The sequence below is a fragment of the Bacillus sp. TH13 genome (assembly GCF_016651175.1).
Classification (GTDB): domain Bacteria; phylum Bacillota; class Bacilli; order Bacillales; family Bacillaceae_G; genus Bacillus_A; species Bacillus_A thuringiensis_S.
Genome location: NZ_JAEKEJ010000025.1, coordinates 2641757 through 2856756, shown reverse-complemented (window position 1 = coordinate 2856756; position 215000 = coordinate 2641757). Strand labels below are relative to the sequence as shown.

Genomic DNA, 215000 nt, shown 5'->3' with positions numbered 1-215000 from the left:
TATAAATAAAGCAATGGAGGAATTATTTTATGGACAGGTTAACAAAGTTTTCATTAAAAAACCGCTCCGCCATTATCATCATGGTTTTTCTCATTTCCATACTCGGTGTTTATTCCGGCTCTAAATTACCTATGGAATTTTTGCCAAGTATCGATAATCCAGCAATCACCGTCACAACCTTATCTCAGGGACTTGACGCCGAAACGATGACAAAGGACGTAACTGACCCTCTCGAAAAACAATTTCGTAATTTGGAACATATCGATACCATCACTTCTTCTACGCACGAAGGATTATCACGCATCGACATTGCGTATACGTCCAAAGCAAATATGAAAGATGCAGCACGCGAAGTCGAAAAAGCCATCAATGCAATTAAATTACCTAAAGATGTAACCAAGCCCGTAGTTAGTCAATTAAACACTTCTATGATTCCACTCGCCCAAATTACTATCCAGAAACAAAACGGTTTTTCAAAAGCCGATGAAAAACAAATCGAAAAAGAAATCGTACCACAACTTGAAAGTATTGATGGTGTTGCCAATGTTATGTTTTTCGGAAAATCAACCTCTGAATTATCTATCGTACTTGACCCGAATCTATTAAAAAACAAAAACGTAACATCACAGCAGGTACTCACTGTTTTACAAGGAAAAGAAACTTCTACTCCAGCTGGAGCAATTACTGTTAATCAGGAAGAATACAACCTTCGCGTCATTGGGGACATAAAAAATACAAATGACATTAAGAATATCACTGTAGCACCTCAAGTGAAATTACAAGACATTGCTCAAATTGAACTCAAACAACACTACGATACAATTTCACATATAAACGGAGAAGAAGGCACAGGATTAATCATCATGAAAGAACCAAGTAAAAATGCAGTTGCAATCGGAAAAGAGATTGATAACAAAGTTAAAGAGATAAATAAGCAATATAAAGATCAATTTTCTATTAAACTTTTAGCCTCAACCCATGAACAAGTTGAAAATGCTGTTACTAGCATGGGAAAAGAAGTAATACTTGGAGCAATCGCTGCAACTCTAATTATCTTAATCTTTTTACGTAACTTCCGAACAACACTCATCGCTGTTGTCAGTATTCCATTATCTATTTTCTTAACACTCTTTTTACTACATCAATCTAACATCACACTTAACATTTTAACCCTTGGTGGTTTAGCTGTTGCGGTTGGACGTCTCGTCGATGATAGTATCGTTGTCATCGAGAATATTTTCCGCCGTTTACAAAAAGATTCTTTCTCTAAAGATATTATTCTCGATGCAACGAAAGAAGTCGCCGTCGCAATTACTTCTTCTACTTTAACAACGGTCGCTGTTTTTTTACCTATCGGCCTCGTATCAGGAGCAATCGGAAAATTAATGTTACCTATGGTATTAGCAGTTGTATATTCTATTCTATCGTCCTTAATCGTTGCACTAACAGTTGTTCCACTTATGGCTTTTTTACTACTCAAAAAAACAAAGCATCGAAAACCAAGTTCTTCACCAAGATATGTCGCTACGTTAAAGTGGGCTCTTTCTCATAAATTCCTTATTCTACTTACTGCCTTTTTATTATTTGTAGGATCAATCGCAGCCTATATATTACTACCGAAAGCAAACATAAAATCGGAAGACGACACAATGTTATCTATTAACATGACATTTCCAGCCGATTATAATACTGAAGCTCAAAAACAAAAAGCATTTGATTTCGAAAAGAAACTACTTTCTAATTCAGATGTAACAGACGTTATTTTACGAATGGGATCTAGCGCAGAAGATGCACAATGGGGGCAAACAACTAAAAATAACCTTGCCAGTATATTTGTAGTCTTTAAAAAAGGTTCTGATATCGATCAATATATTAAAGAGTTAAAAAAAGAAAATAAAACTTTCGAGCCTGCTGAACTGGATTATATAAAAACAAGTTATTCAAGCTCTGGCGGCGAAAACAATTTGCAATTTAACATAACAGCTACTAACGAAGCGAATTTAAAAGAGACGGCTACTATCGTCGAAACAAAACTAAAAAGCATGGATAATCTTTCTAAAGTAAAAACGAATTTAGAAGACTCTAAGAAAGAATGGCAAATTCATATTGATCAAACAAAGGCTGAACAACTAGGCTTAACACCAGAAATAGCTGCGCAACAAGTAGCATTCCTTATGAAGAGATCGCCTATTGGCGAAATTACAATTAATAATGAAAAAACTACTATTATGATAGAACACAAAAAGGAAAACATGAATAAACAAGACGATATTTTAAACACAAACATACTATCACCTATTAATGGACCAATTCCTTTAAAAGACATCGCAACTATTTCAGAAAAACAAACACAAACAGAAATTTTCCATAAAGACGGAAAAGAAACAATTCAAATTACCGCCGAAGCTTCAAATGAAGATTTAAGTAAAGTAAACATAGAAGTAAATAAAGCGATAAATGACTTAGATTTACCTAGCGGTGCAAAAGTAAATATCGCAGGAGCTACTGAATCTATGCAAGAGAATTTTACAGATCTATTCAAAATTATGGGGATTGCAATCGGGATTGTATATTTAATTATGGTTATCACCTTCGGGCAAGCACGCGCTCCTTTTGCAATCTTATTCTCCCTGCCATTAGCTGCTGTCGGTGGTATTTTAGGATTAATCATTTCACGAACACCTGTTGATGTAAATTCCTTAATCGGTGCATTAATGTTAATCGGGATTGTCGTTACAAACGCTATTGTATTAATAGAAAGAGTTCAACAAAATCGGGAACACGGACTGGAAACGAGAGAAGCCTTACTTGAAGCAGGTTCTACTAGACTACGTCCAATTATTATGACGGCTATAACAACAATCGTCGCTATGCTACCACTCTTATTCGGTCAATCGCAAGCAGGAAGTATGGTATCAAAAAGTTTAGCCGTAGTTGTCATCGGTGGTTTAGCAGTCTCAACTGTTCTTACATTAGTAGTCGTTCCAGTTATGTATGAACTATTAGATAAAATCGGGAGAAAAAGGCGCTCCCGTAGAAAAATAAGCACTTCTACAGAAACACCCGATATTTAAAACCAAAAGGCGTTATCTTCACGAATGAAGATAACGCCTTTTCTCTATCTACTCATATAATCTATCATGTTTTCCGCATACCGCTCTAGAGGTTCACTAGAATCTACAATAAGATATTCACTATTTAAAGGTTTCTTACTACCATTTAACCACTTTTTAAAACCTACTTCCGATTCCACTTTTTCAATTTGACTGATCATACGCTTACGTGTTTGCAGTCTCACATTAATCTCTTCCATATCATTAAGATAACACTCAATATATTTATATTTCACACCATGTTTATTTGATAATTTAATCCCTTTTTCAACCATTCCCTCATATAAACATGGACTATCCAATATAACACTATGCCCTTGTTCTAAATAAGAATCAATCAATGCCCATTCGGCATCATATGCAAGTCCACCAACAATCGTTGATTCAATACCTTTCACTTCTAGTGATTTTAACAATGCTGATTTCAAAACGTCATGATCTACAATTATAGCACCTGTTAACTTCGCTATATACTTAGAAACTGTGGATTTTCCCGCCCCTGGAAAACCTGACATTTGCAGAAAAAACAAATTAAATCCACTCCCTCATTTTCACCTCTTTATCCATATAACGAATTACAAATTCAACAATCGCTACGCCTTTTCCTTCTATATTAAAACGCAAAAAGAACCCTCTACTTATAAATAGAGAGTTCTCCTTTGTAACTTATGCCGCTTTTATCTTCTTCGTCGTTTTACTTTTTCTTTTCGTTCCTGTAAAGCGCTTATGCAATACAGATGCTATCAAGCGTGAAATGACATTGAATAGTAATACCATAATAATTAATACAGCTGCAGATTTTGTCGCAATCAACTTCGCATCTGGAATAAACCCTTCAGAATTTAACTTCCAAATATGAACTGCTAACGTTTCAGCTGGTCTAAACGGATTTAAAGGATGCGCAGGACTCGAGAAGTCCGCTGCTGAATTTAAAATCGGGGATGTTAAACCCGCTGTGTAAATTAATGCTGCCGCTTCCCCAAATATACGCCCCGCCGCTAAAATAATCCCTGTAATAATTTGCGGTAATGACGATGGGATAATAATACGAACGATCGTTTGCCACTTTGTTGCACCTAATCCAAGACTTGCCTCTTTTATATTATGAGGCACTTCTGAAATAGCATTTTCACAAACACGTGTTAAACCTGGTAAGTTTAAAATAGTTAAAGCAAGAGCACCACCCATTACTGTGTATCCCCAGCCTGTCATTGTAACGAACACTAACAAACCAAATAAACCAACAACAATAGATGGTAAAGACGCCATTGTCTCAATGCATAAACGAACAAAATTTAAAAAGCGCCCTTGTTTTGCATACTCTGCTAAATATATTCCAGCACCTAGTCCAAGAGGAATAGATATAATAAGCGTTATAACAAGCATGTAGAAGGAATTGAATAACTGCGGACCAATCCCACCACCAGCTCTTGTATTACTTGGTTCTCCAAACAAGAAATTAGGATCCCAAAAACCCCATCCCTTTTGTAAAATTTCAAACACTAAGAACACTAGCATAGCTACGACCAAAGCAGCAACCGCATAAAAGATACCCGTCCAAACTTTATTTACCGTTCTTGCATTCATTATTATCGCTCACCTCTTTGCCCAATCGCTCGAATTACTAAAATAAACAGGAATGAAATAACAAGTAAAATCATCGCTAAAGTCCATAGCGCATTATTCCAAGCAGTTCCGTTCAATGTATTTGTCATGTCCATTGTCAAAATACCAGTTAACGTTGCTGTCGGACTATATATTCCTTCTGGTAATTTAATCGTATTCCCAATTACCATTTGAACGGCTAGCGCTTCACCAAAAGCTCGTGCTAAACCTAAAACAACACCTGTTAAAATTCCTTTTTTCGCAGCAGGAACAATCACTCGGCTAATTGCTTGCCATTTCGTTGATCCTAGGCCATAAGAAGCTTCTAAATAATCAAATGGAACAGAGCGTATTGCATCAGAAGCGATACTAGCAATAGTAGGTAAAATCATAATACTTAATACAACGATACCCGCAATTAAACTAAAGCCCACTCCCCCGAACGAATCACGTAATAGCGGAACTAAAATCGTAACCCCTAATAATCCGTATACTACTGACGGAATACCGACTAATAATTCTAAAACAGGCTTCAATACTTTATTTCCAAACTTCGGCGAAATTAAATTCATGAATATAGCCAGAGCTATAGCAATTGGCGCACTAATAATAACCGCACCTAACGAAACCACTGTTGAACCTACAATAAAAATTAAAGCCCCAAAAGATCCTTGATCAGCATTTGGATTCCATTTTGTCGATGTTAACATCTCAGTAAACGAGATGCCACTTTGTGTAAAAGATTGAATTCCTTTACCACAAATAAACGCAATAATAGCTAATGTAATTAAAACAATAAAAATACCACAAAACGTAACAAGTGATCTTCCTATATATTCACTTTTCACGTAATTAATTTGTTTTTTCCCCTTCATCACAGGACAGACCCCACTTCACAGATTGAAATGAACAGGACTGGCCTTGCAGCCAGCCCCATAAATTTGATTACTTATTTAATTTAGACATTGGAATGTAGCCCATATCTTCTACTTGCTTTTCAAAGTCTTTACCTTTTACATAATCGATGTAAGCTTTTGTTGCTTCTTTCGCTTCACCTTTTGTTACCATATACTCGTAAGACCAGAATGGATATTTACCAGACGCAATGTTTTCAACTTTTGGATCAGCACCATCAATTTTCACTGTTTGCAGTGCACCTTTTTTATCGCCCACCATGTAAGACATTGCTAAATAGCTTACTGAACCTGGAGTAGAATTGATAGCTTGCTCTACTGCACCGTTAGAATCTTGTGTTGTTCCAGTTCCATCATTGATTTTCGCGTCTTTCATAATTGTTTTTTCGAATGTAGCACGTGTACCAGATGAAGCTGGACGATTAATTACGTTGATTTTTTCATCTTTTCCGCCTACTTCTTTCCAGTTTGTTACTTTTCCAGTGAAGATATCTTGTACTTGTTGCACTGTTAAGTTATCAACTTTTACATCTTTATTTACAACAAGAGCGAATGCAATACCCGCTACCTTGTTATCTACTAATTCTTTCGCCTTTTCAGCATCTTTTATTTTATCTCCGGACGGAACATCTGAATTACCAATTTGTACTGCACCAGATGCTACTTGGTTAATCCCAGTTCCACTACCGCCACCTTGAACTTGAATAGAAACTTTTGAATTTTTCTCCATGAATTTCTTTCCAGCTTCCTCCGCAAGAGGTAGAAGAGCTGTAGAACCAGCTGCTGCAATCGTACCCGATAATTCTTGTTTTGTATTATCGCTTCCTTTAGCAGTTTCTTTACTAGTTGTATCTTCTGCTTTTCCACACCCAACTAATGCTCCTGCTACCACTAAAGCTGCTAAAGAGAATTTAATACCTTTTTTCATAACCATGTCTTGTACCCCCATTTGGATTATCACTTTTCGAATTCATTTTCTTTCGAACACAAATTCATTGTAGGACAACAATATTATGTGAGTGTTAAGCAATTTTTAATTTTAAGTAAATGACGATAATAACCCTTAAAATCTATGAATCCCAACATTTGCAGTTAAAGAATCCAACAAAAACCACACTAACTATGCTGCAATGTAAATTTATTCTTAACAATGTAAATTCAATGTAAATGTTTTTCTCTCTTTTTCCTTTTTAGTTAAAGTTATATTTACAATTCCGCTGTATTTTATAACTTTTACACGCCTAATTTATGCACATAAAAAAGAATTTCAGTAATATTTTTTAGTACAACTAAATAAATTGGAACAATTCTAAAATTAAATGAATATTTTTAAAGTACTAATTGACAGCATCATCCAATGTAGTCTACTATATTACTAACAAAAAGTTTACCTAAGGAAACTTTTTAAACTAAAACTAACAATATAGAGAAGAGGTAACTTTTATGGTATCGGCTAATACTAAACCCCTTTCCGATTTTAAAACAGGGGAATTTGTACAAATTGAGAAGATACAATTAGAAGGAACTATGAAACGACGTTTATTAGATTTAGGATTTATCCCTGGGGCAACGATTAAAGTATTGCAACGCAGTCCACTTGGAGATCCGGTCGCCTATCAAGTGAGCAACACAACTATTGCACTGCGAAAAGAAGAAAGTTCCCTTATTTTCGGGGTATTAATAGGAGATGATTTCAGATGAGCAAACATCGTATTGCTTTAGCTGGCAACCCGAATACCGGGAAAAGTACATTATTTAATACTTTGACAGGTTTAAAACAACATACTGGAAATTGGACGGGAAAAACTGTTTTAAAAGCTGAAGGAGAATATGAACATAACGGAAGTACTTATACATTAATAGATTTACCTGGAACTTACTCACTATACTCAAATTCTGCGGACGAAGAAGTGGCGAGGGATTATATTATATTTGAAAAACCAGAAGTAACTGTAGTTGTCATAGACGCAACTGCTATGGAAAGAAATTTAAATTTAGCACTCCAAGTGATGGAAATGACAAACAATGTAGTCATTTGCATTAACTTAATTGATGAAGCCGAGAAAAAAGGTATTGTTATTGATGAAAAAAAATTAGCAAAATCACTTGGTGTACCTGTAGTTAAAATTTCAGCACGTAACCGAGTAGGCATTGGTCATTTACTAAATGTTATTGCAAAAGTAGCAAATAAAAAACTAATTCCAACACCAATTAAAATTACTTACAGCGAAAAAATCGAAAATATGATTCAGGAATTAGAACCACAAATTTATAAAGTGTTCGGTGATACGTATCCAGCACGTTGGATTGCGTTACGTATATTGGATGGAGATAAAAATTTCTTAACTACACTTCAAAAACACCATAATGAACCACTTGTAAGGGAGGTCGTAATTAATGGAATCTCACTCAGCCAGTAAAGCTCTTCCATTAGACTATATTATTCAACATGCACAAACACTTTCAAAAGAAGATATACGAGATGATATAGTCGGAGATATTTATCGAACATCTGCAAGCATATGTAAAGAATCCGTTCAATATACAAATACTGATAAATTATATCGTTCCGAAAAACTAGATAAAATTTTCACATCTCCAATCTGGGGATTCCCAATTATGCTCGGTATTTTATCTATTATTTTTTATCTTACAATCGCAGGCGCTAACGTACCATCTGATATGATTGCCGAATTCTTCGGATGGGCCGAAGGATATTTAACATCTTGGTTCCAAGCAGTGCATGCACCTGAATGGTTACATGGCATTTTAATACTTGGTTTATTCCGTGGTATCGGTGCTGTTATTAGCGTTATGTTACCACCTATGGCAATCTTTTTCCCTATGTTCGCGCTATTAGAAAACTATGGATACTTACCACGTGTCGCGTTTAATATGGACCGCTTATTCAAACGATCCGGCGCACACGGGAAACAATCTTTAACAATGGCAATGGGATTTGGTTGTAATGCAGCAGCCATTATGTCAACACGTATCATTGAATCACCACGTGAACGCATGCTAGCAATTTTAACGAACAACTTCGTTCCTTGTAACGGTCGCTGGCCTATGTTAATTTTAATGGCTTCACTATTTATGGCTGCTGGTTATACAGGCAGTATGCAAACATTGGTTACTGCTGGCGTTGTAGTTGGAATGGTTGTAATTGGTGTTATTATGACATTAACTGTTTCTTGGGTACTATCAAAAACAGCTTTAAAAGGCGTCCCAACTCACTACACACTTGAGTTACCTCCGTACCGTAAGCCAAAGGTTTGGAATACAATTGTACGTGCAACACTCGATAAATCAGTTTATGTTTTAAAACGAGCTGTAGTTGTTGCTGCCCCTGCGGCTGCATTAACTTGGTTACTTGCTAACATTTTTATCGGTGACACAAGTCTACTTATGTATTTTGTAAACTTCCTAGATCCATTTGCTAAAATGTTAGGACTTGACGGCTTTATTCTAGCTGCGTTCATTCTTGGACTACCAGCGAATGAAATTGTTATCCCGATTTTATTAATGTCTTACTTATCAACCGGAGCTTTAACTGAAATAGATGATTTTAATCAAATTAAAAATCTATTCTTAGAAAATGGTTGGACTTGGTTAACGGCGTTAAACACAATGTTGTTCTCACTTCTTCATTTCCCATGCGGAACGACACTGGTTAACATATATAAAGAAACAAAAAGTGCAAAATGGACATTCTTATCGTTTGCAATCCCTACCGTTATCGCCATTGTTGTTACATTCCTCTCTACACAATTGGTACATTGGTTAGGGCTTGTATAAAACAAAGCATACATAGAAGGCATCCCCCTTCACATATGCTTTGCCCGAAAGAAACCTGAAAATCATTCAGGTTTCTTTTTTTGTACATCAGTATTCCACGGCTGCGCTCCATACGTTGTGAGTTTTTTATGAATGAAATATATAGCCCCCGGCAGCACCGCCATTAATATCGTGCAACTAATTCCTAATCCAGTAAACAACTTTCATCACCTTATTTCACTCTTTTCGGTAAAGCTGAACCTGAATGTTCAATTGTTGGATGAACGTGAACAGTAATTTCAGCATTACTAAAGTAATTTTCGCCTTGATCCCAATTCTTACTTATTTTTGTCCATTCTTTATAATTATGTCTCTTATACACTTCCCCTAACTCTAATACATCTACCTTATATTTTTTTTGAACAAGCTTAATCGACTTTTGAATACGCTCCTCCATTTCTTCCGATATATCCTTCTCTAAACGTTTTTCATTCAAAACCTTTTTATGATCACTAAAGTGCAACTCAGCTATTGTACCTTCCAGAAATAAATGAATATTAAATTTCGGTTTTGTAGCATTCGTTGTGGATACTTTAATTTTTCGACGTAACTTATGAATTTCATATGTAATAAGTTGATTCTTTTTACGGATGGTAAAAAAACCTCCAATTTTTTTACCTATTATATAATTCATTCCTAACGTTTGTTCTCCACTCAAACGCCCCACGCACTTATTATCTTTCCCGCGAAACAATGCTGCACCGTTCATTTGTACCCCTTGTTTTGTTAGTTCAAGAATAGGTAATACAAAACTTCGGTTAGAGATCATCTTTTCCTGTACCTCACCAATTCTTGCAGCCTCAATCATTTGGGCATTTTTCGGAGGGTGTTCAGCTAACATATCAATATACTGCGCCGGTAAATTTTCAGGCTTGGCACTTTGTTTTAAAATAGCTTCTGCATTTTTCTTAGAAACGAACAAACGGATATTTCTTCTCATCTCATGATCGCGAATATACACATCTAACGTATTTTGTAAAATGTATGGATGTGAAAGTAATTCTTCAGAGAAAATAATCACTTGTATATGAGGGAAAAATAATGTACGACTAATTTTTTTAGCGATTATTCTTATTTGTTCAAACACACTATCTGCTTTCGCACTAACATTAATATAATTTTCGCCATCTCCATCACCTTGTCCACCTTGCTGCGCTAACTTACTAGGAAGTACCATTTGATACGTCCCTTTCATAATTGGATTCGCTTTCTTCTCCTTCACGATATCATAAGCCGCTCCTACTACAAATCCTCTTTCTTCTATCTCTTCTAACTCAGAACACCCACTCATAAATCCAGTTAAAGTCATAACCATTATAATTTTAAGAAGGTGTTTCATTTCCACCATTCCTTCTTTTTATTTTATATACAATTAAAACGAGCAAAGGCGCTAACACAACAAACCCCATATCTATCCAAGCTAAATAAGTCCCATAACTCGATAAAGCATTCAAACTACTAGGTATCATATTCGCCATAAAAATAATAGGGGCACTTACGAAAATAAAAATATGTTTCTTCACTTTCGGAAACATAGCACAAAACAATAAAGATGCGACGTCATAATACATTGCTGTAGTGTTATAAATAGTAATAATCCAAGTCGTAAAAAAAATCGCATCAAACCTTTCTAAAAACCCTCCGCCAATTTCAATTTCTTTCCCTAATTCAATTGTTGGATATGTCAATCCACGTGTGGTCATATACGTAAAAACACTAATACAAGTTACATAAATTAAAATGTATGACAACACGTTTACCATCACCGCTTTCGCGACTGCCATTGGCGCTTTTTTCGCTGACTTATCATTCAGCAACACCGCATAAAATAAAGCTACTTCAAATCCAATAAACGTAAAAATAGAATTTTTAACTCCAACAGCATATTGACTTACTTTCGTTTGAAAAGCTGGTAGTAAATTATTTATTTCCATTAAATTTATATTCAATAAAGAAAGAAGTACTATCGCAATTAAAACAATAGGTAAGAATAAAACATTTAACCTTAATAAGGCTGCTCTTGATCCTGCTATTCCATAAATAACAACTAGTAAGAAGAAGAAAGACAGTAGTTGTATTGGTGTATCACTAAATAAATACGTTTGAGAAATAATTGAAATCATTCGCGATTCATATGCTGTCAAAGCAGCAAACGTTAATACTAAAATACTACTAATTGTGTATGCAACAGGCTTCGTCAAATGCGCACTCGTATATTGAACAAAATTTTGTTTCGGAAATAAGATTGCCACCCTCGTCACAAACCAACCTAAAACTGTACAGATCAATCCACCCAAAAGCAAAATAATCCAACCGTCCGAAAATAAAGTTTGGTTAGCAATATCTCTTGGCATAGACAATGCTCCTATACCAATAATGGTCGATGATACCGCAAACCCAATTTCCCGAGATCCAATCTCTTCATCGCCATACTCAAATGGTTTCAATTATTTTCGCTCCTTTGGACGTATTGTAGAATCTTTTGTTTGTAAGTACTCTGGTCTATCTTTCAACATCGATTTTGGCATGCGAATAAATTCTTCTTTCCAATCTTTATAAAATGCAGGAGCAATTGGAGTTGTATACGGTATACCAACGCTTGTTAAATTTGTAATATGAATAGCAAGTGCGATCAGAGCTAGAATAATCCCATACAAACCAAAAGCCGTTGCAGCTAATACAAAGACGAAAAGTAAAATTCGGAACGTAATTGTAATGCTATATACAGGAAGCGAAAACGTAGCAATCGCAGTAACTGCAATAATAATAACTAAAAATGGATTTACAATCCCTGCATTTACCGCAGCTTCTCCAATTACAAGACCTCCTACAATCCCTATCGTTTGTCCCATCGGTTTCGGCAATCGGATTCCAGCTTCTCGTATTAATTCCATAGTCAAGGCCATCATTAACGTTTCAATATACGCTGGAAACGGAACACCTTCCCTAGCACCTGCAATTGAATAAGCCAGTTTAGAAGGAATAAGCCCTTGATGGTAAGATACAAGTGCTACATACATAGCTGGTAACAAAACCGCAATTATACCTGAACCCATACGTAAAAATCGTAATAACGTTCCAATCACCCAGCGCTCGTAATGATCTTCTACAGATTGAAAAATATCAACAAATACGAGTGGCGCAATAAGAGCAAATGGGGATCCGTCTACCAAAATGGCTGCCTTTCCTTTCGCTAATGAGGCTATAATATTATCAGGCCTCTCTGTATTCAAAAACTGTGGAAATGGGGATAAATTATTATCCTGAATTAATTGTTCAATCGTACCTGTTTCCAAAACGACATCTGTCACTATTGATTGAAGACGGCGATCTAACTCTTTTACAATGTGAGGATTAATAATATCTTCTATATATACTAGGGTTACTTCTTTCTGCGATCGCTTCCCCATAATATAAGATTGGAACCTCAACTTTGGATCACGTAAACTACGTCGGATTAACATTTTATTCACATTAATATCTTCATTTAATCCAACTCTCGGTCCGCGTATTAAATCTTCTGTCACTGGTGGTTCTAAACTTCTCTTCTCCCAAGCCCTACTATTAATAACGATAGCAGTTTGAATATTATCAATTAATATAACTGTATCTCCCGCTAAAATCGCATTCATAATGTCTGGAAACTTCGTCTTTACACCCACTTCTGCGATAGAAATAAAGCGATCCAATAACGTTTGAACAACGGCTTCCTCACTTGGAATTTCTTCGTATTGCAGCGTACGAACGACATATTTATAAACATTATCCTTGTCTGTTAATCCACATAAAAACACAACCGCACAACGTGTAAACCTCCCAGCAAGAGCAACTTCTCTAATTGTTAAATCATTAGGTGAACCTAACTCATCCCTAATTTCTTTCATGACTTCAAATAAGTTACCTTCAAGCTCTAACAATTTCCCCACCTAACTTCCTTTTCAACAAGTTTTTAGTTAGATTCCGCTAATAGAAGAAAATATATACAAAAAAGAGCTATCTCTTTTCAAAGATAGCTCTAATAAACGAATTACTTTTCTACTATTATGCTGTTTTTCTTTATAGATACACTTTTTGTAAATCCACTAACTACAAACATCACAATCATATTAATTAACAATGCGACTATACCTACATTTAAATCTTTTATAGACTGCGGAAAACTCGGAAACATCGTAGCTATATTAGAGCCCGATAAAGTGATATATGCAACAACTAATAACCCCATTCCCATTCCTGCAATCGCTCCTTGCTTCGTAATAACCTGGCGTGGAAACAAACTACAAACAAGTGCAGGGAAAAGTTGTGTAACGATACTGTATCCCATTAACAGAAGGGCTCCTATTGTTTCTCCTCCTTTAAATGTAAATAAAACTGCTACGAGCGTTACTACAGGTACAAATAACTTTGCAGCTTTAGCAACTTGTCTATCTGAAGCAGATGGAACCATCGTTCGATAAATATTTTTCGCTAACAGTGTAGAAGCCGCCATAACAAGCATAGAGCCTGGAACTAACGCCGTTAATACTCCCGCACTACCAATAATTCCAATAAACCAAGGATCAAAAGTTTGTAAAGCAAGACGGAATAACGAAAGATCCACATCCGCTCCCTTTAACCCAGGAACTTGCAATATAGCAGCAAACCCTGCAAAAAATACGAAAAGTAACACTAAAGAATACAATGGCATAATTGCTGCATTTTTACGAAATACTTTTTCATTTTTTGCAGAAAAAGCAGAAGCAAATGTATGAGGCCACATATAAAAACCTAGGGCCGTTAATATAATAGTAGAAACAAACCAAGAAATACTCATTCCTTCTTCAGGTAAAGATAAAAATCCCGGCTTCGCTGCTTCTACAGCCTCAAACATCGGCTGAAATCCTCCATAATAATGATACGGTAAATATATACCTAAAAACATAACGATAAACAGTATCATAATATCCTTCAAAGCAGCCGTCCAAGCCGAACCGTGTATACCTGAAACCATTACATATATAGTTATAACAATAGCACCGATCCATACTGCAACAACAGGTGACACCCTTCCGTAAGAAGCTTCTGAAACGATAATTCCCAGTCCCTTTAACTGTAAAACAAGATATGGGATGATGGAAACAACACCAACAACTGAAACAATAAGTCCAAGCGCTTTACTTCTATATTTCTTCGCAAAAAAATCCGACTGCGAAACAAGGTTATGCTCTTTCGCATACTTCCAAATTGGTGGTAATAAAAAATACGATAAAAGATAAGCTAAAGCACCATATCCCAAAATATAAAAGGTAGGTGCTCCTTTACTATACGCCCAGCCGCTTCCCCCTAAAAATGTAAACGTCGTATAAATTTCACCTGCCATCAGGAGAAAAACAAAAATAGTGCCAAATCCTCTCCCCCCAACTGACCATTGCTCTAAATTCATATCTTTTCCATGTTGTGCCCGAATCCCTAAAAATAGTGCGAGAAACAAAAATAAAATAATGATAAGTAATGCAGTCATTTTACATCCTCCTTATTAGCAGGATCAAACGCGTACACGAGCCCCATACAAAGAGATGTAATAAACACTGATAATAATACCCAAAATAATAAAAATGGCATCCCTAATACGTAAGGAGTAACTGAATTCGCAAATATTGGCCCGACTACTAAACAAAGAACTGGAATTAGCGCTAGGATGTGTATTTTCTTCATCTCATTCTCCTTTACTTATAAAATTCATAATGGCTGATACAAAGACTTCCACTCCAATCGGTAATGCATCTTCATCAATTGTAAAACGAGGATGATGATGAGGATATATAATACCTTTCTCTTTATTTCCCGCTCCGATAAAAAAGAATGTCCCTGGTGCCTTTTGTAAAAACGCTGAAAAATCTTCTCCAGCCATCGTCGGCTGCAAACGAATAACTCTATCTCTTCCATAAAGTTGTAATGCCGTTTGTTCAATAAGCTCTGTAACTTCATAATTATTTACAACTGGTCGATATCCATATTCATAAGAAAACGTATATTTCGCTCCATAAGATTCCGTAATATGCTTCACAATCCGCTCAATTTTCTTCTCTGTTTCACCTCGTAACTCATGTCTTAAACTTCTCACTGTCCCTTCAATCTCCGCTTGCTCTGGTATTACATTATGAGTTGTCCCCGCATGAAATTGCGTAACGGATATTACGAGAGAATCTAATGGATTCGTGAGGCGAGATACAATTTGCTGAAGTTGCGAAACGACTTGTGTTCCGATTGCGATACTATCCACCGTTTCATGAGGGATTCCAGCATGTCCACCTTTTCCCTCTATCCTAATTTTAAAAACATCCGGCGCAGCCATTGCAGGACCATAAATAACGCCTATTTTTCCAACCTCTAACGACGCCCAAAGGTGAGCACCAATGATATAATCCACACCTTCCATTACACCTGCCGCAATCATCTCCTCTGCACCACCAGGAAAATTTTCTTCAGCATGTTGGAATAGAAAACGAATCTCCCCTTTAATCTTCTCTCTTGCTTCTACTAACTTATGTACAACCCCAAGTAATATCGCTATATGTCCATCATGACCACACGCATGCATCACACCTTTATATGTAGAAATAAAATCAAACTCATTTTCTTCATGAATAGGAAGAGCATCCATATCGGCTCGAACCGCAACTGTTTTGCCCGGCTGTTTACCTACTAACTTTGCCATCACACTATATTTAGTCGGCCGTGACACTTCTAAATATGGAAATTTCCGAAGTATATCGAACACAAACTGCGATGTTTTTTCTTCTTGAAAAGATAACTCTGGATACTTATGAAAATGCCTTCTCCACTCAACTAACTGATTTTTTGACAAAACAAGTTCCTTTGCAACATCCATAACCCTTCACTCCTTCTTCACCAAGTTAAATGTTATTATAACGTGAATTGTTAAAATTTAAAAGAATCTTCTGAATTTTCAATTACGATAAACCAAAAAGAAAAAGCCATCCACAAGATGACTTTTTCTTTATTATAAAATAGTAATCGCTTGTTTTCCCATTTGCTCCCAAGCTTTCTCAAATTCTGCTCGTGGAACAGCCAAACGTGGATTATTTTTCAGAGGATCATTTACATATACAAAGTTTTGATCATATCCAATTACTACTGCACTATGCTCATAATATGTAATTTTCACTTCGCCTGAACTCGTATTCCATGTTTCAAAACTACTTTCAGCTAGCGGCTTAAACGTCGTATTAATAATGACCCATACCGGAGAGCCAGAACTAATTACTTTATATATATCTTGCATGTCTCTACCTGTTAAATTAATTACTTTTTCAGGAACATATTTTTCTGCTAAATCAAAGATTGGTTTATTGTATACACCATATCCAGGCTCTGCCTTTGTATAAATATTTCCTACAAATCCCTCGTAAGGATTTCCACGCAAACCATTTTGTTCAAATGGAACACGATGAATTTCGCTAGCAAGTTGCATCTTATCTACTTGTACACCTTTATATTGCAGCAACATAGCTAAACTTGTCACTTCACATCCTCGAGGTAATTCTGGTAATTGCTTAATAAACGGAACATCTTCAATCATAGCTGCTTCTTTCATTTCAGATAGAAACTCTAAGCGTAGAACTTGCGCCTTTTGCATGATTTTATCTTTCCCTATAAAAAATGCAGCAGCAAGTATAATACCAAAAACAAAAAGATATTTTAACTTTTTCATTATAAACAAAACTCCATTAATTATTATTTTACAGACACAACTCTTATCATTGTACCCTTCTTCTTACTAGTTTGCTAGAAAGATCATGTGAATTATCGCTCATAGAATTAATTGTAAAAATTCTAATTATTTTTAATAAAAAGAAAAATAATTATACATTTCCAGAATATTTTGCTAAAATCAAAATTGTTAACATGGTGAAGATATCACCATGTTAACAAACATTCTTAGAGTATTTAGTCATAGTTCGTTTTTTACATGCTCCATTCATTTCATAGCAAATAAACCGAGTGTGTGTTGCATCCCCCACTAATGATTAAAAACTCAGAATAAAACGAAGTTCACACATTCAAGAAGATACGGGGTGAGGGGCATATGAATCAACAAATTGAACAAACAAATTTAAAACGAACAATGAAAAGTAGACACCTATTTATGATTGCACTCGGTGGTGTTATCGGAACCGGGCTATTTATGGGATCTGGTCAAATCGTCCATAATGCCGGACCTGGTGGCGCTATTCTTGCATTTTTAGTCGGTGGATTTGTTATGTATTTAACGATGTTATGTCTTGGTGAATTATCTGTTGCTATGCCAGAAGCAGGTTCATTCCAAAGCTATGCAAGCAAATTCATTTCACCTGGTTTTGGATTTGTTGTCGGTTGGATGTATTGGTTAAATTGGGCTGTTACAGTCGGTGTAGAGTTAACAACTGTAAGTATTTTAATGAAACGCTGGTTTCCAAACGTTTCTTCATGGATTTGGTGCGTTACATTTGCAGCAGCGCTCTTCCTCGTAAACGCTTTATCAGCAAAAGCATATGCAGAAGCAGAGTTTTGGTTCGCAAGTGTAAAAGTCGCAACAATCGTTATTTTCATCGTACTTGGTGGCGCTGTTATGTTCGGTCTACTAGACTTTAATGGAAAGCCAGCTCCGATGCTTCATAATTTCACTGAAAATGGCGGGCTATTTCCAAACGGTGCATTAGCTGTTCTCCTTACGATGATTACAGTAAATTACTCCTTCCAAGGAACAGAATTAATCGGAATCGCTTCAGGAGAAAGTGAAAATCCTGAAAAAACAATTCCAAAAGCGATCAAAAATACAATTTGGCGAACTCTCTTCTTCTTCGTCTTAGCGATATCAGTTGTTGTAGGTTTACTCCCATGGCAAGAGGCTAATCTAGTCGAAAGTCCCTTTGTACTTGTATTTGATGTAGCCGGTGTCCCATATGCAGCAGACATTATGAACTTTGTTATTATTACAGCTGTATTATCCGTTGCTAACTCTGGTCTATACGCAAATTCTCGTATGCTGTGGGCGATGGCAAAACAAGGAATGGCAAGTCCAGCATTTACGAAATTAACTAAAAAAGGTGTACCGCTAAATGCATTAATTTTCAGTCTAATTTTTGCTAGCCTTTCCTTATTAACAAGTGTATTTGCGGCAGATACTGTCTTTCTAGTTTTAACATCTATTGCAGCAATGGCTGCCGTTGTCGTTTGGATGTCAATCGCCGCTTCACAGTTTTTCTTTCGTAGAAATTTCGTGAAAAATGGCGGCGACATAAATGATTTAAAATATCGTACACCGCTCTATCCGCTAGTTCCAATCGTAGCGTTCTCACTCAATTTTATTACATTTGTTAGTTTGGCTTTCATTCCAGATCAAAGAATTGCTCTTTATTGTGGCATTCCATTTATGATTGTTTGTTACATCTTATACCAAGTTAAATATAAAAAAGTTGTCACACTTGAACAGCCACGAACTATCACACGAGAAATAAACTAAATATACAAAATATTCAGCTATCTTCCTTATAATAAGATAGCTTTTTTCTATTTCTTGGATATCCTGGTATAACTTTATTTATCTTAAAATTTTCACAATCACGTTTTTCTCTGGAAAATAGTTTACAATGTAATCAAGTTACAAATGATATTCACCTTAAAAAGTGTGCATTTGTGTCTATTTTTTAACAATATATCAAAAACTATTGCCTTCTATAAATTAATAGGTTTATATTGTTTTATTGGCATAGTTTCAATCCAAGGAGAAAGGAGATTTTCAATCGTGCAACTAAAGAAAGCGTTTTGGAAGTTGGCTTCGCTTCTTCCGTTATCATTACTTCTGTTCCTCGGTGGCTGTGATAAAAAACTCGCAGTATTAAATCCGCAAGGACCTGTTGCAAAAGCACAGTATGATTTAATTGTTTGGTCATTCTTGCTTATGTCATTAATTATCGCAATTGTATTCATTCTGTTTACAGTCATCTTGATTCGTTATCGTGAAAAACCAGAGAATATGGACTATGAGCCACCTGAACAACACGGTAACACATTACTAGAAATTATTTGGACGCTTGTTCCTGTTATTATCGTTATCGCATTATCGATTCCAACAGTAAAAGCAACTTATGCTTCGGAAGAGGTTCCGAAAGAGTCCAAACATATTAAACCAGTTGAAATTTATGTTACATCTGCAAACTGGAAATGGTTATTCAGTTACCCAGAGGAAAAAATTGAAACCGTTAACTATTTAAATATCCCAGCTGGTGTACCAATTCAATTCAAACTGACTTCTGTCGGCCCAATGAATGCTTTCTGGGTACCAGAACTTGGTGGTATGAAGTACACAATGGATGGCATGATTATGGATCTTTATTTACAAGCTGATAAGCCAGGTTCTTACCTAGGCCGTAGTGCGAACTTCTCTGGTGAAGGATTCACACACATGGAGTTCGAAGTTGAAGCAAAAACTAAAGAGAAATATGACAAGTGGGTTAAAGAAGTACAAGAAAAGGCTGATAAGTTAACCGAAGAGAAGTACAACGAAATTATTAAACCTGGTGTAGTTGGACGCATGACGTTCTCTAGTCACCACTTAAGTTATGTAGATCCAAAATCACTTGAATATTGTGATTACAACTACTACAAAAACAAAAAATAATAGCTATTATTCCAACAGATTGGAGTGAACACAGTGAAGCTTGATGAATTCTTTGTCACAGGTGACCCGATTATTTACGGTGCAGACGCTTCTATCGTTCTTGTGACATTAGCAATCATTTTCGTACTAACAAAGTATAAAAAATGGAAATGGCTTTGGGACGAATGGTTAACAACTGTTGACCATAAAAAAATCGGAGCCATGTATATTATTTCTGCGGTTATCATGTTATTCCGCGGTGGTATGGATGGTTTAATGATCCGTGCACAATTAACATTCCCAGAAACAACTTATTTAAACGCTGAACACTATAACGGGATCTTTACAACGCATGGTACAGTAATGATTCTTTTCATGGCAATGCCATTCGTTATGGGATTAATGAACCTTGTAGTACCATTACAAATTGGTGCTCGTGACGTTGCATATCCGTTCTTAAATGCTTTAAGTTTCTGGTTATTCTTTGTCGGAGCAATGTTATTCAACATCGCTTTCGTAATCGGTGGTTCTCCAGACGCTGGGTGGACTTCTTACTTCCCAATGGCAGGTACAGAGTTTACTTCGGGCGTAGGAAATAACTACTACGCAATTGCATTACAGATTTCAGGTCTCGGTACGCTAATGACCGGTATTAACTTCCTTGTTACTATCTTAAAAATGCGTACACCTGGTATGACTTTAATGAGAATGCCAATGTTTACTTGGTCAATCTTAATTACAACAATTATCATTATTTTCGCTTTCCCAGTATTAACAGTTGCTCTTGCATTAATGACATTTGACCGTCTATTCGATGCTCACTTCTTTACGATGGCGAGCGGCGGTATGCCGATGTTATGGGCTAACCTGTTCTGGGTATGGGGTCACCCTGAAGTATATATCGTTATTTTACCGGCATTCGGTATTTTCTCTGAAATCATTAGTACATTCTCACGTAAGCGTCTATTCGGTTACAGTGCGATGGTATACTCAATGGTTGCAATTTCTTTACTAAGTTTCGTCGTATGGCTTCACCACTTCTTCACGATGGGTGCAGGTCCAGCGGTTAACTCATTCTTCTCGATTTCGACAATGGCGATTTCGATTCCAACCGGGGTTAAGATCTTTAACTGGTTGTTTACACTGTATAAAGGACGTATTCGTTTTACAGTTCCAATGCTTTGGTCATTGGCATTTATTCCAAACTTCGTAGTCGGTGGGGTTACAGGGGTTATGCTTGGAATGGCAGCAGCTGATTATCAATACCATAACAGCTACTTCCTAATTGCTCACTTCCACTACGTATTAATCGCAGGTACAGTATTCGCTATGCTTGCTGGATTCACATTCTGGTATCCAAAAATGACTGGTCATATGTTAAATGAACGCCTAGGTAAATGGACATTCTGGATCTTTATGAGCGGATTTAACATCTGTTTCTTCCCAATGTACTTCTTAGGTTTAGACGGTATGACTCGTCGTATGTACACTTACTCTGAAAGTCTTGGATGGGGATGGCTAAACCAAATCGCATCTGTTGGTGCGGTAATGATGGGTATTGGCTTCCTACTTCTTTGCTACAACGTAATTTGGAGTGCACGTCATGGTGAACGTGACACAACTGGAGATCCATGGGATGGTCGTACACTTGAATGGGCAACTCAATCTCCTGTACAACATTACAACTTCGCGAAGCTTCCTGAAATTAAAGAAGCTGATGCTTTCTGGTACATGAAAAAACGCGGAGAAACAGTTACACCAGCAGCAGAAGATATCAAACCAATTCACATGCCAAGTAACTCTGGTGTGCCTATTATTGCGTCTTTATTCTTCGGTCTTGCAGGTTTCGCATTAGTATTTAGCTGGTTCTGGCTTGCAGCAATCGGTGGTATTGGTATTTTAGCTTGCTTAATCTATCGTTCATTCGATTATGACGATGGTTACTACGTAAGTGTTGATGAAATTAAAGAAACAGAACATATAGCATGAGAGGTGAAATGACATGGCGGCTTTAGATAAAAGCTTACCTTTGGAATATCAATCCGAACAAAGCAGATTGAATATCCTAGGATTCTGGATTTTTCTTGGGGCTGAAATTATGCTGTTCGCAACACTTTTCGCCTCTTATCTAGTCCTTGCTGGTCGTACGGCAGATGGCCCAACTCCAGCGCAACTGTTTGAACTTAAAACGCTTTTAATTCAAACATTACTACTTTTAACAAGTAGTTTCACATGTGGTATCGTAATTCACGAAATGCGTAAGCACAACCAAAAAGCAATGCTTGGATGGTTCATCCTTACATTACTTTTAGGTGCAGGTTTCCTATTCTTTGAAATCGAAGAGTTCATTATGTACATCGGTGAAGGCGCAACAATTCAAACAAGTGCTTTCCTATCTGCATTCTTCGTTCTTCTTGGAACCCACGGAGCCCACGTAACAGGCGGTATCATTTGGGCAACTTGTGTTATTATCCAAATTTTAAAACGAGGTTTAACACCAGTTACAGCTCGTAAAGTATTCATTATCAGCTTATACTGGCATTTCCTTGATCTAGTTTGGGTCTTTATTTACACACTAGTTTACTTGAACGGGATGGTGGCGTAAATGGCTCAAAACAACAATCAAGCAAACGGGCATGCGCATAGCGGATTCCCTTGGTCACACGTTTTCGGATTTATTTTATCGCTTGCATTAACGTTTCTAGCGTTATACGTGGCACTTTACACAACATTGCCACTTTCAACAGTCTTAACAACTATTATCATAATGGCTGTTGCGCAAGCATTATTACAATTAATTATGTTCATGCATTTAAAAGAAGGAGAAGGAAGAGTTCAAATTCTTACAATGATATACAGTTTCTTCGTTGCAACTGCAACAGTTGGTTTAACTGTATGGATCTTCTTCTCAATGTAATGTACATGAGAAAGACTGCTGAGATTCCTCAGCAGTCTTTTTTTATTCTCTCCCCTATTACATCCACATTACGGAATTAACAACAGAATCATGAAAAATATACTTATTATGACAAATGTTAAGAAAAGTCTTTCTTTATGAAATCGAATCCATATGCGTTGCTTTTCTACCTATTATATGGCTAAATAGGTACTATATTTATTTGAAGGGAGAGAACGCAATGGAACATCATACTTCTGTTCTATCACTTATGGTTGTCGTTGCAATCGCGTTTTTCGTTCCCCTTTTGTTACAACGCTTTAAATTAAAAGCACTTCCTGTTGTCGTTGCAGAAATTATTGCAGGAATCTTTGTAGGTAAAAGTGGGTTTAATATTATTGAGCCAGATATGTGGCTTCAAGTTTTATCAACATTAGGATTTATCTTCCTCATGTTCTTAAGCGGTTTAGAAATTGATTTTTCTATCTTTAAACAAAAAGGGAAAAAAAATACGACAAACGAACCAAATACATTTCAAGCAGCAAGCATTATCTTCCTATTTATTTTCATCTTATCTTATGCCCTATCATTACTATTCGTATGGCTAGGATTTGTAGATAATGCAATGTTCATGACTTTAATTATTTCAACTATTTCTTTAGGTGTTGTTGTACCAACATTAAAAGAGAACAACCTAGGAAAAACTGCAATCGGACAAATCATTTTATTAGTTGCTGTTATTGCAGACTTAGTTACAATGATTTTACTCGCTGTTTTCGTCGGATTAAATTCCGAAAGCGGCCAAAGTATGTGGCTCTTACTTCTTCTATTCGGTGCCGGTATTATCATTTACTTTATTGCAAAACGCTTTAAAAACATTCCATACTTAGATAGCCTAAAGGCTGGTAGTGTACAAATTGATACACGAGCTGTTTTTGCACTCATTTTAATATTAGTAGGGTTATCCGAATCTGTTGGAGCAGAAAATATTTTAGGTGCCTTCTTAGCAGGTGTACTTGTATCGTTATTATCACCAAATGAAGATATGGTTGAAAAACTTGATTCCATCGGCTATGGTTTCTTCATCCCTATTTTCTTCGTAATGGTTGGTGTAAATCTAGAGGTATGGTCTATTTTCAAAGAACCTTCTAGCATGCTAATGATCCCAATCTTAATTGTAGGACTCTTTATTTCAAAACTCTTACCATCACTCGTCTTAAGAAAATGGTATCCACATAATATCGTACTTGGAAGTGCAATTTTATTAACATCGACACTTTCTTTAGTTATTGCGGCTGCACAAATTGGTGAAAAACTGGGAATTATCAGTCCAAGTTTATCTGCCTCTCTTATTTTAAGCGCAGTTATTACTTGTATTTTTGCACCTATATTGTTTAAAAAAATGTTCCCAAAAGTAGAAACACCAAAACCAAAAGTAGCTATTATTGGCGCGAGCAGAATTACCCTTCCGTTATCACTAGATTTAAAACGAGAAGATTATGATGTAACACTTTATATGATGCGTCAAAATAAAATAAATGATGAGGAAGCGAAATCACATGACTTCCCTATCGTAAAATTAGATGACATCACAATTGCATCATTAACTGAACAAACAGCATTTAACGCAGACCGCGTTGTTGTTGCAACAAGCGATGATGAACAAAACTTATTATTGGCAGAACATGCAAAAGAGCTAGGTGTTGAACATGTTATTGCAAGTGTAGAAGATCCACTTCTACAAGAAAAAGCAACGCAAGAACATATCGCTGTATTCTCAACAATTAACTCTACACGTATTTTATTACGTGCACTTATTGATAAACCGAGTCTCGTTCGCTTAATTACAACAGCAAACGAAACAGTACGCGAAGTTGAACTGCGCAGCAATAAATATAACGGCATTGCACTTCGCCGCCTCCCGTTTTTAGGTGATGTACTTGTCATTCAAATCTACCGCGGTAATAAAGCATTAATACCACATGGTGATACAAGACTACAACACGGTGATACATTACTTGTAACAGGTTCGAAAGAACATATCGATACACTAAAAAACATATTAGAGTAAAAAAAATGCCCCCCACATAATTGAGGGGCATTTTTTAATTTTCATATGGTAAAATGTTACTATCACATATTATGAGGATGGATTACATTATGTCTATTGTAACTTTAGCTCTCTTATTATTAGCAGAAGTACTCGTCGCCATTATTCTCATCGGTGTTAGCATTGAAATTTGCAGCTATGGTTGGAAAAAATCAAATGGAGTTAAATACTCATGCCTTTTTCTTTCACTCCTTCTCGGAACCGCTAGTATACTCGGCCTTCTCGCTGCACCTGCATACTTCTTTATACAACTTATAGAAAAGGGTTTATAAGAAAGGATGATAATATGATTACTGTGCAGTATATTGATGCATCCGAGACACACTTATTACGCCAAGCGGTGTTGCGTCCCAATCAGTCCCTAGCAGACTGTAAATACTCTTCTGACTACGAAAAAGACACATTCCACTTAGGTGCCTTTATAAACGATGAGTTAATTAGCATCGCTTCCTTCTCAAAAGAAACATATCCTGATTTACAAAATGGTATCCATTATAGACTACGAGGAATGGCAACATTACCTAACTTTCGGAACAAAAGAGCTGGAAGCTCCTTAATTCAGAAGGCAGAACAAATTTTAAAAGAACGGAAAGCAAACATCCTATGGTGTAATGGCCGTATTACTGTAACTGACTATTACAAGCGATTAGACTTTCAGGAGCATGGTGAAATCTTTGAAATTGAACCGATTGGCCTTCATAAAGTTTTGTATAAAAAGATATAAGAAAAGCTTTCCTCAATACAGGAAAGCTTTTCTTATATTTCAATCTTCACTTTTTATCTTTTTCATATATATGTAGATAAATAAACTAGGAACTAAAAAACAAGCAACCATAATAAGTACTGTTATACTTATTTCTTTTATCGAGATATCTGGTGTTACAATGATACAAACAGCTAATATCCCAATAATAATACCTACTGGAATTAATAATAATTTCATGAAATAGCTACGTGATACTCCGCCTGTGTGCTCATACACTTCCACTGAATTTTTCAGATTTAAAAAGTTAATAATTATTATCCCGCCCATAAATACCATTAATAAATCTGAAACACTTTCATATCCTGCCCCTTGCAAGACATAGCGGTAAAAGACGATAGCTAGTATGACGATATTTTGTAAGATGAAAGCTAATCTAATATGTTTTAACCCTTCAATCATTAAACGTTCATCTTTCACGATTTTCATCCTATCACTCCTTTTCCTCCCAAAACAAATCATTCAACGTTTTATCTACTGCATAACAAATTTTCAAACATAAATCTAAAGATGGATTGTATTTCCCCTTCTCAATTAAACTAATCGTTTGTCGTGTAACGCCTACTTTTTCTGCTAATTGTTGCTGTGTTAAATCTAACTGAACACGCGCGACTTTTATTTTACTTACAGCCATTCATGTTCCTCCTCTACCTTTATTGTAACATATATATTCCATTAAGTAATTTATATTTTACAAAACCAATTAAATTTTCACCTTATTCCAATTGGTGCGGGCTAATACACAGTGGGGATCCCCCCTACTGCCTATAGTTTCACTTTATTATACACAAAAAGGGAGCCTCCCATAAGAAGGCCCTCTCATATATCTATATTATAAGAATAAATGACATCCAAATAAGAATGCAAATAAGTATAGTAATGGATGTACTTCCATCCCTTTACCCTTCACAATTTTCAAGACTGGATATACTAAAAATCCAATTGCGATTCCATTTGCAATACTAGATGTTAACGGAATACCTATAAAAATCAAAAATGCTGGTAACGCATCTTCAAATTCATTCCAATTAATATCTCGAATACTCTGTGCCATTAAACTACCTACTATAATTAATGAAGGAGCTGTAATAGCGGCTACACTTGATAAAGAAGCAATAACAGGACTGAAAAATGCCGTTATAATTGTTAGACCAACAACTACAATCCCTGTTAATCCAGTTTTACCACCTGCAGCAATACCTGCTGACGATTCAATCGTCGCTGCTGTTGGGCTTGTTCCAAAGATAGAACCAGTAGTCCCACCAATTGCATCTGCAATAAACGCTTTACCAAAACGCTTCTCTGTATTGTCTGTAATTAAACCTGCTTGTTTAATTAAACCAAGTAATGCACCTGTTGTATCAAATAACAGTACAAGTAAAAATGAAAATACAACACCATATAATCCATATTCAATGACATCTGAAAAGGCGTTGATTGGATTTGAAACGATAATCCCCTCTGGTAAATGAGGCATCGCCACAATTTTATCAGCAAACTTCAATTGCCCTGTAAAGAAGGCGATAATTCCTGTCACAATCATACTAATAAATAATGCACCACTCACACGTAATGCCATTAATACCGCCGCTAATATTAAACCAATTAAAGTTAAAATAACAGCTGGAGAATGAAAATCACCAATCGTAACTAAATTAGACGGATGATCCACGATAATTCCAGAAAGACGCAATCCAATAAAAGCAATAAATAGTCCAATTCCACCTGCAATTGCATGCTTTAAACTATCAGGAATTGCTAAAATTAACTTTTGCCTAAACGAAGTAAAAGATAATAAAAGAAAAATAATTCCCGTTACAAATACAGCTGAAAAGGCAACTACATATGTAATCCCTTCTGCCTTCTGTACAACAGAATAAGCAAAATATGCATTCATTCCCATAGCTGGAGCAATAACAATCGGGTAATTCGCAAAAATCGCCATACCTACTGTTCCAACAACGGTTGCAATAATTGTTGCTGTAAACGCTTGGTCAAATGGTACACCTGCATCAGATAATATCTTTGGATTGATGACAAGAATATACGCAAATGTAAAAAAAGTTGTGATGCCAGCTAAAAACTCTTGCTTCACAGAAGTGTTATATTTTTGTAATTGAAACATGCTTATGTACCCTTCCTACACCTGAATTATTATCACACATTCTTTTTCTTACTAGTATGTGAGAAAATATAATACTTAATCTTAACAATCAATAAAAAGAAGAGTCAATATATTCCCTAATAGTTCGAATTTTAAGTTTAAGTCTGACAAGTACAGATGTAGTACAGATGTAGTACAGTTCATTATGATTATTTTTGTAGCATAACAGATAGAAATGTTTTATAATTTGAAATAGTTAAATATTTAGTAAACGCATTCAAATATCGTTCACTCTACAAGGGGGAGTCTTCTTATGCAGCACACAAACAAATCTGGAACTTTAAATCGTGGTTTAAAAGAACGACATATTACTTTAATGTCACTGGGCTCAGCTATTGGCGTTGGGCTATTTTTAGGATCCGCTTCCGCCATTAAACTAGCAGGTCCTTCTATTTTACTAGGCTATATGATTGCCGGTCTCGTGATTTTTTTCATTATGCGAGCGCTTGGGGAAATGGCAATTGAACAACCTGTTGCTGGTTCTTTTAGTAAATATGCATATGATTATATTGGACCACTCGCTGGCTATATTACTGGTTGGAATTACTGGTTCTTATGGGTTGTTACTTGTATGGCTGAAATTACAGCAGCTGGTATTTACATGCAGTACTGGTTCCCAGATATCCCGCGCTGGACTTGGGCGTTACTTGCTCTATTGTTAATGAGCGCTTTTAATTTCTTATCGGTAAAAGTATTTGGAGAACTTGAGTTTTGGTTTGCTCTCATTAAAATTGTCACAATTATCTGTATGATAGTAGTCGGAGCTGGTATTATTTTATTCGGATTCGGAAACGGTGGTATCGCTACTGGTATTTCAAACCTTTGGTCACATGGTGGCTGGTTCCCAAATGGATTTTCTGGATTACTACTCTCCATGCAGATGGTACTATTCGCTTATTTAGGCGTTGAATTAATCGGTGTTACAGCTGGCGAGGCTCAAAATCCGAAGAAAACACTCGCAAAGGCAATTGATAACGTATTTTGGAGAATTCTACTCTTTTACGTTGGGGCATTATTCGTTATGATGGCAATTTATCCATGGAACGAACTTGGTGAGAAAGGCAGTCCATTCGTATTAACATTCCAGCAAATTGGTATCGCAAAAGCAGCAGGTATTATTAACTTTGTCGTATTAACAGCAGCTCTTTCTTCTTGTAACGGTGGTTTATTTAGTACAGGCCGTATGCTATATACATTAGCTCAGCAGAAAAAAGCTCCTGAAAGATTTGGTCGTTTAAATAAAAATGGCATTCCAAGCCAAGGAATTGTAGCAACTGCTATCGTTTTACTCATTGGTGTTATATTAAACTATCTCGTACCTGCAAAGGTATTTACATGGCTTACTAGCATTTCAACTTTCGGCGCCATTTGGACTTGGGGAATTATATTAGTCGCTCAAATTAAATTCCGTAAAAGCTTGCCTACTCAAAATAAACAAAAGTTATCGTATAAAATGCCTTTATACCCATTAAGCTCATATTTCTCACTCGTTTTCCTTGTATTAGTATTAGGTATAATGGCTTATTCAGAAGATACACGAATTGCATTGATTGTCGGCCCAATTTGGCTTATCGGCTTAGCAATCGTATATTACATGAAAGGGTTTCATAAGATTGATGAAACACCTAACTCAAAAATTAGTTAAGCAAAACATCCCTTCCCTATTACTTGGAAGGGATGTTTTTATATCTATATAAATATTTCTCAACATAATTCACGGTATTTTTACAATCTTTTAATATTTTTTATGTTTTCCGTCTTTATTTTTACAGAAAAATAAATTACATTATTAAAGCACATATATTTATTATTAGGGGGATTCTTCTATGAAGAATAAAAAATGGATTACATTTTCTTTAGCAACAGCAATTACACTAAGTATAGGGACCTTGTTCATACCGTCTACTTATGCCGAAAGCTCTGTAGACCCAGCTCCTGAAATTGCTGCAAAAGTTGTAAATCAAAACAATGGGAAGAAAGTATTATTTGATAATACACACGGTCAAACTGCTGGGACAGCTGACTGGGTTATTGACGGCGGCTTTTCTGACTTCGGAAACGGCATTGCAAAAAACGGATATCACGTAAAAGAACTTCGCAAATCAACACCTATTACGTACGAAGACTTAAATGGCTACAATGTATTTATCGTTCCAGAAGCTAATATTCCTTACAAAAAATCTGAGCAGGACGCTATGTTACAATATGTAAAAAATGGTGGTAGTATCTTCTTTATTGCTGATCATTACAATGCAGATCGTAATAAAAATCGCTGGGACTCTTCTGAAGTATTTAATGGATATAGACGCGGCGCTTGGGATAATCCAGCAAAAGGAATGTCTAATGAAGAAGCAAATTCACAAGCTATGCAAGGAGTAGAAAGCTCTGATTGGCTCTCTGACAACTTCGGTATTCGCTTCCGCTACAATGCACTTGGTGATGTTTCAGCGAAAACAATTGTATCGCCTGAACAATCTTTCGGAATTACAAAAGGTGTTTCGTCTGTAGCAATGCATGCTGGTTCTACTCTGGCAATTACAAATCCAAAACTAGCAAAAGGACTTGTTTACCTTCCAGAAAATCCATCAAAATGGAATAACGCTGTTGATAGTGGCGTTTATAATGGCGGTGGTATTGCAGAAGGCCCATATGCTGCAATTGCAAAAGTAGGACTTGGAAAAGCTGCCTTTATTGGTGACTCTTCTCCTGTTGAAGATGCTACGCCAAAGTACGTTCGTGAAGATTCTGGCCAAACAAAGAAAACTTACGATGGTTATAAAGAAGAAAACGATGCGATTTTATTAGAAAACATCGTAAATTGGTTATCAAATAAAGAGACATTTACAAGTTTAGATCAAGTAAATGGTTTACAACTTGATTCACCTACAGCTCTACAAACATTTGAAAAGCCAAGCTTATCAACAGAACCACAACCTGAACCTTGGAGTGCACCAAATGCAGGTTATCAATGGTTTAATACAAATACTTTTAAACCAGGTTCATACGGTTATAACGGTGCGGTAACAACAAGCGACTACGTCGTTACACACCCTAGCATTCTACCAAACAATGAAATTTTCCAAATGAAGATTCAAGTAAACAACTTACTACCTAATACAACATATAACAACTATTCTTTAGGTATCTTCACTACTGGAGGAACACAAGTGGCTAAAGTACAAAATGCAAACGGCACTTGGCCATCTGCTTTTGGATATAGTAGTGCATTCTCTTTCACAACAAACAGCTTAGGCTCTGCTGAGAAAGTTGTAAATGTACAGATTGATTCAAATACAACTGGACAAGCAACGCTTCGTCTACGCCAAAATACAACAACGAAATATAATGAAACTGTAACAATTAATAAGAAATAATAAAAAAGGCAATCCATACATGGATTGCCTTCTTCTCACTTCTCTTCCTTCGAGAAAAACATTCTTGAAATAACGATACCTATACTACCGACGATTAGGAATAACACTGCCCTAATCATCATCGATACCTCTGGTAAGTCAAGTAAGAATAACTTCCCTACAGTTACGACTAAAACGACTAAACCAGCATATAATATTTCATTCATATTTCTATTTCTTCCAAACCAAACCGCAAATAATGCATATACCATCCATAATAACGATACTGATACACTAATTACGCTTCCATCTGTAGATAAAACTTCACCGATTCTCGTAATTGTAATAAATACAATTATCATAAACCAATAGAGCACTATAGAATACATATATTTGCCGAAGCTCGCTAACACTTCTTTCGCGTGTCTCATGCAATAATAGAATGTTCCTATTAAAATAAGATGAGCAACAAAGCCTGCCGAAATAAATTGATCAAACGGGCTAAAAATAGTCTGTATCATTCCAATTGCGTAAACCGTCGCACTAACATACAATTTTATCTGTTGTTTTCCTTTAATAGAAGTAACCATACCGAGGAAACCTTGTAACAATAGTACGATCGCTGCATTCACTAAACTATACTCATATAAAATTGCTAAACTAAATGCTCCCATTGCAAAACCAAATAAGAGATTTGTAAATGTAGAATGTCTATTTTTCCTATATTCAAATACGAACATAGCGGCATGCACGAGTGCACTAATAATTAATCCCCATGTTGTAAAATCAGGTATTTTTGAAATAGCTAGTATAAAGAACACTGCATTCGCACTAAATATCGCCAAACGTGGTTCTAGTATAAAACTTCTCTCCGTAAACATATGCCAAAATAATAGTAAATGAATCAAACCATATACAATCGTTAACTGTATTTGCAAGTTCTCTACTAACATTGACATAACAGCAAAGAAAACGAAAAGGACAATGGCAGCAACAGCGTAAGAAATCATATATAAGTATTTATAACGATTTTTCAACGCATACCATAATAAACTAAGTGTTAATACTGTCTCATATCCAAAGAAAATATAAGGATTAGGAGTCGTACTATTTAACAAGAATGGTACGAAGAACGCTCCGACCGCTACGAAAATAGTGAGATATTCCGATTGATATCTTTTCGCTAAATAAATACCTAAAATAACCCATGCAATATTACAGAGAAACGCGACACTTGCCGGAATAAATCCATATAAATAATGTGCTGCAAACGTTGTTAGAACAATCCCGGTAATACTTCCTCCAGCTAATACTAATCCTAACGCTTGCCGCTCTCTTTTAATTTGAATATCTCCTATATAATACAACCCGATAGATAATGCGATACCAAACACAATTCGTATCGCTGGTGTTAATAAACCAGCATCTACCCCTGCTTTAAATAACCAGATCACTCCAAGCAACATAATACCGACAAATACACGTGGTAACCACGTTTGACAAAACTTAATAATATTAAATGGCTCTGATTTAAAAGCAGATATATCTACTTGTTTTACCTCACGTTCTTGCAAAGACTCTTTTATCTTAACTATTTCTTCTTTTGGCTTTTCCTCCATTACCGTTTCAATATATTCTTTCTTATCCTTACTAACATGTTGCTGAGCGTTTTCTACTTCTATTTCCCTTTGCTTCACCTTTAATTCAGCAAGTGCTTCTTGAATCGTTTCAATTGCCGTTTCGAGTGCTTCTATTTTCTTATCCAAATCCTTCTTCATATGCTACCCCCTCATTCGTAACTTTCATTAAACCTATATATTACCAATTATCTTTATCATACTCTTAGTCTATTCATTTTCAATAGTATTTTTCCAAAAAAAGAAAGGTGTCTTCCCAAAATAGGAAAACACCTTTTTACTCATTTATTCTTATTTAAAGCAATGCTAACGATGAAACCAAGACACATGCCTACAATAGCTGGAACAATCCATCCAACACCTTCTGTATAAAACGGAATGTATTTTAATACCGACGTCCACTGATTCATCATTACATTTTTATTGAAAATATCGATTGCACTAAATATTGCTACAATCCAAACAGTTACTGCATATACGTATGCATACTTCCCAATATAATTATGGAATAACCCTAGAATAATAAGCGTTAATGCAATTGGATAAATAAATCCAAGAGTTGGTACTGATACTTTTAAAATTTGCGTTAATCCTAAATTAGCTAAGATCATACTAACAACGCTTACTATAAATGCCCACACTTTATAAGATACTTTCGGAAATGCACTCGCAAAAAATTGACTACAAGACGTAACAAGTCCAATTGAAACACATAAACATGCGATAGTAAAAATAAGACCTAATAAAACGACTCCGCCCTGCCCAAATAATGTAGTCATAACTTGCGCTAACACGTTCGCCCCATTATCAAATGTACCTAACGAACCGCTAATTGAACCAACATATCCAAGGATGACATAAATAATAGATAATAATAGTCCTGCACCAATTCCAGCAATACTCATATATTTCGCTAAACCTTTATCATCTTCAACACCTTTTGCACGAAGAGCATTTGCAATAACAATCCCAAAAATTAAAGCGGCTAGCGCATCCATCGTTAAATATCCATCTAAAAAGCCTTGGAACATAGGAGCTTGTCCATAGTTTCCAGCAGCCTCTTTCACACTGCCAACTGATGTAAATATACTCTTTATAAAAATAAGGGCAATCATACCTAATAATAACGGTGTTAAAACTTTTCCGAACAACCCCATTAATTTAGACGGTGATAAACTTAACCAGTACACAATACTAAAGAAAATAACCGTGTAACATAATAAAACTACACTTCCCGACTCTGTGAAGAACTGACCTGGTCCCATTTCAAAAGCTAAACTTCCTGCACGTGGTATACCAAGACCTGGTCCAATAAATAAATACACGATACATAGGAAAATAATGGAAAATGAAGAATGAACCCTACCCGCTAACGTTTGAAAGCTTCCCGCTTTCGCAATAGCGATAACACCCAATATAGGAAGACCTGTTGCTGATATAATAAATCCTATTAATGAAATCCACACATGTTCTCCTGCTTCATACCCAAGGAAAGGTGGGAATATAAGATTCCCCGCTCCAAAGAACATCGAGAATAACATAAGGCTAATCAGTAAAATTTCTTTTTTCTGTAACAATTTCATTTGTTTCTCCTTCTTTAATTTCATCTTTTATGAAATCAATTTCACATATAAAAAAGTGCAATAATCCGCTTCCTAACAAAGAAAACATAGTCCATAGTCTAACATAAAAGAAACACCCATTCTATAGCTATCCCTCTTTTCCAATTTCTTCTGAAAAATCAACCTTTATTGACTTATAATAGTTAATAAGGTAAAATATTAAATGTACAAAATTATTAACTTTGTTTTTGTTTGTGTCAGGAGGAAAATAACATGGAATCAACGATACAACTAGAAAGAGAACAACAAAGAAAAAAGAAACATCCTCCAGGTTTATACTTACTCTTCTTTACAGAAATGTGGGAAAGATTTAGTTACTATGGATTACGAGGATTATTAACATTATATTTAACGACAGCTTTAGTAAGCGGTGGTCTTGGGTTTAGTCCCGCATGGGCACTCTCTATTTACGGATTTTATACTGGAGCCTGTTATTTCACACCAATGATTGGTGGATACTTAACAGACCGTTTTCTAGGTAGAAGAAAAGCGATCACAATTGGTGGTATAACAATGGCAATCGGTAACCTTACACTATTTGCCTTGCAAAACCAATTAGGCCTATACCTCGGATTAGCGCTTATTATTATCGGTAACGGATTCTTCAAACCGAACATCTCTACACTGGTTGGAGAATTATACGAAGAGAACGATCCAAAACGTGATAGTGCATTTACCATTTTCTATATGGGTATTAACGTCGGATCATTTTTAGCTCCACTCGTTTGCGGATTTTTATCAGAAAATTTATTCAAAACAACAGTTGATGGCGTTGTACATTACGGATTCCGTTACGGTTTCTTAGCCGCTTCAATCGGAATGATTATTGGACAAATTTTATTTACAACATTATCAAATCGCTTCCTTGGTGATATCGGTAAAAAACCAACTCGCGATTTACAAACAACAGATGGACAACCATCAGTAGGAGATACACCGTTAACAAAAAAAGAAAAACAGCGTACCGCAGTTATCGTCATTTTAACATGCTTCGTTGTCTTCTTCTGGGCTGGCTTTGAACAAGCTGGTAGCTCGTTAACATTATATACAAACAAATTTGTAGACCGCTCTGTGTTCGGATGGGAAGTTCCAACATCTTGGTTCCAATCGGTCAATCCATTATTTATTATTTTACTTGCTCCAGTCATTTCTGCATTATGGGCAAAACTTGCAACTCGCAAGCGCGGTGATTTAAAAATCCCAACTAAAATGGGACTTGGTATGATCTTGCTTGGTATCGGTTATATCATTCTCGTTATCGCTACATTAAAAACAGGTAGTGATGAACATAACATTACAGAAAAAGCAAACTTACTATTTATCGTCTTTACGTATCTTTTCCATACGTTAGGTGAGCTATTCTTATCACCTGTCGGACTATCGATGGTTAGTGCGCTTGCTCCGGTAAAATTAGCATCTTTACTAATGGGTGTATGGCTAGCAAGTTCAGGTATCGCCAACATTTTAGGCGGACAACTTGCAAGCTTCACAACCTCACTTGGATACGCTGAAGTATTCACTGTTATTGGCGCTGTGGCAATTGTATTAGGTTGTGTTTTATTATTAATTTCTAAGAAATTAGTGAAATGGATGGATTAAAAAAGATGAGGAATTTCTCCTCATCTTTTTTTATGCCGTTTTACCTTTTTCTATTGCTTGTTCGTACAGCTCTTTATGTTCTTTATATTCACTTGGTACGAAACTCTTATAGAAGAATGAGAACCAGCTGTCTCCCTTTTTATACCCTTCTTCTCGAATTTCCGCTGCTTTTTTATTCGATTTAAATCCTTCAGTAAACCATTTCTTTAACAATTCATTTCTTTCATACTTAGCAGGAACTTTTAAATCATAGTTTTCAAATGCATACTTATAGCCAGCCTTTTCTACTGCCTTTTTTGTAGACTTATAGCCTTTTTCATACGCTGTTTCATATGCCTTCACGTATACTTCTTTCTCTCTATTTCCAGGATTCTTTTCAGCTAGTTCTTTCCCTGTCTTTTCCCCTAACTCAGCTTGCTCTTTTTCAATTTTTTCTGTTCTTTCTTTATTCCCTACTTTGAATCCGTCTGCAAAGTTTACCTTAAACTCTGGAGCAACTTGACTATCGTCCATCGTCTCTTGTGCTAAACCTTGTTCTTTTCCTTTTTCAAAATGCGTTTTCTTCTGCTCTTCTAAAGACCATGCGGCTGCATAAGTCGCTTTAAACGCTTGTTTATATGCATCAGATTTTCCAGCTACGTGCACTTCTGCATCATTTTTTCCTGCTTTAAAATCAGTTTCTCCATTCTTTTGACCTTCAAGTTGACCTTTTTCCATATCAGCTTGGTGCTGCGCTTCCTCTTGCTTACGTGCCTCTTCAGCTTTTCTTTGTTCTTCGGCTACACGTTGTCTCTCTTCTTCAGCTTTACGCTGTGCTTCTGCATTACGTTGTTTTTCAGCCTCAGCGTTGCGCTGTGCTTCTGCAGCACGTTGTTTTTCAGCCTGAGTATTGCGCTGTGCTTCTCCTTGTCTCTCAGCTTCTACAGCACTATTATTATTCTGGCTAGGAGCTGGGCTCGTTGCACCACTACTAGAAGCTGGTTTATTGTGATAATGATATTCCCCGTACTGTAATCCCCATTTCTCACAATTTGTACGACACGTATGTCCGCCATTAGCATCTGTACGCCCTGGATGCGCATAAGCTGAAATTGGAGCTACCAATAACGCTATACTCGTTGTTAAAAGAAGCTTCTTCACCTGTTGTCTCACTCTTGTTCCTCCCAAAATATAGAATTCTAACTTTATTATACATAAATAGAAGAATATTTAAATACAAACCAAAATATTCTATTATTTCTCAACATTAGTAAAAAAGAAGGTGAACTCTTTAAAGAGTTCACCTTCTTTTTTACTTCTTCGCCTTCGTTCCTACTAAATCACCAGCAACAACATAACGCTTAGAATTATCCTTTACAGATACACATGTAATAAGCGTTATCTCATCTTTCCCATGATCCTCTACAACTTCCCACTTATCAGGAGTTACTTCAGATACACCAGTAACCGCATACTCATATTCATTTTCATTGTCATACAAATAAATTTTATCGCCTTTTTTCAAAGAAGCTATATCACTAAATAAAACACCTTTTTTAGACATATTATGTCCTGCTAATGCGTAATTTCCTTTTCCCATAACTTGATTTTCTTTTACTGTCGCTGCACCTGATAATAAGTTTTTTTCAGTAGAAGCTTTTAAAACAGGCAGTTCTACTGAAACACTTGGAATCGAAATACGACCAATTACTTGTTTCTTATCTAATGATGCATTCGCTACTTCCGCCAAGTCTGGTTGATTAATTTTGGAAGCATCTACAAATTCCGTCTCATGCTTTTCATAATCCATCTTTTGAACAGCCTGCACATTTTCAGTCTGTTTCTTTTCAGCCTGATATCCATCATAAAATGGCTTTCCAATTAATACGCCACCTACAACAAATAGCAGAATTGCTACTATACTATAAATTCTTTGCTTATTCATACACAGTTCCTTTCCCTTACAAAATCTTACTCTATATAAAATGATAAAATAATATCGCTATATGTACAAGTATTAGCTGAAAAGAAACCTTCTTGCCGGTGCAAGAAGGTTTCTTTTTAAGCTAATTTATTTCTGTATAGTGATACGTGAAAGATCGTCATCTGAATAAAGAAGATACTAAATGCAATATATATCGGATATGCAGGAACATATAGAATAACAATTGGAGAAAGAGTTAAAAAACCAACTGCACAAGGCAACACATACCATAATGACATAAATGTAGTACGACAAGCCTTTTCTGTAATTGCCTTTTCACGCTCATCTTCTTGAGGAAATAATAGTGGAAACATCCAATACGAGAGCTCTTTATATTTTTTCTTTTGAATTTTATAAATAACAGTCGATACAATACCAAATGTTAAAAGTAACCCGAACGGTATTAAACTTATTGAAACTTCGAATGGTACTCTCTTCGTTTGAATAAAATTAGCGACTTCAATAGTAAAATAATATAACTCAATAAAAGCCCAACCTGCTAATACCATTAAAAGTACATTTAGCATATAGGAAAATACGAGTCTATTCATCCTCTTCCCCCTCCTTATTTAAAACAAACACTTCTTCCATCTTTAACTGGAACACATCACAAATCGTAAGTGCTAATAACAATGAAGGAACGTAATCCCCTTTTTCAATTGCAGCAATTGTTTGTCTCGTTACTCCAACCTTTTCTGCTAATACACTTTGCGTAAAATTAAAACGAGCTCTTAATTCTTTTACTCTGTTTAAAATGGTCAAATTTACCACCTCTCACCATTATTGTATGCTACCCTTAACAAAATGTAAACTCAACTTAACATTAATATTATAAAAAAATCCAACTCTACGTATTGTAAAGTTGGATTACTTGTTAGTTTAAAATTGTAACTTTAACTGTTCTTCTGCCCCAGCTACTTGATGAACCTTTATCTGGCATTAAAACATCAATTCTATGCCCTTTAATAGCCCCACCAGTATCGGCTGCAATTGCTACTCCATAACCTTCAACATTTACAGTCTTACCTAATGGAATAACATTTGGATCTACAGCAATTAATTTCATTCCTGGGTTTGCAGTTAGATTATAACCTTTACCACCTGGTCCCCATGCAGAAAATACTTGTTGACCTGGCGCATAACCATTTTCCCCTGGATCAGCTGTATAAGCTGTAGCTTCTACATAAATTTCTTTCCCACCAGCAGTTGGCTTATAAGGTGGTTCAGGTTGTGCAGGTTCTACCTTCGAATTATTATTAACAACTGGTTCAGCTGGTTTACTAGCTTTTTCTTGCTTTTGCTTTTCAGCAATTTCCGCTTGTGCTTTCGCTAAAGCTTCTTGCTCAGCCTTTGCAGCCGCTTCTGCTTTTGCACGCTCTTCCGCTGCGATTCTTGCTGCTTCTTGCTCACGAGCAATCGTTTCTTGTACTGCCTTCATATTTGACTCAATTTTAGCTTTCTCTTCCGCAGCTAAATTAAGTTGACTTGCAACCTGATTATATTTAGCTTGAACTACTTGTAAGTTATCTTGACGTTTTTTCAAGTTATCTTGCAGTTCAGCTTGTGCTTTTGCTAATTTTTGTTTGTCTACTACTAAAGATGCTTCTTTTTCGTCAATTGTTTTCTTATCTTCTTCAATTTGACGAAGATCTTGTTCTTGTAGACGTAAAATTTCTTTATCAGCTTCTAGAATAGTAGAAACTGCATTCATACGTTGTAAGAAGTCTGCAAAGTTTTTTGACTCTACCACAACTTCTACTACTAAACTTGTATTTGAACTGTTTTGAACAGAAACCATACGTTTTCTCATAATATCTTTACGAGCAAGGACTTTATCCTCTAAAACGACAATTTCTTGCTTTTTTTGCTCAATCTGCTTATGTGTTTCATCGATTTTACGTTGAATAGCAGCTTGATCCTCTTTATTTTTTGCAATTGTATTATTTAAATTATGTAGTTCGTTTTCGATACCTTTAATTTCTTTACTAACAGCTTGCTTCTCTTGCTCTTTCTTTTGCATTTCTGCATCGTTTTGTTGCAATTGCTGTTGCATGTTGTTAAGTTTCTCGTCGTTTGACTCTGCTTTTACAGCGACTGTACTAGAAAGAACGATAATTCCTGCTAATACTAGACTACTGATTCGCTTAAAATAGTTCATAATCCGACTCCCTTCTTATACAGTTATACATGATTTATTTTACAGTTTGTTTACAAAACGATTAAATACAGTTTATTTTTCGTGACGAAAAAACGAGAATTATGAATAAAATGTAATAGATTCTTAAATATTTAAAAATTCCTATATTTAAAAAATACAAAAGATGCTAAAATCCAAATATAGAGAAAATATAACTTTTGAAGGCGGTTGAAATAAATATATGTTTACTCAAAAGAAATCACTCCAACATACAATTGCTCAATTAGAAGAGCGTATACAAGAATTAGAAGCAGAATTGAAACAAAAAGATATTGAAAAACAAGAGACTATTTCTACTATCCACGATCGTGTACAAAGCGTTGTACAAGAGCATCAACTTGTAAATAACCAACACAATACACTCCAAAATTTAGTTCAACAATTAAGTTCATGTTTCGAAAATGTTTCAACACGTACGACACATTCCAATGAGTTAAATAATGAAATGTTGCAAAAGGAACAAAGCTTAATTCAGTCTATTTCAGAAATTATTGACTGCTCTAATGAAGGAAAAGAATCCGTTCACCGCTTACTTATTGTAATTAATAAATTAGGTGAACAATCTCAACGCACGTCTAATAGTATGAATCATCTAAGCGAACGCTCAAAAGAAATCGAGCAAATTGTAGAAGTCATTCAAAACATTGCAGCACAAACAAATTTACTTGCTTTAAATGCGAGTATTGAAGCCGCACGTGCTGGAGAGCACGGTAAAGGATTCGCTGTCGTTGCCAATGAAGTAAGAAAACTAGCGGAAAGTACAGCAGAAAGCACAAAAAACATCGGCAACTTAACGAAAAAAATTCAAGAAGAAATTGAAAAAGCATACGATAATACAAAAGATAATTTACATTTAGTCGATGAAGGTGTAGAAATGAGCGCCGATACAAACGCTAGAATTGAAAATATTTTAGTTATGATTCAAACGTTACAAAATGGCGCTACAAATGTTATTAAGGCTATTGAAAACCAAAAGTCTTGTAATGATGACATATTACGAGAATTCGCTAACACACAACAAATGTTCCAAAAATTAAATACTACTATTATGAATCATATTCATGATGCTGAAAAAGTCGATGTTCAATTGTCTAAAAGTCTTCAAGAAACAGTAACTTCTTAATTAAAAATAAAAATCCCTTATACTGCTATAAGGGATTTTTATTTTATTTCGAATATTTATTTCTTTTCAATATTCATCCATATCTTTGTTATAATGGAAAAGTTGTTTCTTTCAACTAATAAACAAGGAGGTTATTATGGAACAATTTTACTACGTTTTAAAATATTTAATTCTCGGTCTGTTCCAAGGACTAACAGAACCAATTCCGATTTCTTCAAGTGGTCACCTCGTTTTAGCACAACATTTGCTAGGACTAAAAATAGAAGGATTTAGCTTCGAACTACTTGTTAATTCAGCTTCATTATTAGCTGTATTACTTATTTATAGAAATGATTTAATTCGTCTAACGAAGAATGGTCTCTCTTATATATTTACAAGAGCAGAAGACGCAAAATCAGATTTCTTCTTTATTATTTATCTTGTTATTGCAACCATTCCAGCAGGTGTTATTGGTGTTTTATTTAAAGATTACATCGATCAGTACTTAAAAGGTGTGAAGATGGTTGGGATTTCTCTTCTTATTACTGCTGTCGGCCTTTGGATTATTAGAAATTTACGCGGTCGTAAAAATGATGGCGACCTTTCTATGAAAGATGCAATCATCGTCGGATTAGCACAAGCTTGCGCACTGATTCCCGGAATAAGCCGATCTGGTGCCACAATCGTAGCAGCAATGTTACTTGGGATGAAGCAAGAAACAGCTCTTCGCTTCTCATTCTTACTATACATTCCTGTTAGCTTAGGTGGCTTATTGTTAAGCATTACAGACATTGCAAATGATCCAAATCTAGACACATTATTCGTACCATATGTCGTTGCATTCATCGCAACATTTATCATGACGTATATTTCACTAAAATGGTTTATGAACATTATGGCAAAAGGAAATTTAAAATATTTCTCTTTCTATTGTATTATCGTAGGTGTACTTACTCTTATTTTCTTATAAAATGAAACTTACAAATTGAAAGCGAGTCATTCTATTACACTAGATGACTCGCTTTTTTATACCTTTATTAAGTTAAAATCTATCATTTACTTTGAATTTTCTGAATAGTATGATATCATTTAAGTTCACTATTATAGTAATTCTATCTTTCCTACTATTATCGTAAAAGAGGTGTTTATATGTTTATAGTTACTAAACTCATTCACATGAAGTACGAATATAAAAATGAGCTACTTTATGGGCTTAAACAATATTATCCTTCCCCCGGAACGAACGGTTGTATTAACATAGAGTTTTCACCTGTTCATCATACAAATGATAAGGCAGAATATATGATTCGTATGTTATGGAAAACACAACAAGATTACCATACATGGCTTTCTCAAAGAGAAAACAATGAAACTTTGAAGCAAAAAATACAAGGCTATATCCTTTCTTCCAAATCAAATGCTACCTATGTGCATTAACCCTTCTTTTTTTATTCCTTACGAGGGGGAAAATGATAAAGTGAAACTTTAATCAGCCCTCGTCAATCGGGCTGTTCACAAATAACAAGATAAGGACCCTCTTACTTTTCATACTGTAAGAGGGCTTCTCTTATGCATACACTTTCTTTTCTTGACAATACAAACGAATAACATGTTTATTTTGTTGAAATACATCATGCGTCAGACGAATAATAATAAAGTTTCTTTTTGTTTGATCATCATGAACAAAAATCTGTTCTCCCTCCTGAAAACGCCATGCACTTTCAAAAGTCGTAATATGATCCCCACTTACAGAAAAAAGTTCATATCGCATCTCTTGTACCCTCTCTCAACTTACATAATCATAATATCCTTATATTAAATTTATTATAACTTAATTCCTATAAAATTAGTAATTATTTCTATTTCGAAAGATTTTAACTTTGTATTTAAATATTTTTAGCGCTATAATGATAAACGAATTTTTATTGAAAGGAGTTTCACTTTGACTGCATATTTATTTCCAGTAAAAACAGCATTTATTTTATTTCCCTTTTTAGCAATGTTTCTTTTAATCCCTTTTCTAATATTTAATTATCGAAAATACGGTTATTTAAATAAATGGCGCTCATTTATTTTATACTCATTATTACTTTACTTATTAAATGCCTATTTTCTTGTTATTTTGCCGTTGCCACAAACGTTTGATACTTGTAGCCTACAATCGGCTATTACACAACACATGCAACTCTCACCATTTTATTTCATACAAGAGATTAGTAGTCATACATCGGCAGTTTTAACGAAACCGGCTACTTATTTCTACTTATTAAAAGAGTCTGCTTTTTTACAAGTTGCATTTAATGTCCTATTAACTGTTCCATTCGGTATTTACTTACGTTATTATTTCCGACGTAGTTTCTTACAAACAATTTGCATTTCCTTTTTCTTTTCACTATTTTTCGAGCTAACACAAGTGACTGGATTATACGGTATATACAATTGTGCATACCGATTATTCGATATCGATGATTTGTTTTTAAATACATTAGGTGGCGTAATTGGTTTTATCATTGCACCAATATTTACGTACTTCCTTCCGAAGACAAACGAGTTAGATAGTCATATTGATTTAGAAACGAAACCAGTCGGATTTATTCGTCGCCTTATCGCGATGCAAATTGATTGGATCTTCTTATCTATCGTTGTACCTGTCGTTAAAAACAAAGGAAATTCTTTCTTCGTTTCTAATATGCAATCTTACACCAATATGTATGAACTCATTTTCATTACGTGTTCAATCCTTATTTATTTTATTGTTTTTCCATACTTTACGAATGGAAAAACAATTGGGAAAGCATTGCTTCGCATTCATTTGAAAGGAAAATCAGATCGTATTACATTAAAAGAACTATTTATTCGCTACGGTATATTTTATTTTGCGTTAGGCGGAATCAATTATATTCTTTCTAGTAGCTCTATGTTAAATCATACAGAACCTTTAGTATTACTCGTTACATTGTTATTCCTATTTATCATTAACGGCCTATTCATTATTCATGTTTTACTGCATGTATTTAGCCGTGATAAACTACTATTTTATGAACATATTAGTCATACAAGAAATGCAATTACACTAAAAAAAGCTGACAAATAATTATTTGTCAGCTTTTTCATATACATAATGTGAAACTTTAATCAGCCCTTCCCAAACGGGCGGTTATCTCCCAGCGAATTTTGAGACGTGAGTGTTACTGCCCGACAAATAGCGGGATAAAGTGAAACTTTAATCAGTGGGGGTTTTCTTCATCCCCCACTGATTATTAGTTGAACCAATCGGGCTTTTACGGGCAGCCCGACCCCCACCTAACTTCTTTGCTTCCACTGAATTTTGAGGTGGGGGTCTTACTGCCCGGCAAATAGCGGGATAAATAACTTTTCTGCATAAGGATTAAAAAACATTCCAAGTTCATCTAGAGACTTCCTCGCCTGTAAAAACGAATGAAACTCTGGATATATATCTTGTAATTGCTCATACGATAATGTATGCATTTTCCCCCAATGCGGACGCCCTTCATACTTCAGAAAAATTTTTTCCACTTCGCCAAAGTAAGCAGCATATTTCATACCTTTATACATATGAACAGCGATATACGCTGAATCTCTTCCATAGGCTGGACTAAGCCAGATATCATCACCTTTCACATAGCGGCATTCGATCGGGAAGTGCACCTTATACTTTTTCTTTTCAATAAGATTTGAGATTTCTTCTACAACCGTCCTCATATACTTTGAAGGAATGCTATACTCCATTTCATAAAATGGTACCGTACGTGATGTAGCAAATACTTCATAGCTCGGGCCAATTATTTTTGTGTTTGGTACAGCCTTAGCTGATAATCGGCTCACTCCTTTACTTATAGACGGAAACCATTTACACCCTTTAGATAGCAAAGAGAACATCCTATTTTCAAGTAACTCCACCTTTAGTTTATGCCATTTCAAATCACTGCCTTGATTCGTTGTTTCGTTCGTAAGTTTTACTTGTACTTCATCAGAATAAGGAAAAACGAAAAATTCAAAGTGACGATGCTTCTTATATTCTTCTAGTTTGTTCATTACAGTAGATAATGACTGTTTTTCACTTTCATAAACGAGTGAATACGCTGGAATAACCTTCAATTTTATCTTTACAATGATACCTAACATTCCAAGTGACAACTGAAACGCTCTCCAATATTCCACATTCACAGTTTCCGAACAAACTATACTCTCACCTGTAGATAAAACTGCGGTAATCTCTATAACTTGTGTTGATAAACTCCCAAAGGTAACACCCGTCCCATGAGTTCCCGTACTAATCGCTCCTGCAATAGATTGTGAATCAATATCCCCTAAATTTTCTTGCGCATAACCTTTTTCCTCAAGTAACTTTCCTAAATCATATAACTTTGTTCCTGCCCACACTTCAGCGACCATCTTCTCTTCATCAATATTCACAATGCCCTTCAATTCATCTAAAGAAACTAAAACTTCTTCGGTTTGCACAAGGGGTGTAAACGAGTGTCCTGAACCAACAACACGAATTTTCCGCCCCTTTTTTCGTGCAAGCCCCACTACTTCTACTACATCTTGTATACTTTCTGGATACATCGTATAATGCGGCGTTCCTTCTACATTCCCTGTCCAATTCCTCCACTTTTGCCCCTTTATAGAAAACATTGGCCATCCCCCCGATATGTTGAATACTCCCCAACAATCTCTCCTTTTTTAACACGATACAAAAAAGGAAAGCGCTCACATAATTCACCAGCCTTACTATGACGAAACAAAATGGACTCTCCTATATCCACTCGTTCCTCGCCGCTATAAAAAATTGGCGTTTGTACCTCGCCAGCACCTTCTAAAGCTAATAGTTTTGCACCCTTCGGTCTCCAAACTTCAGGCTCTTTATCTTTTCCAACTGCTCCTGAAGCAATATATCCACCACCTAGGCAAGTGTAAATAAACGGGACTGGTTTACGCACAACTGGTAAGGCAAATCCGACCGCTGGATGAAATTTCACCTCTTTATAATAATCAAACAGCTTCGGAGAATAAAAAGCAGAACCTATTGTAATCTCTGAAACTGAATTATCTTTCTCTGTTGTTTTTATGCTTCCTGTTCCCCCTCCATTTACAAACCTTAGCTCAATACCAAGGTTTTGTATTGCTTTTACAATATGTTCTCTTCTTTCTTTAACTTCTAACACTGATTTCTTCTTTAAATACGAAATCACTTTACTTTTCAGCCATTGATTCGGTATATGATCGCCCACCCCAGCAATTTGAGCTTCATAACCCATCACACCATCTAACATTAAATATGATGACCTTCTCACCTTTTCTACTACTTTCAACGCATCCTGCACATTTTTTACTGGGGATCTTTGTACACCAAAATGAAATTTTAAAAAACGACTACTCATATCAATATCCAAACAAACACGAAAACATCCTTTAGATTTCTCAGCAATTTTTTCTAAATACACAATATGCTCTTCACAATCCACCATACAAGTTATAATGAAACCTTTCTTTGTTAGCAAACTAATTTCATACAAAGCTCTTTCATCATAAGCAGGATATCCGAGCAATAAATCATTAAATCCTTGTTCTATTAAAAATAAAATCTCTCTAGGTGAAAAGCACATAATACCTTGAAATCGATCATTTGCAGCTAAAATCTTTTGCATAATCGGAACAGAACGTAACGATTTACTCGCTATACGAATCTTCTTATTTCCACTTAACTCTATAATCGATTGAATATTTCTATCTAAAGCCACTTCATCCAAAAATGCACACGGTAATGGAACTTCTTTAAAAATTCCTCGATCCACATTTTTCTCTCCTCTTCTCAATATGTCTTATACATATTGGAAAGAAAGTATGATTTTCCTGTTTGCAAATAAAAAAAGTTTCTTCTTTACGAAGAAACTTTTTGAAACTACTTCATAGAAATAGTCGCCTCTACTGGATAATGATCAGAGTAATCATTATACGTATATTTTTGGAACCACGATGTAACAGTCCATTGTGGAGATTTCGGCTGTAACACCTTATTCTCTATATACGATGGGTTCGCATGGTCTTTGCTTGCAATAATATAATCTAAATATTCGGCAGGACTATCAGGGAAATTATATTTTGCAATACTGTTTGTCGTTGCATCCCAAGTCGCTGTATGTCCAGTATAAGATGGTACAGAAGCGTTCAATGTTTTAAACATAGATGCATACTCTGAATCATTATTGTTCTCTGCATTTATCTTATTTACGTTCATATCACCACCAATTAACACATACTCATTATTTGGTATATTTTTATTTTTAATAAAATCTTGAATTTCTTTTAATTGGTCTGTACGTACAGATGCAGGTGAAGTTTTTCCGCACATACTATCTTCCGCTTGCAAATGCGTACCAATTACATGAACAAAGCGATCATTTTTCTTAATTTTCGTGTATACAAATCCTTTATTCGATAAATTATCTGGCCCGCATCCTTTTGCAAATACATATTGAATCTTTTCAGCGATTGGCCATTTGCTCACAATGGCAACGCCACCATCTTCAGGAGTTGAAGATGAATAGTTTCCTAACGTTTTATCCCATTCACTTCCACTACTACGACCTAATACTGCTGTTTGATTTGGATATTCTTTCTTTAAATTCCCTAATAAACGATCTGAAGCGCTATTATCAAACACTTCATTTAATATAACTACATCTTGATTCTTTATATAATCTGCCGCCCCGATTAAATCAGCACGCTCAGTTTGTCCCCAGTTCGGATATAAGTTTGTTGATAGCATATATACATTATGCGTCATCACTTTTAATGTATCATTTTGATTTGTAGATGCTTCTGCTTGAGCTGCCGTTCCGCTATATAAAGCTCCTAAACCAACACCTAAGCTAAGTACACCTTTTAGCAATTTACCTTTCACGTTTCATACCTCCATGTATTGTATAGTGATAAAAAGGCCAAATACTCTATTCTGAGATTTGACCTTTTTTAAATACTTAACGATTTCCGTACGTATCAAACCAAAGCTGAATATATCCAGCAGTAACACGTTGTGCATCCATTAAACGCTTACCTGTCATTGGTGTAACTTCAGCGCGCCATTTATCTGCATATTCTTGTGATACAGCAGCTCTCACGAACCAATCTTTCGTATTATCATTTACAATGCCAGCGTAATCTTGTTTCGCAACTACTGCCGCTCCATGAATCCAATCTTCTGGATTCGTACCTTTCCAGTTCCAATATCCATTTCCATCCGTTACTTTATAATTATCTTTTATCGTATCTACAAAGTTTTCATATTTAGAATGGAATCCCTGTGGATACGAAAGATTCGTAAAGTTTGCCGCATGCATTGGTTGGTTTACATCACCTAAATAATGAAGAGATAATCCTAAATAGAAGAATGCTTGTTTCATATCTTTATTTTTGTAAGACTCACCAGCTAATTTAAAATATTTAGCTCCAGTTTCCTTTGCCTGCTTTGCATACGGAATATAAGTTTTCCCATTGTCAGGGTCATAGAAATGTGAAGCAAATGTGCTATTATCATAATAAGGATTTTCATAGTCAGCAGCATAAATACCGTTCTCTAACTCAGTACGCCATTCATTTAATAGTGCAACTCGATCTTGTTTTACAAGTGTTGTATTACGAGACATAATATCAATTGCACGATTTACAATCCATAAATGAGAATTCACGCCTTCTTTATGTTTATCTTCAGCAGACCAGCGCGGAATAACTCCAAATCTCTGTCCCCCATCATTTTCATGAGCAAATGCAACACTTTGTAATGGAGCAACTAATGTAATAGCCGCTGCTAAAGCAAGTACTTTCTTTTTCATATAAAATCCTCCATTTTATAATTGAATTATTGTAAACATTTTGTTAGGATCCTATGATGTCGTCCGGTTAACCTATGACTAGAATATCCCACCTTTCACGAAATTTCTATCAATAAATTAAAATATGCAAATGTTCATATCATTATAACTTTATACACAGTGAATATAATGAATGAATACACTTTCATTTTAATAAACTATTATTAAGGCTTGTCTAAACTAATGTAAAAAAAGAGTAAAGCACCCACATGCTTTACTCTTTTTTTCTATTCGATAATATACTTGGCAATTGTACATTAACTGCTAACTTATGAATAAATCCAAACACTAATCCAATGCCAATAAAAATGTATAAGATTGTAAATATCTTTCCGAAATCAGTTTGCGGACTAAAATTCCCATCACCGACAGTCGTCAACGTGACCACACTAAAATATAAAGCGTCAATAGGACGTAATCCTTCAACTGTACTATAAAAAATCGTACCCGATATTAAAGTCAAAATTGTTAATATGAATAATACTTGAAATTCTTTATCTTTCCACGCTCGTAAACAAGCTCTTAACATTCGCTTTAAAGTTAACAAAAATGAAAGCATTAGATTCTCCCTTCCAAACAAAAATACATTTAGTCAAAGGAAAGTCTATCACCTTTCAGTATAGAAAAAAAGTAGCCCTCTTCTATTTCTAGAAAAGGGCTACTCTATTCGATTCTATCTTATTTAGGTGAAACAAGAATTTTCACTTGTGTTTTATCTTTTACAAGTGCTTCAAATCCTTCTTCAACAACTTGATCGACTGTAATTTTTTTCGTAATTAATTTCTCTGCTTGAATTTGACCAGAGCTAATTAATTTAATAACAGCTGGGAAGATGTGACGGTATCCTAAAATACCAATAACTTCTTTTTCTTTTAATACTAAGTTATTTGGAGTAATTGTTGCGTCTTTTTCCCATACACTAACAATTACAGTTTGTCCTTCGAAGCTTGTACTTTCAATCGCTTGGCGTAGTACAACTTCAACACCTGTTACTTCAAAGCTAACATTTACACCTAAACCATTTGTTAAGTTACGAATTTCAGCTAACACATCTTGAGTTGCTGGATTTAATACATAATCCGCACCTGCTAATTTCGCTAACTCTTGACGTTCTTTAGAAAGTTCAACTGCAATAACAGGAGTTGCTCCTGCTGCTTTAGCTGCTTGGATAACAAGAAGTCCAATTGGACCGCAACCAAATACCGCTACAGCTTCCCCTTCTTTTAATTTACTTTGACGTACTGCATGAACTGCTACTGCTGCTGGTTCTACAAGCGCACCTTGTTCATACGTCATTTCATCTGGAATGTGATGAACCATATCTTCTGGTACTACTGTATATTCAGAGAAACCACCGCCTTCTCCGCCAAGACCGTGGAAAACAAGTTGTTCACAAACATTGTAATGTCCATGTTTACAAGCTTCACATTTACCACAAGAATAAATTGGCTCTACAACAACGCGGTCTCCCACTTTATGAGATGTAACTCCTTCACCAATCTCTATTACCTCACCACTAAACTCATGACCTAAAATAACAGGTGCTTTCACATGTGTTAATGGATGTTCTTCTGTTGGAATAAAAATAGGCCCTGCTAAATATTCATGCAAGTCTGTCCCACAAATACCACACCATTTAACTTTGATTTTCACTGTTCCTGGTTTTACTGTTGGTTCTGGTACTTCTTCTACTCGTACATCACGTTGATTATGCCAAAGTAGTGCTTTCATTTTATACATCCCTCTCTATGTATATACTTAACCTGGTGAAGTTTACAATTCTATTATAATACTTCTATCCATATATTTCAAAAAAACAATCACATTCCCACTAATTTTTTACAAATAACGTTCAATATTTTGTCACTTTGTACTTTTTTCCACATCTGTTAATTCAATTTCATTGCAGGTGAAATTAGCATTGTGCCATAATAGCATAGGAGAGGTGAATATCGCTTGAAATATTTTATTTACTTTATCGTTATCGTGGCATTTTTAGATACATTTTCACAATTACCTATTATGAGTACTTTCGCTCAAAGCCTTGGAGGAACTCCTCTTATTATCGGGCTAGTTGTCGGTATGTACTCATTCGCTAATATGATTGGTAATATTATTGCTGGAGCCGCTGTCGATAAATTTGGTGCAAAAAAAATCCTTTATATAAGCATGGGAATTACGAGTTTCATAGTCTTGTTATACACCGTTGTTCAAAGTGGTGAACAACTATTAGTTGTGCGCTTTATGCATGGATTTAGTGATGGCTTTTTAATTCCTGCTGCCTTTACATTTTTATCAAAACAAACAAATGCAAAAAGACAAGGAAAAGCAATGGCTCTATCTGGTGCTGCTGTTGGAACAGCGGCAATCGTAGGACCTGCTTTCAGTGGTATTATGAAAGCAACAGCTGGCGTAGAATGGGTCTTCATTACTATTTCTATTTTAATGGCTCTTGGTACAATCGTATCTCTATTCTTCTTACCAAATAACGTATCAAGAAAAGATACATCAAGAACGCAAATGATGAACAAAGAAGATATGGTTGAACTGTTAAAATCAGAACCGTTATTACAAGCATATATTGGTGCTTTCACATTAATGTTTTCACAAGGAATTGTCACTTATATGTTACCAGTAAAAGTTGAGGCATTAGTGCTTAAAGCATCTACAACAGGCATGATGTTAAGTGTATTTGGTATTACTGCTATCCTCTTCTTCTTGCTTCCAACAAATCGTATTTACGATCGATTTAATCGTTCGAAACTAATGCTAATCGGAATTGCAGTTATGGCATTCGCACTATCTTTACTCGGATTATTTGCTACAAAAGGTATGCTCTTTATCGTAATGATGATTTATGGAATTGGATTCGCAATCCTCTTTCCGTCTATTAACGCTTTACTCGTTGAAAATACTACAGACGATAATCGCGGAAAGGCATTCGGATTATTTTATGCCTTCTTCTCATTAGGAGTTGTTGCTGGCTCCTTTACAGTCGGCGCAATCGGAGCATCACCTAGCATCAGCTTCATTATCGGGACAGCATTTTTATTAACATTTGCTGGGATGATTTATGTAAGAAGCAAAGTAAAAAAGACAATGATGGGATAATCCATCGTTGTCTTTTTTAAAATGCATATTGATATAATCCGTAATATAATGGAAGCGTTGGAATAATGCCAATTAATTTAAATATAAAAGGTAATGGCTCATCTCGCTCTTCATATAAACGAAAAACAAAAACTGCAGTTAAAGTCCAAATGACGCTAAACAAGAAGATACATTTCCAAACAATCGAGGTTAATATTTGTATATCAAATACAAAACCAAAGAGCCCTATCCACGTAATAATAGATACTACAAAGTCAAACTTTTGAATTGGTGTTTGAAACATACCCCTTACTAACGAAATAATAGCTAACATTGCTACAATAACTAAATATATTTTCCAAAGCATAATGATAATCTCCTATTCAATTCAACTTTTAACTTTCAGCAAACCATATTTAATAAACAATATAGCATTATATTTTTCATAGAAATAATACAATGGATAACAAAATAAAAAGAAAATAAGTACAGTTGGTACATTGTCTACAATAGAAAAATATTTTACTAGTAATTCCTTAATACTCTCTCCAATAATAATAAACAATGGAATTATACAAATCATCGCTAATATTAAACATGGCGTTACCCTTATTTCTTTCAACTTCACCTTACAATGTGGACACCTTAATGAAAAAGGATGCGGGAGATCAATAATATGCTGTACAGTAATATCCCCTTCACACTGTGGACATCCAATTACTTCTTTCATTTATCGCTTACTCCTTTCTATCTATAAAAAGAGCCCTATCGAATAGAACTCTTTTTGCCCAATATATTACTTTTGTGTATAACCAAATAACAATGTAAATAAATTGAGCCGTAAAGGCAATAATACATCTCTTCTTTTAAACAAAAAGTTTATAAATACTGACGATACTTCGACAATTTCCTCGGAAATATTTCCTTTCCTCACATAATTTGATACACTACACATGAATAAACACTTGTATTACATAAACTAAAATAATAACTTACTGTACAAATTAAAAAGCACACTCTTCATATGAAGAATGTGCTTTTATGTTATTAACGTTTAATCCAAACAGCGCCTGCCGATTTATCTTCTGCCTGTCCAACAACTTGGAATTTAAGTCCAAGGTTTGGAACTTTTCTTCCTGCATCTGCAATTTGCTTGTTACTATATACTTTTGAATCATCAAAAGTTGTAACACCTTGTAATCCAGAATAGTTAAACTGACCACGTGTTAATGAATTTACACTCCATGCTGGTGTTTTATCAAATGAAAATGCAGCATCTGCAATTTGCATGCCCGTATTACCGTATGCTGGTTTTCCGTTTAAATTACCAACTAGCGCTTCTGGATGAGAATCTACAACACCAAGGAATCCTTCACCTGGATGCACCCCAACCCAGTTATCTTTGAAACTATCATCTGCATACCAAACGACAAGACCTGTATTATACACTGGACCTTTTCCTGCTTTTAAACCATTATCTGATCCCGCATAGTTTCTCCACTCTAAGTAGTAATAATGAGCTTTCTTCTCTGTCCCATCAGAAACAACAAAACCATTTAAATTCATTTTAGACTGTCCTTCTGCATCATCAGAAAATACAACTTGTCCATCAACAGTTACATTTACATTGTCCATCGCAAAACCTTTATATGTTACAGCCGGATCTGTAATATAGTCTAATTGTAGTTTCACTTTTTTGCCTTTAAATTGACTTAAATCATATGATTTATCAATCCATTTCCCATCTGTTGTATCTTTATCTCCTTGGACTACTTTTTCTCCAAGTCTATCAATTAATGTTTTCGTTCCATCTTCTGTTACTGCATGTACTTCGACGAAATCGCACTCTGCTTCTAACTCATAATTTGCTTTATAATCGAATTTTGCATTTGTTCCTTTTGTTAAATCAAAGAATGGTGTCTCTAACGTTGTATGCATATCATCGCCTCTTGTACTATAATATGCATGCTTTCCAAACTCCGGTTTAATCGTTTCAACACTTTTACCTGGTAAGTTAACACGTACAACGCCTGGACGATTTGATTTCGTAACACTTTGATCAATATAGGTAGGAACTCCCACACCACTCTTAATTTTATCGTAATCTACTTCTAATATTTTTGCCCAGTTGCCACCCATATTCTTTTGTAAGAAGTCTTTATTTTGTGGTGAAAAACTAGTCGGTTCTGTTCCTGCGATTTTCCCTGTCCAACTACCTCCACTCATTAATGACCAAGCTTCGACTGGTGAACCATTTCCAGTATATTTCGTGTCATATTCATCTGGTAATCCAAGATCATGTCCAAATTCATGTGCAAACACACCTACAGCTCCATCTTCTGGTTCAATTGTGTAATCATGTGCTGCTACTTTACCACCAAAGTAATCTACCTTTGATTTTGTACCTTCAATCGCTACTGGATCTACTGCTAATTTTGAACGATGTGACCAGATCGCATCATCACCTAATTTACCACCACCTGCTTCTTGACCAACACCAGCATGGATTACCATTAAATGATCAATTACACCGTCAGGTTCGTTTTGATTCCCATCCCCGTTTGTATCATATCTATCAAACTGATCAAACTGAGATAAATCTAGTCCTTTCTCAGCAGCTGCATGCAAAGCTTCTTTCACTAAATCACGTGCACCTTTCGGACCTTTATTATCGTGACCACTGCTACCATCAGCTCCATAATCAGATGCTTTTCCTGGAACTGTTAGCCACTCCGTTACATATCCGTCTGTCGTATAACTACCACCAGACTGCTCTTCATAGTATTGTTTAAACGTTTTTACTTTTGAACCATCAAATAATGTATACGGCTCCTTACCGAACAACATCTTTTGATAATGTTCTCTACTAAAGTCTTTCGAATACATATAACCTGGTGTTTGATCAATATTATTATGTTTATAATCACTAAATTCAACGAGTAGCACTAATACTTTATCCGATCGAACAGCTCCTTTATATGGAGCTTGCTTTGCTTTTGAAGTTGGAACTTGCCCATTCAATTGCTTTTTATTTGGTTCTGGCTTTTGCTCAAGATTAATATTTTTTTCAGTCTTTTTTACATTTTCCTTTTCTTCCATCTTTTTCTCTTTTACTTTTTTTGTGAAATCAGACGTTTCTTGTGAGTGAACATCTGGAAGAATTTCTTTGTTCGCCTGATCTCCTTGTTTCTTTTCAATATATTGCTCGACAGCCTTTTTCGTCTCTTCTTTAGAAGATGCTGGATTAATTGTTCCTCTTTCTTTCAAAGCTTCCGCTAAACGATCTTCTTGAATTAAATTGTAATCAATTGGCGTTGTAGACACATTCTCTTTCTCTTTTGCTGGCGTTTCTGCATATGCTAACGGGGCACTCATTACAGATGTGCATCCGATAATTGCCGCAATTGCTAAAGATGATAACACTTTAAATGGCGCTTTTCTTCTCATTCTATTTCTCTCCTTTTATAAAACTTAAAATTCAGATAAATCAGTGTATTTAAATCGAAATCCCTACTTTCTGCCCTCCCTATATAAAAAGGCATAATTCTATAAACGTTAAGCTTTCTGTTATAGAATCATGCCCCTCCAGTTTTCTGGTCAGAACCTCTACCTTTTTATGTCGAAATATGAAAAATAAAAAGTGATTTGATATATATTAAATAGCTTATATAACAAATTTAAAAGACAATATGCAAAATTGCATGAAAATTCTTTTAAATAAAAAAGAATCCTAGTCAATTAAACTAGGATTCTTGATTTTCTATTATTTCTCTTGTGTTTTTTCCCAATCAGCTAAAAATTTCTCAATTCCTTGATCTGTTAATGGGTGCTTCACTAATGAAGCAATTACGTTTGCTGGGATTGTTGCAATATGTGCACCGTTTAACGCTGCGTCAGTTACGTGAACGCTGTGACGTACAGATGCTGCAATGATTTCTGTTTCGATGCCATGAATTGCAAAGATTTCTGCGATTTGACGAATTAAATCCATACCGTTATGACCGATATCATCTAAACGACCTAAGAATGGTGAAACATATGTTGCACCAGCGCGAGCTGCAAGTAATGCTTGAACTGCTGAGAATACTAATGTAACGTTTGTACGAATTCCTAAATCTGAGAATGCTTTTACTGCTTTTAAACCTTCTGTTGTCATTGGAACTTTTACAACAACGTTTGGAGCAATCTTCGCTAATTCTTTTCCTTCTTCAATCATTTTATCAGCTTCTAAGCTAATTACTTCTGCACTTACAGGTCCTTCTATAAAGCTGCAAATTTCACGAATACGCTCATGGAAATCTACGCCTTCTTTTGCTACAAGTGATGGGTTTGTCGTTACTCCAGCTACTACGCCTAATGCATTTGCCTCTTTAATTTCGTTAATGTTTGCTGTATCAATAAAAAATTTCATTTGTTATTCTTCCTTCCTAATTTTCATTTTATATTTATTTATTTTTCTTAATAAGCTCTAATTCAATCGGAATAGATTTGTCCACTTTTTTACCTTGTGTTATCTCTTTTGCTGTTTGCATCGCCTTCTCTCCGATTAATTCCGGTTTTTGAGCGACTGTTGCAGCCATACGCCCATCGTTAACCGCTTTCACAGCATCTTCTGTTGCATCAAATCCAACAACTACTACATCTGTTTTTCCAGCAGACTTCAATGCTTCAAGTGCACCTAATGCCATCTCGTCGTTATGCGCAAACACGGCTTTAATATCACCATTTGCTTGCAAAATGTTTTCCATAACAGATAATCCTTTCGCTCTATCAAAATCAGCCGCTTGTTTGGCAACTACTTTTAAAGACTTATCGGCTACGTTATGGAATCCTTTCCCACGTTCACGAGCAGCAGACGATCCAGGGATTCCTTCTAACTCAGCAACGTTTGCTCCTTCGCCGACTAATTCACGAATGTAATCACTAGCCATTTGACCACCTTCGATATTATTAGATGCAATGTGAGAAACAACCTTACCTGAATTCGCAACGCGGTCTACTGTAATAACAGGAACATTTGCTGCATTTGCCGCACTTACTGCTGAAGCAACAGCATCTGAATCGGTCGGATTAATAACAACTACATCGACACCCTTTTGAATTAAATCTTCAACATCGTTCGTTTGCTTTGCTGCATCATTTTGTGCATCAACAGCAATCAATTCGATGCCGCTATCTTTCGCTTTCTTTTCTGCACCCTTTTTCAAAGTTACAAAGAAGGGATTATTTAAAGTTGAAACAGAGAATCCAACTTTAATAGTTTTATTTCGACCTTTATCGCTAGAATCCTTTGCCCATTCTGGTGGTTCCATTGAACAACCGGCAGTAATGACCATAATACATGCAACGAGTATAAGTAACCATTTCTTCATGAACTGTCCCTCCATTACGCTTCTTTTCGGCGATCAATTAATACAGCTAGTAAGATTACAAGTCCTTTTACAACTTGTTGGAAGAAAGAAGATACACCTAATAAATTTAAACCGTTATTTAGTACACCGATAATAAGTACACCGATGAACGTACCAACAATCCATCCTCTTCCCCCAGAAAGACTTGTTCCACCTAATACAACTGCTGCAATTGCATCTAATTCGTAAGAAGTACCTGCAGTCGGCTGTGCAGAATCTAGTCGTGATGTTAAGACAATACCTGCAAGCGCTGCCAAAATTCCGGAAAGACCGTAAATCATTACTTTAATTCTTGTAACATTAATACCTGATAGTGCTGCTGCTTCTTCATTTCCACCAATTGCAAATGTACGGCGACCAAATGTCGTTTTCTTCAAAATGAAGTACAGTACTGCGAAAGCGATCATCATTGTAACAGCTGGTACCGGAATACCAAGAAAATAACCGCGGCCAAACATTTGGAACATTAAATGATCACCAAGGCCAGTGATCGGACGTCCGTCCATATAAACAAGCGTCAACCCACGAAAAATAGTCATTGTTGCTAAAGTTGCAATAAATGGAGCTACTTTTCCTTTCGCAATGATGATACCGTTTATAATTCCCATTACAAGACCTGCTAATAGTCCAACTGCCATTGCAAGGAACGGATCCATGCCACTTGCCATCATTCCAGCAACAAGTGCACTTGATAATGCTAAAATAGAACCTACCGATAAGTCAATACCCCCTGTTAAAATTACGAAGGTCATTCCGAATGCAATAAGCGCATTAATCGATACTTGACGCAGTATATTGAATAAATTTGGAATTTCAATGAACGCTGGATTTAAAACTGTAATTACGACGATAATTAATACTAAACCGATTAAAGAACCGAGTTGTTGTAATACATTCCCCTTCTTAGCCATCCTTACTCTCCCCCTGTAGCTAGTGCCATAATAGACTCTTGTGATGCCTCATCTTTCCCTAAAATGCCGCCGACTTTTCCTTCATGAATAACAAGAACTCGATCACTCATCCCTAAAATTTCTGGAAGCTCAGATGATACCATAATAACGGCATCGCCTTGCTCTGTAAGCTTATTCATTATAGAGTAAATTTCTTTTTTTGCTCCAACATCGACACCTCTTGTTGGCTCATCTAAAATGAGTAATTGCGGATGAATGCCTAGCCATTTTGCGATTACAATCTTTTGCTGATTTCCACCAGAAAGAGACTTCACTGCCTGCTCTCCGCTAGATGCTTTCACATTAAGAAGCTTCATCATATCTTCTGTAAACTGTTGTTCTAGCTCGTTGCTCAGAACACTTCCTTTTGAAAGACTTTCTAAATTCGGTAGCGATAAGTTTTCACGAATAGAGAAATCTAACACTAATCCCTCAGATTTTCTATCTTCTGTAATGAAAGCAATTCTCTGTCTAATTGCATCTATCGGACTATCAATCTTTACTTCTTGTCCATTTATAAAAATTTGTCCAGAATCTAAAGGTTCATAACCAAATATCGCTTTCATAATATCAGTGCGTCCAGCTCCCATCAAACCAGCAACACCAAGGATTTCACCTTTTCTTACTTGAAACGAAACATTTTCAAATTTCCCTTTCTTCGTTCCGTTACGCATTTCAAAAATGACATCACCAATTTGACTATTTCGCTCTGGGTAGCGTTCACCAATGCTGCGCCCCACCATCATACTCACTACTTCATCAAATGATGTTTCTGGAATTAATCTCTTTCCGACGTATTCTCCATCACGCAAAATCGTAATGGCATCACATATCGAGAAAATCTCTTCCATACGATGCGAAATGTACACGAATGAAACACCTTCTTTACGTAACTTATTGATTACTGTAAAGAGCGTTTCGATTTCACGATCCGTCAGTGCCGCCGTAGGTTCATCCATAATAATAACGCTCGCGTGTGTCATTAACGCTTTCGCAATTTCGATAATTTGCTGTTGTCCAACCGATAATTCCTCTGCTAACATAGCGCCTCTTACATGCAATCCTAGCTCTGCTAGTTGCTGCTGCGCAATCGCGTTCATTTGTCGAGTGCGTAAAATACCTGTTTTCCCATACATTAACTCTTTACCGAGAAACATATTTTCAGCTACTGTTAAATTCGGCAATATGTTTAGTTCTTGATGTATAAATGCGATGCCGTACTCTTCAGCTTCTTTCGCATTTTTAAAGGTGCGCTCTTGCCCATCAATCGTGATTGTCCCACCATCTTTTTTGTATACACCTGTTAAAATCTTCATGAGCGTTGATTTACCCGCTCCATTTTCCCCCATCAATGCGTGGACTTCCCCTGTTTCAATCATAAACTGTGCATTCTTTAAAACAGGATTGCCATTGAACGCCTTTGAAATGTTTTTCATTTCAATATGCATTCTCATCACTTCCCTTTATTAAAAAATCACGCCTGCATGTAAAATTATATTTGCATAAGGCGTAGCCTCGCCTGTACGAATAATTGCCTTCGCTTTCTTTGTATGCTCTTTAAATTGCTCATGAGATACATACTCAAATGCTGGCTCTATTAATTTCTGCTCGATCTCTTTATTTACTGCCGCATTATTTATAATGACTTCTTCTGCTAACGTCACTTTTTCGATTGCCATATCATCAGCTACAACTTGTAACACCTCTAAAAAACTCGGTTTTCCAATCTCAACAGCTAAATCAATTCGTTTTACTCCATCCGGAATCGGTAACCCGCAATCAGCAATTACAACCGTATCTGTATGCCCAAGTGAAGCAAGGACTGCCGCTATTTCACTGTTTAATACACCGTGCTTTTTCATCCAACAATCACCTGCACTTCACGTACTCGATCTCTCGTTGGCATACCGCCCTGTGCTCCAAGTTTCGTTACAGAAAGACCACCAGCAATATTCGCAAAACGAATTGCTTTTTGAAGTGTCTCTCCTTCAGAAAGTGCAACTGCTAACGCACCATTAAATGTATCACCAGCTCCAGTTGTATCCACTACATCAACAGCAATGCTAGGAACATGTACAATCTCCGTTCCATTATGGAAGCGGACACCGTTAGAACCTTCTGTCATCAATAATTTATTTGGATACTTCGCCAATAAATCTTCAATTGGTGATGTAAAATCATCTAATACGATGCGGCACTCATGTTCATTTGGCGTAATATAAGTTGCTTTTTCTAAAATTTCTTCTGATAAAACTTGTGCTGGCGCTGGATTCAACATAACAGGAATATTATGTTCCTCACAAATAGCCAATACATATTTTACTGTTTCAAGTGGAATTTCTAGTTGAAGAACAACCATATCCGCTTTTACAAGAAGGTCTTTGGAGCGATCTACAACTGATTTATTTACAAGAGCATTTGCCCCTTGTACGACAACAATACTGTTATCTTCTTCTGCTAAAACGATATGAGCAATTCCTGTCGTTCTATCTGTAACCGGTACCACATAATCGATAAAAATGCGTTCGTTCTCTAAATTTTTTCTAACTACTGTTCCATAATCATCATTTCCTACAGCTCCAACCATTGCTACATTTGCTCCTAACCTAGCTGCAGCAACTGCTTGGTTTGCCCCTTTCCCTCCTGGGATTGTATGAAACGCTTCACCAATTACTGTTTCTCCTGCTTTCGGCCGTTTTTTTGAAACAGCCACTAAGTCCATTGAAATGCTTCCTACTACTGCAATATTTGGCATCTGTTTCATCTCCTTACTTCGTTGTATTTCGTTCTATAATTTCAATCGGCAAACGATAGTGTTTCTCTTCTAATGTATTTCCTTCCATTTGCTCTAACAACAACTCTGTTGCAATTTTCCCCATTTCATATATCGGTTGTGCAACTGTTGTAATAGATGGATACATCATTTCTGTTAAAGAAATTCCATCAAATCCGATAATTTGTAAATCATCTGGAATGGCAATCCCCTTTTGAAGTGCAGCCTTTACAATACCAATGGCAATTAAATCATTCCCAGCAACAATACCATCAATATGCGGGTATCCTTCTAATAATTCCATCGCTACACGCTCACTATTTGCTGGATCAAACGTACTCTCCGCAATCATATACGAAAGATTATTTTGCGTAATAACGTCTACAAAACCTTCAAAACGTTCATTTGCAGTACTCACATCACGTGGACCGCGAATATGTGCAATATGTTTACATCCTTTATCTAGTAACAACTTTGTCGCAGCCTGACTTCCTGCATAGTTATCTGCATATACAGTAGGAATACGCTCATTAAACATACGGTCAATCGCAACAACCGGAACAGATAAATTCATGTAATTAACACTATTTTGTGGATTCGTTGCTACAATAAATCCATCTACATTATTTTGTCTAAGTACATCAATGTATTGTTTCTCTTTTTCTAAACTTTCATCAGAGTTACAAAGGACAACTGTGTAACCTTGTTTATGTGCTACATCTTCTACGGCACGTGCAACTTCTGGAAAGAACGGATTCACGATATTTGGAACAACTAAGCCAATTAAACGAGACTTTTTATTATACAGTGAACGCGCTACTGTACTAGGCTTATAATCTAACATCTCAATTGCACGCTCTACCTTTTTTAATGTATCTTCGTGAACATATCCATTTTTATTTAGAACTCTGGAAACGGTCGCAACAGATACTCCCGCTAATTTCGCAACGTCTTTAATCGTACTCATTCTCTTTTCTCCTCATTTCATGTAACCGTTTACAGAAAATAATATAACGTATTTCTAAAAATACGTCAATCATTTCTCACTAAAAAGCTTTTAAGGTTATACTCAAAAAAGCACCGCCATAAGGCGATGCTTCTTCATTACGAGTATGATACAGTTTTTTCTTTTTCTTCTACAGCAGGCTCTTCAGCATCTTTTTTACGATCTGATAGTTTAATTTTTTGTAAGAAAATCGTAAAGATGGCACCTACTACGATAAATACTAATCCTGTTAAGAATACAGTATGAAGCGAGTCTACTAAAGAGTTTTTCAAAATAGGTACAATGCTGTTAGCGAATGCTTCTGGCATTTGTTTTAATGCCTCTGGGCTAAATAGCATCGAATATAAACCTTGTGGATCTGTGTGAATCATATCTTTAAATTTCGTTACCATTTGTCCCGCTTCTTTCGGGAATGTATCTAATACAGGTACTAATTTATTTGTTAACGTTGTACCTGAAGTGTTATTCATAATTGATCCTAAAATTGTAATACCAAATGTTCCACCAATTTGACGGAAGAACTGACTTGATGACGTTACGACACCAAGGTCTTTTTTCGGGAAGCTTTCTTGTAACGCTAATGTTAATGTCGGCATTACAAGACCCATTCCTAAACCGATAACCATCATATAAGAAGTAGCTGTAAGCTTCGTTGTGTGCATATCCATCGTTGTTAATAACCAGAAACCACCGGCCATAATAAGCATACCTGCGATAATTTGTGGTTTTACACCAACTTTTAATACAAGTTGCCCACCGATAATACTCATTACAATCATTGTAATCATCATTGGAGTCATAATTGTTCCTGATTCAGCAGCACTTACTCCTACAATACCTTGCATGAAGAATGGTACGAACATAATCGCGCCGAACATTCCAATACTCATAAAGAATCCAATCGCATTCAGTATTGTAAATGTGCGATTTTTAAAGAAATGCATTGGTAAAATCGGCTCTTCAGCTTTCGTTTCAACAATAACAAAGCTAACGATACCAATTACAGCTAGTGCGAATAAACCGATAATTTGCCAAGAATCCCATGCATAATCTTTTCCGCCAAACGTTAGCGCAAGTAATAAACTTACAACACCTAGAATCATCGTAAAGATTCCAGCGATATCAATTTTAATTGGTCCTGTTTGTTTATGTGATTTTAATCCCATTGCAATAAAGATTGTTGCTAAAATACCAACCGGTAAGTTAATGTAGAATACCCATCTCCAGTTCACTGCATCTACAATCCAACCACCAACTTGCGGTCCAATTACAGAAGCAAGACCGTATAACGCACCAAAAATACCTTGCCATTTCGCACGTTCTTTTCCCGTGAACATATCTCCAATAATAATCATAGCCATTGGCATCATAATACCGCCACCAAGACCTTGAATACCACGGAAAATAATTAATTCCGTCATACCATTCGCCATACCACATAACGCCGAACCAATCATGAAAATAACTAGCCCTGTTATATATACGTTACGACGACCAAGTAAATCCGCTAATTTACCTGCAATTGGTACAACTGTCGTTGATGTTAACATATAAGCTGTCGTTAACCATGTCATTAAACTTAATCCGCCTAGGTCACCGACGATACGTGGCATTGCTGTACCAACAATTGTTCCATCTAATGCAGCAAATAGCATCGCGATTACTAAACCGATTAACAACAACTTTCTATTTTGATTTTCTTGTTGCTCCATGTAATCTCCTCAATTCCTCTTAGTTATTCTCTTTTTTCTCTTGTGTCCCGCAAATAATGGTTTCTAACTTCTCAAAGAGACGTAATAAATCTTCTCTTTCTTGCAACTCTAAATGTGAAAAGTATTTTGCAATATGCTCGTTGCGAGCTGTCATTGCCTCTTCTACTCTAGCTTTCCCCTTTTTCGTTAACTCGATGATGACAACACGACGGTCATCTTTGTCGTGATAGCGTTCTACAAGTTCTTGATCGATTAGACGATCAATCATCACTGTAATCGCGCTAGGCTTCACATACATCTTTTTTGCTAATGTTGTCGCTCTTGAAGCCCCATAATGATCTAAAATCTTTAAAATATAAAACTGCGGTGGTGTAAGTCCTGTTGCTTGCATTTGTTCTAATAACTCCGTCTGCATTTTCTTTCCAATCGAAAAGGCAAGAGCTTGAATTTTATCGATATGCGTCATATCATTTGGCATGTTATCCACCTCTTATTTAAACAATAAAATATTTAACGTATTTAAATATTAATCCCACGAACAAAATTCGTCAATACTTTTATTCATAAAAACGTTTACATTTTTGTCACAAAGTTGTATAATTTTCGACGAAGTTAATATTGACAGTCACGGAGAAACGGAGTACACGGCTATGAATCATAAAAAAGGAAACTTTTTTATATTTCATGGCCTTTTTGTATTCTCTGTCTTAAAACGCTTCGAATTAATTAGGGGAGGATTTTCATTTTATGTTTTTCACACAATTATTTAAACCTGCGCCCCACGCGGAACGCTTACCAGCTGATCGCGTTGATAGCGAATACCGTAAATTACGTTTACAAGTATTCTTAGGTATCTTCATCGGTTATGCAGGTTACTACTTTGTTCGAAAAAACTTTTCACTAGCAATGCCATACTTAATCGAACAAGGCTTTAGTAAAGGGGAACTTGGGGTTATCCTTTCGGCAGTATCTATCGCTTACGGATTAAGTAAATTCTTGATGGGTATCGTATCCGATCGTTGTAATCCTCGCTACTTTTTAGCAGCTGGGCTATTTTTATCAGGTATCATTAATATTATTTTCGGCTCATTTTCTTTCATTACAACGAGCATTATACTTATGTTTGTACTTCAGTTTTTAAATGGATGGGTACAAGGTATGGGCTGGCCTCCTTGTGGTCGTACGATGGTTCACTGGTTCTCTATTAGCGAACGTGGTACAAAAATGTCTATTTGGAACGTCGCTCATAATGTCGGCGGCGCGCTTATGCCTTCTCTTGTAACATTAGGCTTATACTTCTTTGCAAATGACTGGAAAAGTATTTTTTACTTCCCAGGTATTCTTTCAATTTTAGTTGGTATTTATGTATTAATTACGATGAAAGATACGCCTCAATCTTGTGGACTACCTTCTATTGAAGAGCATACTGGAGAATATCCACCAGATGAGAAAATAAAAGATCGCGAACGCGAACTTTCGGCAAAAGAAATTTTATTTAAATACGTACTAAACAATAAATTTTTATGGTACATCGCTATTGCGAACGTTTTCGTGTATTTCGTACGTTACGGCGTTGTAGACTGGGCCCCTACTTATTTAGTAGAAGAAAAAAGCTTTACTCATAGTAGCTCACGTACTGCTTACGCTCTATATGAATGGGCTGGTATTCCAGGTACACTTCTTTGCGGATGGATGAGTGATAAACTATTTAAAGGACGTCGTGCACCTGCTGGTATTTTATTTATGGTTGGTGTATTTATCGCAGTTCTTGTTTACTGGTTAAATCCTCCTGGTAATCCAATGGTTGATAGTATCGCACTTGTCGCAATTGGATTTTTAATTTACGGACCGGTTATGTTAATTGGTCTACACGCTCTAGATTTAGCACCAAAGAAAGCTGCTGGAACTGCAGCAGGCTTAACTGGATTCTTCGGTTACTTAGGCGGAGCTGCTTTCGCTAGTGCCGCTATGGGCTTTATCGTAGATGCATTCGGATGGGATGGCGGATTCATCTTATTACTTGCATCTTGCATACTTGCAATGTTCTTCCTTGCCCTTACTTTAAATACAGGGTCAACAAAACAAAAGCAAGCTTAGGTACAAATATTATACTTATCAAAAAAGAGAGGCCATTCTTTCCAGAATGTCTCTCTTTTTTCTACATATAATACTTTTTTCTTCCAAAAGATTCATTTCTCTCTTACATATGTGTTAGCGCTTCCAAAGCACTTCAACACCTAATAAAACTGCATTCTACTTTTATATAAAAAGATTTTTGAATATTTTCTCAACTCACACTTGTCAAACATTGTCATTTTATATTAAAATAACAACATACAAAATATTTAGTCTTTTCAGAAAAGATGGAGGGATAGCCATGAAGAATCCACTTCTTCGTATTGAAAACTTGCAAACTTCCTTTCGTATACAAGATCAGTATCATGCAGCAGTTGATAATGTATCCTTAACTGTTCATGAAAATGAAATTGTTGCTATCGTTGGTGAGTCAGGATGCGGAAAAAGTGCACTTGCCCTTTCTATTATGCGACTGCATAATGAGGCAAATACAAAATTACAAGGGCAGATTCACTATAGAGATAAGGACTTACTAAGCATGTCAACCGCCGAAATAAATAAAGTACGCGGTTCAAATATCGGTATGATTTTCCAAGAACCCCTTACAGCACTCGATCCTCTTATGACAGTTGGAAAACAAATCGAAGAAAACTTAGACTACCATACAAGTCTTTCAAAAGTAGAAAAAAAAGAACGCACCTTAGAACTACTCCATCAAGTTGGTATTCCAAAACCAGAACTTACATATAAACAATACCCACACGAATTATCTGGCGGAATGAGACAAAGAATTGTTATCGCAATTGCAATTGCTTGTAAGCCCGGACTCATTATTGCAGATGAGCCTACAACCGCTCTAGATGTAACAATTCAAGCGCAAATTTTAGATTTATTACGTTCCATTCAAGAACAAACGAAAATGGGCATCATCTTAATTACACACGATTTAAGCGTCGTTGCCGAAACCGCTGATCGTATTGTCGTTATGTATGCAGGACAAGTTGTAGAAACAGGAACAGTCGAAGAGATCTTTAATAACCCTCTTCATCCATATACTCGTTCCTTATTAAATTCAATCCCGTCTACATCTGCTGAAAAAGAAAAATTACATGTTATTCAAGGCGTTGTACCGACATTAGCTAAGTTACCTCGCACAGGTTGTCGATTCCAAGCACGGATTCCATGGATTAGACCTGATCAACATGAAGAAAATCCCGTTTTACATGAAGTAAATCCAGACCATTGGGTACGTTGCACTTGCTACAAACATTTCAACTTCCAACATAAGAAAGGAGATGACGTAACTCATGGCACTGCTTAAAGTAGAAGATTTAAAAGTACACTTTCCAATTAAAGGTGGTGTTTTCGGTCGTACATTAGATTACGTTCGCGCTGTTGATGGCGTAAGCTTCGAACTACAACCTGGCGAAACGTACGGAATCGTTGGGGAATCTGGGAGTGGCAAATCAACAACTGGAAAAGCAATTATGCACTTAACAAAAGCAACTGGCGGTAGCATTCATTTTAATAATAAAGATTTAACAAAATTAAGTCGCTCAGAACTAAGAGAACAAAGAAAAGATATTCAGATGATTTTTCAAGATCCTTATTCATCCTTAAACCCGAAGAAACGTGTTATGGATATTATCGCTGAACCACTTCGGAATTTTGAGAAACTCTCACCTGATGAAGAGCGTAGAGCTGTTCAAGATTACCTTGATAAAGTTGGCTTAAATCCGGAGTCTATTTATAAATATCCACATGAATTTTCCGGTGGACAAAGACAGCGGATTGGTATTGCACGCGCACTTACACTAAAACCGAAGCTTATTATCGCAGATGAACCTGTATCTGCACTTGACGTGTCGGTACAAGCTCAAGTTTTAAACTTCTTACAAGATTTACAATCTGAACTCGGACTAACATACTTATTTATTAGTCATGATTTAGGCGTAATTCGCCATATGTGTGACCGTATCGGTGTTATGTATCGCGGGCGCATTGTGGAAGAAGCAACTAGTGCTGAAATTTATAATAATCCACAGCACATCTATACGAAGCGTCTAATATCAGCTATTCCTGATATTCGTCCAGAAAACCGCGAGCAACAACGTAAATTGCGTCGTGAAGTAAGCGCTGAGTACGAAAAATCATATGAAAATTATTTCAATGAAAATGGACGTGCTTACGATTTAAAACCAATCTCGCCAACTCACCGGGTGGCATTACCATAAGGGAGTGATAAAACATGTGGAAATTTATATTACGCCGGATTTTAGTTATGATACCACAATTATTCATATTAAGCGTACTCGTCTTTACACTTGCTAAAGCAATGCCAGGTGATGCATTAAGTGGCGCTGAACTAGCAAACCCAAAAGCCGATCCAAAAGTAATTGAAGAACAACGTGAGAAACTTGGGTTAAATGATCCTATTCCCACACAATATGTAAGGTGGATTTCAAATGCCGTACAAGGAGATTTCGGTATTTCTTACGCACATAAAATACAAGTAACAGATATTATTGGGGAACGCCTTGGTAATACAGTGCTGTTAGCTCTTCTAATTCTTATTCTTACTTATTTAATCGCCATTCCACTTGGCGTTATAAGTGGACGTTGGAATGATACGTGGGCTGATCGACTCATTACACTCTATAACTTTTTAGGATTTGGTACACCCCTATTTATTTTTGGATTAGTAATGTTATTCTTATTCGGCTTTTTATACCCAATCTTCCCTACAAGTGGTAGCGTTGATCCACAAGTGGCGGCCGGATCATTTGATTATTATTTAAGTAAATTAAATCATATGATTTTACCAGCTTTATCTGGGGCATTAATTGGCACAGTAGGAACCGTACAATATTTACGAAGTGAAATTATCGATACGAAACATAAAGATTTTGTACGCACGGTAAAAGCAAAAGGTGTACCAGAATCTAAAGTATATTCCAGACATATTTTACGAAATTCATTTTTACCAATCGCAGCATTTTTAGGATATGAAATTACAGGTTTAGTCGGGGGCTCTATTATTCTAGAAAATATTTTCGGCTATCCAGGAATTGGACAACTCTTTTTCCAATCTATCACTCAACGTGATTTCAGTGTCGTAACTGCTCTTGTATTATTTACTGGATTCGCAACGCTACTCGGGACTCTTCTTTCCGATATTATTCTAAGCATCGTTGATCCACGTATTCGTATTGATTAATGGAGGTGAAGAAACGTTATGTTAGCAAATCCTGAAAAACAAACTGAAGTCATTCATTACGAAAAGAGCCCTTCTGGTTTCTCCATTATGTGGCGAGAATTTCGTAAAGATAAACTAGCAATGTTTTCTCTATTCTTTTTAGCTTTAATATTAATAGCCGTTTACACAACTTCATTTATTATGAAGCAAGAAGATATCGTCCGAGTCGATCTGTTCGCCATTTATGATCCTCCTACCGCTGAACATTGGTTAGGAACTGATTATGGAGGTCGCGATATTTTCGGACAACTAATTATTGGTACACGTAACTCCTTTACAGTTGGTTTAGCTATCACTCTTTTATCAACCCTTATCGGTCTTACGATGGGACTAATTGCTGGCTATTTTGGAGGAGTTGTCGATAACATCATCATGCGTTTTATCGACTTTATGATGATTTTACCATTCTTAATGATTGTTATCGTATTTATTTCACTTGTTCCAACTTTCAATATTACTACATTTATTCTCATAATGACGGCTTTCTTATGGGTCGGAAAAGCAAGGCTTATACGCTCTAAAGTATTAACTGAGAAAGAACTTGATTACGTATCTGCATCCAAAACGTTAGGAACACCAAATTGGAAGATTATCTTCCAGCAAATATTACCTAATTTAAGTTCTATTATTATCGTAAATATTACATTAAATCTTGCTGGTAACATCGGGATTGAATCTAGTTTGACTTACTTAGGATTTGGTCTACCAGAAAGTACACCGAGTCTTGGTACACTTGTAAGTTACGCAACAAACCCAGATGTATTGCAAGAAAAATGGTGGATTTGGTTACCCGCATCAATCATGATTTTAGTGTTGATGCTGTGTATAAATTTTATTGGTCAAGCGTTAAAGCGTGCGGCTGATGCGAGACAAAGAAAAGGATAAGGGGTGGAGAAGTTATGAACAAACCGAAACTGTACAAAGTATTAAGTACACTTGCTGCTTCAACATTATTACTATCTGCATGTGGTGGTGCTGATAGCGGTAGTAAAAAGGCAAACACAAAAAAAGTAGAAACAAATAAATTTAGTGCTGCTGTAAAAAATGACGGTAAAGAAATTAAAGACGGATCATTAACTTATGGACTCGTTTCAAATTCACCTTTCGCTGGTGTTTTAAGTAGAGTATTGTATGAAGTTGCTCCAGATTCAGAGATTATGGATTTCTTTGATGAACAATTATTAGCTACAGATAAAAACTGGGAAATTACAAATGACGGTGCTGCAACTTATACAATCTCTGAAGATAAAAAAACAATTACAATTAAGATTAAAGATAATGTAAAATGGCACGATGGTAACCCTGTAACAGCTGAGGATTTAGAATATTCTTACTTAATTATTGGTAATAGTAAATATACAGGTATCCGTTACGATACACAAATGCAAATGATTGAAGGTATGGAAGAATATCACACTGGAAAAGCTGACAAAATTTCTGGTATTAAAGTAGTCGATCCAAAAACAATTTCCATTACTTATAAAGAAGTAAACCCTTCACTAAAAACTGGTATTTGGACATATCCTACACCTAAAAAATATTTAGGGGATGTACCAATTGAAAAACTAGCTGAATCAGATAAAATCCGTCAAAATCCAATTGGATTCGGTCCATTTAAAGTGAAGAAAATCGTTCCTGGTGAATCAGTTGAGTATGAGCGTTTTGATGATTACTGGGGCGGCAAACCTAAGCTGAAAAATGTAACATTAAAAGTTGTAAATCCATCTATTGTTAGTGCATCTCTGAAAAAAGGTGATATTGATATTGCAGCAATTACTGCTGATCAATATCCGAACGTAAGTAAATTAAAAAACACACAACTAATTGGTAAAACTGACCTTGCTTACACTTATATCGGATTTAAGTTCGGACATATGGACAAAGCAAAGAATGAAGCTGTAATGGATAACGATAAGTTCAAAGACGTTCGTTTACGTCAAGCGATGGCACATGCAATTGATAGAGAAAAATTAGGAGAGAAAGTATATCACGGACTTCGCGTTCCAGCTAACTCTCCAATTCCACCATCTATGCCAAAGTACCATAATAATGATGTTGGTGCGTATAATTTCGATGTAAATAAAGCGAAAAAACTATTAGATGAAGCTGGGTATAAAGATAAAAATGGTGATGGATTCCGTGAAGATCCAAAAGGTAATGAATTGAAGATTAACTTCTTAACTAGTAGTGGTAGTGAAACAAGTGAACCGCTGGCTAAATTCTACATTCAATCTTGGAAAGATATCGGCTTAAAAGTAGAACTTGTTGATGGACGCTTACACGAATTTAATGCTATGCGTGACATGATTAAAAAAGATGATCCGAAGGTTGATATTTTTGCCGGTGCTTGGAACACTGGCTCTGACCCTGACCTTTCTGGCCTATGGGGAAAAAATGCCGGATTCAACTACCAGCGCTGGGTAAATGATGAAAATACGAAGTTATTAGACGCAGGATTATCAGAAAAAGCTACTGATGAAAAATATCGTAAAGAAGTATACGATAAATGGCAAAAATTAATTCATGACGAAGCACCGATGATTCCAATTCATTACACATTTGATTTAACAGGTGTTAATAAGCGCGTAAAAAATTATGATGTCAACACTGAAGTGAATCAAATAACTTCACATTGGAAAGACGTTACTGTAACAAGTGAGAAGCCAGAAGTAGAAAAATAATCATAAAAATAGCTCTTAGCATCTACATACATGCTAAGAGCTATTTTTTATTTTCATTGCTGTTCCTACTAATGATAACAACCAATTCCTTCCCTACTCTAATATTAAAAAATTTGATGAAACACCTTTATTAAAACAGCTAACGTAACAGATGCAGCAAATCCCCCTAGACAAATTAAGCTTACCCCTTGACTATATGACAAATTTTGAAATGATTTCATTGCTTCCATCCTCCCTATCTCCCCTGTGATACTTTTATTTTACCAATGGGAAAAATTTCATAACATCGATTTCTCTAACAACTAACTTACAAATTTGTAAGTTAACATCTTTTCAACTTATATATCTATTATTTCCACAAATAAGAGTCATTTATACATAAAAAAGACCTCAGTTATCCTAAGGTCTTCGTTACATTCTATTTCATTTTATAATCATCACCGGACATTTCACTCGTTTTGCTATTTTATGACTTACACTACCAAGCACCATCTCTTGCAATGTATTTAGCCCTCTGCTTCCAGCAATAACAAGATCTATATCTCCTGTATTTACATATTGAACAATTGTATCTCCAGGATCACCATGTAATATCGTAATTTTATAAGAAATGTTCTCTTTCTTTAATAAAACTTCAATCTCTTTTAATTTATCTTTTCGACTAGCCGATATTGTTTCTAAATCTGTTTGACCTTGTATAATATCTGATTTTGCCGTTCTATTATCTACTACGTACACAACTTCAACATTTGTTTCTTTGCTATATTTCGCAATATATGTTGCATGTTCCGCTGCTCGAAGTGCATGTTCAGAACCGTCACATGCTAATATAATTTGTTTGTACATATGCTGAATCCCCTTTTCGTTATCCTACTCGTATTATATAATAAAGCCCCCTAAAAAGGAGGCTTTTAACTAGCAATTCTTTTATTATAAGTAGCTAAATTTGCAACAAGTTTTGAGCTACGTTCATTTAATCCTGTTATACTTACTTTCACACCACTTTGTTCATACTTCATGATAACTTTATCAATTGATGCCACTGCTGAATCATCCCATACGTGCGCATGAGTAAAATTCATTTCAATTTCTTTTACATCTTCATTAAATGAAAAATTATTTATGAAATCGGCTGTAGATGCAAAGAAAAGTTGACCGTGAATTTCGTATATTTTCTTATTTTCAATATATAAATGTTTCACGTGAATCTTTGCCATATTGAATGCAAATAACACCGCACTAATTACTGTTCCGATAATTACACCTAATGCTAAATTATGTGTAATTAAGACAATCACAACTGTTACAATCATAACAAATGCGTTTCCTTTTGGTACTTTATGAATCGTTGTTACAGAGTTCCAATCAAACGTTCCGATTGAAACCATAATCATAACCGCAACTAAAGCTGCCATCGGAATATGAACGACATAATCTCCTAAAACGAATAGTAATACGATTAAAAATCCGCCCGCTACAAATGTTGATAGGCGACCTCGTCCACCTGATTTAATATTAATAACAGATTGACCGATCATTGCACATCCTGCCATTCCTCCGAAAAATCCAGCAACGATGTTTGCGATCCCTTGTCCGCGTGCCTCTTTATGCTTATTACTTTCTGTATGCGTCATATCATCTAAAACTGAAGCTGTTAATAAAGACTCTAGTAAACCAATGATTGCAAGCATAACTGCATAAGGTAAAATAATCCCTAATGTTTCTAATGTAAATGGCACATCAGGAATACTAAAGAACGGTAATTCTTTCGGTAGGCTTCCCATATCCCCTACTGTTTTCAACTGTAATCCGCTCATAAGTGCAATACTCGTCACAATAATAATTGAAATAAGCGTAGAAGGTACAGCCGTTGTAATACGTGGAAATAAATATATAATTGCAAGTCCTAATACAACGAGTGCATACATTTGCCAAGTTGCATTTTTAAAATGCGGTAATTGCGCTGTAAAAACTAAAATTCCAAGTGAATTTAAAAAACCACTCATAACAGATTTCGGAACAAACTTCATAAATGAGCTCAGTTTGAACACGCCAAAAATAATTTGGACGATACCTGTTAATATTGTTGTAGCAAATAAATATTGCAAACCATGATCTTTAACAAGCGTTACCATTAATAATGCCATTGCACCTGTTGCAGCTGAAATCATTCCAGTTCTTCCGCCAACAAATGAAATAGTAACCGCAATACAAAAGGCTGCGTATAGTCCAACTGTCGGATCCACGCCTGCAATAACAGAGAAGGCTATCGCTTCAGGGATTAATGCTAAAGCAACGACAATTCCTGATAACACGTCCCCTCTCACATTAGAAAACCAGTCATTTTTTATCGTTTGAAACAAAATACCACTCCTCTACTCCTTTATAATTTGATTTTCTCCATAAGAAAATCTAGCCGACTGCACGAAAGCTATTATATAACGAGTAGAAGATTTTTTGCTATGTAAAAGTTTCCTAAAAAAGATGTTACCTTCGTAGCTTCTTTTCCTAGAATATCAGGAAGACTTTAAATATACTATCACCTATTGTTGATTTAACGTACAACGATTTCGGATTCTACCGTATGTCAAATGAAGAGAACTTTGTTTGGATGGATGAAAAATGCACATGTAATTCAGCTCATTTAATTGAGTAGTCCAAGGATCAAGATATTAGCTACTCAAGGAATTCATTTACATTTCTATGGATATTTCCACTTCATATATGAGGTTTAGTTTGGAGGGTTTAGGATTAGAGGAGTTTATGCTAATTTAATGAAATTAGTAAAAGCACTCTTTCGAGTGCTCATTTTATGCAGATACAGTTGCTTTATCCTTACGGAATATGCCCATTAATCCACCGATTAATAATAATACGCCTGGTAATAAGTAAATTATAGAAATACAAATAAATCCACCGATAGCAGCCACAGTCATCATAATACCGCCAACCTTCGCTTTACTTCTTACCATAACAGATCCAACAATTCCTAAGATTGATAGAGCCACAGCCCCCCAACCTAAGCCAATAACAGTATTTGCTCCATCAGCTTCAAAAGCAGCTCCCATACCGCCGATTAATAAAGCAACAAATGCACAAATAATACCAAAAATACCTCCAATAAGACCTAATACAAATTCAGCTGTTCTTTTCATCTTAATCTCTCCTTATTTAGCAACTTCAAATTCAAATTTCACTGATTTCTCGTCAAATGTAAATGTAGGTTTAAATGTACCAACAAACTTATCGCCTTCTGGTACATCAAATAACATTTTGTTTGTAATTTGGTTACCTGGCGCAATATTTTCGTTTATAAACGTATTTTCCCCACCAAAGTACTCTTTGAATTGGTTGCCGTTAGTATCAGCAATTTTTAATTCAGAAGTTCCAAAATATATATCTTTTTTGCCATTATTTTTAGCATTAAAAGCGATTTCTAGTACTTTCCCTTTTTCAGCTTTTACGTATTCGTTAGGCTCAACGAATTTAGCTGAACTGAAAGTAAGTTGTAGGCCATTAACTTCTACCGTATCTCCAATTTTATAAATCTTGCTTTCAGCTTTTTCCTTTTTATCTTTCTTTTCAGCCTGTTTAGGAGCATCGTTTTTACTCACTTCTTTAACTTCAGTTTCACCACAAGCAGCTAAACTAAAAGCAAGTGCACCTGTTAAAGCAATAGTACCCAATTTTTTATACATTTCTTTTCCTCCGATTATGTAAAATGTAAGATTTCCGAAACTATCATAACAGAAACAGTTACAACTTTTTTGTCATATTTTGTCGAGGAAAATAAAAAAAGACGCTATCAGTAGCGTCTTTTCTCATTTCATTAATGTCCACCGTGTCCTTGACCACTTTCCTGAACAATTTCTAACCTCTCATCTAGTATTCCTTGTGTTTCAAATGAAATATCACTCGTACTTCCTAATAAGAAGCCATGATTATATGGTCCAAGTGTTGGATCATCTTTAAACTTCGGCTGAATAGTAGCAAGGAAGTCATACACTGGTTGTGAAGCTTTCCCTTCTTCTAACAAGACAACAGGTGCGTGTTTACCCATATGTGAAAAAGATGCCCCAGCAACTGCTAAATCTGGTGTTTTGCTTGAAACAAATGATAAACCGTGACCAGGTTTTGTGAATCCCCAGCCAAATTTTGTTTTTTCATCTTTAAACTTCGCAAATGCGATAGAATTTTCTGTTGGATTCTCACCGCAAATACGCGTTACTTTCCCGTATTTGCTTAACTCTTTTTCTACTTCTTTTGAAACAATTTTTTCTGGTCCTAGTAAATATATATTTGCTTTATCTTTTCTCATCTTTAATGCCTCTATTGTCGCTTCTGGCACTTTATTCTTTTCTGTATAGAGTAGTGGTTCCGGCATATGAGAAATCCAGTTTACAGCGGGGGTTGTATATAAACGTCCTTCTTCTTCAGACGAACCGATAATAACACTATTTGGGTAGCTTCCTGTTATATCGGCATACTCCTTATCAACATCTTTCGCAAATATAGCTGGGTTCGTTTCTTTTATTTGTTTTACTTTATAACCTTTTAATTGTTCAAGCGCGCTAGTACCTACATCCCCCATCACCATAATTTGTGTTCCATCTCTCGTTCCGATTGGATTTAATCGTTTTATTTCTTTTAACGTCATTTCTGGTATCTTTTCTTTTTCTATAAATAAAATCGGTCCGTTATTCGGATGATGAATAAGGTCTGCACTCGCAATACCTAATTGCCACTCGCTCACTGGTACTAAAATAACAGCACCTGGCTGGTTCTCTTTATGGGTTGCTGGCCATATCGTTTGCGAAGTTAACACTGCCATTTTTAGGGGGTCATTTGTATTTAACCTCGTTACATTTTTTAGACTTGTCGTTAATAAATCATTCGATGCCCCTTGGTTCATTTCTTTTGGCGCGGTTACTTCCTGATTCATTTTCATTTCCTTTTGCTCTGTTTTCTTCTCTTTTGTAGATTCATGATTTTTATGGTCTGTATTCGTTTGCCCACATGCAGCAAGACCAACTGCTGTAATTATTGTTATCCCAAAAATTCGGGTCATTTTTTTCACTATACCGCCTCCGTATTAATCATTTTTGAGCCAATATGATTACCCAAAATGTCATTTCAACTCCACAATAACAAGCAATTCTGAAGAAATTATGCAGACACATCATAATCTGCACCATTTCTTCATGATTTTGCATTACACTTTAAGTAACGATTATAAATATGGAGGGCTCTCTATGATTGATATACTGCTCGTAGACGATGAACCGAGAATGCTTGAATTATTAACGCTTTATCTTACTCCAATTGGATATAACTGCGTATGTGCGACTTCCGGAGAAGAAGCTATTTTACATATAGAAAATCGAAACTTTAAATTTGTTTTACTCGATATTATGATGCCAAAGATGGACGGATGGGAAACGTGCAAAAGAATCCGTTCATTTAGTAACGTTCCTATTATTATGGTTACCGCTCGTGATCAAACAGTAGATGTCATCCAAGGATTAAAACTCGGAGCGGATGATTACGTAACGAAACCTTTCCATGAAGAAGAACTTTTCGCAAGAATTGAAGCCGTTTTAAGACGTACAAATGAACATAAACAAATCCAATATCACGGTATTGTATGGGATGAAACAAAACACTTCGCTTCTGTACATAATGAAGAACTTCTTCTCACACCGATCGAATTCTCTTTACTCGGGTTATTTTTACGCCATGTGAATTATGTATTAAGCCGTGATCAGCTCATTGAACGAATTTGGGGATTAAACACAAATACAGAAGATCGCACAATCGATTCACATATTCGTAATTTGCGTGATAAATTGCGAAAAGCAAATTTCCCTATTGATCATCATTTAAAAACTGTGTATGGGGTAGGTTATAGGTGGGTTGATACCGAATATTTAGGAGCGAAACAATGAAGCGAATTTCTATTCAATTCGGATTTTATTTTTTAATTGTTACAATTTTAATTGAAAGTGTTCTCTTTATTTTGCTTTATTATAGCCTCGTAAACACTAGAGTAAATGAAGAAATGACGGCTTTATTGAAGCGAGGAAATAGTCACCGGGATGTACTTGAAAAATATTATGATGAACAAACCATCTCTCACGTAGCATTAATGGAATCTGAAGCTGAAACAACTGTCGCTATTACAAATACAAATAAAAAAATACTAGCTAAATCTAACGAAATAAACACGACTATAAACGATCATATTAGTAAAATGCAAACTCGAACAGACCATAATGGAGCGATTATAGAAAATCATTGGAAAACATCTAATTATATATGTACAGTTAGCCCCATTGTGGTAGATGGAAAACATAAAGGCTATGTGTACATGTTTCTTGGAACAGAATCAATTGAAAAGTTGGTTAATGGATTAACGAAACAATTCATTATTGCTGGTATCATCACGTTTCTACTCACAGTCATCACAATTTTCCTATTATCACGTTTATTAACAAAACCATTGTTACACATGAAACATGCCACTGAAAAAATGAGTAAAGGCGATTTGTCCGTTTCGTTAACGACTACTCGAAATGATGAAATTGGTGAACTAGCATCATCTATTCAAACGCTCGCAAATGATTTACATTATATGAAAACAGAGCGAAGTGAATTTCTAGCAAGTGTTGCTCACGAATTACGAACACCTTTAACATACGTACGAGGCTATGCTGACATTGCTTTAAAAGAAAGCACCTCTCCTGAGCAACGTTTGCGATATTTATCAATTATAAAAGATGAGTCTGATTACATTACAAACTTAGTTCAAGATTTATTTTCACTTGCACAAATGGAGCAACATAACTTTTCTATTCAAGTAAAGGAAGTGCATTTACACACCTTCCTTACTCGCATAGCTGAAAAAGTAAACGCCATGTATAAAGAAAGATACATTAAAGTTTCTTTCTCTTGTTCTCCTACACTGCTAGTAAACTTAGATGAACAGCGATTTGAACAAGTTATAGTAAACATTTTAAATAACGCTTATAGACATTCAAAAGAACATTCTCATATAAACATTTCTATTACAGAAGAACATAAACGTATCTCCATTACAATTGAAGATGAAGGCGAAGGCATTCCTCCTGAAGACCTCCCTCACATTTTCGACCGCTTTTATCGTGTTGATAAAGCTAGATCACGAGCTACAGGTGGAACTGGTTTAGGACTATCTATCGTGAAGGAAATTGTAGAGCTACACGGCGGGAATATTACAGTAACGAGTGAAGTCAATCACGGGTCTTGCTTTATAATTTCATTACCATCTATAAAGAAACACGACTATCATCAGTAGTCGTGTTTCTTTATCATTTTACTTTATAATATAAATTTACAAATTGCCCAAAACGTTTCGTATCCGTTAAAGTTAAATTAATTTCTGGATTCTTTTCTTTAAATAATGGGACACCTGAGCCTAATATATGCGGTGTAATCGTAACAATATATTCATCAATTAGATTATTTTTAAAGAATTCTCTCAGTAGCTCTCCTCCACCAACCATCCATATTTTAGATCCATCTTGTGCTTTTAACCTTTTTGTAAACTCCACTACATCTTCATTTACAAACTCTACATGTCCGTTCGTGCCTTTTTCTGAATTAGAAAACACATAACATTTTTTATCTAAATACGGGAATGTCTCTGTATGCTCTACTACATAATCATACGTTCTCTTTCCCATTATTATTGTATCAATTGTTTCATACATTTCTGTATAACCGTTATCTCCCTCTCCTTCGGTTTCCATTAACCACTGTAAATCATCATCTTCTTTCGCAATATATCCATCCAAGCTAGCGGCTATAAATAAAACTATTTCACGTGACATATTTTTTCCTCCTTACATCTCATCTTGATAACATTATGCTGTAAACAATATACTAACAATAAAACACGACAATTTATGTCATGTTTAAAAAGAAAAAAGGTGATACATTTGTCAAAAGCTAAACGCTTATTAGATATTCTTATATTTGCTTCTGCAAAAAAAGCATTTACAGCTCAAGAAATAGCCGATGAATTTAATATTTCCGTTCGTACTGTCCATAGATATATTTTAGATTTAAGTGATATGGGATTACCCATTTACGCTGAACAAGGTCGCAACGGAGGATATAAAGTATTAACGAATAGAGTAATTCCGCCTATTTTATTTACCGAAGAAGAAGCAGTCTCCATCTTTTTTGCCTTTCAATCTTTAAGCTACTACAGAGACTTACCTTTTAACACAGAAATAAATTCCGTTACACATAAACTATATAGCTCCCTACAACATGATGCGAAAGCGAAAGTTGATAAAATACGTTCTTATATCGCCTTTTGGAATCCGAAGAGAACAATTGATACACCACTTTTAAACGAAGTGTTAACAGCGGCGATTGAAAATAAAAATTTACACTTTCAATACGAATCTAAATCCGGGGTAAAAACAAAACATGTTCATCCTATCGGTGTATATGCTCATGACGGGCTATGGTACTTACCGTCCTATGACTATGATAGGAAAAAAGTATTACTGTATCGTATCGATCGTATTCTTTCTATATTATCAACGGAAGAAAATGAGGATACATTCATGAATTTAGAAGAGTGGTTTGCCTCTAACTCTAACGTAGTACACAGTCCTACTCAGTTACATGTTTTACTGACAACAGAAGGCGTACGCCAATGTAAAAGCGTTCCTTATCTTGAGGAATTCGTTATAGTAAACGAGGATGGGACAGGATATATAAATTCAACAATTGATAAAGGTGAGATTAACTTTATTACTCCTTTATTTTATAGACTTGGAAAAGATGCAAAAGTTTTAGAACCGAAAGAATTGATAGATGGTTTACGTATACGTGCGAAAGAAATTTTACATATGTATGAAGACGAAAAAAGCTGCTAAATATAAGCAGCTTTTTGTGTATTTGTTCCTATTGTTTTGACTGTTGACGAATATCAATCCACCAACGATATGACGCATTCATATTTTCAGTACTTCCATTCCCTCTGTAATGGAAAGCATCCAAAAAGATTGAATCTAGTTTATCTTCATCTACAAAGTAACCTAAGTTAACTTTTACCGTTTCTCCTGGTCGGATACTGCCAATATTGTAGAAGCTTTTCCCATCTCCGTGAGGCTCTAAATAATCAACTTCTCCCGTCATAATACGCGTTGCATCCATTCCCTCTTCTTTAGCGTATTTCCATGCATTCCCTTCAAATTTAAGCTGCTTTATGGATGGATGCATATAGATTTCTTCTGTCTCCTGTTTACCAATATTTCTCACTGTTGTTGTCAAGTAGACAAATTTAACATTAACTAATTGCGAATCTACTAATGTATCAATTGAATCTTTACCATTCCCTAATTTATATACATCCCGTCTGTACGATAGCAGTTTTCCCGTCTGATCTAAAGCCTTCTTCTTGCTTAATATCCCTAGGCCAAGTTCATTAAAGTTCTCTTTTTTAAAATCTTTAATCGAATCAAAAACTTCAACTTTTTCTATCACATATTCAATTTGGCTGTTATCCATAGATATCGTTACTGGAACCTTTTGCCCTATATGAAATAGTCGTTTGCTATCTTTTTTCAAAGGAATCACTTTAGATTTTTTAGGTTCATCCGCTTGGCTAAAATACTTTTTATCATAATTTGATATATGTGATGCCTTTTCTTTTGACGTGGGCTCAAGTGAAATATTCCCTAAGACATCTATCATTTGTTCTTCATTTATAACTGATCCAATAAAACTTTCTAACATAATCCCTTCTTTCTCAAAAAAGAGAAAGACCTTCCTATCAAACATTACATTGTTGTTTCCAGTTTCTTTATGAACAATTACTGCTTTCTTGCCACCTATCTCTTTTTCTTCGTAGCTTTTTGAATATAAAGTTTGAAAGTCCGCATTTTCCCCTACTCTCCAAAGACTAAATGAAAAGCCTCCATTTGCGTCGTTATCTTTAAATGAATATTTCATAGCAGAGTCATCAATTGCTTCCATATTTTCTGGTAATTTATCAATTTTCAGCTTATACCACTTATCAGCCTTTTTCGTGTCCTTATTTGTTACCGACACATTTACTTCATAATTTTGTTTTTGAACAATCATATTATAGACTTTTACTGCACCAAAAACGGTTGTCGGCATACCAATCAATAAGCAGGCAGCAGCGATTAACATACGATGTCTTTTACTCTTTTTCTGTGGTCGCTCGCCCTTCAGCTTCATTTCCTCCATAAACAGTTTCTTTTTGCGCGTATATGTATGTGAAAATTCATGTTGTTCTTCGGATTTATCAAAATCATCTAAAGCAATTTTTTCAGCAAGTTCATATATTTCTTTGGAGTTCTTTGAATTCGTCATGTTGTATACCTCCTATCATATTTTGGACTCGTTTTCGAGCGCGTTCAAACTGCTTGCGGACATTAGCCTCCGTAATCCCCATGACACTTGAAATTTCTTGATACGTTAAGTTATAGAAGACTTTGTACTTAAACACCTGTCTATTAGATTCGTTTAACTCTTTTAGCAATGCATCAATTTGAACCTCAGACATTTTACGTTTTTCCCACTCTTCAATATTTTCATCTACTGCTTCTACAGATTCTCTTTCATATTCTTCTAAAAATGTTTCATGTCGTTTGTTTTTCCGGTAACTATCAATCGCCTTGTTTTTCGCAACCCTCAAAATGTAGCATTTAAGCTCTTGCGTGTTCAAGATATGGAGCTTTTCCAAGTTCTTATAAAGAGTAATAAACGTCTCTTGAACTGCATCTTCTGCCTGCTGAATATTATTTAAAATAGAATAAGCTACATAATAAATTTTTTGTTCATACAACTCGTATAGCTCTTCCATCTTTTCGTAATCATTGTTTGTACCTTTCATATAATTCCTCCTCTCATTCTATATAACGAATGAGCAATATACTTTGTGACACTGAAAAATCTTTTTATAGATAAAATTTAATAATAGAATAAACAAAAGCTCAATTTCTCTATTTTAACTGAGAAATTGAGCTTTTGTTTATTAGAATTTTCCTGCCTATTCCATTAAGAACATCACACTTACACCTTTTCAGTAAGCAGTATTTGTTCTATCGCTTCTTTTAACAAATTCTTTGTCTCTTCAAAGTTATAACTCTTCTTTTCTCCCGGTTGTACCGTATAAAACTCAGCAAATGAGCGCTCTTTATATCTCGGGACAACATGCATATGATAGTGCGTGAGTTCGTTAAATATTCCACCATTCTGACAAATTGTAATTCCGTCCGGTTCATATACTGACTTAATCGCTTTTGTAATAATCTTAGAAGCATCCATAATTGATTTTGCTACAACATCATCTAATTCGTCTACTTCTAACACATGCTGCTTCGGCACAATTAAAGTATGCCCCGGATAGAAAGGTGCATGATCTAAAAAGCACGTTACATAGTCATCTTCATATACTTTATATATTTTTTCCTCTTCGTTTGCTAATTTACAACCCAAACAGTCCATTACACTTTCCCCTCTTTCTAAAACATAAAAACGTGAGAATACGGATCTCACGTTTTTATGTTTCACTTTATTAGTTCAATTGTTTCCGTAACTTTTATACTATCTTTTACCGATTGAACAATCGTACAATTTTTCACTGCAAGTTGCAGCGCCTTGTCCAACTGCTCTTCTGTAATGTTTTGTGCTTTAATTTTATAGTGCAAATGAACACTTTCAACTGGTTTTGATAAAGCTTCACTTCTACCAATTTCAGTTTCCATCGTAAACGTATCGTATGTAATACGTTTCTTTTCTAAAATTGTTCGAAAGACAATTGCACTACATCCTGCGATAGAAGAAATGAGTAATTGTAACGGTGAATATCCATTTTCTTTTCCAATCGCTAATTGACCATACGATAAATCTGCTTCTATATCATCGTGTTTGATTGTTAGTTTCATTTGTTTTGTCCATCTCCACTTTCATCGGTTTCTGCCGTTTCTTACTAATATAATAATAATATATATAGCAGAAAATGATAAATGGAATACCGCAGTATAATGCCATTCTTTGTTCAGGAATAAACGCTAAACTAATAACAACGATGCTATTTGTAATTAAAGCTAAAATTGGAACAATCGGGTATAGTGGTGTTCTATACTTTAAGTCCTCTAACTTTCCTCCGCCTTTTATATACTGACTTCTAAAGCGAAGTTGCGATAGAGCAATAATGATCCAACTTGAAACAGCCGATAAACCAGCTATCGATAATAAGTACATGTATACTGTATCTTCAGCAAGGAAACTTGTGAATAGGGATAATCCAGCTACCGCAATCGTTACAACTAACGCTGTAATTGGAATACCACGTTTATTTACTTTCTTGAAAGAAGTTGGTGCCATTCCTTCATTTGCAAGTGACCATAATATACGAGTTGCCGCATATAATCCTGAATTCGCTACAGATAGTAACGCTGTAATAATAACGAAGTTCATAATATCAGCTGCGTATGGAATACCGATTTTATCAAATACGACTACGAATGGACTTTCAATTACCCCTGCTTCTTTCCAAGAAATTAACCCTACTAAAATTGTCATTGTTAAAATGAAGAATAACATAATGCGCCATACTGTATTACGGATCGCACGTGGAATTGTTTTTTCTGGATTTTCACTTTCTCCCGCTGCAATTCCGATTAACTCTGTTCCTTGGAACGAGAAGTTAACTGTAATCATTGTAAGTAATACGGCAGCTAGTCCATTCGGGAAAAGTCCACCATCGCTTACAAAGTTAGAGAAAAGAGGTGCTGCTTCTTTTCCGTCATATGATATAAACCCTAATAATGCACCACCACCAAGAACAACAAACGCAAGAATTGTCACTACTTTAATACTAGAGAACCAAAATTCTAATTCAGCATAACTTTTCGCCGAAATTGCGTTTGAAGCATATAAAATAACGCCGAATACGAGACACCATACCCAAACATCAACATTTGGAAACCATCTTTTCATCATTAAACCGATTGACGTTAATTCTAGACCCACTGTTACTGCCCAGCCGAGCCAGTATAACCAGCCAATCATAAAGCCCGTTCCTGGTCCAATAAACTTCGTTGCATACTTTTGGAAAGATCCTGAAACCGGCATCGCTACCGTTAACTCTCCAAGACAAAGCATTGTTAAATACATAATAAATCCGCCTACTAAATATGAAAGGATGGCTCCCCCTGGTCCAGCCTGATTAATAGTGTAACCTGAACCTAAGAAAAAACCAGTTCCGATTACACCACCAAGTGCGATCATAAATAAATGTCTACTCTTCATCGTGCGATGTAATTTCTCATTCGTTGGTTGCTGCATCTAAATCCTCCCCCTACCATACCCCTATATCTTGTTAAAATTTTCTGATAATAAAAATATACACGAAAGCGATTACAATTTCTATATAAAATTAAAACTTTTCTGATAAAATAATGTAAAAAATCTAATTATCGCAAGATTTAGATTCTATTTAGAGGAAAATAAGGATAATCAAGGAAAAAACCCTCACATATATTGTAAGGGTTAACTGAGTTCTAATCTTCTGGATAAAATTGATAAACTATAATTTACGATAAAGTACATACAAGCTACTAATATAAATGTTGGAATCATGTAATTCACATTTTGCCCGCTAATAATTTGAGCATTATGCATAAGCTCAGGGAGTGATATAACAACCGCTAGCGACGTATCCTTCAGCAATGAAATAAATTGACTGACAAGCGGCGGAACCATTCTCCTTAATGCTTGTGGCAAAATAATATGCCAAAGCGCTTGAACATACGTTAATCCCGAAGATCTTGCGGCTTCAACCTGCCCTTTTTCAATAGACAATAGACCACTTCTAACAATTTCAGATATCATTGCTGCTTCAAATATTGTTAAAGCAACAATTGTTGCTGTTATAATTTCTAATTTCAAGCCTGCTTCTGGAAGTGCAAAATACGTGAAAAATATAATTAAAAGTAGTGGTAAATTTCGAATTACTTCAACGATAATTCCTAATACTTGTGAGACGACAGGTATTTTCATGTAGCGCAATATCCCTATTACACTACCAATAATAAAGCTAAGTACAATTGCTACAAGCGCTACCTCTAATGTTATAAGTAATCCTTTTAATAAAAATAGAATATGATCTCCTGTAATTGCTCCCTTGAAATCCATTTACACCGCCCCCTTTGCCAAGCGTTTTTCTAAATAACGCACTAGCATACTGAGCGGAATTGTTAATATTAAATAAAACATCCCGACAAATATATAAACATCAAACGTAACAAACGTCTTCGTTGAAATTAAATCGCCTTGATACATTAAATCAGCACCAGCAATAATTCCAAGTATTGAGGAGTTTTTAACTAAATTGAGAAATTGGTTTCCTAAAGGGGGAATTACAATTTTCACAGCTTGGGGTAAGACAACATAATACATCGCCTGCACATACGTTAGCCCTGAAGAGCGAGCTGCTTCCATTTGCCCTTTCGCAACTGATAAAATACCAGCACGAATTACTTCTGCAATAAAAGCTGCCGTATATACCGTAAGCGTAACTGTTCCTGCTACAAAACCATTTAAAGTAATTCCTATTACAGGTAAAGCAAAATAGAATATAAATGCAATTAATACGAGTGGAATATTTCTTACAAACTCCACAAAAGCAGATCCTATCCAATTTAAAATACGAATAGGTGCAATACGCATTACTGCCAAAATTACTCCTAAAATAAAACTGCCTATCAATGCAATTACACTAGACATAACTGTATATTTAAATCCTTCTAAATACATATCAATGTTATTCGTTAATATAGAAAAATCAGGCACATATTCTCCCCTCTTTCTTTACAAGAAGAGGATGAGTACTCTCATCCTCCCACTTTTACTATCTATTTTTCTGGTTTTTGTCCAATCCATTTCTCATATAATTTGTCATACTCCCCGCTTGCTTTCATGTCTTTAATTAAAGTATTAATCTCTTTCGTTAAATCATCTGCCCCTTTTTGCACTGCAATTCCGTACGGTTCATCTGTGAAAATTTTTCCTACTACTTCATAATTAGAATCTTGTTTTGCCATTCCGTAAAGGATCGCATTATCTGTCGTTAACACATCACCTTTACCTGCCTTTAACGCTGTAAATGCTTCACTATAATTTTCAAATTCTAATACAGTCGCTTCTGGTGACTTTTGACGAATGTTATTTGTAGATGTTGATCCTTTTACAGCTAATACTTTAACGCCTTGTTTTATATCATCGACACTCTTAATATTGCTTCCTTTTTTCACAAGTAACGATTGTCCTGCTTTAAAATATACATCTGAAAAATCCACTTCTTTTTTGCGTTCTTCCGTAATTGTCATTGTTGCAATAATTGCATCAATATCACCATTTTTCAGCATTGGAATACGTGTTTTAGACGTTACTTCTTTCAGCTCTAGCTTCTTTTCATCTCCAAGAATCTTTTTCGCAAGTGCCTTCGCGACATCAACATCGAATCCTTCTACCTGCCCTGTTGAAGGATTTTTTAATCCAAATAAATTCGTATCATTCTTCACCCCAACTACTAATTTCCCTCGTTTCTTAATTTGCTCAACAGCCCCGCCTTGCTTCGTATTTGTTTCCTTTGCCTCATCTTTCTTACTTCCGCATCCAGCAACAACAAGCACGAATAAACATGAAAATACGATTAAAGTAAATAATTTTTTCATTTTAAGCATGAAATTCCTCCTCTAATGATTTAGCACCCGACTTAAAAATAAACGAGCTCTTTCTTGTTCAGGATGTACAAAAAATTGCGCCGGTGTTGTATCTTCAATAATTTGACCATCATCCATAAATAAAATCCGATCTGCTACTTCTCGCGCAAATCCCATTTCATGAGTGACAACGACCATTGTCATCCCTTCTTTAGCCAGCGCTTTCATAACATCAAGTACCTCTCCAATCATCTCTGGATCAAGAGCAGACGTAGGCTCATCGAACAGCATAATTTCCGGCTGCATCGCAAGTCCTCTAGCAATTGCTACCCTTTGCTGTTGTCCTCCGGATAATTGATGCGGATATACATTAGCCTTCTCCGGGATTCCTACTTTCTCTAAATAAAACATTGCTGTTTTCTCTGCTTCTTCTTTGGAAACTTTATTTACTTTAATCGGTGCTAATGTAATATTTTGCAGAACTGTTTTATGTGGGTATAAATAAAAATGTTGAAAGACCATCCCAATATTTCGCCGCAATTCATTCATGTCCGTTTTTTTATTGTGTACCTCTGTATTTTGTACAATTAATTCTCCATCTGTAATTGCCTCTAATTGATTTATACATCGAAGCAATGTACTTTTTCCTGATCCTGAAGGCCCGACAACTACTACCACTTCTCCTTTTTTCACTTGCACATTAATATTTTTCAAAACTTGAAAGTTACCATAATATTTATTTACATTACGAAACTCTATCAACATACTCCCCCCTTCCACTAACAAAGCATGTACATTCTTTTTATATTCAAAAATAGGCAAAAAAATAACTTCCAGCTTCATTTTGTCCATAAAAAAAGCAAAGGGATCTTCCCTTTGCTCCTTCGTTCCTATTCTATTAAGATACTTCCTCTTTCTTATCTTTTCCGTATTCATGCTCCCAGAAATCAGCATTTTTAATACCTAATGGTCCTGGGTCAAATACTGGATCTTTTCCTTCTTTTTTCTGCTTTTCATAATCCTTTAATGCGACTAATGCAGGTTTTTGTAATAGTAAAATCGCAATGATATTTACCCATGCCATAATTCCTACACCGATATCACCTAAAGCCCACGCCGTTGCTGCTGTTTTAATACAGCCGTAGAATACAGCTCCTAAAAAAACAAATTTTAGTACCATAGACAACCAAGGACGGTCTTTATCTCGATTTAAGTACGCGATATTCGTTTCTGCAATGTAGTAATACGCCATAATTGTTGTAAACGCGAAGAATAATAACGAGATTGCAACGAAACCATTTCCAAATCCAGGGAAAACAGATTCTACCGCCGCCTGTGTATATCCTGGTCCTGGCTGAGCACCATTTAATTTATTAACAATAAAGTTTTTTCCGCTTGCATCAAATACGTTATACATGCCTGTAATAATCATCATAAATGCTGTTGCTGAACAAACAAATAATGTATCAATGTAAACGGAAAATGCTTGTACTAAACCTTGCTTAGCTGGATGTGATACTTCGGCTGCAACTGCTGCGTGTGGTCCAGTCCCTTGTCCTGCTTCATTGGAATAAATACCACGTTTTACTCCCCAAGAGATTGCTAAACCGATAATACCACCGAAAGCAGCTTCTAATGCAAATGCACTTCTTATAATTAACATAAATGCTTCTGGCAATTTTTCAATATTCATAGCAACAATGACGCAGGCTACTAAAATATAGCCTATTGCCATAAAGGGTACGACAACTTGCGCTACGTTAACAATTCGCTTTACTCCACCGAAAATGATAAGAGCTAATACGACAACTAATATAGCCCCTGATACGGTAGTATTAATACCAAAAGCAGTTTCTAAACTTACAGCAATACTATTTGCTTGCACACCTGGTAATAACAGCCCTGTTGCAAGAATTGTCGCTGCAACGAATACTAAAGCATACCATTTAACTCCTAGACCTTTTTCGATGTAATAAGCAGGACCACCTCGGAACTGCCCTTGATGTTTCGTCTTATATATTTGTGCTAATGTCGATTCTACATAAGCAGAACCTGCCCCTAAAAAGGCTACTGCCCACATCCAAAATACAGCTCCTGGTCCACCAAATGCAACCGCTGTTGCTACCCCAGCGATATTTCCTGTTCCAACGCGTCCTGATAATGAAAGTGCTAACGCCTGAAATGAAGAAACACCAGCCTCTGATTTTTCTCCTTGAAATGTCAGCTTCACCATTTCTCCTACGTGCCTTACTTGTAAAAACTTCGTTCGAATGGAAAAATATAAACCTACTCCTAAACATAAATAAACAAGTGCTGGACTCCAAACAATATTATTTAACCAATTTACGAAAGCTTCCAACATTCCCCCTCCTTCTTTATAAAGAATATTCAGAATATATATAAAATTTTAAGTGTATACCTAATCTAGGACAATATTATTTTAATAAAATAAACATATTTTTGTATAAAAAAACAAAGTATATATTTGTTTTATATACTTTGTTTTGAACTAAATGTATTATATATTCACAATTGCTTCTCTTTTAATAATTCTTTCGTATAGCTCTTCTGATAATTTCAAGAAGTTATCTGGCATATCTTTCCCCTTAAACTTCTTTTGAAGCGTTCCATATAAACCTATATCACGTAAACGTAAAAATAGTGGTAACGATTCATACCAACTATTCGCAAGCTTATGTTCATATTCGTATCCTTTTCTTAACACTTGTAGCTGTTTACGAGCAAAATCTGTCTTCTCTTCCACTGTCCACGGTGTAAATAGAACAGAGTAGTATAGAACCATCGCTAAATCATGTATAAAGTAATTATAAGCCGCATCATCAAAATCAAAGATTGTTAGCTCTTTACCATCATAATGAAAATTACCTTGATGGATATCACCGTGCATAAGACCAAACGTTTCTCTTTCAACTGGAAGGGCCTTAATTTCATCCATTAATACCGCTGCAATCTTTTTCACTTGATCATCTTCTAATTCATTAACAATTCCACTTTCGTCTTCTTCCCACGTATCACGGTAGTCTGTTTCAGGATAATCCATTGTAAGGCGATGTAGTTGTCCAATTGCTTTTCCCCACGCTTCAAAGTAAGCCTCTCCCCAATAAGGTGATTCCTCTCCTTTTACTTGCTCGCCTTTTGCATATGTAAATAAGGAAGCGAAAAAGAGCGTCCCATCCTCTGCTACGATTTCTTCTACGAGATTTTGAGACTTTGAATAAAGAGGTCCCGCTACCTTTGCTCCGTTCTCCGCAACATATCGTAAAAAGTCTAGTTCAGCCTCTACCTCTTGTTTAGAGCGATGAGAAGAATGTGTTAAACGTAATACGTAATCTTCATCATTATCACCCTTCGCCTTAAAAATATAATTCTCAAAATCTCCAAGTGGCTTTTCTTCTACTGTTACATGAAATTCTCTTGCCGCTCTTGCTAAAATTTCCTTTGTAAAAACACGTTCTACAGCTATTTCCATATGTATCCCTCCTATATATCTTCTTAATTCGACACAAATGTTAGAAGTACTGCTATGAAATTGAATAATGCACAAAAGACAATGTAACGTAACTTTCAATCCTCTTTTTTAAAAAAATAATTCAAGCATAAATTTCTCACAAAAGACAAAAATTAACAGAAACAATTGCACTTTAAAAGAGGTGGAAATTATGACCGAGAAAAAAGAACAACAAGAGAGTAAAAACCAAAAGCATATGTTTCCATCACTTCCGGAGAACATTAATTACATTGAAAATAAACTTTCCCATTCTGATGATATAAAAAAATTAGATCTCCCTTTTCAAAATGGAAAAGGAACAATCTTATATATCGAATCTTTAGCAGATCCAAATCTAATTCATCAATTTGCTCTTGAACCATTATTAACGCGTTCTGATTTGTCCTTAGATAAAGCCTTTTCCACATTAAATATGAAAAAAGAAACGAATTTAAATTATGGGGTACAGCTCTTATTACAAGGTAAATCATTATATTTTCATGAACATGTCGACAGTTTTTGCATTTTCGAAACAGCTTTATCTTTAAAGAGAGCTATAACAGAGCCTGATAATGAAGGGATTGTACGCGGACCACATACTGGTTTTGTAGAAGATTTAGCAACGAATTTAGCCTCTATTCGTAAACTCATTAAGAGTCCAAATGTAGTTGTTAAATATTTTACACTCGGTGAAGAAATGCACACGAAAGTAGCTATTGCTTATATGCAAAACATAGCTAATGACGATTTAGTTACAGAAGTAAAAAGAAGGTTAGAAACTATAAAAACCGATTCCCTTATGGCACCAGGTTATATACAAGAATTTATAGAAGATAATTCTTTCTCGCCATTTCCACAACAATTAAATACAGAGCGACCAGATAGAACTGTCGCTAATTTAATGGAAGGTCGAGTTGCTATATTATCTGATGGAGATCCAACAGCACTTATCGTTCCTGTTACGTTATTTGCTTTCTATCAATCACCAGACGACTATAATAACCGCTGGATTGTTGGTTCTTTCGTCCGAATGATTCGCCTAGTGAGCTTCTTGATTGCCTTTCTCTTACCAGCTATATATATCGCAACCGTCGCTTTTCATCCTGATGTGCTGCCACTTGAACTCGTTTATACAATTAAAGCTTCTTTAGAAAAAGTGCCGCTTCCTCCTATTTTTGAAGCTCTCTTAATGGAATTAATCTTTGAATTATTACGGGAAGCTGGTATTCGCTTGCCAAGCCGAGTTGGACAAACAATCGGTATTGTAGGCGGTTTAGTAATTGGTGATGCGATTGTAAAAGCCGGACTCGTTTCTTACACAATGATTATTGTTGTAGCTTTAACTGCAATTGCGTCTTTTCTCGTTCCATCCAACGACATGAGTTCAGCAGTTCGTATTCTTCGTTTTCCACTAATGATCCTTGCTGCTATATTCGGATATGTTGGAATTTCATTTGGCTTAATTATAATTTTCGTTCACTTATGTCAGCTTCATTCTTTTCATACACCATATCTTTCTCCTCTTGCACCAATGAATATAAAAGATATGAAAGATGCTTTTGTCAGACTTCCAATTTGGTCATTTGGGGAACGACCACATGATTCAAAGCCGAAAAAAATGCAAAGACAACTTGTAACGAGGGAGGATGAGAACAGTGACAAACACGCAAAGTAAAATTTCGCTAGTGCAATTTACCTTTTTCGTTATTCAATGTCAAATCGGAGTTGGTATACTTTCTTTACCAAACCGTCTTCACCCGATAGCGAAAGGTGGCGGATGGATTTCTGTTCTCATCGCTGGGCTCGCGATTCAACTTATCATTTTCCTTATGTGGTTCTTATTAAGAAGGTTTCCTAATACAAATATATATGAAATTGTTTGTATGATGTTTGGTAATAAACTTGGAAAACTATTAGGATTCTCTTATGTTTTTTATTTTACCCTTATAGGTATGACCGTTATGTTAAATGCTTGTAATGTCATTAAAGTATGGGTTTTGCAAGCAACTCCTTGGTACGCAATTCTCATATTATTTACAATAGCTTGTTGTTATGTAGCTTATAATACGTTTAAAGTCATTGTACGATTTTATGTTATGGCCTCTATTCTCATTTTACCAATGGCCCTTTTAATTGCCCTTGGGCTCACGCGAGCTGATTTTTCTTATATTTTCCCCATTACAGAGGCTGGATGGTTGAATATTATTCAAGCATCTAAGGAAACAATTACAGCCATGTATGGTTTTGAAATTATTCTTATTGCTTTTCCAAAAGTAAATGGGAATCCGATTGCACGGCTAAAGGCCATTTCTATCGCTAATGGATTTGTAACTCTTTTTTACACTTTTACCGTTTGGATTTGCTTTATCGTATTTAGCCCAAAGCAAATTGAGCTTATTCCAGATCCAGTCGCCTACTTATTGCGATCCTTACATATTGGGATTATAGACCGTACTGATTTAATATTCATACCAATTTGGATGATAACTGTCGTAGCTTCTATCGCTAGTTGTTACTACGTTGCTTCTATAGGCATTGGGCATATATTCAACCTTACTAATCATAAAAAATCTGTTCCAATTGTTGGACTTATCTCTTTTAGTATCGCCTTATTTATAGATACACCTGAAGAATTAAAGTCGATTGCAAATTTCACTGATAAATTCACTTATATTTTCATTGTCTTTCTTCCTTTTTTATTTCTTCTTTATTCCTTATTAAGAAATAAGAAAGGAGCTCCATATGCACAAAAAAACAGTTAAATTATGTAGTATCTTATGTGCTAGCTCACTTCTTTCTGGTTGCTGGGATCAAGAGCCTTTAAGGGAGGCTAGATTAGCTTATAGTATTGGATTTGATATTACAGAAGAAAATCAACTTCAGCAAACGGTTGAACTTGTAAGAAGTTCAGGAAGCGAACAATCTTCATTTGAAAATGAAATACATTCAGCAACTGGCCATAACATACGAGACACTAGCGATACTTTGAAAGAAAATGTGACTGGAAACATTCGATATTTCAAATACGGTTTGCAACTTTTGGGAACAAAAATTCAAAAAAAAGGAATATTTCCTTTTTTAGATATTAGTTTTCGAGACCCCACAAACCCTACTGCTCTGGTAAAACTTATTTCAGTAGATGGTGAAACAGCTGAAATACTAAAAAAAAAGAAAGTAGGAAATTTACTAATTGGAGATTTCCTAAAGAAAAAAGTGAAAAGTTTAGAAGATATGAGTGTGTTCCCAAAGGAAACTTTAGAAACAGCTGCTACAAAAATGTTAGATCCGGGTAAAGATTTCACCCTCCCTTCTATAAAAATAAAAGGAAAAGAAGTTATCACAAACGGGTTATCTTTATTTAATAAAGATAAATTAACTGGACATTTACCTTTGAAACAATCTGTTTTATTCGTGTTATTAACTGGAAAAATGGGAACAAGTGCCCGTATCACCCAAAAACTTACTAGCGATGAATCAGAGACGACATCTGATTATTTAACGATGGAAATTAGCAATCGGAAATTAAAACGAGACTTAAAAATAACAACAGATAAAAAAGGAAATGTTTATGCTCACATTAAGCTTCAACTAAAAGTTATAGCGCTTGAGGCTCCAAGAGATGATTTTTATAAAATGTGGGAACGAAAAAAACTAAATAAAGAATTATCAAAGCAACTTACGAAAGAAGCGAAACAAATAACAAAAAAGCTACAAAAAGCAAACTGTGATGCTTTCGGTATCGGCAGACACCTTATCGCTTATCACCCTGATTTATGGAAGAAAAAAAATTGGGATAAAGATTATGCAAAAGTAAAGTTTAAACCTGAAGTAGAAGTAAGCATTTTGTATAGTGGTGTCTTAAAATAAAAGGTTGTATGCCTCCTCGGCATACAACCTTTTATTTCGTATATCTATATACAATTGATTCATATGGCCTTAAGTTAAGATTATTAACATCCACACTTGAATCTTTATAATTTGATAATACTATCTCTTGTTCCATTCCATCCAATTGAATATTCACTGGTACGGAATATGTGATGTCTTCTCCATAAAAGTTATTTACAACAAGTAATACTTCATTCTCTACAGCACGTGTATATGCCCAAATCTTAGGATGATTTACATCTAAAATAGCATACTCTCCATCTGTAATAACATCATATGTTTTTCTTAGTTCAATTAGTTTTTTATAATGATAAAATACAGACTCATTATCTTCTAATGCCTTCTCTACGTTTATTTCTTTAAAGTTTTCAGCGACCGAAATCCAAGGTGTGCTTGTTGTAAACCCGCTATTTATTTCTTCATTCCACTGCATCGGAGTGCGAGAGTTGTCACGAGATTTCTGCTTTAAAATCCCTATAATCTCTTCTTTTGATAGCCCTTCTTTTAGCTTTATATCATATATATTTAACGATTCCACATCACGATATTGCTCGATGGACTCAAATTTAGGATTCGTCATACCGATTTCTTCCCCTTGATAAATATAAGGCGTTCCTTGCAGCATGTGCATGGCTGTCGCTAACATTTTTGCAGATTCGTTTCGGTACTTTCCATCATCACCAAAGCGTGACACGATGCGAGGCTGGTCATGGTTACACCAAAATAACGCATTCCATCCTCCGCCCTTTTGCATTTCAATTTGCCAGTTAGACATAATCTCTTTTAATTTAATAAAATCAAACTCTGCTTTCGTCCACTTATCACCATTCGGATAATCTACTTTTAAATGATGGAAACTAAACGTCATGCTTAATTCATTGCGCTCAGGGTTAGAATATTTAATACAATTATCAATTGTCGTAGATGACATTTCTCCAACTGTAATTACATCTGTTCCTGCAAAAACATTTCGGTTCATCTCTTGTAAATATTCATGAACACGCGGACCATCTGTATAATACTTGCGTCCATCACTTGTCGCAGTATTACCTTCATCGTTTAAGAAGTATTGGTCTTTTGAAATTAAGTTAATGACATCTAATCGGAATCCCGTTACCCCTTTATCCAGCCAAAAACGCATCATATCATATACTTCTTCACGAAGTTTTTCATTTTCCCAATTTAAATCAGCTTGTGTTTCATCAAATAAATGTAAATAATATTGCTCCGTCTTCTCATCATATTTCCAAGCAGATCCACCAAACTTAGACTGCCAATTATTTTTTTCATCACGCCAAATATAGTAATTACGATATGGACTATTTTTATCTTCCTTCGATTCTTTAAACCACTTATGTTCAGTCGAACTATGATTTACAACAATATCAAGCATAATCTCAATGTTACGTACTTTCGCTTCTGCTAAAAGTTCTTCAAACTCTTCCATCGTTCCGTAAGATGGATCAATGCTGTAGTAATCACTTACATCATATCCATTATCATTTTGTGGTGATTGGTATATCGGTGTTAACCATATATAATCCACTCCGAGTTCTTTTAAATAATCTAGTTTCTCTGTAACACCTTTTATATCCCCGGTTTCTCTATTGTAATAACTATTAAAGCTCTTCGGATAAATTTGATAGACTACACTTTTATGCCAATCCTTCATGTTTAACTTCCTCCTACTTCTGTTTTACTCGTTTTGCAAATAACCACGTTAACGTAAATGGAATTACAACTGCGATAATCATTCCGACAATAAACATTGGAATCGATTTCGGAATGATAGAAATAAATGCTGGTAATCCGCCAATTCCGATAGCAGGTGCTAATACACCATTTAACGTAATAAATATAGCTGCAATAGCCGAGCCAATAATCGCTGCATAGAACGGGAATTTATTTCGTAAGTTTACACCAAACATAGCTGGCTCTGTAATACCGAAATATGCCGAGATTGCTGATGTAGATGCCATACTTTTATCATTTTGATTTTTAGAAATCCAGAACATCGCAAGTGCCGCACTACCTTGCGCAATGTTAGAAAGAGCGATCATCGGCCAAATAAATGTGCCACCGTGCTGTGCAATCAATTGTAAATCAATTGCAATAAACATATGATGCATACCTGTAATTACAAGCGGTGCATATAATGCTCCAAACAATACTGCTCCAACTACTGGTACTGTTTCATATACACCTACTAATCCTACTGTTAATAAATCTCCAATATGACGTGTAACCGGACCGATAATTCCTAATGCTAACACACCTGTCACAACGATTGTTGTAATTGGTACAACTAATAATTGAATTGCATTTGGTACATGTTTCTTTAAGAAAACTTCTACTTTACTTAACACAAATGCAGCTACTAAAATAGGTAAAATTTGACCTTGATATCCTACCTTCTCAATTTGGAACAGTCCTAAAATATCGAAGTACTCAATCTTTTGTCCGTCTAAACCAGTCGCTGCTTTTCCATAGTCCCACGCGTTTAATAAGGCTGGATGCACAAGCATTAATCCCATAACAATCCCTAGTATCGGACTACCACCAAAACGCTTCGTTGCTGACCAACCGACAAGTGCTGGTAAGAATACGAATGCTGTATTCGCCATCATATTAATTAAATCCCAAAGCCCGCCTAAGTTCGGATAAACATCTAATAAATTTTTCCCATCAAAAAATAAGTCCTTTGCGCCTAATAGGTTGTTAATACCCATTAGCAAACCAGCTGTTACGATCGCTGGTAATATTGGCATAAATACATCCGAAAATATTTTTACAAACTTTTGAGCTGGATTTAACTTCTGATTCCCGGAATCTTTTACGTCAGCTACAGTCGATTCTTTCATACCTGCAAGCGTTATCAATTCCGCATAAACACGATCTACATCCCCTGGACCAATTACAATTTGAAATATCCCAGCGTTATGAAACGCCCCTTTCACTAATGAAACAGACTGTAATTTATCATTATCTATTTTACTTTCATCTTTTAAAGCGATACGGAGCCTCGTCACACAATGTGCAGCTTGTTCAATATTGTCTTTCCCTCCAATATACTGCAACACTTCCTCTGCTGTTTTACGATAGTCTTTCCCCATATTCCCGTCCCTCTTTTCTTTTTTTGATACCGTTTACAATTACATATTAACTCGTATATATAAGTTAGTCAACACTCGTATATACGAGTTTGTGTTTTTTTTATAAAAAAAAAGAGATGAAACAATATTTTGTTCCACCTCTTTACTTCCTGCGTGCCACATCCGAAAAGTGAAAAATATCTAAACGGTGGCGTGATTCTGTATATTCAAACTGACTTCCATCATACAAATGTGTAAAATTTTTCACAACGACAACATAGTCTGTTCCATTTAAATCTAAATACTTTCTGTCATCCTCTGTACATGACTGTACTTCGATTACCCTCTGTGAATAGCTAATATGTAGCCCTAATTCTTTCTCGATGTATTTATAAATTGACGCCGTTGCAATTTCTTTCGTTAACCCTGGAATAAACTCAGATACAAAATGATTTATATCTAAAATTACTTTTTCTCCATCAATATTTCGTACACGTTTAATATGGTCAATCTCTGTTTTTTCTTTTACATTTAATAATTTCGCAATTTCTTTTGTGGCTTTTTCTTTGTCCATTTCCACAACTTCCGTAATACAATGACGTCCTAAACGTTCATTTTCTTCTTGGAAACTTACAATACCGCCAAAATTAAATTCAATATTTTTTCGCTTTAAAACAAAAACACCTTTTCCATGAATTTTTTGCACATATCCACGCTCTTGCAGTAAATCTACAGCTTTTCTTACCGTCCCTCGGCTTGCCTCATACTGCTTCATTAATTCTGTTTCTGATGGGATTTTGCATCCCTCTTTTAATTGTTTATTATCAATAGATTTACTGATTTCTGTATAAATTTGTTCATACTTACTCATCATCTACAATAGCCCCTTGTCACCTTCTAATTCTATATGTATTATAACATGCTTCACTCTTCTGCCAATCTCTCACTTATTTTCCAGTACAAGAAAAATATAGGTAAATATTTAATCTTTAAAACGTATTTTTATAAAAATTTTTATATTTTTCTTTTCATTCAAAAAAACATGTAGTATACTAACTTCAAAATCAGAGGAGAAAGGGAGCAAAGAACTATGCTTACTTATACAACAAATGTAGTTACATTTGCACAAAAACATCATCATCATACGTAACCCTTGAAACCTAGCGGAAAAATTACGCGTAGGTACAAGGGTTATTCCCGTTGTACCTACGCTTTGGCGAAAGAGCCATGTAGGTATTTTTTTATCTACATGGCTCTTTTTTTATTGTCAAAAAGCTAGTAAAAAATGATGTTTAAGCAAAACTTACTACAAAGGAGTTAACAAAAATGGAAACGAAAAAATGGGGATTATGGGTTTTAACAGCATTTGTTATCGGGAATATGGTTGGCGGTGGCGTATTTATGCTTCCAGCAAATTTAGCACAAGTATCAGGTCCAATGGGTTCTACACTCGCATGGAGTATTACAGGCCTTGGCGTATTTATGATTGCACTTGTATTTGGAAATTTAGCGATTCGGAAACCAGAATTAAAAGCTGGACCACAAAGCTACGCTCAAGCGATGTTTCCTTCAAAAAAAGCTGGTAAAGTTGCAGGATATAGTATGGCATGGGGATATTGGGCTGCTAACTGGGCTGCAACAGCATCTGTTATTATTTCCTTTGCTGGATATTTATCAACATTCTTTCCAGTTTTACAAAGTAAGCAAATTCTTTTTTCAATAAACGGATTTTCACTAGAACTCGGAAAAGGATTAACTTTCCTCGTATGTAGCCTTATGCTGTGGGGAATTCAATATATTCTTTCTCAAAATATTGATCGAGCTGGAAATATGAATCTACTTGCTACCATTGCAAAAATTATCGGATTTACAATGTTTATTGTAATTACATTATTCATTTTCAATGCCTCTAATTTCGGAGACGGTCAAACCTTTATGAATGAAGCAGGACAATCCATCTCGTTAGGCGGACAAATCAATTCAGCTGCTATTGCAACACTCTGGGCATTTATCGGTATTGAATCAGCAGTTATGCTTTCTAATCGTGCAAAATCACAGCGCGATGTAAAAAAAGCTACGATTTTCGGATTAATTATCGCTCTTCTTATTTACATGTCAATTACTTTACTTACAATGGGAGCTCTTCCGCAAGATGCTTTAAAAGAGTCTCAAAAACCATTAGTAGACGCATTAAATTTAGCAATTGGAAATAAAGGCGCATATATAATGGCTTTACTCGCTCTTATATCTTTATTTGGATCTACAGTTGGCTGGATTGTTGTTAGTTCAGAAGTACCTTACCAGGCAGCAAAGAATGGACTTTTCCCTAAGTTTTTCGGGAAAACAAATAAAAAAGGTAGTCCTTCAAAATCATTATTGATTACAAATGTAATGACGCAAATTTTCTTATTTTCAACGATTTCTGGTACTGTTTCAGAAGCTTATAGTTTCGCTATTGTCGTAGCAACATTAGCCTATTTAATTCCATACCTAGTTTCTACTCTGTACCAATTCAAACTGGTTATTACAGGAGAAACGTATGATATAATGCCTGGTTCTCGAATAAAGGACGGGATCATCACTACATTAGCATTTGTATACTCAATTTGGGTTATCAAAACGGGAACTGCTGATTTAAAAACGTTCTTCTTAGGAATTGGATTGTTCGTATTAGGTCTTATTCTTTATCCAGTACTAATGAAAGACTCACAAAAAACGGATTAAATAAAGAGAAGCTGCTGGCTTCTCTTTTTTATTAAAAATCTGTAATTAACTTTTCTTTTAACTCTCCTACAGATAAAGGTTTCGCATAATAAAATCCCTGTACATAATCACAGCTCATTGATTGTAACAAACTCTCTTGCTCTACTGTTTCTACCCCTTCAGCAACTACTGCTAAATTTAAACTATGAGCAATTTCAATAACAGATTTTACAATTGTTCGTTCTGGTTGCGCGTGATCATAATGAAATTCACGAATAAAATTACGATCAATTTTTACAATATCCAGTGGTAGTTGTTTTAAATAATATAAGGAAGAATAGCCAGTTCCGAAATCATCCAAAGCAATTAAAACACCCATATTTCTTAATTCTTGTAATGTAGCAATAATATAATCAAAATGGCGGACTGCAATGCTTTCCGTTATTTCTAATATTAAACGGTTCGGAGGAAAACCAGTTCTCTTTAAAATGCTACGTACAGACAAAATAAAACGTTTCTGCATTAATTGTTGTATAGATAAATTCACAGATAACTTTAGCCCTTCTTGATAATTTGGCAATGTTTTAAACAATCGGCACGATTTTTCTAATACCCAGTCTCCTAGCTTTATAATAAGTCCAGACTCTTCAGCTACCGGGATAAATTCGCTTGGTGCAATGGGTCCGTCTTCTGTCATACAGCGTACTAAAGCTTCTATACCAGAATATCTCTTCGTTTTCAAATCAATAATAGGCTGCAATGCTACATCTAACTCTTCATCACGAATTGCCTTTTGCAAAGCAAACTCAACTTTCATTCTACGATTTATTTTCGCGCGTAGCTCATCTGTAAAGAAACATGCAGCGTTTCTACCTTGTTCTTTTGCACTATACATAGCTAAGTCAGAGTTTTTCAATAACGTTTCCACGTCTTGTCCGTCTTGTGGATAAGAACAAAGTCCTAGACTAGCTGAAATGTATACTTCATGGCCTTCCAATATAAATGGTGCCTGAAAACATGACAACACAGATGTCGCTAACTGACTCATATCATCTTGCCTATGATTTTTTGTTAACAGCACAAATTCGTCGCCACCTAGCCTAGCCAGAACATCTTTCTCTCCTAGTACATAATGCAACCGTGAAGCGACTTCGCTTAAAAGTAAGTCCCCTATCATATGACCTAACGTATCATTTACTAATTTAAAACGGTCCAAATCAAAGTAAATCATACCAAATTCTTTTTTATCTGCAATCAATTTATTAACGGTCGTTATTAATTGCAAACGGTTCGGCAAACTCGTTAAAGCATCATGATAGGCAAGTTCCCTATAACGACTTTCACTTAGCCGCAATCTATGTTCCGCTTCTTTTCTACTACTAATATCATTTCGAATTGCGATAAACTGGTATGGCTCTCCTTTTTCATTTAAAAATGGAACAATTGTTGTTTTGACCCAATAATATGTACCATCTTTTGCTCGATTCCGAATCTCACCTGTCCATACTTTCCCATTCAAAATACGTTTCCATAAGTTTTGAAAAAAGGTTTTCGGATGATGTCCTGAATTTAAAATACGGTGATCTTTTCCAATTAATTCTTCTCTTTTGTATTTAGAGATTTCACAAAATTTATCATTTACATATGTAATAAGACCTTTTCGATCTGTAATTGCAACAATTGAAGACTCATCTAATGCTAACTTTAAATCTCGCAATGAAGAGTCATATAATGCATGACCTCTCTGTTCTAGCATGCGCATCTCTCCTTGCTTCCTATCTGACTAAAACACAACCTGTTTCTCTTCATAGAAATAGAGATATTTCATTTTCTAATACTAGCCCATTACATAAATTATCTTTTTAAATAGACCGATTAAAATAACATAATATTATTTGTAATAAAAAGCAATATTATACCGTTTCAATTATAACTAGTAGCTTCTCATCTCCCTAATTATTTCGCACCTTATTATACTGCAATCCTTTTAAGTGGCTCTATCCAAGCCCTGTTTCTAACTAATACCATTCACATCAGATCTCTTTACTCTTTAATAACAAAATAGAAATTAGACCATACTACATAATTATTCACGAATAATAATATGAAAATCTACATTAATGTATATGTTTTTGAATTACAATAACAAAATATTAACATATTTTCACCTTAATTTTGGAAATATTTTATAAATAAATACCGTATTAAACTAAAAAAGAGGGTAGCCTCTTTTTTAGTTTAATACGAATATGGTATTTGCTGATAACCTGGGTATGGCATTGGATACGTTACAGGGTATGGTGATGGATAAGTTACTGGATATGGAGCTGGATAATACCCTCCACTTGCTGTACCCGTTAATGCGCCAGCTGTCAGTCCACCTAACACTCCTCCCGCAAAGCTTCCAGGGAAAAATCCGCCTCCCCATGAACTACCACCACCCCAGCCCCATCCGCCTCCGTGATGATGATGGTGATCATGGTAATTGTGTCCTCCATGGTGATGATGTCCGCCGTTATGATTGTGCCCACCATGATTGTGTCCTCCATGATGATGATTCCGATAGTACAATCCATTGTTTTCTATATAATGCATGTTTCTCCGCTCCTTTTCGATTTTTTCATTTTCATATGCGTTAAGAGTGAGATAAAAAATGGGATAGTACACTGTATGTAGGACAAATGCGGAAAGTATAGGTGATATGTCTATATTTTGTAAAAAAAGCAAAACACCTTATAATAAAGATGTCATATTACATCTTCTATTTAAGAAGTCTATATTGAAAAAAGATTAGGGGAATTATATAGAAATGAAGAAGCCTATCGTTCAATTACTATTAATATTTACAATTGTATCTATCGTTCTGTTCCTATTAAATACATCGTATATTTCGTTATATACATTTGTCGGTGCTCTATGGTCCATTACAATCGTAGGAATTTCATTCGTTATTTTTATAGAAAATAGATCTCCACAAAGTACATTAGCGTGGTTTTTAGTATTAGCACTTCTTCCTATTATAGGTGTGCTTTTATACGCTATTTTCGGGCGCAGCCGCTGGAGAAGAAAAAAACATCTCCATCGTTCAGAAGAACAAAGAAAATTATTCCGTGAAATATTAGAAGGAAGAAGACTAGAGTTATTACTCACAGTCCCACTAAATGAACGTTCCATGCATTTAACAGAAGTCATACAAAAATTTGGAGGCGGTCCTGCCGCAGATAGAACAACTACAAAACTTTTAACAAACGGAGATCAAACATTTTCAGAGATTTTGCAAGCTATAGAACAGGCAAAACATCATATACATATTCAATATTACATTTATAAATCTGATGAAATTGGTACAAAAGTTCGAGATGCTTTAATACAAAAAGCAAAAGATGGTGTTATTGTACGCTTCCTTTATGATGGCCTTGGAAGTAATACGTTAAGAAGAAGATTTTTGCAACCTATGAAAGAAGCTGGGATTGAAATTGTAGAATTTGACCCTATTTTTTCAGCTTGGTTACTTGAAACTGTCAATTATCGTAACCATCGAAAAATCGTTATTGTAGATGGAGAAATTGGTTTTACCGGAGGACTCAATGTCGGTGATGAATATCTTGGCCGTTCAAAGAAATTCCCCGTTTGGCGTGATAGTCATTTAAAAATAGAGGGAAAAGCATTATATAAATTACAAGCAATCTTTCTAGAAGACTGGCTCTATGCCTCTAGTGGTTTAAATACTTATTCCTGGGATCAATTCATGAATAGACAATACTTCCCAGGTAAAGAGATTTCAAATGCAGAAGGTGCTGTTCAAATCGTAGCAAGCGGACCAAGCTCCGATGATAAAAGTATTCGTAATACATTATTAGCTGTTATGGGCTCTGCAAAAAAATCTATTTGGATCGCTACACCTTACTTTATTCCAGATCAAGAAACTTTAACATTATTACGCTTAAGTGCAATTGCCGGAATAGATGTACGGATTTTATATCCAGGTAAAAGTGATAGCATCATTAGTGATCAAGCATCTCAATCCTATTTCACTCCGCTTTTAAAAGCTGGTGCTTCTATTTACAGTTATAAAGATGGTTTTATGCATGCAAAAATTGTACTCGTTGATGATACAATTGCAACTATCGGTACAGCGAACATGGATGTACGTAGCTTTGAATTGAATTACGAAATTATTAGCGTACTTTATGAATCAAAAACAGTTCAAGATATTAAACGTGATTTTGAAGAAGATTTTAAACATTCAACTGAAATTAAATGGAACTCTTTCCAAAAAAGAAGTATAAAAAAACGCATATTGGAGTCTTTCATGAGGCTCATTTCTCCTTTACTGTAAGCAATCAACTTCATCTTGATTGCTTTTTCTTTTCCCTTTATCCTCCTTCCTTTTCTTTGCATACCATATTAAAACAAGTTATCATAAGATGTATTACTTTATGAAAATAATGTTAGGTGGGAAATACATGTTAGAACAATTTCATATACATTCTGATTTAAAACAGCAGCTTTCTACGATTCATGAAAAGAATAAACAAGAAGCTGGTGAAAATGCTCATTTAATCGGTACTAAAATATATAAAGCATCTGATAACAGCATTATCGAAGATGCGATTACAGCACTTCTTCTTGGCAAGAACATTCTATTAAAAGGACCGACTGGTAGTGGTAAAACAGTACTCGCGGAAACTCTTTCTTCTTTATTTCAAAAACCAATGCATAGCATTAACTGCTCTGTCGACTTAGATGTAGAAGGTATTTTAGGATACAACACACTACAAACGAAAGATGGTGCATCTGAAGTTTCATTCGTGAACGGTCCTCTTATGAAAGCAATGGAGAACGGTCACTTCCTATATATTGACGAAATCAATATGGCAAAACCTGAAACTTTACCGCTACTTCACGGTGCATTAGATTACCGTAAAATGATCACAAACCCATTTACACAAGAGGTTGTATACGGTGATGACGAATACCGTGTAATTGCTGCGATTAACGAAGGTTACGTTGGAACAAGTGAACTAAATGAAGCATTAAAAAACCGTTTCGTTATTATTGAAGTTCCTTATATTCAAGGTGACACATTAAAAGAACTATTATTAGCAGAATCAAAATTAAATGATGTTGCAACAATTGAAAAGTTTGTTGCATTTGCAAGCGACCTTATGCCTTTAGCTCGCGATGGACGTGTAAGTGAAGAAGCAGCAAGTATTCGTGGTATTATCGACGCATGTGATTTAGGTGTATATATTCCTGTTATGCGAGCTATTGAACGAAGCATAATTGCAAAACTTAATGATGAAACAGAACAAATGACTGTCCGTGAATTAGCAGAAAGTTATTTCTTTGAGGGATAATTTATGAGACAAATTTTTAGTGACAAAAAAATTGATGCGTCGCTGTTTCTACAAATGGAAAACTTAATGTATGCCCTTCTAAAAGAAGACGATGCCTATCTTGAATATGGCTATAAAGCATACTACGACGAAATTGAAAAGAAAGTTGTCATTAGTCACTTTTGGGATGATCGAAAAGAAGAAGATACAGTAATCGGATTAAAAAGCGAAGTGTTCTTAAAAGCACTTGGTAATAAACATTACTCGGACATGACTTTAATTCGTTCTTATGCGATTGAATTGCAAGAATCGCCCCTAAAAAAGTTTTTAACACAATTATTTGTTCTATTAGAAGATTTACGCGTTGAGGAAATCGTAAAGAACTTACGTCCTGGCACGAAGCATATTTTTAAACGCCGAAAAGAAATGTACCGCAATTATTTCGGCTCTCAAAATGAAATAAACCGCGTTCGTAATTATCACGGTGATCGTCTATTTTGCCTATGCTATCTTTCATTAACGAGCGATAAATATGAAATGTTCAATAATGAATATTTCGAGAAAATTGAAGCAATTTTACATGAAACATTCCAAGCACGTAATACAGAAGATATTATGTATATCGTTGAGAAAATTCGCTATCGCTTAGAGGCGCTTCTTGAAAGTGATATGCTTAACAACTATTTCGGGCATGCTCCACTTTACTTATCTGTCCTTGCAGATGAAAAGAACTGTCGCGTCGAAGATTTAGCAAATGATGATACGCAGCTTATAGATGACGATGAAAATAAAAACAAAATGGATGAAAGTTTCTCCACATGGCATCGTGAAAATAAAAATAACGAAAACGAGAACTTTTTACGCTTTGAATTAGAAAGCGGAACAAAAACAAACATGATGGGCGATACTGCTCGTGAATCAGAAGATGGCGACCAAGCACTTGGTTCTGTACAAGGTACCTCTCAAAAAAGTACACAATCCAACTTTGATGGCGCTGATACAGAAGAAGCAAGGGCTTCACACGCTTCTAGCCAGCACGACGGTGCATACGGTAAGTATAATGTAGGTGCTTCTCATACATTTAAAGAAGCTCGCAAAGCAAATATCGATGAGAAAAAAGATTACCAAGCTATCAAATCAGTCGTCAATAAAGATGTAAAAGAATTAAAGAAAATTATCGAAAAAACGATTGAAAATAAAACGAATGCGAATAGTGATAAATATTATGGAAGACTTCGCAAAAAATTCCTTCGTATTTATACCGAAAAACAGCCGCGTATGTTTTATAAAAAAGGACAAGAGTCACAAGAACTCGATGTTGCATTCCAACTGTTAGTTGACTGTTCTGGTTCTATGTATAACAAAATGGAAGAAACGAAGAAGAGTGTTGTACTATTCCATGAAGCTTTAAAATCTTTAAAAATCCCGCACGCTATTAGCGGATTTTGGGAAGATGCCTCTAGCGCTAAACCTGAAGATAAGCCGAACGTTATCCATGAAGTTGTAAATTATAAAAACTCAACGTTACCAAACGTTGGTCCGGAAATTATGCAACTTCGTGAAGAAGAAGATAACCGCGACGGATATATTATTCGTATCGTTTCTGAAAAGCTTGCAAAAAGACCTGAGAAACATAAATTCTTACTAGTCTTCACAGATGGTGAGCCTTCTGCGCTAGATTATCAACAAGACGGTATTTTAGATACGCATGAAGCTGTCAAACTTGCTCGTAAAAGTGGTATGGAAGTAATCGGAATCTTCATCGAAGAAGGTGAAGCGAAAGAAGCAACTTATCAATTAATGAAGAACATTTATAACCATCACTTCTTAGTTGCAAATCATGCTGAAGATTTACGATTGAAGATTAAACCATTACTGAAAAAATTATTACTGAAGACGATTGAATAGAAAAGAGGAGCCTTGTGGCTCCTCTTTTTCCGTTCAATTACTTTGTTTCTGGTTGAAACTTGTATGGAATGCCTACTTCTAATAACGATTCAAATCCTTCGTCATAGTATGGGAAGCGCTCATTCGCAATTGTTCGATCTATCCACTCTATTGCAGAAATTTCACCTTCATCTTCCGCAATAAGTTCACCTTTTACTACATTCGCTCGGAATGTAAAAAATAGTGCATGATTCCCTGATTCTTCAAAGAATTTTTCATTGATCGCAACAAGCCCACCTAACGTAGCAATTAAACCTGTCTCTTCTTTCACTTCTCTTATTAGTGCTTCCTCTAATATTTCACCTTTTTCCACAGCCCCGCCTGGCAATGACCAAACGTTTTGTTCTACATTATGTACCATTAATATTTTATCTGTTTCTTCGTTATGTATTAGTGCGTATACGACGTCAACTCTTTGCATAAGACTTCTCTCCCTCAAAAATAAGGAAGAGCCAATTCCTAAGAATCAGCTCTTCCTATTAATTCATCACTAACTCAGCTGTGTGCTTTTTTTTTAACTTAGCCAACATGTCCGTTGTCATTTTGTCTAAATCGTATTCTGCTTTAAAGCCCCACTCTTTCATTGCTGCAGTTGCGTCAATAGAGTTTGGCCAGCTATCAGCGATTGTTTGACGAGCTGAATCTACTGCATAATCCATTGTAAACGTCGGAATGTGTTTACGAATTGATGCTGCAATTTGCTCTGGCTCGAAACTCATTGCCGTAATGTTAAATGCATTTCTATGCACTAGCTTACTTGGATCAGCTTCCATTAATGAAATGATCGCTTGTAAAGCATCAGGCATATACATCATGTCCATGTACGTTCCTTCAGCAATGTATGAGGTGTATACACCTTTTTTAATCGCCTCATAATAAATTTCAACTGCATAATCAGTCGTTCCGCCTCCTGGAGGAGCTACGTAAGAAATTAAACCTGGGAAACGGACACCGCGCGTATCTACGCCAAACTTTTGATGATAATAATCACATAGTAATTCTCCTGCTACTTTGTTTACCCCATACATCGTAGTAGGACGCTGAATTGTATCTTGCGGTGTATTATCTTTTGGCGTCGATGGACCGAATGCACCGATAGAACTTGGCGTGAAGAACTTACAGTTTAATTCACGAGCTGCTTCTAATGCATTTACAAGTCCGCCCATATTTAAGTTCCATGCGAATAACGGATTTTTTTCTGCTGTTGCTGAAAGTAAAGCTGCTAAATGAATAATTGTATCTACTTCATTACGCTTTGCGATATCATGTAGTTTTTGTCCATCTGTTACATCTAACGTTTCAAATGGACCAGACGTTACTACTTCACTATCTGTTTCACGAATATCTGTTGCAATAACATTTGATGCGCCGTATACATCACGAAGTTTCATTACTAGTTCAGAACCAATTTGCCCTAAAGAACCGGTTACTAGAATTTTTTTCATTTTCCCCACTCCTCATTTGCAAGCTATTCAAAAGATGTCGTTACTTAAATGATGCCCATTTCTTTTCCTACTTTTTCATACTTACGAATTGCTTCATCTAACATTTCTTTCGTATGAGCTGCTGTAGGCATATTACGAACGCGGCCTGTTCCTTTTGCTACAGTTGGGAACACGATAGATTTTGCGTATACACCTTCTTCATTTAGACGTTTACTAAATTCTTGTGTTAATACTTCGTCCCCAATAATACAAGGTGTAATTGGCGTTTCACTTTCCCCAATGTTAAAGCCAAGTTCTTTTAATCCTTGTTTTAAGTATCGGCCATTTTCCCATAAACGATCGTGTAACTCTGTACTTTCCATTAAGATTTCAATTGATCTCATGCAAGCTGCTGCATCAGCTGGTGTTAATGCTGTAGAGAATAAGAATGGACGTGAACGAACTTTTAACCAGTCAATTAAGTTTTGTTTCCCTGCTACATATCCACCAATTACCCCAATTGCTTTTGATAATGTACCAATTTGGAAATCAACTTTATTAGAAAGACCGAAGTGCTTTACAGTTCCTGCACCTTTTCCAAGTACACCTGAACCGTGTGCATCATCTACGTATGTCATTAAATCTAACTCTTCTGCAATCTCAACAATTTCTGGTAGTTTTGCAACATCTCCATCCATCGAAAAGACACCATCTGTAATTACCATTAATTTATTGTAAAGACCTGATTCTTTCGCCGCGATTGCTTTTTGGCGTAAATCTTCCATATCAGAATGTTTATAAACAATAATTTTTGCTTTTGATAGACGACTACCGTCAATAATAGATGCATGATTTAATTCGTCTGAAAGAATCGCATCATTTTTATCCATAACAGCTGAAATCGCTGCCATATTACAGTTAAATCCTGATTGATAAGCAATTGCTGCTTCTGTATGTTTAAACTTTGCAATTGTTTCTTCTAACTTAATATGCAAATCTAAAGTACCGTTAATTGTACGAACAGCTCCTGCTCCAACACCGTACTTATGAATAGCACCAATTGCTGCTTCTTGCAAACGGCTATCTGTTGCTAATCCAAGATAGTTGTTTGAAGATAAGTTAATATATTCTTTTCCGCCTATTGTAATGATCGGTCCATTTGAACTCTCAAGCGGATCAATTACGTTATAAAGCCCCTTTGATTTTAAATCCTCTAAATTTTCTTCTAAAAATTTCGCAAGTGTTTTACTAGACATCGTGAAGCCTCCCATCGTTCGTGTAAGCGGATTATTGTCTTAATAGTTCTAATAATCCCTCTACTAGCTTAACACGTTTTCAGAATTTATTATAGAAAAATAGTTTAAAGTAACCGCTTACAATTTTAGATTATATATGATTCATTACAATAAATCTATCATTTACTTTTCATATTTGATAGAATAAAAAAAATATTTGGGGAGGCTTCAAACATGGCATTTACAGAATCTGATGTATACAATAACACAGCATTTTTCGAACAATATATGAAACGAAGGTACCGAGAAAATAGCCCAAATGAATCCATTGAAAAACCAGTATTCTTTCAGCTCATTGGTCATGTGCAAGGAAAACAAATTCTCGATTTAGGCTGTGGTGACGCTAAGTTTGGTGCGGAATTATTAGAGAAGGGATGCTACTCTTACACCGGCATTGAAGGCTCCGAACTTATGTATGAAAAAGCTAAAAAACAACTAGAAAATAAAAATGGATCTGTTCATTTTTTAAACCTCAAAGATTATACCTACCCCTCTTCCACTTTTGATTTAGTAACATCTAGACTTGCCTTACATTATATTGAACATCTTGATACCATTTTTCAAAATGTGTTTCAAACTTTAAAAACAAATGGCACCTTTACCTTTAGCGTTCAACATCCCGTTATTACTTCTTCATTTGAAAGCTTACAAACAAGTGGTAAAAGAACGAGTTGGCTCGTCGATGATTACTTTAAACTAGGCAAACGGGTTGAACCATGGATTGACCAAGAAGTTATTAAATATCATCGTACAACGGAAGAGTATTTCACATTATTACAGCAAGCCGGATTTACCATTACATCATTAAAAGAAGCTACACCAAATCCAACCTATTTTCAAGAGGAAGAAGAGTATAAACGTCGCTTACGTATTCCTCTCTTCCTCTTATTTTCTTGTACCAAATAAAAAAAACGATGAATCACTCATCGTTTTTTTATCTCATTACCTGAGCAACTTCTTTAACTACACGTCTTCCTCTTCCGTGAGGTATACAAAGCGGTGTTCCAAACAACGGATCCGTACTAATTTGACACTCCATTCGGAATACATCACGTACTAGTTTCTCATCTACCACTTCTTCAGGTTTACCTTGTGCATATATTTGTTTATCTTGAATGGCTACAATGTTATCTGCATAGCGACATGCTAAATTTAAATCGTGTAATACCATGACAATTGTTCTTTGTTCTGTTTCATTTAATTCGAATAATAAATCTAGCACCTCAATTTGGTGAGTCATATCTAAATATGTAGTAGGCTCATCCAGTAAAATAATATCTGTATCTTGTGCAAGCGTCATTGCAATCCAAGCACGTTGTCGTTGTCCACCTGAAAGAGCATGCACATCACGCTCAGCAAATTCTGTCATACCTGTTGCTGCAAGTGCCTTCTGTACCATTTCCTCATCTTTTTCTGACCACTGTTTCAGCCATGTTTGATATGGATAGCGTCCTTGTTTTACAAGTTGCAATACTGTAAGTCCTTCTGGTGCTTGTGGTCCTTGCGGTAAAATCGCCATTTGACGAGCAATTTGCTTCGTTTGCATACTTTGAATAGCTTGATTATCTAACAAAATGTCACCAGTTGTTGGCTTTAATAATCTAGCTAGTGAACGTAATAAAGTTGATTTCCCGCAACCGTTGGAACCGATAAAGATTGTAATTTCACCTTTTGGAATTTCTAAATTCAACTCATCAATAATAATTGTTTCACCATAAGACAACGTCAAACGTTTCGTCTCCAATGCTTTTTGCATATTCATCTCCCTTTATGAATTCCGACTTTTATAAAGTAAATAAATAAAATAAGGTGCACCAATTGCTGATGTAAATACCCCTGCTGGAATTTCAAGTGGTGTGAAAACTGTACGCCCAATTAAATCTGCAGCAAGTACTAGAATTGCACCAACAATAGCTGCAACTGGGAGTAATGCACCGTATAAAGAACCAACTAGCCTTCGTGAAATATGAGGCGCCATTAAACCGACAAATCCAATTCCTCCGGCGAAGGCAACTGCTCCCCCAATTAAAGCCGTACTAAGTAATAACATGAATACGCGTGACTTCGTTAAAGGAACACCAAGTCCTACCGCAATATCATCCCCTAGCTCTTGTGCATTTAAATGCCTAGCTGCGATAAATGATATTACTGTTAAAATGAGAACCCAAGGCGCAAGTACCATAACGTTTTGCCAAGAAGAGCCGTAAACGGTACCCGTAATCCATACATTTGCTTGGCTCGCTTGATAAATTGGTGCTAGCAACATAAATAATGTTGTCGCAGCCTTCGTTAATGCCCAAAATCCAACACCAATTAAAACGAGACTAATTGGTGATAATCCATCATTTTGCCATGCAAATAAGTATACAAAAACCGCTACAATCGTTGCTCCTGCAAAAGCTGCGAGCGGCATATAATGAATACTTACCGTTAGTGCATTATTTTTATCACTAAATAGCGCTAAAAATAATACAACTGCGACACTTGCCCCGCCCGTAATCCCGATGATATCAGGAGAAGCAAGTGGATTTCGAACGAGCCCTTGTAAAATACAGCCCGCTACCGCAAGCGCAATTCCTACGAGGATAGCAATTAAAATACGTGGCATACGAAACTTATTTACAACCATATTTGACATTGCATCGCCATTTCCGGTAATTGCTTGCCATACGTCATAAGGAGCAATTTTCATGTCTCCCATACCTGCGCTCGCAAAGAATAATCCTATTAAAACAACTAGTAAACTTAACAAGACGAGACAAGCTCGTTTATACATTAAAAACGAGAGCTCGCCTTTTCCTATACGAAACGGAATATATTTCTTCATTTGCTAAGCCCTCTCTTACGTGCAATATAAATAAAGAACGGTGCTCCAATAAATGCTGTCATAACTCCTACTGGTACTTCTTGTGGCATAATGACATATCTTGCTGCTATATCAGCCAATATTAGTAGTATTGCCCCTAACAATCCGCTATAAGGTACTCTCCATCTGTGGTCAACTCCAACAAGAAATCTAGCAAAATGCGGAGTAATAATTCCAATAAATCCAATTGGACCAGCAACCGCAACTGAACCACCAGACAACAGTACAATAATAAGTAACACGAATGATTTCATTAAAATTGTTCGTTGTCCAAGTCCTTTCGCGACGTCTTCTCCCATCATCAATGTATTTACTTTCCCTGCCATCATAAGAGATGCAATCCATCCTATTAATAAATATGGGAATACAGATTGTAAAATTTCTAACTTTCTCCCTTGCACAGATCCAGCAAGCCAAAATAATACCTCTTCAAGTGCTTTTTCATTTAACACAAGTAATCCTTGTGTTAATGATGAAAATAACGCACTAATTGCGACCCCTGCTAACGTTAACTTAAGAGGAGTAGTCCCTTCTTTTCCTAAAGAACTAGAAGCAAATACAAGTACAGCTGCAACCGCCGCTCCTAAAAAGGCGATCCATGTGAAAGCTGATAATGATGTTACTGAAAAGATTACAATTGCTACAACTATGAAGAACGCAGCACCTGAATTTAATCCAATAAAATCTGGAGAAGCAAGTGGATTCTTAGTTAAAGTTTGCATAAGACAACCAGCAATGGCTAAACTAGCACCAACACTAGCTGCAATTAACGCCCTAGGCAGACGTACATTTTGAATAATAATATGTTCATTGGAACCGTTAAAATGGAAAAAAGCATCCAATGCTAGTTTCCAACTCGTATTTGTATATCCGAAAATAATACTTCCCCAAATACAAATAACGACTGCAATGATTCCAACAAATAATCCAATCCATTTTGCTCGATTTGTTTTTAATAACATGCAGCGTTTCCCCTTCAATGTATAATGATACGTTGTTAGTGTATTTCAACTTAATTCTTATTGTCAACGGAAATGAGAATTATTTTCATCCATATGTATTGACAATCAAAAGATAAAGGCTTAATATCATGCTTGCTATTGAAAAATATTCTCAACATGTAGGGGGTACATAATGAATTTCATGCGGAAGAAATCGTTTACAGTATTTGTATTTTTACTAGCATTTTCAATGCTTTTAAGCGCTTGTGGAAAATCAAGTAACAAAGAAGAATCTACAAAAGAAGATAATAAAAAAGAAGTGGTTACTGTAGAACATGCAATGGGTAAAACAGAGGTTCCTGCTAATCCAAAACGTGTAGTTATCTTGACAAATGAAGGAACTGAAGCTTTACTTGAATTAGGTGTAAAACCAGTTGGTGCTGTAAAGTCTTGGACTGGTGACCCATGGTATCCACATATTAAGGATAAAATGAAAGATGTAAAAGTTGTTGGTGATGAAGGACAAGTTAACGTTGAAACAATTGCTTCTTTAAAACCAGACTTAATTATCGGTAACAAAATGCGTCACGAAAAAGTGTACGAACAACTAAAAGCAATTGCACCTACTGTGTTCTCAGAAACATTACGTGGTGAATGGAAAGATAACTTCAAATTTTATGCAAAAGCATTAAATAAAGAAAAAGAAGGTCAAAAAGTTGTAGCTGATTACGAATCACGTATGAAAGATTTAAAAGGCAAACTTGGCGATAAAGTAAATCAAGAAATCTCTATGGTTCGTTTCATGCCTGGTGATGTTCGTATTTATCATGGTGATACATTCTCTGGTGTTATTTTAAAAGAACTTGGATTTAAACGTCCTGGAGATCAAAACAAAGATGATTTTGCAGAGCGTAACGTATCTAAAGAGCGTATTTCTGCAATGGATGGTGACGTATTATTCTACTTCACATTCGATAAAGGAAATGAGAAAAAAGGATCTGAATTAGAAAAAGAATATATTAATGATCCGCTATTTAAAAATTTAAATGCAGTAAAAAATGGTAAAGCATACAAAGTTGACGACGTTATTTGGAATACAGCTGGTGGCGTAATGGCCGCTAACCTACTATTAGATGACATCGAAAAACGCTTTGTTAAATAATATTTCCTTAACCAGCTCCCTTCTATGGAGCTGGTTATTTTTCAATTCACTTAAATGTCACATTATTTCGTTTTGTATTTTTATTCCCAACATGTTATATTGGGAAAGTAAATAGAATATATTTTCTTTATATAAGAATAAATATTTTAATCTAAATTTTCCGATTAATCACTATTTTATTTTCTTTTAGAATTCAATTATTACATTTGAAAACGCTTATCATCTCGTTTTCAGGGCAAAATACAGTAACGGTCGAAGAAAAATAGAACTTTTTTAGAAATTTTCTTTCTATTTCCATATAATTCTATTGACTTCTAAATATTTTGTAAATTAAAATGATTACATAAATATCCGTTATACAGGATTAGGGGGAAACAAAAATGGATGCAGCTTTAAAATTAGACAAAGCTGGAGAGCAACAATCACCAAAAAAACATCCACCAGGGTTGTACTTGTTGTTCTTAACAGAAATGTGGGAAAGATTTAGTTATTATGGAATGCGTGGCCTTTTAGTTCTTTATTTAACAACTGCTGCTGTTAGTGGCGGGTTAGGATTTGATAAGGCAGTCGCAGTGCAATTATATGGTACTTTTACAGCGGCAGTATATTTCATGCCAATTATAGGCGGATGGCTAACGGATCATTATATCACAAGACGTCATGCCATTACTCTCGGCGGAATCATCATGGCAATCGGCAACTTTGTACTATTCTCAATGAATACAAAAACAGGACTATTCCTTGGATTAATACTATTAGTTATTGGTAATGGATTCTTCAAACCAAATATTTCTACACTGTTAGGTGAATTGTATGGCGAAAATGATTCACGTCGTGACAGTGCATTTACTATCTTCTATATGGGTATTAACGTAGGTGCTTTCTTTGCTCCACTTATTTGTGGATTTTTAGCAGAAGATTTCTTTAAAACAAGCGCTAATGGCGTTATTGTAATGGGATATAAATACGGATTCTTAGCAGCTTGTATCGGTATGATTATTGGACAAATTGTTTTCAACTTATTAGCTCCTCGTTACCTTGGTAAAGCAGGAACAACAGTTGTCGGCAAAAAATCAAAAAATCAACCTGTAGTCGAAAAGAAACCTTTAACAAAACAAGAGAAAAATCGTACTTGGGCAATTGTAATTTTAACTTGTTTCGTAGTATTCTTCTGGGCAGGATTTGAACAAGCTGGTAGTTCTCTAACACTTTATACAAATAAATTTGTTGATCGTACAATTTTCGGTTGGGAAGTTCCAACATCTTGGTTCCAATCAGTTAACCCAGCATTCATCGTACTACTTGCACCATTTGTATCTATGCTATGGTTAAAACTTTCTAAAACAAAACGCGGTGATTTAAAAGTACCAACAAAAATGGCATTTGGTATGATTTTACTAGGTATAGGTTATCTTGTTTTAACATTAGCAGTTCTAAAAACTGGAAGTAGTGAAGCAGATATAACTGTCAAAGCGAATTTATTATTCATCGTTATCACTTATCTCTTCCATACAATTGGTGAGTTATTCTTATCACCAATCGGTCTATCAATGGTAAGTGCAATTGCTCCTGTAAAATTAGCATCATTACTAATGGGAGTATGGTTAGCTGGTACGGGTATGGCTAACTGGTTAGCTGGTAAACTTGCTTCCTTTACACAATCATTAGGATACCTTGAAGTATTTGCAAGTATCGGTATTATCGTTATCGTCTTAGGACTTGTACTCCTTCTCTTCTCTAAAAAAGTTGCGAGTATGATGGAATAACAAAAAGACGCTTCTAATTTTAGAAGCGTCTTTTCTATTACTTCTCCTCTAAAGCCGTCACGTTCACGTGAACGCTTTCTCCAGGATTAGATACATCATACACTTGAGCAACTCCACTCTGCTCGTCACAGCTCTCAATCCATACTGGTACGCCCTCATATGTAACGTCAATGCTACTTGAAGAAGATAAGATTTGTTTCACACGTTTTACATCCATACTACTATTCCTCCTTTTGCTTACTACACTCCTTTCTATTTTTTCTTTTCCTTTTAGAATATATTCCGTAAGGCAGCATGTTGATTGATAGTCATTTCTTCCTCACATGCTAATATTTACTCTCTCGCTACCTTTCTGACAAATAAAAAAAGACGTATATTCTACACGTCTTTTTCCATAATATTCAAATTTTAAGAAAATAATGTTTTTACTACCGCACTTACTTTATCATTATGGATTTGATAATACACTTCTAATCCTCGTCTTTCAAAGCGCACTACTTTATTTTGCTTTAACTTCGTTAAATGTTGTGAAACCGTTGATTGCGGAATTTCTAATACTTCCTGTAGTTGTGTTACATTACATGTTCCTCTTTGCATAAGTTCCATTACTAGACGTAGACGAAGTGGGTGAGCTAACGCTCTTAACATTTGTACATCTTCTTCTGAAATACGACATTCGAATTGATTTTGGTTCATAAAGTTCCCCTCATTTTCGTTTTTATTTGCGTTTTTATGTTCTTTTTATTTATTTATATATCTGTTCTTATATTTCCTGTTACGACATAACTTTATCAACCTATAAAGCCGAAAAATTTTTCCATCTTCATCAGCAAAAATTCAGGAAAAAATCCTTGCTGATTTTGAATATTATACTATATGATATAACGAAAAAGCAAAATAATGGCCTACGAATACTTTGCTTGCAAACGTTGTTTTATCAAGCTTTTTGTTATATTTTCACCTCATTGAAATGCACAGTAACGGTATTGTAAAATATCGTCTATAATTGATAACCTATCGTAATGTAGTTGAACTATACTTAACCTCTTTGTTACGCTAAAAGGAATTTTCAGTAAAAAGAGATGATATGGTATTAAAAATTCATTTCTTATTTTTTATTCGTATTGCAAGCGGTTGAATTGTTGTGAAAAACTTCCTATTAAATCCACTCATCGTTCCTCTCTCACTAAATCAAACAGGACAGATAAGTGCATATATCAAACTTTAATCAGTGGGGGTTTTGTTCATCCCCACTGATTATCAGCCCTCACCAACCAGGCGTTTACGGGCAGCCCGATCCCCACCTAACTTCTTTGCATCCGCTAAATTTTGAGGTGTGGGTCTTACTGCCCGTTAATGCGGGATAAGAGACGGCATCTAATATACACCTATAGGGAACATGCCATCTGAATAAGCAAAATAATATGCAAATAATTTATACAGCACACTTAAATTCATTTGAGTGTGTTTTTTGTCTACTTTATGAACAAAGCTTTTCTTTTAACACTATTATGGAATAATTATACTTTTTTACGTTGACAATAGTGTTGAAGGAGAATATACTAAGCATGTAAGTTGATTGTGAATAGTTTCACAAATAATGTGAATTTCTTCACATATAATAGATAGGAGTTGTCATTATTATGAGTACTTGGACACAAATTTATGATCCATTAAACAATATTTGGTTATCTGCACTAATCGCAGCACTTCCAATCTTTTGTTTCATCATTTGTTTAATGGGATTCAAAATGAAAAGTTACATGGCTGGTCTTTATAGTGTGATTGTCGCTATTATCCTTGCAATATTTGTTTATAAAATGCCAGCAACAGTAGCTGTAGCATCTGCTGGATTCGGTGTTTTATCTGGATTTTATCCAATTTGTACTATCGTTATCGCCGCAATTTTCCTTTACAAATTAACTGTTAAAACAGAGCAATTCAATATTATTCGCGATAGTATTTCAAGCATTACAAATGATCAACGTTTACAAGTATTATTAATTGCTTATTCTTTCGGTGCTTTCTTAGAAGGCGCAGCTGGTCTAGGGGTTCCAGTTGCTATTACAGCTGCACTACTCGTGGGTATGGGCTTTAATCCATTAAAAGCAGCAGGTATTTGTTTAGTAGCTAATATTGCTGGTGGTGCTATGGGTGCTATGGGTATTCCAGTTACAGTACCAGCACAATTAACTGAACTTGACGCATTAACTATTGGTCGTCAAACTGTTCTTATTTTACCTTTCATTAGTATCATCTTACCTTTCTTACTTGTTTCAATGGTCGATGGAATTAAAGGTATTAAAGAAACTTGGCAAGGTATTCTTGTAAGTGGTGTTTCTTTCGCAATTACTCAGTTCGCTGTAACTTACTTCTTAGGCGCAGAACTTACTAACATTTTCGCAGCCGTTGTAAGTATGATTGCTCTTGCATTATTCTTACGTGTTTGGCAACCAAAATCTTCTACTAAAAAAGAAAAACAAGAAACTAAAGTATCACATACATTCAATCAAATTTTATATGCTTGGTCTCCATTCGTATTCTTAACTGCATTTGTAACAATCTTTAACTTAAAACCGATTAAAGCTTTATTTGCTCCAGATGGTGCGTTAGCAAACTTAGTATTTAACATTCAGTTCCCTGGTCTTCATAATGCTGTTATGAAAACTACACCAATTACAAAAGCTGATACACCTTTCGCAGCTGTTTTCAAATTCGATGTATTCTCTTCTACAACTACTGCGATTGTACTAGCAATTATCGTTTCACTTATCGTTTACCGCGTAAAAGGTAAACTGGTTAAAGAATTAATGATTGAAACAATGAAAGAATTAAAAGCTCCAGTATATACAATTTGTAGCGTTATCGCTTTAGCTTACGTAGAGAACTACTCTGGTATGTCATCTACACTTGGACTTGCATTCTCTTCTACTGGTAATGCATTCCCAATTCTTTCTCCAATCTTAGGATGGATTGGCGTATTCATTACAGGTTCAGTAGTTTCAAGTGGTTCTTTATTCGCACCACTTCAAGCAGTAACAGCAGACCAATTAAACATCGTTCCTTCTACACTCGTTGCCCTAAACGTAGTAGGTGGTACAATGGCAAAAATGGTTTCACCACAATCTGTAGCAGTTGCTTGTGCAGCAGTTGGACTAGTTGGTAAAGAATCTGCTCTATTTAAAACAGCAATGAAATACAGTTTAATCTTCTTAGCTGTTATTAGCTTACTTCAATTAAACGCTGTGTTTAATATCTTTTAAAAATAAAACACCGATCCAAATGGATCGGTGTTTTTCACATTATATTTTTTTATTTTTTAATAAAGAAGCTCCAGCAATTTCAGGATGTGTCATTTCAAATGGATCTAAAATAATATCCAATTCTTCTTCTGTCAGTACACCATGTTCTAAACATAACTCTCTAACAGACTTTCCTGTTTCAATTGCTTCACGTGCAATACGCGATGCTGCTTCATAACCAATATGAGGATTAACTGCTGTAATAATTCCAACACTTTTCTCAACATATTGCTTCAGCAATTCTTCATTTGCTGTAATTCCTTCAATACAATATTCACGGAATACACGGAATCCGTTATTCATAATACTTATAGATTGAATTAAATTAAATACAAGCACAGGCTCCATTACGTTTAACTCTAATTGTCCTGCTTCTGATGCTAAGCAAATTGTATGATCGTTTCCGATGACTTGGAATGCGACTTGGTTAATTACTTCTGCCATAACTGGATTTACTTTTCCTGGCATAATCGATGAACCTGGCTGACGTGCTGGCAATTGAATTTCAGCTAACCCAACACGTGGACCAGACGCCATAATACGAAGATCGTTTGCAATTTTAGACATGTTCATCATACATACTTTAAGCGCTGCAGATACTTCTGTGTATGCATCTGTATTTTGCGTTGCATCAACTAAATGCTCTGCACCAACAAGTGGGAATCCACTAAACGTTCTTAAATGTTTTACCACTTGTTCAATATACGTAGGATTTGCATTTAATCCTGTACCAACAGCTGTCGCCCCCATATTCACTTCATATAAATGTTGACGAGACTGTTTAATTCTTTTTATATCACGCTCAAGCACTCGGCTATACGCTTCAAATTCTTGTCCAAGGCGAATTGGAACTGCATCTTGTAAATGTGTGCGTCCCATTTTAATAACGTGATCAAACTCTTTTGCTTTTTTACGAAAAGCAGAATGAAGTTCTTCCATTGTAATAAGAAGCTCTTCTAACATCATAAGAGTTGCAATATGAATCCCTGTTGGAAACGCATCGTTCGTTGATTGAGCCATGTTCACATGAGTGTTTGGGCTAATTTTCGCATATTCCCCTTTTTCATATCCCATACGCTCTAACGCTCTATTCGCAATTACTTCATTTGTATTCATATTAATAGAAGTTCCGGCTCCGCCTTGAATAGGATCCACGATAAATTGATCATGAAACTTTCCATCAACAATTTCTTGCGCTGCTTCTGCAATTTCATGTCCAATGTCTTTAGCTAAGTAACCAGTATCTATATTCGCAAGTGCCGCCGCTTTTTTCACAATTGCCATTGCTGTAATGAGTGATGGATGAATGCGGTATCCTGTAATTGGGAAGTTTTCTACGGCACGTAATGTTTGTACACCATAATAAGCTGCACTTGGTACTTCTTTTTCACCTAAAAAATCTTTTTCTATACGTATATCCTTCGTTGCTATCATTTTTATCACCTATACTTTTTCATTCTAAATCCTTATCCAAAAAATCCGCCCTCTAAAAACACGAGTATCATTCAGAAGAATTTTTCAGTATCCACCTTCACTATATAGCACCTTTTTTGAAAGCGCAAACATTTATTTTTCTGTATATCCTTTTTATTAAAGTTTATAGAAAATCATTCTTCTACTTTCCTTATTTCCACTCGTTTAATTTGATGCATATCCTTTTCAAGGACTTTAAAATAAAAACCGTGTTTCTCAATAATATCTCCTTCAGCAACGATTTGTTTTTGTACCATAATCCAGCCACCAATTGTATCTACATCATCAGCAATTAAACGTATGCCAAGCAAATCATTTACTTCACTAATAAGCACTTTTCCCTCTACGATTTTATATCCTTCACTTACATGCTCTATAGGTGGATTCTCATCTTCATCGTATTCATCTCGAATCTCTCCAACAATTTCTTCTAAAATATCTTCTAGTGTAACAATCCCTGCTGTACCACCATATTCATCATATAATACAGCTAATGGAATGTGTTTTCTTTGCATTTGTAACAGTAAATCATGAATTGGAATATTTTCTAGCACTTCAATAACTGGCCTTGTATATGGCATAATTGAGCACTCCTCGTCCCGATTACCATCCATATAACGAATAAATAAATCTTTTACATTTACCATCCCAATAATTTCATCTTTATCTTCACCAAATACAGGATATCTCGTGTACTTTTCTTGTGCGATGACTTTAATATGTGTTTCAAATGGTTCGTCCTCATATAAGCCTACAACTTCCGTACGAGGTACCATAATTTCTTTTGCTACTCTATTATCAAATTCAAAAATATTATTTACATATTTAAATTCCCTTTGGTTAATCTCTCCGCTCTCATAGCTCTCAGATAAGATTAACCTTAATTCTTCTTCTGAATGAGCTACTTCATGTTCAGAAGCTGGATGTAATCCGAATAAACCAGTTACAACTCTCGCTGAACCATTTAAAGCCCAAATAAACGGGTACATAACTCGGTAAAAATAAATAAGTGGTTTCGATAACAATAAGCTAACTTGTTCTGCTTTTTGTATAGCAAATGTCTTTGGAGCAAGTTCCCCAATGACAACATGTAAAAATGTAATTACTGCAAAGGCAATAATAAATGAAACTGTACTGGAAATTGCAGGTGAGAATTGTAATTTAAAAAACAACGGCTCGAGTAAATGTTTAATAGTTGGTTCCCCTAACCACCCGAGCCCTAAAGCAGTAATTGTAATACCTAGCTGACAGGCCGATAAATACTCGTCTAAATTTGAAGTTACCTTTTTAGCTGCCAGTGCACCTCGTCTTTTTTCACTAACGAGTTGATCAATACGACTGCTACGTACCTTAATAATTGCAAATTCAACAGCCACAAAAAATGCTGTTAACCCAATAAGAATGACTACCATCAATAATTTTAAAATATCCACATATGTCCTTTAGCTTTCTTAGCTAAAGTTACACCTCCTTTTAAAAAGAAGTTTCACTTTAGTTTCTTCAATTATTGGAAAGCAACTCTATATAAAATCCACCAATTTTCAAACCTCATACAATTCTAAAGGTAAACCATCAGGGTCTTGGAAAAAGACGAATTTCTTCCCCGTTATTTCATCAATACGGATTGGTTCTGTCTTAACACCACATTGGTTTAAATGCTTCACAGCTTCTTCTATATTTGTAACAGCAAATGCTAAATGTCTAAGACCGGTTGCTTCTGGAAAACTTTTGCGCTCAGGCGGATTTGGAAATGAAAATAATTCGATTTGATACTCTTCTCCTACACATAAATCTAATTTATAAGAATCTCGTTCCTTTCTATATACTTCATTAATCTCTTTAAACCCTAATATTATAGTATAAAAATTCTTTGACCTCTCATAATTCGAACAAATAATTGCAACGTGATGCACTCTACTTATATTCATACTCTCTCTATTCCTTTCTTTACCAAAGATGCATATTCTCCCTTGAAATGAAAAACATATATAGCAGAATATCTCTTTTAGGGGGCTTATCATGAAATTCATTACTTTTTTCGTCGGACTAATTGTTGTTTTCTTGCTGGCTTATATTGCTAGCAATAATAAGAAGCATATTAAATTTAAACCAATTTTTATCATGCTTATTATACAGTTAATTTTAACTTATTTACTATTAAATACAGAAATCGGCCTCATACTTATTAGAATCATTTCCAGTTTGTTTACCAAGCTACTCGAGTATGCTGCTGATGGAATAAATTTCGTATTTGGTGGTCTTGCAAATAAAGGTGAAATGCCATTTTTCCTTACTGTATTATTACCAATCGTCTTTATTTCTGTTTTAATTGGTATATTACAACATTTCAAAATACTACCATTTTTTATTCATTGGATCGGGTACTTTCTTAGTAAAATAAATGGTCTTGGGAAATTAGAATCTTACAATGCTATTGCGTCTGCCATTGTCGGCCAATCAGAAGTTTTTATTACAGTGAAAAAGCAATTAGCTCAAATTCCAAAACACCGTCTTTATACACTTTGTGCCTCTGCTATGTCAACCGTATCTATGTCTATCGTAGGTGCCTATATGACAATGATTGAACCTAAATATGTAGTAACTGCACTCGTTCTCAATTTATTTAGCGGTTTTATTATCGTACTCATCATTAACCCTTACGACGTTAAAGATGACGAAGATATTTTAGAAATCAAAGGTGAAAAACAAAGCTTTTTTGAAATGCTTGGAGAATACATTCTTGATGGTTTTCGTGTAGCCATTGTTGTCGGCGCTATGCTCATCGGATTCGTCGCATTAATTAGTTGTATTAATGACCTGTTCCTCATTATATTCGGTATTACGTTCCAACAATTAATCGGCTATGTATTTGCACCTATCGCATTCCTTATCGGTGTACCAAGTTCTGAAATTGTCGCAGCTGGCAGCATTATGGCAACGAAGCTTGTAACGAATGAATTTGTCGCAATGATGGACCTTAGTAAAATTTCTAATAGCCTTTCTCCCCGTACAGTTGGTATTATTTCTGTTTTCCTTGTGTCTTTTGCCAATTTTTCTTCCATTGGTATTATTTCAGGTGCGGTAAAAGGACTAAACGAAGAACAAGGAAACGTTGTTGCGAGGTTTGGCCTTAAATTACTATATGGAGCTACTCTCGTTAGTATTTTATCTGCAATTATCGTAAGCATTATGTTGTAATTAGGTAAAATTTTATCATTTTCTTATCCCTATCTTTTGTATACAATAACGAATAGATGTCTTATAAAGTGAAACTTTACTCAGAGGGGGCTATCCCCCTCTGAGTATTAGTTGAACCAATCGGGCTTTTACGGGCAGTTAACTCCCACCTAACTTCCTTGCATTCGCTGGACTTTGAGGTGGGAGTTTTACTGCCCGTTAATGCGGGATAAATAATCAAGACATCTATTTTTTATACATGTACAATCGCTTTTATTTAGCGTAAAATATTTTTTATGTGTTTGAATACACTTCTAAATGTATACACTTTGATAGTTTTAAAGGAGAAAAAATGATGAAATCCGACCCGAACAACAATACGCGAGCCAAAAAAGGACGCTCAAAGAAAAAACGCCTACTTTGGTTCCTTCTTATTCCATTACTAATTGTAGCACTTGGAGCAGGAGGCTACTCCTTCCATATATACAGTAAAGCAAAGTCCGTCTTAAATAATGCTTATGCTGAACTAGGTCGAGGAGATAAGTCCAGTAAACGCGAAAAAGCTGTTAAACCTATGACCGACAACATTTCTGTACTAATTATGGGTGTTGATGAAAGTGATATTAGGGAAAAAGGTTATGGAAAAGCAACTCGAACAGATGCATTATTACTTGCAACAATTAATAAAAACGATAAATCCGTTAAACTTGTAAGCATTCCACGTGACTCACGCGTCTACATTAAATCACGTGATAAATACGATAAAATCACACATGCGCACGTATTCGGTGGTGTAGACAGCACAATCGATACGGTAGAGAACTTTTTAGATGTTCCAGTTGACTACTATGTAAAATTCAACTTTAAATCATTTATTAAAATTGTTGATTCCCTTGGTGGTATTACTGTAGACGTTCCAGTTGAGTTCACAGAGCAAAATAGTAAAGATGAAGCAGATGCAATTCATCTAAAAAAAGGACGTCAACATTTAAATGGAGAAGAGGCACTGGCACTGGCTAGAACTCGTCATATCGATAGTGATTATATGCGTGGTCAACGACAACAGCTTGTATTAGAGGCCATTGCTGAAAAGGCACTATCTCTTAATTCCATTAATAAAATCGGAGGCCTACTAGACGCTGTCGATAAAGACTTAAAAACCAATTTAACTTTTGATGATATGATGACAATTACAAAAAATTCAATGGATTCAAATTTAAAGATGGAAAAAATGCAAGTAGAAGGTACAGATAAATATATAGGTGGTATTTATTATTACGTTCCAAATGAAAAAAGCGTCGATAATATTTCGACAAAACTACAAGAACATCTCGGTGTTACGAATAAAAATGAGCATAAAAAATTATAATAAAAAGGCTGCTAGATTTTTCTAGACAGCCTTTTTATTATAATTTTCAACATATTTTTCATACACATTGTGACAAGAAGTGACAATTATTACAGCGGTGTAACATTTTTTATGAAAACATTACACACACAGTGAAAATAATAGTATACTAGTACGTACATAATGTTATTTTCATCATTTTTATACAAAAAATGTAATACATATATTTATACATAAATTTCTGGGGGAAATAAATGAAGCTAAGTAAAATACTGATCGGTTCTGCAATTGCTGGGGGCATATTACTTTGTGTAGGCGGTGTTGGGGGATATCAATATGTCTCCAAATTAAATAATCAATTAGATACTACTGCATTACCAAATACTACATTTGAAGGTATTTCTCTCGATGGAAAAAATAAGAAAGATATTCAAGCAATTATTAATCAAAAGGTAACTGAATTAGATCAAAAATCCCTTACCTACATATTCCAAAACGATAAACAAACTTATACATGGAAAGATTTAGGGATAAATTATAAAGAGAAAGATATTATTGACAAAATCTTTAAAGAACAAGAAGGAAACGTAATGAATCGTTACAAAATGCGTAAGCAAGCTGAAAACGGTGAATTAAAACGTGACTATAAATTAACACCACAATTAAATGCAACAGCTTATGAAACCTTTATAAAAGATAAATATAATGAAACATTAAAAAATCCTGTTAATGCAGAATTCAGTATTGAAGGCTCAACAGTAAATGTTAGTCAAAGCCAAAACGGAGAAAAAATTGATAAAGGGAAACTAAACGGTTTAACAAACGAAGCTATTACTACCGGTAAATCAGATGTTACATTGCCAGTTACATTCATAAAACCAGAACGCTCTACAGAAGACATACAGAAAATGGGGATTAAAGAAGTCATTGCTGAATATTCTACGCCAATGGCTGGCCGTAACGGAAATCAATCATTTAACGTAAATAAGTCAGCCAATACTTTAAGTGGGGTTATTGTCGCACCTGATGAAACGTTTAGTTTTAATGGCCGCGTTGGCGTAACTGATGCTGCACACGGTTATAAATCTGCAGCAGTATATTCACAAGGTAAAGTAATACAAAGTGCAGGCGGAGGAGTTTGCCAAGTCAGTAGTACATTATACAGCGCAGCTTTAAGGGCAGATTTAGGAATTGTTTCTCGAAGCAATCATTCTATGCCGGTAAATTATTTACCACTTGGGCAAGATGCAGCAGTAGCAGATTATGGTCCAGATTTAAAATTTAAAAATAATACAGGCAATCATATTTATATTCAAGCATTTTCAAATGGAGGTAGTATTACTACACGCATTTTCGGTACAAATACTGGTAAAAATGTTGAAGTTTCTTCTCAAGTAATTAGTAGAACTAGTGATAAAATAACAGCGGTTACGTATAAAAAAGTAACACAAAACGGGGAAGTAATATCAAATGGACAAATTTCAAAAAGCGTATATAAAAGCGCTGCAAAAGAATAGATAATATCAACCGAATAGCATAAAGAAAAAGGCGTGATTAAATCACGCCTTTTTCTTTTGCAGTAATAGTAAAAAAGTTTCAAGATGGTCTTTCGTTTCTTCTAAAGACCACATACGATTCCCTTCCTTCGCAGCTAATACACACGCCTCTTCCCACACGTTCTTTTTCTTCATATTTATTAATTCATCACGTAATTTCAAAACAATTTCTTCGTCTTCTTGTTCAATAAACTCTTCCATCACGCTTACTATTTCATCCTCATGAATACTTAACGTACAGTACGATTTAAGAAAGTATTGTAATGTCGTATACATAATGTACTCCCCCTTCTTATTTATCAGATGGATAAGAAGTAATAATCTTAAACCCTAATTCCCCTGACTTATCTCTTGCTAAAACAGTAACAGTTTTTACTAACTTGTCTTTTACACTCATATTTTTCTTTATTACCGTTTTTCCAACAGGGAATGAATGAGTTGTATTTAATACGAGACGAGCCTCTTTAGAATTTTTTAACCAATCTTGAATTTCCTTGTCATGTTGCTTCAAGCTATCTTTTACAGCTTTCGTCGCTGTTTCTTTATCATAGTATGTACTTGCGGCTGACACTTTATCTGTCTTCAAGCGATTCTTCAAATCCTCTTCTGACTTGCCTACATGTCTTTCAATCGTATGACCATTTTTAGGTGGTCCTTCCATTTCATCTAAAATATTATCACTAATTTTTTCTACCGATGTAGCTTGATTCCCTGTCTGTTTCTCTGGTTTTTGTTCTTTTCCTGCACATCCACTTAAGATCAGCATTAATGCCAATAAACTACTGAAGAAAAGACTGCTTATTCGTTTCATCATATCACCTCTTCCATGATTATTATCGCAACTTCACTAAAAGTCAATTTCACAATAAAAAAATCTATCAGTTTTCATTTTTTTCATCTGTTTTTCCATATTTACCCGCGCAATTTCATCAACCCGCTATTTTCCGAGTTTTATAATATATACCCCCTATATTTTATAATTATTTCCCAGAAAAAATCACCAATAACATAACTATAAAACTCTTTTGTAAAAAGGTTTTTATAGCATTTTTCAAAACAATTTAAAATACCCCTGTTTTTATATACCCAATACCTATATAAGGTATAAAGACACCTTCTTATCAACGTTTTTCTACATTATGTAAATTTATCCTTGCCTATACAATCGAAATATGGTGTAATGCAAAAAAAGATAAAGGATTTTAAACCATGGCTGAAACGATTCAAAATTTCTTAACAGAATACTATTCAATCGCAATTCCACTTAGTATCTTAATTAACATCATCATTAGTCTTTTAGGTGTTATTCCTAGCATCTTTTTAACCGCCATTAATATACAGCTCTTCGGTGTAACAAATGGCACAATCATTTCGATCGCAGGTGAGGCCTTAGGGGCTATTATCTCGTTTTATATTTATCGCATGGGCCTTCAAAAGTTCACTCACGATAAAGTAAATAAGTATCCAAAGGTAGAGCGTCTTCTTTATGTAGAAGGTAGAGAGGCCTTCCTACTCGTTCTATCGTTTCGATTGATACCTTTCATCCCATCAAGTATCGTGACTTTATTTGCAGCTCTAGGGAAAATGTCATTACTCTCCTTCAGTATTGCCAGTACAATAGGTAAAATACCGGCCTTATTGATTGAAGTATATTCGGCATATCATGTTATGAACGGAACAAATGAAGCGAAGTGGATTGTAACAATCGCAGGCACTATTGGATTGTTTTATTTGTGGAAAAAATGGAGAAAAAAATAAAGAAGGAGCATCGGCTCCTTCTTTATTTTTGAGGTATTTTATTAATAGCTATCCCTTAAATCCTTAGTTAATACCAACAGCACTAAATGATTGCTTAACTGCTGCTACTTCCGCAGAAGTCGCACCATATAAATCAGCTGCAGCTTGTACTGCACCAGCACGAGCTTGGCTAAATGTAGTAGATTGCGTGAAATATTGTGTGTTTGCACGGTAATAAATTGCACCTAACTTATCTTTACCAATGCCCGTTACAGTTACACCCGAATGCGTACCGCCATTTGCTAATAAATAAGCTTGTTTGTTAATAATACCACTGTTTGTATGAACGCCACCGTTATCACTTGAACCTGTGTAACGCTTAGAATAGTGGTCTGGGTCACCATATTTCGCTGGATCACTCATAGAGCGAAGCGCGTCTCCTGCTTTACCAGGTGTGTAAATATCTTCACCAATCTCCCAATCCGGGTTACGGTTATCATAGAATTCTACTAAAGTACCAAAGATATCAGAAATCGCTTCATTTAAAGCCCCTGATTCATTTTGATAAATTAGATTTGAACTATTTTCCGTAACAGCATGCGTTAACTCGTGACCAATTACATCAATTCCACCAGATAATGAAGTAAACGTTACACCATCACCATCTCCGTATACCATCTGTGATCCGTTCCAGAATGCATTGTTATAATTACTTCCGTAATGAACTGTCGATTTTAACGGCGCTCCTGCATCATTAATAGAATTTCTATTAAACGTAGCTTTATAATAATCATATGTTTTACCTGCATAGTAATGAGCATCTACTGCTGCTGCATCATACGCTGCATTGAAAACATTATCTGCATCTGCCCATAATGTTCCTGGTAATGTTGAACGATTTTTCGCATCATATGTGAAAATCGTTGCCCCGCGTGTATTATCTTGTAAGTAGTAAGATGATCCAGATAACGTTGTATTAAGCGACTTCGTATCTCCTAATACACCTTTACCAGTTCCTACTTTATTCGTTCCTGTAACAGGCTTTACAACAGCTTTCGCATCCTGTTTAGGAGCCTCTTGCTTAACTGGTGACTTATCATCATTCGTTACATGATCAATTGTATTAAACTTATTTAATACTTTACCGCTGTCTGCCTCAATGAAATAGTAGTAGTTTCCTGGGCTTGGATCTAAGAAGTTTAGATTTACAACGTATGCATATGTTGTTTCCTCACCGTTTTGATATACATATAAGTCCGCTTTTGGTTCTACCTCATATTTCGGTGTTACCCCTAAATCTTGCTGCGCAATTTCAATTGCTTTTGCGCCTTCAATCTTATTTTTATTTTTCAACTTTTCCTTTTTGTCTAAATCAGGTGCAACTGTTCCAGACAATACTTTTAAAGAACCGTCTTTACTTACGTGAGCCACTTGCGTAGAACCCCATACAGGTACTCCTTCGTAAACTTGTTGCATACGTACTACTGTTGAATCAGTTACAGCATCTTTCTTCACTTGTTTCACTTTGAAAGAATCTTGCGCACTCTTTTCCCCTAGCTTGTAATCACCTTTTGCTGCGTTTAAGTAATCAAACACAACAGATTCTGCTTTCTTACCAGTCGCTCCAGTTAGATCACCAGAAATAAACTCAGGTGACTGTACTGTCTCATTGTACTTCTTCGTAGAGAGTACATTTTTAGAATCCGCAAATGCAGAGCCTGTCCCTCCAAACGTAGTAACTGCCATTCCTGTCGCTAACACTAACGCTAAACTTTTCTTTTTCATGAACCTTCCCCCTAATAAAAAATTTTTTGAAAAAGAGTAGTTTCATATTAGCATTATGTTTCCACTATTAATATACTAAAAATTCAAATAATTATTTTCTCAAGTTTTGTAGAATTTTGAGGAACAAATATTGAAAAACCCCTTTCCGGTTGGAAAGGGGGGATTATAAATTAACTTGTTCAACAGTTTTAGCTTGTTGACCAACAATATCAGGTTTACTGCTATATTGTTGTATTCCTCCAGCAACTGTAAGAGTCACTATAAATGCCAATACTCCAAATACCATCTTTTTCATTTTTATTCCTCCTTATTATCATTCATTAAATCAATAACTAACCTATAATATCGATTACTTTCTTCAAATCTCGATAAACTGGAAAAATGTTCTGCTAGTTCAACGTATACTTTCTTTAATTCTATTTTATTTCCTGCAGATTTATACAATGGGATAGCCTCATTTTCCAAAAATACTTTATAATCTTTTGCTTCTTCAAAATATTTATATCTAAGCATTAAAAGCAAATATAATTTTGCATTAAATCTCTCTTCCTGTTTTGCTGCATCAATTCCCTTATCAATTAATGTCCTTGCCTCTTCCAACTCTTCTAATTTAATGCATACTAATGCCATTTCGTATATTGTATCTAAATAGTTTAAATCTATTTGTTTTTGAAGTTGTAGACTATCTAAATAATATTTTTTCGCTTGCTGGTATTTGCCTTTTTTATAATAGATACTTCCCATATTACTTAAAGTAATAGCTAATAGTACATCCTTATCAGCAAAAGATGTGGCCTCTCTCAATATACTCTCATACATTTTTAAAGCTTCTTCATACTGACCTTTTTCTGTATAACTTACCGCAATAAGGATTTGGCAATTAATTATGTTTCTAAACTTATATTCACTACGAAATCCTTCTAATGCCATATTTACAAAATGAATTGCAAGATGATGAATATCTAAATGAGTATATGCAAGCGCTATATTATAATACAAGCCTGTTTCATAATACCCTTGTTCCTTGGCCATTACTTCTGTTTTTAATAAGTAATCTAACCCATCCTTCCATCTATACTGTAAACAGCACAATAACCCTCTACTATACATATATAATAACTTCTGAAATGGAGAATATTTTTTATATACCTTCTTCAACTTATCTAATTCTTCTTCGAGTGCAGAAATATCCCTTTTCATAATTAAATACCGCGTATACAGCAGTTTATAATAATTTATAATTTCAAAATCCAACACATGCTTCATTTCACCTTGCAACTCTTCATATATACGTTCTACTTGTTGCTTGTCCAAATGAACTAGTGCATTCAACCATTCATCCAGCTTCCCCTTCACATCTTCTTCTACATCTCTCAAATCCGTCACAGCAATTTCTAGTCTTGTGCAGAGCAATTGTAGAATTTCTTCTGATGCTTCGATCTTTCCATTTTCGATCTTACTTAAGTATGAGACAGAACAAATGCCCTGACATAATTCTTCTTGTGTCATTTTTTGCTGAAGCCGTTTGTAAAAGACTTGTTTGCCTATTTTTTCTAATGTTTGTTGCATTGTCCTCCTCCATTCTCATTACCCCATTACTCTAATAATACATAAAATTTGGAGAAATATAAATTGATAAATATAAATTTTCTAAAAAATATGCATAATTTCATTTTTTCTCTCTTGACTTCACATCAATATCTCTTCTTTGCTACGAATGGTGAAAAATTGGTATACTATAACCAAATTATGGAGGTGTTCTCGCGATGACTCATTATAAAGACGATAGTTATGCCTTACATACAGACCTATATCAAATCAACATGGCTTATACATATTGGAAAGATGGTATTCATAATCGCCGTTCTGTTTTTGATTTATATTTTCGAAAGCTTCCATTTGAGAACGGTTACGCTGTTTTTGCTGGCCTTGAGAAAATTGTAGAGTACATAGAAAATTTCAGTTTTACTGAAAGCGATATCGCTTATTTAGCAGAATTACAATTTGAAGAAGAATTCCTTCATTATTTACAAAATATGAAATTCACTGGGACGATTCGCAGTATGCAAGAAGGTGAAGTTGTATTTAATAACGAGCCTTTATTACGTGTTGATGCACCACTCGGTGAAGCACAAATTATTGAAACCGCCCTCTTAAATATTGTGAATTACCAAACATTAATTGCAACAAAAGCTGCTCGTATGAAACATGCTGCAAGTAATGATGAGCTTTTAGAGTTCGGCACAAGACGTGCCCATGAGTTTGATGCTGCCCTTTGGGGGACACGCGCTGCCTTTATTGGTGGTTTCTCCTCTACAAGCAACGTTCGTGCCGGAAAACGCTTCGGGATCCCTGTAGCTGGCACACATGCTCACTCTTTCGTTCAAGCATATCGCGATGAATACGTCGCATTTAAGAAATACGCTGAAACTCATAAAAAGTGCGTCTTTCTCGTTGATACATATGACACATTAAAATCTGGTGTTCCAAATGCGATTCGTGTCGCAAAAGAATTTGGAGATCGTATTGATTTCTATGGTATTCGTCTTGATAGTGGTGATATGGCTTATTTATCTAAAAAGGCAAGAAAACTACTAGATGAAGCAGGATTTACAAATACAAAAATTATCGCTTCTAGCGATTTAGATGAATACACAATTATGCACCTTAAATCTCAAGGAGCCAAAATTGATGTATGGGGCGTTGGGACAAAGTTAATTACGTCCTTTGAACAACCTGCATTAGGAGCTGTTTACAAACTAGTTGCGATTGAAGATACTGATGGAAAATTAAATGATACGATTAAAATTTCATCTAACCCTGAAAAAATCACCACTCCAGGACTGAAACGAATTTATCGTATTATCAACCGTGTTAACGATCATGCAGAGGGTGATTATATTGCGTTAGATTCTGAAGAACCCGGAAAAGAAGAGCGCTTAAAAATGTTCCATCCAGTTCACACATATATAAGTAAATTCGTAACAAACTTTGAAGCCCGTGAACTGCATAAAGACATTTTCGTTAACGGTGAAAGAACATATGAACTACCAAGTATATTAGATATTCAACAATATAATGAACAGAGTCTCGCTCTATTTTGGGAAGAATATATGCGCACTTTAAATCCCGAAGAGTATCCTGTCGATTTAAGCCAAGAGTGCTGGGATCATAAAATGAATTACATTCAAACTGTTCGAGAACAAGTTGAAAAAAACATACAAAAATAAACAGAGAAGTTTCCCCTTCTCTGTTTTTTCAATACTATATGGATATTTGTAAAAAATATATTAAAATAATAAGACGAATGTTTTTTATTTGTAAATTTTAATATTATACTATTTAAAAGTAAAATAATATTTGATATTATTTTATTGAATCAATTTCAACAAAATAACCAATAAAAAAGAGGACGCAGATTGCGTCCTCTTTTTTATAAATCTTTCACTCGTAATACACGCATTGCATTTAACACTGCAAGTAGTGTCACACCAACATCTGAGAAAACAGCTTCCCACATTGTTGCAATACCAAAGGCACCAAGTAATAAAACGATCCCTTTTACACCTAAAGCAAAGATGATATTTTGCCACACTATACTTCTTGTGCGTTTTGCAATTTTTACAGCGGTCGCAATTTTTGAAGGCTCATCAGTCATAATAACGATGTCTGCCGCTTCAATTGCTGCATCTGATCCTAAACCACCCATCGCAATACCAACGTCTGCACGGGCTAATACTGGTGTATCGTTAATACCGTCACCAACGAAGGCAATTTTTTCTTTTCCGTGCTTCACTGCATCAATTTTTTCAATCTCTTCTACTTTTTGTTGCGGTAGTAATTCCGCATGAACTTCATCTAATCCTAATTCTTTACCGACAGCTTCACCCACTGGTTTTGCATCACCAGTTAACATTACTGTCTTTTTAATACCTAGTTCTTTTAACTTTTGAATCGCTTGTTTCGAATCCTCTTTTACCTCATCAGAGATAACAATATAACCTGCATATTTTCCATCTACAGCAACGTGAACTAATGTACCTACTGTTTCTGGTTGTTTAAATTCAATATTTTCTTTTCTCATTAATTTTGCATTACCTGCAAAAATTTCTTTTCCTTGTACTTTTACGACTGTACCGTGACCAGAAATTTCGTTATAATCATCGATTATTTTTTCATCAATTGATTTTCCATATGCCTTTCGAATAGATTGGGCAATTGGATGATTAGAATACACTTCAGCAAATGCCGCATACTCTAATAACTCCTCACTTGTAGTACCTTCGCTCGGTTCCATTTTTGTAACTTTAAAAACACCTTTTGTTAATGTTCCTGTTTTGTCAAAAACAATATATTTCACATCATTTAAAGCTTCTAAATAGTTACTTCCTTTTACTAAAACCCCACTTTTAGATGCACCACCGATACCTCCAAAGAATCCAAGAGGAATGGATACAACTAGCGCACATGGACAAGAGATTACTAAGAACACTAAAGCTCTATAAATCCACTCAGAGAATGTAGCTCCTTCTAAAATAAGTGGTGGAATAAACGCCATGATCGCCGCTGTAATAACTACAACTGGAGTGTAGTAACGCGCAAATTTCGTAATGAAGTTTTCTGTTGGTGCTTTTTTACTGCTTGCATTTTGAACTAAATCTAAAATTTTCGATACAGTTGATTCACCGAATTCTTTTGTAACTTCAACTGTCAATACACCATTTTGGTTCACAAAGCCACTTAATACATCATTTCCAACTTCAACTTCACGCGGCACAGATTCACCAGTTAATGCTGAAGTATCTACCATTGATGTTCCTTCAATTACTTTTCCGTCTAATGGTACTTTCTCACCTGGCTTAACGATAATATAATCGCCAATTTGTACATCTTCTGGTGATACTTGTTTCGTTTCATTTCCAACCTTTATATTTGCATAATCAGGACGAATATCCATTAATGAAGTAATTGATTTTCGAGAGCGGTTTACCGCAATGCTTTGGAATAGTTCTCCTACTTGATAAAATAGCATTACTGCTACAGCTTCCGAATATTGCTGAATTGCAAAAGCTCCTACAGTTGCAATTGCCATTAAGAAGTTTTCATCAAATACTTGGCCACGAGTTATGTTTCTTACCGCTCTCCAAACGATATCTCCACCTATTAATAAATAAGCAAGGACGAATAACGGAATTGTTACCATTTGTGGTAAACCCGCTAATGCAGCAATTGCTGCCAAAATTCCGCCGACCACTAATCTCCCTACCATCTTTTTCACATTTGCTTCACCATGATCGTGACTATGTCCGTGGTCATGACCGTTCTTCTCTTCACGAACAACTTTCACATCTGGCTCTAATTTTTGAACGACATTTGTTATATTTGCTACAGTCGCTTCTAGTTCTCTTTTATTCGCAACTTCTACTCGTAGTTTCTTCGATACGAAATCAACAGTTGCTTCTGAGACAGCTGGCATTTCCTTAACTTTATTTTCAATTTTCATTGCACAGTTCGCGCAATCTAAACCTTCTAATATAAATACTTCTTTAGCAATTTTATTTTTTTGTTCTTCTTGCACTTTAATATGCGGTTCTAATTTTGTAACGAGTTGTTTTGCTTCCGTAACAACTTCGTTTTCTTTATTTTGTGCTGTTTCTAAGATCATTGTCTTTGTTGCGAAGTTTACAGAGCAAGAATTTACTCCTTCTATATTCCCAACACCTTTTTCAATTTTCATTGCACAGTTCGCACAATCTAAACCTTCTAACATCAATTTCTTTTTCACTAATGCTTCAGCCATCGTTCTCCCTCCTCGCGTTCTTTTTATTCTTCTTCGTTTACGTGTTCAAACGCTTGCTCGAAGATATGAATTACATGCTGATCAGCTAACGAATAATAAACAACCTTTCCTTCTTTACGATTCTTTACAAGTTTCGCTTGCTTTAACACACGAAGCTGATGCGAAATAGATGATTGTGTCATTCCTAATAAATAAGCTAAATCACAAACGCACATTTCAGCTTCAAATAGCGCATGTAATATTCTCGTACGTGTACGATCACCTAATACTTTAAATAGTTCTGCTACTTTACTTAAACTTTCATCAGTTGGAATTGTTTGTTTTACTTGCTCAACAACTTCTTCATGAATTATTGTTTGAGAACATGTCTCTTGTGGTGTTTCTACTTTATTTCCAGCCATTATAGCTCACCTCTTTAATTAAACATATGAACAATCATTCATATATCTTATACTTTTATTATATGAGTACCTGCTCATATGTGTCAATGAAATCTGAATTTTTTTTATGAACATTTTAATAAGGCATATACATATTTTCCGCATCCTCTATATTCTCATACAAAAAAGGATGTACAAGTCGCACACCCCTTTTTACTTACTTTTCATTTTTCACCGCATCCACAATTAAAGAAACAAATCCTAACTGATTATCCCGATTTCTATGGTCAAAACGTTTTGATCTATAAATAAATCCACCTTTCTCATTCCAATCATTATAGTGAAACTTACCCTTCTCATCACAGTATTCTAAGAGCCTCACTTGAAAACCTGCTGATTTAAACATGGACGTGATTGTTTTATAGTTATGAACAATTTTATGATTTGCTGCAGGATGATCTAATGGACCAGGTCCACCTATTTGTACCCCTTGCTGATATTCTTCATCTGGAAAAAATGCATCTGGTACTGCACAACGAATATATCCATTCTCCATTAAAAACTCATAACAAATTTTTGCAGCTTCAATTCCTTCTTCATATGATAAATGCTCCCATACATGTTCTGCCAAAATTATTGATAAAGAATTAGGTTGAAATTTATCCCGCATTAACGGGTAGTAAGACCCCCACCTCAAAACTCAGAGAGAGCAAAGAAGTTAGGTGGGGGATCAACTCCCCGTAAAAGCCCGATTGGTTCAACTAATAATCAGTGGGGGATGAAGAAACCCCCCACTGATTAAAGTTTCACTTTATCAAGCCAAGTTTCTCTTCGTACTAAATTTAATTCTTCTTCATTCGTATGTATCCAACCAGGGTTATTATTATAACCCTCTGCTCCAACAACAATTTTCGTTTCTTCCATTTTGCTCCCACCCCTTTTTTCATATTCCGACATAAAAATTCAACAAAGTAATATATGTTCCCTTCATTTCAACAAAAGAAAAAGCCTTGCGCGCTCCCTAGACGCACAAGGCTTACTGTGTTATATCCCTTTAATTAGCTTGATCTAAATTATCCTGCGAACTTCTATCGTCTTTTAAATGACTATGTTTTTTCGAATAAACAAAGTATACAACTACTCCAATTGCTAACCAAATACCAAAGTATATCCATGTTGTTAACGGTAAATTTACCATTAAGAATAGACAACATGCAATTGAAATAATCGGTAAGATCGGTACAAGTGGTACCATAAATCCACGTTGTAATTTCGGATGCGTTTTACGAAGAATGATAACAGTTACACCAACCATGGCGAATGTTAATAACGCTCCAATATTCGCTAAATTCGACAATTCTTTTAAATCGATAAATCCAGCAATTAAAGCACTACCAATTCCTGTTAACCAAACTGAAAATGTTGGCGCTTCAGTCTTCTTGTTAATTTTCGCAAAAGATTTTGGTAATAAACCGTCACGGCTCATTGCGAAGAATACACGTGTTGTCGCATAAATGTAAGCGAAAATTACAGCCATAATACCAATTACAGCTCCAATTGCAATTACACCAGCCACTTTATCTTGTCCTACAACTTCTAACACATATGCCATAGCTTCAGGTACATCTAATTCCTTATAAGAAACCATACCTGTCATAACGAGACAAACTACAACATAAATGATTGTACAAATAACTAACGAAGCAATAATACCAATTGGTAGATCACGTTGCGGATTTTTTACTTCTTCAGCAGAAGTTGCTAATGCATCAAATCCTAAGAAAGCAAAGAATACTGCTGCTCCCCCTGCGAACACTCCACTTAAACCGTAAGGTGCAAATGGTATCCAGTTTTCTGGTTTCACGTAGAATACACCAACTGCAATGAATAAAACAACAATACCAATTTTAATTAATACCATTATGTTATTCACACGCTTACTTTCTTTCGTACCTCGTGATAATAACCAAGTTATCACTAACGTAACGATAACTGCTGGTAAGTTTACCATACCACCTTGCGCTGGAATCGTTAGCAACGCTTTTGGAATTTCAAGTCCCAGTCCACTCACTAAATTATTGAAATAACCTGTCCATCCGCCAGCTACTGCGGCAGTCGTTACGACATATACGGATAACAATGTCCATCCCATTAAATGAGCAACAAACTCACCAATTGTTGCATATGAATATGTGTACACACTACCTGAAACAGGAAGTGTAGATGCAACTTCTGCATAACATAATGCTGCAAATCCACAAACAATTGCTGCAATCATAAATGAAAAAATAACTGCTGGACCAGCATCTCTTGCTGCTACTAATCCAGTTAATACTAGAACTCCTGTACCAATTATCGCACCAATCCCTAGCATTGTTAGGTCAAATGCCCCTAGCGTTTTCGTCAAAGTTTTACTTTTACTTTCCCCTAACAATTGCGTAACGGATTTCTTTTTAAATAGGTTGGCCACGATGTATGCCCCCTTTTACTAAGAAGAGCTAAGAGGTATTATCTCTTAGCTCTTATCATGTTGTATTATATATTGTTCGATTTTGTTTTGTATAATGCTTCTATTAGCAAGATACTGTTTCTGCTTCTAATAATTCTTTAGCACCTTTGTACTCTACACCGTGAGCTTCTGCAACTGCTTCAAATGTTACATAGCCATCTAATGTGTTAATACCTTTTAATAATGCAGAGTTTCCTAGGCAAGCTTCTTTGTAGCCTTTGTTAGCAATTTGTACTGCATATGGTACTGTTACGTTTGTTAATGCAAGAGTTGATGTACGTGGAACCGCACCTGGCATGTTTGCAACTGCATAATGAACAACGCCGTGTTTTTCGTAAGTTGGGTTATCATGAGTTGTAATACGGTCAGTTGTTTCGAAAATACCACCTTGGTCAATCGCGATATCTACAACAACAGAACCTGGTTCCATTGATTTAATCATTTCTTCTGTTACAAGTTTTGGCGCTTTTGCACCTGGGATTAATACTGCACCAATTACAAGATCAGACTCTTTAACAGCTTCTGCAATATTGTAAGGATTAGACATTAAAGTTTTTACTTGGTTTCCGAAAATGTCATCTAATTGACGAAGACGTTCTGCGCTTAAGTCGATGATTGTTACATCCGCACCTAGTCCAACTGCAATTTTAGCAGCATTTGTACCAGCTTGTCCACCACCGATGATTGTTACTTTACCACGTTTAACTCCTGGAACACCTGCAAGTAAGATACCTTTACCGCCTTTGTTTTTCTCAAGGAATTGCGCACCAATTTGTGCAGCCATACGACCAGCTACTTCACTCATAGGCGCAAGTAATGGTAATGAACGGTTTTCTAATTGTACTGTTTCATATGCGATAGAAACAACTTTTTTCTCGATTAAAGCTTTTGTTAATTCTGGCTCTGGAGCTAAGTGTAAGTATGTGAATAAGATTAAGCCTTCACTGAAGTGTTTGTATTCGCTTTCAATTGGTTCCTTAACTTTCATAACCATTTCCATGTTCCAAGCTTCTTCAGCTGTATCAACAATTTTTGCTCCCGCTTCAACATACTGAGCGTCTGTGAAACCAGATCCTAAACCTGCACCCTTTTGAATGAATACTTCGTGATTGTTACGAATTAAATGTACAACACCTGCTGGTGTCATTGCCACACGGTTTTCGTTGTTTTTAATTTCTGCTGGTACCCCAATACGCATAATGAAATGCCCCCTTATAATTAACAGAAAAAAGAGATTCTTTTTTCTTTTTGTAATAATTAATAACTTATGTCCTTATTCTAGCATAACTTAAAAGTTATGAAAACGCTAACATACCATTTTTATAAAGTTTATATATTTAGAATAGTGTAAATATATAAAACATTGATTCTATTAGGGGTTTCGTGACATCCCATTATCTTTCACTCAATTTTTATTATACTTCTTCAAAATAAACAGTAATCATTTATTATTTGACAATAATGTAACAATGTAAAAAACTAAGCGATAATGTATACATATACAGTTATTACTTTACTTAATACTTTAGAGATATATTCTTTTCACAAAAAAACAGCTGCTAGCATTTAGCTAGCAGCTGGATAACTTATAAATAATTTTGAAAACAAGTCATCTGTCGTTTCAGTAATTTTATCAAACAGACCACTTTCTTCCGCTTCTTGCTCTTTTAACATCTTAATTGTTTCACGTGCATCTTCAGGGTAATCGGTTATGATACCATCTACGTTTAACTTATAATATGCCTTTAAATTTTCCATATCATTTACTGTCCATACGTAAATTGGTTTGTTTAACTTCCTTGCTTCTTTTACTAATTTCTTATTTAACATATATTCTTCTGCTACGTAAAAGTCAGCCTTCACATTCTTTAAGTTAGCTCTACTTGCATACAATATATACCCTACTTTTATATCTGGATTTGCACGCTTAAACTCTTTAATAAGCGGATAGTGTAACGTTTGAATTACACATTGCTTCTCGAATTCATTATCTTTAATTGTTTTTAAGACTTTGTTTACAAAATCTTTTTCGCCCCCATGAAGCTTCACTTCTATATTAAGTTTGATTTTGCCATTTGCTAGTTTAATGATTTCATCAAGTGTACTTATTTGTCCTGAAAGTCCATCTTGACTAAGGGTAAGCTGGCTTAACTCAGCCATCGTTAAATCTGACACATGCACATTGGCATTTGCGAGACGTTTCAGCTTCAAATCATGTATAACCGCTAGTTCACCGTCTTTCGTTTGTAATACATCTATTTCAGCATAGTCTGCTTTTGCATCAATAGCACCTTGCACAGCTTCTTTCGTATTTTCTACGCCTTTTGATATATACCCGCGGTGCGCCATAATAATTGGTTCTTTATACGAATTTGAAATAAACGTTACAATGAAGGCAACAACCATTCCAGCAGTAATAATCCCCACAATATATACGCCAAGAAATTTCCAACGATGTTTTTGGAAGAAACATTTATCTGCTTTCGTTTTCGAATAATCTAACCCTTCTTCTAATAAAACATCTTCAACCGGTACCTTTTGTAAGTATAATCGCGTAATCGCCATAATATAAAATGGCGTCACGATAAAACTAAATAAATACAATGTACTCGTTAAAAATACAGAAATCGTTGATTCAGCTAATAATGCAAATGTTCCTTTCGGGTTTGTAAATTCATAAACACCCCATAGGCACAATAAATACATTCCCAAAAATACGACATATACAATTCCAATTGAAATAAAAAATCCTACTAAAAAAAATAGTACTTTAAAAAAGCTTTCCTTTACTAAAGTTGCACTTTTACGTGCTGCCACGCGAAATGGTTTTTGCTCTAAAACAACAATAGGTAGAACGAAAATCCATCGAAGATTCAAATACGCGACTACAGCAAAGAACGTGTAATAACCAACTTGCCCAATCGTTGTCTTAAACAGTTCTCCTGTAATAAAGTTAGGAATTTGAATTTGCGGGATTAATGCCGTTTCATATCCCATATTTAAAAGAGGCAACAATACGACAGCATATAAAATAAATCCTGGTAAGCAATATGTGAAAAGAGTAGGTAAATACGTTACCGTTTTATATAAAATCGGACGTAATTTCACCTTCTGTCTTTTATGAGCGAAATACGAAATAATAATAAGCACCGCAAATTCCGTAAAGATAAGAAACAGTGCTAGCAATGACAAAATCACGATTGCTAAGATGCCATAAGGCGTCTTTAAAAACGCTAATAATTCATCATTTGTCGCATTTGCATAACCACCAAAATACAATAACTTATTAAAAATGATTCCAAATAGTGGAACAAACACAATCGCTGCTAATAATTTATAAGCAAGTTGAAAAGTTAATACATTCCAAAAAGCAAATTTAACTGTTTGAAAGGAATGTCTCATTACTCCTGGTATAGATAGTTTTTTACGGTGTTGCATATATTCCTCCAAATTCTAAAACGGTATTTGAGATGGATTCCACATTTCCAGTTCTAATCCATCTTTTTAATAATAATATATTCCACTTAACATGAACACTCTTATACATATAATGAAAAAAGTGATGGCTACTTCCCATCACTTTTTCATTTATTCTATTTTTTCTCTAACCCTTGTCCAAATGCTTTCAAGAAGCTAAAACCGAATGTAATAGCTCTATTGATATCTGGATCTTTTAATACTTTAAAGAAATCCATCACTTTTGTTTTTTTACCACTATTTAATTCGTCTGTTGCAAATTGCAATCCTGTAACTAAACTTGACGTAATTTGCTTCGTTATTTCTGGGTCAACTGAAGATAACGCTTCTCCTGCCCCCATCATATTATTTAACGCATTTTTAACGGGTTCACGATTTAATTGCTCCACAGCGATTTTTGAAACATCTTCCTTCGCAACAAGTAAACTAATTGCCGCATCTAATATACCAGCCTTCTGCAACTGTGCTAAAAGCTGCATCGTTTCTTCTACTGCTTCACGATTATTAGATAGCTCATTTAGAAGTTCATCTGCTACTTGCTGTTTCTGTTCTTCCTCTGTTACAACTTTCTTTTTAATTATAGTAATTTCTTTCGCCACTATCTCTGCCCCCTAGTCCACAAGTGATACGTATTGTTTTCTTTGCCATTTTTGCTCGATTTCAACACCGTTTTGCGGATTACGCTTTTTATCTCTCGGGTTTGAAGATGGTAACGGACGATTCCCTTTTTCACGTAGTACACGCATCTTTACCATCGTTTGTTTGTACGCTGGTGTACACGTATAAAGATCTGTCGCCGTTCCAGTTAAAATATTGATTGCCTCTTCATTTACCGTTGCATGCATCGGTAAATATAGCTCTTTCCCCGTTACACGATCTGTAACAAGTGCCTGTACTTTAATTTTCCCAAATGGTGATGCTAATTCTACAAGACCACCATCTTTCACATTACGCTCTAGGGCAAGTTCCGGCGAGATTTCAACGAAAACTTCAGATACTTTAGATAAAATACCAGCCGATTTATTCGTCATATTCCCTTCATGGAAATGTTCTAACATACGACCATTATTTAAAAGTAAATCATACTCATCTGGTGCTACAACTGGTGGTACCCATTCATCTAATGATAGACGAGCTAGTTTATCCGGGAAGTTAAATCCGTCCACATATAATAGTGGTGTATCGCTACCATCATGGCTACCCCAACATAAACTATTCCATCCTTCTAAACGATCGTATGTTGCCTGAGAATATAAAGGTGCAAGCGATGCAATTTCATCCATGATTTCACTTGGATTTTCATAATTCCAGTCCCCGCCAAGTGCACGAGCTACTTTTTGTAAAATCCACCAGTCTGGCTTTGAATCACCAAGCGGCTTCAATACTTCATATAATCTTTGAATACGGCGCTCTGTATTCGTAAATGTTCCCTCTTTTTCTAAGCTTGGTGCTGCCGGTAAAATAACATCAGCAAAACGAGCTGTTTTCGATAAGAACATATCTTGAACAACAAGGAAATCTAAATTCGCTAAAATATGTTGTACATGGTTGGCATTCGAATCTACTAAAGCCATTTCTTCACCCATAACATACATACCACGCAGTTTTCCTTCATCTGCCGCAAGTAACATTGCAATATTATTTAAGCCTGGTGCTTTCGGAATTGTAGTACCGTATGCTTTTTCAAATTTCGCACGGAGCGCATCATCTGAAACTGCTTGGTAACCTGGAAGCCAGTTTGGTAATGTTGCCATATCACAAGCGCCTTGTACGTTATTATGTCCGCGTAATGGATATGCTCCTGCACCAGGACGACGATAGTTACCCGTAACAAGCAATAGATTTGAAATTGCTGCTGAAGTTGTACTTCCTCCAGTATTTTGAGTTACACCCATTCCCCAAAGTACACAAGTACCATCTGCTTCATATACCATACGAGCCATTTCTTTCAGGTTTTCTTTCGAAATACCCGTAATTTCTTCTGTATAATCCAGCGTATACTTTTCTACCATTTTGCTATATTCATCAAAATTCTTCACATTTTCAGCTATGAACTTTTTATCGTGCCAATCTTGATCAATAATATATTTCGTAATACCAGCGAGCCATACGTAATCAGTTCCTTGGCGCGGATGAATGAATAAATCTGCACGCTCTGCCATTTCATGTTTACGAAGGTCCGCCACAATTAATTTTTGGTCATGTAATTTATGAGCACGTTTTACACGCGTCGCAAGTACAGGATGTCCTTCTGTTGGATTTGCTCCAACGATAATGACAAGACCCGCTTCCGCAATATCTTTCACTGTTCCAGCGTCCCCGCCCATACCGACAGTTTTAAATAAACCGTCTGTTGCTGGAGATTGACAATAACGGGAACAGTTGTCTACATTATTCGTTCCATATATTTGACGGGCTAGTTTTTGCATAAGATAATTTTCTTCATTCGTTACTTTTGAAGAAGAAATAAATCCAAATGCATCACTGCCATATTCTGATTTAATATGCTGCATATTGGATGCAACAACTTCAAGAGCCTCTTCCCATGAAGCTTCAACAAACATATCTCCTTGGCGAATTAATGGCTTTGTAATACGATCTTCACTGTTTACAAAATCCCATCCAAACTTGCCTTTTACACATGTGGAAATACCGTTAACCGGCGCATCTGAAACAGGCTGTACTTTCAAAATGTGGCGGTCTTTCGTCCATACTTCAAATGAACAACCTACACCACAAAATGTACAAACTGTTTTTGTTTTATTCACTTTCGTCTTACGCATCGCAGCCTCTACTTCTGAAACAGCTAAAATACTACTATATCCAGGCTCTACATCCTTCACAAAATCAATCATCGGATCTAACACATCCGTTTTCAATCCAGTCATGAATCCAGCTTCACCCAGCATTGTTTTTTCCATTAACGCATTACATGGACATACTGTTACACACTGCCCACAACTTACACAAGATGAGTCATTTATACTTACACCATTGTCCCATATAACACGTGGACGGTCTAAGCTCCAATCAATTGATATAGTTTCATTCACTTGTAAGTTTTGACATACTTCTACACACTGCCCACAAGCAATACATTGATTTGGATCATATCGATAAAATGGATGTGACATATCCACTTCACACGCACTTACTTTCGGCTCATACGGATATTTCTGTTCCTCAATTCCCATCATATGTACTGTATTGTGGACTTTACAGTTACCATTATTGTTATCACAAACGGTACAATACAATAGATGATTCTCTAATATTCGATCCATTGCCTCAGTCTGTGCCTCTTTTGCACGCTGGGACTGTCTTTCGATATGCATACCGTTCTCTAATTTCGTTGAACAAGCACGCAATAACTTTCCATTTACTTCTACAATACACGTATCACAAGTTTGAATTGGATCTACTTCTGGTACATGACAAATTTGAGGATGTTCCAAATTACTCTCGTTAAATAATTGTAGTATCGTCTTTTCACCTGATGCAGAAAATTCTTTACCATCGACGGTTACACGGACTGTCTGTTCTGCCATAGTTTCCCCTCTCCTTACAACCAACTGTACAACACAATTATGAATCCGTTTTCAAAATCGCATTACTGTACATATTTTTGAAACGCTCTACCCAAATACTTTCTTATGAAGTCGATTCTAGATGTTATAAGGTATAACTACGAAAGCTTGAAAATATCACTATTCTACAGTTCTATTATATCGTACATATACAATAATAACCAAAATAATCTGTGATCTTCTTGCTAATAGGTGTTTTTATTTTTCCATTGTTTTATGATAAATGTGGGAGAGAAATACATATAAAAGGGGAATTAAATATGGGGCCTACACAAGAGACTTATACAATTGTACGCTATCAATCTGGTACATTTTCAAAACAACTTGATGAGATTGTTACAGAATCTCCTATTACTATTAAATTGAATGGTGAAGAATATGTAACAGTCGTATGCACACCAAATTATATTGAAGATATGGTAATTGGTTTTTTAATTTCTGAGGGGATTATTTCTTCCTATAAAGATGTTGAAGAAATATGGGTTCAAAAAGATAACGGAATTGTCCATGTAAAATCATCAAAAGTGAATCCGCTCTATCAAACTCTATATAATAAACGATACATCACTTCTTGCTGCGGAAAAGGTAGACAAGGGTTTATTTTCGTAAACGACGCAGCAAAAGCAAAAGACTTACATGATATACATGTAAAAATTACTCCTGAAGAATGCTTTCACTTAATGAATACCTTGCAACAATCTTCTACTACATTTCGCCAAACTGGCGGTGTTCACAATACCGCGCTATGTGATCGCAACAATATCCTCCTATCAAGAATGGATATTGGAAGACATAATGCATTAGATAAAATATATGGTCATTGTTTGCGTAACGATATATCCATTAAAGGAAAAATCATCGCATTTAGCGGACGTATTTCATCCGAAATTTTACTCAAAGTTTCAAAAATCGGCTGTGAAATTGTTCTATCTAAATCCGCTCCAACAAAACTGGCATTGCAACTTGCCCATGATTTAGGCATTACAGTCGTAGGGTTTATTAGAAATGAATCTTGTAATATTTACACACATCCAAAACGAATTGACGGCTATCAATCCAATGTTTAAAAAATAACTCCTCAATGAGGAGTTATTTTAGTTATAAAAATGTAACATATTAAACACTTGAATAGTTAATAAAGTTAATATATAATTTCATTACATAATTAAAACAAAACATTGTAGCATATATCTTTTCATTCTTTTACAAATTAAAAGAGAATACTAACAAAACATATACTCAATCTTATAAAAGTAATGGATTTATTTGAAATCCACCAGGGAGGTTACAACTATGGAAATTCGCTTATTAACAACAGAGGATGCAGAAATATATTTAAAAGTTTGTATGGAAGGTTTAACGAAGAATCCGGAAGCTTTTAGCTCTTCTTATGAAGATGTTCTTAAACATGAAGATCCTGTGGCTGCTATGGCTAAACGATTAAGCAATCCGGATAAGTATACTCTAGGTGTCTTCAAAGATAATGATTTAATTGGTATCGCTACTCTAGAAACAAAACCATTTATTAAACAAGAACATAAAGCAAAAATTGGCTCCGTTTTTGTTTCCCCAAAAGCACGTGGTCTCGGAGCAGGACGAGCTCTCATTAAAGCAATTATTGAAAATGCCGATAAATTACATGTAGAACAACTTATGCTCGATGTTGTAGTTGGTAACGTTGGTGCCAAAAAACTATATGAGTCATTAGGTTTCCAAACTTACGGCGTACAAGAACGTTCATTAAAACATAACGGTCAATATTGGGACGAGGAACATATGGTTCTGTTCTTAAATGATTAATACTTCAATATAAAGTGAAACTTTACTCAGTGGGAGATTTTTCCATCCCCCACTGAGTATTAGCTGAACCAATCGGGCTATTACGGGGTAGTTTTCCAAAAGCATCTTTCTTAATAAGAAAGATGTTTTTTTGCATTACAACAATGTAATCTTCATGTCACCTTTATCGATCGTGCCAATCCTTACCATTCATTATACTAAAAATATAAAGTGAAACTTTACTCAGTGGGGAACCACATCTCACACTGATCCAATGTACTTGATATGTAGAGGAGAATGTGACATGAAACAAAACAAACGAGCTATGCTTTTAATATTTACTACAGCGATTATAACTTCTGGATTAGCAATTTTACCTTGGTTTATCATATAGAAATACTCCCTAACAATGAAAAAAGCTGATTGCTTCTTAAGAAGCAATCAGCTTTTTTATTTTATAAAATCCCTAAAATTTTATTTACACAACTTATAATAATAACCATAGATACGGCAACACACATGACAACCGTATTACGATCTTGCTTTTCTTTTTTTGAAATTTCTTCTTTTGGATTCATGTGTATGATCTCCTTTAAAAAAAGTGTGAGATAGGAAATTTTTCTTATCCGATGCGAGGTGAATACGAAAACCCTCTCTATCTCACATACACAATAGAATGGAATTGTCATTTTATAAATAAAATGACATGACGTTATGTCGCAACATAGGGTATTTTGTGTCGCTACGTTTTTTATTATAAAAAATAGTTGTGCAAAACTAGTGCATTTTTTATGTCAATTACTCCGAGCGAAAAAATCATCCCTCCATTCAATCACATAAAAAGAGTTTTTTATTATTTTCATGTAAACTATACAAGTAGAATGAACAGTTTGGGGTGCACAAGATTATGGTAAAAATTTTATTAGTAGACGATGAAGAACGTATGTTACGATTATTAGATCTATTCTTAAGCCCTCGCGGCTATTTTTGTATGAAAGCTACCTCTGGCCTTGAAGCACTAAAATTAATCGAACAAAAAGAATTCGATATTATTTTATTAGATGTTATGATGCCGAATATGGATGGATGGGATACTTGCTATCAAATTCGTCAAATTTCTAACGTTCCTATCATTATGTTAACAGCTCGCAACCAAAACTACGATATGGTGAAAGGCCTCACGATGGGCGCAGATGATTATATTACAAAACCATTTGATGAGCATGTATTAGTCGCACGAATCGAGGCTATATTACGCCGTACAAAAAAAGATGGCTTTGTTAGTTTCAATGGTATTGAGTGGGATAAAACGAAACATACCGTCACAGTGTACGATGAAAAAATCTCGCTAACTCCTATCGAATTTTCGTTACTCGGACTATTTTTGCAAAATACAAACCGTGCTTATAGCCGAGATGATTTAATCGAAAAAATTTGGGGCTATGAAACAGATATCGAATATAGAACAATTGATTCACACATTCGTAATATCCGTGATAAACTACGCAAAAAAGGATTTCCGATTGAAGATTACCTAGAAACGGTCTATAAAGTCGGATATAAATGGAAAAGTGAATAATTACTTCGGTCAGTGGGAAATCGTATACCACTGACTCTTTATTATGAATAAGGTATGGTGAGAAAATGAGTAAACTTTCCCTTAAAATTGGGACATACTTTTTAATATTAGCTTTATGTATTGAAACAATTGCTTTCGTATCTTTTTATAAAAGCCTTTCAACAATGCGTGTGAAAGAAGAAACCGATGCTCTATTAGAGAAAGGTAATCGGTATCGTGATAAGATTGTAAACCGTGCAAGATGGAATGATCATTCTAAACAACAGCAATACACAGAACGTCCTAAACACCCTCGGTATCAGGATTTCACTATCGAGCATGCGGCTGAAGATTTAATCGGTTCCGAATTAATTGCTAATACTGATATCACAATCATTATAACTGACAATAACGGCAAAATTATTTCTAACTCAGAACCCATAACGAAAGAAATGCAAAAACAACTTATTTGTAAAACAAAATCTATTCCAAAAAGCGGGTTAATTGTAGAAAGAAACTGGAAAAAATCAAAATTCATCTCAACAGTAAGTCCACTTGAAATTCAAGGATTTCAAGGTAATTTACATATGTTATTAAAAACATCTTTCTTAGAAAAGATGTTACTTAAACTCCTGCATCAATTTCTTATCATTAGTATTTTGACGATTATTTTAACAACTATTTCTGTCTTTGTTTTTTCTAAATTTATTACAGATCCTCTTATAAAAATGAAGAGAGCGACAGAAAAAATGTCAAAATTAAACAAGCCAATTCAATTAGGTATTAAACGAAATGATGAACTCGGAAGTTTAGCAAAAACAATTGAAGATTTATCGAGTGAGCTTACGTATATGAAAAAAGAGCGCAATGAATTTCTCGCTAGTGTCGCTCATGAACTATTAACTCCATTGACCTATATGAAAGGTTATGCAAAGGTAGCAAAGAGAGACTCTTTAACAAAAGAGGAGCGAGAAGAATACTTACAAATCATTGAGGATGAAACGGATAGTGTAACCGATCTCGTCCAAGATTTATTTATGCTTGTACAATTAGAACAACACCAATTTGTTATAAAAAAACAAAAAGTGCTTCTTCAGCCATTTTTAGAACGAATGGTTGAAAAAACAAAAACAACATTAACGAATAAGCAAATGCAACTTCATGTATATTGCAAAGATGATTTAGAAGTTTGTATAGACGAAAGACGTATGGAACAAGTTATGTTAAATTTATTACACAACGCTTATCAACATTCGCCAGAAAACACATCCATTACGATACGTGTACTCATGGAAACATATTCTTTTACAATAAGTGTACAAGATGAAGGTGAAGGTATTCCTGAAGAAGATATCCCGCATATTTTTGACCGTTTTTATCGTGTTGATAAATCCAGAACACGAGCTACAGGCGGAAAAGGCATCGGGCTAGCTGTTGCAAAGGAAATTGTAGAATTGCATAACGGTTCTATTCTAGTAACAAGCCAATTAGGAGCGGGAACAAACTTTATAATCGAGCTACCTTTTGAATAATATGCGTGTGAAAACACCAGTAGTAGTAAACACTACTGGTGTTATTTTGTTCATAAAAACAGCTCATATAAGCTAAGCTTTTGAAATTATTCTTATTTCAATATAAAATAAAGTGAAACTTTAATCCATGGAAAGGTTCACTCCATGGATTATTAGTTGAACCAATCGGGCATTTACGGGCAGTTATCTCCCGCCTAAATTCCGCGCATTCGCCGAATTTTAAAGTTGGAGTCTTACTGCCCGTTAATGCGGGGTAAAGGTACATTTGCAAAGATTTGGAGGGTGATATAATTGGATATCCATGTATTAACAAAAGACGAAGCAGAAATTTACTTAGAACTTCGCGTAGAAGGATTAAAGCAAAACCCTGAAGCATTCAGCTCTTCTTATGAAGATATTATTAATAAAGAGTGTGCGATTGAATATAAAGCACAAAAATTAGCACAAGATGAAAACTATACGCTAGGTGCATTTAAAGATGGAAAATTAATCGGGGTTGCAACACTGGAAACGAAACCATATGTAAAACAAGAACATAAAGCTAAAATCGGTTCTGTATATGTATCTCCAAAAGCACGCGGACTTGGAGCAGGAAAAGCACTTATTAAAGAATGTCTTGAGCTTGCTAAATCTTTAGAAGTAGAACAAGTTATGCTTGATGTTGTTGTTGGCAACGATGGAGCGAAAAAACTTTATGAATCATTAGGTTTTAAAACATTCGGTGTACAAGAACGTTCATTAAAATATAACGGACAATATTGGGACGAAGAGCATATGGTCTTATTCTTAGATGAAAATAAATAATAAAAAACATCCTCATGTTTGGAGGATGTTTTTTACTTTCTTGTAAACCATGCCTTGTGTAATAATTGAATCGCTTTCGCAATCTCTTCCTCTGATAATATCGCAAACCCAAGTAAAACTACACTCTCAGGCGCCGTACCGTCTTTATAGTACGTAGACACAGGATATATTTTGATACTATATTTCGCAGCTTCTTGAATTAATTCTTCTTCCCGCATTCCATTATGCACTTTTAATAAAATGTGTAATCCCGAATCTTCTCCTATCACTTCAACACGATTAGAGAAATACTTCTCTATTTCAAAAACAAGTCGATCTCTCTTCTTTCGGTAGACGACACGCATTTTATGAATATGTTTTTCCCAATAGCCTTCATTTAAAAATCTTCTAATCACTTCTTGGTCCATTCTTGAAATACTTTGTGTATAAAATAAATATTGCTGTTGATATTTTTTAATTAATTTCTTCGGCAACACCATATAGCTCATCCGTAACGATGGTAATAATGCTTTAGATAACGTCCCCATATAAATAACTTTCCCCTCTGTATCTAACCCTTGCAGCGCCGGTATAGGCTTTCCAGAATAGCGAAATTCACTATCATAATCATCTTCAATAATATACCTGCCCTCTTCTTTCTTTGCCCATTGTAAAAGCTGCATTCTTCTCGTAATAGGCATAATCATTCCATATGGAAACTGATGGGAAGGTGTAACAAATACAACATTCGCATTGCTATTTTCTAAATCTGCAATACAAATTCCATCTCTATCTAAAGGTAACATTTGGACCCTTGTTTCTCCCTGTTCAAAAACGACCATTTTCCTATGATACCCTGGATTTTCAACTGCATAATTGCTTTCCTTTAACAATTGAAAAAGTAGTTTCACTAATATTTGTGTCCCCGCTCCTAATACAATTTGACTAGCTGAGCAACGCACTCCTCTAGATTCATACAAATAGCTCGCTATTTCCTCCCTTAAGCTCAATTCTCCTTGAGGGTGTCCAAGAAAAAGCAACTCATTATTATGTGGCTGCCATACATCATTTATAAGCTTGCGGTACGTAGTGAACGGAAAAGTATCCGTATCAACCCCTGTTTGGGTGAAATCAAATTTATAGTTCTCCTCCCGAAACGATACTTCTTCTACTTTCACTTCGCTTCCTTCTACATAAATCATTTGTTCAATTTTACATACAAAATAACCTTTTCTCGATGCCGATTCAATATAACCTTCTGCAAGTAATTGCTCGTAAGCTGCTTCTACTGTATTTTTACTCACTTGTAAATAGCTCGCCAGCTTTCTTTTAGCAGGTAATTTTGTAAAAGCCGGAATCGATCCATCTTTAATCTCTTTTTTTATATACTCATACAATTGCACATATATTGCCTTTTTACTATCCATATTTAAATTAGGCGTTAATTCTAACATAATATCTGACCCCTTAATAAAACTAAAATCTGATACTTTTTACAGTACCAGAAGTTATATATAATTCCTTTTATCATGTCACACATAAAAAATCAAATACTGGAGAGGAGAAACATGATAATGAACAATGGTAGACGTATCGGACTTATTATGATTATTACAGGGGCTACATTATGGGGATTATCTGGTCCAATGATTCAGTGGCTATTTCAGCATACTAATGTATCCTCAATTGATTTTTTAACAATTCGATTGTTGCTTGCAGGAATATTTATTTTGTCTTTCTTACTTATAAAGAAACAAAACATATTTCAAATTTGGAAACACCCTAGATATTCTATACAACTTATTATTTTCTCTATTCTCGGCATGCTTGGTGCGCAATACGCCTTTATCGAAACGGTTCATATTAGTAACGCGGTCACTGCAACGCTATTTCAATTTCTAGGTCCTGTTCTTATTACCGTGTACGTTGCATTTGAACAAAGAAAATTCCCTGCTTCCATGCAACTATTCGCAATTATAGCCGCGCTAATAGGAACATACTTTATTATTACAAATGGCTCAATTGAAAATATTGTTTTATCTAAAGAAGCTATTATTTTTGGACTATTAACAGCAATCGGATTTGCATTTTATACCCTTCATCCGGCTTCTCTCATTAAAGAATGCGGGACAACTGTAGTAATTGGTTGGGGGATGTTAATCGGAGGAATTGCACTACTTATTTATAATCGTTCATTCGGGTGGAATCAATTTTCACAAACCCTTACACTAAAAACTTTTTCTATGCTTATTCTTATCATTATTAGTGGTACCCTTTCTTTCCTTCTATATATCGGTAGTCTTAAATATTTAGCAGCAACAGAAACAAGCATTTTATCTAGCATTGAACCCCTTGTAGCTACCATCGTTTCAATTACTTGGCTAAATGAAGCTTTTGGAGTATACCAATTACTAGGCGGCGTATGTATCGTTCTGTCCGTTATTTTTTTGACGATGCCTCAAAAAGAAACCGAACCAACCTATACAACGGAACAAATATAAAATGAAACTTTAATTAGTGGGGCTATCTCCCACTGATGATTAACCTACACCAATCGGGCTTTTACGGGATAAAAAATGTCAAAAGAGGTCGTACAAAACTTACGACCTCTTTTTATACTTTAAAGGAATTGTCCCGCCTTCTAGCAAATACAATTACACTAACAATAAAAACTAGGAGTGTGGCACCATGAAAAAAATCGGAACTATGCTACTTCTCTCCTTCCTCATCACTGGATGCACACAAACGCAACCGGATTCAAAAGAACAAAAAAAAGACGTAATAGCAACGTCATCCACTCAAGTGAACGCACCTTCCTTCTTTCACCTTAGTGTTTTAAAAGATGTAAATTGGGAAGAAACACCTTCTTTCGTAGAAGGAAAAATGCCTTTAAAAGGCATCGAAGGTAAAATCGCAATGGCTGATAGTCCTATTATCGCAAATGAACAAAATGAAATAATGTGGCACTTTTTAGATCCTGAAAGGCCAACTGGAAAATTGTCTATTATTGCGCTAAAACAAGGATCTGTAACTCCAACACCAGTACTCTTTCAACAAGAAACTTCCAAACAAACTTGGACTACTTCAAATACAATCGATTCTACTACAAACGAACTCCCCCTCACTATGTCACTACCTTCATCTGGATTATGGTTATTAAATATATATATAAATGAAAAATATTATGATCAGTTTGTAATTACTGCTGAGTAAAGTGACAAAAATAAACCACTTTCTTACAAAAATGTAATTTCTACGTCATGTACTTCGATAGTTGAATTATCTCTCTTCTCTTATACTTAAAGTAAGAAATGAAACGAGGAGAGATGAGAGATGAAAAAAATGATAGAAGTGATCGTAGCAGTAACTGAGGTTTTAGTAAATGGTAAACAAGTTGCAATGGAATTAAATAAATAGTGAAGAAACATAAATAATTCTACACTTCTTCATTATTTTGATTTCTTATCTCAAAAAAGCAGTGCCTTTTTAGGCACTGCTTTTAGCTATTAATAATTTGGTATTTTCGTAATTTGCGCCACGCCTGAATCAATAGCTGCTTTCGCTACTGCTTCTGCAACACTTGGAACAACTCTTTTATCTAATGGATTCGGGATTACATAATTCGCATTACGTTCTTCGTCCGTAATGATGTTAGCGATCCCATATGCTGCCGCTAATTTCATCTCTTCTGTAATATCAGTCGCGCGCACATCTAACGCACCGCGGAATATTCCGGGAAACGCCAATACATTATTTACTTGATTCGCATAATCCGAGCGCCCAGTTCCTACTACAGCTGCCCCAGCCTCTAATGCATCCTCAGGGAAGATTTCTGGAATTGGATTCGCCATTGCAAACACAATTGCTTTCTCATTCATCGTCTGTACAAGTTCTTTCGTTAATACGTTAGGAGCAGATACGCCAATAAAAATATCAGCTTGGTGAATCGCTTCTTTTAACGTTCCACGCACATGTTCACGATTTGTCTTTTTTGAAACTTCAATTTGCGCTTCATTCATCCATGTTTCACCTTCACAAACAATACCTTCTAAGCTAACTAACGTAATGTGCTTTGCACCAGCCTTTAATAATAATTTTCCGATTGCAATTCCTGCCGAACCCGCACCGTTAATAACGATTTTCACATTATCCATTTGTTTGCTAACAACTTTTAATGCATTAATAACAGCTGCTAAAACGACAATAGCTGTTCCATGTTGATCATCATGGAATACAGGAATATTCGTTTCTTCTTTTAATCGTTTTTCAATTTCAAAACAACGTGGTGCTGCAATATCTTCTAAATTAATCCCTGCAAATGTAGGCTCTAAATTTTTTACAAGAGTAACGATTTCATCTACATCCGTTGTGCCTAAACATAATGGGAAAGCATCTACATTCGCAAATTTCTTAAATAAAATACTCTTCCCTTCCATAACAGGCATAGCTGCTTTCGGTCCAATATTCCCTAAACCAAGTACCGCTGTTCCATCTGAGACAACTGCCACCATATTACCGCGTGCCGTATAGTCATACACTGTTTCTTCATCCGCCGCAATTGCTTTGCAAGACTCCGCTACACCTGGTGTATATGTCAGGCTTAAATCATCCGCTGAATTTACTTCTACTTTACTTGTAATTTCAATTTTCCCTACTAATTCTTTATGCAGTAACAATGATCTTTCATTAATTTGATTATCTAACATACTTATAATCTCCCCTTAATTTGACAAGCTAGCTATATGAATATAGCTAGCTTGTTTGATCATGAAAACATTTTTAATAAAATTGTCGCTGTTACAACCATTGCTGCCCCGCCTAAACGAGTAGAAATTTGCGCGAACGGCATTAATTCCATACGATTTGAAGCCGATAAAATAGCGACATCTCCAGTTCCACCTAAACCGCTATGACATCCAGTTACAATCGCTGATTCAACTGGATACATTTTCATCACTTTCCCTACAAGAAAACCTGATGCTACCATTGTAAGAACAACCGATGCACACACAACAACATATCCTACTGAAAGAACTGCTGCTACGTCTTTTAACGGAATATATAGCAATCCTAATCCAACCATTAAAGGCCAAGTTAAATTTTTTGAAATAAATTTATATAAATGGAATGCTCCTTGCTCCATTTGCGCTGGCATTAATTTAAAGTATTTCACAAGTGCCGCTGAGAAAATCATAATGATTGCCCCAGGAATACCGATGAACTTAGAAGCAAATCCTCCGAAGATGAAGAACGTGCACGCAATTAATAAACCTGCTCCCATTAATGAGAAGTCAATTGGCTTCTCTGTATTTTGTTCTTTTAATAATTCTGCTTGATTGTCTGTTTTCACTAATACACCGTTACCACTAAGCTCTGGTTTCTTCTCACCTAAACGCTTCATATACCCTGCACTCACGATTGCGAACATATTTCCAATAATAGCTGCTGGAATAAGCTGTGATACAAACGTTGCTGATGATTCATTTAAAATGTCACTATAAGCTAGCGACAATGGTAAAATTCCTTCCCCGATACCACCACTCACAATTGGTACGATGATAAAGAAGAATGTCTGCTTCATTTCAAATCCAAATAGTGAACCGACCAATAATCCTACTGCTACAGAAGCTAACGTCCCTACTACTAAAGGAATAAACATACGAACGAAACCTTGTACTAACACTTTACGGTTCATTCCTAAAATACTTCCGACTACTAAACAAGAAATATATAGATATAAAAAGTTCGATTTTTTCATTAACATTGTCGCAGCTTCCATTGAAGCTGGATTCATCCAGTTAAAAAATACAAGTAATGATGGAATAAATAACGAAAGTATTGCTGGACCGCCGATATTTTTTAAAATTGGAATTCTCATCCCAATATCACCTAAGAAAATCCCCATGATCATAATAACTGCAAATCCACCAATCATATCTGCTGGCAATTTATTATATACAGATGCCCCATAAATAATAGCAGCCAATACTACATATAACGGTAAAGGTATAACACCGATTTTTACATTCATAATTTTAGAAGCGAAAGATTCTCTTTGTACTTCATTTCCTTCAGGAAATGATACCGCTTCCACATTTTTTTGAATTCCCATATGGCACCCCCTCGTTTTCTTAATAACAATATTAAAACGCTTTCAATAGTAAAAATAGTTTTTGTAAGTTTTGTAATTGATTTTGTAATTAAAAAAAGTATAAGCGACTTATACTAAGTCGCTTATACGTAAAACTCTATTTTCTTTTGATCAACACATCTTAATTTACTTACAGGTCTTCCCACATGTTGGTACATCATTTCGTTTTCTAACACCCCAATGTCAGTCAAAAACATTACATATTTTCGAATAGAAACTCTTGAAATTCCAACTAATTGTGCCATTTCATCTGTTGTAAACACTCTTCCATTCAGCGACTCGATCTTCTGCCAAATTAATTGCAACGTTTGCTTCGTTAACCCTTTCGGAAGCTCTTTAGTGACAGTAGGCTCTCTTTTTTCTTTTTGTAAAATTAACGAATCTAATTCCGATTGACTAATTTTTTGTTGTTCTTTCATGAAAGTAAATTTTTCTCGATATATCGTTAATGCCTCTTTAAATCGTTCAAATGTAAATGGTTTAATTAAATAATCTACAACTCCATATTGTAATGCTTTTTTAATACTCCCCATAGCATGTACAGCTGAAATCATCATTATATCGATTTCTTTTTCTTGGTTCCGGATATACATTAAAAGCTCAAACCCAGTCTCTTCAGGCATAAAAATATCAAGTAATACTAAATCCACTCGTGATTTCTCTAATACTTCTATCGCCGACTTTACTGAGTTAACTGCTTGAACAAGTTCAAACCCTCCTACTTGCTCTAAATAATGCGTATTTAACATTGCTACCATCGGGTCATCTTCTACAATTAAAACTTTAATCATATTTGCCTCTCATCCCTACCTTTAGGTATTTCAATTGTTATCGTTGTTCCCTTTCCTACTAATGAATGCATATGAATTTCCCCATTTATTCGCTGTATACTTTCTTTTACAAGATACAAACCATAACCGCGGTTATCTCCCTTTGTGGAATAACCTTTCGTAAATAATTCCTCTATTTCTTTTTCTTGTATACCTTTTCCCGTATCTTGTACTGTAATAGTTAATATATCCCCATGTTGTATCTCAACTTCAACTTGCTTCTTTTCACAATTCGTCACTGCTTCTAATGCATTATCAATTAAATTTCCGACAATCGTAATAAGTTCATGAGTAATACTTTCATCATCTATTTCCGGCATGTAAGAATCTTCACTTATAATTAATTTTATATTTTTCTCTCTAGCATAGCTGAGCTTACCTAGTAAAAAACCAGCAAATACTGGACTTTTTATTCTTTTCATAACTCCACCAATTTCATATTGATGCTCTGATACCATACCGCTTATATACTTCTGTAATTCTTCATACTGTTTCATATGTGTAAGCCCTAATACGACATGCATCTTATTCATAAACTCATGAGATTGTGCCCGTAATGCTTCTGCATATAGTCTAATCCCAGTTAGTTCCTCTGCTAGTTTTCTAATCTCTGTTTTATCACGAAATGTTGCAATTGCACCAACTATTTCTCCTTTTACATATAAAGGAACTCGATTCGTCACAATCGTAATTCCATAAATATTTTGTTCTTCGTTTAATTGTACTTCTCCCGTTTGCAATACTTCTTTTATACGTGAATTTGGCATATACAACTCAACATCTTTACCGATAAAATTTTCTTCAAGTCCGCTTTTTTTAAATAGACGTTTTGCTTCATTATTAATTAGCGTTACTCTAGCCTCTTTATCTACAGCAATGATCCCCTCCTTTACAGATTGTAGCATCGTATTTCTTTCTTCAAGAATTTTTGCTATCCTGTGCGGCTCAAGACCGAATAAACTTTTCTTTATATGTCTAGCTAGCAATATTGCTCCTATAATTCCGACTAATACTCCAACTCCGACACCAATATAAATGATATGTCTACTTTCCTTAACTCTCTCTTTTACATTATCTGCTGAAATACCAACGGCCACTGCTCCAAGTTGTTCACCTGTTTCAGAAAATATTGGTACAAACACTCGCATGGAAATACCTAAAGTTCCTTCTGCTAACGATACATGTTCTTTTCCTTTCAATGCAGGCCCTTCATCCCCACCAATGAAATGACGACCTATTTTTTGAGGATCTGGATGAGATTTTCTTATTCCATCCATGTCCATAACTACGATAAATTGAACACCTGTGTTTTTTAATATCCTATTTGTATACGTTTGGATTGCAGAGGTATCCGCTTTCCCAACCAAACCATTGATTACAATTGAATCATTCGCCACAATGTGTGCAATTGTTTTTGCTTTCTCTGCTTGGCTATCCTCCGTCGCCCGTTCTACATTATGACTAATTAATATATCTGTCACAAGTAAAGAAAAAATTACAACTGTACAAACTAACAATGTAATCGTTTTCCACAAATTCCATAGTCTTTTTCTTTTTTTCATCCCGTTAATGACTCCCCTAATTGCTGAATAGAAAAATAAGTAAGGTGATATTATTTTCACCTTACTTATCTGCTGTTATTATACTTTAAATTTACTAGTCATCGCTTGTAGTTCTTCGGCCATCCCAGCTAAGTTTTGCGAAGCTGAACTAATTTCCTCCATTGAATTAACCTGTTCTTCTGTTGAAGCTGCAACACTTTGCATACTAGCTGTATTTTCTTCTGCAGCCGCTGCAATTTCATCAATAGCATTTGTCACTTCATTTGCATCTCCAGCAATTCTCTTCGTTGTTTCTACCATTTGATTAACTTGAGAAACAATATGTGTAGTAGAACTTAAAATTTCCGTAAAACTTACTTTCGTTTTTGTTACAACATCAAGGCCTTGTTGAACTTCTCCATTCACATTATCCATTGCCTTAACAGTATGTTCAATATCCGCCTTAATTTCTGCAATTAAATTTGCAATCTCTCCAGATGACTCTCCTGATTGCTCTGCTAATTTTCTAACCTCATCTGCTACAATAGCAAATCCTCGTCCCTGTTCACCTGCTCTTGCTGCTTCAATAGCCGCATTTAAAGCTAATAAGTTCGTTTGAGTAGCTATGTTTTGAATTGCTTCAGAAATAGCTCCTACTTGCTTTGATTTCTCATCAAGAAGTTTAATAATAGCATCTGACTCGGATACCGACCTAGAAATAGACTGCATTTGTTTTGCAGTTTGTTCAACTAAATCTTCTCCCTCTTCAGCTCTTTCTCTCGCATGTAATGAGGAAATAGAAATTGACTCTGCGCTTCCAGTTACATCTTGAATTGCTGTATTTACTTGTTGCAATGTAGCCGCACCTTCTTCAACACCTTGACTTTGTGATTCAGCCCCACCTGATACTTGTTCCATTGCAATTGTAATTTGGTCTGTCGCATCATTTGCTTGCTGTACGCTCGCTGTTAACTCTTCTGCCGATGCTGCAACATGTTCTGCTGAAAAGCTAATTTGGGTAATAACATCTTGTAAAGACGTAGACATTTCATTAAATGAATTCCCTAATTTTCCTATGTCATCCTTGGAATGGATTGTAATTTTCTCTGTTAAATCTCCCTTACTAATTTTATATGCCGATTCAGCTATTTTTCGTAATGGCCCTGTAATAGACTTTGTAATGAAATAAATTAATACACTACCAAATGCAATAGCGATAGCAATAACAATTAAAGTCTTATAAAACACTGGACTGGCAGCTTGGGTAATTTCTTCATCGAACATAACGCCAACTACTTTCCAGCCTGTTTTCTCATTTGTTGCAAAGATTAAATTCTTTTTATCATCTTGTTCTGTATAAGACACATTTCCTTGTTTATCTTCATAAATTGGTTTAATCCAAGGATCAGTAACTTTTGCACCTGGTTTTCTAGATGGATGACTAACAATTTGCTTATTTTGATCTAAAATAACTGCATAACCTTTTTCACCAATGTTAATCATTTTGGAAATTTTTAAGATGTTATCTAAATTTAAGTTAATTCCTATAACACCTTTACCATCTTTTACTTCTTTCGCAATGGTCACTACCATATTTTTTGTAGATGCTGATTGATATGGTGCAGTAACAATTACTTTCCCTTTATTTTCATGTGCTTCTTTATACCAAGCTCTATCTGTTGGATTATACCCATCAGCCATTTGGATAAATGGTTCTCTTATAAACTTTCCCGTCTCTGTTCCAATATAAATACCTTCTACTTCTGGATGAAGCTTTATATATTGTGCTAATTTCGTTCTCACTATTTCTTCTTGTCCATTTGGATATGTATCCTCTGTTAAGATGTCTGCAAAGTACGTCGCATCAACAAATTTCTCTTCTATATTTTGAGAAATAACAGTATTTAAAATCGAAATATTCTCCTTTGCTTTATCTGTCATTTGATGTTCAAAATTTGTTTTGGCAGTTTGATATGAAACACCACCGATAATAATTCCTGGTATAGTTAAAATAATAAAAAATGAAATGATTAATTTTTTATTGATACTCATACATTTAACCCAGTTAAATATTTTTTGCATAATAAGCCTCCTTTATGTAATGCGGATACTTGTGTCATTTTATACAATTAACATATATAAAACAATATATAATGATAACATGTAAATTTTTCGTCAATTATGCATTTTTGCATATTCACTCCTTAATAAGGATTTTAATCATAAAAATAAGAGAACTTTAGCATTATATATGCTAAAGTTCTCTTATTTCTCAACAGCTTCTACTCTACAAAATTTCTCTTATAATCCTCAATCTCTATCCTTCGCCTTATAGTCATATTACTAAAACTCTTCATCCTAATTTATTTGGAGCTCTTTACATAACTAATTGCCTGACTTCCCATTTGTACCCATGCCTGTTCAAAGGTTTCTCTCGGTACTTTTACATCTAAGCTATCCTCAAGTGGATCTCGAATATATACAGATTCCTGATCATACCCAATAAGTACAACACAATGTTCATTATACGTAATAGAAACATCTCCACTATTTGTTTCCCATGTAGTAAATTCATCTTCATCTAATGGTGCAAATGTTGCATTCGTAATCATGACTACCGGTTTCCCTGCTTTTATACTCTTATGAATCTCTTCTATATTCTTCCCAGTTAAGTCTACAGCTTTATTAGGTAAATATTTTTCCGCTAACTGAAAAAGTGGCCCATGATATACACCGTATCCTGATTCAGAAAATGTATAAATATTACCTACAAATCCTTCATTCGGATTCCCGCGCACACCATCGTCTATAAAATCAACTTTTTTTATTTCATTTGCTAATGTCATCTTATCCACTGAAACACCAGCGTATTGTAACAGCATCGCTAAGCTTGTCACTTCACAGCCTCTATCCAATTCTGGTAACTGCTGAATTAAGGGAACATTTGATAAGATGACTTTTTCATCGTTATTACTAAACTCCGTTTCTTTTCCTCTTTGTATATTTGAGAATGTTAACTTCTCTACATACTTTGGAATTCCATTTGTATATACACTCCATATTGCTGCACCTAGTAAAGCTGTACATATATACCACTTCAATTTTCTTATCGCTTTCACGCCCTTATTAATTCGTTAAATAAGAATAAAATGCGTCAGCATCCGTTCGTATCATCGGTACAAAATTTAGTTCTTTTCCTTTTTCAGGCTGCTCTTTTTTTATCTTTTCCGCTAACTCTTGAATATTCATATTCATTTTATCCATATTAAGCTCATCTGCCATTTGTAGCACCTTTTGTTCATTAATTTCTCTTAATACTTGATATATATCTTTCCCATACAAATCAATATGATATTTTTTTGCTTCTTCCTGTACTTTTTGTTCGTACACTTCTTGTGCTAACTCTTCAATTTCTTTTCCTTTTTGAGAAATGTCTAACTTTCCTGCTTCTTCTCTTACTTTCGTTCCGTAGATTTCTTCCGCGATGTCTTCGATTTCTTTTCCATCTGTAGAAATGCCTAATTGATCTGCTTCATCTTTAATTTTAATCGCATTAATTTGAGTAATTAAATCTACAATTGATGTATTCTCTATAGATATGCCTAGCTTTAACGCTTCTTGCTTTACTTTTGTTTCATAGATTTCTTCTGACAGCGTCCCAACATCTTTTCCTTCAATCGAAATACCTAACTGCTCTGCTTCCCTTCCTACTTCTGTTTCATGAATTTCTTTTTCTAATGTAATTTGTTCTTTTCCTTCCGTTTCGATACCTAGTTTCTCTGCTTTTTCTTCTGTATGCACTGCATGTATCTTACCATTGTTCAATTGTTCTTTACTGCGCTGCGTGTAATCTGTCTTTCCTCTTTGTGTTTCAGAAGGAGAGGCACCCCCTAATATGCTTAAACTCATTACTCCAATAGTGAATACCGTCATCATTTTCTTTTTCAAAATTAATTCCTCCCTCTTATACTTTCTTTTCCATCATTCCCCTAGTTTTTTTAATACTATACATACATCTCATCACTGCTTGAGATAACATTATGATTGATAAAATCGACTCACATACACCTAGTCTCTTCTTCATGTAACGAACGTTCTTTATGCCATACATAATATAAATAGTTTCTTAACTTTCCCTTAAAAAAAAAGACGACCTTGTAAAAACAAGATCGTCTTCTTACTTATATTTTTTGATTTTTAGGGAAAATCACTTCAAAACAAGTGCCATTTCCCCATCTGCTCTCTACTGATATTTTTCCATAATGCTTTTCTACAATCCAATTGGCGATTGAAAGACCTAATCCAGCTCCTTCTGATGTACTTCTTGCTTTATCCCCTTGATAAAAACGATCAAATAATTTCGGAATATCTTCTTCTTTCACTCCTATCCCGTCATCCTTCACCTGTATACGAATTGAACTACTCGTTTGCGTACAATCGATTTGAATATGCCCACCTTCGTTTGTATATTTCATCGCATTATCTAACAGTATGACCATCATTTGATGAATTCGCTCTCTATCCCCCATAAAAGATACACCACGTTCTACTTTTAGTATCATTTCTTTTTCTTGATAAGAAGCAATCTCTTTATATGGAGCTACTATTTCTTCTAACAATTTATCAAGTTCAAATGTTTTCTTATCCATCTCAATTTGATTAGAATCAGAACGTGCTAGCAATAATAAATTACTAACGAGTTTCGATAACCGCCTACATTCTTTTGAAATTGTAGAAATATCCATCGCTTTTTCTTCTATCGTAGCGGATGGTGATTGGAATAACACATCCGTTTTTGATTGAATAACTGCAAGTGGTGTCCTTAGTTCATGTGATGCATCAGAAACGAATTGCTGCTGTTTCTCCCATGAATTTTGAATAGGTACAAGTGCTCTACCAGCTAGGAAAAAGCCAATACCTATCGCACAGAGGCTTCCTATGCTACAACCTATAACTAGAATTAAAAATAAAGTATTTAACATTCCTTCTTCCGCTGTTATATCTCGCACGATTTGAACTATTTCTCCATCTTTTTGAAGCGAAAATACTCTAAAATATCGTCCTTGTACTTCAATATCTTGTAACTCCCCTAATTTTTTTGGAGAAAACTTTTCCAAATTCTCTTCAAAAATAGAACGGAATTTACGGTTATCGCCCTCTATTTTCACTATTTTCCCATTCCAAGTTATTCTAGTTACTCGCGGATCTCCAATCTGGATATTCTCCATGCGTTTTCTTGGTGGTATTTTGACATCTAATTTTTCTCTATACTGAGCCATCATTTTTATAGATTGATCCACTTCATTATAAATACGCTTATATGTGTATGAATAAATAATACTGCCTAATATCCCTATTAATAGGATAAATACTAATGAATTCACTATAGTCAAACGAATGCGTGTCTTTTGAAACATACTTCCTTTTTTCATTGTTCTTTTAATATATATCCAATACCTCGAACGGTTTGAATATCTTTCTGATAACCGAATGGCTCTAATTTTTTACGTAAATGATGCACATACACTTCTACAATTGCTACTGTCGTATCTGAATCAAATCCCCAAACACGATCAAAAATTTGTTCACGCATTAAAATCTTCCCGCTATTTTGAATGAGATACTCTAGTAGCTCATATTGTTTCAATGTCAACTTAATACCTTGTCCATCTACTTGAACGTCTTTATCTTTTCCGAACAATTCAATCCCTTTATAGCGAATGGTTTGCTGCGTTGTTAAACTACCACTTCTGCGTAGTAAAGCGCGAATTCTCGCTTTTAATTCAGGGGCCTGAAATGGCTTAACGATATAGTCATCTCCACCAAAGTCCAATCCCTTCACCCGATCTTCTAAAGAATCTCTCGCTGTCAAAAACAGGACTGGTGTTTCAATCTTTTCATCACGTATTTTTTGAATCACTTCAAATCCGTCCATCCCTGGCATCATCACATCCAACAAAATTGCATCATATATATTTTGAAGCGCTAAAAACAATCCATCTTCTCCATTTATTGCCGTATCTACTTCAAATTCATCACGCAAAATTTGTACGATAGACTCTAATAACGAAGTATTATCTTCTACTACAAGTAAGCGCATGCTCTCACCTTCCATCAAATAGTTCAATTCTATTTATTATTACATTTCTTCTCTTCATAACAAAAGAATGTAGTTATATTACGTAATTTCATTTTCAACTATTTCCTTCTAAAATTTTGAAATTTTATTATAAAAACTTTGTCTTAAATTTACCTTAATAAAAAATTGAAAGAAATAAGATTCCTCTTATCTCTTTCAATTTTTTATTACATATACCTTTTTACTTGGCAACTCCAAACAATTTAGCTGACCACCATACACAGCCCCGCCATCAATTCCAATAATACGATTACTACCAAAATACACTCCGCAATCCTCACTACTATGAAGCGTTTTTGTTTCCGTATGCCCAAATACAACAACCTTTTCACCGCTATATCCATTATGAAATTCATTACGGATCCACATTAACGTATATGGTTCAGATTCAGAAACTCGTTTCATCGGCTCAACCCCAGCATGTACAAATATATACTCTTCTGTTTCAATGTAATGATCTAATTCTTGAATAAACTTTATATGTTCCTCTAATACAGAAGATTGTAAAATCGGTTTTTGGAAGTCTTTCTCATTAACCACAATATCTTCTTCTAGAAATCCATAACTATATAATGTCTTATCTCCACCATTTCTTTTTACCCAATGGTTCCATGAACGTTCCTCATTTGTCGTTAACGCCTTAATCATCATATCTTCATGATTTCCTTTTAAAATGAGAGCTCCCTCTTCTTTCAATTCTTTTACCTTTTCAATTACAGCACGCGCATTTGGACCACGATCTACATAATCTCCCAGTAAGATTAATTGATCCTGTTTCGCATCATATTGAGCTTCTTTCAACAACTGTTCGAACTTTTCTATTTCTCCATGAATATCACTAATAACAAGAATTCTTTTCATATTATCCCCCCTCTTTCTAATTATAGTTCAAAACAACGGAAAATTCCGAATCTTAACCTTGAATTAAATTTATCTCGCATTAACGGGCAGTAAGACCCCCACCTCAAAATTCAGCAGAAGCAAAGAAGTTAGGTGGGGGTAGGGCTGCCCGTAAAAGCCCGATTGGTGAGGGCTAATAATCATTGGGGGATGAAGAAAAGCCCCATTGATTAAAGTTTCACTTTATTACAAACTAAACTATTATCCTTACAACAATGTAAGTCTCTTGTCATCCAATTCGATAGTTGTAATTACTGTATCTCCTTATACTGAGAGTAAGAAATGAAACAAAAAACAAGGAGAGATGAGAGATGAAAAAAGTAATGGAAGTTGTAGTAGCGATAGTAGAGGTTTTCGTAAATGGTAAACAAGTCGCAATGGAGTTGAATAAATAATGAAAAGGACAACATTCACTCTAGACCCTTTACTCATATAAAAGAGATAAGACTTCATCATTTCTTTGATCCCTTATCTCCCTATAAAGAAAGCCGTATCCCTTTTAAGGATACGGCTTTCTCTTATTTTTGACTCGTACGAGCTGAAATGCTAATTGCTCTATCTGTTGCTTTGGCAGCTTCATCTAACGCCTCTTTACTATTCTTTCCGTCATACATTGCTTCCAATGCTTTTACAACTGCATCTCGTGATTCTGGGAATACACTAATTAAAGCACCTTGTGTTGCTGGAGATTGCTTCGTCGCTTGCAGTTGATCTACTGTTACTTTCAACTGTGGATATTTTTCATATTGCTCTTTTACTAACGGCTCATTATATGCATCTGGATTAATTGAGAAATAGCCTGTTGCCGTATGCCATTTCGCTTGTACGTCTGGCTTCGTTAAATATTTCATAAAGTCCCAAGCACCTTGTTGCGTTTCTTCTGAAACCATATTCGTCATCCATAATGATGCGCCTCCAATGACAACACCATTTTGTTTCGAATCCTCTGGATATGGAATATATGAAACACCTACATTAAACTTAGATGCATCAATTAAATCACGAACACCTGCTGAAGAATCTAAATACATAGCAACTTGTCCAGACTGGAACGCAGCACGAATATCATCCCAACTTGCTCCATACTTTCCAAGTGCGCCAGCTTTATTTAAATCATCTAACATTCCAAATACTTTCTGTCCTTCTTTACCGTTAAATACCGCCTTCTTTGCAGCATCTTTACGGCCGTTTTCGTTATTTACATATAAAGCACCTTGTGTCGCTAACAACTCTTCAACGAACCAACCATAGTTAAGCATGGAGAATCCATATTGTTTTACATTTCCGCCTTCTTTAATCGTTAACTTTTTCGCTGCTTCTTGTAATTCCGCATATGTTTTTGGAGCTTTCTCTGGATCTAAGCCCGCCTTTGCGAAAGCATCTTTATTATAAATTAATACTGGTGTAGATGAATTAAATGGCATAGAATACATTTTTCCATCAACTGAATAATAATTTGTAATTGCTTTTTCTAATTTTGACGTATCGTACTTATCTTTTTTTATCCAGCTATCAATTGGTGTGATTTTTTTGCTATCAATCATATATTTCGTTGTAATTTCACTCGATTGAACAAGAGCTGGCGCTTCTTTCGTTGCAGACATCGTTCTAAATTTCGTTAAAGACTCTTCATATGTCCCTTGGAACTCTGCCTTTATCTCGTATTTATTTTGCGACTTATTATAGTCTGCAACAAGACCCTCTAGTACTCCTTGTGTTTTTCCACCCATCGCATGCCAGAAGCGAATTACTGTTTTATCACCATTTTTTTCAACTGGTGCTACTTTTGCCTGTGCTTCAGGTTTTCCCTCTGTTTTACTATTTGAACAAGCGACACTAGATAATGCCATTGTTGCTACCATTAATAGAGCAGCACCTTTTTTTACTAGATTCATTTAAATCTCACCTTCTCTTAATTATTTAATTGCACCTTTTGTTAATCCTTGTTGTAATTGCTTTTGCCCTAAAAATAGTAAAATCAATGTTGGAATAACGATAACCGTAACACCGGCCATTACGCTTCCCCAATCAGTTGCAACTTCTTGAGACTGAAGCTGCTTCACACCGATTTGCACTGTTCTTACTTTTTCATCAGTGGTCACTAAAAGTGGCCATAAATACATATTCCATGTTGTTAAAAAGCTATATACTCCAAGCGTAATAAAACTCGTTTTACAATACGGAATTACAACGCTGAATAAAAACCTTACATTTCCAATCCCTTCAATAAACGCAGCTTCTTTTAGTTCATTCGGAAGTGTCATAAAATGTTGACGTAACAAGAAAATACCGAAAGCTGTTGCAAAAAACGGCACTGTCATCCCGGCGAAACTATTGATCCAGCCAAAGTTTTGAATCGTTAAAAAGTTAGGCACCATCGTTGCTTCCCACGGAATCAGCATCGTTGAAATAAACAGGAAGAAAATTAAGTTTCTCCCTTTAAACTGAAGAAAAACAAAAGCATAAGCTGCTAAACTTGATACGATAAGTTGTCCAATCATAACGACTGTCGATACAATTAAACTGTTATATAAGTATGTAAAAAGTGGTACTTTTTGAAAAATATTAATGAAATTATCAAAAGTAAACTGGGTCGGAAATAACCTTCTCATTTGAATATCGTCTGGTGTCATAAAACTTATTAAAAATGCATACAGTACAGGAAAAAATACCATTACTGCACTAATAATGAGCAGCATGTATAATAGGAAATTTTGTTTCCACTGTTTAACAATCATTTATAATGCACCTTTCTCTCAGCAAACTTAAATTGAAGTAATGTAGCAACGAAAATGAAAACAAATAATACCATCGCTTGTGCACTTGCTGTTCCAAATTGATGATTCACAAACGCCTCTTTGTAAATCGAGTACACAATCAAATTCGTTGCATCATTCGGTCCACCGTGCGTTAAAATATCAATTTGTCCAAAACTTTGGAACGCACTAATTAACGTTACTGTTACAATAAAGAATAAAGTTGGCGATAGCATCGGTAATGTAACACGGCGAAGCTTATATAAATAACTAGCACCATCTATAGATGCACTCTCATATAAAGACGTATCGATATTTTGTAAACCACCTAATATAACTAAAAATGCAAACCCTGTATTCACCCAAACTGTTGTAACTGATACAGAGAATAGTGCCCAGTCCGGACTCGTTAACCATGCGATTGCAGGAAGATTCATAGCGGCTAATATATTATTAAATAATCCTACACTTGGATGAAATAAAAATAGCCAAATCACTGCACTAGCAGCTACTGATATTCCCATCGTCGAAGAAAACAGAACTCGGAATAACCCAATACCTCTTACCTTTCCATTTGCAATCAATGCAAGAAACAAAGCAAATATAATACTCGTAGGCACTGTATATAAAACAAATAGTAAAGTTGATTTTATACTTTTGTAGAAGGCTGGATCAGAGAATAAATATTGATAATTTTCTAAGCCAACGAAAAGATTAGCTTCTCCATGTATATCGGTTAAATAAAAACTATAGTAAATCGTCCTAAACAATGGATAGAACAGAAAAATCGAAAATAGCAAAATAGATGGCGCCAAAAACAATAATCCTATTCTTAAATCTTTCGTTCTCCCCCATAATTTTTTCTTTTTTGACACCTTTGTTTGAACTGGTAACTTACTTACTTCGATCATTATTTCGCCACCACTTTCAACTCTTCTTCAGCTACCACTTTTAAGCGTTCATTCGTGTTTTCGTTAAAGAAGCATAACTTTTCTTGCGAGAATAATAATTTTACTTTGTCACCTTTGTTCAAGAGTAACTGTCCGATGACTTTCGCACTCCAAATTGTTCCATTTACCGCAAAGTTTAATATAGATTCATTCCCTAATACTTCTACAGATTGCAGCGTCACTTCTTGTCCTTCCTCAGACAGTGCAATATGCTCAGGACGCATGCCTATACGAATTATTCCTTCTGGTAATTGCTTTAACTGTCCAATAGATAATGGAATTTGCAATTTCCCTATATGTAATACACCTTTTTCTTTATCCACTTCTCCATCATTTATATTCATAGAAGGAGAACCTATAAAGCTTGCAACAAATTCGTTTGCTGGTTCGTTATATATGTCAAGTGGTGTTCCAACTTGCTGTATACTTCCTTTATTTAAAACCATAATACGATCTCCCATAGTCATCGCTTCTATTTGATCGTGGGTAACGTAAATCATCGTAATTCCTAATCGCTGCTGAATTTCTCTAATTTCAATTCTCATTTGCGCACGTAATTTCGCATCTAAATTCGAAAGTGGTTCATCCATTAAACAGATTGGCGCTTGACTCACGATCGCCCTAGCAAGCGCAACACGCTGTCTTTGTCCGCCTGATAATTGGCCTGGTTTCATTTTCACATACTCTTTCAGTCCTACCATTTCAATAGCTTCCATTAATCGCTTTTGTCGCTCTTCTTTTTGTACTTTTCTTACCTTAAGTCCAAATAAAATATTTTCTTCTACAGATAAGTGTGGATATAATGCATAATTTTGAAATACCATTGATAGATTACGGTCTTTCGGCTCTAGATCATTTGCAACACGTTCATTAATAATTAAATCTCCCGAAGAAATCTCTTCTAAGCCAGCGATCATTCGTAATAATGTGCTTTTCCCGCATCCCGAAGGTCCAACTAAAACAAAAAATTCGCCCTTCTTAATATGAACCGATACGCCTTTAACCGCTGTCTCTTCTGCATTTTTATATACCTTTGAAACATTTTTCAATTCAATCACAAGGTTGCACTCCTTTTTTCTTCATGTATCCATACTTCATAATGACTTGTTGAAATCGCACTTGCTCCTGCACGAATTGCAATTTCCGCATCTTCTCGCGTTTGAATCAGCCCGCCTGCAATAATAGGAAACTCTATTTCCTCTGCTAGCTGTTTAATTATAGAAGGCATAATCCCCGGCATAATCTCTACTGCATTTGGTTTAGTCGTTTTACAATTTTCAATTGATTTAGTAAGGGATAAAGTATCTACAATAAAAATACGTTGAATTGTTTTCAATCCAATTTTATTAGCATTTCGAATTGTCGAACCCTTTGTTGAAATAATACCTTGTGCCCCGATAACATCTTCAATATACAAAAGTGCTTCCTCTGTATTCGTATTTAAGCCTTGTATAAAATCACAATGAAGAAATACATCATGTCCATGTTTCTGCAATTCATATACACGCTCTGGTAATTCCAGCATTGAACCAGTCATAAGAAAAACTGTTTTCGGCAATTTTTTGTATGCTTTGTATCCTTTCCAATCCTTTATCATCGCAATATAAGGTTCTTTAAACATTCATTCCACCTAACTGTTCTATTTTTATCCAAACTAAAAACACCTACTTACATAGAACGCCTTTCTCCTTATTTGAACTCTAGAGAATAGAGCACACCTAAGAAAGTGGCACATTATATGTAAGTGGGTGTTCTCAAATGTTCTCTACCCTAGTTATTTTGTTACCTTTACTATATTACGCATTTATTAAGTCAGTTTTGATAGATTGTTAATTAGGTGTTAACCGAATGTTAATATTCACCATATCACTATTTACATTAATCTAGATATTAAAATATAAACAAATAGAACGAAACAATACTTAAAATTCAATCAATATGTAAATTCATTCCATAGTTAATTAGTTTTAGTTTTCTCGCAACTGCTTGTGAAGCATAATTATCCCAAGAAGTACTATAAAGTGGAATGCGTTTTTCTTCTTGTAATGATATCGCCCAGGCTGTAGCAACATCAGTACCATATCCGTTCCCTTGAAACTCCGCTAAAGTTTCCACACTTGCCTCAGCAGCTACGGGCGTACTTCTGGCACTGCAACAAACAGAAACTACCTTTTCATTTTTTACAATTGCAAAATAAGGTTTCCTCCATTCCATCTGTTCTATTAGATTAGGAAAATTTTCTCGCAAAAGCTCTCTATTCTTCTCAGTTATTTGTATTGTTCTAGTCGGCTTATGTAAATTACTATGAAACATGAAAGCAGGACCCATCCAAATATTTTTCACTGTTCTTTCTTCATTTAATACATTAATAATCTTTGCTATCTCTATATGCTTTGAAGGTTCTTGAATTAACTTCTCAATCTTACTTACCGTTTCATCATCCACATTACAATGATATCTCGTTATACTCCCTTCACGAGTTCTGCCAAGAAAAAAACGTGGTGCTTTCGGATTTCCTTGTTCATTTACATATTTCATTTTTCCTACTTGATTATGAACAAACAAAACCTCTACCTGAATTACTATTAAATCAAGTTCTGAGAGCCTCATTTTTATCCTCCTTATTTACTCCATATACCATCCATTCATAATCTATTTTTCATGTTCAAAATAAAAATCCCATTCAAATACACATTACTGAATCCATCATACTAACTGATTTCTTCATTCTGTCTATCTAAATGGGATTATTTTTCGTTTTTTACTCTACTGGTTGTTGTGGCTGTACTACTTCATTTGCTCCAGCTACCCTCAACATATTTACAATATCTTTAAAACCTCTTTTTTCAGCGTATTGCAGTGGCGTCAGATGTTCCTTGTTAGCCATATTTACATCTGCACCGTGATCAATAAGCAATTGAATTACTTTCTTATGGTTTTCACTACCATTTCCTAATACAATTGCTTCTAATAGCGCTGTTCCACCACGTTCATTTTTATAATTCACATCAATATCTGTATGCTCTAATAATTCTTTAACAACCTCTACATGGCCACGCTCAGATGCAGAAATAAGTGCTGTTCCACCTGACTTAGTCGTTTCTTTCGTATTAACTCCTGCATTAATTAATACTTTTACAATATCCGTATATCCTTCTCTACTTGCATAAAGAAGTGGATTACTTTTTTTCTCATCTTTAATTTCAATATTAGCACCTGCACCAATTAATGCTTTAACTGTCTCTACATGATTTTGGTACGTCGCTGCAAGGACAGGCGTTTCTCCGTTGTCACCTTCTACGTTTATATTCGCTCCATCCTGAATCAACTTCATAGCTGTCTCTGTGTCTCCAAGAGTAGCTGAAAGTAACAACTGTTTGTCCATTAAATTTATACTTTTCTCTTCTTTAGATTCTTCCTGTTCTTTATGCTTCTCTTTTTTCTTTTCATTTTTCACATGAACCGGTTTCGATTCTGGTTCTTCTTGCTTATCGCAAGCCACTACCGTCATTAAAAGTCCTAATAAAATACATAATAAAATTTTTTGTTTTCTCACAACTACAGCTCCTATGAAAGATAATGTTTTCTTAACCATTCCTCCATCACATACAATAACTCTTCTTGAGTACATTTATCCATAAGCCCTTTAGATTCCTTCTTTAATCAGATTATCTTAAGCTTATACTATGTTTCTCAACCTATTGAAATGATACGCCTGATGGCCCCATCATTAACATTATGAAGCAATTAGTTTAGCACGTTTTTACCGCATTTGTATACATTTCTAAAAAGTACATAAAGTGAAACTTTAATTAGTGGGGGTTTTGTTCATCCACCACTAATTATTAGCCCACACCAATCGGGCTTTTACGGGCAGCCCGACTCCACCTAAATTCTTTGCTTTCACTAAATTTTGAGGTGGGGATCTTACTGCCCGTTAATGCGGGATAAATGATTGCTTTAGGTTACTATATTCCATTGTAACCGTTCTTCTAAAAATTTTACACCTTTTCTATATTTGCACCTGAGTAATAATAGAAAAAGACAACTATATAGTTGTCTTTTTCTATTATTAATGATGTCCACCATGATTTCCTGCTTTCGGTTTCCCCATCATCTCTTTATTCATTTCCCATTTATGCTCTGCTAGCTCTTTATACGAAAGAACTTTCCCCTTATAGTTAGATACAAAGCTCTCTGCATCTTTTTTATTTTTAAATGAAATGACATTATAAGCCATCGGTGTCGTTATTGTTTTATCATATACGTAAGTAGCGTCTTCTAACGAAATCCAATCTTTCGAATCATAATCTCGAACAAATTTCTCTTTCGTCTTTTCATCTGAGTTGATCTCCATCCATTTATACATACAACCGATATCATCAAACTTTAACGCTTTTCCATTTTCTAAAATAATTTCTGTTGCAAATTGATTATCTGTTACCCCAATTTGACAAATATCACATTTATCATGTTTCTCATCAATGGCAACAGCTGCTGTTTCCTTTTTCCCACACCCGACTACTGTAAATATGAAACATAAACATATAGCAAGTACAACATATTTTACTTTCATCAATATTCCTCCCTAGAAACCGTATACTTCACGAAAAGAATACCAAAAGGTTGTGTGAGATTTGTGAAAAAACAATGTGCTTTTTGTAATATAGGAAACAAAAAAAGATGTGTAGTTATTTCTACACATCTCTCATCACTCGCAGCCTGTAATTAACAAATCATCTTCTAACTTAACTAATAATGTATCCGCACTAATTTCCTGTCCAACTTCTACATTTACCAATCTTATATTTCCACTAATCCCGACTGCAATTTTTTTTAGCTCACCGTCATTTTTTCGGATCATCAGTAATTTTTCCCATTCATATACGTAAGAAGATTCATTAATAAAAATCTCCTCTACTTTTCCTTCATAAGAGCTATAAATCTCTTCAATTCTCGTTTTCATATAACATCTACTCCCTATTTCACACTTCACTATTTTCATCTTATTCTACCATTCTTACGAGGAGCAGCTTACTTTTTAAAAATTCAAATTAACTACCGTGAACAAAATGAACAAAATAAAAATTATGCTTCTAATGATGTTATTTTTCAAATTATTTACCATTTGAATAGATGCTTTTATTATAAATAAAAAACCTTTTTCTGAATTTTTATTCTATTTTGAAAGCGCAATCATTCTTTTGAGGGGGAAATTACATGTTAGCACTACTTGGATTTGCGATGGTATTTGTCTTTATGTTTTTAATTATGACGAAACGTATTTCAGCGCTAGTAGCATTAATATTAATTCCGAGTGTTTTTGCATTAATTGGCGGATTCTATGCCAATATGGGGCCTATGATGTTAGAGGGAATTCAAAAATTAGCACCTACTGGTATTATGCTTATGTTCGCTATTTTATATTTTGGGATTATGATTGATAGCGGTTTATTCGATCCTGTCATTAGTAAGATTTTAAAATTTGTAAAAGGAGATCCTTTAAAAATCGTTGTCGGAACGGCTATATTGACTATTATCGTTTCTCTAGATGGTGACGGTACAACAACATACATGATTACAGTTTCCGCAATGTATCCACTATATAAGCGCCTTGGAATGAACCCCCTCATATTAGCTGGAGTTGTTATGTTAGGGGCGGGGGTAACAAATCTTACACCTTGGGGTGGACCCACAGCTCGTGTTATGAGCGCACTTGGACTTGATGCTTCCGAATTATTTACACCTCTTATTCCAGGAATGATTACTGGTGCAATTTGGGTTGTTTTCGTTGCCTACTATCTTGGAAAAAAAGAAAGAAAACGTTTAGGAATTATGGATGTACAGTATTTAAAACAAATGCAAACAATGGATGAGCAAGCTGCAACTGTCGAAGCCGCAGTACATAAACGTCCTAAACTTCTATGGATTAACTTTTTATTAACCGCTACATTACTTGTCTGTCTCATACTAGAAGTTATGCCGTTACCTGTTTTATTTACAGTCGCTTTTGCTATTGCTGTTATGATTAACTATCCAAACTTAGAACAACAGAAAGAACGTATTGCTTCTCATGCAGGGAATGTATTAGCAGTTGTTTCTCTCGTATTTGCTGCCGGTATTTTCACTGGTATTTTATCCGGAACAAAAATGGTAGATGCGATGGCTAACAGTGTAGTAACTCTTATACCAGATGCACTTGGACCACAATTGCCAATTATTACAGCTCTTCTTAGTATGCCATTCACATTTTTCATGTCCAATGATGCATTTTACTTTGGGGTATTACCTATTTTAACGAAGGCTGCTGCTACTTACGGAATTAGTGCAGCTGAAATGGGACGTGCTTCCTTACTTGGGCAACCCGTTCACTTATTAAGTCCTCTTGTCGCTTCCACTTATTTATTGGTCGGAATGGCCAAAGTTGATTTCGGTGAACATCAACGCTTCACTTTATTGTGGGCCGTTGGAACGACAATGGTGATGTTGATTACTGGAATTGTAATTGGGATTATTCCAATATAAATAGCACATAAATAAATTTATGTGCTATTTCAGAGTGTTGGGAAACCCTTTAGGGTTCCCCACACTCTGGAATCATTTTGATTTTAGCGAATAAAAACAACATAAAATAATAGAGTTTCAAAAAAATAGCCCTCCACCAGACCTTTTTTGGTCAGATGGAGGGCTATTTTTTTCATGTTTTGACAAGTTGCGGTAAGATAAGCCTGCATTTGGACAGACTTCAGCCCCCGAAATCGAGCATATCGATAGCCATGTAGTTCTTTGGCGTCCGCAAAGCTTCGCTCTATAGTTGAACAGCGTACTTTGTACAACTTTTTCCCTGTAACTGTTAGTTTGTTTTTTCTAGCGATATCCTTATATTTCTCCCATATATGATGAGTGATAACTTTTTGTTTTTGTTTCTTTGAAAAACATACCTCACGTAGCGGACAAACAGCGCAGTCTTCTGGGTTGGATTTATAGTGACGATATCCTTCACGATCCGTTGTCGCATACTCTAAAATACACCCCATCGGACAAGCAAATGCATTCATTTCTTCTACATATTTAAATTGGCTTTTTGGTACTTCTTTATTTCGTTTTCCAAATCGACGATACCCCATCACCATAAATATATTTCTCTCCGATAATTTCTTACAGATATACCCTGTAAAATAGCCTGCATCAAGAGCTACAGCTTCCACTTTAAATCCGAATTTATCAATTTGAGCTTGTAGACGTGCTAAATATGGCTCGGAATCTGCCATATTTCCAGCCGTTACATAAGTATCTGTAATAATATTGTACTTCGCATCAGTCGTACGATGGTCTAAGAAATGAAAACCGTTCGGTTTTCCATCTCTCATTAAAAATCCACTATCTGGATCCGTAGTACTTATACGAGTTTTTTTAGTGGGAGTATCACTTTCCTTTCTAGGTTTTAATTCTTTTTTTCGTGTACCTCACGATCTTCAATTACCGCAGCTTCTAGTTCATCTATATAAAACTTTGCCTTTTCTTTTTTATATTTATGTACAAACTTATTTTTATTAGCATTGGCCTTAATGTGCGTAGAATCTGTCATCAGCGCACGTCCTCCCACCATCCGGTGCTCTGTCGCTTGCCTCACGATCTCATCAAAAATTTCTTCGAAAATATTTGTATGAATAAAGCGAGTACGACGATTCCAACTGATTGTAGAATGATCTGGAATAGTATCTGATAGAGAAAACCCTAAAAACCAACGGTAGGCGATATTCGTTTTAATCTCTTTTTCCAATTGACGCTCCGAACGAATACCGTAAAAATATCCAATAAACATCATTTTAAATAAAACGATAGGATGGATTGACGGACGTCCATTGTTTTCACAGTAATAAGGGCGTAACTTCTCTTCAATAAAATCAAAACTAATTGTCGCTTCGATCGCACGAAGGAAATGATCTTGTGGAACCAACTCTTCTACAGAAACAGATACACGTTCATCACGATGATTTTTTAAAGCACCCATCATAAAAAATCTCTCCTTTACCTCTTTTTATCAGTGTTGACACATAAAAAGAGGTTCAGACACAAAAACAGGCTGTGGAGAAGACTTTCTCCACAGCCTGAAATAGCACATAAATAAATTTATGTGCTATTTATAAAACTCACCAATCTTTCTTTGTTAAGAGTACATATTCCCGATCCGCCAATATTAATTGCAAGGGAGAAACTAAATCTTTAAAATTCAATTCACTATAGTTAGATACAGGATTATTTTCTTCTCCATACCAAGCCGTATAAAATTCAAGTGTAAATAACTCATCCTTCATATCTTGAATATAATTAAAAAGTAACTGTAAACATTTCAAATTCGTTTCGCAACCATTTTTAAATTGTCCTCCTTCTGGAGTAATGGAAACACAAAAAGGATTTCGCAAATGACTAGGTATCTCTGTTTTTTTTATCTCTCTTACAACAATTGCAGCAAAGTCTAATTCTGATCCTAAGAAAGCCTTATCCCTTTCCACTCTCTTTGTTTCTTTTCTACCAAATATCCCTATAGGCAACCTCTTTTTTGCAGCAAGAAAATAACGTTGAGTCATAATATATTCCCTTCCAAAAAGAACGTAACTTCAGTAAGCTACGTTCTTTTTTATTAAATATATTTTGCAATTACTAAAGCATTAAGAAAAGTCTTATACTCTTCATTAGTCAATACACATTCCGCTTGATTAATCCCTTTAAGTACTAATAATTCATTAAGTAATTGTTTTGAGTTTCCCTGAATTGTAAAATTAGAAATAAACCTTTTATCGATTGATTCAATAATAATCACAATTTCCCTGCCTTCTTTAATTAACTGCTGTTTTTCCGAATCAGTAATTTTTGAATCATTCATAATCTCATTTTCAATAAAATCTCTATTATTTTTTCCTCTGTTGATAATAAACCCCTTAAGATTTTTTCATCATTAATACCGAACACACACTCAATAGTTTTATAGTTAATATAAGGGTCTAGCATAAGGTTCACAAGTTCTTCTTTTCTTATTAAAATAGCTTTATATTTAAAGGTTATAAGCTTTCTAACCTCATTTATAGAATGTTTATATGGCAATTGTGATTTTAAAAACTGTTCGTGTAATTTCTTTAAGCCCATATTACTTCTTCACTCCAGTTCTAAAAAAATGAATGCCCACCTACTCTTTTATTATGAGCGTCCTGTGCATGAAAATGATAAAAATAACTACCTCCATTCCCATGAACCTCCGCTTTAGTAGGAGTATACTTACCTGCTTTATTCGCCACTGTCCAAGCTAAAGAATTGCTTCTAGACCAAATATCGCCCCCTGCTCTTAAATGCGCCGCTGCTCGTGACTGAGAAACACTATTACCAATCCATAATTTGCCACTTCTTAATTTTGCCATATAATGATAAGGATCACTTCGCTTCAATCGACTAATAACCTTAGTTGCTACATAATATGTTACACCTGCTATAACCATTGCTGCTGAAATTGCAATTAAATGTGATACTAGAGCCCCTCCTAAAACAACAGCTATGGGTAAAACTACTGCCGAGGCTTTTGTTTTAGTATTATCGACTACATATTGTTCACCCGTTTCTATATCCGTAAAAGTCGCAATAAAAACATCCTCTGTAGCCTCTGAAATTTCTACCTTATATTCTTTTTTCACTTCATTATTTGTGTCAGCATTTTCAGTTGAAATAACCGTTATAGTGTCTTCTTCTTTATTTAGTGCGGCATTTATATTCAATTCGTTATCTTCAACCTCTAGATTAGTCTCGATAATCGCGATTTCATCATTATCTTTTACAATTTCTATATCTTCTTTAAAATCTTCAGATAACTGTATTTCTCCATTTTCATCTAAAATATAATTGTAACTTTCTCCACTCACTTCTTCAGCTTGTACAATATCGACACGAGGCAAGGTACTTACAATTAAAATTAAAATTAAAAAAGATGAAATATATTTTTTGAAATTCATTCTACTTTTCCTCATAAAACAACCTCACTCCCCCATATTTTTTAATCTTCTAATCTTAAAATTCCATACCCATACTCATTATCATATCCAGTTCTCCCTGCATCTACTGACAATTTTTTCAATAAATCTTTTACTGCATCTACCTTTCCTTCTTTAATAGAATCATTGTAGTGTTCTTCCTCACTTATTACTTTAGCAATAATTCCTGTAACATAGGCAGTTGCAAAAGATGTACCACTATAACGCTCGTACCCTCCTAGATTATTTGTAGATAAAATATTTACCCCTGGGGCTGTAAAATCGATTTTTCCAGTGGAAGAAAAAGAAGCCCTTTGTAAATTGGAATCAATTGCTCCAACCGATATTACATTTGCAAACTTAGCTGGATATTCTACCTTAGAAATATAATTATTTCCTGCTGCTACAATTATTATATTTTTTTGAATTGCTTTATCTATAGTCCCCCTCAGCTCCAAATTATTCGCCCCTAAACCAAAGCTAATATTGACAATATCCATTTCATTATTAATACACCATTCAATCCCTCTTATTAAGCTACCAATATCACCTTCTCCAGAATCAGATAAAACCTTCACTGAAAAAATATCCGATTCTGGAGAAATACCGACTACCCCTTTATCATTATCTTTGGCTGCAATTATTCCTGCTATAGCTGTTCCATGTCCCAAATTATCCACAATGGGCTCATCCACATTTATAGCATTGTACTCCCCTTTTATTTTCCCTACTAAATCAGGATGGTTTTTGCTAATCCCACTGTCCAAAATTGCAATTTTCACTCTGTTACTTTCTTTAATATGTGTTAATCCATTTTCCCATGAATTTTCTTTTTGCTCTAAAAACTTCTTTTCATCTAAATTTTTTTCATATTTTTGGTTCTTCAATTGTGAAAAGATATACACTATCCCTGATAAAAATAAGAGTATTATTATATATTTTTTCATTATTATCCCTTCTCCTATTTCAATTTATTATCATAACCTCCTTACTTTTCTGAATTTTCAAAAAAATAAAATCACACCTCCTCATACATAAAATGTTTATTTGTTTAAAATTTACCATATTTTACATTGTTATTCAAGACGAAAATTATACATATATATTATTTAATTAATAATAAACATAGTTAATTAAACCTAAAAATTATATTGTTATACTAACCCCTTCTACTTCATAACTAAATTGTGAAGTAGAAGGGGGATCTAAAAATTAAATACCTTATCATCTATAAATTTATTTCATCATACTTTATAAAATAAAAAATTCAAAAACCATTAATTTTAATCTTAAACACAGTCTTTGATATATACTTATTAAAACCTTATATTAAATTATTGATACCTCTTTATTTTTTTACTACTTCAAGAAAATACCGTCTCTCCGGTCTCCCCACACTCCCATATATTAGCTCTGCATGAACTTTCTTCCCAGATATTAAATACTCTAAATAACGCCTTGCAGTTGATCGGCTTACGCCTACCATTGAACTTAGCACCTCTGCTGTAATCCCTTCTTCATTAACTGTTAACATATGCTTTTTTATTTTCGCTAAAGTTAAAGGATCTATCCCTTTCGGGGCATATTCTATTTGATCTCCCTTCACGCCTCTTTGAGACCATAAATATTCAATTTGTTCTGTAGATAATTGATTGTTTTTCTTTAACTGTATAATCTTTTTTTGATAGCCTTCCAGACTTGCTTTAAATCGGTCAAACATTAGTGGCTTTACGATATAATCTGTTACTCCGCCCCGCAGGGCGTGCCTCACTACATCTGTTTCCGATGCTGCTGTAATCATAATAATATCTGTATCGTGCAAATGATGCCTAATATATGTGACAAGTTCCGTTCCTTGCATATCAGGTAAGTACACATCTAATAAAACAAGCTGTGGCTTCACAAGCTCTAGCCATTCTTTCGCTTGTTCTCCAGTCGTTGCCGTTCCAATTACTTTAAATCCCTCAATTTTTTCAGTAAAACGACGATGAATGTCCGCAATCCGAATATCATCTTCTACAATTAATACTTCAATCTCCTCACCCATTACTATTCGCCTCTCTCTTTTGGTAGTGCAATAATAAATAACGCACCACCTAAATCCCCTTTTTCGATTGCAATACTTCCATTTAAATCTTCTACTAACTCTTTCACTTTTGCTAATCCATATCCTCGCTTTGCTCCTTCTTTCGTCGAAAAACCTTTATAGAATATGTTAGTAATTATTTCATCATGAATCCCTTGCCCTGCATCTTCCACTTCAATTAATATTTCTTCTCCAATATCAGTTACAAACATTCTTACTTTCTTATCATCCTCTTGATTTCCTTCAATTGCTTCAAATGCATTCGTAATTAAGTTTCCTAAAATAGAAACGACATAATTACTCTCAATGTGTGGACTTAATTTCTCTAAACTACTTTCTCGATCTAGCATAAAATCAATCTTCAATTCTCGTGCTCTATTATAAAATCCAATTAAAATTCCACCTAACCACGGATTTTGAATTCGCTTCATAATAAATTGAACAAAATCTTGATATACTGCTGTTTCCTTATGAATAAGCTCTAAAGCATCTTCATATGATTCTAATTGGATAAGACCCGAAAGCGTATACAATAAATTGTTATATTCATGCGTTTGCGCTCGTAATGCCTCTGTATATTGCTTCGTCTGAGATAATTCTGCTGTTAACTGATCCATTTCAGATTTCAAACGTAAGCTCGATACAACGCCAGTTACTTTATTCTTTACTTTAATAGGTAGACGGTTCGCAATAACAGCCTGTCCTTTTATATTTAATTGGCGATCAAACTGTTCTTCACCAGTTTGAAGTACATCTAGTATCGTTGAATTAGGAATTACATTTAAAATAAATTCCCCAATAATATTTTGTTGTTTATTTAGCGAAAGAATATCATAAGCTGCTTGATTGACTAAACTAATCATGCCATTTTTATCGATTACAATAATCCCTTCACGTACAGATTGAATCACTGTACTATGCTCTTCATATAAAGATGAAATTTCTTCTGGTTCCATCCCGAACATCATTCTTTTTATACTTGCCGCTAAATATATAGAGCCGATTATCCCAATTAAAAGACCTATTATTGTAATCCAAAATACCCGCTTTCCATACACTTCTACTGCTCCATGAATATCAGCCATTGAAAACCCAACAGACACCACGCCAATAATTTCATTTTCCTGGTTACGGACTGGGACTTTCCCACGCAATGAAGGGCCTAATGATCCATTAGCTTTCGAAACATAAGATTTCCCTTCTAATAAAACGCCTTTATTATCTCCACCAACCATTTTTTCTCCTATTTTATCTTGCTCAGGATGCGCATAACGAATCCCCTCTTTATTTCCAACTACAATAAAGTCAGCTTCTGTATCAATTCGAATTTTTTCTGCGATTGGCTGAATAATAGAAGCTGGATTTTCTTTTTGAAAAGCTTCCTGAATTTCTGGTATAGCGGCAACTGTTTTCGCAACATGCAAAGCTCTTTTCCCAATTTGCTCTTCTACTGTTTCAGATAATATGTAATAAAATAAATAACTCGTTAGCATAAGTACAACAAGAATAAGTGTACTAATAGTTAATGTAATTCTCGGTTGTAGTTTTAATTTTTTCAATTTCAAAACCATTCCCCTAACATAATTAAAGATAGAATTTAAAGAAAATACAGTTTTTTATTATCATAACACGCTTACTATATATTTCTTTCTTTTTTATCTTCATAAAAAAGAAACGAAGCATAAGCACTACTTCGTTTCTTAACAGTTTATTATTATATTTTAAACTTACCAATCATCTCTTGTAATTCCTCTGCCATTTGTGATAAATGGACTGCTGCTGCATTTATTTCATCTACTGAAGCTAATTGTTCCTCTGAGGAACCAGCAATATTTTGAACACTTGCTGCATTTTCTTCAATCGTAGCTGCAATTTCATTAATAGATGCACTTACTTGCTTTGCATCTACCGTCATTTGTTTTGCTACATCTACCATGCTATCAATTTGTACAACTGTATCATTTGTAGACTTCAATATTTCGGCAAAGCTTTGCTTCGTTTCATTTGCAACTACAAGTCCTGATTGTACTTCTGCTCCAACTTGATTCATAGAGCTTACTGTTTCTTTTATATCAAATTGAATCTCTTTCACTAGTTTTCCAATTTCCGTAGAAGACTGTCCTGATTGTTCTGCTAGCTTTCGCACTTCATCTGCTACAATTGCAAATCCTCTTCCTTGCTCTCCAGCTCTCGCAGCCTCAATTGCCGCATTTAACGCTAATAAATTTGTCTGTTCTGCAATATGTTGAATCACTTCAAGAATTGCTCCAATTTGTTTCGACTTATCGTCTAACAAACCAATGATTTTGTCTGACTGTGAAACAGAATCATGAATTAATTGCATTTGATTCACATTTTTTTCAACTAACTTCCCACCATTTTCAGCTTTTTTCTTCGTATACATAGAGGCTGTAGATACTAATGAAGAACTATCTGCAACACGCTGAATTCCTTCTGTAACTTCTTCTAACAATGTTGCTCCTTCTTCAACTTCTTTCGTTTGTATTTCTGCACCACTCGATACTTGCTCTATCGCCTGTGTAATTTGTTCCGTTGCTTCGCTTGTCTGCTTCATACTAGCTGTTAATTCTTCTGAAGATGCTGCTACATGACTTGCTGAAATGTTTATATTGGAAATGACACTATGTAACGATGTAGCCATCTCGTTAAAGCTTTCTCCTAGCTGTCCAATTTCATCTTTAGAATGAACTGTAATTGATTCTGTTAAATCGCCTTCACTAATCTTCTTCGATGATATAACAAGTTGTTTTAACGGTTTAATAATAGACGCAATAATGAAGTAAATTACAATCCCACCGATTATTAACGAAATTCCAAGAACAGTTATTGTTTTATAGAAAATAGGTTCAGCCGCTTCGATAATTTCTTTGGAAGGCATAATTCCTGCTATTTTCCATCCAGTTTTCTTATTCGTTTTAAAAGTGATATTACGATCTTCACCATCTAATGAATAATGAACATCCCCAGCTTCCTGTTTATACAATTCTTTACTAAGTTTCTCTTCTAATTTCTCTCCTGGCTTCATTTTCGGGTGCGCTACTACATTTTTATCTTGATCAAATATTGCTACATATCCTTCCTTACCGATATTAACCATCTTGGAAGTAGTAACAATATCATTAATGATTAAGTCAATCCCAAGAACGCCACTTTTATCCTCATTTTGTTTTGCTAGTGTAATAACAATATTCCCTGTCGTTTTTGACTTATATGGAGCAGTTACAATTACTTCTCCGCTTTTCTTCACTGCCTCTTTATACCAATCTCTTTCTGTAGGATTATATCCATCTGGCATCTGAATAGCTGGTGATTGAATAAACTGTCCATTACTAGATCCTGTATAGATTGCTTCCATTTCTGGATGCAGTTTATTGTATTCTTCTAGTTTATTTTGTATGTTTTGAATTTGATCTGCTTGGTAACTTGATTGTGTGAATAATTTTGTAAAATAAGTTGCATCTATTTTTTTACTATCCAATTCTTTATTAATTACATTATCCAAAATTTTTATATTATCTTTCGCCGAGTTTAAAATCGTTTCATTAAAATTCGTCTTCGCCTGTTGATAAGACGTCCAACCAATTACAATACTTGGAAGAATTAAAATAATAATAAATGATACAAGTAACTTTGTTTTTAAACTACTACTCCTTAATTTCCCTTGAAACATACTTCTACCCCTCCATACCGTTTTAAATGTAATTAATTAACATTTAATCTTTCTATAAAAATAATACGATTTAAATGTATCGATGAGACTCTCTATCTTTTTCTACATCATAAAGAATTGATACATATCTTTTTCATTCTATATAAATTAAATAATTAAAACAATGTATAAAAATGTATATTATTCGAAATATTATAATTCACAGAAGAACCTCTAGTATTTCACTTACTAGAGGTTCTTTCCACCTTACTATTCTTTATCTTTTTCTACTTCTTTTTTCTCATCTTCTACTACAGATACAACAGGTTTATCGCTTGATAATTGTTGTACCGCTCCTTTTCCTGCAAATCCTTCTAATAGCTCTTTTAAGTCAATGCCAGAAGAAGCTTTTAACGTTTCTTGCATCGTTGCCATTAAATCAGTCGCATAACCCGCAACTTTTCCGGCCCCGCTATTTTTACCACCGCCGCCTGTATCGACAACTGTGATTTTATCAATATTACTAAGCGGACTTGCAAGTTCCTTCGCATAACTTGGAAGCATTTTAAGAACCATATCCATAATTGCCGCTTGACCATATAATTCAAATGCTTCTGCGATTTTTTGTTTCGCTTCTGCTTCTGCTAAACCTTTTAATCTAATAACATCTGCCTCTGCTGTACCTTGCGCTTTTTGTACTTCCGCTTTCGCTTGACCTTGTGCTTTTTCAATTTCCGCCTTCGCTAAACCTTCTACACGTACTTCTTCTGCACGTGCTCTCGCTTCTGCTTCAATCTTATATTGATCCGCATCGGCTTTTTTAATTTGTTTTACTTTTTCTGCTTCCGCTGATTGCTCAACAGCATAGCGATCTGCATCGGCTTTTTTCTTAACTTCTGCATCATATTGCTTTTCACGACGCGCAATCTCTTTTTCTTCTAATTCAATTTGTTTCTCACGCTCAATGATTTTAACGCGCATTTGCTCTTCTGTAACACCTTGTTGTGCTTTCGCTTGTTGTAATTCGTAAGAAAGATCCGCATCTGCACGTGCTTGCTCTTGTTCCCTTTTATAGGACTGTACTTTTAATTCTTTATGTTTTTCAGCTTCAGCGATCTGTGCATCACGTTGATATTCTGCTTCTTTTGCTTCTTTTTCAGCACGTGCTTTTTCAATACGTGCTTCTTTTTCACGCTCTGCGTTCGCAATTGTTGCATCACGCTTAACTGTTGCAATTTGCGGCTGACCAAGCGCATCTAAGTATCCGTTTTTATCCATTATTTCTTTAATTGTGAAGGAAACAATGCGAAGTCCCATCTTCTTTAAATCTGTAGAAGCTACTTCATGTACCTTTTGAGCAAATTGCTCTCTATTACTATACGCATCTTCTACTGTCATAGAAGATAAGATAGCACGGAGATGCCCTTCTAAAACTTCTTTTGCTTCTATTTTTAACTCTTCTGTTTCTTTTCCTAAATATTGTTCAGCCGCTGTGGAAACCTCTTCAATTGTTGATCCCACTTTAATAATAGAAACACCGTTTACTGTGATCGGTACACCTTGTTTCGTATACGTATCACGTGTACCAACTTCTAATTTATAATTTAATAAGCTTAAAGGCTCTGCTCTTTGCATAATTGGAACTACGAAAGTACCGCCCCCGCGAATAATCTTAATCTTCTTTCCATCATCAGTGGTAACAACATTCTTTCCACCACCAAGCCAGTTCCCTGTAACAATTAACGCTTCATCTGGACCAACCGTACGATACTTCGTAATAAATACTAAAATGAGTAGAATTAAAATTGCGAGTAAAACTCCACCGATAATTAATGGAATCGTCATGCAAATTCCCCCTTATAATTTTGGTTTCTTTAAAGAATAAGCGATGTTTTGTACAAGTAAAACACCATCTTGGACTCCCTCGATAATAACCTCTGTTCCTTGCGAAATATCTTTTTTTCCAACTGTTTTAGCTGGGATTGCATTACTTCCAAATTGGGATGAAATTAATACTTCACCAAATCCTTCTGTAGGAATTGTCGTAATGACTTCTCCTTTGCAACCGATAAATTCACCCATACGTTGCACCGTGTTTTGTTCTGCTTCTGCAATCGGTTTTAAAATTAGTATTTTCATGATGAAAACACCGATAAAAGATATAGCAAATGCAGACCCGAAAATAAGAATACTATTAAAGGAAAATAAATATTCTCCTATATAACTAAGTCCACATAACATGGCGAAAAAACTAAGTAATAAAGTAACAACGGATACAGATCCGCCTCCAAAACTAAATATGGATTCAAATATATCTCCAAAAAAGATATAAATTACAGTGAGTATAGTAGCAATAATAAATCCATATAAATAAATTGTTTCAAGTGGATAACCAAACAAGACCATTTCTTATCCCCCTTTCTTAAACAATCCCTTTTTTGTTATGTGTATGCCCCACCTCTTTCAAAGATTATCATTCTTAATTTTCAGTTATTTGACCTTTAAAGAAAAGCCTGTAAGACAGGCCTCTAAAAAAGAACAGGAGAAACCTATTGTGACAGGCTCCTCCTAGAAAATAACCGATATATTATATATCTATATAATATATTGTTTTCCACAAAAAGTAAAGTTAAACATACATTGGAAAAGTACTTATTTTACTGATAATTTGTAAGTTCCATCACCATTATCATATTTATATACATACAAGTAATACTTGCCTGGTTTTGCATTAAATTTTGCTTCTATATGATTCCCATTGGCTTGACCGTAAGCCGCATAATTTTGCATATCTGATTCATGGTGAAGTACCCATGTCATCCCAATTCCATACTCATTTAAAACAGAAATGTCGATATCTTTCGTTGATGCTACATTAAATGTATAAACATCAGTGTGGTCCCCGCCAATGAGACTGCCTTTTATCGTACTATTTAGCCCAATACGATTTGCTTCCTCTGGACTATTATTTGGCTCTGATTCTGTTAAACTTCCATCTTTAATCGTAACAGTTGTTTCGCTTCTGCTCTCTTTTCCTTTATCATCTTTTACTCTTAACGATACTTTATAAGAACCTTCTCTTTCATATACATGTACTGGATTCACTTCTGCACTTGTGCTTCCATCTCCAAATTCCCATAAATAAGAAACAATTTTTCCATCTTCATCGTTTGAGCCATCACTTTTAAATTGAATTCCCTCTTTTACAACTCCATTATAAGGTCCGTTTACATTAACCGTCGGAGCTTTATTTTCTCCATCATCTTTTGCGATTCCATGGAAGACTACATCATATTCAAATTCATTTGAGCTATTCACACGATAATTGACGAAGTATGCTGTAACAGTTTTGTAGCCACTCCATTCTTTTTGCGCCAATTGTTCTAAAGATTCATTTACTCTTTTACTCATTGCTTTCCAATCTTCTGATTCACCTTTTGTGACACTACCTGTATACGTACCTTCTAATGTAAATGTATTAAAGAATTGAGAATTATGTTTTGTCATTTTTGTATCTTTCATAGGCAACGTATCACTAATTTCTTTCTTCACCGCTGTTAATGACTTCGTTGCATGTTCAGCTAAATAATCATCAGCTACTTCTGGTACAGTGTATGTATCTTGATTATTAATTAATTGTTGCATATACTCTTGATACTCTTTATTTAACTTAGGATCTTTACTTAGATTTTCACGATATGCATCATAATTTTTCACGTCATTCGCACGAATTAAATCTTGAATTTTATCAAATGTTTCAAACTGATGCGTATATAAGTAAGACTGCAATGCGAACGAGTAATTATAGAAATCCCAAGAACCGTATTTAGCAAATAGTGTGCGCTCTGCAGTATAACGGCTTGCAGGATCAGATGATAATCCGCTAATTATACTCTTTCTTGGTACAACGTTATTCGTACGAGTAGAGCCTGCGAAAAACTCTGCATTTCCTTCTTGGAACCAAGTTAGCCTTTCATTTTGATACATATCTCCTCTTCCAAATAAACCAGGAACTTCATATCTCCCTTGCAGATAATGAGTAAATTCATGACGGAATAACTCTTCTAAACTATAAATACTTTGCTCTGGTGTACGCTCATATGTAAAGAATGTTCCTGTTTCTTCTATATAAATTCCACCGTTGTTTGTTTCATACCCATACAATTGTCTATTTAACTGATATTCATCTGGACTATTATAAATTACGATTGTTAACACATCATCCGCATTTCCTGGCTCTAACGCTTTGTCATTTCCAATTACACGGTGATACTGTGCCTTTACTTCCTTCGCAGCCCAATATAATCTCTTAATTTTTTCTTCTGATACCTTATCTCCTGTTTTGAACACAATTGATCCATCATCGAATGTATACGTTTTTGGTAAGTACTGCTCTTTTCCTTCTTTACGTATTTTCTCTAAGTCTACTGTATTCCCCCTATAATCTTTACCATTATAATTTGTTGTAATTTGTTCTACCGCAACAAAATACGGTTCACTTAAGCGCGGGTACATATGCATTGCTTGTGTAACAACCTCTAATCCTTTATTCGGATTGCTATGAAATTTCCCTAATCGGCTAGCAAAATAAATGCCATTATTAACGAGCCATTTATTTTCTGGCGTTACTTTATTTAGAAGAGCAATACGATTTATTTCATTAATAAACCCATCTACTTTTCCATACCACATCGTTTCATTCGCTTCTTTACGGGCCTCAACTAAATAAGACTGTATATCATAGTCAATCCCTTGCATCATATCGTATATTGCTTGTCCCTTCATTCGATCATTTACATAAGTAGTAAAATTATCATTGTATTGCTTTAAAATATTTGATGCGTATTGAACTGTTTCAACATCACTTGATGCATTACTAATTAATTTTCCGTATGCAGATACGACTGTATCTTGTTCATCTGTACCAAGCTTAAAGTTTGGATTTTTTGCGATTGCTTTTAAAGCAGGTAAACATTTATCCTGGAAGCTTCTTTCATTTAAGTCGCTTAATTCACTATTATAAAATGCAAGATAAAAAGCTGAACGCAACACTTCAGTAAACGTTTGAATTCCTTTTGAATCATCTTTCGTAAATGTACTACCTCTATGAGCTAATTCATCTATAATGACTTGCATTTTTCCTTTATCTTTATAAAAAGCCTTTGCATCTTCATTAAACTGGAATAAGTCTGTAATTTGGTGCCACTTAATACTACCTAACGTTTCAACTAATTCTTGATCATTCATTTTGTTTAAATCAGCCATTGAATAGCTTTCTTTAACTTGCTTTACTGCAGTTTTCTTCGTAATAGATGCTGGTCGCTGTGAAAAATCTCCTACTTTTAAACGTTCTTGAAATGATAAAGTTTCATCAACTTTTGAAATATGTCCAACTTCATCTACCGGCTTTTCAATTCCAACCGGTTTCGTTTTCAACACGTTATACGGTACTTTTTCTTCCGCTGCTGCATGAGTTTGAAGTGCCCCTAACGATAAAGCCATTGTACTAATGCTAAGCATCACTTTATTGATCTTTGATTTCTTGTTCATATCCTTGCCCCCTATTTTAATATTCCATTCAAGAATTTAACATAAAATCTGGATGTAACAATATAAAATGCAATATTTCATATTATTTCTTCCTACAATTTGTACATATCGTGAACAAATCAACCTTTATCTCCCGCCAATAACCTGCTTTCTTCCATTTCTAATACACTTAGAAATGCCCAGCAATATCCTTCTCTCATAAAAAAAGACATCATCATATGCATGTTTCTAATGAAACTGCCATGATAATGTCTTCTCGAAAAAGTAAAAATTAGTTATATCTAATAATAAGATTAAACGTTATTCATTTCTTAAATAATCTCTTTCTAAATACGAACATACTTAGGGCGGAAAGAACAAGTGTTATTCCAGAAAGTAAAGTCGATGTGCTAGCTTCACCGCCTGTTGATGGTAAAGATTTCTTGCCTTCCTCTGGCTTATTAGTATGTTGTTTATTTAATGTGTCTGCTTTTCTTCTCTCTTTTTCAACAACTTGATTATTCCCTTTTGGCTCTTGATCCAATCCTGTTGCTGATTCTTTTACTTCTTCTTTCGCTTCTTCAACTTCTTTTGTTGGCTCTTTTACTTCTTCTTTTGTTTCTTCAACTTCTTTTACCGGCTCTTTTACTTCTTCTTTTGTTTCTTCAACTTCTTTTACCGGCTCTTTTACTTCTTCTTTCGCTTCTTCAACTTCTTTTACCGGCTCTTTTACTTCTTCTTTCGCTTCTTCAACTTCTTTTACCGGCTCTTTTACTTCTTCTTTCGCTTCTTCAACTTCTTTTACCGGCTCTTTTACTTCTTCTTTCGCTTCTTCAACTTCTTTTACCGGCTCTTTTACTTCTTCTTTCGCTTCTTCAACTTCTTTTGTTGGCTCTTTTACTTCTTCTTTTACTTCTTCAACTTCTTTTACCGGTTCTTTCACTTCTTCTTTTGTTTCTTCAACTTCTTTTACCGGCTCTTTTACTTCTTCTTTCGGTATTAATGTTTCTACTATATTCTGAATTACAATGCCACTATATAATATGCCAGTCTCATAATGATCTGCATCTAAATCAAATTCATATATTTTTTCTCCTAAAGTACTCCAAATGATTCCCTCATCGGTAAGCGTTCCACCTTCACTCTTTAGTGTAATCTTTTCAATTGGCTCTCCCTCTAGATCATATACAGAAATTGTCACTTCTTTATTTATTTCTGCATCATCCAAAATGACCTTTTGCCTTCTAACATCAATTGTCCCCCACTGACCTAATTGTATTAATGGCCTTACATCACGAATCTCATTTTCAGCTAATTTTAAACTAAGTAAGTCTAACATTGAGCCAAGAACCGTTACATCTTTAATACGATTATCTGTAAGATTTAACCATTGCAAATTTTTCAATAAAGATAACGGTGTTGTATCTTCAATTTGATTATGAGATACATTTACATCGTTCAATTGTTTCAAGTTTGAGATAAACTCTATATTTTTTAGGCCTACTCCTTCTAAAGTGAGTTTTTCTAAATTCGTCATGTACTCTAAACCTGTTATATCTTTTATCTCTTTTCCTTTTTCTTTAAGTATCTCTACTGTTTTAATCTGTAATAAATCTTCTTTTGTTATAGGAGCGTTTAAATTCTCTCTACCTAAATTCTCTTTATTAATATGTTGTTGTAAAGTTTTATCGAGAATTACATTTTGACTTTCTTTTTGTTTTTCAACTATATTCTGTATAACCGTACCATTAAATCTTATTTTACTTTCAGTAGAATTAGTATCTAGTTTAAATTCATATATTTTTTCTCCAGGACTATTCCATTTTATAAATCCGTTATTCAGAGTAGCCCCCTCACTTTTTACATTAATATTTTGAAGTGGCTCTCCTTTAAGGCTGTATACTGGGATTTTTATTTCTTCATCTACGCTTGCTTCATTTAAAAAGATTTTTTGTCTTTGAATGTCAATTGAAATTCGCTTACCTAATTCCTCAACAGGTCTTACGTCAGAAATTTCATTTGCTCCAAGATTTATCTCATGTAAATTTGTTAAGGTGCTCAGCGGCGATATATCAGAGATATAATTCTCTTCTAAATTCAACACTTGTAAATTTCCTAATTGAGATAATGGTGATATATCTTTTATTTCACTATCAGCAATTTCTAGTTCAATAAGATTACTCATTTTACTAATAGATTCAACATTATTAATTTTATTGTTCCCTATCCATAATAGTTCCACATTATTTAATCGATCAATTCCATTAAGATCACTGATTTGATTATTTGCTAAGTATAATTGTTTCATAGTTGATAATGTAAATAATGGCTGGATATCTTTAATGTTATTACCGATTAAATCTAATGTTTTGATTTTTTTCATTTTACTTAATGGTGTAAGATCAGAAATTTTATTATCTCTTAAAAAAGCATATTAATATTCTCTAATTGCCCAATTGGATGAATACTTTCAATTGAATTAGAAGTTAAATCAACGTACTTCAAACTTCTCAATTTCGAGATGGCTGATATATCTGTTACATTAGACTCTCGTAACGTCAACTTCTCTAAATTTGTCATATACTCTAAACCAGCTATTCCATTTATCCCTTTACCTGAATAAATGGATAATGTTTTAATTTGTAATAAATCTTTCTTTGTGATTGGCGTATCTACATTATCTCTATCTAAGTTATATTTATTAATATATTTTTGTAATTGCTTATCTAATATTACATTTCCGTTTTCATCTTGTTGCTCCTCTTTATTTTCCTTTTGTTTTTCTGGAACATTGTTTTCTAAATTTATAGCATTTACTTCAAACTGCACTTGATATTTATTATCATAGGCCATCGTTGGAATATAAATATGCATTTGCATATTGTATGTTTTTCCTAATTCTCCAACTTCAAATTGAATAACCTTCGTCCCATTTTTCTTTTTGTCTTCTGATAGGACCTTTACATCATGAAACACACCTGGCGTATGAATATCCTCTGTTTTCAAGTATTGGAAGAAATCACTATCACTTAACGTTGCTGTTACAATTTTCTTTCCATTCTCAATTGTTAATTTCGGATCCTTTATATAAACAGCTGCCATAGACTCTTCATTCGTTTTATCTTTATACGCTTTAATAACAGCGTCATATGTACCATCTTCTAAACCTTGTCCCGTTTTATTCGCCTCAATTGCCACTGCCGCTAAAGCAGGTGTTGAATAAACAGCAAACGGAAGTGATAACGCCGCCGCTATAATCATTGCATTTATACGTTTTCTTTTATTTTGTTTCAACTTTACATCTCCTCCAAAATATATAATTCGAAATGTAATCATTTCTCGAATAAATGATAATGATTTTCATTATCATTGTCAACTAAAAAAATAAAAAGTTTACAAAAAAAGAACCTCTTTAAAAGAGGTTATGCCATTTTCTCACCTGATTCCTCTCTAAAAAAGCTTTTCATCGCATGAAATACGTCTGCTTTTTGCTTTAAAATATAGTATCTAAAGTTTTCATCTTTAATATTTTTATAGGCTGACATGAGTGTACTATGGCGGTTATACTGATTCACTTCCCCATATCCAAACATATTACATTTCTTCATTAATTCTTCCACAAGCTTTACACACCTAGCGTTATCTGATGTTAAATTATCACCGTCTGAAAAATGGAATGGATAAATATTATAGCGGTCTGGTGAATATTTATTATCAATCAGTTCTAATGCCTTTTTATATACGGAAGAACATATTGTTCCGCCACTTTCTCCTTTTGAGAAAAATTCTTCTTCTGTGACGACTTTCGCTTCTGTATGGTGAGCAATAAATTCAATATCAACTGTTTCATACTTTGTGCGTAAAAATCTTGTCATCCAGAAAAAGAAGCTACGTGCCATATACTTCTCCCACATTCCCATCGATCCACTCGTATCCATCATCGCTAACACAACAGCCTTTGAATCTGGCTTTAATACTTCATTCCAAGTGCGGAACTTTAAGTCTTCTTGATGAATTGGATGGAAAGATGCTTTACCACGCATCGCATTTCGTTTATATGCAGATATCATTGTTCGTTTCTTATCGATATTTCCCCATAATCCTGTTTTTCTAATGTCATTAAATTCAACATGTTCAATCCGGTTTTCATCTATTTCTTTTCTCTTTAAATTAGGCAGCTCTAACTCTCTGAAAAACGCCTGCTCTAATTCTAAAATAGAGACTTCAGCTTCATAGTAATCTTCCCCAGCTGCATCTCCTGCTCCTTGCCCTTTTCCTGGCCCTTTTTGTTTTTGACCACCTGATCCATCTCTCGCAACGACATCACCAACTTTGCTGTCACCGTTTCCTTGCCCGACATGTTTATTTTTATCATAATTGTATCTAATCTTATATTCATCTAGAGAACGAATTGGTATTTTTACAACATCTTTACCATTAGACATAACTATACTTTCTTCTGTCACAAGATCGGGTAAATTATTCTTAATTGCCTCTTGTACTTTTTCTTGATGGCGTTGTTGGTCGTCATATCCTTTGCGATGGAGGGACCAGTTTTCCTGTGAAATCGTATAATTTGGTTGATTTTCTTCGCTCATTCCTTTCCCTCCTTACTGTAATTGTCTTCCTGTATGAACAGCAATCTATAAATTTTGTTCTGTAATGTGCAAGCTAGAATATTTGAAAGGTAACTGCCCACAGAAAATCATCCCATAAACATTTATAACGTTTTTCATACAATACCCCGAGCATCCTAAACAAAATTTTTCCACTCACATAATAGAAAGAAATATTCAGCCACTGATAAGAAAGAAACACAATGCATTGTTGCACACATTTTTACTTTGCAACATATTGTATTGTGTTGGCTTTTTTCATATGAATGGTTGGTTACTCTATCATATGCATATTGTAAAAATAATTGACAATAAATTCATGAAATTGCATCTTAATTTATTACATTTGGACAAGGTATGACACTTTATACACATATGAACGGATAATAAAACGCTGTCCCGCAAAATACAAGAGACAGCGTTTTGTTATCAAACTATCGGTTTAACAAGCTACCTACATAGCGTAATAATTCATTTGCTGAAGAAGAATTATAGCCATGCTCATCAATTAAACGCGCAACAACATCATTGATTTTCTTAAGCTGATTTTCGTCCGGCGTTTTCGTTGATGTTGTAATTTTCACTATATCTTTTAAATCAGCAAATAGTTTTTTCTGAATCGCTTCACGAAGACGTTCATGTGAATTATAATCAAAGCGTTTTCCTTTACGGGCATAAGCAGAAATGCGAATTAAAATCTCTTCACGGAACGCTTTCTTAGCATTTTCTGAAATCCCAATTTGCTCTTCAATTGAGCGCATTAATTTTTCATCTGGACTCATTTCTTCTCCTGTTAACGGATCACGTAATTTCGATTTATTGCAGTACGCCTCGACGTTATCTAAATAATTATCCATAAGTGTCTTAGCCGATTCTTCATATGAATAAACAAACGCCTTTTGTACTTCTTTCTTCGCGATTTCATCGTATTCTTTTCTCGCTAATGAGATGAAATTCATATAACGTTCACGGTCTTCATTACTAATCGATGGATGCTGATCCAGCCCATCTTTTAAAGATCTAAGTACATCTAACGCGTTAATAGATGGTACCTCTTTTCGAATGATTGTAGACGAAATTCGGTTAATGACATAACGAGGATCAATACCCTTCATACCTTCATCTTGATATTCTCGTTGTAGCTCCTCTACATCAATCGCATTATAACCTTCTACCGTTTCTCCATCATACAAACGCATCTTTTTAATTAAATCAATATCCGGACGCTTCGGATCTTTTAAACGAGTTAAAATAGTGAACATTGCTGCAACGCGAAGTGTGTGTGGTGCAATGTGAACATTCGAAACATCACTTTCACGAATCATTTTTTCATAAATATGTTCTTCTTCACTTACTCGTAAATTATAAGGAACTGGCATTACAATAATTCTTGAGTGCAATGCTTCATTTTTCTTATTTGCTATAAATGAGCGATACTCTGTTTCATTCGTATGCGCTACAATTAATTCATCTGCTGAAATAAGCGCAAATCTTCCCGCTTTGAAATTCCCTTCTTGCGTAAGCGATAATAAGTGCCATAAAAACTTCTCATCGCATTTTAACATCTCTTGGAACTCCATCATTCCTCGGTTCGCCTTATTTAATTCTCCATCAAATCGATACGCACGCGGATCTGATTCTGAACCATATTCTGCAATCGTAGAAAAGTCCAGACTACCTGTTAAATCTGCAATATCCTGTGATTTTGGATCAGACGGGCTAAATGTACCAATCCCTGTACGGCGATCTTCAGAGAAGAAAATACGCTCTACAACTACATCCTCAATTCTTGATCCGTATTCTTGCTCTAAACGCATGACATTTAGTGGTGATAAATTCCCTTCAATTCTAACCCCATACTCATCAAAGAAATCATCTCGTAAATGATGTGGAATTAAATGCAGTGGATCCTCATGCATTGGGCATCCTTTAATTGCAAAAATTGCTCCACGATCTGTTCGTGAATATGTTTCTAATCCTCGTTTCAACATCGTAACTAAAGTTGATTTCCCTCCACTAACAGGACCCATTAATAATAAAATTCTTTTTCTAACATCTAATCGTTTTGCAGATGGATGAAAATATTCCTCTACAAGACGTTCTAGAGCATCCTCTAATCCAAAGAGCTGATTACTAAAGAAGTTATACTTTCTTCTACCATCAACTTCTTCAATTCCAGCATCTTTTATCATATTGTAAATGCGAGAGTGTGCTGTTTGAGCCACCCATGGTCTTTCTTTCACAAGCTCCAAATACTCCGCAAACGTCCCTTCCCATTGTAACCGTTCTTCTGCTGCTCGATGCTGTTCAATCTTTTTTAGAATATCCATTATAGCTCCTCCCCCATCTCCTTGTTCAATCGGATTATTATAAAAGGTATGCTAGGATGTCCTTAAACATTCTTTAAATCAAAACGAAATATATAATAGCACGCTAAAATTCTCTCCAAAATTCAAAGAAAATTCTGTATAATATAGGTATTAACGTTTTCACACTGCTATTCATTATAAATAAATTCTTTTCTTCTAAGAACCTTACATACATTTTGGGTAATAAATAGAACTCGTGAACCGAAAAAAGTAAGGAGGATATTAGTATGAAATTATTATTAATTTTAGGTGTATCACTCACATTTCTTACAGCTATTTTTACATCTGGTTACAATGACAAACCAGGTACACATAAAAAATGATGTGCTTTTAGCACATCATTTTTTTATATATTATTTATAATACATATTTTCCATATCATATTTGGATAATGGTCGACTATAATAATAACCTTGTACAAGCTTCACATTCTTTTCTTTCAAAAACTGTATTTGCTCCTTTTTTTCTACTCCCTCTGCAATTACATTCAATTCTAAAGTATGAGCTAAATGAATAATTGCAGCTGTAATATTCGTATCACGTTCATCTATATGTATACCTTCCATAAAAGAACGATCAATTTTTAAAGTATCAATTGGATATGTTTTCAAGTAACTTAAAGATGAATAGCCTGTTCCAAAATCATCTAAATGAATCTTTAAATTTTTTTCTTTTAATTGTAGTAACACTCTCTTCGATATATCTTTATGTATAAGAGCTCCTTCTGTAACCTCTATCGCTAATAAATGAGCTGGTACATTGTACTTATTTAAAGCCCGTGTAATCATCTCTATTAATGTAATAGAGCGAAAGTGTCTAGCTGAAATATTAACTGCAATTGGGACCACTTCATATCCTTTATTTAACCATTCGCGCAGTTGCTGACACACTTGATTTACTACCCATTCATCGAGCTTAATAATAAATCCTGTTCTTTCTGCCAAAGGAATAAATTGATTTGGAGAAACAAATCCTAATTCCTTATTCTCCCACCTTATTAAAGCTTCCATACTAGCTATTTTTTTCGTTTCAATATTAATTTGTGGCTGATAATATAAGAAAAACTCATTTTTTTCTATAGCACGATGTAACTGGTTTTCTATTATAAACCTTTGTTCACGCTCACAGTCTAATCCACTACAATAAAAATGATAATGTCCTTTTCCTTTTTCTTTTGCTTTTTCTAAAGCAGCATCGACCCTCTGAAATAGTATTTTTTCATCTTCTCCATCTGCTGGAGCCATTACAATTCCAATTGACGCACTTAAATATACATCTTCTTCCTCTATTACAAAATATTCACTAATATTTTTCAGTATGCTCTTTGCAATTTCCTCTACACATTCTTTCGTTATATTTTCTATTAACATAACAAATTGATCATCGTGTTCTCTAAATAAGTGCATACCTTCTATTTTTAGATTGCTTAAACATTCTGTAACTTTTTGTAATACTTTATCTCCCTCTTTATGACCAAATGTATCATTAATACGATGAAACTCATCTAAATCTATAAATACAAGCGCAAAATTTATACTCTCTTTTAAAAAAGTATTTAACTTATTTGTACATGAAATTCTATTCATTAATCCCGTTAACTGGTCATAGTAGGCTAAATATTCTGTTCGCATTTCGTTTAATACTTGCCTTGTAACATCTCTCGTAACAATATAAACTCCAACAATTTCACCGTTCACAATAATCGGGATAGTTCTCAAAGAAATATATAGCTCGTACCCTTCTTTATGAACATATTTCTTTGAAACAATTTGTTTTGCTCTTCCCTGCAGAGCTCCTTTAAATAGAATTTGAAAGTCTTTTTCATATTCTTTATTAATGAATTCAAAAATAAATTTATTATTTAACTCTTCATACCGGTATCCAAATATTTCATACGTTGCCGGGTTTGCATATGTAACTCTCCCTATAGAATCTATAGATATAATTGAGTCATTATTATATTCTAGTAACGACTTAAATAACATTTGTTTTTCCTCTATCTCTGTCTTCTCCTCAATTTGAGCTGTAATATCTCTTGTAATACAAATAACAAATTGACATATTCCTTCTTCATCGCAGACAGGATTAAGTGAAGATTCATAATGTATCTCACCTTTTTGTAATTTGACTACATCACAAAATGTGTGTGCTTTCGCTTCTCTCACTACTTTTTCATATTGCCTTTGCAATATCCCCGCTATATCTTTTGGTAATACTTCTGCAAAAGTTTTTCCATAGCACTCTTCGCTTAACCTAGCATAATCCATTCCTATTTTATTCACATACATATATTTAAACGTTTCATCATCAATAACTTTCAAAATAAATACTAAATCTTGAATAGCATGTAATAATCCTTGTCTAATTAAATCCATATCTATCATACTTAAAAAGGTATTTTGATTACTATATTCTTCCTTCATATTTATCTCAACCCGTCTTATCTATTTTTAATCATATATCCCATTCTATATGATTATGTCCTCTCTTTTAAATGTATGATTACATATTATTTTTATTTTATAAAAAAAGTCGCCATATGGCGACTTTTAATAAACGATTTCTAAATCTAATCCAGGGTAATTTTGTTGACGGAACGCTTCATAAATTAAAATTGCTGCTGTATTAGATAAATTTAATGAACGTACTTTATCTGTCATTGGAATACGTAAACAATGATCAAAGTTTTCTTCGATTACATTAGCTGGTAAGCCGTTTGTTTCTCTTCCAAATACAAAATAGTAATCCTTCTCGCGCTTGCTATAGTCAAACGCTGTATGAGCTTTTTCGCCATACTTCGTTAAATAGAAGAATTCACCATCTTTATTTTTTTCATAAAATTCTTCAATTGAATCATAATACGTAATTTTCACGTGCTGCCAATAATCTAATCCGGCACGCTTTAACATTTTATCATCCGTTGAAAATCCAAGCGGTCTAATCAAATGTAATTCTGTTCCAGTTGCTGCACAAGTACGAGCAATATTCCCTGTATTTGCTGGAATTTCTGGCTGATATAAAACAACATGTACTCCCACGCGATATTCACCTCTGTTTTTTGTCTACTACGTATTATACCACTTGAGCGAAAAATCTCTACCCATTAATAATATGAAAGAATTTATATTTCATTTGTGGTGTATATTTACTAGAGTCTTCATAGTTCCAATAACGTCGACGGCTATTCGCTGAATGTGCATTTACAAGCGGCATACCATCTGCATCTTTTGCTACTACAATCGTCGTATGATTCCACCTTCCGTCATCCTCGAAATCATAAGCAATAACATCTCCAAGAATAAGTTCTTCTGGTCTCTCTACCGCCTCTGCTCGAAGTCCTGTTGTAGCACCTGACAAATACCAATAAAAAGAATGTGCAACAGCCCAGCTCCAACTCCACTGATTCTCCCTTTGCCACCATCCTTTACGAATATTAGGATATCCGTTCATAGGTACTTCTCCAGTATGAAGACATTGAGAAATGAAATTCGTACAATTATCAGGGAAATTACGATACATAGGATTTCGGTCATCCCACCAACGCTCTGCATATTTCACTGCCTCTAAACGATTGTATTGATAAGAACCGTACTTCTCTTTCGTAATTTCCCTTTCCAATGTCTCACCCATTCTAATTTCTTCTAATACTTCAATAGCATAATCGACTATAATCCGACTATTTTTTAAACAAACTCTTCGTTTTAATTGTTCCTCTTCAATATAAAATAATTCTTTATGCTTAATTAAATATTTAAAATGTATTTGATAATCAATTTCTTGATGGTCATTACTATTTAATTGTCTAATGAAAGAAACATCCGCAATTGCTTTCACTATATATGCACTACGCCTTTGAAACAATTGTTTCTTTCTCTGTGCCATTTGTAGTAAATCCTCAGCAATACCATCCACGTCTGTTCGTTTCTCTGTGATATATGCTAAAAACTGTTGTACTTGCTTTTCAATATTCGTTTTTACAGCCATTTCGTTTCCCTCCCATATTACAATATGAAAAAGGGAAATATTATCTACTCTTTTTTCTGTGTTAACAACTCAAGCCCGCGATTCATTTCATGAAGCACTTCTTCATCTTTCTCACGTTCCATCGCTTTTTCAATCGCTTCGCCGACTCCATCTCCGCCAATTTTTCCAAGTGCCCACGCTGCCGTTCCGCGCAGTACCGGTCTTGGGTCATCTTTCATGACACCAATTAAATCAGGAATTGCCGATGCTTCTTTAAAATGTGCTAATGCTAAAATCGCATTTCTTTGCAGTGGCTTTTTCCCTCTCCATGACCCTGACATAATCCCATATTTCTCTTTAAAATCACGATTGCTAATTGTTAAAAGCGGCGTTAATAATGGTTTAACTAGCTCAGGGTCCGGCTCCATCTCAGGATGATTATGAAAATCCATTCCTTTATTTTTCGGACAAACAGTCTGACACGTATCACATCCATATATACGATTTCCTATTTTATCGCGATATTCTTCAGGTAGGAATCCTTTCGTCTGTGTTAAAAACGCAATACACTTCTTCGAATCTAACTGTCCCCCTTGTATTAAAGCACCTGTAGGACAAATATCGATACATTTCGTACAGCCCCCGCATTGATCTTCTATCGGCTTATCTGGTGGGAATGGAACATTTGTAATCATTTCCCCTAGGTATACATACGAACCAAATTCAGGTGTAATAATAGCACAGTTTTTCCCACTCCAGCCAATGCCTGCACGCTCTGATACAGCTCGATCACTTAATTCACCTGTATCAACCATGGACTTCACTTCTATATCCGGAAGTTTTTCAATTAAATATGCTTCTAATTTTTGCAAACGATCTCGTAAAACAAGATGATAATCTTGTCCCCAAGAAGCACGGCAAAAAATCCCACGGCGTTCTCCACGCTTACTTAATGGTGCATTTTTTAATTTTGAAGGATATGCTAAAGCAATTGCAATAATTGATTTAGCACCCGGTAATAAAAGTTGCGGATTCGTTCTCTTCTCTATATCAGGCTCTTCAAATCCAGATTGATAATTTAATTGTTGCTGCTGGATTAAGCGCTGCTTTAATTCCTCAAAAGGAGAAGCACTCGCAAAGCCTATTTTATCTATGCCAATTGTTTTACTATACGCAATTACATCTTGCTTTAATTGTTCAAAATCCACTCTTAATCGCCTCCTCAGATGGATCCATCCCTTATGTAACGACTCTATTGGTTAATAATTCACTTTTGAAATACTATTATTTACTTCTATTTTCGCATGTAATGATGTTTTTCAAACATTAAAAAACGCAATGCCTCGTTTATCTCGGAAACGAAACACTGCGTTGATCACAATTTATAGAAAAACATTTAATAAAATTTGGAGCGGGTGAAGAGAATCGAACTCTCGACCAGAGCTTGGAAGGCTCTTGTTTTACCACTAAACTACACCCGCAAATATGAATTACATATAAGATATTAGAATAACTTATGTAAAGAAGTATAGCATGTAAAAAAAGTCGAGGCAAGAATTTTATCGAAAAAAGTCGAAAAAGTGATGAGAGGCCTCATCACTTTTTCAATTCTTTATCAATTGCCTTCTTCATACTATCGAAATCAGGGTTTGCAAGATTTCCGTTTACATATACTGAAGGAGCACCTTGAACTTTTAATTTTTGAGCACGATCTGAGTCTTTACGTACTTTTTCTTTAATTTCTTTACTGTGTAAATCTTTCTTAAATTGTGCTACATCAACTTTTGGAAGTTTCTCTTTCACAATGCTAAGAAGCAAATCTTCTGTAATCCATTCTTCCGTATCTTTCTTTTGATTTTGATAAATCTCATCATAGAAGATCCAGAATGAATCTTTATCTTGTTTATAAATTGCTTCACCAGCTGCTGCACCTAAATCCGAGTCTTTTCCGATAAATGGGAAGTTAATAAAATATAACTGCACTTTACCTTTATCAATATACTCTTCTTTTAATCGTGGTAATACTGTTACATCCCAAGTACGACAAGCAGGACATTTGAAGTCTCCAAATTCAACTACCTTAACCGGAGCATCATCTTTTCCTAAAGATTGTTGTGTAGAATAAGCAAACATCTCATTCCCTTTATCTTTTTTGTCATTTATGATGCTATACGCAATTGTTCCGATTACAATCAATACTGCGATAGAAAAAACTACCCCAAGAGCCATAAGTTTATTTGATTTCATATACATTCCTCTTTAAATTCATATTCTGTATACAGTATTGTACACAATACACATAATATCAACACTTATATACGTCACGCAATGAACACGCTCACATAAATTACAAAAACACAATATTTGTGACGATATTGTGTCACAATTTGTCACAATTTATTCAAAAAAAGAGAAGCTCCTCTGTAGGAACTTCTCTTAACTTACTGCTTTTTTACGCGCACTATTTAACATTGACTGCTCTATTTTTATATCATGACGAATTACTAATTTCTCACTAACTGCTTGAACATACTCATCATGGCTTATATAGCCTTCTTTCTCCATTAATCTCAAAACGACATTTCGTCTCTCTACTGCTTTATCATAATTTTGGGCAGGTGAGTAATAAGCAGGTGCTTTTACTACAGCAGCCATCATCGCACTTTCAGCCAACGTTAATTGGTTCACCTCTTTACCGAAGTAAAGGTTTGCTGCTTTTTCAATTCCCCATGCTCCTTCACCATAATAAATGTTACTTACATATAATTTTAAAATTTCATCCTTCGTAAATGTACGTTCAATTTTTTTCGTATAAAAAATCTCTTTCCACTTACGAGAAAATGTACGTTCATTCGTTAAAAAAGCATTTTTAGATAGCTGCTGTGTAATCGTGCTTCCTCCTTGTACGACACCACCAGCCTTTATGTTCTCAACAGAGGCCCTAATAATTGCTATATAATCTAAACCGTTATGATGATAAAATCTTTTATCTTCTGTCGCAATAAATGCATGTGTTAATGATTCTGGTACCTCTAACTTAGCCGGCACATGTAATTTACTAATATCACTTTGCTCAATCATTACATTTCCAATGAATAATAACGTACAACTTAACAATAATAATAATATAATGGCTTTATAAAAAAGTTTAGTCATTGGATTTAATGCAACTTTTTGATGATAGTTCACCCTAGATAATACTCGTTCTTTCATCTTGAACACCTCTTTTCCACACAGCATATAACTCTTACTTTAAGAATACATTGTTGTAAAAAAATATCCCATCGATTTCTCTTACACGTACCTTACATCATTGTAAGGTATAAAATGAAACTTTAATAAGCACTCATCAATCAGGCTTACTGCCCAGCAAATAGTGGGATAAAAAAATATTGTATCACAGTCTTTTTTTATCTACTATTCATCTGAAATATTGAATATAGGTTATGTTAAAGTACGAATAGCCAATAAGAGTAACCCTTAAGACTATTATATTTTCACTTTACACTTTAATTATATCATCTACAAATATATGTACTTTTGACTATCTAGTAATCTAAATGTATACAACATATAGATTCATTATACAGAACGAGTGTTCTATAAATCAATACTAACGCTATTATTATTTTGACCTTTTTCTTAAACAGTATACAAAAAAAGAGTAGTGATTTGAATGTACCTCAAATCGGCTACTCTTTTCTTTACAATCTTCTAATTAAATTATACGGCTGCACTTCCCACGTTTCATACGGAATACAATGTGTTGCTCTCATTGCATCAAGTGTTCTAGATTTCATATGAGGACGCGTTATATACTCATCTATGTTCTCTTCATTTAAAGCAACAAATTTAGCCTCTTGTATTTCTTCAGGTTGAATTTTTATTTCGCCACTCACATATGCTACTTTAAAAACAACAGCTAGAATGTGCATAGAGGCATTATAATAAACCCCGGTAATTCCGATAGGCTTCACCGTTAACCCTGTTTCCTCTTTTATTTCCCTACAGACAGCTTGATCGAGTGCTTCTCCTTCTTCTACCTGTCCTCCTGGCATTTCCCACGTATCAGCTCGCCAGTGTACCTTTGTTAATAACACTTCATTTTTTTCATTTGTTAAATAACCTGCTACGGCAACTATATGCTTTGGTGTCTTATGTTCCATACTAAGCCTCCTAGAAATAATGGTTATTTCATATATCCCTATAAGCATATTCCCTATCTACACCAAAATACCTTTAATAATTCATCACCTTAATTAACTTCATAAAAAAAGCCCCTATTCGTTAAACGAAAAGGGGCTTTCATCGTATTACTCTCCTAAGTCTACGTTGTGATAAACTTGTTGTACATCTTCTAAATCTTCTAATGCATCAACCATTTTCTCAAATTGTACTTGAGCATCTTCAGGAAGTGTAACATCACTTTGTGCAAGCATTGTTAATTCTGCAACTGTAAATTCTTCAACACCAGCACCTTTAAGTGCAGATTGTACTGAATGGAATTGATCTGGTTCAGCATACACGATAACAGCATCTTCTTCTTCTAGAATGTCACGTGCATCTACATCTGCTTCCATTAAAATTTCAAGAACTTCATCTGATGTTTTACCTTCAAGGCCGATAACAGCTGTCGCATCAAACATGTAAGCTACAGAACCGTTTACACCCATGTTACCACTGTTTTTGCTAAATGCAGCTCGTACATCTGCTGCAGTACGGTTTACGTTATTTGTAAGTGTATCTACAATAACCATAGCTCCATTTGGCCCAAATCCTTCATAACGAAGCTCGTCATAATTTTCCTCTGAACCGCCTTTTGCTTTTTCAACTGCACGATCAATAATTGTTCTTGGTACATTGTATGTTTTCGCACGTTCTAATACGACTCTAAGCGCTTGGTTTGATTCTGGATCTGGCTCGCCTTGTTTTGCCGCCACATAAATTTCACGTCCAAATTTCGCGTATATACGGCTTGTATTTGCATCTTTTGATGCTTTTTTGTCTTTAATATTGTTCCATTTACGGCCCATACTTTCCACTCTCTTTCTCGTTTTAAATCTACATAAAAATATTAATATGAAATATAATGTGTGTTCAACACATTTTTAAAAGAAATATAAAAAGTTCATTTTTGATTCATATTACAGACATAATATAAATCACTATCATTTTCTTCTTTCGACAAGTTATATTATACATGAATTCTCACGTTTATTACGAATTTTAGAAGCACATAGTATAATTTAACAAAAAGGAATTCGTTTTAGAATCCTTTCTATACCAAATGGAGGTAGAGGGCAATGGTAAAGTATCAATCAGTAAATTGTTTTGAGTATATAGAATCGTGGTCCTATTATATTGAAAAAGCAAAAGTTACAAATAACAACCTTTACTTAATATTCGACTCCATTGAAATTACAAAAAAACACCCTTTAAATCCTTTTAATAACGGATGGGAAATAAATAAAGCTACATTAACTTTCTATGACTTTGAAGTAATTGATGCTGGTTATTATGATTGTTCTCATGTTCAAAAACAGGAGATTATTTTTGATAAAGATTGTCTTTATGTACCTACATCATTATTAGAATTAATAAATGATTTTACACTAGTCACTGAAGATATGAAAGAGCAAAACGAAACCTTTTTTGAGCATTGCTTCGAGGGATGGGCATGGAAATTCGGCGAAGACATATGGGGATACTTCAAAATTTGCTATACACGGATGGAAATGACATGGGATTCATTTTACAACCAAAGGGATAAATAAAGTTGATTCTACTTTTTACTACAGGCTAATTCAGTTTAATAAAACTTATAGACAGACTGCTTCATTTTGATCTATTTTCTTTAGTTAGCATCAATATGGCCATTTAAAGAAGCATAAAAAATAAAAGCCACGATTTAATGTCGAAGTTTTTTATACTTATTTTTATACATCTTTCATAGTATCAGAAACATTTACGCCGCTACTCATACATATTTCCATCATATTTACTTTCTATTGCTGTATAATTAAAATAGGAAAAAATTTGAAGTTAGGATAAGGCAGAATTATTATGACACATTCAAAAGAGAAAAAATCACATGGTTTTAAAGGAATAGGAGAGCAGTTAAACCCAACTATCTATCAAGTGAGATTCATAAAATTAGATGAACCAATTCAATTTGAGTCGTTTCCTAAATTAAAAGAATTAGGGGACTGGTTGAGTACTTCAACACAAATGTGGTCGTGTCACTCAACTATGTACAAGTACAACAGAGAAGAGTTTGAAAAGAAGTTTTTAGAAATTACAAAATTAACAGTTGATAATGTACTAATATCTACTGGTGGTGTCGGATTTAACTTCATATCACCGGGGTGGAGAGATTCTCTCTAGAGTGCTTGAAAAAATTCTTGTATATGTAATATACCACTGAAATTCTATAAAAGGATAAAGCCGAACGTTCGGTTTTATCCTTTTAGTACTTTATAGTTTCTTCCAACTATATCTAAAGTTCGTCGCGCCACAACACACTATCAGTACTTATTTTGTAGTGTGAAGAAAACACAAAAAAACCCTACACAATTAGTGTAGAGCCTTAATGTTACGCCGTTCATGATACCGATGGTCGGGGTCGAACCGACACTCCCGAAGGAACACGATTTTGAGTCGTGCGCGTCTGCCAATTCCGCCACATCGGCACAAAAGAAAAGGCGGCAACCGGATTTGAACCGGTGATAAAGGTTTTGCAGACCTCTGCCTTACCACTTGGCTATGCCGCCATATTAAATTTCATTGGAGCGGAAGACGGGATTCGAACCCGCGACCCCAACCTTGGCAAGGTTGTATTCTACCACTGAACTACTTCCGCAAAAATGGCTGGGCTAGCTGGATTCGAACCAGCGCATGACGGAGTCAAAGTCCGTTGCCTTACCGCTTGGCTATAGCCCATCGAATTCTTACTTAATTATATGTAAGTATCAATTAAATTATTTGTAATTTTTAAAATAAAAATGGGGCGACTGATGGGAATCGAACCCACGAATGCCGGAGCCACAATCCGGTGCGTTAACCACTTCGCCACAACCGCCATGTTGTGTAAATATATTTGGCAGGGGCAGTAGGAATCGAACCCACACTGGAGGTTTTGGAGACCTCAGTTCTACCTTTAAACTATGCCCCTATGTAAATGGTGGAGGGGGGCAGATTCGAACTGCCGAACCCGAAGGAGCGGATTTACAGTCCGCCGCGTTTAGCCACTTCGCTACCCCTCCGAAACTTACATGGTGCCGGCTAGAGGACTTGAACCCCCAACCTACTGATTACAAGTCAGTTGCTCTACCAATTGAGCTAAGCCGGCGTATTTTATTAAGATAAATGGTGGCTCGGGACGGAATCGAACCGCCGACACGAGGATTTTCAGTCCTCTGCTCTACCGACTGAGCTACCGAGCCTTATTAAAATGGCGGTCCCGACCGGGGTCGAACCGGCGATCTCCTGCGTGACAGGCAGGCATGTTAACCACTACACCACGGGACCATTTGGTTGCGGGGACAGGATTTGAACCTGCGACCTTCGGGTTATGAGCCCGACGAGCTACCGTACTGCTCCACCCCGCGATAATACTATTCATATAAAATTCATATGGTGGAGGATGACGGGATCGAACCGCCGACCCCCTGCTTGTAAGGCAGGTGCTCTCCCAGCTGAGCTAATCCTCCAAAGTGGTGACCCGTACGGGATTCGAACCCGTGTTACCGCCGTGAAAGGGCGGTGTCTTAACCACTTGACCAACGGGCCAAATATTATAAATCCTATGGCGGAGAGCAAGGGATTCGAACCCTTGATACGCTTGTGACGTATACACGATTTCCAATCGTGCTCCTTCGGCCAACTCGGACAGCTCTCCAATGGCTCCGCAGGTAGGAATCGAACCTACGACCGATCGGTTAACAGCCGATAGCTCTACCGCTGAGCTACTGCGGAATAATATTGCCTGGCAACGTCCTACTCTCACAGGGACAAGGTCCCAACTACCATCGGCGCTAGAGAGCTTAACTTCCGTGTTCGGTATGGGAACGGGTGTGACCTCTCTGCCATCATTACCAGACATTATTCTTTTGAGACAATCATTATTATAACTTATTTACTTTAAAAGTCAACAAGTTTTTTATGTTCTCTCAAAACTAGATAACATTTGCTACATATTATATGGTTAAGTCCTCGATCTATTAGTATTCGTCAGCTCCACATGTCACCATGCTTCCACCTCGAACCTATCAACCTGATCATCTTTCAGGGATCTTACTAGCTTACGCTATGGGAAATCTCATCTTGAGGGGGGCTTCATGCTTAGATGCTTTCAGCACTTATCCCTTCCGCACATAGCTACCCAGCTATGCCCTTGGCAGAACAACTGGTACACCAGCGGTGCGTCCATCCCGGTCCTCTCGTACTAAGGACAGCTCCTCTCAAATTTCCTACGCCCACGACGGATAGGGACCGAACTGTCTCACGACGTTCTGAACCCAGCTCGCGTACCGCTTTAATGGGCGAACAGCCCAACCCTTGGGACCGACTACAGCCCCAGGATGCGATGAGCCGACATCGAGGTGCCAAACCTCCCCGTCGATGTGGACTCTTGGGGGAGATAAGCCTGTTATCCCCGGGGTAGCTTTTATCCGTTGAGCGATGGCCCTTCCATGCGGAACCACCGGATCACTAAGCCCGACTTTCGTCCCTGCTCGACTTGTAGGTCTCGCAGTCAAGCTCCCTTATGCCTTTGCACTCTACGAATGATTTCCAACCATTCTGAGGGAACCTTTGGGCGCCTCCGTTACACTTTAGGAGGCGACCGCCCCAGTCAAACTGCCCACCTGACACTGTCTCCCGGGTCGATAAGACCCGTAGGTTAGAATTTCAATACAGTCAGGGCGGTATCCCACCAGCGCCTCCACCGAAGCTAGCGCTCCGGTTTCAATGGCTCCCGCCTATCCTGTACAAACTGTACCAAAATTCAATATCAGGCTACAGTAAAGCTCCACGGGGTCTTTCCGTCCTGTCGCGGGTAACCTGCATCTTCACAGGTACTATAATTTCACCGAGTCTCTGGTTGAGACAGTGCCCAAATCGTTACACCTTTCGTGCGGGTCGGAACTTACCCGACAAGGAATTTCGCTACCTTAGGACCGTTATAGTTACGGCCGCCGTTTACTGGGGCTTCAGTTCAGAGCTTCGCTTACGCTAACCCCTCTCCTTAACCTTCCAGCACCGGGCAGGTGTCACCCCCTATACTTCGCCTTACGGCTTCGCAGAGAGCTGTGTTTTTGCTAAACAGTCGCTTGGGCCTATTCACTGCGGCTTTCCGTTAAGAAAGCACCCCTTCTCCCGAAGTTACGGGGTCATTTTGCCGAGTTCCTTAACCAGAGTTCTCTCGCACACCTTAGGATTCTCTCCTCGCCTACCTGTGTCGGTTTGCGGTACAGGCACCTTTTATCTCGCTAGAAGCTTTTCTTGGCAGCGGGGAATCAAAGACTTCGCTCCATAAGGAGCTTCCCCATCACAGCTCAGCCTTCACGATAAGCGGATTTGCCTACTTATCAGCCTAACTGCTTGGACGTGCACAACCAATCGCACGCTTCTTCTATCCTTCTGCGT

General features: G+C 35.2%; 186 protein-coding genes, 16 tRNA genes, 2 rRNA genes and 3 pseudogenes (1 of these 207 cut by a window edge). 55 read left to right on the top strand and 152 right to left on the bottom strand.

The window, feature by feature from the left end:
* Positions 1-29: 29 nt before the first annotated feature.
* A complete protein-coding gene (locus JFU02_RS23100) occupies positions 30-3074 on the top strand; it encodes an efflux RND transporter permease subunit (RefSeq protein WP_201071693.1) in 3045 nt (1014 codons plus the stop codon).
* A gap of 44 nt (positions 3075-3118) precedes the next feature.
* Here JFU02_RS23100 and JFU02_RS23095 read toward each other — a convergent pair whose 3' ends face one another.
* From JFU02_RS23095 to JFU02_RS23080, 4 genes are all read right to left on the bottom strand, one after another.
* Positions 3119-3643 (bottom strand): P-loop nucleotide/nucleoside kinase family protein, encoded by a 525-nt coding sequence (locus JFU02_RS23095; RefSeq protein ID WP_061668140.1) that lies wholly within the window; start codon positions 3641-3643, stop codon positions 3119-3121.
* 136 nt (positions 3644-3779) lie between these two features.
* Entirely contained in the window at positions 3780-4700 is a 921-nt protein-coding gene (gene pstA, locus JFU02_RS23090; RefSeq protein WP_097820791.1) for a phosphate ABC transporter permease PstA, read from the bottom strand.
* A 2-nt stretch (positions 4701-4702) separates the two neighbouring features.
* The gene (gene pstC / locus JFU02_RS23085; RefSeq protein ID WP_000676676.1) at positions 4703-5593 is read right to left on the bottom strand and encodes a phosphate ABC transporter permease subunit PstC; all 891 of its coding nucleotides are present in this window, start codon (positions 5591-5593) and stop codon (positions 4703-4705) included.
* Positions 5594-5663: 70 nt separating this feature from the next.
* The gene (locus JFU02_RS23080; protein WP_000245111.1) at positions 5664-6566 is read right to left on the bottom strand and encodes a phosphate ABC transporter substrate-binding protein PstS family protein; all 903 of its coding nucleotides are present in this window, start codon (positions 6564-6566) and stop codon (positions 5664-5666) included.
* A gap of 509 nt (positions 6567-7075) precedes the next feature.
* Between JFU02_RS23080 and JFU02_RS23075 the strand changes: the two genes are divergently transcribed.
* The 3 genes from JFU02_RS23075 to JFU02_RS23065 are packed head-to-tail and all read left to right on the top strand — an operon-like array spanning position 7076 to position 9430.
* Positions 7076-7333, top strand: coding sequence for a FeoA family protein (locus tag JFU02_RS23075; RefSeq protein WP_000252988.1), 258 nt, complete (start codon positions 7076-7078; stop codon positions 7331-7333).
* Positions 7330-8052: a FeoB small GTPase domain-containing protein gene (locus JFU02_RS23070; RefSeq protein ID WP_000033873.1), complete on the top strand. Its 723-nt coding sequence runs from the start codon at positions 7330-7332 to the stop codon at positions 8050-8052. Before JFU02_RS23075 ends, JFU02_RS23070 begins: the two co-directional genes overlap by 4 nt.
* On the top strand, positions 8030-9430 hold the full coding sequence (locus JFU02_RS23065) for a nucleoside recognition domain-containing protein (RefSeq protein ID WP_000443607.1): 1401 nt from the start codon (positions 8030-8032) through the stop codon (positions 9428-9430). The genes JFU02_RS23070 and JFU02_RS23065 overlap by 23 nt, the downstream gene beginning before the upstream one ends.
* Before the next feature lie 62 nt (positions 9431-9492).
* Here JFU02_RS23065 and JFU02_RS23060 read toward each other — a convergent pair whose 3' ends face one another.
* From JFU02_RS23060 to JFU02_RS23025, 8 genes are all read right to left on the bottom strand, one after another.
* Positions 9493-9630, bottom strand: a complete 138-nt coding sequence (locus JFU02_RS23060; RefSeq protein WP_000493991.1) for a hypothetical protein — start codon at positions 9628-9630, stop codon at positions 9493-9495.
* Positions 9631-9641: 11 nt separating this feature from the next.
* Positions 9642-10808: a spore germination protein GerLC gene (gerLC, locus tag JFU02_RS23055; protein WP_000681638.1), complete on the bottom strand. Its 1167-nt coding sequence runs from the start codon at positions 10806-10808 to the stop codon at positions 9642-9644.
* Positions 10792-11916, bottom strand: coding sequence for a spore germination protein GerLB (gene gerLB, locus JFU02_RS23050; RefSeq protein ID WP_000802019.1), 1125 nt, complete (start codon positions 11914-11916; stop codon positions 10792-10794). The genes gerLC and gerLB overlap by 17 nt, the downstream gene beginning before the upstream one ends.
* Positions 11917-13395 carry a spore germination protein GerLA gene (gerLA, locus tag JFU02_RS23045; RefSeq protein ID WP_003306323.1) on the bottom strand — a complete coding sequence of 493 codons (1479 nt, stop codon included), beginning with the start codon at positions 13393-13395 and terminating at the stop codon, positions 11917-11919.
* A gap of 101 nt (positions 13396-13496) precedes the next feature.
* On the bottom strand, positions 13497-14969 hold the full coding sequence (locus JFU02_RS23040; protein ID WP_000125940.1) for a sodium:solute symporter family protein: 1473 nt from the start codon (positions 14967-14969) through the stop codon (positions 13497-13499).
* On the bottom strand, positions 14966-15163 hold the full coding sequence (locus tag JFU02_RS23035; RefSeq protein ID WP_000719835.1) for a DUF3311 domain-containing protein: 198 nt from the start codon (positions 15161-15163) through the stop codon (positions 14966-14968). The genes JFU02_RS23040 and JFU02_RS23035 overlap by 4 nt, the downstream gene beginning before the upstream one ends.
* Before the next feature lies 1 nt (position 15164).
* Complete coding sequence (locus JFU02_RS23030; protein ID WP_000382133.1) at positions 15165-16340, bottom strand: amidohydrolase; 1176 nt, start codon at positions 16338-16340, stop codon at positions 15165-15167.
* 132 nt (positions 16341-16472) lie between these two features.
* On the bottom strand, positions 16473-17183 hold the full coding sequence (locus tag JFU02_RS23025) for a C39 family peptidase (RefSeq protein WP_000734488.1): 711 nt from the start codon (positions 17181-17183) through the stop codon (positions 16473-16475).
* A 375-nt stretch (positions 17184-17558) separates the two neighbouring features.
* On the opposite strand from JFU02_RS23025, the gene JFU02_RS23020 reads away from it, so the two are divergent.
* The 8 genes from JFU02_RS23020 (at position 17559) to JFU02_RS22985 (ending at position 25841) form a co-directional block, all read left to right on the top strand.
* Positions 17559-18974, top strand: a complete 1416-nt coding sequence (locus tag JFU02_RS23020; RefSeq protein WP_097820790.1) for an amino acid permease — start codon at positions 17559-17561, stop codon at positions 18972-18974.
* A gap of 282 nt (positions 18975-19256) precedes the next feature.
* On the top strand, positions 19257-20132 hold the full coding sequence (locus tag JFU02_RS23015; protein ID WP_001176164.1) for a cytochrome aa3 quinol oxidase subunit II: 876 nt from the start codon (positions 19257-19259) through the stop codon (positions 20130-20132).
* A gap of 33 nt (positions 20133-20165) precedes the next feature.
* Positions 20166-22100 carry a cytochrome aa3 quinol oxidase subunit I gene (gene qoxB, locus JFU02_RS23010; protein ID WP_000762373.1) on the top strand — a complete coding sequence of 645 codons (1935 nt, stop codon included), beginning with the start codon at positions 20166-20168 and terminating at the stop codon, positions 22098-22100.
* A gap of 13 nt (positions 22101-22113) precedes the next feature.
* Entirely contained in the window at positions 22114-22716 is a 603-nt protein-coding gene (gene qoxC / locus JFU02_RS23005) for a cytochrome aa3 quinol oxidase subunit III (RefSeq protein WP_000729314.1), read from the top strand.
* Positions 22717-23028: a cytochrome aa3 quinol oxidase subunit IV gene (qoxD, locus tag JFU02_RS23000; protein WP_000068425.1), complete on the top strand. Its 312-nt coding sequence runs from the start codon at positions 22717-22719 to the stop codon at positions 23026-23028.
* Positions 23029-23248: 220 nt separating this feature from the next.
* Positions 23249-25078: a monovalent cation:proton antiporter family protein gene (locus tag JFU02_RS22995; RefSeq protein ID WP_000399978.1), complete on the top strand. Its 1830-nt coding sequence runs from the start codon at positions 23249-23251 to the stop codon at positions 25076-25078.
* A 53-nt stretch (positions 25079-25131) separates the two neighbouring features.
* Positions 25132-25389, top strand: coding sequence for a DUF4022 family protein (locus JFU02_RS22990; protein ID WP_003260542.1), 258 nt, complete (start codon positions 25132-25134; stop codon positions 25387-25389).
* Between the two features lie 14 nt (positions 25390-25403).
* A complete protein-coding gene (locus JFU02_RS22985; protein ID WP_000633850.1) occupies positions 25404-25841 on the top strand; it encodes a GNAT family N-acetyltransferase in 438 nt (145 codons plus the stop codon).
* Between the two features lie 39 nt (positions 25842-25880).
* Here JFU02_RS22985 and JFU02_RS22980 read toward each other — a convergent pair whose 3' ends face one another.
* The 3 genes from JFU02_RS22980 to JFU02_RS22970 form a co-directional block, all read right to left on the bottom strand.
* A complete protein-coding gene (locus JFU02_RS22980; protein ID WP_000706631.1) occupies positions 25881-26309 on the bottom strand; it encodes a hypothetical protein in 429 nt (142 codons plus the stop codon).
* A 4-nt stretch (positions 26310-26313) separates the two neighbouring features.
* Positions 26314-26514, bottom strand: a complete 201-nt coding sequence (locus tag JFU02_RS22975; RefSeq protein WP_000301182.1) for a helix-turn-helix transcriptional regulator — start codon at positions 26512-26514, stop codon at positions 26314-26316.
* A 198-nt stretch (positions 26515-26712) separates the two neighbouring features.
* Complete coding sequence (locus tag JFU02_RS22970; RefSeq protein ID WP_061668135.1) at positions 26713-28005, bottom strand: NCS2 family permease; 1293 nt, start codon at positions 28003-28005, stop codon at positions 26713-26715.
* A gap of 292 nt (positions 28006-28297) precedes the next feature.
* Here JFU02_RS22970 and JFU02_RS22965 point away from each other — a divergent pair, with 292 nt between their 5' ends.
* Both JFU02_RS22965 and JFU02_RS22960 read left to right on the top strand, forming a co-directional pair.
* Entirely contained in the window at positions 28298-29689 is a 1392-nt protein-coding gene (locus tag JFU02_RS22965) for an amino acid permease (protein ID WP_001164897.1), read from the top strand.
* A gap of 181 nt (positions 29690-29870) precedes the next feature.
* Positions 29871-31418, top strand: coding sequence for a DNA-binding protein (locus tag JFU02_RS22960; RefSeq protein WP_201071690.1), 1548 nt, complete (start codon positions 29871-29873; stop codon positions 31416-31418).
* A 35-nt stretch (positions 31419-31453) separates the two neighbouring features.
* Here the strand turns inward: JFU02_RS22960 and JFU02_RS22955 are convergent, their stop codons facing one another.
* Positions 31454-33175, bottom strand: a complete 1722-nt coding sequence (locus JFU02_RS22955) for a DUF2339 domain-containing protein (RefSeq protein ID WP_201071686.1) — start codon at positions 33173-33175, stop codon at positions 31454-31456.
* A gap of 140 nt (positions 33176-33315) precedes the next feature.
* Positions 33316-34617, bottom strand: coding sequence for a branched-chain amino acid transport system II carrier protein BrnQ1 (gene brnQ1, locus JFU02_RS22950; RefSeq protein WP_242488087.1), 1302 nt, complete (start codon positions 34615-34617; stop codon positions 33316-33318).
* A gap of 252 nt (positions 34618-34869) precedes the next feature.
* On the opposite strand from brnQ1, the gene JFU02_RS22945 reads away from it, so the two are divergent.
* Positions 34870-36255 (top strand): peptide MFS transporter, encoded by a 1386-nt coding sequence (locus tag JFU02_RS22945; RefSeq protein WP_000446272.1) that lies wholly within the window; start codon positions 34870-34872, stop codon positions 36253-36255.
* A gap of 30 nt (positions 36256-36285) precedes the next feature.
* Here JFU02_RS22945 and JFU02_RS22940 read toward each other — a convergent pair whose 3' ends face one another.
* The 5 genes from JFU02_RS22940 to JFU02_RS22920 form a co-directional block, all read right to left on the bottom strand.
* Positions 36286-37407, bottom strand: coding sequence for a YHYH domain-containing protein (locus JFU02_RS22940; protein ID WP_097888649.1), 1122 nt, complete (start codon positions 37405-37407; stop codon positions 36286-36288).
* 139 nt (positions 37408-37546) lie between these two features.
* Positions 37547-38179 (bottom strand): class A sortase, encoded by a 633-nt coding sequence (locus JFU02_RS22935; protein WP_001041724.1) that lies wholly within the window; start codon positions 38177-38179, stop codon positions 37547-37549.
* 116 nt (positions 38180-38295) lie between these two features.
* Positions 38296-38769, bottom strand: a complete 474-nt coding sequence (locus JFU02_RS22930) for a hypothetical protein (protein WP_001081106.1) — start codon at positions 38767-38769, stop codon at positions 38296-38298.
* On the bottom strand, positions 38762-38980 hold the full coding sequence (locus JFU02_RS22925; protein WP_201071680.1) for a helix-turn-helix transcriptional regulator: 219 nt from the start codon (positions 38978-38980) through the stop codon (positions 38762-38764). Before JFU02_RS22925 ends, JFU02_RS22930 begins: the two co-directional genes overlap by 8 nt.
* Positions 38981-39092: 112 nt before the next feature.
* Positions 39093-40376 carry a 3D domain-containing protein gene (locus JFU02_RS22920; RefSeq protein ID WP_098838586.1) on the bottom strand — a complete coding sequence of 428 codons (1284 nt, stop codon included), beginning with the start codon at positions 40374-40376 and terminating at the stop codon, positions 39093-39095.
* Positions 40377-40596: 220 nt separating this feature from the next.
* Here JFU02_RS22920 and JFU02_RS22915 point away from each other — a divergent pair, with 220 nt between their 5' ends.
* From JFU02_RS22915 to JFU02_RS22905, 3 genes are all read left to right on the top strand, one after another.
* The gene (locus JFU02_RS22915; RefSeq protein ID WP_000495034.1) at positions 40597-41538 is read left to right on the top strand and encodes a methyl-accepting chemotaxis protein; all 942 of its coding nucleotides are present in this window, start codon (positions 40597-40599) and stop codon (positions 41536-41538) included.
* A gap of 136 nt (positions 41539-41674) precedes the next feature.
* On the top strand, positions 41675-42487 hold the full coding sequence (locus tag JFU02_RS22910) for an undecaprenyl-diphosphate phosphatase (protein ID WP_000434794.1): 813 nt from the start codon (positions 41675-41677) through the stop codon (positions 42485-42487).
* A gap of 179 nt (positions 42488-42666) precedes the next feature.
* On the top strand, positions 42667-42954 hold the full coding sequence (locus JFU02_RS22905; protein WP_098013707.1) for a hypothetical protein: 288 nt from the start codon (positions 42667-42669) through the stop codon (positions 42952-42954).
* 130 nt (positions 42955-43084) lie between these two features.
* Here the strand turns inward: JFU02_RS22905 and JFU02_RS22900 are convergent, their stop codons facing one another.
* Positions 43085-43288 carry a hypothetical protein gene (locus tag JFU02_RS22900; protein WP_001268332.1) on the bottom strand — a complete coding sequence of 68 codons (204 nt, stop codon included), beginning with the start codon at positions 43286-43288 and terminating at the stop codon, positions 43085-43087.
* A gap of 171 nt (positions 43289-43459) precedes the next feature.
* On the opposite strand from JFU02_RS22900, the gene JFU02_RS22895 reads away from it, so the two are divergent.
* Positions 43460-44611, top strand: a complete 1152-nt coding sequence (locus JFU02_RS22895) for a VanZ family protein (RefSeq protein ID WP_201071677.1) — start codon at positions 43460-43462, stop codon at positions 44609-44611.
* A gap of 248 nt (positions 44612-44859) precedes the next feature.
* Here the strand turns inward: JFU02_RS22895 and JFU02_RS22890 are convergent, their stop codons facing one another.
* The 6 genes from JFU02_RS22890 to bdhA form a co-directional block, all read right to left on the bottom strand.
* Positions 44860-46176 (bottom strand): D-arabinono-1,4-lactone oxidase, encoded by a 1317-nt coding sequence (locus tag JFU02_RS22890; RefSeq protein WP_086407017.1) that lies wholly within the window; start codon positions 46174-46176, stop codon positions 44860-44862.
* Positions 46164-47336, bottom strand: a complete 1173-nt coding sequence (locus JFU02_RS22885; RefSeq protein WP_000373744.1) for an amino acid deaminase/aldolase — start codon at positions 47334-47336, stop codon at positions 46164-46166. The genes JFU02_RS22890 and JFU02_RS22885 overlap by 13 nt, the downstream gene beginning before the upstream one ends.
* 107 nt (positions 47337-47443) lie before the next feature.
* Positions 47444-48445 (bottom strand): sphingomyelinase C, encoded by a 1002-nt coding sequence (gene sph, locus JFU02_RS22880; protein ID WP_000676784.1) that lies wholly within the window; start codon positions 48443-48445, stop codon positions 47444-47446.
* A 76-nt stretch (positions 48446-48521) separates the two neighbouring features.
* Positions 48522-49373, bottom strand: coding sequence for a phospholipase CerA (gene cerA, locus JFU02_RS22875; RefSeq protein WP_000730997.1), 852 nt, complete (start codon positions 49371-49373; stop codon positions 48522-48524).
* A gap of 253 nt (positions 49374-49626) precedes the next feature.
* Positions 49627-49971 carry a potassium channel family protein gene (locus JFU02_RS22870; RefSeq protein ID WP_000948207.1) on the bottom strand — a complete coding sequence of 115 codons (345 nt, stop codon included), beginning with the start codon at positions 49969-49971 and terminating at the stop codon, positions 49627-49629.
* Positions 49972-50090: 119 nt separating this feature from the next.
* The gene (gene bdhA / locus JFU02_RS22865) at positions 50091-51143 is read right to left on the bottom strand and encodes a (R,R)-butanediol dehydrogenase (protein ID WP_000645827.1); all 1053 of its coding nucleotides are present in this window, start codon (positions 51141-51143) and stop codon (positions 50091-50093) included.
* A 225-nt stretch (positions 51144-51368) separates the two neighbouring features.
* Between bdhA and JFU02_RS22860 the strand changes: the two genes are divergently transcribed.
* Positions 51369-52523 carry an MFS transporter gene (locus JFU02_RS22860; protein WP_097960547.1) on the top strand — a complete coding sequence of 385 codons (1155 nt, stop codon included), beginning with the start codon at positions 51369-51371 and terminating at the stop codon, positions 52521-52523.
* A 16-nt stretch (positions 52524-52539) separates the two neighbouring features.
* Here the strand turns inward: JFU02_RS22860 and JFU02_RS22855 are convergent, their stop codons facing one another.
* The 12 genes from JFU02_RS22855 to JFU02_RS22800 all read right to left on the bottom strand — a co-directional run bounded on the left by JFU02_RS22855 (position 52540) and on the right by JFU02_RS22800 (position 64832).
* Positions 52540-52869: a hypothetical protein gene (locus JFU02_RS22855; RefSeq protein WP_000964465.1), complete on the bottom strand. Its 330-nt coding sequence runs from the start codon at positions 52867-52869 to the stop codon at positions 52540-52542.
* Positions 52870-52890: 21 nt separating this feature from the next.
* Positions 52891-53232 (bottom strand): hypothetical protein, encoded by a 342-nt coding sequence (locus JFU02_RS22850; protein WP_000665760.1) that lies wholly within the window; start codon positions 53230-53232, stop codon positions 52891-52893.
* Positions 53233-53549: 317 nt separating this feature from the next.
* Entirely contained in the window at positions 53550-55949 is a 2400-nt protein-coding gene (gene inhA2 / locus JFU02_RS22845) for a M6 family metalloprotease immune inhibitor InhA2 (protein ID WP_001252980.1), read from the bottom strand.
* 316 nt (positions 55950-56265) lie between these two features.
* Entirely contained in the window at positions 56266-56913 is a 648-nt protein-coding gene (gene fsa / locus JFU02_RS22840) for a fructose-6-phosphate aldolase (protein ID WP_000667666.1), read from the bottom strand.
* A gap of 34 nt (positions 56914-56947) precedes the next feature.
* A complete protein-coding gene (gene rbsB, locus JFU02_RS22835) occupies positions 56948-57874 on the bottom strand; it encodes a ribose ABC transporter substrate-binding protein RbsB (RefSeq protein WP_000758975.1) in 927 nt (308 codons plus the stop codon).
* A 14-nt stretch (positions 57875-57888) separates the two neighbouring features.
* Positions 57889-58824, bottom strand: a complete 936-nt coding sequence (locus JFU02_RS22830; RefSeq protein WP_001074648.1) for an ABC transporter permease subunit — start codon at positions 58822-58824, stop codon at positions 57889-57891.
* 2 nt (positions 58825-58826) lie between these two features.
* The gene (rbsA, locus tag JFU02_RS22825; RefSeq protein ID WP_098013721.1) at positions 58827-60311 is read right to left on the bottom strand and encodes a ribose ABC transporter ATP-binding protein RbsA; all 1485 of its coding nucleotides are present in this window, start codon (positions 60309-60311) and stop codon (positions 58827-58829) included.
* 18 nt (positions 60312-60329) lie between these two features.
* On the bottom strand, positions 60330-60725 hold the full coding sequence (gene rbsD / locus JFU02_RS22820; RefSeq protein WP_000716149.1) for a D-ribose pyranase: 396 nt from the start codon (positions 60723-60725) through the stop codon (positions 60330-60332).
* Positions 60722-61618 carry a ribokinase gene (gene rbsK / locus JFU02_RS22815; protein ID WP_001132865.1) on the bottom strand — a complete coding sequence of 299 codons (897 nt, stop codon included), beginning with the start codon at positions 61616-61618 and terminating at the stop codon, positions 60722-60724. The genes rbsD and rbsK overlap by 4 nt, the downstream gene beginning before the upstream one ends.
* 13 nt (positions 61619-61631) lie before the next feature.
* Complete coding sequence (gene rbsR / locus JFU02_RS22810; RefSeq protein WP_061668127.1) at positions 61632-62603, bottom strand: ribose operon transcriptional repressor RbsR; 972 nt, start codon at positions 62601-62603, stop codon at positions 61632-61634.
* A gap of 137 nt (positions 62604-62740) precedes the next feature.
* A complete protein-coding gene (locus JFU02_RS22805) occupies positions 62741-64354 on the bottom strand; it encodes an MDR family MFS transporter (protein ID WP_000437647.1) in 1614 nt (537 codons plus the stop codon).
* Between the two features lie 19 nt (positions 64355-64373).
* On the bottom strand, positions 64374-64832 hold the full coding sequence (locus tag JFU02_RS22800) for a MarR family winged helix-turn-helix transcriptional regulator (protein ID WP_001132365.1): 459 nt from the start codon (positions 64830-64832) through the stop codon (positions 64374-64376).
* 269 nt (positions 64833-65101) lie between these two features.
* On the opposite strand from JFU02_RS22800, the gene glpT reads away from it, so the two are divergent.
* From glpT to opp4A, 6 genes are all read left to right on the top strand, one after another.
* Positions 65102-66451: a glycerol-3-phosphate transporter gene (gene glpT, locus JFU02_RS22795; RefSeq protein WP_000466388.1), complete on the top strand. Its 1350-nt coding sequence runs from the start codon at positions 65102-65104 to the stop codon at positions 66449-66451.
* 280 nt (positions 66452-66731) lie between these two features.
* On the top strand, positions 66732-67751 hold the full coding sequence (locus tag JFU02_RS22790; RefSeq protein WP_061668126.1) for an ABC transporter ATP-binding protein: 1020 nt from the start codon (positions 66732-66734) through the stop codon (positions 67749-67751).
* Positions 67738-68664 (top strand): ABC transporter ATP-binding protein, encoded by a 927-nt coding sequence (locus JFU02_RS22785; protein WP_061668125.1) that lies wholly within the window; start codon positions 67738-67740, stop codon positions 68662-68664. The genes JFU02_RS22790 and JFU02_RS22785 overlap by 14 nt, the downstream gene beginning before the upstream one ends.
* A gap of 14 nt (positions 68665-68678) precedes the next feature.
* Positions 68679-69647: an oligopeptide ABC transporter permease gene (gene opp4B / locus JFU02_RS22780; protein WP_000265441.1), complete on the top strand. Its 969-nt coding sequence runs from the start codon at positions 68679-68681 to the stop codon at positions 69645-69647.
* Between the two features lie 18 nt (positions 69648-69665).
* Entirely contained in the window at positions 69666-70571 is a 906-nt protein-coding gene (locus JFU02_RS22775; protein ID WP_061668124.1) for an ABC transporter permease, read from the top strand.
* Between the two features lie 14 nt (positions 70572-70585).
* Positions 70586-72367, top strand: coding sequence for an oligopeptide ABC transporter substrate-binding protein (gene opp4A / locus JFU02_RS22770; RefSeq protein WP_061668123.1), 1782 nt, complete (start codon positions 70586-70588; stop codon positions 72365-72367).
* Between the two features lie 104 nt (positions 72368-72471).
* On the opposite strand, the gene JFU02_RS22765 is transcribed toward opp4A, so the two are convergent.
* The 6 genes from JFU02_RS22765 to JFU02_RS22740 all read right to left on the bottom strand — a co-directional run bounded on the left by JFU02_RS22765 (position 72472) and on the right by JFU02_RS22740 (position 77444).
* Positions 72472-72588, bottom strand: a complete 117-nt coding sequence (locus JFU02_RS22765; protein ID WP_000834733.1) for a DUF4027 family protein — start codon at positions 72586-72588, stop codon at positions 72472-72474.
* 202 nt (positions 72589-72790) lie between these two features.
* Positions 72791-73213 carry a universal stress protein gene (locus JFU02_RS22760; protein ID WP_061668122.1) on the bottom strand — a complete coding sequence of 141 codons (423 nt, stop codon included), beginning with the start codon at positions 73211-73213 and terminating at the stop codon, positions 72791-72793.
* 65 nt (positions 73214-73278) lie between these two features.
* Positions 73279-74730 carry a SulP family inorganic anion transporter gene (locus JFU02_RS22755; protein WP_061668121.1) on the bottom strand — a complete coding sequence of 484 codons (1452 nt, stop codon included), beginning with the start codon at positions 74728-74730 and terminating at the stop codon, positions 73279-73281.
* A gap of 447 nt (positions 74731-75177) precedes the next feature.
* Positions 75178-75522: a DUF4064 domain-containing protein gene (locus tag JFU02_RS22750; RefSeq protein WP_000831286.1), complete on the bottom strand. Its 345-nt coding sequence runs from the start codon at positions 75520-75522 to the stop codon at positions 75178-75180.
* Between the two features lie 12 nt (positions 75523-75534).
* Positions 75535-76065 (bottom strand): DUF4352 domain-containing protein, encoded by a 531-nt coding sequence (locus JFU02_RS22745; protein ID WP_000277056.1) that lies wholly within the window; start codon positions 76063-76065, stop codon positions 75535-75537.
* A gap of 131 nt (positions 76066-76196) precedes the next feature.
* On the bottom strand, positions 76197-77444 hold the full coding sequence (locus JFU02_RS22740) for a cell wall-binding repeat-containing protein (protein ID WP_201071675.1): 1248 nt from the start codon (positions 77442-77444) through the stop codon (positions 76197-76199).
* 175 nt (positions 77445-77619) lie between these two features.
* On the opposite strand from JFU02_RS22740, the gene JFU02_RS22735 reads away from it, so the two are divergent.
* Together JFU02_RS22735 and JFU02_RS22730 are read left to right on the top strand one after the other, a co-directional pair.
* Positions 77620-78312: a response regulator transcription factor gene (locus JFU02_RS22735; RefSeq protein ID WP_000565486.1), complete on the top strand. Its 693-nt coding sequence runs from the start codon at positions 77620-77622 to the stop codon at positions 78310-78312.
* Positions 78309-79700, top strand: coding sequence for a sensor histidine kinase (locus JFU02_RS22730; protein ID WP_201071671.1), 1392 nt, complete (start codon positions 78309-78311; stop codon positions 79698-79700). Before JFU02_RS22735 ends, JFU02_RS22730 begins: the two co-directional genes overlap by 4 nt.
* Positions 79701-79713: 13 nt before the next feature.
* Here JFU02_RS22730 and JFU02_RS22725 read toward each other — a convergent pair whose 3' ends face one another.
* Positions 79714-80235: a dihydrofolate reductase family protein gene (locus JFU02_RS22725; RefSeq protein WP_061668117.1), complete on the bottom strand. Its 522-nt coding sequence runs from the start codon at positions 80233-80235 to the stop codon at positions 79714-79716.
* Positions 80236-80310: 75 nt separating this feature from the next.
* Between JFU02_RS22725 and JFU02_RS22720 the strand changes: the two genes are divergently transcribed.
* Positions 80311-81297 (top strand): helix-turn-helix transcriptional regulator, encoded by a 987-nt coding sequence (locus JFU02_RS22720; protein WP_061668116.1) that lies wholly within the window; start codon positions 80311-80313, stop codon positions 81295-81297.
* 28 nt (positions 81298-81325) lie between these two features.
* Here JFU02_RS22720 and JFU02_RS22715 read toward each other — a convergent pair whose 3' ends face one another.
* From JFU02_RS22715 to JFU02_RS22665, 11 genes are all read right to left on the bottom strand, one after another.
* Complete coding sequence (locus JFU02_RS22715) at positions 81326-82762, bottom strand: DUF4367 domain-containing protein (protein ID WP_061668115.1); 1437 nt, start codon at positions 82760-82762, stop codon at positions 81326-81328.
* Entirely contained in the window at positions 82728-83285 is a 558-nt protein-coding gene (locus JFU02_RS22710) for an RNA polymerase sigma factor (RefSeq protein ID WP_000679165.1), read from the bottom strand. Before JFU02_RS22710 ends, JFU02_RS22715 begins: the two co-directional genes overlap by 35 nt.
* 179 nt (positions 83286-83464) lie before the next feature.
* Positions 83465-83899 carry an HIT family protein gene (locus JFU02_RS22705; protein WP_000340514.1) on the bottom strand — a complete coding sequence of 145 codons (435 nt, stop codon included), beginning with the start codon at positions 83897-83899 and terminating at the stop codon, positions 83465-83467.
* 62 nt (positions 83900-83961) lie between these two features.
* Positions 83962-84339, bottom strand: a complete 378-nt coding sequence (locus JFU02_RS22700) for an OsmC family protein (protein ID WP_201071669.1) — start codon at positions 84337-84339, stop codon at positions 83962-83964.
* The gene (locus tag JFU02_RS22695) at positions 84314-85744 is read right to left on the bottom strand and encodes an amino acid permease (protein WP_001187109.1); all 1431 of its coding nucleotides are present in this window, start codon (positions 85742-85744) and stop codon (positions 84314-84316) included. Before JFU02_RS22695 ends, JFU02_RS22700 begins: the two co-directional genes overlap by 26 nt.
* A 204-nt stretch (positions 85745-85948) precedes the next feature.
* Positions 85949-86593, bottom strand: a complete 645-nt coding sequence (locus JFU02_RS22690) for an amino acid ABC transporter permease (protein WP_000345973.1) — start codon at positions 86591-86593, stop codon at positions 85949-85951.
* On the bottom strand, positions 86594-87250 hold the full coding sequence (locus tag JFU02_RS22685) for an amino acid ABC transporter permease (protein WP_001112668.1): 657 nt from the start codon (positions 87248-87250) through the stop codon (positions 86594-86596). It lies immediately after the preceding gene.
* Between the two features lie 62 nt (positions 87251-87312).
* On the bottom strand, positions 87313-88143 hold the full coding sequence (gene glnH, locus JFU02_RS22680; protein WP_000916491.1) for a glutamine ABC transporter substrate-binding protein GlnH: 831 nt from the start codon (positions 88141-88143) through the stop codon (positions 87313-87315).
* 12 nt (positions 88144-88155) lie between these two features.
* A complete protein-coding gene (locus tag JFU02_RS22675; RefSeq protein ID WP_327896246.1) occupies positions 88156-88974 on the bottom strand; it encodes an amino acid ABC transporter ATP-binding protein in 819 nt (272 codons plus the stop codon).
* 46 nt (positions 88975-89020) lie between these two features.
* Positions 89021-90481 carry an alanine/glycine:cation symporter family protein gene (locus JFU02_RS22670; RefSeq protein ID WP_201071667.1) on the bottom strand — a complete coding sequence of 487 codons (1461 nt, stop codon included), beginning with the start codon at positions 90479-90481 and terminating at the stop codon, positions 89021-89023.
* A 159-nt stretch (positions 90482-90640) separates the two neighbouring features.
* Positions 90641-91612 carry a phosphotransferase enzyme family protein gene (locus JFU02_RS22665; protein ID WP_086407032.1) on the bottom strand — a complete coding sequence of 324 codons (972 nt, stop codon included), beginning with the start codon at positions 91610-91612 and terminating at the stop codon, positions 90641-90643.
* A gap of 190 nt (positions 91613-91802) precedes the next feature.
* Between JFU02_RS22665 and gerKA the strand changes: the two genes are divergently transcribed.
* The 3 genes from gerKA to JFU02_RS22650 are packed head-to-tail and all read left to right on the top strand — an operon-like array spanning position 91803 to position 95497.
* The gene (gerKA, locus tag JFU02_RS22660) at positions 91803-93305 is read left to right on the top strand and encodes a spore germination protein GerKA (RefSeq protein WP_061668112.1); all 1503 of its coding nucleotides are present in this window, start codon (positions 91803-91805) and stop codon (positions 93303-93305) included.
* Positions 93286-94392 carry a GerAB/ArcD/ProY family transporter gene (locus JFU02_RS22655; protein WP_000185803.1) on the top strand — a complete coding sequence of 369 codons (1107 nt, stop codon included), beginning with the start codon at positions 93286-93288 and terminating at the stop codon, positions 94390-94392. Before gerKA ends, JFU02_RS22655 begins: the two co-directional genes overlap by 20 nt.
* The gene (locus tag JFU02_RS22650; RefSeq protein ID WP_097960554.1) at positions 94373-95497 is read left to right on the top strand and encodes a Ger(x)C family spore germination protein; all 1125 of its coding nucleotides are present in this window, start codon (positions 94373-94375) and stop codon (positions 95495-95497) included. The genes JFU02_RS22655 and JFU02_RS22650 overlap by 20 nt, the downstream gene beginning before the upstream one ends.
* A 31-nt stretch (positions 95498-95528) precedes the next feature.
* On the opposite strand, the gene treC is transcribed toward JFU02_RS22650, so the two are convergent.
* The 3 genes from treC to treR all read right to left on the bottom strand — a co-directional run bounded on the left by treC (position 95529) and on the right by treR (position 99484).
* Positions 95529-97190, bottom strand: a complete 1662-nt coding sequence (treC, locus tag JFU02_RS22645; RefSeq protein ID WP_097820782.1) for an alpha,alpha-phosphotrehalase — start codon at positions 97188-97190, stop codon at positions 95529-95531.
* Between the two features lie 13 nt (positions 97191-97203).
* Positions 97204-98631 carry a PTS system trehalose-specific EIIBC component gene (gene treP, locus JFU02_RS22640; RefSeq protein ID WP_000513932.1) on the bottom strand — a complete coding sequence of 476 codons (1428 nt, stop codon included), beginning with the start codon at positions 98629-98631 and terminating at the stop codon, positions 97204-97206.
* Positions 98632-98773: 142 nt separating this feature from the next.
* Positions 98774-99484 (bottom strand): trehalose operon repressor, encoded by a 711-nt coding sequence (treR, locus tag JFU02_RS22635; protein ID WP_000987243.1) that lies wholly within the window; start codon positions 99482-99484, stop codon positions 98774-98776.
* 452 nt (positions 99485-99936) lie between these two features.
* On the opposite strand from treR, the gene JFU02_RS22630 reads away from it, so the two are divergent.
* On the top strand, positions 99937-101334 hold the full coding sequence (locus tag JFU02_RS22630; protein ID WP_000448446.1) for an amino acid permease: 1398 nt from the start codon (positions 99937-99939) through the stop codon (positions 101332-101334).
* Between the two features lie 31 nt (positions 101335-101365).
* Here the strand turns inward: JFU02_RS22630 and JFU02_RS22625 are convergent, their stop codons facing one another.
* Both JFU02_RS22625 and JFU02_RS22620 read right to left on the bottom strand, forming a co-directional pair.
* Positions 101366-103069 carry a putative bifunctional diguanylate cyclase/phosphodiesterase gene (locus JFU02_RS22625; RefSeq protein ID WP_000893347.1) on the bottom strand — a complete coding sequence of 568 codons (1704 nt, stop codon included), beginning with the start codon at positions 103067-103069 and terminating at the stop codon, positions 101366-101368.
* Between the two features lie 482 nt (positions 103070-103551).
* Entirely contained in the window at positions 103552-103908 is a 357-nt protein-coding gene (locus JFU02_RS22620; RefSeq protein WP_000558974.1) for a hypothetical protein, read from the bottom strand.
* A 214-nt stretch (positions 103909-104122) separates the two neighbouring features.
* Here JFU02_RS22620 and JFU02_RS22615 point away from each other — a divergent pair, with 214 nt between their 5' ends.
* The 3 genes from JFU02_RS22615 to JFU02_RS22605 all read left to right on the top strand — a co-directional run bounded on the left by JFU02_RS22615 (position 104123) and on the right by JFU02_RS22605 (position 108560).
* Positions 104123-105652 carry a cardiolipin synthase gene (locus tag JFU02_RS22615; protein ID WP_061668108.1) on the top strand — a complete coding sequence of 510 codons (1530 nt, stop codon included), beginning with the start codon at positions 104123-104125 and terminating at the stop codon, positions 105650-105652.
* Between the two features lie 127 nt (positions 105653-105779).
* Complete coding sequence (locus JFU02_RS22610; protein ID WP_097820779.1) at positions 105780-106673, top strand: ATP-binding protein; 894 nt, start codon at positions 105780-105782, stop codon at positions 106671-106673.
* Between the two features lie 3 nt (positions 106674-106676).
* Entirely contained in the window at positions 106677-108560 is a 1884-nt protein-coding gene (locus JFU02_RS22605; protein WP_001248841.1) for a vWA domain-containing protein, read from the top strand.
* A gap of 37 nt (positions 108561-108597) precedes the next feature.
* Here JFU02_RS22605 and JFU02_RS22600 read toward each other — a convergent pair whose 3' ends face one another.
* Genes JFU02_RS22600 through JFU02_RS22590 form a run of 3 tightly spaced genes read right to left on the bottom strand, consistent with a single transcriptional unit; the run spans position 108598 to position 111279 of the window.
* Positions 108598-109020 (bottom strand): NUDIX hydrolase, encoded by a 423-nt coding sequence (locus JFU02_RS22600; RefSeq protein WP_061668106.1) that lies wholly within the window; start codon positions 109018-109020, stop codon positions 108598-108600.
* A gap of 58 nt (positions 109021-109078) precedes the next feature.
* A complete protein-coding gene (locus JFU02_RS22595) occupies positions 109079-110044 on the bottom strand; it encodes an L-threonine 3-dehydrogenase (protein WP_061668105.1) in 966 nt (321 codons plus the stop codon).
* Between the two features lie 44 nt (positions 110045-110088).
* Entirely contained in the window at positions 110089-111279 is a 1191-nt protein-coding gene (locus tag JFU02_RS22590) for a glycine C-acetyltransferase (protein ID WP_000095912.1), read from the bottom strand.
* A gap of 213 nt (positions 111280-111492) precedes the next feature.
* Here JFU02_RS22590 and JFU02_RS22585 point away from each other — a divergent pair, with 213 nt between their 5' ends.
* Complete coding sequence (locus JFU02_RS22585) at positions 111493-112224, top strand: class I SAM-dependent DNA methyltransferase (RefSeq protein ID WP_061668104.1); 732 nt, start codon at positions 111493-111495, stop codon at positions 112222-112224.
* 28 nt (positions 112225-112252) lie between these two features.
* On the opposite strand, the gene JFU02_RS22580 is transcribed toward JFU02_RS22585, so the two are convergent.
* The 3 genes from JFU02_RS22580 to JFU02_RS22570 are packed head-to-tail and all read right to left on the bottom strand — an operon-like array spanning position 112253 to position 115146.
* On the bottom strand, positions 112253-113074 hold the full coding sequence (locus tag JFU02_RS22580) for an ABC transporter ATP-binding protein (RefSeq protein ID WP_001167963.1): 822 nt from the start codon (positions 113072-113074) through the stop codon (positions 112253-112255).
* Positions 113075-113086: 12 nt separating this feature from the next.
* Positions 113087-114145, bottom strand: a complete 1059-nt coding sequence (locus JFU02_RS22575; protein ID WP_061668102.1) for a FecCD family ABC transporter permease — start codon at positions 114143-114145, stop codon at positions 113087-113089.
* Positions 114142-115146 (bottom strand): FecCD family ABC transporter permease, encoded by a 1005-nt coding sequence (locus JFU02_RS22570; protein WP_000925232.1) that lies wholly within the window; start codon positions 115144-115146, stop codon positions 114142-114144. Before JFU02_RS22570 ends, JFU02_RS22575 begins: the two co-directional genes overlap by 4 nt.
* A 172-nt stretch (positions 115147-115318) precedes the next feature.
* Here JFU02_RS22570 and JFU02_RS22565 point away from each other — a divergent pair, with 172 nt between their 5' ends.
* Together JFU02_RS22565 and JFU02_RS22560 are read left to right on the top strand one after the other, a co-directional pair.
* Positions 115319-116287: an ABC transporter substrate-binding protein gene (locus JFU02_RS22565; RefSeq protein ID WP_001010281.1), complete on the top strand. Its 969-nt coding sequence runs from the start codon at positions 115319-115321 to the stop codon at positions 116285-116287.
* A gap of 380 nt (positions 116288-116667) precedes the next feature.
* Positions 116668-118053: a peptide MFS transporter gene (locus JFU02_RS22560; protein ID WP_000338329.1), complete on the top strand. Its 1386-nt coding sequence runs from the start codon at positions 116668-116670 to the stop codon at positions 118051-118053.
* 37 nt (positions 118054-118090) lie between these two features.
* On the opposite strand, the gene JFU02_RS22555 is transcribed toward JFU02_RS22560, so the two are convergent.
* A complete protein-coding gene (locus JFU02_RS22555) occupies positions 118091-118270 on the bottom strand; it encodes an acid-soluble spore protein H (protein WP_000382688.1) in 180 nt (59 codons plus the stop codon).
* A gap of 191 nt (positions 118271-118461) precedes the next feature.
* Positions 118462-118749, bottom strand: a complete 288-nt coding sequence (locus JFU02_RS22550) for an ArsR/SmtB family transcription factor (RefSeq protein WP_001075219.1) — start codon at positions 118747-118749, stop codon at positions 118462-118464.
* Positions 118750-119696: 947 nt separating this feature from the next.
* On the opposite strand from JFU02_RS22550, the gene JFU02_RS22545 reads away from it, so the two are divergent.
* A complete protein-coding gene (locus tag JFU02_RS22545; protein WP_061668101.1) occupies positions 119697-121316 on the top strand; it encodes an L-lactate permease in 1620 nt (539 codons plus the stop codon).
* 39 nt (positions 121317-121355) lie between these two features.
* On the opposite strand, the gene aspA is transcribed toward JFU02_RS22545, so the two are convergent.
* The 3 genes from aspA to gloA2 form a co-directional block, all read right to left on the bottom strand.
* A complete protein-coding gene (gene aspA / locus JFU02_RS22540) occupies positions 121356-122789 on the bottom strand; it encodes an aspartate ammonia-lyase (protein ID WP_000562136.1) in 1434 nt (477 codons plus the stop codon).
* A 173-nt stretch (positions 122790-122962) separates the two neighbouring features.
* Positions 122963-124261 carry a CNNM domain-containing protein gene (locus JFU02_RS22535; protein ID WP_201071665.1) on the bottom strand — a complete coding sequence of 433 codons (1299 nt, stop codon included), beginning with the start codon at positions 124259-124261 and terminating at the stop codon, positions 122963-122965.
* 108 nt (positions 124262-124369) lie between these two features.
* Positions 124370-124756: an SMU1112c/YaeR family gloxylase I-like metalloprotein gene (gloA2, locus tag JFU02_RS22530; RefSeq protein ID WP_061668100.1), complete on the bottom strand. Its 387-nt coding sequence runs from the start codon at positions 124754-124756 to the stop codon at positions 124370-124372.
* Between the two features lie 91 nt (positions 124757-124847).
* Here gloA2 and JFU02_RS22525 point away from each other — a divergent pair, with 91 nt between their 5' ends.
* The 3 genes from JFU02_RS22525 (at position 124848) to JFU02_RS22515 (ending at position 128870) form a co-directional block, all read left to right on the top strand.
* Positions 124848-126026 carry a NupC/NupG family nucleoside CNT transporter gene (locus JFU02_RS22525; RefSeq protein WP_000668865.1) on the top strand — a complete coding sequence of 393 codons (1179 nt, stop codon included), beginning with the start codon at positions 124848-124850 and terminating at the stop codon, positions 126024-126026.
* Positions 126027-126357: 331 nt separating this feature from the next.
* Complete coding sequence (locus JFU02_RS22520; protein ID WP_042972342.1) at positions 126358-127374, top strand: LCP family protein; 1017 nt, start codon at positions 126358-126360, stop codon at positions 127372-127374.
* 233 nt (positions 127375-127607) lie between these two features.
* The gene (locus JFU02_RS22515; protein WP_061668099.1) at positions 127608-128870 is read left to right on the top strand and encodes a VanW family protein; all 1263 of its coding nucleotides are present in this window, start codon (positions 127608-127610) and stop codon (positions 128868-128870) included.
* Positions 128871-128912: 42 nt separating this feature from the next.
* Here JFU02_RS22515 and JFU02_RS22510 read toward each other — a convergent pair whose 3' ends face one another.
* Both JFU02_RS22510 and JFU02_RS22505 read right to left on the bottom strand, forming a co-directional pair.
* Complete coding sequence (locus tag JFU02_RS22510) at positions 128913-129185, bottom strand: hypothetical protein (RefSeq protein WP_000288806.1); 273 nt, start codon at positions 129183-129185, stop codon at positions 128913-128915.
* Between the two features lie 16 nt (positions 129186-129201).
* Positions 129202-129720 (bottom strand): RNase A-like domain-containing lipoprotein, encoded by a 519-nt coding sequence (locus JFU02_RS22505; protein ID WP_000822689.1) that lies wholly within the window; start codon positions 129718-129720, stop codon positions 129202-129204.
* A 398-nt stretch (positions 129721-130118) separates the two neighbouring features.
* On the opposite strand from JFU02_RS22505, the gene JFU02_RS22500 reads away from it, so the two are divergent.
* On the top strand, positions 130119-130667 hold the full coding sequence (locus JFU02_RS22500; protein ID WP_000852234.1) for a TVP38/TMEM64 family protein: 549 nt from the start codon (positions 130119-130121) through the stop codon (positions 130665-130667).
* A 63-nt stretch (positions 130668-130730) separates the two neighbouring features.
* On the opposite strand, the gene JFU02_RS22495 is transcribed toward JFU02_RS22500, so the two are convergent.
* The 3 genes from JFU02_RS22495 to JFU02_RS22485 form a co-directional block, all read right to left on the bottom strand.
* Positions 130731-132431 (bottom strand): M4 family metallopeptidase, encoded by a 1701-nt coding sequence (locus tag JFU02_RS22495; protein WP_000730373.1) that lies wholly within the window; start codon positions 132429-132431, stop codon positions 130731-130733.
* Positions 132432-132594: 163 nt separating this feature from the next.
* Positions 132595-132726 carry a quorum-signaling peptide NprX gene (gene nprX / locus JFU02_RS22490; RefSeq protein WP_080481882.1) on the bottom strand — a complete coding sequence of 44 codons (132 nt, stop codon included), beginning with the start codon at positions 132724-132726 and terminating at the stop codon, positions 132595-132597.
* A gap of 2 nt (positions 132727-132728) precedes the next feature.
* Complete coding sequence (locus tag JFU02_RS22485; protein ID WP_097820776.1) at positions 132729-134000, bottom strand: tetratricopeptide repeat protein; 1272 nt, start codon at positions 133998-134000, stop codon at positions 132729-132731.
* Positions 134001-134197: 197 nt separating this feature from the next.
* On the opposite strand from JFU02_RS22485, the gene JFU02_RS22480 reads away from it, so the two are divergent.
* Positions 134198-135661 (top strand): nicotinate phosphoribosyltransferase, encoded by a 1464-nt coding sequence (locus JFU02_RS22480; RefSeq protein ID WP_000150186.1) that lies wholly within the window; start codon positions 134198-134200, stop codon positions 135659-135661.
* Positions 135662-135864: 203 nt separating this feature from the next.
* Here the strand turns inward: JFU02_RS22480 and JFU02_RS22475 are convergent, their stop codons facing one another.
* From JFU02_RS22475 to fdhF, 9 genes and pseudogenes are all read right to left on the bottom strand, one after another.
* Entirely contained in the window at positions 135865-138231 is a 2367-nt protein-coding gene (locus tag JFU02_RS22475; protein WP_097960642.1) for a heavy metal translocating P-type ATPase, read from the bottom strand.
* Positions 138232-138254: 23 nt separating this feature from the next.
* The gene (locus JFU02_RS22470) at positions 138255-138632 is read right to left on the bottom strand and encodes an ArsR/SmtB family transcription factor (protein ID WP_000918378.1); all 378 of its coding nucleotides are present in this window, start codon (positions 138630-138632) and stop codon (positions 138255-138257) included.
* A gap of 196 nt (positions 138633-138828) precedes the next feature.
* Positions 138829-139275: pseudogene (locus JFU02_RS22465) on the bottom strand (class I SAM-dependent methyltransferase); the annotation flags it as partial.
* Positions 139276-139409: 134 nt separating this feature from the next.
* Entirely contained in the window at positions 139410-139535 is a 126-nt protein-coding gene (locus JFU02_RS22460; protein ID WP_374213786.1) for a hypothetical protein, read from the bottom strand.
* A 130-nt stretch (positions 139536-139665) separates the two neighbouring features.
* On the bottom strand, positions 139666-141081 hold the full coding sequence (locus tag JFU02_RS22455) for an amino acid permease (protein WP_001284898.1): 1416 nt from the start codon (positions 141079-141081) through the stop codon (positions 139666-139668).
* 103 nt (positions 141082-141184) lie between these two features.
* Positions 141185-142318 carry an alanine dehydrogenase gene (gene ald / locus JFU02_RS22450; protein WP_001219742.1) on the bottom strand — a complete coding sequence of 378 codons (1134 nt, stop codon included), beginning with the start codon at positions 142316-142318 and terminating at the stop codon, positions 141185-141187.
* Between the two features lie 368 nt (positions 142319-142686).
* The gene (locus JFU02_RS22445; protein WP_086407043.1) at positions 142687-144558 is read right to left on the bottom strand and encodes a glycerophosphoryl diester phosphodiesterase membrane domain-containing protein; all 1872 of its coding nucleotides are present in this window, start codon (positions 144556-144558) and stop codon (positions 142687-142689) included.
* A gap of 155 nt (positions 144559-144713) precedes the next feature.
* Entirely contained in the window at positions 144714-145196 is a 483-nt protein-coding gene (locus JFU02_RS22440; protein WP_001040508.1) for a helical membrane plugin domain-containing protein, read from the bottom strand.
* Positions 145197-145208: 12 nt separating this feature from the next.
* Positions 145209-148145 carry a formate dehydrogenase subunit alpha gene (fdhF, locus tag JFU02_RS22435; protein WP_061666975.1) on the bottom strand — a complete coding sequence of 979 codons (2937 nt, stop codon included), beginning with the start codon at positions 148143-148145 and terminating at the stop codon, positions 145209-145211.
* 299 nt (positions 148146-148444) lie between these two features.
* Between fdhF and fdhD the strand changes: the two genes are divergently transcribed.
* Together fdhD and JFU02_RS22425 are read left to right on the top strand one after the other, a co-directional pair.
* Positions 148445-149251 (top strand): formate dehydrogenase accessory sulfurtransferase FdhD, encoded by an 807-nt coding sequence (gene fdhD / locus JFU02_RS22430; RefSeq protein WP_000529229.1) that lies wholly within the window; start codon positions 148445-148447, stop codon positions 149249-149251.
* Between the two features lie 226 nt (positions 149252-149477).
* Positions 149478-149984 carry a GNAT family N-acetyltransferase gene (locus JFU02_RS22425; RefSeq protein WP_000405877.1) on the top strand — a complete coding sequence of 169 codons (507 nt, stop codon included), beginning with the start codon at positions 149478-149480 and terminating at the stop codon, positions 149982-149984.
* A 434-nt stretch (positions 149985-150418) separates the two neighbouring features.
* Here the strand turns inward: JFU02_RS22425 and JFU02_RS32505 are convergent, their stop codons facing one another.
* The gene (locus JFU02_RS32505; RefSeq protein ID WP_001068392.1) at positions 150419-150541 is read right to left on the bottom strand and encodes a hypothetical protein; all 123 of its coding nucleotides are present in this window, start codon (positions 150539-150541) and stop codon (positions 150419-150421) included.
* 329 nt (positions 150542-150870) lie between these two features.
* On the opposite strand from JFU02_RS32505, the gene JFU02_RS22420 reads away from it, so the two are divergent.
* The 3 genes from JFU02_RS22420 to JFU02_RS22410 all read left to right on the top strand — a co-directional run bounded on the left by JFU02_RS22420 (position 150871) and on the right by JFU02_RS22410 (position 153857).
* Entirely contained in the window at positions 150871-151542 is a 672-nt protein-coding gene (locus JFU02_RS22420; protein ID WP_000238956.1) for a response regulator transcription factor, read from the top strand.
* A 65-nt stretch (positions 151543-151607) separates the two neighbouring features.
* On the top strand, positions 151608-153053 hold the full coding sequence (locus JFU02_RS22415) for a HAMP domain-containing sensor histidine kinase (protein ID WP_086407046.1): 1446 nt from the start codon (positions 151608-151610) through the stop codon (positions 153051-153053).
* A 291-nt stretch (positions 153054-153344) separates the two neighbouring features.
* Positions 153345-153857, top strand: a complete 513-nt coding sequence (locus tag JFU02_RS22410; protein WP_000351212.1) for a GNAT family N-acetyltransferase — start codon at positions 153345-153347, stop codon at positions 153855-153857.
* Between the two features lie 32 nt (positions 153858-153889).
* On the opposite strand, the gene pdxR is transcribed toward JFU02_RS22410, so the two are convergent.
* Complete coding sequence (gene pdxR, locus JFU02_RS22405; protein ID WP_098285283.1) at positions 153890-155290, bottom strand: MocR-like pyridoxine biosynthesis transcription factor PdxR; 1401 nt, start codon at positions 155288-155290, stop codon at positions 153890-153892.
* Between the two features lie 120 nt (positions 155291-155410).
* Between pdxR and JFU02_RS22400 the strand changes: the two genes are divergently transcribed.
* Both JFU02_RS22400 and JFU02_RS22395 read left to right on the top strand, forming a co-directional pair.
* Positions 155411-156337, top strand: coding sequence for a DMT family transporter (locus JFU02_RS22400; RefSeq protein WP_001059058.1), 927 nt, complete (start codon positions 155411-155413; stop codon positions 156335-156337).
* A gap of 187 nt (positions 156338-156524) precedes the next feature.
* Entirely contained in the window at positions 156525-157049 is a 525-nt protein-coding gene (locus tag JFU02_RS22395) for a DUF4871 domain-containing protein (protein WP_061666977.1), read from the top strand.
* 293 nt (positions 157050-157342) lie between these two features.
* On the opposite strand, the gene JFU02_RS22390 is transcribed toward JFU02_RS22395, so the two are convergent.
* The 19 genes from JFU02_RS22390 to JFU02_RS22300 form a co-directional block, all read right to left on the bottom strand.
* Entirely contained in the window at positions 157343-158542 is a 1200-nt protein-coding gene (locus tag JFU02_RS22390; protein ID WP_000886555.1) for an NAD(P)-dependent malic enzyme, read from the bottom strand.
* A gap of 59 nt (positions 158543-158601) precedes the next feature.
* Positions 158602-159948, bottom strand: a complete 1347-nt coding sequence (locus JFU02_RS22385; RefSeq protein ID WP_086407049.1) for a 2-hydroxycarboxylate transporter family protein — start codon at positions 159946-159948, stop codon at positions 158602-158604.
* Positions 159949-160070: 122 nt separating this feature from the next.
* Positions 160071-160778 (bottom strand): response regulator, encoded by a 708-nt coding sequence (locus tag JFU02_RS22380; protein WP_098723119.1) that lies wholly within the window; start codon positions 160776-160778, stop codon positions 160071-160073.
* Positions 160775-162379 carry a sensor histidine kinase gene (locus tag JFU02_RS22375; protein WP_097888860.1) on the bottom strand — a complete coding sequence of 535 codons (1605 nt, stop codon included), beginning with the start codon at positions 162377-162379 and terminating at the stop codon, positions 160775-160777. The genes JFU02_RS22380 and JFU02_RS22375 overlap by 4 nt, the downstream gene beginning before the upstream one ends.
* A 78-nt stretch (positions 162380-162457) precedes the next feature.
* The gene (locus JFU02_RS22370; RefSeq protein WP_061666979.1) at positions 162458-164440 is read right to left on the bottom strand and encodes a methyl-accepting chemotaxis protein; all 1983 of its coding nucleotides are present in this window, start codon (positions 164438-164440) and stop codon (positions 162458-162460) included.
* Between the two features lie 281 nt (positions 164441-164721).
* Positions 164722-165477, bottom strand: coding sequence for a C39 family peptidase (locus JFU02_RS22365; protein ID WP_097888859.1), 756 nt, complete (start codon positions 165475-165477; stop codon positions 164722-164724).
* 7 nt (positions 165478-165484) lie between these two features.
* On the bottom strand, positions 165485-166306 hold the full coding sequence (locus tag JFU02_RS22360) for a transporter (protein ID WP_097888858.1): 822 nt from the start codon (positions 166304-166306) through the stop codon (positions 165485-165487).
* 233 nt (positions 166307-166539) lie between these two features.
* Entirely contained in the window at positions 166540-167790 is a 1251-nt protein-coding gene (locus JFU02_RS22355; RefSeq protein ID WP_000715831.1) for a sensor histidine kinase, read from the bottom strand.
* Positions 167787-168458, bottom strand: a complete 672-nt coding sequence (locus tag JFU02_RS22350; protein WP_002162940.1) for a response regulator transcription factor — start codon at positions 168456-168458, stop codon at positions 167787-167789. Before JFU02_RS22350 ends, JFU02_RS22355 begins: the two co-directional genes overlap by 4 nt.
* 195 nt (positions 168459-168653) lie before the next feature.
* Positions 168654-169358 carry a metallophosphoesterase family protein gene (locus tag JFU02_RS22345; RefSeq protein ID WP_000821983.1) on the bottom strand — a complete coding sequence of 235 codons (705 nt, stop codon included), beginning with the start codon at positions 169356-169358 and terminating at the stop codon, positions 168654-168656.
* A gap of 557 nt (positions 169359-169915) precedes the next feature.
* On the bottom strand, positions 169916-171292 hold the full coding sequence (locus tag JFU02_RS22340) for an ABC transporter substrate-binding protein (RefSeq protein ID WP_086407053.1): 1377 nt from the start codon (positions 171290-171292) through the stop codon (positions 169916-169918).
* 21 nt (positions 171293-171313) lie between these two features.
* Positions 171314-172135, bottom strand: a complete 822-nt coding sequence (locus JFU02_RS22335) for a carbohydrate ABC transporter permease (protein WP_000635948.1) — start codon at positions 172133-172135, stop codon at positions 171314-171316.
* The gene (locus tag JFU02_RS22330; RefSeq protein ID WP_000573802.1) at positions 172132-173064 is read right to left on the bottom strand and encodes a carbohydrate ABC transporter permease; all 933 of its coding nucleotides are present in this window, start codon (positions 173062-173064) and stop codon (positions 172132-172134) included. The genes JFU02_RS22335 and JFU02_RS22330 overlap by 4 nt, the downstream gene beginning before the upstream one ends.
* Positions 173064-174161, bottom strand: coding sequence for an ABC transporter ATP-binding protein (locus JFU02_RS22325; protein WP_000571381.1), 1098 nt, complete (start codon positions 174159-174161; stop codon positions 173064-173066). The genes JFU02_RS22330 and JFU02_RS22325 overlap by 1 nt, the downstream gene beginning before the upstream one ends.
* On the bottom strand, positions 174158-174724 hold the full coding sequence (locus JFU02_RS22320) for a glycerol-3-phosphate responsive antiterminator (protein WP_000471999.1): 567 nt from the start codon (positions 174722-174724) through the stop codon (positions 174158-174160). The genes JFU02_RS22325 and JFU02_RS22320 overlap by 4 nt, the downstream gene beginning before the upstream one ends.
* A gap of 308 nt (positions 174725-175032) precedes the next feature.
* On the bottom strand, positions 175033-175713 hold the full coding sequence (locus JFU02_RS22315; RefSeq protein ID WP_086407054.1) for a GNAT family N-acetyltransferase: 681 nt from the start codon (positions 175711-175713) through the stop codon (positions 175033-175035).
* Positions 175714-175864: 151 nt separating this feature from the next.
* A complete protein-coding gene (locus JFU02_RS22310; RefSeq protein WP_000287334.1) occupies positions 175865-176734 on the bottom strand; it encodes an ankyrin repeat domain-containing protein in 870 nt (289 codons plus the stop codon).
* Positions 176735-177175: 441 nt separating this feature from the next.
* A complete protein-coding gene (locus JFU02_RS22305; RefSeq protein ID WP_000865661.1) occupies positions 177176-177679 on the bottom strand; it encodes a nitrous oxide reductase accessory protein NosL in 504 nt (167 codons plus the stop codon).
* Between the two features lie 135 nt (positions 177680-177814).
* A complete protein-coding gene (locus JFU02_RS22300) occupies positions 177815-178069 on the bottom strand; it encodes a hypothetical protein (protein WP_000857376.1) in 255 nt (84 codons plus the stop codon).
* A gap of 254 nt (positions 178070-178323) precedes the next feature.
* Here JFU02_RS22300 and JFU02_RS22295 point away from each other — a divergent pair, with 254 nt between their 5' ends.
* The gene (locus JFU02_RS22295; protein WP_086406356.1) at positions 178324-179628 is read left to right on the top strand and encodes a CitMHS family transporter; all 1305 of its coding nucleotides are present in this window, start codon (positions 178324-178326) and stop codon (positions 179626-179628) included.
* Between the two features lie 83 nt (positions 179629-179711).
* Here the strand turns inward: JFU02_RS22295 and JFU02_RS22290 are convergent.
* From JFU02_RS22290 to JFU02_RS22175, 25 genes and pseudogenes are all read right to left on the bottom strand, one after another.
* Positions 179712-181120, bottom strand: a protein-coding gene (locus JFU02_RS22290; RefSeq protein WP_097821175.1) for an IS1182-like element ISBth7 family transposase whose coding sequence is annotated in 2 segments (ribosomal slippage) — positions 179712-180562 and positions 180562-181120 — 1410 coding nt in all. Because the reading frame shifts where the segments join, the coding sequence is not laid out codon by codon here.
* Positions 181121-181256: 136 nt separating this feature from the next.
* The gene (locus JFU02_RS22285) at positions 181257-181694 is read right to left on the bottom strand and encodes a hypothetical protein (protein ID WP_000194259.1); all 438 of its coding nucleotides are present in this window, start codon (positions 181692-181694) and stop codon (positions 181257-181259) included.
* Between the two features lie 53 nt (positions 181695-181747).
* Positions 181748-181990 carry a hypothetical protein gene (locus tag JFU02_RS22280; RefSeq protein WP_061140043.1) on the bottom strand — a complete coding sequence of 81 codons (243 nt, stop codon included), beginning with the start codon at positions 181988-181990 and terminating at the stop codon, positions 181748-181750.
* Positions 181987-182250: a hypothetical protein gene (locus JFU02_RS22275; protein ID WP_201071663.1), complete on the bottom strand. Its 264-nt coding sequence runs from the start codon at positions 182248-182250 to the stop codon at positions 181987-181989. The genes JFU02_RS22280 and JFU02_RS22275 overlap by 4 nt, the downstream gene beginning before the upstream one ends.
* Positions 182251-182270: 20 nt before the next feature.
* A complete protein-coding gene (locus JFU02_RS22270) occupies positions 182271-183104 on the bottom strand; it encodes an SAR2788 family putative toxin (RefSeq protein WP_001009644.1) in 834 nt (277 codons plus the stop codon).
* Positions 183105-183145: 41 nt separating this feature from the next.
* The gene (locus JFU02_RS22265; RefSeq protein ID WP_207193709.1) at positions 183146-184069 is read right to left on the bottom strand and encodes a S8 family peptidase; all 924 of its coding nucleotides are present in this window, start codon (positions 184067-184069) and stop codon (positions 183146-183148) included.
* Between the two features lie 401 nt (positions 184070-184470).
* Complete coding sequence (locus JFU02_RS22260; protein ID WP_000503460.1) at positions 184471-185169, bottom strand: response regulator; 699 nt, start codon at positions 185167-185169, stop codon at positions 184471-184473.
* Positions 185170-185171: 2 nt separating this feature from the next.
* Positions 185172-186779 (bottom strand): ATP-binding protein, encoded by a 1608-nt coding sequence (locus tag JFU02_RS22255; protein WP_201071661.1) that lies wholly within the window; start codon positions 186777-186779, stop codon positions 185172-185174.
* 143 nt (positions 186780-186922) lie between these two features.
* Positions 186923-187783, bottom strand: coding sequence for a methyl-accepting chemotaxis protein (locus tag JFU02_RS32815; protein WP_374213787.1), 861 nt, complete (start codon positions 187781-187783; stop codon positions 186923-186925).
* 81 nt (positions 187784-187864) lie between these two features.
* Positions 187865-188899: pseudogene (locus JFU02_RS32810) on the bottom strand (HAMP domain-containing protein); the annotation flags it as partial.
* A 249-nt stretch (positions 188900-189148) separates the two neighbouring features.
* Entirely contained in the window at positions 189149-190723 is a 1575-nt protein-coding gene (locus JFU02_RS22245; protein ID WP_000154999.1) for a flotillin family protein, read from the bottom strand.
* A 12-nt stretch (positions 190724-190735) separates the two neighbouring features.
* The gene (locus JFU02_RS22240) at positions 190736-191284 is read right to left on the bottom strand and encodes an NfeD family protein (RefSeq protein WP_000242439.1); all 549 of its coding nucleotides are present in this window, start codon (positions 191282-191284) and stop codon (positions 190736-190738) included.
* Between the two features lie 246 nt (positions 191285-191530).
* Positions 191531-194428: a collagenase ColA gene (gene colA, locus JFU02_RS22235; RefSeq protein WP_061666986.1), complete on the bottom strand. Its 2898-nt coding sequence runs from the start codon at positions 194426-194428 to the stop codon at positions 191531-191533.
* Between the two features lie 304 nt (positions 194429-194732).
* Positions 194733-197701: pseudogene (locus tag JFU02_RS22230) on the bottom strand (leucine-rich repeat domain-containing protein).
* 128 nt (positions 197702-197829) lie between these two features.
* The gene (yhbH, locus tag JFU02_RS22225) at positions 197830-199005 is read right to left on the bottom strand and encodes a sporulation protein YhbH (RefSeq protein ID WP_097821147.1); all 1176 of its coding nucleotides are present in this window, start codon (positions 199003-199005) and stop codon (positions 197830-197832) included.
* A gap of 452 nt (positions 199006-199457) precedes the next feature.
* Positions 199458-201353 (bottom strand): PrkA family serine protein kinase, encoded by a 1896-nt coding sequence (locus JFU02_RS22220; RefSeq protein ID WP_000353273.1) that lies wholly within the window; start codon positions 201351-201353, stop codon positions 199458-199460.
* Positions 201354-201745: 392 nt separating this feature from the next.
* A complete protein-coding gene (locus JFU02_RS22215; protein ID WP_000657162.1) occupies positions 201746-203815 on the bottom strand; it encodes a sensor domain-containing protein in 2070 nt (689 codons plus the stop codon).
* 126 nt (positions 203816-203941) lie between these two features.
* Positions 203942-204430, bottom strand: coding sequence for a tRNA (uridine(34)/cytosine(34)/5-carboxymethylaminomethyluridine(34)-2'-O)-methyltransferase TrmL (gene trmL / locus JFU02_RS22210; RefSeq protein ID WP_000538147.1), 489 nt, complete (start codon positions 204428-204430; stop codon positions 203942-203944).
* 58 nt (positions 204431-204488) lie between these two features.
* A complete protein-coding gene (locus JFU02_RS22205; protein WP_000279395.1) occupies positions 204489-205376 on the bottom strand; it encodes an amidase domain-containing protein in 888 nt (295 codons plus the stop codon).
* Positions 205377-205420: 44 nt separating this feature from the next.
* Positions 205421-206563 (bottom strand): tRNA epoxyqueuosine(34) reductase QueG, encoded by a 1143-nt coding sequence (gene queG, locus JFU02_RS22200; protein ID WP_061667825.1) that lies wholly within the window; start codon positions 206561-206563, stop codon positions 205421-205423.
* A gap of 199 nt (positions 206564-206762) precedes the next feature.
* Positions 206763-206836 (bottom strand) — tRNA-Gly (locus JFU02_RS22195).
* Between the two features lie 115 nt (positions 206837-206951).
* Entirely contained in the window at positions 206952-207602 is a 651-nt protein-coding gene (locus tag JFU02_RS22190) for a DsbA family protein (RefSeq protein WP_000841318.1), read from the bottom strand.
* Positions 207603-207791: 189 nt separating this feature from the next.
* Positions 207792-208568 (bottom strand): transglycosylase domain-containing protein, encoded by a 777-nt coding sequence (locus tag JFU02_RS22185; protein WP_000664717.1) that lies wholly within the window; start codon positions 208566-208568, stop codon positions 207792-207794.
* 491 nt (positions 208569-209059) lie between these two features.
* On the bottom strand, positions 209060-209521 hold the full coding sequence (locus JFU02_RS22180) for an NUDIX hydrolase (protein ID WP_061667823.1): 462 nt from the start codon (positions 209519-209521) through the stop codon (positions 209060-209062).
* A gap of 147 nt (positions 209522-209668) precedes the next feature.
* Positions 209669-210388 (bottom strand): YebC/PmpR family DNA-binding transcriptional regulator, encoded by a 720-nt coding sequence (locus tag JFU02_RS22175; protein ID WP_000532949.1) that lies wholly within the window; start codon positions 210386-210388, stop codon positions 209669-209671.
* Between the two features lie 270 nt (positions 210389-210658).
* Between JFU02_RS22175 and JFU02_RS22170 the strand changes: the two genes are divergently transcribed.
* Positions 210659-211129 carry a hypothetical protein gene (locus JFU02_RS22170; protein ID WP_061667822.1) on the top strand — a complete coding sequence of 157 codons (471 nt, stop codon included), beginning with the start codon at positions 210659-210661 and terminating at the stop codon, positions 211127-211129.
* Between the two features lie 289 nt (positions 211130-211418).
* Positions 211419-211739, top strand: a complete 321-nt coding sequence (locus JFU02_RS22165) for a DUF3884 family protein (protein ID WP_000149747.1) — start codon at positions 211419-211421, stop codon at positions 211737-211739.
* 223 nt (positions 211740-211962) lie between these two features.
* On the opposite strand, the gene JFU02_RS22160 is transcribed toward JFU02_RS22165, so the two are convergent.
* The 17 genes from JFU02_RS22160 to JFU02_RS22080 all read right to left on the bottom strand — a co-directional run.
* Positions 211963-212044: transfer RNA gene (locus JFU02_RS22160), tRNA-Leu, on the bottom strand.
* 10 nt (positions 212045-212054) lie between these two features.
* Positions 212055-212125, bottom strand: a tRNA-Cys gene (locus tag JFU02_RS22155).
* A gap of 14 nt (positions 212126-212139) precedes the next feature.
* A tRNA-Gly gene (locus JFU02_RS22150) sits at positions 212140-212214 on the bottom strand.
* Between the two features lie 5 nt (positions 212215-212219).
* Positions 212220-212294: transfer RNA gene (locus JFU02_RS22145), tRNA-Gln, on the bottom strand.
* Between the two features lie 63 nt (positions 212295-212357).
* Positions 212358-212433 (bottom strand) — tRNA-His (locus JFU02_RS22140).
* A gap of 19 nt (positions 212434-212452) precedes the next feature.
* Positions 212453-212526: transfer RNA gene (locus JFU02_RS22135), tRNA-Trp, on the bottom strand.
* 7 nt (positions 212527-212533) lie between these two features.
* A tRNA-Tyr gene (locus JFU02_RS22130) sits at positions 212534-212617 on the bottom strand.
* A gap of 10 nt (positions 212618-212627) precedes the next feature.
* Positions 212628-212703: transfer RNA gene (locus JFU02_RS22125), tRNA-Thr, on the bottom strand.
* 18 nt (positions 212704-212721) lie between these two features.
* A tRNA-Phe gene (locus JFU02_RS22120) sits at positions 212722-212797 on the bottom strand.
* 9 nt (positions 212798-212806) lie between these two features.
* A tRNA-Asp gene (locus JFU02_RS22115) sits at positions 212807-212882 on the bottom strand.
* 3 nt (positions 212883-212885) lie between these two features.
* Positions 212886-212962: transfer RNA gene (locus JFU02_RS22110), tRNA-Met, on the bottom strand.
* 26 nt (positions 212963-212988) lie between these two features.
* Positions 212989-213064, bottom strand: a tRNA-Val gene (locus JFU02_RS22105).
* 4 nt (positions 213065-213068) lie between these two features.
* Positions 213069-213143 (bottom strand) — tRNA-Glu (locus tag JFU02_RS22100).
* 17 nt (positions 213144-213160) lie between these two features.
* Positions 213161-213252: transfer RNA gene (locus JFU02_RS22095), tRNA-Ser, on the bottom strand.
* 2 nt (positions 213253-213254) lie between these two features.
* A tRNA-Asn gene (locus JFU02_RS22090) sits at positions 213255-213329 on the bottom strand.
* Positions 213330-213337: 8 nt separating this feature from the next.
* Positions 213338-213453, bottom strand: a 5S ribosomal RNA gene (gene rrf, locus JFU02_RS22085).
* 101 nt (positions 213454-213554) lie between these two features.
* Positions 213555-215000 (bottom strand): 23S ribosomal RNA (locus JFU02_RS22080) (it continues 1476 nt past the right edge of the window).

Bases quoted from the DNA above. Each gene is read 5' to 3' on its own strand.
- JFU02_RS22605 (WP_001248841.1), top strand. From the start codon at position 106,677: ATGAGACAAATTTTTAGTGACAAAAAAATTGATGCGTCGCTGTTTCTA.
- JFU02_RS22690 (WP_000345973.1), bottom strand. From the start codon at position 86,593: ATGGATTTCAAGGGAGCAATTACAGGAGATCATATTCTATTTTTATTA.
- JFU02_RS23025 (WP_000734488.1), bottom strand. From the start codon at position 17,183: ATGAAAAAGTTAAAATATCTTTTTGTTTTTGGTATTATACTTGCTGCT.
- JFU02_RS22765 (WP_000834733.1), bottom strand. From the start codon at position 72,588: ATGAAATCATTTCAAAATTTGTCATATAGTCAAGGGGTAAGCTTAATT.
- JFU02_RS22720 (WP_061668116.1), top strand. From the start codon at position 80,311: ATGTCATGTTTAAAAAGAAAAAAGGTGATACATTTGTCAAAAGCTAAA.
- JFU02_RS22580 (WP_001167963.1), bottom strand. From the start codon at position 113,074: ATGCAAAAAGCATTGGAGACGAAACGTTTGACGTTGTCTTATGGTGAA.
- JFU02_RS22900 (WP_001268332.1), bottom strand. From the start codon at position 43,288: ATGCGATATGAACTTTTTTCTGTAAGTGGGGATCATATTACGACTTTT.
- JFU02_RS23070 (WP_000033873.1), top strand. From the start codon at position 7,330: ATGAGCAAACATCGTATTGCTTTAGCTGGCAACCCGAATACCGGGAAA.
- JFU02_RS23075 (WP_000252988.1), top strand. From the start codon at position 7,076: ATGGTATCGGCTAATACTAAACCCCTTTCCGATTTTAAAACAGGGGAA.
- JFU02_RS22760 (WP_061668122.1), bottom strand. From the start codon at position 73,213: ATGTACAAACAAATTATATTAGCATGTGACGGTTCTGAACATGCACTT.
- JFU02_RS22600 (WP_061668106.1), bottom strand. From the start codon at position 109,020: ATGCAAAGAGTTGACGTCGTATACGCACTAATACATAACGAAGAAACA.
- pstC (WP_000676676.1), bottom strand. From the start codon at position 5,593: ATGAAGGGGAAAAAACAAATTAATTACGTGAAAAGTGAATATATAGGA.
- JFU02_RS22420 (WP_000238956.1), top strand. From the start codon at position 150,871: ATGGTAAAAATTTTATTAGTAGACGATGAAGAACGTATGTTACGATTA.
- JFU02_RS22395 (WP_061666977.1), top strand. From the start codon at position 156,525: ATGAAAAAAATCGGAACTATGCTACTTCTCTCCTTCCTCATCACTGGA.
- JFU02_RS22320 (WP_000471999.1), bottom strand. From the start codon at position 174,724: ATGTTTAAAGAACCTTATATTGCGATGATAAAGGATTGGAAAGGATAC.
- JFU02_RS23100 (WP_201071693.1), top strand. From the start codon at position 30: ATGGACAGGTTAACAAAGTTTTCATTAAAAAACCGCTCCGCCATTATC.
- JFU02_RS22460 (WP_374213786.1), bottom strand. From the start codon at position 139,535: ATGGAAGAAACGAAAATTGTTGTTGGAGCAGAGGGTTATAATAATAAC.
- JFU02_RS22515 (WP_061668099.1), top strand. From the start codon at position 127,608: ATGAAGCTAAGTAAAATACTGATCGGTTCTGCAATTGCTGGGGGCATA.
- qoxD (WP_000068425.1), top strand. From the start codon at position 22,717: ATGGCTCAAAACAACAATCAAGCAAACGGGCATGCGCATAGCGGATTC.
- JFU02_RS22550 (WP_001075219.1), bottom strand. From the start codon at position 118,749: ATGAACCAAAATCAATTCGAATGTCGTATTTCAGAAGAAGATGTACAA.
- JFU02_RS22205 (WP_000279395.1), bottom strand. From the start codon at position 205,376: ATGGCTGTAAAAACGAATATTGAAAAGCAAGTACAACAGTTTTTAGCA.
- JFU02_RS22590 (WP_000095912.1), bottom strand. From the start codon at position 111,279: ATGTCTAGTAAAACACTTGCGAAATTTTTAGAAGAAAATTTAGAGGAT.
- JFU02_RS23040 (WP_000125940.1), bottom strand. From the start codon at position 14,969: ATGACTGCATTACTTATCATTATTTTATTTTTGTTTCTCGCACTATTT.
- JFU02_RS22890 (WP_086407017.1), bottom strand. From the start codon at position 46,176: ATGTTTTCTATAAAGGGGCAAAAGTGGAGGAATTGGACAGGGAATGTA.
- bdhA (WP_000645827.1), bottom strand. From the start codon at position 51,143: ATGAAAGCACTACTTTGGCATAATCAACGTGATGTACGAGTAGAAGAA.
- JFU02_RS22255 (WP_201071661.1), bottom strand. From the start codon at position 186,779: ATGGTTTTGAAATTGAAAAAATTAAAACTACAACCGAGAATTACATTA.
- JFU02_RS22785 (WP_061668125.1), top strand. From the start codon at position 67,738: ATGGCACTGCTTAAAGTAGAAGATTTAAAAGTACACTTTCCAATTAAA.
- JFU02_RS22805 (WP_000437647.1), bottom strand. From the start codon at position 64,354: ATGGAGCAACAAGAAAATCAAAATAGAAAGTTGTTGTTAATCGGTTTA.
- JFU02_RS22305 (WP_000865661.1), bottom strand. From the start codon at position 177,679: ATGAAAGTAAAATATGTTGTACTTGCTATATGTTTATGTTTCATATTT.
- JFU02_RS22355 (WP_000715831.1), bottom strand. From the start codon at position 167,790: ATGAAAAAAGGAAGTATGTTTCAAAAGACACGCATTCGTTTGACTATA.
- JFU02_RS22750 (WP_000831286.1), bottom strand. From the start codon at position 75,522: ATGAAAAGAACAGCTGAATTTGTATTAGGTCTTATTGGAGGTATTTTT.
- rbsB (WP_000758975.1), bottom strand. From the start codon at position 57,874: ATGAAGAAATGGTTACTTATACTCGTTGCATGTATTATGGTCATTACT.
- JFU02_RS22285 (WP_000194259.1), bottom strand. From the start codon at position 181,694: ATGACTCAACGTTATTTTCTTGCTGCAAAAAAGAGGTTGCCTATAGGG.
- JFU02_RS22945 (WP_000446272.1), top strand. From the start codon at position 34,870: ATGGAATCAACGATACAACTAGAAAGAGAACAACAAAGAAAAAAGAAA.
- JFU02_RS22545 (WP_061668101.1), top strand. From the start codon at position 119,697: ATGAGTACTTGGACACAAATTTATGATCCATTAAACAATATTTGGTTA.
- JFU02_RS22905 (WP_098013707.1), top strand. From the start codon at position 42,667: ATGTTTATAGTTACTAAACTCATTCACATGAAGTACGAATATAAAAAT.
- JFU02_RS22960 (WP_201071690.1), top strand. From the start codon at position 29,871: ATGAAGAATAAAAAATGGATTACATTTTCTTTAGCAACAGCAATTACA.
- JFU02_RS22735 (WP_000565486.1), top strand. From the start codon at position 77,620: ATGATTGATATACTGCTCGTAGACGATGAACCGAGAATGCTTGAATTA.
- JFU02_RS22855 (WP_000964465.1), bottom strand. From the start codon at position 52,869: ATGCTTTGGAAAATATATTTAGTTATTGTAGCAATGTTAGCTATTATT.
- JFU02_RS22375 (WP_097888860.1), bottom strand. From the start codon at position 162,379: ATGAAAAAAAGAAAAAGACTATGGAATTTGTGGAAAACGATTACATTG.
- JFU02_RS22715 (WP_061668115.1), bottom strand. From the start codon at position 82,762: ATGACGAATTCAAAGAACTCCAAAGAAATATATGAACTTGCTGAAAAA.
- JFU02_RS22445 (WP_086407043.1), bottom strand. From the start codon at position 144,558: ATGCAACACCGTAAAAAACTATCTATACCAGGAGTAATGAGACATTCC.
- JFU02_RS22630 (WP_000448446.1), top strand. From the start codon at position 99,937: ATGGAAACGAAAAAATGGGGATTATGGGTTTTAACAGCATTTGTTATC.
- JFU02_RS22170 (WP_061667822.1), top strand. From the start codon at position 210,659: ATGGTAAAGTATCAATCAGTAAATTGTTTTGAGTATATAGAATCGTGG.
- JFU02_RS22390 (WP_000886555.1), bottom strand. From the start codon at position 158,542: ATGTTAGATAATCAAATTAATGAAAGATCATTGTTACTGCATAAAGAA.
- JFU02_RS22575 (WP_061668102.1), bottom strand. From the start codon at position 114,145: ATGAAGAAATATATTCCGTTTCGTATAGGAAAAGGCGAGCTCTCGTTT.
- JFU02_RS22565 (WP_001010281.1), top strand. From the start codon at position 115,319: ATGAATTTCATGCGGAAGAAATCGTTTACAGTATTTGTATTTTTACTA.
- JFU02_RS22295 (WP_086406356.1), top strand. From the start codon at position 178,324: ATGTTAGCACTACTTGGATTTGCGATGGTATTTGTCTTTATGTTTTTA.
- treC (WP_097820782.1), bottom strand. From the start codon at position 97,190: ATGAAGGATTGGCATAAAAGTGTAGTCTATCAAATTTATCCGAAGAGC.
- JFU02_RS22930 (WP_001081106.1), bottom strand. From the start codon at position 38,769: ATGAATAGACTCGTATTTTCCTATATGCTAAATGTACTTTTAATGGTA.
- JFU02_RS22920 (WP_098838586.1), bottom strand. From the start codon at position 40,376: ATGAACTATTTTAAGCGAATCAGTAGTCTAGTATTAGCAGGAATTATC.
- rbsA (WP_098013721.1), bottom strand. From the start codon at position 60,311: ATGCATATTGAAATGAAAAACATTTCAAAGGCGTTCAATGGCAATCCT.
- JFU02_RS22970 (WP_061668135.1), bottom strand. From the start codon at position 28,005: ATGTTTCAATTACAAAAATATAACACTTCTGTGAAGCAAGAGTTTTTA.
- JFU02_RS22725 (WP_061668117.1), bottom strand. From the start codon at position 80,235: ATGTCACGTGAAATAGTTTTATTTATAGCCGCTAGCTTGGATGGATAT.
- JFU02_RS22495 (WP_000730373.1), bottom strand. From the start codon at position 132,431: ATGAAAAAGAAAAGTTTAGCGTTAGTGTTAGCGACAGGAATGGCAGTT.
- JFU02_RS22350 (WP_002162940.1), bottom strand. From the start codon at position 168,458: ATGCGCTTACTTGTAGTAGAAGATAATACTTCGTTATTAGAGTCTATC.
- rbsK (WP_001132865.1), bottom strand. From the start codon at position 61,618: ATGCCAAATATTGCAGTAGTAGGAAGCATTTCAATGGACTTAGTGGCT.
- JFU02_RS22965 (WP_001164897.1), top strand. From the start codon at position 28,298: ATGCAGCACACAAACAAATCTGGAACTTTAAATCGTGGTTTAAAAGAA.
- glnH (WP_000916491.1), bottom strand. From the start codon at position 88,143: ATGCTTAAAATGAAAAAATTATTTACTTTAATCGTATTTTCATGTTTA.
- fdhD (WP_000529229.1), top strand. From the start codon at position 148,445: ATGGGGCCTACACAAGAGACTTATACAATTGTACGCTATCAATCTGGT.
- JFU02_RS22525 (WP_000668865.1), top strand. From the start codon at position 124,848: ATGAAATTCATTACTTTTTTCGTCGGACTAATTGTTGTTTTCTTGCTG.
- JFU02_RS22595 (WP_061668105.1), bottom strand. From the start codon at position 110,044: ATGAAAAAAATTCTAGTAACCGGTTCTTTAGGGCAAATTGGTTCTGAA.
- gerLC (WP_000681638.1), bottom strand. From the start codon at position 10,808: ATGAAACACCTTCTTAAAATTATAATGGTTATGACTTTAACTGGATTT.
- JFU02_RS23065 (WP_000443607.1), top strand. From the start codon at position 8,030: ATGGAATCTCACTCAGCCAGTAAAGCTCTTCCATTAGACTATATTATT.
- JFU02_RS22830 (WP_001074648.1), bottom strand. From the start codon at position 58,824: ATGGCTAAGAAGGGGAATGTATTACAACAACTCGGTTCTTTAATCGGT.
- JFU02_RS22995 (WP_000399978.1), top strand. From the start codon at position 23,249: ATGGAACATCATACTTCTGTTCTATCACTTATGGTTGTCGTTGCAATC.
- rbsR (WP_061668127.1), bottom strand. From the start codon at position 62,603: ATGAGTACGATTAAAGACGTTGCGAAATTAGCGGGAGTATCTGTTGCG.
- JFU02_RS22240 (WP_000242439.1), bottom strand. From the start codon at position 191,284: ATGGTCTTGTTTGGTTATCCACTTGAAACAATTTATTTATATGGATTT.
- JFU02_RS23030 (WP_000382133.1), bottom strand. From the start codon at position 16,340: ATGGATGTTGCAAAGGAACTTGTTTTGTCAAAAAATCAGTTAGTTGAG.
- pdxR (WP_098285283.1), bottom strand. From the start codon at position 155,290: ATGTTAGAATTAACGCCTAATTTAAATATGGATAGTAAAAAGGCAATA.
- JFU02_RS22510 (WP_000288806.1), bottom strand. From the start codon at position 129,185: ATGTATACGACATTACAATACTTTCTTAAATCGTACTGTACGTTAAGT.
- JFU02_RS22270 (WP_001009644.1), bottom strand. From the start codon at position 183,104: ATGAATTTCAAAAAATATATTTCATCTTTTTTAATTTTAATTTTAATT.
- fsa (WP_000667666.1), bottom strand. From the start codon at position 56,913: ATGAAATTTTTTATTGATACAGCAAACATTAACGAAATTAAAGAGGCA.
- JFU02_RS22190 (WP_000841318.1), bottom strand. From the start codon at position 207,602: ATGAAATCAAATAAACTTATGGCTCTTGGGGTAGTTTTTTCTATCGCA.
- JFU02_RS22215 (WP_000657162.1), bottom strand. From the start codon at position 203,815: ATGAAGGAAGAATATAGTAATCAAAATACCTTTTTAAGTATGATAGAT.
- JFU02_RS22675 (WP_327896246.1), bottom strand. From the start codon at position 88,974: ATGGACAAAATGAAGCTGGAAGTTATTTTTTTGCCTATTTTTGAATAT.
- JFU02_RS22385 (WP_086407049.1), bottom strand. From the start codon at position 159,948: ATGGGAATTCAAAAAAATGTGGAAGCGGTATCATTTCCTGAAGGAAAT.
- treR (WP_000987243.1), bottom strand. From the start codon at position 99,484: ATGATGAGTAAGTATGAACAAATTTATACAGAAATCAGTAAATCTATT.
- aspA (WP_000562136.1), bottom strand. From the start codon at position 122,789: ATGATAGCAACGAAGGATATACGTATAGAAAAAGATTTTTTAGGTGAA.
- fdhF (WP_061666975.1), bottom strand. From the start codon at position 148,145: ATGGCAGAACAGACAGTCCGTGTAACCGTCGATGGTAAAGAATTTTCT.
- JFU02_RS22620 (WP_000558974.1), bottom strand. From the start codon at position 103,908: ATGCATTATATAGAAAACAATGGATTGTACTATCGGAATCATCATCAT.
- inhA2 (WP_001252980.1), bottom strand. From the start codon at position 55,949: ATGAGAAGAAAAGCGCCATTTAAAGTGTTATCATCTTTAGCAATTGCG.
- JFU02_RS32815 (WP_374213787.1), bottom strand. From the start codon at position 187,783: ATGAAGCAGACAAGCGAAGCAACGGAACAAATTACACAGGCGATAGAG.
- JFU02_RS22345 (WP_000821983.1), bottom strand. From the start codon at position 169,358: ATGAAAAGAATTCTTGTTATTAGTGATATTCATGGAGAAATAGAAAAG.
- JFU02_RS22415 (WP_086407046.1), top strand. From the start codon at position 151,608: ATGAGTAAACTTTCCCTTAAAATTGGGACATACTTTTTAATATTAGCT.
- brnQ1 (WP_242488087.1), bottom strand. From the start codon at position 34,617: ATGAAATTGTTACAGAAAAAAGAAATTTTACTGATTAGCCTTATGTTA.
- JFU02_RS22980 (WP_000706631.1), bottom strand. From the start codon at position 26,309: ATGAAAATCGTGAAAGATGAACGTTTAATGATTGAAGGGTTAAAACAT.
- JFU02_RS22560 (WP_000338329.1), top strand. From the start codon at position 116,668: ATGGATGCAGCTTTAAAATTAGACAAAGCTGGAGAGCAACAATCACCA.
- qoxC (WP_000729314.1), top strand. From the start codon at position 22,114: ATGGCGGCTTTAGATAAAAGCTTACCTTTGGAATATCAATCCGAACAA.
- JFU02_RS22790 (WP_061668126.1), top strand. From the start codon at position 66,732: ATGAAGAATCCACTTCTTCGTATTGAAAACTTGCAAACTTCCTTTCGT.
- JFU02_RS22265 (WP_207193709.1), bottom strand. From the start codon at position 184,069: ATGAAAAAATATATAATAATACTCTTATTTTTATCAGGGATAGTGTAT.
- gloA2 (WP_061668100.1), bottom strand. From the start codon at position 124,756: ATGAATATAAGTAGAGTGCATCACGTTGCAATTATTTGTTCGAATTAT.
- JFU02_RS22330 (WP_000573802.1), bottom strand. From the start codon at position 173,064: ATGATCGAAGTAAGTAAGTTACCAGTTCAAACAAAGGTGTCAAAAAAG.
- JFU02_RS22400 (WP_001059058.1), top strand. From the start codon at position 155,411: ATGAACAATGGTAGACGTATCGGACTTATTATGATTATTACAGGGGCT.
- JFU02_RS22695 (WP_001187109.1), bottom strand. From the start codon at position 85,744: ATGCAGCAACCAACGAATGAGAAATTACATCGCACGATGAAGAGTAGA.
- JFU02_RS22470 (WP_000918378.1), bottom strand. From the start codon at position 138,632: ATGGCTGGAAATAAAGTAGAAACACCACAAGAGACATGTTCTCAAACA.
- JFU02_RS22915 (WP_000495034.1), top strand. From the start codon at position 40,597: ATGTTTACTCAAAAGAAATCACTCCAACATACAATTGCTCAATTAGAA.
- glpT (WP_000466388.1), top strand. From the start codon at position 65,102: ATGTTTTTCACACAATTATTTAAACCTGCGCCCCACGCGGAACGCTTA.
- JFU02_RS23080 (WP_000245111.1), bottom strand. From the start codon at position 6,566: ATGGTTATGAAAAAAGGTATTAAATTCTCTTTAGCAGCTTTAGTGGTA.
- JFU02_RS22185 (WP_000664717.1), bottom strand. From the start codon at position 208,568: ATGAAAGAACGAGTATTATCTAGGGTGAACTATCATCAAAAAGTTGCA.
- pstA (WP_097820791.1), bottom strand. From the start codon at position 4,700: ATGAATGCAAGAACGGTAAATAAAGTTTGGACGGGTATCTTTTATGCG.
- ald (WP_001219742.1), bottom strand. From the start codon at position 142,318: ATGCGTATTGGGGTACCAGCAGAAATTAAAAACAACGAAAACCGTGTG.
- JFU02_RS22335 (WP_000635948.1), bottom strand. From the start codon at position 172,135: ATGATTGTTAAACAGTGGAAACAAAATTTCCTATTATACATGCTGCTC.
- JFU02_RS22935 (WP_001041724.1), bottom strand. From the start codon at position 38,179: ATGAATAAGCAAAGAATTTATAGTATAGTAGCAATTCTGCTATTTGTT.
- JFU02_RS22745 (WP_000277056.1), bottom strand. From the start codon at position 76,065: ATGTATAAAAAATTGGGTACTATTGCTTTAACAGGTGCACTTGCTTTT.
- JFU02_RS22520 (WP_042972342.1), top strand. From the start codon at position 126,358: ATGATGAAATCCGACCCGAACAACAATACGCGAGCCAAAAAAGGACGC.
- JFU02_RS22570 (WP_000925232.1), bottom strand. From the start codon at position 115,146: ATGTTATTAAAAACAAATCGAGCAAAATGGATTGGATTATTTGTTGGA.
- nprX (WP_080481882.1), bottom strand. From the start codon at position 132,726: ATGAAAAAGATGGTATTTGGAGTATTGGCATTTATAGTGACTCTTACA.
- JFU02_RS22990 (WP_003260542.1), top strand. From the start codon at position 25,132: ATGTTACTATCACATATTATGAGGATGGATTACATTATGTCTATTGTA.
- JFU02_RS22850 (WP_000665760.1), bottom strand. From the start codon at position 53,232: ATGAAAGAAGTAATTGGATGTCCACAGTGTGAAGGGGATATTACTGTA.
- JFU02_RS22380 (WP_098723119.1), bottom strand. From the start codon at position 160,778: ATGATTAAAGTTTTAATTGTAGAAGATGACCCGATGGTAGCAATGTTA.
- JFU02_RS22955 (WP_201071686.1), bottom strand. From the start codon at position 33,175: ATGAAGAAGGATTTGGATAAGAAAATAGAAGCACTCGAAACGGCAATT.
- yhbH (WP_097821147.1), bottom strand. From the start codon at position 199,005: ATGAGCGAAGAAAATCAACCAAATTATACGATTTCACAGGAAAACTGG.
- JFU02_RS22260 (WP_000503460.1), bottom strand. From the start codon at position 185,169: ATGGGTGAGGAGATTGAAGTATTAATTGTAGAAGATGATATTCGGATT.
- JFU02_RS22340 (WP_086407053.1), bottom strand. From the start codon at position 171,292: ATGAATCTAGTAAAAAAAGGTGCTGCTCTATTAATGGTAGCAACAATG.
- JFU02_RS22625 (WP_000893347.1), bottom strand. From the start codon at position 103,069: ATGCTAGAACAGAGAGGTCATGCATTATATGACTCTTCATTGCGAGAT.
- opp4B (WP_000265441.1), top strand. From the start codon at position 68,679: ATGTGGAAATTTATATTACGCCGGATTTTAGTTATGATACCACAATTA.
- JFU02_RS22910 (WP_000434794.1), top strand. From the start codon at position 41,675: ATGGAACAATTTTACTACGTTTTAAAATATTTAATTCTCGGTCTGTTC.
- JFU02_RS22775 (WP_061668124.1), top strand. From the start codon at position 69,666: ATGTTAGCAAATCCTGAAAAACAAACTGAAGTCATTCATTACGAAAAG.
- JFU02_RS22475 (WP_097960642.1), bottom strand. From the start codon at position 138,231: ATGGCTGAAGCATTAGTGAAAAAGAAATTGATGTTAGAAGGTTTAGAT.
- JFU02_RS22315 (WP_086407054.1), bottom strand. From the start codon at position 175,713: ATGAGGCTCTCAGAACTTGATTTAATAGTAATTCAGGTAGAGGTTTTG.
- JFU02_RS22870 (WP_000948207.1), bottom strand. From the start codon at position 49,971: ATGCTTTCATTTTTGTTAACTTTAAAGCGAATGTTAAGAGCTTGTTTA.
- JFU02_RS22975 (WP_000301182.1), bottom strand. From the start codon at position 26,514: ATGGCTGTAAGTAAAATAAAAGTCGCGCGTGTTCAGTTAGATTTAACA.
- rbsD (WP_000716149.1), bottom strand. From the start codon at position 60,725: ATGAAAAAGCACGGTGTATTAAACAGTGAAATAGCGGCAGTCCTTGCT.
- JFU02_RS22705 (WP_000340514.1), bottom strand. From the start codon at position 83,899: ATGGACTGTTTGGGTTGTAAATTAGCAAACGAAGAGGAAAAAATATAT.
- JFU02_RS32505 (WP_001068392.1), bottom strand. From the start codon at position 150,541: ATGAATCCAAAAGAAGAAATTTCAAAAAAAGAAAAGCAAGATCGTAAT.
- JFU02_RS22175 (WP_000532949.1), bottom strand. From the start codon at position 210,388: ATGGGCCGTAAATGGAACAATATTAAAGACAAAAAAGCATCAAAAGAT.
- JFU02_RS22180 (WP_061667823.1), bottom strand. From the start codon at position 209,521: ATGGAACATAAGACACCAAAGCATATAGTTGCCGTAGCAGGTTATTTA.
- JFU02_RS22480 (WP_000150186.1), top strand. From the start codon at position 134,198: ATGACTCATTATAAAGACGATAGTTATGCCTTACATACAGACCTATAT.
- JFU02_RS22370 (WP_061666979.1), bottom strand. From the start codon at position 164,440: ATGCAAAAAATATTTAACTGGGTTAAATGTATGAGTATCAATAAAAAA.
- colA (WP_061666986.1), bottom strand. From the start codon at position 194,428: ATGAACAAGAAATCAAAGATCAATAAAGTGATGCTTAGCATTAGTACA.
- JFU02_RS22220 (WP_000353273.1), bottom strand. From the start codon at position 201,353: ATGGATATTCTAAAAAAGATTGAACAGCATCGAGCAGCAGAAGAACGG.
- JFU02_RS22650 (WP_097960554.1), top strand. From the start codon at position 94,373: ATGCACAAAAAAACAGTTAAATTATGTAGTATCTTATGTGCTAGCTCA.
- JFU02_RS22700 (WP_201071669.1), bottom strand. From the start codon at position 84,339: ATGAAACTAACAATCAAACACGATGATATAGAAGCAGATTTATCGTAT.
- JFU02_RS22300 (WP_000857376.1), bottom strand. From the start codon at position 178,069: ATGAAAACGAGAATTGAAGAGATTTATAGCTCTTATGAAGGAAAAGTA.
- JFU02_RS22505 (WP_000822689.1), bottom strand. From the start codon at position 129,720: ATGAAACGAATAAGCAGTCTTTTCTTCAGTAGTTTATTGGCATTAATG.
- JFU02_RS22730 (WP_201071671.1), top strand. From the start codon at position 78,309: ATGAAGCGAATTTCTATTCAATTCGGATTTTATTTTTTAATTGTTACA.
- JFU02_RS22615 (WP_061668108.1), top strand. From the start codon at position 104,123: ATGAAGAAGCCTATCGTTCAATTACTATTAATATTTACAATTGTATCT.
- JFU02_RS22800 (WP_001132365.1), bottom strand. From the start codon at position 64,832: ATGCCAAATGATATGACGCATATCGATAAAATTCAAGCTCTTGCCTTT.
- treP (WP_000513932.1), bottom strand. From the start codon at position 98,631: ATGGGGAAAGACTATCGTAAAACAGCAGAGGAAGTGTTGCAGTATATT.
- JFU02_RS23020 (WP_097820790.1), top strand. From the start codon at position 17,559: ATGAATCAACAAATTGAACAAACAAATTTAAAACGAACAATGAAAAGT.
- opp4A (WP_061668123.1), top strand. From the start codon at position 70,586: ATGAACAAACCGAAACTGTACAAAGTATTAAGTACACTTGCTGCTTCA.
- JFU02_RS22485 (WP_097820776.1), bottom strand. From the start codon at position 134,000: ATGCAACAAACATTAGAAAAAATAGGCAAACAAGTCTTTTACAAACGG.
- JFU02_RS22280 (WP_061140043.1), bottom strand. From the start codon at position 181,990: ATGAATGATTCAAAAATTACTGATTCGGAAAAACAGCAGTTAATTAAA.
- JFU02_RS22710 (WP_000679165.1), bottom strand. From the start codon at position 83,285: ATGAAAGGTACAAACAATGATTACGAAAAGATGGAAGAGCTATACGAG.
- JFU02_RS23035 (WP_000719835.1), bottom strand. From the start codon at position 15,163: ATGAAGAAAATACACATCCTAGCGCTAATTCCAGTTCTTTGTTTAGTA.
- JFU02_RS22985 (WP_000633850.1), top strand. From the start codon at position 25,404: ATGATTACTGTGCAGTATATTGATGCATCCGAGACACACTTATTACGC.
- gerKA (WP_061668112.1), top strand. From the start codon at position 91,803: ATGACCGAGAAAAAAGAACAACAAGAGAGTAAAAACCAAAAGCATATG.
- cerA (WP_000730997.1), bottom strand. From the start codon at position 49,373: ATGAAAAAGAAAGTACTTGCTTTAGCAGCGGCTATTACATTAGTTGCT.
- JFU02_RS22165 (WP_000149747.1), top strand. From the start codon at position 211,419: ATGACACATTCAAAAGAGAAAAAATCACATGGTTTTAAAGGAATAGGA.
- JFU02_RS22610 (WP_097820779.1), top strand. From the start codon at position 105,780: ATGTTAGAACAATTTCATATACATTCTGATTTAAAACAGCAGCTTTCT.
- JFU02_RS22310 (WP_000287334.1), bottom strand. From the start codon at position 176,734: ATGTACTCAAGAAGAGTTATTGTATGTGATGGAGGAATGGTTAAGAAA.
- JFU02_RS22500 (WP_000852234.1), top strand. From the start codon at position 130,119: ATGGCTGAAACGATTCAAAATTTCTTAACAGAATACTATTCAATCGCA.
- JFU02_RS22585 (WP_061668104.1), top strand. From the start codon at position 111,493: ATGGCATTTACAGAATCTGATGTATACAATAACACAGCATTTTTCGAA.
- JFU02_RS22275 (WP_201071663.1), bottom strand. From the start codon at position 182,250: ATGGGCTTAAAGAAATTACACGAACAGTTTTTAAAATCACAATTGCCA.
- JFU02_RS22425 (WP_000405877.1), top strand. From the start codon at position 149,478: ATGGAAATTCGCTTATTAACAACAGAGGATGCAGAAATATATTTAAAA.
- JFU02_RS22555 (WP_000382688.1), bottom strand. From the start codon at position 118,270: ATGGATGTAAAACGTGTGAAACAAATCTTATCTTCTTCAAGTAGCATT.
- JFU02_RS22245 (WP_000154999.1), bottom strand. From the start codon at position 190,723: ATGACGATTCCATTAATTATCGGTGGAGTTTTACTCGCAATTTTAATT.
- JFU02_RS22665 (WP_086407032.1), bottom strand. From the start codon at position 91,612: ATGGAAATAGCTGTAGAACGTGTTTTTACAAAGGAAATTTTAGCAAGA.